The organism is Arthrobacter sp. BG5, assembly GCF_056680155.1.
In genome coordinates, this window is sequence record NZ_CM155268.1 from 1,589,362 (window position 1) to 1,812,676 (window position 223,315).

The 223,315-nt window shown below is 67.5% G+C and carries 213 protein-coding genes and 1 riboswitch (2 of these 214 running past the window's edge); of the genes, 106 read left to right on the forward strand and 107 right to left on the reverse strand.

The annotated features are described in order from the left end of the window. Positions 1-657: the beginning of a magnesium-translocating P-type ATPase gene (gene mgtA, locus AC1MBE_RS07315; RefSeq protein ID WP_479781969.1), read on the reverse strand. Its footprint begins 2,091 nt before the window's first position; only the first 657 of its 2,748 coding nucleotides appear in the window; its start codon is at positions 655-657; its stop codon lies beyond the left edge, outside the window. A 308-nt stretch (positions 658-965) separates the two neighbouring features. On the opposite strand from mgtA, the gene AC1MBE_RS07320 reads away from it, so the two are divergent. Beyond that, on the forward strand, positions 966-1,700 hold the full coding sequence (locus AC1MBE_RS07320; RefSeq protein WP_479781971.1) for a GAF and ANTAR domain-containing protein: 735 nt from the start codon (positions 966-968) through the stop codon (positions 1,698-1,700). 2 nt (positions 1,701-1,702) lie between these two features. Here AC1MBE_RS07320 and AC1MBE_RS07325 read toward each other — a convergent pair whose 3' ends face one another. From AC1MBE_RS07325 to AC1MBE_RS07335, 3 genes are all read right to left on the reverse strand, one after another. Next, the gene (locus tag AC1MBE_RS07325; protein ID WP_479781973.1) at positions 1,703-2,386 is read right to left on the reverse strand and encodes an esterase/lipase family protein; all 684 of its coding nucleotides are present in this window, start codon (positions 2,384-2,386) and stop codon (positions 1,703-1,705) included. After that, positions 2,383-3,183 (reverse strand): alpha/beta fold hydrolase, encoded by an 801-nt coding sequence (locus AC1MBE_RS07330; RefSeq protein ID WP_479781975.1) that lies wholly within the window; start codon positions 3,181-3,183, stop codon positions 2,383-2,385. Before AC1MBE_RS07330 ends, AC1MBE_RS07325 begins: the two co-directional genes overlap by 4 nt. An 82-nt stretch (positions 3,184-3,265) precedes the next feature. Next, a complete protein-coding gene (locus AC1MBE_RS07335; protein ID WP_479781977.1) occupies positions 3,266-3,613 on the reverse strand; it encodes a cupin domain-containing protein in 348 nt (115 codons plus the stop codon). Positions 3,614-3,747: 134 nt separating this feature from the next. Here AC1MBE_RS07335 and AC1MBE_RS07340 point away from each other — a divergent pair, with 134 nt between their 5' ends. After that, positions 3,748-3,984 (forward strand): hypothetical protein, encoded by a 237-nt coding sequence (locus AC1MBE_RS07340; RefSeq protein ID WP_479781979.1) that lies wholly within the window; start codon positions 3,748-3,750, stop codon positions 3,982-3,984. A gap of 19 nt (positions 3,985-4,003) precedes the next feature. On the opposite strand, the gene AC1MBE_RS07345 is transcribed toward AC1MBE_RS07340, so the two are convergent. Then, positions 4,004-4,417 (reverse strand): VOC family protein, encoded by a 414-nt coding sequence (locus AC1MBE_RS07345; protein WP_479781981.1) that lies wholly within the window; start codon positions 4,415-4,417, stop codon positions 4,004-4,006. 158 nt (positions 4,418-4,575) lie between these two features. Further along, positions 4,576-5,142 (reverse strand): type 1 glutamine amidotransferase domain-containing protein, encoded by a 567-nt coding sequence (locus tag AC1MBE_RS07350; protein WP_479781983.1) that lies wholly within the window; start codon positions 5,140-5,142, stop codon positions 4,576-4,578. Positions 5,143-5,373: 231 nt separating this feature from the next. On the opposite strand from AC1MBE_RS07350, the gene AC1MBE_RS07355 reads away from it, so the two are divergent. Further along, positions 5,374-5,625 (forward strand): DUF2630 family protein, encoded by a 252-nt coding sequence (locus AC1MBE_RS07355; RefSeq protein ID WP_479781985.1) that lies wholly within the window; start codon positions 5,374-5,376, stop codon positions 5,623-5,625. Between the two features lie 27 nt (positions 5,626-5,652). Here the strand turns inward: AC1MBE_RS07355 and AC1MBE_RS07360 are convergent, their stop codons facing one another. Then, on the reverse strand, positions 5,653-6,354 hold the full coding sequence (locus AC1MBE_RS07360) for a FadR/GntR family transcriptional regulator (protein ID WP_479781987.1): 702 nt from the start codon (positions 6,352-6,354) through the stop codon (positions 5,653-5,655). Between the two features lie 134 nt (positions 6,355-6,488). On the opposite strand from AC1MBE_RS07360, the gene AC1MBE_RS07365 reads away from it, so the two are divergent. From AC1MBE_RS07365 to AC1MBE_RS07385, 5 genes are all read left to right on the forward strand, one after another. Then, positions 6,489-7,880 carry an SLC13 family permease gene (locus AC1MBE_RS07365; RefSeq protein ID WP_479781988.1) on the forward strand — a complete coding sequence of 464 codons (1,392 nt, stop codon included), beginning with the start codon at positions 6,489-6,491 and terminating at the stop codon, positions 7,878-7,880. Between the two features lie 71 nt (positions 7,881-7,951). After that, positions 7,952-9,193 carry a CaiB/BaiF CoA transferase family protein gene (locus tag AC1MBE_RS07370; RefSeq protein WP_479781990.1) on the forward strand — a complete coding sequence of 414 codons (1,242 nt, stop codon included), beginning with the start codon at positions 7,952-7,954 and terminating at the stop codon, positions 9,191-9,193. 1 nt (position 9,194) lies between these two features. Next, positions 9,195-10,712, forward strand: a complete 1,518-nt coding sequence (locus AC1MBE_RS07375) for a carboxyl transferase domain-containing protein (protein WP_479781996.1) — start codon at positions 9,195-9,197, stop codon at positions 10,710-10,712. A gap of 79 nt (positions 10,713-10,791) precedes the next feature. Beyond that, a complete protein-coding gene (locus AC1MBE_RS07380; protein WP_479781998.1) occupies positions 10,792-11,763 on the forward strand; it encodes a CapA family protein in 972 nt (323 codons plus the stop codon). A 119-nt stretch (positions 11,764-11,882) separates the two neighbouring features. Continuing rightward, positions 11,883-13,352, forward strand: a complete 1,470-nt coding sequence (locus AC1MBE_RS07385) for a S8 family peptidase (protein ID WP_479782000.1) — start codon at positions 11,883-11,885, stop codon at positions 13,350-13,352. Here AC1MBE_RS07385 and AC1MBE_RS07390 read toward each other — a convergent pair. Further along, positions 13,339-14,823 (reverse strand): purine-cytosine permease family protein, encoded by a 1,485-nt coding sequence (locus AC1MBE_RS07390; protein WP_479782002.1) that lies wholly within the window; start codon positions 14,821-14,823, stop codon positions 13,339-13,341. The genes AC1MBE_RS07385 and AC1MBE_RS07390 overlap by 14 nt on opposite strands. A gap of 478 nt (positions 14,824-15,301) precedes the next feature. On the opposite strand from AC1MBE_RS07390, the gene AC1MBE_RS07395 reads away from it, so the two are divergent. The 4 genes from AC1MBE_RS07395 to AC1MBE_RS07410 all read left to right on the forward strand — a co-directional run bounded on the left by AC1MBE_RS07395 (position 15,302) and on the right by AC1MBE_RS07410 (position 19,718). Continuing rightward, positions 15,302-16,696 carry an ammonium transporter gene (locus tag AC1MBE_RS07395; RefSeq protein ID WP_479782004.1) on the forward strand — a complete coding sequence of 465 codons (1,395 nt, stop codon included), beginning with the start codon at positions 15,302-15,304 and terminating at the stop codon, positions 16,694-16,696. A 50-nt stretch (positions 16,697-16,746) separates the two neighbouring features. Continuing rightward, positions 16,747-18,621, forward strand: a complete 1,875-nt coding sequence (locus AC1MBE_RS07400) for a Na+/H+ antiporter (protein ID WP_479782006.1) — start codon at positions 16,747-16,749, stop codon at positions 18,619-18,621. 54 nt (positions 18,622-18,675) lie between these two features. Continuing rightward, positions 18,676-18,993, forward strand: a complete 318-nt coding sequence (locus AC1MBE_RS07405) for a DUF6221 family protein (RefSeq protein WP_479782008.1) — start codon at positions 18,676-18,678, stop codon at positions 18,991-18,993. 65 nt (positions 18,994-19,058) lie between these two features. Next, positions 19,059-19,718: an NADPH-dependent F420 reductase gene (locus AC1MBE_RS07410; protein WP_479782010.1), complete on the forward strand. Its 660-nt coding sequence runs from the start codon at positions 19,059-19,061 to the stop codon at positions 19,716-19,718. 43 nt (positions 19,719-19,761) lie between these two features. On the opposite strand, the gene AC1MBE_RS07415 is transcribed toward AC1MBE_RS07410, so the two are convergent. Together AC1MBE_RS07415 and AC1MBE_RS07420 are read right to left on the reverse strand one after the other, a co-directional pair. Continuing rightward, positions 19,762-20,538, reverse strand: coding sequence for a hypothetical protein (locus tag AC1MBE_RS07415; protein WP_479782012.1), 777 nt, complete (start codon positions 20,536-20,538; stop codon positions 19,762-19,764). A 361-nt stretch (positions 20,539-20,899) separates the two neighbouring features. After that, positions 20,900-21,502 (reverse strand): DnaJ family domain-containing protein, encoded by a 603-nt coding sequence (locus AC1MBE_RS07420; protein ID WP_479782013.1) that lies wholly within the window; start codon positions 21,500-21,502, stop codon positions 20,900-20,902. 270 nt (positions 21,503-21,772) lie between these two features. Here AC1MBE_RS07420 and AC1MBE_RS07425 point away from each other — a divergent pair, with 270 nt between their 5' ends. Beyond that, entirely contained in the window at positions 21,773-21,937 is a 165-nt protein-coding gene (locus AC1MBE_RS07425; protein ID WP_479782015.1) for a hypothetical protein, read from the forward strand. A 234-nt stretch (positions 21,938-22,171) separates the two neighbouring features. Beyond that, a complete protein-coding gene (locus tag AC1MBE_RS07430; RefSeq protein ID WP_479782017.1) occupies positions 22,172-24,232 on the forward strand; it encodes a glycosyltransferase family 2 protein in 2,061 nt (686 codons plus the stop codon). A 39-nt stretch (positions 24,233-24,271) separates the two neighbouring features. Here the strand turns inward: AC1MBE_RS07430 and AC1MBE_RS07435 are convergent, their stop codons facing one another. The 3 genes from AC1MBE_RS07435 to AC1MBE_RS07445 all read right to left on the reverse strand — a co-directional run bounded on the left by AC1MBE_RS07435 (position 24,272) and on the right by AC1MBE_RS07445 (position 27,926). Further along, positions 24,272-25,207: an MBL fold metallo-hydrolase gene (locus tag AC1MBE_RS07435; RefSeq protein ID WP_479782019.1), complete on the reverse strand. Its 936-nt coding sequence runs from the start codon at positions 25,205-25,207 to the stop codon at positions 24,272-24,274. A 2-nt stretch (positions 25,208-25,209) separates the two neighbouring features. Beyond that, positions 25,210-26,886 (reverse strand): long-chain-fatty-acid--CoA ligase, encoded by a 1,677-nt coding sequence (locus AC1MBE_RS07440; RefSeq protein WP_479782021.1) that lies wholly within the window; start codon positions 26,884-26,886, stop codon positions 25,210-25,212. A gap of 254 nt (positions 26,887-27,140) precedes the next feature. After that, the gene (locus AC1MBE_RS07445; RefSeq protein WP_479782023.1) at positions 27,141-27,926 is read right to left on the reverse strand and encodes an SDR family NAD(P)-dependent oxidoreductase; all 786 of its coding nucleotides are present in this window, start codon (positions 27,924-27,926) and stop codon (positions 27,141-27,143) included. Positions 27,927-28,058: 132 nt separating this feature from the next. On the opposite strand from AC1MBE_RS07445, the gene AC1MBE_RS07450 reads away from it, so the two are divergent. After that, complete coding sequence (locus AC1MBE_RS07450) at positions 28,059-28,598, forward strand: TspO/MBR family protein (protein WP_479782025.1); 540 nt, start codon at positions 28,059-28,061, stop codon at positions 28,596-28,598. Positions 28,599-28,696: 98 nt separating this feature from the next. Here the strand turns inward: AC1MBE_RS07450 and AC1MBE_RS07455 are convergent, their stop codons facing one another. Together AC1MBE_RS07455 and AC1MBE_RS07460 are read right to left on the reverse strand one after the other, a co-directional pair. Continuing rightward, positions 28,697-29,194: an SRPBCC family protein gene (locus AC1MBE_RS07455; RefSeq protein WP_479782026.1), complete on the reverse strand. Its 498-nt coding sequence runs from the start codon at positions 29,192-29,194 to the stop codon at positions 28,697-28,699. A gap of 12 nt (positions 29,195-29,206) precedes the next feature. Continuing rightward, positions 29,207-29,596 (reverse strand): ArsR/SmtB family transcription factor, encoded by a 390-nt coding sequence (locus tag AC1MBE_RS07460; protein ID WP_479782028.1) that lies wholly within the window; start codon positions 29,594-29,596, stop codon positions 29,207-29,209. A 163-nt stretch (positions 29,597-29,759) separates the two neighbouring features. On the opposite strand from AC1MBE_RS07460, the gene AC1MBE_RS07465 reads away from it, so the two are divergent. Further along, the gene (locus tag AC1MBE_RS07465; protein ID WP_479782030.1) at positions 29,760-30,851 is read left to right on the forward strand and encodes a type I restriction endonuclease; all 1,092 of its coding nucleotides are present in this window, start codon (positions 29,760-29,762) and stop codon (positions 30,849-30,851) included. Positions 30,852-30,999: 148 nt separating this feature from the next. On the opposite strand, the gene AC1MBE_RS07470 is transcribed toward AC1MBE_RS07465, so the two are convergent. The 4 genes from AC1MBE_RS07470 to AC1MBE_RS07485 form a co-directional block, all read right to left on the reverse strand. After that, positions 31,000-31,887 (reverse strand): fumarylacetoacetate hydrolase family protein, encoded by an 888-nt coding sequence (locus tag AC1MBE_RS07470; RefSeq protein ID WP_479782032.1) that lies wholly within the window; start codon positions 31,885-31,887, stop codon positions 31,000-31,002. An 87-nt stretch (positions 31,888-31,974) separates the two neighbouring features. Further along, positions 31,975-32,652 (reverse strand): HpcH/HpaI aldolase family protein, encoded by a 678-nt coding sequence (locus AC1MBE_RS07475; RefSeq protein WP_479782034.1) that lies wholly within the window; start codon positions 32,650-32,652, stop codon positions 31,975-31,977. 41 nt (positions 32,653-32,693) lie between these two features. Then, positions 32,694-33,938: an alpha-hydroxy acid oxidase gene (locus AC1MBE_RS07480; protein ID WP_479782035.1), complete on the reverse strand. Its 1,245-nt coding sequence runs from the start codon at positions 33,936-33,938 to the stop codon at positions 32,694-32,696. Positions 33,939-33,962: 24 nt separating this feature from the next. Beyond that, complete coding sequence (locus AC1MBE_RS07485) at positions 33,963-35,330, reverse strand: MFS transporter (protein WP_479782037.1); 1,368 nt, start codon at positions 35,328-35,330, stop codon at positions 33,963-33,965. A gap of 173 nt (positions 35,331-35,503) precedes the next feature. Between AC1MBE_RS07485 and AC1MBE_RS07490 the strand changes: the two genes are divergently transcribed. Beyond that, positions 35,504-36,463, forward strand: a complete 960-nt coding sequence (locus AC1MBE_RS07490; protein WP_479782039.1) for a LacI family DNA-binding transcriptional regulator — start codon at positions 35,504-35,506, stop codon at positions 36,461-36,463. A gap of 59 nt (positions 36,464-36,522) precedes the next feature. On the opposite strand, the gene AC1MBE_RS07495 is transcribed toward AC1MBE_RS07490, so the two are convergent. The 3 genes from AC1MBE_RS07495 to AC1MBE_RS07505 form a co-directional block, all read right to left on the reverse strand. Then, positions 36,523-38,475, reverse strand: coding sequence for an ATP-binding protein (locus tag AC1MBE_RS07495; RefSeq protein WP_479782040.1), 1,953 nt, complete (start codon positions 38,473-38,475; stop codon positions 36,523-36,525). An 81-nt stretch (positions 38,476-38,556) separates the two neighbouring features. After that, complete coding sequence (locus AC1MBE_RS07500) at positions 38,557-38,976, reverse strand: DUF7793 family protein (protein WP_479782041.1); 420 nt, start codon at positions 38,974-38,976, stop codon at positions 38,557-38,559. 71 nt (positions 38,977-39,047) lie between these two features. Then, positions 39,048-41,369: a glycosyltransferase family 2 protein gene (locus AC1MBE_RS07505; protein WP_479782043.1), complete on the reverse strand. Its 2,322-nt coding sequence runs from the start codon at positions 41,367-41,369 to the stop codon at positions 39,048-39,050. A gap of 271 nt (positions 41,370-41,640) precedes the next feature. Between AC1MBE_RS07505 and AC1MBE_RS07510 the strand changes: the two genes are divergently transcribed. Next, positions 41,641-43,191: a chitinase gene (locus AC1MBE_RS07510; protein ID WP_479782045.1), complete on the forward strand. Its 1,551-nt coding sequence runs from the start codon at positions 41,641-41,643 to the stop codon at positions 43,189-43,191. A 141-nt stretch (positions 43,192-43,332) separates the two neighbouring features. On the opposite strand, the gene AC1MBE_RS07515 is transcribed toward AC1MBE_RS07510, so the two are convergent. After that, entirely contained in the window at positions 43,333-43,470 is a 138-nt protein-coding gene (locus tag AC1MBE_RS07515) for a hypothetical protein (protein WP_479782047.1), read from the reverse strand. Positions 43,471-43,480: 10 nt separating this feature from the next. Then, positions 43,481-44,242 (reverse strand): FadR/GntR family transcriptional regulator, encoded by a 762-nt coding sequence (locus AC1MBE_RS07520; protein WP_479782049.1) that lies wholly within the window; start codon positions 44,240-44,242, stop codon positions 43,481-43,483. An 89-nt stretch (positions 44,243-44,331) separates the two neighbouring features. Between AC1MBE_RS07520 and AC1MBE_RS07525 the strand changes: the two genes are divergently transcribed. From AC1MBE_RS07525 to AC1MBE_RS07535, 3 genes are read left to right on the forward strand one after another with little or no spacing between them, the layout of a single operon-like run. After that, positions 44,332-45,243: a proline iminopeptidase-family hydrolase gene (locus AC1MBE_RS07525; protein WP_479782051.1), complete on the forward strand. Its 912-nt coding sequence runs from the start codon at positions 44,332-44,334 to the stop codon at positions 45,241-45,243. 45 nt (positions 45,244-45,288) lie between these two features. Further along, positions 45,289-46,722, forward strand: a complete 1,434-nt coding sequence (locus AC1MBE_RS07530) for an APC family permease (protein ID WP_479782053.1) — start codon at positions 45,289-45,291, stop codon at positions 46,720-46,722. Next, a complete protein-coding gene (locus tag AC1MBE_RS07535) occupies positions 46,719-47,657 on the forward strand; it encodes an acetamidase/formamidase family protein (protein ID WP_479782055.1) in 939 nt (312 codons plus the stop codon). Before AC1MBE_RS07530 ends, AC1MBE_RS07535 begins: the two co-directional genes overlap by 4 nt. Before the next feature lie 142 nt (positions 47,658-47,799). Here AC1MBE_RS07535 and AC1MBE_RS07540 read toward each other — a convergent pair whose 3' ends face one another. Further along, entirely contained in the window at positions 47,800-49,143 is a 1,344-nt protein-coding gene (locus tag AC1MBE_RS07540; protein WP_479782057.1) for an MFS transporter, read from the reverse strand. Between the two features lie 267 nt (positions 49,144-49,410). On the opposite strand from AC1MBE_RS07540, the gene AC1MBE_RS07545 reads away from it, so the two are divergent. The 4 genes from AC1MBE_RS07545 (at position 49,411) to AC1MBE_RS07560 (ending at position 52,749) form a co-directional block, all read left to right on the forward strand. Beyond that, on the forward strand, positions 49,411-49,992 hold the full coding sequence (locus tag AC1MBE_RS07545) for a PadR family transcriptional regulator (RefSeq protein ID WP_479782059.1): 582 nt from the start codon (positions 49,411-49,413) through the stop codon (positions 49,990-49,992). Positions 49,993-50,071: 79 nt separating this feature from the next. Next, the gene (locus AC1MBE_RS07550) at positions 50,072-51,169 is read left to right on the forward strand and encodes an aromatic ring-hydroxylating oxygenase subunit alpha (protein WP_479782061.1); all 1,098 of its coding nucleotides are present in this window, start codon (positions 50,072-50,074) and stop codon (positions 51,167-51,169) included. Between the two features lie 59 nt (positions 51,170-51,228). Further along, positions 51,229-52,233: a PDR/VanB family oxidoreductase gene (locus tag AC1MBE_RS07555; RefSeq protein ID WP_479782063.1), complete on the forward strand. Its 1,005-nt coding sequence runs from the start codon at positions 51,229-51,231 to the stop codon at positions 52,231-52,233. A gap of 315 nt (positions 52,234-52,548) precedes the next feature. Continuing rightward, the gene (locus AC1MBE_RS07560) at positions 52,549-52,749 is read left to right on the forward strand and encodes a hypothetical protein (protein ID WP_479782065.1); all 201 of its coding nucleotides are present in this window, start codon (positions 52,549-52,551) and stop codon (positions 52,747-52,749) included. Between the two features lie 113 nt (positions 52,750-52,862). On the opposite strand, the gene AC1MBE_RS07565 is transcribed toward AC1MBE_RS07560, so the two are convergent. The 5 genes from AC1MBE_RS07565 to AC1MBE_RS07585 form a co-directional block, all read right to left on the reverse strand. After that, entirely contained in the window at positions 52,863-53,984 is a 1,122-nt protein-coding gene (locus tag AC1MBE_RS07565; RefSeq protein ID WP_479782067.1) for an NAD(P)/FAD-dependent oxidoreductase, read from the reverse strand. 72 nt (positions 53,985-54,056) lie between these two features. Beyond that, on the reverse strand, positions 54,057-55,097 hold the full coding sequence (locus AC1MBE_RS07570) for a Gfo/Idh/MocA family protein (RefSeq protein WP_479782069.1): 1,041 nt from the start codon (positions 55,095-55,097) through the stop codon (positions 54,057-54,059). Further along, on the reverse strand, positions 55,097-55,876 hold the full coding sequence (locus AC1MBE_RS07575; RefSeq protein WP_479782070.1) for an amino acid ABC transporter ATP-binding protein: 780 nt from the start codon (positions 55,874-55,876) through the stop codon (positions 55,097-55,099). The genes AC1MBE_RS07570 and AC1MBE_RS07575 overlap by 1 nt, the downstream gene beginning before the upstream one ends. Further along, complete coding sequence (locus AC1MBE_RS07580) at positions 55,873-56,661, reverse strand: amino acid ABC transporter permease (RefSeq protein WP_346957929.1); 789 nt, start codon at positions 56,659-56,661, stop codon at positions 55,873-55,875. The genes AC1MBE_RS07575 and AC1MBE_RS07580 overlap by 4 nt, the downstream gene beginning before the upstream one ends. A 107-nt stretch (positions 56,662-56,768) precedes the next feature. Then, positions 56,769-57,626, reverse strand: a complete 858-nt coding sequence (locus AC1MBE_RS07585; protein ID WP_479782523.1) for an ABC transporter substrate-binding protein — start codon at positions 57,624-57,626, stop codon at positions 56,769-56,771. 204 nt (positions 57,627-57,830) lie between these two features. Between AC1MBE_RS07585 and AC1MBE_RS07590 the strand changes: the two genes are divergently transcribed. Both AC1MBE_RS07590 and AC1MBE_RS07595 read left to right on the forward strand, forming a co-directional pair. Next, positions 57,831-58,901, forward strand: coding sequence for a LacI family DNA-binding transcriptional regulator (locus tag AC1MBE_RS07590; RefSeq protein WP_479782072.1), 1,071 nt, complete (start codon positions 57,831-57,833; stop codon positions 58,899-58,901). A 322-nt stretch (positions 58,902-59,223) separates the two neighbouring features. Beyond that, positions 59,224-61,506 (forward strand): hypothetical protein, encoded by a 2,283-nt coding sequence (locus tag AC1MBE_RS07595; RefSeq protein WP_479782074.1) that lies wholly within the window; start codon positions 59,224-59,226, stop codon positions 61,504-61,506. Positions 61,507-61,555: 49 nt separating this feature from the next. On the opposite strand, the gene AC1MBE_RS07600 is transcribed toward AC1MBE_RS07595, so the two are convergent. From AC1MBE_RS07600 to AC1MBE_RS07625, 6 genes are all read right to left on the reverse strand, one after another. Then, entirely contained in the window at positions 61,556-62,659 is a 1,104-nt protein-coding gene (locus AC1MBE_RS07600) for an oxidoreductase (protein ID WP_479782076.1), read from the reverse strand. Positions 62,660-63,029: 370 nt separating this feature from the next. Then, positions 63,030-63,752, reverse strand: coding sequence for an SDR family NAD(P)-dependent oxidoreductase (locus AC1MBE_RS07605; protein WP_479782078.1), 723 nt, complete (start codon positions 63,750-63,752; stop codon positions 63,030-63,032). Positions 63,753-63,771: 19 nt separating this feature from the next. Then, positions 63,772-64,539 carry an SDR family NAD(P)-dependent oxidoreductase gene (locus AC1MBE_RS07610; protein WP_479782080.1) on the reverse strand — a complete coding sequence of 256 codons (768 nt, stop codon included), beginning with the start codon at positions 64,537-64,539 and terminating at the stop codon, positions 63,772-63,774. Then, positions 64,536-65,930 carry an MFS transporter gene (locus tag AC1MBE_RS07615; RefSeq protein WP_479782082.1) on the reverse strand — a complete coding sequence of 465 codons (1,395 nt, stop codon included), beginning with the start codon at positions 65,928-65,930 and terminating at the stop codon, positions 64,536-64,538. The genes AC1MBE_RS07610 and AC1MBE_RS07615 overlap by 4 nt, the downstream gene beginning before the upstream one ends. Then, positions 65,927-66,817: a polysaccharide deacetylase family protein gene (locus AC1MBE_RS07620; protein WP_146336574.1), complete on the reverse strand. Its 891-nt coding sequence runs from the start codon at positions 66,815-66,817 to the stop codon at positions 65,927-65,929. The genes AC1MBE_RS07615 and AC1MBE_RS07620 overlap by 4 nt, the downstream gene beginning before the upstream one ends. A 12-nt stretch (positions 66,818-66,829) precedes the next feature. Then, complete coding sequence (locus AC1MBE_RS07625; protein ID WP_479782084.1) at positions 66,830-67,903, reverse strand: asparaginase; 1,074 nt, start codon at positions 67,901-67,903, stop codon at positions 66,830-66,832. A gap of 289 nt (positions 67,904-68,192) precedes the next feature. On the opposite strand from AC1MBE_RS07625, the gene AC1MBE_RS07630 reads away from it, so the two are divergent. Next, on the forward strand, positions 68,193-69,233 hold the full coding sequence (locus tag AC1MBE_RS07630) for a LacI family DNA-binding transcriptional regulator (RefSeq protein WP_479782086.1): 1,041 nt from the start codon (positions 68,193-68,195) through the stop codon (positions 69,231-69,233). 6 nt (positions 69,234-69,239) lie between these two features. Here the strand turns inward: AC1MBE_RS07630 and AC1MBE_RS07635 are convergent, their stop codons facing one another. After that, positions 69,240-70,685 (reverse strand): PucR family transcriptional regulator, encoded by a 1,446-nt coding sequence (locus tag AC1MBE_RS07635; RefSeq protein WP_479782088.1) that lies wholly within the window; start codon positions 70,683-70,685, stop codon positions 69,240-69,242. Positions 70,686-70,805: 120 nt separating this feature from the next. Between AC1MBE_RS07635 and pxpA the strand changes: the two genes are divergently transcribed. From pxpA to AC1MBE_RS07675, 8 genes are all read left to right on the forward strand, one after another. Beyond that, a complete protein-coding gene (gene pxpA, locus AC1MBE_RS07640) occupies positions 70,806-71,561 on the forward strand; it encodes a 5-oxoprolinase subunit PxpA (protein WP_479782090.1) in 756 nt (251 codons plus the stop codon). Positions 71,562-71,597: 36 nt separating this feature from the next. Further along, complete coding sequence (locus tag AC1MBE_RS07645) at positions 71,598-71,837, forward strand: acetyl-CoA carboxylase (protein WP_346957941.1); 240 nt, start codon at positions 71,598-71,600, stop codon at positions 71,835-71,837. Beyond that, positions 71,837-73,192, forward strand: a complete 1,356-nt coding sequence (locus AC1MBE_RS07650; protein ID WP_479782092.1) for an acetyl-CoA carboxylase biotin carboxylase subunit — start codon at positions 71,837-71,839, stop codon at positions 73,190-73,192. Before AC1MBE_RS07645 ends, AC1MBE_RS07650 begins: the two co-directional genes overlap by 1 nt. After that, positions 73,189-74,094: a 5-oxoprolinase subunit B family protein gene (locus AC1MBE_RS07655; protein ID WP_479782094.1), complete on the forward strand. Its 906-nt coding sequence runs from the start codon at positions 73,189-73,191 to the stop codon at positions 74,092-74,094. Before AC1MBE_RS07650 ends, AC1MBE_RS07655 begins: the two co-directional genes overlap by 4 nt. Beyond that, positions 74,084-75,070, forward strand: coding sequence for a 5-oxoprolinase subunit C family protein (locus tag AC1MBE_RS07660; RefSeq protein ID WP_479782096.1), 987 nt, complete (start codon positions 74,084-74,086; stop codon positions 75,068-75,070). Before AC1MBE_RS07655 ends, AC1MBE_RS07660 begins: the two co-directional genes overlap by 11 nt. A gap of 145 nt (positions 75,071-75,215) precedes the next feature. After that, on the forward strand, positions 75,216-75,875 hold the full coding sequence (locus AC1MBE_RS07665) for a Type 1 glutamine amidotransferase-like domain-containing protein (RefSeq protein WP_479782098.1): 660 nt from the start codon (positions 75,216-75,218) through the stop codon (positions 75,873-75,875). 110 nt (positions 75,876-75,985) lie between these two features. After that, complete coding sequence (locus AC1MBE_RS07670; RefSeq protein WP_479782100.1) at positions 75,986-77,014, forward strand: DUF6454 family protein; 1,029 nt, start codon at positions 75,986-75,988, stop codon at positions 77,012-77,014. A gap of 352 nt (positions 77,015-77,366) precedes the next feature. Further along, a complete protein-coding gene (locus AC1MBE_RS07675; protein WP_479782102.1) occupies positions 77,367-78,563 on the forward strand; it encodes an NAD(P)/FAD-dependent oxidoreductase in 1,197 nt (398 codons plus the stop codon). A gap of 88 nt (positions 78,564-78,651) precedes the next feature. Here the strand turns inward: AC1MBE_RS07675 and AC1MBE_RS07680 are convergent, their stop codons facing one another. Then, positions 78,652-79,491 carry a GOLPH3/VPS74 family protein gene (locus AC1MBE_RS07680; protein ID WP_479782104.1) on the reverse strand — a complete coding sequence of 280 codons (840 nt, stop codon included), beginning with the start codon at positions 79,489-79,491 and terminating at the stop codon, positions 78,652-78,654. Between the two features lie 159 nt (positions 79,492-79,650). Between AC1MBE_RS07680 and AC1MBE_RS07685 the strand changes: the two genes are divergently transcribed. Then, positions 79,651-80,292, forward strand: coding sequence for a M15 family metallopeptidase (locus AC1MBE_RS07685; RefSeq protein WP_479782106.1), 642 nt, complete (start codon positions 79,651-79,653; stop codon positions 80,290-80,292). A gap of 153 nt (positions 80,293-80,445) precedes the next feature. On the opposite strand, the gene AC1MBE_RS07690 is transcribed toward AC1MBE_RS07685, so the two are convergent. After that, positions 80,446-81,147, reverse strand: a complete 702-nt coding sequence (locus AC1MBE_RS07690; protein WP_479782108.1) for a GntR family transcriptional regulator — start codon at positions 81,145-81,147, stop codon at positions 80,446-80,448. Between the two features lie 48 nt (positions 81,148-81,195). On the opposite strand from AC1MBE_RS07690, the gene lhgO reads away from it, so the two are divergent. Continuing rightward, the gene (gene lhgO, locus AC1MBE_RS07695) at positions 81,196-82,428 is read left to right on the forward strand and encodes an L-2-hydroxyglutarate oxidase (protein ID WP_479782110.1); all 1,233 of its coding nucleotides are present in this window, start codon (positions 81,196-81,198) and stop codon (positions 82,426-82,428) included. Positions 82,429-82,549: 121 nt separating this feature from the next. On the opposite strand, the gene AC1MBE_RS07700 is transcribed toward lhgO, so the two are convergent. From AC1MBE_RS07700 to AC1MBE_RS07755, 12 genes are read right to left on the reverse strand one after another with little or no spacing between them, the layout of a single operon-like run. After that, positions 82,550-83,710 (reverse strand): acyl-CoA dehydrogenase family protein, encoded by a 1,161-nt coding sequence (locus AC1MBE_RS07700; protein ID WP_479782112.1) that lies wholly within the window; start codon positions 83,708-83,710, stop codon positions 82,550-82,552. A gap of 4 nt (positions 83,711-83,714) precedes the next feature. After that, positions 83,715-84,929: a CaiB/BaiF CoA transferase family protein gene (locus AC1MBE_RS07705; protein WP_479782114.1), complete on the reverse strand. Its 1,215-nt coding sequence runs from the start codon at positions 84,927-84,929 to the stop codon at positions 83,715-83,717. 36 nt (positions 84,930-84,965) lie between these two features. Next, the gene (locus AC1MBE_RS07710; protein ID WP_479782116.1) at positions 84,966-85,862 is read right to left on the reverse strand and encodes a fumarylacetoacetate hydrolase family protein; all 897 of its coding nucleotides are present in this window, start codon (positions 85,860-85,862) and stop codon (positions 84,966-84,968) included. Between the two features lie 16 nt (positions 85,863-85,878). Beyond that, positions 85,879-86,640, reverse strand: a complete 762-nt coding sequence (locus AC1MBE_RS07715) for an SDR family oxidoreductase (protein ID WP_479782118.1) — start codon at positions 86,638-86,640, stop codon at positions 85,879-85,881. Positions 86,641-86,651: 11 nt separating this feature from the next. Then, positions 86,652-87,557 (reverse strand): dihydrodipicolinate synthase family protein, encoded by a 906-nt coding sequence (locus AC1MBE_RS07720; RefSeq protein WP_479782120.1) that lies wholly within the window; start codon positions 87,555-87,557, stop codon positions 86,652-86,654. After that, positions 87,554-89,716 (reverse strand): TRAP transporter permease, encoded by a 2,163-nt coding sequence (locus AC1MBE_RS07725; protein WP_479782121.1) that lies wholly within the window; start codon positions 89,714-89,716, stop codon positions 87,554-87,556. The genes AC1MBE_RS07720 and AC1MBE_RS07725 overlap by 4 nt, the downstream gene beginning before the upstream one ends. Further along, positions 89,713-90,228 carry a hypothetical protein gene (locus AC1MBE_RS07730; protein WP_479782123.1) on the reverse strand — a complete coding sequence of 172 codons (516 nt, stop codon included), beginning with the start codon at positions 90,226-90,228 and terminating at the stop codon, positions 89,713-89,715. The genes AC1MBE_RS07725 and AC1MBE_RS07730 overlap by 4 nt, the downstream gene beginning before the upstream one ends. A gap of 5 nt (positions 90,229-90,233) precedes the next feature. Further along, entirely contained in the window at positions 90,234-91,238 is a 1,005-nt protein-coding gene (locus AC1MBE_RS07735) for a TAXI family TRAP transporter solute-binding subunit (protein ID WP_479782125.1), read from the reverse strand. Between the two features lie 58 nt (positions 91,239-91,296). Further along, entirely contained in the window at positions 91,297-91,908 is a 612-nt protein-coding gene (locus tag AC1MBE_RS07740; protein WP_479782127.1) for a carboxymuconolactone decarboxylase family protein, read from the reverse strand. Continuing rightward, positions 91,901-92,713 carry an SDR family NAD(P)-dependent oxidoreductase gene (locus tag AC1MBE_RS07745; RefSeq protein ID WP_479782129.1) on the reverse strand — a complete coding sequence of 271 codons (813 nt, stop codon included), beginning with the start codon at positions 92,711-92,713 and terminating at the stop codon, positions 91,901-91,903. Before AC1MBE_RS07745 ends, AC1MBE_RS07740 begins: the two co-directional genes overlap by 8 nt. Before the next feature lie 57 nt (positions 92,714-92,770). Beyond that, a complete protein-coding gene (locus tag AC1MBE_RS07750) occupies positions 92,771-93,451 on the reverse strand; it encodes a GntR family transcriptional regulator (protein ID WP_479782131.1) in 681 nt (226 codons plus the stop codon). 38 nt (positions 93,452-93,489) lie between these two features. Further along, positions 93,490-96,393 (reverse strand): FAD-binding and (Fe-S)-binding domain-containing protein, encoded by a 2,904-nt coding sequence (locus tag AC1MBE_RS07755; RefSeq protein WP_479782133.1) that lies wholly within the window; start codon positions 96,391-96,393, stop codon positions 93,490-93,492. A gap of 352 nt (positions 96,394-96,745) precedes the next feature. Here AC1MBE_RS07755 and AC1MBE_RS07760 point away from each other — a divergent pair, with 352 nt between their 5' ends. Continuing rightward, positions 96,746-97,372 (forward strand): PAS and ANTAR domain-containing protein, encoded by a 627-nt coding sequence (locus AC1MBE_RS07760; RefSeq protein WP_479782135.1) that lies wholly within the window; start codon positions 96,746-96,748, stop codon positions 97,370-97,372. Between the two features lie 121 nt (positions 97,373-97,493). Here AC1MBE_RS07760 and AC1MBE_RS07765 read toward each other — a convergent pair whose 3' ends face one another. The 3 genes from AC1MBE_RS07765 to AC1MBE_RS07775 form a co-directional block, all read right to left on the reverse strand. Then, entirely contained in the window at positions 97,494-98,816 is a 1,323-nt protein-coding gene (locus tag AC1MBE_RS07765) for an MFS transporter (RefSeq protein ID WP_479782137.1), read from the reverse strand. Then, the gene (gene argE / locus AC1MBE_RS07770; protein ID WP_479782139.1) at positions 98,813-100,042 is read right to left on the reverse strand and encodes an acetylornithine deacetylase; all 1,230 of its coding nucleotides are present in this window, start codon (positions 100,040-100,042) and stop codon (positions 98,813-98,815) included. Before argE ends, AC1MBE_RS07765 begins: the two co-directional genes overlap by 4 nt. Positions 100,043-100,214: 172 nt before the next feature. Beyond that, positions 100,215-100,826, reverse strand: a complete 612-nt coding sequence (locus AC1MBE_RS07775; protein ID WP_479782140.1) for a helix-turn-helix domain-containing protein — start codon at positions 100,824-100,826, stop codon at positions 100,215-100,217. A 98-nt stretch (positions 100,827-100,924) separates the two neighbouring features. Here AC1MBE_RS07775 and AC1MBE_RS07780 point away from each other — a divergent pair, with 98 nt between their 5' ends. Both AC1MBE_RS07780 and AC1MBE_RS07785 read left to right on the forward strand, forming a co-directional pair. Next, positions 100,925-101,497: an MOSC domain-containing protein gene (locus AC1MBE_RS07780; protein WP_479782142.1), complete on the forward strand. Its 573-nt coding sequence runs from the start codon at positions 100,925-100,927 to the stop codon at positions 101,495-101,497. 29 nt (positions 101,498-101,526) lie between these two features. Next, positions 101,527-102,276 (forward strand): ABC transporter permease, encoded by a 750-nt coding sequence (locus AC1MBE_RS07785; RefSeq protein ID WP_479782144.1) that lies wholly within the window; start codon positions 101,527-101,529, stop codon positions 102,274-102,276. Between the two features lie 24 nt (positions 102,277-102,300). On the opposite strand, the gene AC1MBE_RS07790 is transcribed toward AC1MBE_RS07785, so the two are convergent. Further along, complete coding sequence (locus AC1MBE_RS07790) at positions 102,301-103,086, reverse strand: alpha/beta fold hydrolase (protein ID WP_479782146.1); 786 nt, start codon at positions 103,084-103,086, stop codon at positions 102,301-102,303. 92 nt (positions 103,087-103,178) lie between these two features. Next, a complete protein-coding gene (locus AC1MBE_RS07795) occupies positions 103,179-104,534 on the reverse strand; it encodes an MFS transporter (protein ID WP_479782148.1) in 1,356 nt (451 codons plus the stop codon). A 198-nt stretch (positions 104,535-104,732) separates the two neighbouring features. Here AC1MBE_RS07795 and AC1MBE_RS07800 point away from each other — a divergent pair, with 198 nt between their 5' ends. The 6 genes from AC1MBE_RS07800 to AC1MBE_RS07825 all read left to right on the forward strand — a co-directional run bounded on the left by AC1MBE_RS07800 (position 104,733) and on the right by AC1MBE_RS07825 (position 111,657). Then, positions 104,733-105,509, forward strand: coding sequence for an electron transfer flavoprotein subunit beta/FixA family protein (locus AC1MBE_RS07800; RefSeq protein ID WP_479782150.1), 777 nt, complete (start codon positions 104,733-104,735; stop codon positions 105,507-105,509). A 10-nt stretch (positions 105,510-105,519) separates the two neighbouring features. Beyond that, positions 105,520-106,503 carry an electron transfer flavoprotein subunit alpha/FixB family protein gene (locus AC1MBE_RS07805; protein WP_479782152.1) on the forward strand — a complete coding sequence of 328 codons (984 nt, stop codon included), beginning with the start codon at positions 105,520-105,522 and terminating at the stop codon, positions 106,501-106,503. A 596-nt stretch (positions 106,504-107,099) separates the two neighbouring features. Next, complete coding sequence (locus AC1MBE_RS07810; protein WP_479782153.1) at positions 107,100-108,221, forward strand: cytochrome b/b6 domain-containing protein; 1,122 nt, start codon at positions 107,100-107,102, stop codon at positions 108,219-108,221. Between the two features lie 85 nt (positions 108,222-108,306). Continuing rightward, positions 108,307-109,119, forward strand: a complete 813-nt coding sequence (locus AC1MBE_RS07815; protein ID WP_479782155.1) for an alpha/beta fold hydrolase — start codon at positions 108,307-108,309, stop codon at positions 109,117-109,119. A 110-nt stretch (positions 109,120-109,229) separates the two neighbouring features. Next, entirely contained in the window at positions 109,230-110,174 is a 945-nt protein-coding gene (locus AC1MBE_RS07820) for a hypothetical protein (RefSeq protein ID WP_479782157.1), read from the forward strand. A 79-nt stretch (positions 110,175-110,253) separates the two neighbouring features. After that, on the forward strand, positions 110,254-111,657 hold the full coding sequence (locus tag AC1MBE_RS07825; protein ID WP_479782159.1) for an MFS transporter: 1,404 nt from the start codon (positions 110,254-110,256) through the stop codon (positions 111,655-111,657). Positions 111,658-111,676: 19 nt separating this feature from the next. Here AC1MBE_RS07825 and AC1MBE_RS07830 read toward each other — a convergent pair whose 3' ends face one another. The 3 genes from AC1MBE_RS07830 to AC1MBE_RS07840 are packed head-to-tail and all read right to left on the reverse strand — an operon-like array spanning position 111,677 to position 113,627. Then, on the reverse strand, positions 111,677-112,024 hold the full coding sequence (locus AC1MBE_RS07830; protein WP_479782161.1) for a hypothetical protein: 348 nt from the start codon (positions 112,022-112,024) through the stop codon (positions 111,677-111,679). A 44-nt stretch (positions 112,025-112,068) separates the two neighbouring features. Then, a complete protein-coding gene (locus tag AC1MBE_RS07835) occupies positions 112,069-113,307 on the reverse strand; it encodes an RNA polymerase sigma factor (protein ID WP_479782163.1) in 1,239 nt (412 codons plus the stop codon). Beyond that, positions 113,304-113,627: a YciI family protein gene (locus AC1MBE_RS07840; RefSeq protein WP_479782164.1), complete on the reverse strand. Its 324-nt coding sequence runs from the start codon at positions 113,625-113,627 to the stop codon at positions 113,304-113,306. The genes AC1MBE_RS07835 and AC1MBE_RS07840 overlap by 4 nt, the downstream gene beginning before the upstream one ends. A 280-nt stretch (positions 113,628-113,907) precedes the next feature. Here AC1MBE_RS07840 and AC1MBE_RS07845 point away from each other — a divergent pair, with 280 nt between their 5' ends. Then, complete coding sequence (locus AC1MBE_RS07845; protein WP_479782166.1) at positions 113,908-114,357, forward strand: rhodanese-like domain-containing protein; 450 nt, start codon at positions 113,908-113,910, stop codon at positions 114,355-114,357. Positions 114,358-114,384: 27 nt separating this feature from the next. Here AC1MBE_RS07845 and AC1MBE_RS07850 read toward each other — a convergent pair whose 3' ends face one another. After that, entirely contained in the window at positions 114,385-115,074 is a 690-nt protein-coding gene (locus tag AC1MBE_RS07850) for a nucleoside/nucleotide kinase family protein (RefSeq protein WP_479782168.1), read from the reverse strand. A 249-nt stretch (positions 115,075-115,323) separates the two neighbouring features. After that, complete coding sequence (locus AC1MBE_RS07855) at positions 115,324-116,169, reverse strand: carbon-nitrogen hydrolase family protein (protein ID WP_479782170.1); 846 nt, start codon at positions 116,167-116,169, stop codon at positions 115,324-115,326. A gap of 173 nt (positions 116,170-116,342) precedes the next feature. Here AC1MBE_RS07855 and AC1MBE_RS07860 point away from each other — a divergent pair, with 173 nt between their 5' ends. The 4 genes from AC1MBE_RS07860 to AC1MBE_RS07875 are packed head-to-tail and all read left to right on the forward strand — an operon-like array spanning position 116,343 to position 119,850. Then, a complete protein-coding gene (locus tag AC1MBE_RS07860; RefSeq protein ID WP_479782172.1) occupies positions 116,343-116,591 on the forward strand; it encodes a hypothetical protein in 249 nt (82 codons plus the stop codon). Further along, the gene (locus tag AC1MBE_RS07865; RefSeq protein ID WP_479782174.1) at positions 116,558-118,051 is read left to right on the forward strand and encodes a purine-cytosine permease family protein; all 1,494 of its coding nucleotides are present in this window, start codon (positions 116,558-116,560) and stop codon (positions 118,049-118,051) included. The genes AC1MBE_RS07860 and AC1MBE_RS07865 overlap by 34 nt, the downstream gene beginning before the upstream one ends. 3 nt (positions 118,052-118,054) lie before the next feature. Continuing rightward, positions 118,055-119,155: an alcohol dehydrogenase catalytic domain-containing protein gene (locus AC1MBE_RS07870; RefSeq protein ID WP_479782176.1), complete on the forward strand. Its 1,101-nt coding sequence runs from the start codon at positions 118,055-118,057 to the stop codon at positions 119,153-119,155. A gap of 50 nt (positions 119,156-119,205) precedes the next feature. Further along, positions 119,206-119,850, forward strand: coding sequence for a TetR/AcrR family transcriptional regulator (locus AC1MBE_RS07875; RefSeq protein ID WP_479782178.1), 645 nt, complete (start codon positions 119,206-119,208; stop codon positions 119,848-119,850). 48 nt (positions 119,851-119,898) lie between these two features. On the opposite strand, the gene AC1MBE_RS07880 is transcribed toward AC1MBE_RS07875, so the two are convergent. Next, the gene (locus AC1MBE_RS07880; RefSeq protein WP_479782180.1) at positions 119,899-121,902 is read right to left on the reverse strand and encodes a vWA domain-containing protein; all 2,004 of its coding nucleotides are present in this window, start codon (positions 121,900-121,902) and stop codon (positions 119,899-119,901) included. A gap of 25 nt (positions 121,903-121,927) precedes the next feature. Beyond that, positions 121,928-123,316, reverse strand: coding sequence for a magnesium chelatase ATPase subunit I (locus tag AC1MBE_RS07885; protein WP_479782182.1), 1,389 nt, complete (start codon positions 123,314-123,316; stop codon positions 121,928-121,930). 92 nt (positions 123,317-123,408) lie between these two features. Between AC1MBE_RS07885 and AC1MBE_RS07890 the strand changes: the two genes are divergently transcribed. The 3 genes from AC1MBE_RS07890 (at position 123,409) to AC1MBE_RS07900 (ending at position 125,400) form a co-directional block, all read left to right on the forward strand. Beyond that, positions 123,409-124,074, forward strand: coding sequence for a histidine phosphatase family protein (locus AC1MBE_RS07890; RefSeq protein ID WP_479782184.1), 666 nt, complete (start codon positions 123,409-123,411; stop codon positions 124,072-124,074). 13 nt (positions 124,075-124,087) lie between these two features. After that, positions 124,088-124,789: an SCO1664 family protein gene (locus AC1MBE_RS07895; RefSeq protein WP_479782186.1), complete on the forward strand. Its 702-nt coding sequence runs from the start codon at positions 124,088-124,090 to the stop codon at positions 124,787-124,789. Positions 124,790-125,211: 422 nt separating this feature from the next. Then, positions 125,212-125,400: a hypothetical protein gene (locus tag AC1MBE_RS07900; protein ID WP_479782187.1), complete on the forward strand. Its 189-nt coding sequence runs from the start codon at positions 125,212-125,214 to the stop codon at positions 125,398-125,400. Positions 125,401-125,465: 65 nt separating this feature from the next. Here the strand turns inward: AC1MBE_RS07900 and AC1MBE_RS07905 are convergent, their stop codons facing one another. Continuing rightward, positions 125,466-125,642 (reverse strand): CsbD family protein, encoded by a 177-nt coding sequence (locus AC1MBE_RS07905; protein WP_479782189.1) that lies wholly within the window; start codon positions 125,640-125,642, stop codon positions 125,466-125,468. Between the two features lie 292 nt (positions 125,643-125,934). Between AC1MBE_RS07905 and AC1MBE_RS07910 the strand changes: the two genes are divergently transcribed. The 8 genes from AC1MBE_RS07910 to AC1MBE_RS07945 all read left to right on the forward strand — a co-directional run bounded on the left by AC1MBE_RS07910 (position 125,935) and on the right by AC1MBE_RS07945 (position 133,827). After that, entirely contained in the window at positions 125,935-126,117 is a 183-nt protein-coding gene (locus tag AC1MBE_RS07910; RefSeq protein ID WP_479782191.1) for a hypothetical protein, read from the forward strand. 386 nt (positions 126,118-126,503) lie between these two features. Further along, positions 126,504-127,505, forward strand: a complete 1,002-nt coding sequence (locus AC1MBE_RS07915) for an SIS domain-containing protein (protein WP_479782192.1) — start codon at positions 126,504-126,506, stop codon at positions 127,503-127,505. Positions 127,506-127,598: 93 nt separating this feature from the next. Further along, positions 127,599-128,477, forward strand: a complete 879-nt coding sequence (locus AC1MBE_RS07920; protein ID WP_479782194.1) for a PfkB family carbohydrate kinase — start codon at positions 127,599-127,601, stop codon at positions 128,475-128,477. Positions 128,478-128,539: 62 nt separating this feature from the next. Next, a complete protein-coding gene (locus AC1MBE_RS07925; RefSeq protein WP_479782196.1) occupies positions 128,540-129,649 on the forward strand; it encodes a LacI family DNA-binding transcriptional regulator in 1,110 nt (369 codons plus the stop codon). Between the two features lie 182 nt (positions 129,650-129,831). Further along, the gene (locus AC1MBE_RS07930) at positions 129,832-131,160 is read left to right on the forward strand and encodes an ABC transporter substrate-binding protein (protein WP_479782198.1); all 1,329 of its coding nucleotides are present in this window, start codon (positions 129,832-129,834) and stop codon (positions 131,158-131,160) included. An 11-nt stretch (positions 131,161-131,171) separates the two neighbouring features. Next, complete coding sequence (locus AC1MBE_RS07935; protein WP_479782200.1) at positions 131,172-132,146, forward strand: carbohydrate ABC transporter permease; 975 nt, start codon at positions 131,172-131,174, stop codon at positions 132,144-132,146. Positions 132,147-132,163: 17 nt separating this feature from the next. After that, positions 132,164-132,976, forward strand: a complete 813-nt coding sequence (locus AC1MBE_RS07940; protein ID WP_479782202.1) for a carbohydrate ABC transporter permease — start codon at positions 132,164-132,166, stop codon at positions 132,974-132,976. Positions 132,977-132,993: 17 nt separating this feature from the next. Continuing rightward, positions 132,994-133,827, forward strand: a complete 834-nt coding sequence (locus AC1MBE_RS07945; RefSeq protein ID WP_479782204.1) for a sugar phosphate isomerase/epimerase family protein — start codon at positions 132,994-132,996, stop codon at positions 133,825-133,827. Between the two features lie 72 nt (positions 133,828-133,899). Here the strand turns inward: AC1MBE_RS07945 and AC1MBE_RS07950 are convergent, their stop codons facing one another. Then, the gene (locus AC1MBE_RS07950) at positions 133,900-135,969 is read right to left on the reverse strand and encodes an ABC transporter ATP-binding protein (RefSeq protein ID WP_479782206.1); all 2,070 of its coding nucleotides are present in this window, start codon (positions 135,967-135,969) and stop codon (positions 133,900-133,902) included. Further along, the gene (locus tag AC1MBE_RS07955; RefSeq protein ID WP_479782207.1) at positions 135,966-137,702 is read right to left on the reverse strand and encodes an ABC transporter ATP-binding protein; all 1,737 of its coding nucleotides are present in this window, start codon (positions 137,700-137,702) and stop codon (positions 135,966-135,968) included. Before AC1MBE_RS07955 ends, AC1MBE_RS07950 begins: the two co-directional genes overlap by 4 nt. Before the next feature lie 456 nt (positions 137,703-138,158). Between AC1MBE_RS07955 and AC1MBE_RS07960 the strand changes: the two genes are divergently transcribed. Then, a complete protein-coding gene (locus AC1MBE_RS07960) occupies positions 138,159-138,671 on the forward strand; it encodes a hypothetical protein (RefSeq protein ID WP_479782209.1) in 513 nt (170 codons plus the stop codon). Positions 138,672-138,814: 143 nt separating this feature from the next. Here the strand turns inward: AC1MBE_RS07960 and AC1MBE_RS07965 are convergent, their stop codons facing one another. Then, positions 138,815-139,849, reverse strand: a complete 1,035-nt coding sequence (locus AC1MBE_RS07965; RefSeq protein WP_479782211.1) for a DUF808 domain-containing protein — start codon at positions 139,847-139,849, stop codon at positions 138,815-138,817. 143 nt (positions 139,850-139,992) lie between these two features. Between AC1MBE_RS07965 and AC1MBE_RS07970 the strand changes: the two genes are divergently transcribed. Both AC1MBE_RS07970 and AC1MBE_RS07975 read left to right on the forward strand, forming a co-directional pair. After that, entirely contained in the window at positions 139,993-140,430 is a 438-nt protein-coding gene (locus AC1MBE_RS07970; protein WP_479782213.1) for a VOC family protein, read from the forward strand. 91 nt (positions 140,431-140,521) lie between these two features. Continuing rightward, entirely contained in the window at positions 140,522-140,773 is a 252-nt protein-coding gene (locus tag AC1MBE_RS07975) for a DUF1272 domain-containing protein (protein WP_479782214.1), read from the forward strand. An 88-nt stretch (positions 140,774-140,861) separates the two neighbouring features. On the opposite strand, the gene AC1MBE_RS07980 is transcribed toward AC1MBE_RS07975, so the two are convergent. Beyond that, positions 140,862-141,149 (reverse strand): putative quinol monooxygenase, encoded by a 288-nt coding sequence (locus AC1MBE_RS07980; RefSeq protein WP_479782216.1) that lies wholly within the window; start codon positions 141,147-141,149, stop codon positions 140,862-140,864. A gap of 97 nt (positions 141,150-141,246) precedes the next feature. Between AC1MBE_RS07980 and AC1MBE_RS07985 the strand changes: the two genes are divergently transcribed. Beyond that, positions 141,247-142,059 (forward strand): MBL fold metallo-hydrolase, encoded by an 813-nt coding sequence (locus AC1MBE_RS07985; protein ID WP_479782218.1) that lies wholly within the window; start codon positions 141,247-141,249, stop codon positions 142,057-142,059. A gap of 27 nt (positions 142,060-142,086) precedes the next feature. On the opposite strand, the gene AC1MBE_RS07990 is transcribed toward AC1MBE_RS07985, so the two are convergent. The 3 genes from AC1MBE_RS07990 to AC1MBE_RS08000 form a co-directional block, all read right to left on the reverse strand. Next, the gene (locus AC1MBE_RS07990) at positions 142,087-143,007 is read right to left on the reverse strand and encodes a 2-hydroxyacid dehydrogenase (RefSeq protein ID WP_479782220.1); all 921 of its coding nucleotides are present in this window, start codon (positions 143,005-143,007) and stop codon (positions 142,087-142,089) included. A gap of 114 nt (positions 143,008-143,121) precedes the next feature. Continuing rightward, complete coding sequence (locus tag AC1MBE_RS07995) at positions 143,122-143,961, reverse strand: GIY-YIG nuclease family protein (RefSeq protein ID WP_479782222.1); 840 nt, start codon at positions 143,959-143,961, stop codon at positions 143,122-143,124. Positions 143,962-144,128: 167 nt separating this feature from the next. Further along, entirely contained in the window at positions 144,129-144,290 is a 162-nt protein-coding gene (locus tag AC1MBE_RS08000; RefSeq protein WP_175322402.1) for a hypothetical protein, read from the reverse strand. A gap of 177 nt (positions 144,291-144,467) precedes the next feature. Between AC1MBE_RS08000 and AC1MBE_RS08005 the strand changes: the two genes are divergently transcribed. Then, positions 144,468-145,304, forward strand: a complete 837-nt coding sequence (locus AC1MBE_RS08005) for an alpha/beta fold hydrolase (protein ID WP_479782224.1) — start codon at positions 144,468-144,470, stop codon at positions 145,302-145,304. Between the two features lie 314 nt (positions 145,305-145,618). Next, complete coding sequence (locus AC1MBE_RS08010) at positions 145,619-146,095, forward strand: hypothetical protein (protein WP_479782226.1); 477 nt, start codon at positions 145,619-145,621, stop codon at positions 146,093-146,095. A gap of 111 nt (positions 146,096-146,206) precedes the next feature. Here AC1MBE_RS08010 and AC1MBE_RS08015 read toward each other — a convergent pair whose 3' ends face one another. Next, complete coding sequence (locus AC1MBE_RS08015) at positions 146,207-146,515, reverse strand: hypothetical protein (RefSeq protein WP_479782228.1); 309 nt, start codon at positions 146,513-146,515, stop codon at positions 146,207-146,209. A gap of 93 nt (positions 146,516-146,608) precedes the next feature. Continuing rightward, a complete protein-coding gene (locus AC1MBE_RS08020) occupies positions 146,609-147,259 on the reverse strand; it encodes a uracil-DNA glycosylase (protein WP_479782230.1) in 651 nt (216 codons plus the stop codon). A gap of 145 nt (positions 147,260-147,404) precedes the next feature. On the opposite strand from AC1MBE_RS08020, the gene AC1MBE_RS08025 reads away from it, so the two are divergent. Next, positions 147,405-147,929 (forward strand): DUF488 domain-containing protein, encoded by a 525-nt coding sequence (locus AC1MBE_RS08025; RefSeq protein ID WP_479782232.1) that lies wholly within the window; start codon positions 147,405-147,407, stop codon positions 147,927-147,929. Positions 147,930-147,939: 10 nt separating this feature from the next. Here AC1MBE_RS08025 and AC1MBE_RS08030 read toward each other — a convergent pair whose 3' ends face one another. Continuing rightward, positions 147,940-148,923, reverse strand: a complete 984-nt coding sequence (locus AC1MBE_RS08030) for an aldo/keto reductase (RefSeq protein WP_479782234.1) — start codon at positions 148,921-148,923, stop codon at positions 147,940-147,942. 38 nt (positions 148,924-148,961) lie between these two features. On the opposite strand from AC1MBE_RS08030, the gene AC1MBE_RS08035 reads away from it, so the two are divergent. The 4 genes from AC1MBE_RS08035 (at position 148,962) to bcp (ending at position 151,818) form a co-directional block, all read left to right on the forward strand. Further along, a complete protein-coding gene (locus AC1MBE_RS08035; RefSeq protein WP_479782236.1) occupies positions 148,962-149,123 on the forward strand; it encodes a hypothetical protein in 162 nt (53 codons plus the stop codon). 30 nt (positions 149,124-149,153) lie between these two features. Beyond that, the gene (locus tag AC1MBE_RS08040) at positions 149,154-149,990 is read left to right on the forward strand and encodes a hydroxypyruvate isomerase family protein (RefSeq protein ID WP_479782238.1); all 837 of its coding nucleotides are present in this window, start codon (positions 149,154-149,156) and stop codon (positions 149,988-149,990) included. Further along, the gene (locus AC1MBE_RS08045; protein WP_479782240.1) at positions 149,987-151,195 is read left to right on the forward strand and encodes an MFS transporter; all 1,209 of its coding nucleotides are present in this window, start codon (positions 149,987-149,989) and stop codon (positions 151,193-151,195) included. The genes AC1MBE_RS08040 and AC1MBE_RS08045 overlap by 4 nt, the downstream gene beginning before the upstream one ends. A 146-nt stretch (positions 151,196-151,341) precedes the next feature. After that, positions 151,342-151,818, forward strand: coding sequence for a thioredoxin-dependent thiol peroxidase (gene bcp, locus AC1MBE_RS08050; RefSeq protein ID WP_479782242.1), 477 nt, complete (start codon positions 151,342-151,344; stop codon positions 151,816-151,818). A 14-nt stretch (positions 151,819-151,832) separates the two neighbouring features. Here the strand turns inward: bcp and AC1MBE_RS08055 are convergent, their stop codons facing one another. Continuing rightward, the gene (locus AC1MBE_RS08055) at positions 151,833-152,681 is read right to left on the reverse strand and encodes a class I SAM-dependent methyltransferase (RefSeq protein WP_479782243.1); all 849 of its coding nucleotides are present in this window, start codon (positions 152,679-152,681) and stop codon (positions 151,833-151,835) included. A gap of 195 nt (positions 152,682-152,876) precedes the next feature. Here AC1MBE_RS08055 and AC1MBE_RS08060 point away from each other — a divergent pair, with 195 nt between their 5' ends. From AC1MBE_RS08060 to purM, 3 genes are all read left to right on the forward strand, one after another. Then, positions 152,877-153,203 (forward strand): hypothetical protein, encoded by a 327-nt coding sequence (locus AC1MBE_RS08060; protein ID WP_479782245.1) that lies wholly within the window; start codon positions 152,877-152,879, stop codon positions 153,201-153,203. A gap of 78 nt (positions 153,204-153,281) precedes the next feature. Further along, positions 153,282-155,018, forward strand: coding sequence for an amidophosphoribosyltransferase (gene purF, locus AC1MBE_RS08065; protein WP_479782247.1), 1,737 nt, complete (start codon positions 153,282-153,284; stop codon positions 155,016-155,018). After that, a complete protein-coding gene (gene purM / locus AC1MBE_RS08070) occupies positions 155,015-156,184 on the forward strand; it encodes a phosphoribosylformylglycinamidine cyclo-ligase (protein ID WP_479782249.1) in 1,170 nt (389 codons plus the stop codon). Before purF ends, purM begins: the two co-directional genes overlap by 4 nt. Before the next feature lie 76 nt (positions 156,185-156,260). Here purM and AC1MBE_RS08075 read toward each other — a convergent pair whose 3' ends face one another. Both AC1MBE_RS08075 and AC1MBE_RS08080 read right to left on the reverse strand, forming a co-directional pair. Beyond that, complete coding sequence (locus AC1MBE_RS08075) at positions 156,261-157,040, reverse strand: VOC family protein (RefSeq protein WP_479782250.1); 780 nt, start codon at positions 157,038-157,040, stop codon at positions 156,261-156,263. Positions 157,041-157,365: 325 nt separating this feature from the next. Continuing rightward, on the reverse strand, positions 157,366-157,599 hold the full coding sequence (locus tag AC1MBE_RS08080) for a DUF3073 domain-containing protein (RefSeq protein WP_479782525.1): 234 nt from the start codon (positions 157,597-157,599) through the stop codon (positions 157,366-157,368). 304 nt (positions 157,600-157,903) lie between these two features. Between AC1MBE_RS08080 and AC1MBE_RS08085 the strand changes: the two genes are divergently transcribed. From AC1MBE_RS08085 to AC1MBE_RS08095, 3 genes are all read left to right on the forward strand, one after another. Further along, positions 157,904-158,884 (forward strand): septum formation family protein, encoded by a 981-nt coding sequence (locus AC1MBE_RS08085; protein ID WP_479782253.1) that lies wholly within the window; start codon positions 157,904-157,906, stop codon positions 158,882-158,884. A gap of 45 nt (positions 158,885-158,929) precedes the next feature. After that, on the forward strand, positions 158,930-159,574 hold the full coding sequence (locus AC1MBE_RS08090) for a DNA alkylation repair protein (RefSeq protein WP_479782527.1): 645 nt from the start codon (positions 158,930-158,932) through the stop codon (positions 159,572-159,574). Between the two features lie 66 nt (positions 159,575-159,640). After that, on the forward strand, positions 159,641-160,000 hold the full coding sequence (locus tag AC1MBE_RS08095) for a VOC family protein (RefSeq protein WP_479782254.1): 360 nt from the start codon (positions 159,641-159,643) through the stop codon (positions 159,998-160,000). A gap of 117 nt (positions 160,001-160,117) precedes the next feature. Here the strand turns inward: AC1MBE_RS08095 and clpB are convergent, their stop codons facing one another. Continuing rightward, the gene (gene clpB / locus AC1MBE_RS08100) at positions 160,118-162,775 is read right to left on the reverse strand and encodes an ATP-dependent chaperone ClpB (RefSeq protein ID WP_479782256.1); all 2,658 of its coding nucleotides are present in this window, start codon (positions 162,773-162,775) and stop codon (positions 160,118-160,120) included. An 860-nt stretch (positions 162,776-163,635) separates the two neighbouring features. Here clpB and AC1MBE_RS08105 point away from each other — a divergent pair. After that, positions 163,636-164,154 (forward strand): carboxymuconolactone decarboxylase family protein, encoded by a 519-nt coding sequence (locus AC1MBE_RS08105; protein WP_479782258.1) that lies wholly within the window; start codon positions 163,636-163,638, stop codon positions 164,152-164,154. Positions 164,155-164,259: 105 nt separating this feature from the next. Here the strand turns inward: AC1MBE_RS08105 and AC1MBE_RS08110 are convergent, their stop codons facing one another. From AC1MBE_RS08110 to AC1MBE_RS08130, 5 genes are all read right to left on the reverse strand, one after another. Continuing rightward, complete coding sequence (locus AC1MBE_RS08110) at positions 164,260-165,342, reverse strand: SDR family oxidoreductase (RefSeq protein WP_479782260.1); 1,083 nt, start codon at positions 165,340-165,342, stop codon at positions 164,260-164,262. 196 nt (positions 165,343-165,538) lie between these two features. Continuing rightward, positions 165,539-166,588, reverse strand: a complete 1,050-nt coding sequence (locus AC1MBE_RS08115; RefSeq protein WP_479782262.1) for a sulfate/molybdate ABC transporter ATP-binding protein — start codon at positions 166,586-166,588, stop codon at positions 165,539-165,541. Continuing rightward, complete coding sequence (locus tag AC1MBE_RS08120) at positions 166,585-167,418, reverse strand: ABC transporter permease (RefSeq protein ID WP_479782264.1); 834 nt, start codon at positions 167,416-167,418, stop codon at positions 166,585-166,587. Before AC1MBE_RS08120 ends, AC1MBE_RS08115 begins: the two co-directional genes overlap by 4 nt. After that, on the reverse strand, positions 167,415-168,194 hold the full coding sequence (modA, locus tag AC1MBE_RS08125; protein ID WP_479782266.1) for a molybdate ABC transporter substrate-binding protein: 780 nt from the start codon (positions 168,192-168,194) through the stop codon (positions 167,415-167,417). Before modA ends, AC1MBE_RS08120 begins: the two co-directional genes overlap by 4 nt. Continuing rightward, positions 168,191-168,601, reverse strand: a complete 411-nt coding sequence (locus tag AC1MBE_RS08130) for a TOBE domain-containing protein (RefSeq protein WP_479782268.1) — start codon at positions 168,599-168,601, stop codon at positions 168,191-168,193. The genes modA and AC1MBE_RS08130 overlap by 4 nt, the downstream gene beginning before the upstream one ends. A 163-nt stretch (positions 168,602-168,764) precedes the next feature. Between AC1MBE_RS08130 and AC1MBE_RS08135 the strand changes: the two genes are divergently transcribed. Both AC1MBE_RS08135 and AC1MBE_RS08140 read left to right on the forward strand, forming a co-directional pair. Beyond that, on the forward strand, positions 168,765-170,099 hold the full coding sequence (locus AC1MBE_RS08135; protein WP_479782270.1) for an FAD-binding oxidoreductase: 1,335 nt from the start codon (positions 168,765-168,767) through the stop codon (positions 170,097-170,099). A 9-nt stretch (positions 170,100-170,108) separates the two neighbouring features. Then, on the forward strand, positions 170,109-170,978 hold the full coding sequence (locus tag AC1MBE_RS08140) for a DUF4031 domain-containing protein (RefSeq protein ID WP_479782272.1): 870 nt from the start codon (positions 170,109-170,111) through the stop codon (positions 170,976-170,978). 25 nt (positions 170,979-171,003) lie between these two features. Here the strand turns inward: AC1MBE_RS08140 and AC1MBE_RS08145 are convergent, their stop codons facing one another. The 4 genes from AC1MBE_RS08145 to AC1MBE_RS08160 form a co-directional block, all read right to left on the reverse strand. Next, entirely contained in the window at positions 171,004-171,492 is a 489-nt protein-coding gene (locus tag AC1MBE_RS08145; RefSeq protein WP_479782274.1) for an SRPBCC family protein, read from the reverse strand. Positions 171,493-171,535: 43 nt separating this feature from the next. Then, positions 171,536-171,937 (reverse strand): YccF domain-containing protein, encoded by a 402-nt coding sequence (locus AC1MBE_RS08150; protein WP_479782276.1) that lies wholly within the window; start codon positions 171,935-171,937, stop codon positions 171,536-171,538. Between the two features lie 118 nt (positions 171,938-172,055). Beyond that, complete coding sequence (locus AC1MBE_RS08155) at positions 172,056-172,616, reverse strand: YceI family protein (protein WP_479782278.1); 561 nt, start codon at positions 172,614-172,616, stop codon at positions 172,056-172,058. Between the two features lie 143 nt (positions 172,617-172,759). Continuing rightward, complete coding sequence (locus tag AC1MBE_RS08160) at positions 172,760-173,359, reverse strand: phosphoribosylanthranilate isomerase (protein WP_479782280.1); 600 nt, start codon at positions 173,357-173,359, stop codon at positions 172,760-172,762. Between the two features lie 129 nt (positions 173,360-173,488). Between AC1MBE_RS08160 and AC1MBE_RS08165 the strand changes: the two genes are divergently transcribed. The 5 genes from AC1MBE_RS08165 (at position 173,489) to AC1MBE_RS08185 (ending at position 176,972) form a co-directional block, all read left to right on the forward strand. After that, on the forward strand, positions 173,489-174,154 hold the full coding sequence (locus tag AC1MBE_RS08165) for a HutD/Ves family protein (protein ID WP_479782282.1): 666 nt from the start codon (positions 173,489-173,491) through the stop codon (positions 174,152-174,154). Positions 174,155-174,347: 193 nt separating this feature from the next. Beyond that, positions 174,348-174,415: riboswitch (guanidine-III (ykkC-III) riboswitch) on the forward strand. 9 nt (positions 174,416-174,424) lie between these two features. After that, a complete protein-coding gene (locus AC1MBE_RS08170; RefSeq protein WP_479782284.1) occupies positions 174,425-174,748 on the forward strand; it encodes a DMT family transporter in 324 nt (107 codons plus the stop codon). A gap of 2 nt (positions 174,749-174,750) precedes the next feature. Further along, positions 174,751-175,155: a DMT family transporter gene (locus AC1MBE_RS08175; RefSeq protein ID WP_479782529.1), complete on the forward strand. Its 405-nt coding sequence runs from the start codon at positions 174,751-174,753 to the stop codon at positions 175,153-175,155. Between the two features lie 135 nt (positions 175,156-175,290). Continuing rightward, positions 175,291-176,301: an aldo/keto reductase gene (locus AC1MBE_RS08180; protein ID WP_479782286.1), complete on the forward strand. Its 1,011-nt coding sequence runs from the start codon at positions 175,291-175,293 to the stop codon at positions 176,299-176,301. A 20-nt stretch (positions 176,302-176,321) separates the two neighbouring features. Continuing rightward, positions 176,322-176,972 (forward strand): MBL fold metallo-hydrolase, encoded by a 651-nt coding sequence (locus tag AC1MBE_RS08185; protein WP_479782288.1) that lies wholly within the window; start codon positions 176,322-176,324, stop codon positions 176,970-176,972. Between the two features lie 96 nt (positions 176,973-177,068). On the opposite strand, the gene AC1MBE_RS08190 is transcribed toward AC1MBE_RS08185, so the two are convergent. From AC1MBE_RS08190 to AC1MBE_RS08200, 3 genes are all read right to left on the reverse strand, one after another. Then, positions 177,069-178,976, reverse strand: coding sequence for a DEAD/DEAH box helicase (locus tag AC1MBE_RS08190; protein WP_479782290.1), 1,908 nt, complete (start codon positions 178,974-178,976; stop codon positions 177,069-177,071). A 328-nt stretch (positions 178,977-179,304) separates the two neighbouring features. Beyond that, complete coding sequence (locus tag AC1MBE_RS08195) at positions 179,305-180,645, reverse strand: MFS transporter (protein WP_479782531.1); 1,341 nt, start codon at positions 180,643-180,645, stop codon at positions 179,305-179,307. A 225-nt stretch (positions 180,646-180,870) separates the two neighbouring features. Beyond that, positions 180,871-181,902 (reverse strand): Lrp/AsnC family transcriptional regulator, encoded by a 1,032-nt coding sequence (locus tag AC1MBE_RS08200; RefSeq protein WP_479782533.1) that lies wholly within the window; start codon positions 181,900-181,902, stop codon positions 180,871-180,873. A gap of 132 nt (positions 181,903-182,034) precedes the next feature. On the opposite strand from AC1MBE_RS08200, the gene AC1MBE_RS08205 reads away from it, so the two are divergent. Together AC1MBE_RS08205 and AC1MBE_RS08210 are read left to right on the forward strand one after the other, a co-directional pair. Next, entirely contained in the window at positions 182,035-183,303 is a 1,269-nt protein-coding gene (locus tag AC1MBE_RS08205) for a M20 metallopeptidase family protein (protein WP_479782292.1), read from the forward strand. A gap of 24 nt (positions 183,304-183,327) precedes the next feature. Beyond that, a complete protein-coding gene (locus AC1MBE_RS08210; protein ID WP_479782294.1) occupies positions 183,328-184,617 on the forward strand; it encodes an MFS transporter in 1,290 nt (429 codons plus the stop codon). Between the two features lie 107 nt (positions 184,618-184,724). Here the strand turns inward: AC1MBE_RS08210 and AC1MBE_RS08215 are convergent, their stop codons facing one another. Beyond that, positions 184,725-185,963, reverse strand: coding sequence for an MFS transporter (locus tag AC1MBE_RS08215; protein WP_479782535.1), 1,239 nt, complete (start codon positions 185,961-185,963; stop codon positions 184,725-184,727). Between the two features lie 230 nt (positions 185,964-186,193). Here AC1MBE_RS08215 and trmB point away from each other — a divergent pair, with 230 nt between their 5' ends. Further along, positions 186,194-187,117, forward strand: a complete 924-nt coding sequence (trmB, locus tag AC1MBE_RS08220) for a tRNA (guanosine(46)-N7)-methyltransferase TrmB (RefSeq protein ID WP_479782296.1) — start codon at positions 186,194-186,196, stop codon at positions 187,115-187,117. A 119-nt stretch (positions 187,118-187,236) separates the two neighbouring features. After that, a complete protein-coding gene (locus AC1MBE_RS08225; RefSeq protein WP_479782537.1) occupies positions 187,237-188,115 on the forward strand; it encodes a DUF1206 domain-containing protein in 879 nt (292 codons plus the stop codon). 9 nt (positions 188,116-188,124) lie between these two features. Here the strand turns inward: AC1MBE_RS08225 and AC1MBE_RS08230 are convergent, their stop codons facing one another. Beyond that, a complete protein-coding gene (locus tag AC1MBE_RS08230; protein ID WP_479782298.1) occupies positions 188,125-189,018 on the reverse strand; it encodes a DMP19 family protein in 894 nt (297 codons plus the stop codon). A gap of 162 nt (positions 189,019-189,180) precedes the next feature. Here AC1MBE_RS08230 and AC1MBE_RS08235 point away from each other — a divergent pair, with 162 nt between their 5' ends. Then, positions 189,181-192,639, forward strand: coding sequence for a DEAD/DEAH box helicase (locus AC1MBE_RS08235; protein WP_479782300.1), 3,459 nt, complete (start codon positions 189,181-189,183; stop codon positions 192,637-192,639). A 128-nt stretch (positions 192,640-192,767) separates the two neighbouring features. After that, entirely contained in the window at positions 192,768-194,384 is a 1,617-nt protein-coding gene (locus AC1MBE_RS08240; protein WP_479782302.1) for an FG-GAP repeat domain-containing protein, read from the forward strand. A gap of 15 nt (positions 194,385-194,399) precedes the next feature. Here AC1MBE_RS08240 and AC1MBE_RS08245 read toward each other — a convergent pair whose 3' ends face one another. The 6 genes from AC1MBE_RS08245 to AC1MBE_RS08270 form a co-directional block, all read right to left on the reverse strand. Next, positions 194,400-194,783 carry a hypothetical protein gene (locus AC1MBE_RS08245; RefSeq protein WP_479782304.1) on the reverse strand — a complete coding sequence of 128 codons (384 nt, stop codon included), beginning with the start codon at positions 194,781-194,783 and terminating at the stop codon, positions 194,400-194,402. Between the two features lie 272 nt (positions 194,784-195,055). Further along, the gene (locus AC1MBE_RS08250) at positions 195,056-195,478 is read right to left on the reverse strand and encodes a heat shock protein transcriptional repressor HspR (RefSeq protein WP_479782306.1); all 423 of its coding nucleotides are present in this window, start codon (positions 195,476-195,478) and stop codon (positions 195,056-195,058) included. 15 nt (positions 195,479-195,493) lie between these two features. Further along, positions 195,494-196,474 carry a DnaJ C-terminal domain-containing protein gene (locus AC1MBE_RS08255; protein WP_346959399.1) on the reverse strand — a complete coding sequence of 327 codons (981 nt, stop codon included), beginning with the start codon at positions 196,472-196,474 and terminating at the stop codon, positions 195,494-195,496. Between the two features lie 178 nt (positions 196,475-196,652). Further along, positions 196,653-197,321: a nucleotide exchange factor GrpE gene (locus AC1MBE_RS08260; RefSeq protein WP_479782309.1), complete on the reverse strand. Its 669-nt coding sequence runs from the start codon at positions 197,319-197,321 to the stop codon at positions 196,653-196,655. A gap of 2 nt (positions 197,322-197,323) precedes the next feature. After that, on the reverse strand, positions 197,324-199,183 hold the full coding sequence (gene dnaK / locus AC1MBE_RS08265) for a molecular chaperone DnaK (protein WP_479782311.1): 1,860 nt from the start codon (positions 199,181-199,183) through the stop codon (positions 197,324-197,326). A gap of 324 nt (positions 199,184-199,507) precedes the next feature. Beyond that, the gene (locus AC1MBE_RS08270; RefSeq protein WP_479782313.1) at positions 199,508-199,960 is read right to left on the reverse strand and encodes a hypothetical protein; all 453 of its coding nucleotides are present in this window, start codon (positions 199,958-199,960) and stop codon (positions 199,508-199,510) included. Between the two features lie 271 nt (positions 199,961-200,231). On the opposite strand from AC1MBE_RS08270, the gene AC1MBE_RS08275 reads away from it, so the two are divergent. Next, positions 200,232-201,194 (forward strand): NAD-dependent epimerase/dehydratase family protein, encoded by a 963-nt coding sequence (locus tag AC1MBE_RS08275; protein ID WP_479782315.1) that lies wholly within the window; start codon positions 200,232-200,234, stop codon positions 201,192-201,194. Positions 201,195-201,257: 63 nt separating this feature from the next. Here AC1MBE_RS08275 and AC1MBE_RS08280 read toward each other — a convergent pair whose 3' ends face one another. Next, on the reverse strand, positions 201,258-203,480 hold the full coding sequence (locus tag AC1MBE_RS08280; RefSeq protein WP_479782317.1) for an MMPL family transporter: 2,223 nt from the start codon (positions 203,478-203,480) through the stop codon (positions 201,258-201,260). 175 nt (positions 203,481-203,655) lie between these two features. Between AC1MBE_RS08280 and AC1MBE_RS08285 the strand changes: the two genes are divergently transcribed. The 4 genes from AC1MBE_RS08285 to AC1MBE_RS08300 all read left to right on the forward strand — a co-directional run bounded on the left by AC1MBE_RS08285 (position 203,656) and on the right by AC1MBE_RS08300 (position 206,489). Then, positions 203,656-204,159 (forward strand): MarR family winged helix-turn-helix transcriptional regulator, encoded by a 504-nt coding sequence (locus tag AC1MBE_RS08285; protein ID WP_479782319.1) that lies wholly within the window; start codon positions 203,656-203,658, stop codon positions 204,157-204,159. 63 nt (positions 204,160-204,222) lie between these two features. Continuing rightward, a complete protein-coding gene (locus AC1MBE_RS08290) occupies positions 204,223-205,038 on the forward strand; it encodes a methyltransferase domain-containing protein (protein ID WP_479782321.1) in 816 nt (271 codons plus the stop codon). 194 nt (positions 205,039-205,232) lie between these two features. Beyond that, positions 205,233-205,784, forward strand: a complete 552-nt coding sequence (locus AC1MBE_RS08295) for a dihydrofolate reductase family protein (protein WP_479782323.1) — start codon at positions 205,233-205,235, stop codon at positions 205,782-205,784. An 81-nt stretch (positions 205,785-205,865) separates the two neighbouring features. Then, on the forward strand, positions 205,866-206,489 hold the full coding sequence (locus tag AC1MBE_RS08300) for a LysE family transporter (protein WP_479782325.1): 624 nt from the start codon (positions 205,866-205,868) through the stop codon (positions 206,487-206,489). 57 nt (positions 206,490-206,546) lie between these two features. On the opposite strand, the gene AC1MBE_RS08305 is transcribed toward AC1MBE_RS08300, so the two are convergent. Further along, positions 206,547-207,473 (reverse strand): PaaX family transcriptional regulator, encoded by a 927-nt coding sequence (locus tag AC1MBE_RS08305; RefSeq protein ID WP_479782327.1) that lies wholly within the window; start codon positions 207,471-207,473, stop codon positions 206,547-206,549. Between the two features lie 201 nt (positions 207,474-207,674). Here AC1MBE_RS08305 and AC1MBE_RS08310 point away from each other — a divergent pair, with 201 nt between their 5' ends. The 3 genes from AC1MBE_RS08310 (at position 207,675) to AC1MBE_RS08320 (ending at position 211,368) form a co-directional block, all read left to right on the forward strand. After that, positions 207,675-209,054 carry an MFS transporter gene (locus AC1MBE_RS08310; RefSeq protein WP_479782329.1) on the forward strand — a complete coding sequence of 460 codons (1,380 nt, stop codon included), beginning with the start codon at positions 207,675-207,677 and terminating at the stop codon, positions 209,052-209,054. Positions 209,055-209,152: 98 nt separating this feature from the next. Next, the gene (locus AC1MBE_RS08315) at positions 209,153-210,898 is read left to right on the forward strand and encodes a CocE/NonD family hydrolase (RefSeq protein ID WP_479782331.1); all 1,746 of its coding nucleotides are present in this window, start codon (positions 209,153-209,155) and stop codon (positions 210,896-210,898) included. Next, positions 210,895-211,368: a DUF3237 domain-containing protein gene (locus AC1MBE_RS08320; protein WP_479782333.1), complete on the forward strand. Its 474-nt coding sequence runs from the start codon at positions 210,895-210,897 to the stop codon at positions 211,366-211,368. The genes AC1MBE_RS08315 and AC1MBE_RS08320 overlap by 4 nt, the downstream gene beginning before the upstream one ends. Before the next feature lie 118 nt (positions 211,369-211,486). Here AC1MBE_RS08320 and AC1MBE_RS08325 read toward each other — a convergent pair whose 3' ends face one another. The 6 genes from AC1MBE_RS08325 to AC1MBE_RS08350 all read right to left on the reverse strand — a co-directional run bounded on the left by AC1MBE_RS08325 (position 211,487) and on the right by AC1MBE_RS08350 (position 218,095). Further along, positions 211,487-213,082 (reverse strand): acyl-CoA synthetase, encoded by a 1,596-nt coding sequence (locus tag AC1MBE_RS08325; RefSeq protein WP_479782335.1) that lies wholly within the window; start codon positions 213,080-213,082, stop codon positions 211,487-211,489. A gap of 42 nt (positions 213,083-213,124) precedes the next feature. Beyond that, entirely contained in the window at positions 213,125-214,471 is a 1,347-nt protein-coding gene (locus AC1MBE_RS08330; RefSeq protein ID WP_479782337.1) for an MFS transporter, read from the reverse strand. Between the two features lie 33 nt (positions 214,472-214,504). Further along, entirely contained in the window at positions 214,505-214,960 is a 456-nt protein-coding gene (locus AC1MBE_RS08335; protein ID WP_346959388.1) for a MaoC family dehydratase, read from the reverse strand. 79 nt (positions 214,961-215,039) lie between these two features. Continuing rightward, positions 215,040-216,263: an acyl-CoA dehydrogenase family protein gene (locus tag AC1MBE_RS08340; protein WP_479782339.1), complete on the reverse strand. Its 1,224-nt coding sequence runs from the start codon at positions 216,261-216,263 to the stop codon at positions 215,040-215,042. A 1-nt stretch (position 216,264) separates the two neighbouring features. After that, the gene (locus AC1MBE_RS08345) at positions 216,265-217,158 is read right to left on the reverse strand and encodes an amidohydrolase family protein (protein WP_479782341.1); all 894 of its coding nucleotides are present in this window, start codon (positions 217,156-217,158) and stop codon (positions 216,265-216,267) included. A 1-nt stretch (position 217,159) separates the two neighbouring features. Beyond that, positions 217,160-218,095 carry an SDR family NAD(P)-dependent oxidoreductase gene (locus AC1MBE_RS08350; protein WP_479782343.1) on the reverse strand — a complete coding sequence of 312 codons (936 nt, stop codon included), beginning with the start codon at positions 218,093-218,095 and terminating at the stop codon, positions 217,160-217,162. Positions 218,096-218,218: 123 nt separating this feature from the next. Here AC1MBE_RS08350 and AC1MBE_RS08355 point away from each other — a divergent pair, with 123 nt between their 5' ends. The 3 genes from AC1MBE_RS08355 (at position 218,219) to pabB (ending at position 221,525) form a co-directional block, all read left to right on the forward strand. Continuing rightward, positions 218,219-218,698 (forward strand): MarR family winged helix-turn-helix transcriptional regulator, encoded by a 480-nt coding sequence (locus tag AC1MBE_RS08355; protein WP_479782345.1) that lies wholly within the window; start codon positions 218,219-218,221, stop codon positions 218,696-218,698. A gap of 119 nt (positions 218,699-218,817) precedes the next feature. Next, on the forward strand, positions 218,818-219,405 hold the full coding sequence (locus AC1MBE_RS08360; protein WP_479782347.1) for a low molecular weight protein-tyrosine-phosphatase: 588 nt from the start codon (positions 218,818-218,820) through the stop codon (positions 219,403-219,405). Next, entirely contained in the window at positions 219,402-221,525 is a 2,124-nt protein-coding gene (pabB, locus tag AC1MBE_RS08365; protein ID WP_479782349.1) for an aminodeoxychorismate synthase component I, read from the forward strand. Before AC1MBE_RS08360 ends, pabB begins: the two co-directional genes overlap by 4 nt. 66 nt (positions 221,526-221,591) lie before the next feature. Here pabB and cls read toward each other — a convergent pair whose 3' ends face one another. Then, on the reverse strand, positions 221,592-223,067 hold the full coding sequence (gene cls, locus AC1MBE_RS08370) for a cardiolipin synthase (protein WP_479782351.1): 1,476 nt from the start codon (positions 223,065-223,067) through the stop codon (positions 221,592-221,594). Between the two features lie 93 nt (positions 223,068-223,160). Between cls and AC1MBE_RS08375 the strand changes: the two genes are divergently transcribed. Then, a protein-coding gene (locus tag AC1MBE_RS08375; protein WP_479782353.1) for an aminodeoxychorismate lyase crosses the window boundary here: on the forward strand, positions 223,161-223,315 show its beginning. The gene runs 808 nt beyond the window's last position; only the first 155 of its 963 coding nucleotides appear in the window; it begins with the start codon at positions 223,161-223,163; the stop codon falls past the right edge of the window.

Consider the following 223,315-nt stretch of genomic DNA (forward strand, 5'->3'; position numbering starts at 1 on the left):
CCCGGTGCAGCTGCCCGACTGGATCACGGTGCCCATGAACAGGCAGGACGTTAGGTCCCCCAGCGCCGCGCCGCCGGCCACGGGGGCGGGATCCTTGCCGACCGGCAGCGACTCCCCGGTCAGGATGCTTTCGTCGCAAAGCAGGTCCTTGACCGCCAGCAGGCGCAGGTCGGCCGGGACGATCGCGCCGAGCCCCAGTTGCACGACGTCGCCGGGCACCAGTGCGGTCACGTCCACCTCGCGGGCGGTGCCGTCGCGGAGCACGACGGCGGTGTGCGTGACGCGCGAATGCAGCGCCTCGGCCGCGCGTTCGGCCCGGAATTCGTTGCTGAATCCCAGGCCCACGCTGACCAGCAGGATCACACCGATCACGATCGAGTTGGTGGCGTCCCCGAGGGAGAGCGAGAGCCCCGCGGTGACGAGCAGCAGGATCAGGATGGGGCTGCGGAACTGCCGGCCCAGCACGGACCAGCCGCTCGCCGCGTGCGTCCGGACCGCGTTCGGCCCCAGCACGGCGAGCCGTTCGGCGGCCGCCGCGTCGGCCAGGCCGCCCGGGCCCGAACCCAGCAGGTCGAGCACCTCGGCGCCGTCGGCACGGGCGGCGTCGGCAATGGCCAGCGGCGGGGAGGCGGACTCCCGCGTTTCAAGCTGTGGCATACAGAATCCGTCCGATTACCTCGCGATACGGCTAACACTACGGCGGGAGCCGTGGCGAGTCATTGGCGGCTCGACCGGCCGCGGGTGTCGGCGCCGGCCGGGCCGGGAAACGTGGCTGGCGGGTTGCCGAATACCACGGCAAAAGCCGGCCAAAGTCCTGTATATAATTTTTTTCGGTACGGTTTAGCAGAAGGCCGTTGGATAGTTCTTCGATCCGGCTTTGCTGCCGCCACCACCGCCATATTCCGAGCTGTGGGGCGCCGCCCCGCCGGGTCGATTCGACCTGAGCGAAACGGCATCAAGGAATAGTGGTAAGCGAGTCAACGGCAACATCGATCAACCAGCACCTGCAGCAGCTCGTGTTGAACAGCGCCGATGTGGAGGAATTCCTCGGCGAATTGGCCCGGGTTTCGGCGCGCATCCTTTCCGAACCCGGCGACGAAATCCTGTGCGGGATTACCTTGCTCCGGCAGCGGAAGGCCGCCACTGTGGCCAGCAACAGCCCGGCCGCGCAGGCCATGGACGAAATCCAGTACGGCTTTAGCGACGGCCCCTGCGTGACAGCCTCCCGGGAACAGGAGACGGTGCACATTGCCGACCTGGACGAGGACACGCGCTGGCCGCAGTGCGCTGCCCGGGTCCGCGAGTACGGAATGCGCTCCATCCTCGCCGTGCCGTTCCTGCTCGACGGCGACACCAAGGCGGCGCTAAATCTGTATTCGCACAGGCCACACCGCTTCGACCAACGGGCCCAGGAGCTGGCCAGTATCTTCGTAAGCCAGACGACCATGGCGCTCGGGCTGGCCGTGCGTTTCGCGAACTTCAGCGACACGGCAGACAACCTCAAGGCGACGCTGGAGAGCCGCACCGCGATCGACGTCGCGGTGGGCATCATCATGGCGCAGAACCGCTGCAGCCAGGCGGAAGCCTTCGATCTGCTCAGGGCCGCCTCCAGCACCCGCAACGTCAAGCTGCACGCCGTTGCCTCCGCGATCGTGGACGGCCTGGGCCAGGGCCCAGCGAGGACACACTTCGAGGACTAGGCTCACAACGCGGCCGGCGCGGCCGCTGCTTCCAGCACGGTGCGGATGGTCTCCTCGTCGGCCAGGATCCGGAAGTGGCCGCCGGTGTCCAGCTGAACGTTCCGGGCTCCGGGAAGCATGCTTCCCTCCGGGATGTGCGGATCGAACAGTCCGTAGACGGAAGTGATCCGTTCATTGACGCTCTGCTCGCGGGACAACTGGAGGGTCACCGCGTTGCGCGGAGACAGCGCCCGCAGGCTCGGCAGCAGCATGTAGCTGGCGTAGCGGGAACCCAAAAAAGGGGAGCATACCGCTACCATCCGGGTGATGCGCCCCGTCTGGTCCAGCAACATCATGGTGTACTTGCCGATCAGTCCGCCCTTGCTGTGCGCCACAATCATCGTGTCCCTCAGGTCGCTCTCGTGGAGGTAGTCGGCGATCAGCGCCGCAGCCTTCGGCACGGCCAGCCGGTTGCGCTGCAGCAGGGTCACCACATGCACGGGATGGCCCGCGGCGTGCAGCTCCCGGATCAGCGGCAGCATAAAACGCCAGTCCTCGTAGATGCCGGGGATGACGACGACGGGCCGTCCGGTGCCGCTGAGGAACTCGTCGGCGCTGACCCGGGACACCGCACTGCGCAGCTGCCGGCCGGCGGCGTAGGCATAGTCCCGGACCCACCAACCGGCGATCTGCGCCAGAGTGCTCACGCGGTGAACCCTTGGGTCGCTTCGCTTTCGTCGGCTGCAATGCCGGCGAAGGCGAGGATGGAGCCGGCCACCTCGGCGGCGCGGTTGTGCTGGACCACGTGGCCGGTACCGTCGATTTCCAGGAACTGTGACCTGGCTGCCCGGGCGGCGAGGCGCCGGCACCAGTCCGCCGGCGCAACGGGGTCGTTCGCGCCGCGCAGCACGAGGACGGGCGCGTCCACACCGCCGATCCTGTCCTCGAGGCGGTACTCCATCATGATCCGCAGGTTCTTCAGGTACCAGCCCGGTCCGCAGCGGAAGTAGTCGGTCAGGACCAGGGCGTTGGAGGACGGGCTCTCGAAGAACAGGCAGTCGCGGCCCAGGGCCAGGGCCTGTTGTGCCACGGTGCGCCGTTGGTCATTGACCACCGGGCCCATCAGCACCAGGTGCGGAATCCGGGAGGGCTGTTGGCGCTGCGCTTCGACGGCGAACTGCACCCCCATCGAGTGCCCCACTGCGACGAACTCCAGGACGCCCAGCTGTTCCAGTGCGCCGAGGATGTAGGTGGCCTGTTCCGCTGCGGTGAGCGTGTGCTCCGGCGTGGGGGTGGTGCCGAATCCCGGCAGATCGATCGAGTAAGTGTCGACTGACTTGGACAACTGCCCGTGCAGCCGTTGCAGGTAGCGGTGCGAGACTCCGATCCCGTGGATCAGCACGACGGCGGGCGCAGCCGGCCCCGCTCCGGCCGGCCGCCGGGAGGCAAAGACGTGGCCCAGGTGGCCTGCGGCCTCGACCTCAATGCGCGCGGGCCTGCTCATGGTGGATCTCGTTTCTGTCAACGCCTCTGGTAAGTATCTAGTAAGCATACTGACAGACGCTGGGTGCTGGCCGGAGCCGCGGCTAGCTTGGCGCGGGACCGAGCGGCGGGTCAGCGCTTTCCCGCTCCGGGGCAGTCTCCTTGAGCTCAACGAAGATGGTGTGCGTCTCGGTGTCGCCGGTGTTCTCCCCCGAGTGGGACTGCGCGGGCAGCCAGCGCGCCAGCCCGGAGGGGAGTTCGACGTCGACCTCCTGGCCGTGAGCCGACAGCCGGCGGCGGAAACTGCTCAGTGTCACCATCACACTGTCCGGGTGCGAGTGCGGCACCGTCTTCTCTCCCGGGCGGTCCCTGTACTCCAGCACGCGTACGCGTTCGTTTTCGAAGAGCACCCGGTACAGCTCGGGATTTGTCGCCACGGGATCCTGGTCCATGGCGTGACTCTAGACCGGGCCGGTGCGGGGCGCCAGAGCCCACGGACCGCGGCCTGTACTCGGGTGCGGCGCCCGCTGTAGCTTGGAGGGGACATCGCGGGTCGAAGCCCCGCAGGCCAACATCGGAGGAACACATGAGCAGCAAGCCAATCGATCCCGAAGACATCGTCAGCGACGGGGTGGAAGAGGGCGCGAAGCCCGTCCCGCGCGAAGCTGGCGGCCCGGCAGAAGGGGCGGCGCCCACGCCCGGCACATCGGAAGGTCACGCCCCCGGCGAGGGCGACGCGCACAAGGTGCCCGGTCCGGCCGAGGAAGACGACGAAAAGACAGCCGACGACCGCGGCCTCACCACCGACACCACGCCGGACTGAGCCAGCGCCGCCGGCGGCCCTAGCTGGCCGCCGGGGCGATGTTGACCAGCCAGTCCACCCCTAACTTGTCCTTGCACATGCCGAAGGTGTCGCCCCACGGCGCCCGCTCCAACGGCATGGTGACCGTGCCGCCGTCGGACAGCTTGTCCCAATAGCCGCGGAGTTCAGCCTCGTCGGCTCCGCTGAGGGATACCGAGAAGTTGTTGCCGGGCGTGTAGTCCATGCTGTTGGGAGTATCGGCCCCCATCAGCACCAGCCCCTTTTCACCGGTCAGCATGGCGTGCATGATCTTGTCCTGCTCGGCGGGGTCCTCACTGGCCTGGAATTCGGCGAAGGTACTCATGTTCAGCTCCCCGCCGAACACGGAGTGGTAGAACGTCATGGCCTCCCTCGCATTGTCGCGAAAGCCAAGGTAAGGGTTGAGCGTAGTCATATCCGGGACTCCTTGGTAGCGGGTGGCGGCGGGACTGGCGAACGGCAACGCCCGTACCGGCGCAGCTTACAGGCATATCCTGCCCGAAACCGGGCCCACTTCATAGGGCCCGCCCGCCGCCGGGACAGCGGCCCCCGGCGGCCGGCGGCGGCGGCCGGCTAGACGGTCTGGCCGGCGTGCTCGCCCTCGGCGATTTCCTCCAGCAGCTTGTCGTTGAAGGCCGGCAGATCGTCCGGGTTCCGGCTGGTTACCAGGCCCTGGTCGACCACCACTTCCTCGTCGGACCAGTTGGCGCCCGCGTTCTTGAGGTCGGTCTCCAGCGTGTAATAGGAGGTCAGGTTCCGCCCGTTCACCACACCGGCATCGATCAGCAGCCACGGGCCGTGGCAGATTGAGGCCACCGGCTTGTGCTGCTCGAAGAAACCACGGGCGAAGGCCTGGGCATCCTTGTCCGCACGCAGGTGGTCCGCGTTCACGACGCCGCCGGGAATCACCAGTGCGTGGAAGTCGGAGGCGTTGGCCTGGTCGACGGTCAGGTCGACGTCGAACGTCTCCCCCTTGTCCGTCCCGTCGTAGCCCTGCAGCTTTCCGCTCTTGGGTGCCACGAGGGTGGGTTCGCCGCCAGCGTCCTTGACCGCGTTCCACGGGCTGGTCAGCTCAATCTGCTCGACGCCGTCCGTCAGCAGAAACGCGACCTTCTTGCCTGCAATGTTGTGTTCCGACATGTGTCCTCCTCTGGCCAGCGCGAGGGTCCGGCGGCCGTGCGGCCGCTCATGTCCCACGCGGAGAGATTGGTGCCTTACACACTCAACTCTAGGAAGCCGGAAAATAATAAGCAAGCTGATTATGTGGCGGCCTGTCGGGGTCCGCGCACCGGCCGCCCTCTGGTCACGACGCCCGCCCGTGATTACGCTGGCGGGTACGCACAGCTCCAGGACCGCAGGAAGTAGGACACCATGGACGAACGGGATATCCTCCAGCGCATCACCTCCCTGGTGGACGAGGAACGTGAACTCCGGGAGCGGGCCGAATCCGCGAGCCCCGACCATGACCATGTCCCCGACCGGCTGCGGCTCCGGCAGCTCGAAGAGGATCTGGACCAGTGCTGGGACCTGCTGCGGCAGCGCCGGGCCAAGCGGCAGTACGGTGAGAATCCCGAGGAGGCGGAGGCTCGGCCCGTCACTCAGGTGGAGGGCTACGAAAGCTGAGCCCCCTCCCCCCGGCGGGCGCGACCCCTACCTGAGCAGGTCGACGTCGGACACCATGTCGATGTGGGCCATCATGGCCGCGGCAGCGCCGTCGGCATCCTGTGCCCGGATCGCGTCGGCTATCTTCCGGTGCGAGGCGATGGACTGCTCGGGGCGCCCCGGCTGCCCCAAGGATTCGAGCCGCGTTTCCAGGATCATTTCCGCGATGAAGGCCATCAGCTGGCCCAGCACCGCGGAGTGCGCGGCGGCCGTGACGGCCTGATGGAAGAGTTCATCGCCCCGCGCACCCTTTGAGCCGGCGGCCACCTCCTCGGCCATCGCGTCGATCGCCGCGTCAATCGCCTGCATGTCCCGGTCCGTGCGCCGCGCGGCCGCCAGTTCTGCGAGCTTGACCTCCAGGGTGCTGCGGGCCTCGACAATTTCGGGAAGCCTGCTGCGGTGTTCGCGCAGGCCCTTGATCACTGCGGGCACATTCGGGCGGTAGACCAGGACCGCTCCGGTGCCATGCTGGACGTCAATCACGCCAAGCACCTCCAGCGCCACGAGCGCCTGGGCCAGCGTCGCCCGGGAGACCCCAAGGCGTTCCGCCAGGTCCCGCTCGGCCGGCAGGAGGTCGCCGGGGCCCAGCTGGGCCGACTCAATGAAGTCCAGGAGCTGCGCTACGAGCTGCTCATAGAGGCGCGGCCTGGACACACGGGAAATCTCCGGGACCTCAGACTTCTTTGCCATCTTCAACATCCTCCCGTCACAGCGACATGCCCATCCTATCCCCGAGGCGTATTGACAAACTCACCTACTGTCTAAGAGGCTAGGCCAGTAGTCCTGTAATCCACATCACACACTATTCCCCCGGAGGAACAAAGATGTCCGCTCCCGTGCTTTCCATCATCATCCTGGCGGTGATGTTCCTGCTGGCCACGGTGCTGCCCCTCAACATGGGTGCGCTGGCCTTCGTCGGCGCCTTCCTGCTTGGCTCGGTTTTTCTCGGCATGTCCACCAGCGACATCTTGTCCAATTTCCCCGGCGGGCTGTTCCTGACGATCGTCGGGGTGACTTACCTCTTCGCCATCGCGCAGAACAACGGCACCATTGACCTTCTGGTCCGGGGCGCCGTGCGGATGGTGGGCAGCAAGGTGGCCCTCATTCCATGGGTCATGTTCGCCATCACCGCGCTAATCACCGCCGTGGGCGCACTCTCCCCGGCCGCCGTCGCCATCATCGCGCCAATCGCCCTGAGCTTCGCCGCAAAGCACAAGATCAACCCGCTGATGATGGGCATGATGGTGATCCACGGCGCCCAGGCAGGCGGATTCTCCCCGATCGCCGTCTACGGCGTCACGGTCAACGGCATCATCGCCAAGACGGATCTCGCGGCGAGCCCGATGGCCATCTTCCTGGCCAGCTTCTTCTTCAACCTCGTCATCGCGCTTGTGCTGTTCATTGTCCTTGGCGGCAACAAGCTGCTCTCCTCCAAGACCGGCCAGCTCATCGAGCAGGCGGCCGAGACCCGCATGAAGGTCAGCGTCGGCGCCCGCGCGGCCGGCGTCACCCTGCAGGGCTCCGGTTCGGACATCTCCCCCGCCAGTGTCTCCGCCAAGGGCAGCAGCGCGGATTCGTCCGCCGACAGTACTGCCGCCACCTCCGCCGGCGCCCGGGCGACCGTACCGCAGCTCGTCACCGTCGCCGGCCTGATCGCCCTGGCCGTTATCTCGCTCGGCTTCGGGGTCGACATCGGATTCGTCTCCATCACCATCGCCATCATCCTGGCCCTGGTCTCCCCCGAGGCCCAGAAGGGTGCGGTCAACAAGATAAGCTGGTCCACCGTCCTGCTCATCTGCGGCATGCTGACCTTCGTGGGCGTCCTCGAAGAGGCCGGCACCATCAAATTCGTCTCCAACGGCGTCGCCCAGCTCGGCATGCCGCTGCTGGCGGCACTGCTGATCTGCTACGTCGGCGGCATCGTCTCCGCCTTCGCTTCCTCCACCGCCATCCTGGCCGCCCTCATCCCGCTGGCGGTTCCGTTCCTGGCCAGCGGTGAAATCGGCGCCATCGGTGTCATCGCCGCACTCGCCGTTTCCTCCACCATCGTGGACGTCTCGCCGTTCTCCACCAACGGCGCCCTGGTGCTGGCCAACGCGCCGGAGGACGTGGACAAGGACAAGTTCTACAAGCAGATCCTCGCCTACAGCGGCATCGTCGTCGTCGCCGGGCCCGCCATCGCCTGGCTGGTGATGGTCGTCCCGGGCTGGATGTAGCCGTCCCCCCCGACCGGCCGCCGGCGGCACCGACACTGCACAGCTGGAACTGCAAAGACAAAGGATCGATTATGAGCATGGAATCCGACCACCCCGCCGAGGGACCGCTGTCCGGCTACCTCGTGGTGGACCTCAGCCGCGCCCTCGCCGGGCCGCACGCCGGCATGATGCTGGCCGACCTGGGGGCCCGCGTGATCAAGGTGGAGAACCCCGGGACCGGGGACGACACCCGCGGCTGGGGACCGCCCTTCGTGGGCCCCGAGGACGACCTGCAGGCCACCTACTTCCTGTCCTGCAACCGCAACAAGGAGTCCATCGCGCTGGACCTGAAGAGCGACGACGGGCGGCAGGTCCTGCGCGAACTGATCGGCAGGGCCGACGTCGTGGTGGAAAACTTCCGCCCCGGCGTGCTGGACCGGCTCGGATTCTCGACGGCGGACATGCATGCGGTGAACCCGCAGCTCGTGATCCTCTCCATCACCGGGTTCGGACACGACGGTCCGGAGGCATCGCGCAGCGGCTACGACCAGATCCTGCAGGGAGAAGCCGGGCTGATGTCCCTCACCGGCTCCGGCCCGGACGACCCGCAGCGGGTGGGGGTGCCGATCGCTGACCTGCTCTCCGGGATGTACGGCGCGTTCGGCACCCTCGCCGCACTGCTGCAGCGCGAGCGGACCGGCAAGGGCCAGATCGTCCGGACCTCGCTGCTCTCGGCCCTGATCGGGGTGCACGCGTTCCAGGGCACCCGGCAGACCGTGGCCGGCGAGGTGCCGCGCGCCCAGGGCAACCACCACCCCTCCATCGCCCCCTACGGGCTGTTCCACTGCCGGCAGGGCAGGGTCCAGATCAGCGTCGGCAGCGAGAAGCTGTGGAACACCTTCGCCACCACGTTCGGCATCGACACCGCGCGGCCCGAATTCGCCACCAACGCGGACCGGGTACGGAACCGCGAAAAAGTCATCGAGGCGGTGGAGGACGCCTTCGCCGGGTACGAGGCCGAACCGCTGCTGACCAAGCTCAACGAGGCGGGCATCCCGGCCGGCAAGGTCCGGACCCTGGACGAGGTCTACCAGTGGGAGCAGGTCCACTCGCAGGGCCTGGTGGTCGACGTCGAGCACAAGGTGCTGGGAAAGATCAGCCTGCCCGGGCCCCCGCTGCGGTTCTTCGACCAGGGCGACGCGCAGGAGACCACCCTGACCTCGCACAGCGCGCCACCGCTGCTGGACCAGGACGGGGACCAGATCCGCCGCTGGCTGGACAGCGCCACCGGCGTCCCGTCGGCCGCCGGCGCAACGGGCCAGGGCGGCCGCTGACATGCTGGCGGAGCAGAAGGTCCGGCACCTGGACGCTACCGAACTCGTAGCCACGGTGCTGGACGTGGGCTCCTACCGGAGCTGGGACCGGCCGGTGACGGACCCGGACCCCAGCCCGGCCTACCAGGCAGAGCTGGCGGCGGCCCGCGGGAAATCCGGCGTCGACGAGTCCGTCCTCACCGGCGAGGGGCTGATCCGCGGGCGCCGGGTGGCGGTGATCGTCAGCGAATTCCGGTTCCTGGCGGGTTCCATCGGGGCCGCCGCCGCCGAACGGATCGTCAGCGCCGTTGAACGGGCCACCGCGGAGGGCCTGCCCCTGCTGGCGGGGCCGGCGTCGGGCGGCACCCGGATGCAGGAGGGGACGCTGGCGTTCCTGTCGATGGTCAAGATCACCGCCGCGGTCCGGGCACACCGGCAGGCCGGACTTCCTTACCTCGTGTATCTGCGCCATCCCACCACGGGCGGGGTGATGGCGTCGTGGGGGTCCCTGGGCCACATCACCGTCGCCGAACCGGCCGCGCTCCTCGGGTTCCTGGGCCCGCGGGTCTACGAGGCGCTGCACGGCAAACCGTTCCCGGAGAACGTCCAGGTCGCGGAGAACCTCTTCGACAAAGGACTCGTGGACGCGGTGGTCCCGCCGGGGCAGCTGCCCGATATCGTCAACCGGGCACTGGATATCCTCAGCGCCGGCGCGCCGGCTCCGGTGGCTCCCCCGTCGACCCTGGCCGTGCCGCCGTCGGACGCCAGTGCGTGGGCCTCGATCGAGATCTCGCGGAATCCCCGGCGGCCGGACCTCCGCCAACTCCTGGTCCACGGGGCCCGGGACGTGCTGCCCCTCAACGGCACCGGCCAGGGCGAGAAGGATCCCGGGCTGCTGCTGGCGCTGGCCCGTTTCGGCGGGAAAGCCTGCGTCGTGCTCGGCCACACCCGGCCGCGGCCGTCGCAGCAGACCGCCATGGGGCCGGCCTCCCTCCGCGAGGCGCGGCGCGGCATGCGGCTGGCCGAAGAGCTGGGCCTGCCGCTGCTGACGGTGATCGATACCGGCGGCGCCGCGCTGTCCAAGGAGGCCGAAGAAGGCGGCCTGGCCGGCGAAATCGCCCGGTCCCTGCATGACTTGATCGGGTTGCAGTCGCCGTCCGTCTCGGTGCTGCTGGGCCAGGGCGCCGGCGGCGGGGCACTGGCACTGCTGCCGGCCGACCGGACCGTAGCCGCCCAGCACGCCTGGCTGTCGCCGCTGCCGCCCGAGGGCGCCAGCGCCATCGTGCACCGGACCACCGACTTCGCTCCGGCCATGTCGGACGCCCAGGGCGTCAACGTCGCGGCCCTGCACGCCAACGGGCTGATCGACCACATCGTTGACGAACGCGACGACGCGGCCCTGGAGGCCCGGGCATTTTGCCAGCGGATGGGGCAGGCCATCGAATACGAGCTGTCGCTGGTTTCGGCCGCCGGGATCGGCGAACGGTTGCCCCGCCGGCTGGAGAAGTTCCGGAACCTGGGCGGCCGGCTCCGGGGTTAGGGCAGCACGGCAGAGGACGACGGCGGAACGTACCGCCGTCGTCCTTCCGTTGCCCGGCCGGGCGGTCCATGCTGGTGCCATGCAGATCGCATTCCTGGGCGATGTCATGCTCGGCCGGCTGGTGAACGAGCACCTGAAGACCGCCGGGCCGGCGTATCCGTGGGGCGACACCCTGCCGGTCCTGCAGCGGGCGGACCTGCGGATCGCCAACCTGGAGTGCGTCATTGCCGACGGCGGAGCGCCCGAACCCGGGAAGGTCTTCACGTTCCGGACCGACCTGGCGAACGTGCGCAGTCTGGTCGAGGCGCAGATCGGCCTGGTGTCACTGGCGAACAACCACGTGCTCGATTACGGGCCGGACGCACTGCGGGAGATGCTCGGCGCGCTGGACCGGCACGGGATCCTGCATGCGGGCGCGGGTATGGACCGGATTGCGGCCCGCCGGCCCGCAATCCGGCGGGTGGGCGGCACCGCCGTCGGGTTTGTGGCGTTCACGGACAACCAGCCGGACTGGGAGGCCGCGCCCGGCGCCCCCGGCGTGCACTACGTCCCCGCTGCGGAGCAAGGCGAGCGCGTCGAGGAACTGCTGGACCTGCTGCGGCGGGCCAAGTCCGGCGTCCAGCTGCTCATCGTGTCGGCGCACTGGGGCGGCAACTGGGGCTCCGACGCCCCGCCGGAACACCGGGCCATGGCGCGGCGCCTGATCGATGCGGGCGCCGACGTCATATTCGGGCATTCGCCGCACATCTTCCGCGGCGTGGAGGTATACCGGAACCGTCCGGTGATTTACGGTGCCGGGGATTTCATCGACGACTACGCCGTGGACCCCCGGGAGCGCAACGACTATTCCTTTGTCTTCCTGCTGGAGACCGACGGCGGGGCGCCGCGGCGGCTGCGCCTGTTTCCCACCGTCATCGACGATTTCCAGGCCCGGATGGCGGGCCGGGGCGCCCGGGACATCGCGGCCCGGATGTCCCGGCTCTGCACGGACCTGGGCACCGGCAGCCACTGGGACACCGGCGAAATGTGCCTGGAAATCCCGCTGGAATAGCCGCCGCCGTGGCCCGGCGCCGGCGCCGGGGTCCGATTGCCCCTGATCTTTCCGCGCTGCAGGGCCTACCATATGGACGGGGGGCACTCGAAAAGCACCATGCTTACTGGGAGGCCACGATGTTTACCACTGTCCGCAAACTCTTTCCGCACGTGCAGAAAACATTCGTGGATGCCGGCCGGCCCCGGCCCGGCACCGCCGCTCCCCCGCCGCACCGCACGCGGAGACGGAGCTTGGTGGGCGGGCTGGCCGCGCTCGCCCTGGTTACCGGCGGGGGCATCGCCGCCGCCGCGCCCTCGGCCGCCACAGAACCTTCGGCCACTGCCGAACCGGTTCAAAGCTACATCGTCGTACTCAAGGACGGCGCCGGGGATGCCGGCGCGCTGGCCGCCGCGCAGCAGGGCAAGTTCGGCTTCAAGGCCGCCAACGTCTACCGGAGCGCCGTGCTCGGCTACTCCGGCGCCATGACGGCGACCCAGGCCAGGAAGCTCGCCGCCGATCCGAGCGTGGATTTCGTGACGCTCGGCCGGCACTTCGACGAGCCCGATGAGCCCGAGACGCCCAATACCGAGGTGGCCCCGTTGTGGTGGCAGCGGATCGGCGGCGATCCGGAAGAAGCCAGGGATGCCGTCCGCGCCGGCGCCGGTAATGACCACGGCTCTGGCGTCAACGTCGCGGTCATCGACAGCGGCATTGACGGCAGCCACCCGGACCTCAACGTCGTCGGAGGGATCGACTGCACCTCCGGGAAACCGGTTGAAGTGACACCTGTTGATGTGATGGGCCACGGGACGTCGGTTGCCGGCGTCATCGGAGCCCGCAACAACGGCTCCGGCATCATCGGTACGGCACCCGGCACCCCGCTCTGGTCCGTCCGCGTTGTGTCCAACACCGGTTCCATCACCGAAGAGAGCTTGATCTGCGCCATCGACTGGGTCACCTCAACCCATAAGGACGACAACGAGGACAATGACATCGACGTCGCCAACATCAGCATCGGCGGCTCGGGTTCCGACACGGCCAACTGCGGCAAGGGCACGGACCCGATGCACTACGCGATCTGCCGCTCGGTCAGGGCCGGCGTCACGTACGCGGTCGCGGCCGGAAACTCCGCCGCGGACCTCGCCGGCACCGTGCCGGCGGCGTACCACGAGGTGCTGACGGCGACCGCCATGGCGGACTTTGACGGGAAACCGGAGGGCCTGGCGCCCAGCCTTTGCGGCAAGGACGACTGGCGGCGCCTCGGCCAGCTGGACGACCGGCCGGCGTTCTTCTCGAACTTCGCGGTCAATGCCAAGGACAAGCGGCACACGATCGCGGCACCAGGCGTGTGCATCCTGTCCACCGTGCCCGGCGGATACGGCATCAACAACGGCACCAGCTTCGCCAGTCCCGCAGTGGCAGGTGCGGTGGCCCTGTGCATCAACAACGGCGCCTGCCAGGGTTCGGGCGCGGAAGTCCGCGAGCAGTTCCTGGACCTTGCCGCGGCGTACAACAACCGGCACGAGGACTTCGGCTTCGTCGGAGATCCGCTCCGGCCGGCGGGTCTCAAGTACTACGGCTACCTCACCCAGATCAACCGGCTCTGACCCGGCCGGCGTCGGGTGCCCGCTCCGGCTCCGCGGTGAGCGGGCCGCCGTCGTGCGGGTAGATCATTGCTGCCGGGGCGTTGGAGTTGCGCTTGGCGAGGGGGTAGAACACCAGGGCGGTGACCACCAGGCCCACCAGCCAGGAGATGTCCGATCCGCCCAGCACCTCGGTCATCGGGCCGGTGTACAGCGTCTGTGCCAGGAACGGGATTTGGGCGACGATGCCGACGGCGTAGGACAGCAGCGCCGTCTTGTTCCACCGTCCGTAGCGGCCGTTCGGGTCGTACAGGGCCGGGATGTCCACCTTCTCCTTGGAGATCAGGTAGTAGTCCACCAGGTTGATGGAGCTCCAGGGGATGAAGACCATCAGCAGCAGCAGCACGAAGTTCTTGAAGTTGGCAAGGAAGTCCGGGGAGGCCAGCATGGCGATCAGCACGGTGAGGCCGATGAAGCCGATCACGTAGACGAACCGGGTGCGCGACGCGGCGGCGGACCTGCGGGTGAAGGCGGAGACGGACGTCAGCATGGTCATGTAGCCGCCATAGGCGTTCAGTGTGTTGACCGTCAGCTTCCCGGTCACGATCACCAGGTAGATGACGACGGCGACCAGTCCGCCGCCGCTGAGGTTGCCCAGGAAGGCTACCTGTCCGTCGAGGAACCGCTGGCCCTTGGGCAATGCCAGCGACGCGAACAGGGCACCGAGCGTCATGGACCACTGCGACCCCAGCACGGTTCCGAGGAACGCGGCCAGGAAAGTCTTGCGTGCCGGGGTCTTTGAGGGCAGGTAGCGCGAGTAGTCCGCGACGTAGGGGCCGTAGGTCAACTGCCAGCCGGCACCCAGCGAAACGGCGAGCAGGAAGGTTGGGAACTCGAACGTGCCCGAGGCCAGCAGCGCACCCACGTCCTGGCTCGCGAACAGCCGGATCCCCAGGTAGGTGAAGCCCAGGACGCCGACGACGGTGGAGATGCGGCCCAGCAGGTGGATGTACTTGTAGCCGAGGGTCGCCACGAGGACCGTGAGGGCGCCGAAGATCACCATGCCCACGGCCGGGGTGCCGGTGCGGGTGATCTGGTCGATGGCCTGGCCGGCGAGAACGGTCCCGGTCGCCGCGAAGCCGAGGTACATGATGATGACCAGCACCAGCGGAATCACCGCCCCGAACACGCCGAACTGGGCGCGGCTGGAGATCATCTGGGGCAAGCCGAGCTTGGGCCCCTGTGCCGCGTGCAATGCCATCACCGCGCCGCCAAGGAGGTTGCCGACCAGGAGCCCCAGGATTGCCCAGAGCGCGTCGGCGCCGAAGAGCACGGCCAGGGCGCCGTCGACGATTGCGGTGATCTGCATGTTCGCCCCGAACCACAGCGTGAACTGCTGCCCGGGAGAGCCGTGCCGTTCATTTTCCGGAACGAAGTCGATGGAGCGGCGCTCGACGCGCTCCCCGGCGGTATCCGTTCGTGTCGAAACTTGCATGCTCGTCCTCACTAAAGATCAGGTTGGGATTGTCCGTCCATCTGAGCACGCCCCGTGACCTGCATCACGGGGGCAGGTGACAGTTCTGTCCGGGATTCCGGACAGTCGCGGATTGGGCCCCCACGTTCCCGCCCAGTTCATCGGCGGCCGGCCCCGGGGGCGGGCCGCGCGCATCCCGACGGCGGCCCGCACCGGCCTCCACTCCGGGCCCGATTCGACGGTTCCCTGCCGGTCCGGCGCTTGGAAACATCGAACCCGCAGGGAACCATCGAAACGGCGGGCCGGATCGTGCCGGATAGCCGTCGTTTACATGCCGGAAACACAGCTGACACGCGAGCTTCACGAAACCGCAATTCCTGTAACGTCCCCGCAACGTAGTTCCCGACTGCCTGAAACACGGCGACGCGAGGATTAAACCCGGTTGGGGACCGGCGGCGAGGTGTCCCGGTACGGCGAATTGTTGAGAAGGGACACGCAGGTGGAACTCACCGCGGCAAACGTCTGGATCATGGTCTCAGCGGCCCTCGTGCTGCTTATGACCCCGGCCCTCGGCCTCTTTTACGGCGGCATGACCAGGGCCAAGGCCTCACTGAACATGATCATGATGAGCTTTGTCTCGGCCGGCATCGTCGGGGTGGTCTGGGTGCTCTGGGGCTACTCAATGACCACCGGCTCGGGTGTCCTTGGCATTTTCGGCAATCCCTTTGCCGACGTCGGCCTGGCCCGGCTGATGGGCTCCCCCGATCTGATCAAGGCCGGCTTCAGCGCCACCTTCGCGATCATCACCGTCGCCCTGATCAGCGGCGCCATCGCGGACCGCGCCAAGTTTGCCGCCTGGTCGCTCTTCGTCCCGGTCTGGATCACCCTGGTTTACTGCCCGCTGGCCTTCATGGTCTGGGGCGGCGGCCTGATGAGCGCCGGCGGTGCCGTGAGCTCCGTCTTCGGCCAGGTGATCGACTTCGCCGGCGGCACCGTGGTCGAAATCAGCTCCGGCACCGCCGCCCTGGTCCTGGTCCTGATCCTGGGCAACCGCCACGGCTTTGGCAAGGACCCGGCACACCGCCCGCACAACATCCCCTTCGTCATGCTCGGCGCCGGCATCCTCTGGTTCGGCTGGTTCGGCTTCAATGCGGGCGCCGCGACGACGGTGGAGCAGGCCGGCCTGATCTGGATCAACACCCTCGCAGCCCCCGCGGCCGCCATGCTGAGCTGGCTCGTGGTCGAAAAGGTCCGCCACGGCCACCCCACCTCGCTCGGCGCCGCGTCCGGCGTGGTGGCCGGCCTGGTTGCGATCACGCCGTCCTGCGCCAACGTCAGCCCGCTAGGCGCCGTCGGCCTCGGCCTGGTGGCCGGCGCCGCCTGCTGCGTCTTCGTGGACCTGAAATACAAGTTCGGCTTCGATGACTCGCTCGACGTCGTCGGTGTCCACCTGGGCGGCGGGCTGATCGGCACGCTGGCGCTCGGTTTTATTGCCCTGCCGGCCGGCGGACAGGGCGGCGGCCTCTTCTACGGCGGCGGCCTGCACCAGCTGATCGCCCAGACGGTTGCCGTGCTGATCACGGTCACGCTGTCCGGCCTGGCGACGGCGGTGATCGGACTCGCGATCCACAAGACCATGGGCTTCCGCGTCAGCCACGAGGCCGAGGTGGCCGGCGTGGACCGCTCGGAGCACGCCGAGACCGCCTACGAATTCGACGGTCTGGCGCACAGCCGCTTCAACCCGTTTGGCCACCACGTCCAGGCCCACCATCAGGCCCACGACGCCGACGCCCGCCCTGCCGCCGCCGCGCACGCAGGCGCTGCCGCCGCTGCGCAGACCGAAGCCGCGCCGCACGGACAGCCGGAGCGCGCGAAGGCAGACAGCTTCGCGTAACCCCGGGACCGGCACGAAGTCCGGCCGCAACCGCCTGACAGAATGGCCTCATGGAACTCGCCCTCGGACTGCTGGTTCTCGTGGCCGTCGTCTGCGCCGGCAGCGCACTGGGCCGGAAGCTCAACGTTTCCGTTCCCCTGCTGCTGGTGCTGGCCGGCGTCGCGGGGTCCTTCCTCCCCTTTGTCCCGGATATTGAGCTCAATCCGGAGCTGGTCCTCGTCGGGCTGCTGCCCCCGCTGCTCTACGCTGCGGCACTGCGGACCTCGCTGTTCGACTTCGGCTCCAACCGCCGCGCCATCGGGCTGCTCTCGGTGGGCTACGTCATCTTCGGCACCATCGCCGTCGGCTTTGTGGTCTGGTGGCTGTTCCCGGAAATCCCGCTGGCCGCCGCGATAGCCCTCGGCGCCGTCGTCGCCCCGCCCGACGCCGTCGCCGCCACCGCGATCGCGCGGAAGGTGGGCATGCCCCGCCGGATCGTCACCATCCTCGAGGGCGAATCCCTGGTCAACGACGCCACCGCGCTGGTCTGCCTCCGTGCCGCCATCGCGGCGATCGCCGGGTCCGTGTCCGCGGCCGGGATTGCCGGCGGCTTCCTGCTCGCGGCCGGCGGCGGACTGGTGGTGGGCCTGGCCGCCGCCTACGTGCTGACCGAACTCCGGAAGCGGATCCGCAACGTCGCGATCAACACCTCGACGTCGCTGATGGCCCCCTTCGTCGCGTACCTCCCGGCCGAGGCGATCCACGCCTCCGGCGTCCTCGCCGTCGTCGTCACCGGGCTCGTCATGGGCATGAAGGCCCCGTCGATGCCCAACGGCGCGGCCCGGCTGAGCCAGCGCAGCAACTGGAACACGGTGCAGTTCCTGCTGGAGAACTCCGTGTTCCTGCTGATCGGGCTGCAGGTCCGGACCATCATCGAGGGCGTGCAGGACGACTCGCTGGGCGCCGGCCGGATCTGGGCCGGCTGCGCGGTGATCCTGCTGGCGGTGCTGCTGCTCCGGCCGGTGTGGGTGTTCCCGGCAACCTACCTGCCCCGGCTGGTTCCGGCAGTACGGCGGAAGGACCCGGCGCCGCCGTGGCAGTTCGCCGCGATCGTGTCCTGGGCCGGGATGCGCGGGGTGGTCACGCTAGCCGCGGTGCTGGTGCTGCCCGCGGACCTGGAGCACCGCTCCGTGCTGATCCTGGCGGCCCTGGTGGTGGTGGGCGGGACCCTGACGCTGCAGGGCTTCACCCTGCCTGCGCTGGTCCGGTTCCTCGGCGTGCAGGGCCCGGACCAGCGCGAGGACGCCCTGAACCAGGCCTCCCTGATGCAGCTGGCCACCGCGGCCGGGGTGGAGCGGCTGCAGGAACTGCGCACGGACAACGACCCGCCGGAAGTCGTGGCCATGCTGAAGCGGCGGACCCAGGAGCGCGGGCTGGCGGCCTGGGAGCGGCTGGGCCGGCCGACGTCGGAGGCCGCGACCCCCAGCCAGCGCTACGCCCAGTTGCGGCTGGCCATGCTGGACGCGGAACGGGCCAAGGTGCTGGAACTGCGGCGCGGCGGGGAGTACGCCCATGAGGTCCTCAGCGAGGTCTTGGAGCGGCTGGACGTTGAGGAGTCCATGCTGGACGTCTCGCTCGACGAGCTGGACACCGCCGGCGAGGGCGGCGGCGAAGGGATCGCGAGGCCCGGCGGGGTGTGCGGGCACCTCGAGTCCGCGCCGGATCCGGAGGTTCCGTCGGAACCCTTCTGCGCGGACTGCCGCCGGGAAGGCACGACGCCGGTGCACCTCAGGATGTGCCTGGCGTGCGGCAACGTGGGCTGCTGCGATTCCTCCCCCGGGACGCACGCCTCCCGGCACTTCGAGGCGACCGGCCATCCCGTGATGCGGAGCGTTGAGCCCGGCGAGGACTGGCGCTGGTGCTACGAGGACGACCTGCTGGGGTGATGCCAAGCCCGCTGCGGTGATGCCAAGCCAGTCCACCGCGCGTACGCTCGGTTTGTGGACATTGTTGAGTTTCTGTCCGAGCGCATTTCCGAGGACGAAGCGGCAGCCCGGACACTGCTCAGCGACCGGACAGTCTCCAAATCCGGCGAATGGTACGAACAACGGCTGCTGCTCGAATGCGAGGCAAAGCGGCGACTGATCGGCGTCGTCGAAGCGGCGCGGCAGTCGGCGCTGGCCGCGATGGTCAGCGACTCGCTCCAGGAGGCGCACTGGGCGCCGCGGTCGCTGGACTGGATGGAACGCTCCCTGCAGGCCCTGGCGCTGCCCTATTACGACCACCCGGACTTCGAGCAGGGCTGGCTGCGGCCCTGAGCTGCGGTCCGGACGCCCCCGTCGAACGTTGAAATAACCGGGGCAGCAATGCCGTTAGCCCGGACATGACAACTATCGGAATCATCGGTGCAGGACACATTGGCAGCCAGGTCGCCCGGAAGGCAGTGCAGCTCGGCTACGACGTCGTGATCAGCAACTCCCGCGGGCCCGAAACGCTCGCGAACCTCGTCGCTGAACTCGGGCCCAAGGCCCGCGCGGCGGCCGCGGCAGACGCAGCCGCGGCGGCCGACTTCGCCGTCGTCACCGTCCCGCTGAAGAATATCAAGGAGATCCCCGTCGAGCCGCTGTCGGGCAAGATTGTGATCGACACCAACAACTACTACTGGGAGCGCGACGGCCGGTTCCCGGCGCTGGATAACGGTGAGGCCACCACCTCGGGACTACTACAGGAGCACCTGCCCGATTCGAAGGTGGCCAAGGGCTTCAACCACATCATGTACACAGACATCACCACCGACGGAACGCCCGCCGGCACGGAAAACCGCCGCGCTCTTGCCACGGCGAGCGACTTCCCGGAAGCGGCCGAGCTTGTCACCCGCCTCTACGACGAATTCGGCTTCGACACCGTCAACGTCGGCCCGCTCTCGGAAAGCTGGCGGGTGGAACGGGACCGCCCGGCCTACGTCGCCCGCCAAAACGCGGCCGAGCTGCGGGGGAATCTCGCGAAAGCACCCCGCACCGTCCGCGCCCACCAGGGGCAGTAACGACCGCGGCGGGGCCGGCCACCGTCGTGCCCGGCCGCCGCCGTTACCGCGCGCCGTGCGTTCGCGCGCCGTCCTTCGAATCTTTTCCCGCCCAGGCGCTGGCCAGCAACCACCCGGACCACACGAGGATGAGGACGATCCCCGTAATCGTGGGGACCGCGTTCGCGGCAGAGAAACCCTCCGCGCCGATGATCCAGCCTTGCGCCACGTAGGCCAGCCCGGAGAGTGCCATGAGGTAGCCGGCCGGCCGTGAGACACGGCCCGTGCCTGCAACCACGGCGCCGGTGAGGACCAGGGCCGTGCCCAGTATGAAGCTCTGGTAGCTGCGCATGCCCCATTCCAGCCAGCGGACGCCCTCGGCGGTCGCAAAGTGGGCGGCCTTCGCCGGTTCAGCGGCGGCAGCCCAGGCGTCCACGGCATGCTTGAGGGCAACCCCGTCCACAGCCTGGAGCGCGGCGTACAGGACCAGCGCGGCGCCCGCTGCGACCGCGGCGAACCGGGCCGTCCAGGCCAGGGCGCCGTCCGGCGGTTTCAGGACCACCAGCAGGACCAGCAGCCCCGCGATCAGCAGCGCCATGCCGGCGAACTGGCCCAGGTGGACCGCAGTCCAGATGTCGCTGCGGGCGTACTCCGCAAAGGTCGCCGGGTGGTCGTTCGCGCTGGCGGAATCGGCATGGAACAGCCCGGCAACCAGCGACACGACGACGCCGGCAAACGCCAAGGAGGCGCCCAGACGCAACGGTGGACTGTGGGGTCGCCCCGGTTCGGCCGACTCCGCCGGCCGCGGGTTATTAGTTCCTTCGGTTCTGAAGATCTTCATGGGGATCGCCCGCCTTATGCCGACGCGCTGGCGCGTGCGCCTAAGCGCAGGCTACGCCGGTTGCGCCTGCGGGGCCACAATGAATTGCGGACCTCATCGACGGGGTGATCACCGTGTCCGCCTCCGAGCGGCGCTCCCAGCTCCGCAACCGCGAGATCGCCCTCGCCAAGCTTTCCGCCCTGGTGGCGGAAGGCCTGCTCCCGAGGCCGCCCGCCGCCGGGCGCCCAAACCCACACGGGCCTCGAACCGTCGGCGCCTCGCAGCGAAGGAAGAGCGGTCGGTGACGAAGCGGCAGCGAAGGCGACCGCCCCCCGCCCACGAATGACGAGGGCCGGCCAGGGATGATTGGCCGCGCCCGTGCCTAGCCGCGGCTCCAGAGCCGCCGCCACCAGGACCGCTGGGGTTCTGGTTCGGGCGCAGCAGCGGCCGCCGCGGCAGCCACCGCTGCCCGGCGTTCGCGCCACCGCGCGACCTCGGCGTCGACGTCGCGGGTCTTGGTGATGACCGGCGGCCCGCCCTGGAGCTGCCGCCGGGCGTCGACCACCCGGGCGTTGAAGTCGGTCAGGAGGTCGCGGACCTGCTTCTCCGTGAACTGGGCGTCGAGGCGGGTCTCGAGTCCGGCGTCCTCGGTGCGGAGCAGGATCGCCGTCGGGCCCAAGCCGGTGATGTTTTCCCGCTGGAGCAGGCCCTTCACCCACCAGTCCGGGTCGTACACCTCGCCGAGCCCGGGGATGGGCTTGCCGGCGTACTTGAGGTTGTCGAACTTCCCCTGCGCCATGGCGTCGCGGATCAAGTACTCGGCCTTCGCGGCGTCGTCGACTTTTGCGCGTTTCTGCCGGAGGTCCTCCTCGGCGGCGCTGAGCTCGTCGTTCTCCTGGACCGTGCTGCCGCTGGCCCGGACGGAGCGCAACTCGGCGGCCCGTTCCACCCGGCGCCTGAACGCCGAGCGTCCCCCGTCGCCCATGAGCCACCCTCCTTCCCGCTGCCCGGAGTCGCGGATCTGCCTTAAAGTATGCGCACATCTGGGCGGCGGCAAAAGGCGCGGCCGTGGCGAGACGGGAACCTAACACCGGCGTAACGCGGTTTTAACCCGCCTGTGCAAGGCTGGAGCCTTCGGATAAACACAGCATCCTTCCTGCCCAGCAGATCCCGAGGAGTCGCAGCCGTGAACAGCCATGAGCCCCACCCGTCCGGAAGCCCCCTGCCCGCCACCGGCGGGGCACCGCCCCAAGACTTGAGCAGCACCCACGTCACGCATGTCCGGGAGGACGTGGCCATGGCCGGTTGCTGCGCCAACGTCCACCTGCCGACCGGCCGCACCTGCACCCTGCCCGTCCGCCACCAGGGCGCCTGCGATTTTGTCAGGCCCGAGGAAGCCGAAACCATCGCGGTTCACTAGGGCAAAGTAGGGGCAACCTAGGGCCGGGGTCCGCGCCGAGATAACAGTTCGCGGCAGTGTTTTGCCCAAACATTGCCGCGAACTGTCATCTCGCGCGGGAGCTTCCAGCGGCCGCCGCGGCCGGGCCCACAGCACGGACGCAGTATTCTGCAAGGATTCCGGTGCCCCCGGCTGGGTGACCAATCCCGTGGCTATGATCGGATCTAAGCGACCGATCCAGCTGAGGGAGATCAGGTGCCCCGTGAGGCCCTAGGGTTGCGCGACGAGAGCGCGCCGTTTGAAGCACCGCCCGCCAGCGGGACCACCGCCCCGCCAAACACCGCACCGCCAAACGCCGCGCCGGTTCGCCCCGCGCGGCGTGACGCCACGTCGCTGACCCGCGCGGGCATTGCCGGCTGGGCTGCCCGGCTGGGACCACCCGGCCCGGAAGCGCCCGGGTCCCGGCGGCTGGCCCGCGTGGGCGGCGTCGCGGCCATCGCCGCCCTGGTCCTGTACCTGGCCTGGCGCGTTCTGTTCACGTTGCCCTCCGGCGAGTGGAACCTGACCATCGCCTGGATTCTGCTGACGTTCGAGGCGCTGCCGCTGGCCGGGCTCGTCCTCAAGGCATGGTCTGTCTGGAACATTGACAGCCACCCCCCGGCGCCCGTGGCCGAGGCCCCCAACGGCATGCGTGTGGCCGTCCTGATCCCCACCTACAACGAGCCGATCGAGGTCCTCACCCCCACGGTGGCCGCGGCCTGTGAGCTGGCTCCGGCACATGAAACGTGGGTTCTCGACGACGGCGACCGGCCCTGGGTGGAGGAATTGTGCGCGGCCTACGGCGCCCGGTACGTCCGCCGCGACGTCCACGACCACGCCAAGGCCGGCAACATGAACCACGCCCTGGGCCTGATGGCCGCGGAAAAAAAGGCCGCGGGCGGCGCAGGCATCGACATCATTGCCGTGCTGGACTGCGACCACGTTCCGCTTCCCACTTTCCTTACCGCCACCCTGGGCTGGTTCGAGGACCCGGAGATCGCCCTGATCCAGGGCCCGCAGTCCTTCTACAACGGCGGCGCGTTCGACGACGACGGAATCACCGGCGAGCAGGGCACCTTCTTCAACGTGCTCATGGCGTCCCGCAACATCCCCGGCGCCGGACCGTTCTGGTGCGGGTCGACGTCGTTGTTGCGGGTGAGCGCGTTGGAAGAGGTGGGCGGTGTCGCCACCGAAACCATCACCGAGGACATGCACACCACGCTTAAACTCATCCGGCGCGGCTGGCGGACGGTGTACCACCACCAGACCCTCGCCGTCGGGCTGGCGCCGGCGACGCCGGACCAGTACCTGTTGCAGCGCCGGCGCTGGGGCATGGGGGCGATGCAGATCCTGGTCCACGAGAAACTGTGGGCCGCGAAGGGCTGGATGTCGTGGCGGAATTACCACGAGTATCTCAACGGCACGCTGTGGTGGCTGGAGGGCATCGCCACCCTGGTGGCCTTCCTGATTCCGGTGCTGATCATGGTCTCCGGGGCCCAGACCTCCACCGCCGGCCCGGTCCTGTTCCTGGGCGTCTTCCTGGTCATGTTCACCGTGCGGCTGTGGGGCTCCAAGCAGCTGATGCGCAACGAAATCCATTGGCCGACCGCCTTTGCACTGCGGATCTTCCGCGTCCCGGTGGGGCTGGCCTGCCTCTGGTGGCTGTTGTCCCGGAACGTCCTGGAGTTCCAGGTCACGCCCAAGGGCGCCGCCGACCTGCGCCTCCGCGGCAGGACGCCGCGCATCCTGATTGTGATGGTGGTCCTTATCACCGCGGTCCTGCTTTACGCCGCGGCGGGGCTGGCCGGGCTGGTGCCCTGGCGCACCAGCCCGGGATCCACGGTGGCCTCGGGTGCCTGGCTAGTGCTGGCCGGCGTGGTGCTGGTCCTGGGCACGCGCCGGATCCGGGCGGTCGAATTCGCGACCTCGCGCCGCAACGCCTACCGGGTGGAGGTGACGGCGCCGGTGGAGGCCGGGGGCGTCTGCGGCGAGTTGCTGGACATTTCCGTCGGTGGCGCCGCCGTCCGGTTCCCGCACGGCACGCTTCCGGCCTCCGGCACGGTCGCGCTCCGGCTGCCGGAGGCCGCACCGGTCCCGCTGCGGATCATCCGGACCACCGAGCAGGCGGACGGCTCCGAGATCGCGTCGCTGCGGGCGACCGACGGCGACTGGGCCGCCTACCGGGCGCTGTCGCTGTGGATCTTCCACACTCCTGCCGGGGCGCTGCCTGAGTTCCCGCCCGGGGTTCCCGCGGCCGCGTCGTTGCGGGGCCGCTGACCGCAGGCGCCCGGGGGCTCCGGCCCTCGCGCCGGCGCTTCAGGCGTCGTCGAGGCAGAGCACGAAGCCGGGGAAGACGTGGCGGCCCGGACGCCCGTCCACGACGTCGATGGCCCGGCGCAGTTCCCGCAGCTGCTCCACTGTCAGCTGCAGCGGCGGCTCGTCCGGCTGGTAGGTGGTGTAGATCGGGTAGTCGACGCCGGGCTCCCGTGACATTTCGATGTGGCAGCCCAGGACATGGCTGACGGGATGCGCGGCGCAGAATGCGAGGAGCCGGTCCACGGTGTCGACAAACGCCGGCCAGTCGTGGATGTAGAGACGCCCCGGGTATACCGTGTCCCCGGTGAGCAGGACGCCGGTATAGGCGTCATAGAACGTGACGGCTGCGGTGTGGTGGCCCGGGCTGGGCCAGCACAGCAGGACCCGTCCGCCCAGGTCCACCCGCGCAAGCCGGCCGGCGGCGCCTGCATCAGCGCTGCCGCTCCCGACGGCGTCGGCGCCTGCGTGAGCGCCGCCGTCGTCCTCAAATCCGAAGAACTCCCACGCGGACTGCTGCCCCGCGTCCACCACGAGGGTGTCCGGCCGGCCGGCGAACTGGGCGTCCCCGGCCACGTGGTCGCCGTGCGGATGGGTGTGCAGGACCAGCAGCCCGTAGCCCTCGCGCGGGTGCGCCGCCAACCACTCGTCCACCAGGCCGTCGACCACGCGGCGCAGCGGGAAGAACTCCGCGGAGGCCGTGGCGCCGGTGTCGATCAGCACGGCCCGGGTATTGCCGAAAAGCAGGAACATGAATGGCGCCTCGTAATTGACGGCCATGTTCTGGCGCAGCACTAGGGTGTGCTCGTCGTAGGCGTGGACCTGGATCTCCGGGTCCGTGTTGTGCTTGGCCGACTCCGAGCCGTGGATCCAGGACACGTTGAGGTCGCCGGGCCGGGGGACGCCGGAGGTGAAGTCGATCGCGGTAGGGTCGCCCATCGCTACAGCCCCGGCAGGACCTGCTTGCGCAGGATCTTGCCGAGCATGGAGCGCGGCAGGTCCGGGACCGGGACGATCCGGCGCGGGACCTTGTAGCCGGCGAGGTGCTCGCGGCAGTAGGCGCGCAGGGCGTCCTCGTCCAGCGCGGTGCCGGGTTCGAGCTCGACGGCGGCCACCACCAGTTCGCCGCCGCGCTCCAGCGGTTTGCCGACGACGGCGGCGTCCCGGACGTCCGGGTGCAGTCGCAGCACGGCCTCCACCTCGGTGGGCGATACGTTGAAACCGCCGGTGATGATGAGTTCCTTGGCCCGGTCCACCACCGTGGTGAACCCGTCCGGGTCCACGGTCACCACGTCGCCGGTGCGCAGCCAGCCGTCGGCGGTGAGGGTTTTCGCGGTTTCCTCCGGGTTGTTCCAGTAGCCCTGGAAGACCTGCGGGCCCTTGATCAGCAGTTCGCCCGGCTGGCCCTGCGGGACCTCCACGGCCGGGTCGTCGAGGTCAACGACCTTCATCAGGGTCGACGGGAACGGCACGCCGATGGTGCCGGTGCGGCGGGTGGGATGGAACGGGTTGCCGAGCGCCACCGGGGAAGACTCGGTCATGCCGTAGCCCTCCACCAGCAGGCCGCCGGAGACCGATTCCCAAAGCTCCACCACGTGGTCCGGCAGATTCATGGCGCCGGAGATGCAGTACTTGCAGGACCGCAGCGAGATGCCCTTCTCCTTCGCGGCCATCGCGGTGCGCTCGTAGATCGGCGGGACCGCGCAGTACACGGTGGCGGGCGACTTCTTCATCGCGGCCAGCACCAGGTCCGGGTCGAACTTGGGGAACAGGACCAGCAGGCCCTGCTTGCGGATCCCGTAGGTCAGGTACAGGGTCATGCCGAAGGCGTGGAACATCGGCAGGATCGCGTAAAAGACTTCCTTGCGGTACTCGGCGCCGGCCATCCAGGCCTCGCCCTGCAGCGCGTTGGAGTACAGGCTGAAATGCGTGAGCATCGCCCCCTTGGGCCGGCCGGTGGTCCCGGAGGTGTACTGGATCGCGGCGAGGTCCTGCACCGAGGGGCGCGGGTGGGCGGGGTCGATCCGGCCGTGGCCCAGAAGCTGCTTCCAGGGCATGGTGCCCGGAGCGGGGGCCGTCAGGGAGGCCCGCGTTTCGCGCAGCTTCCCGACCGGCAGGGACAGGGCGAGCCGCTTGACGGCGGGGAACGCTTCCAGCAGGTTCACGGAGACCACGTGGTCGATTTCGATGTCCGCGGGGAACTCGCGGATGGCGGCCGCGGCCTTGTCCCAGGCGATCACCACGCGGGCCTGGTGGTCCTCGAACTGGTGGCGGAGTTCGCGGGAGGTGTACAGCGGGTTGTGTTCGACGACGACGGCGCCCAGGCGCAGCACCGCGTAAAAGGCGACGACGTGCTGCGGGCAGTTCGGCAGGATCAGGGCCACCCGGTCCCCGGCGCGGACACCGAGCCGGCGCAGGCCCTCGGCGGCCCGGTCCACCTGCTCGCCGAGCTCCGTGTAGCTGGTCCGGCGGCCGAAGAACTCCAGGGCGGGGGCGCTGCCGGCCTCGGCCACGGACCGCTCCAGCATCGCGACGAGCGACTCCGTGGGCAGTTCGATCTCGGCCGGGACCCCCGGCTGGTAGTTCTTCACCCAGGGCTGCTGGTCAGTGTGCTCCATGCCCACATCATTTCGCGAACTTCGGGCGGGAGCGAATCACGACGCTCCCTCAGCTGAGGCGCCGGACCGACAAACGCTCCCTCAGCTGACCTGAGGGAGCGTCCCACAGAAATCCGCGAGACCTGAGGGAGCGTCCCCCACAAATCCGCGAGACCTGAGGGAGCGTCCCCCACAAATCCGCGAGACCTGAGGGAGCGTCCCCCAGAAATCCGCGAGACCTGAGGGAGCGTCCCCCAGAGTTCGGCGGGCGAAACCTACAGCGCGGACCAGCCGCCGTCGGACGCGAGGACGGCGCCGTTGACGTTGGTGCCGTCATCGCTAAGCAGGAAGGTGATCGAGGCTGCCAGCTGCGCCGCGGTGGCGGGGGTGGGGGTGGGGATGTTGGCGCCCATCAGCGGGCCGAGGCGCTCGGCGGCCAGCTGGGAGCCCCAGTCGGCCACGATGTTGGTGAGGGTGGCGCCGGGGGCCACCGCGTTGAAGCGCAGGCCCTTCGGCCCGTACATCACCGTGGAGTTTTTGGTCAGCCCGACGAGGGCGTGCTTGGACGCGGTGTACGCGGCGCCGGCGGCGGATCCGCGGAGCCCGGCCTCGGAGGCGACGTTGACCACGGACCCGGTGCCGGCCTGGAGCATCAGCGGGACCACGGCCCGGGTCAGGCGCATCAATGCGGTGACGTTGATCCGGAAGACCCGCTCCCAGACGGCGTCGTCCACCTCGTGGATCGGAGCGAAGTTGTCCATGATGCCGGCGACGTTGGCGAGGGCGTCCACGCGGCCGCCCGCGGCGGCGACGACGGCGGCCACGGTTTCCTCGGTGGAGATGTCGCCCGCCACCGGCACAATCTCCAGGCCGGCGTTCTCGGCCAACAGGTCATCCAATCGCTGCTTGCTGATGTCCGCCGCGATGACCCTGCCGCCCTCCTTCGCGACGCGCAGCGCAGTGGCCAGGCCGATGCCGGAGCCGGCCCCGGTGACGATGACGGTCTGACCGGCGAAACGCCCCGGAGTGATGGTTTCCTGCCATGAAGCTTCGTTGCCCATGTTGTCCTTCCAGACGTGGTCGGCTCTGACAGCGTTAGCCTAACCGGGGCAGCGTCCCCCGGATAGGCCGGCGGGGGGCAGTTCCGACGTCGCAGTTTGACGGAAGGGTCCGCGGTTGTCCACAGTGATTCAGTGCCCTTGAACGTTGAACAAAGCGCCCCGGGCACCCTTGCCCCCGGCACCGGCCCGCGGCGGCGTCAGATTGCGGCCCTGATCGGCTTTCTGGCCGCTTCCTGGGCCGTATCACTGCTGGGCTCCCTGCCGATCAGGATGAACAGCGCCTGGTACGCGGCCGCGGACACGGCGCCGTGGACCCCGCCGGGGTGGATGTTCGGTTCGGCCTGGCTGGTGCTGTATGCGGCCATGGCGGTGGCGGCGTGGCTGGTGTGGCGGCAGCGGCTCTTCCCTCGCCGGGATGCGCTCAAGGTTTACGCCGCCCTGCTGTTGCTGAACCTGGCGTGGCCGCTGATGTTCTTCGGCCTGTACCCGATGATAGGCACCGCGGCCCTGTGGCTGGCGCTGCTGCTGATTGCTGCCCATGCCGTGTTTGCGACCGTGGCCGTGCTGCACTTCGGACCGATCAGCACGACGGCGGGGGTGCTGATGCTGCCGTACGTCTCGTGGCTGGTGTTCTCGGCCAGCCTGAACCTGTACGCGGCCGTCAACAACTAAGCAGGCGGCCAACCGGCCTGCAACAAGCGGAAGGACGACGGCGGGGCCCGCCCCGGCGTCGTCCTTCTGTTTAACGCTGTGTCTCGTTCGCCCTTCGGTCAGGCGTTGGCGTGCTCGGCGAGGATCGCGTCGACCTGGCCCAGGGCCCCCTTCATGCCTTCCTCCATGCCCATGGCGACGATCTTCTCCATCTGCTCCTCGGTCTCGAAGGTGGAAAGCACGGTCATCCGGGTCCGGTCGCCGATCGGTTCCAGCGTCACGGTCCCGTGGATCGCGCCCATCTCCGCCACCGGGTCGCCGTTGTCGTCCGAGAAGCCGTCGTCGAACTCGAGGCTGTGCGGGGCGTCGATGGTGACGAATCGCCACCAGCCGCGGGCTTTCTCCCCATCGGGTCCGGTCATGTAGTAGCTGGCCGCCCCGCCCGGGACGAAGTCATGCTTCTCGAAGGTAGCCGGCCAGGTGGGCGGGCCCCACCAGCGCTCCAGCTGGCGCGGGTCTTCCCAGATCTGCCAGACACGCTCGACGCCGGCATCGAACTCCGCGACGACGCTGAGGCTGAGCGCTTCAAGATTCTTGACTGAACTAATGACTGTCATGATCAACCCTTCCTATCCTTCTGTTTCGCTGGTTTCTGCCCTGCCGGCCGCTCGCTGGCCCGACTGCGGATCCGTTTCGGCCAACAGGTCGGCGATCCGTTCGGTCCGTTGCCGCCAGATCACCTCGTACTCATCGAGCAGGCCGCGGGCCTTCTGCAGCCCGTCGTGGTTGGCCCGCACAATCTGCTCCCTTCCGCGCTTCTCCTTGGTCACCAGGGAAGCGCGTTCCAGCACCGCCACGTGCTTCTGCACGGCGGCGAAACTCATGGCGTAGAGCGCGGCGAGCCCGGTGACCGAGTACTCCCCCACGGTCACCCGCCGCACAATGTCCCGGCGGGTGGAGTCGGCAAAGGCCTGGAACAGGCGGTCCACCGCTTCATCGCTCGACTGATCTACAACCATTTGGTTGTAGGATAGGCCCGCCGCGAGGGAGTGTCAATGGGTTGGCTGCGGCGCAGCCCAGATAAGGCTTGAAACACATGGCCTCAGCTCCAATAGGGAGATGCCGTCGTCTGTCGGTGGGCTGCGCTAGATTGTCAGCACAATCATTTTTTCAGGGGGACGTATGGAATTCGCAGAAAAACTCTCGGCATTGGCAGCAAAGGTGCGCCAGCAGCGAGGGGTAATTCAAACCGAAGAGGCAACGAAAAATGCGTTCGTGATGCCTTTCATCTCCACGATTCTCGGTTACGACGTCTTCAATCCGATGGAGGTCGTTCCTGAGTTCATCGCGGATGTCGGCCTCAAAAAAGGCGAGAAGATTGACTACGCAATCGTCAAAGACGGCGAAGTCCAGATCCTGATTGAATGCAAAAAATCGACGGAGCCCGTGAAGATTGAGCACGCTTCGCAGCTGTTCCGCTACTTCGCAGTCACCAACGCGCGGATTGCAATCCTGACCAATGGCGAGGTCTATCAGTTCTTCACAGATCTGGACGCACCGAACCGCATGGACGCTAAGCCGTTCCTCGTCCTCGACCTGAACGACATCGATGAGACGCTCATCCCCGAACTGCAGAAGCTCTCCAAGGACGTCTTCGACCTCGACTCGATCATCAATGCTGCCGGCGAACTGAAATACATCGGCGAGCTCAAGAGGACGCTGGCTGCACAGTTCAAGCAGCCAGAAGATGAATGGGTCAAGTTCCTGACCGGCCGCGTATACACCGGCGCTTACACGCAAAAAGTCCGGGAACAGTTCACCGCCCTTGTTGCGAAGGCCTCGAAACAGTTCCTCAACGATCAGGTGAACGAACGCCTGAAAAAGGCTCTCGGCGCACCCGGCTTCCCGCAGAACGACGAGGCCACCGCTGCGGCGACGGTTACCAGCGCCCCCGTCGCAGAGGCCGATCTGGAAGCAGCGGATGGCATCGAAACAACTCTGGAGGAAATTGAGGGCTACCAGATCGTTCGCGCCATCGTCTGCAGCGAGGTGAAGCCGGCCCGCATTTCCCAGCGCGACGCCAAGTCGTACTTCGCAGTGCTTCTCGACGACAACAACCGCAAGCCGATCGCGCGGCTCCACTTCAACAGGGCTCAGAAGTACATCGGCCTCTTCGGGAGTGACAAAGAGGAAACCCGCGTGCCGATCAGCTCCCTGGAAGAGATCTATGAGCACACAGAAGCCCTGCGTGCGAGTGTCCGGAGCTACCTGTGAACGAGACCTTCTCGGCCGATGCGAAAAACTAGCTAGAAACGTCAGCTTTGAAAAGTGGGAGGGGCCGAGCGGCCTTGAGATGAGCCTGGGGCGGGCACATTCCCGCCCCAGGCTGCACTTGAATGCTGGGCCACGCAGGCCAGTTCAGTTAGGCCGCCGGACCGGCTACTTTTCCGTTTCTCGCCACGAAATGTTGGCGGATCTCGCCCAAACCCTCGATCGAGCTGACAAGCTCATCACCCGGGACAAGATACTGCTGGGGGGAACGGCCAAAACCAACCCCGTCGGGTGTACCCGTGAAGATGAGGTCCCCCGGATAAAGCTCAACAATTGACGAAAGATGATGGATCAGGTGGGGAAGGCCAAACACCAAGTTCTTGGTGGTCCCCTGCTGAAGTGTCTGGTTGCCGCGGGAGCATGACATGGACAAGCTGCCCGGGTCAGCGACCTCATCGCTCGAGGTGATCCAGGGGCCGGTGGGAGCGAAGCCCTTATAGGACTTGGCGATGGAGAACTGGGGTGCGCCGCCACCCGCGAACTGCAGCTCCCGGTCCGAGAGGTCCTGGCCCACCATGTAGCCGGCCACATGCTCTAGCGCAGAGCCTTCGGGAATGTCTCGGCCGCCCGTGCCTATCACAGCTACCAATTCGACTTCCCAGTCCACAGATTCGCTGGGCAACTCAACGGTGTCCACGGCGCCGGTGAGAGACGACACGTACTTCGTGAAGACAGCGGGGGTAGTGGGCAGGGCTAAGTTGACCTCCTCTGCATGGTCTTTGTAGTTCATACCGATGGCAAAAATCTGGTGCGGGGAAGCGATCGGGGCCTGAAGCTCGTTGGCGCTCAGGCTTCGCGCGTCTTCCCCCTGGAAATCCACCGAAGCGGCCCAATCTTTGAGCTGAGCCCAATCGCCCAGCAGCTCCGACGTTAGGGAACTGAAGCGCCCTCCGCTCGACTCTTCTATGTCGAGGCCAAGAATCTGGTCATGTGCTTTCAGGATCAGGAAGGCCCGGTTGTCGACGTTTCCTATGAGCATATTTCTGTCTCCGGTCTGGTGAGTTTGGTTGGGGGTTCGAGTGGTTGCGTTGAGCCGCGGCTCTTGGCAGGGTGGCTCAACTCGTTTTCACTGCCTGACCATTAGCGCCGCTCCCTGAGCGAGCATCAGGACATCGGAGCTGAGGAGAAAAAGGTCTACCTTAAGAGACGAGAATTCCGAGAGCTGTCCCGGCGAGGTCACAAACAAGCACGTTGCCAGCCCGTGGCTTCGCGCCGTTCTGAGGATTTCCCCGACGGCCTCGGAATGCGTTTCGGACCAGACTTCCTCGTTCATCGACGCCGCAAGGTCAAAGGGCCCGACCATGACCATGTCGAGGCCCGCCACGGCGCAAATCGAGTCCACGGAGGCAAGTCCTGCTGCCGTTTCGATTTGAACAATGACATAGCTTCCACGATCACGATCCGTCCAATAGCGGGAGTCTTGACCGTAGGCACCTGCCCTCCCCAGCCCCACCCCGCGTTCGCCATGGGGAGGAAAGCACGCGAGTGCCGCGGCCGCCCGGGCGTCCTCCGCCGAGGAGACCCGAGGCACTACGACGCCGACGGCGCCGGCGTCCAGCACCTGGCTGATCTGGGGTCCTATGCCAGCGACCCTCACAAGGGGGAAGGCGCCCGCGACTTCAGCCGCCCTGATTCCCTCGGCGATCTCCTTCATGTCGAAGCTTGAGTGTTCGGAGTCAAGGCACAGAACCTCGAACCCCGCCCGGCCCAGAATCTCCACCGACGACGGATGTGGAATGTTCACAAACGATCCCAATAAGGAGCCTTCACGCAACCTTTGTCGCATCAGGCGTTCGCAATCGGAACGGACCGCGTAAGGGCACGGACATGGTCGCGGTTGAGCTCGCCAATCGATGTGACCCCAAGCAGTTTCATGGTGCGCTCGATCTCTGCCGAGAGGATCTCGATGCAGCGGTTGACGCCGGCTTCACCTCCGGCCATCAAGCCGTAGAGATATGCCCGGCCTATCAGAGTGAAATCCGCGCCCAAAGCTATGGCAGCGACAATGTCTGCCCCACTGGTTATGCCAGTGTCGAGCATGATGGTTCCGCGGTCGCCGACCCGGTCAACAATCTGCGGTAGAAGGTGGAACGGCACCGGCGCCCGGTCCAGTTGCCGGCCGCCGTGGTTGGATACCACAATGCCGTCGGCGCCGTGTTCAAAGGCTCGCTCGGCGTCGCCGACCGTCTGGATGCCCTTGACAACCAGCTGGCCTTTCCAAATCTCACGCATCCACCGGAGATCCTCGAAGGTGACGCTGGAGTCATAAAGCGTGGACACCAGGTCGCTCAGTGATCCGCCGCCAGTACGGTCGAAAGCGAACGAGTATGGCTCAGTTGTGAGGAAGTTGATCCACCATTCCGGTCGATACGAGGCGTCCAGCAGCGTCTTGAGAGTCAATTGCGGGGGAATGCTCATGCCGTTTCGCAAATCGCGGACCCGATTTCCCGTGGTGGGCACGTCAACAGTAATGATGAGGGTGTCGTAGCCGGCCCTTGCCGCACTGTTGATCAAATCTACTGAGAGTTCGCGATCCTTCCAGAGATAGAGCTGGAACCATCGCCTGCCTTCGGGTGCTGCTGCCGCCACGTCTTCGATCGAAGTCGTTCCCACCGTAGACAGGGAGTACGGGATTCCTGCCTTGGCCGCCGCCGACGCCACCGCCCGCTCGCCCGCAGAGTGCATCATCCGGGTGAAGCCGGTGGGCGCCATCCCGAAAGGAAGAGCAGAAACCTTGCCCAGGACCGTCGTCGTCATATCGACGTTGGTCACGTCCCGGAGAATGCCGGGTTGGAACTCCACATCAAGGAAGGCTTGCCTCGACCGTTCGATGCTGACCTCGTGGTCGGCAGCTCCGTCCGTGTAGTCAAACGGACCGGCTGGAGTCCGTCGCTTGGCGATGCGACGGAGGTCAGCGATGGTGTGAGCGTTAGACAGTCGCCGGGTAGTTGGGTTTGCCTCCGGCATTTTGAATTTGAGCAGCGGTGCGAAGTCTTTGATCTTCGGGACTTGTCGCTTCAGGTGGGCCATCTTTACTCTTTCTGGTTGTATCGCTTAGACGCGGGCTTCGACTGCTGCCGGGGCCTCTTCGTCCTCATGGACCGGGGCATCGCCAACGGACTTGCCGACGGCAATGACTGCGACAATCGTGACAAGGCTGCAAATGATGCTGAACAGTGAAACGAGCCAGATTTGACCGCCGTTAGCGGCGATGAGTGCGGTAGCAATAAATGGCGTGGGGCCGGCGATCAGGGCGGCATTGATTTCCTTGCCAACGGCGATCCCGGTGTAGCGGTACCTAGCCGGGAACATATTGGCGTTGAGGGCGCCGCCGACGCCGTTCGTGGCGCCCGTGACACCGCCGTAGCCGATGACCAGCGCCAGAATGCTGATGGCGAGGTTACCCGAGGAGAGCATCAGGAAGAACGGGACGGCCCAGAATACGCAGAAGATCATTGAACCCAGGTAGACCTTGCGGTAGCCAATCCGGTCTCCGAGCATTCCCATCAAGGGCGTCATGACGACGGTACTCAGCGCGGCAATGATGACTGCCATGAGGGCAGAAGCCCGGTCCATTCCGACGGTGCCCGTGAGATAGCTCAGTGCGAAGGCGTTCGCCAGGTAATTGTTGCAGTTATGGCCGGTCCACAGCAGAATAGCGCCGATTGTATTCCGGGGGTACAGCCGGAATACCTCCAGGAATGGAACGCGCTTTTTGCCCTCGCCTCCCTGGGTTTCCATTGCTTTGCGGTATTCGGGGGTTTCATCAAGGCTCTTGCGGATGTAGAGGGCCAAGAAGAACAGAACGGCCGATAGCAGGAATGGAATTCGCCAGCCCCATGCCAGGAGATCGTCCTTAGGCAGGCCGATGACGATTGTGAAGGCGATGGTAGCCAGCAGAACGCCGCCACCGGCAGTGCCGTTAACGAGGCCGGTGACCAAGCCTCGTCGCTTCGGCGACACAAATTCGGACACCACCGTCAAAGCGCCCGAAAGCTCTGCACCAGCACCGAATCCCTGAAGTGCTCGGAACAACACGAGCAATATCGGCGCCCAGATGCCGATGGCAGATGCAGGCGGAAGGAGGCCCACGGCCACCGTGGCGAATCCCATGAGCATGATGGTGAGGATCATGGCGGGCTTGCGGCCGATCGTGTCGCCCAGATGGGCAATGAAGATGCCGCCGAGCGGTCGCACAACAAAACCGACGGCGAAGGTAGCGAAAGCTGCAAGGGTGGCAGTCGTCGCGTTACCGCCGGGGAAAAACAGCGGTCCGATTACTAGACCGGCGGCCGCACCGTACAGGGCATAGTCGTACCATTCGATGAGCGTGCCGGCAGAGGAAGCGATTATGGCCTTTTTGGCGCCGGGGGACAAGCGCTTGACCGCGGGCGCGGCGTGGGCAGTTGGGGAGGACATCATTGACCTTTCCAAAACGAGGATGAGGGGAGCACGGCGATCCGTAGAACCGGTGACACGTGTCACTTAGTGGCACGTGTCACTACCGTACAATCGTCCCAACAGGTCCGCAAGGATTTGAGCAAACTTTCTCCGCGGGGCCCCGCATGACACAGAGCTGAGCAAGAAGGAGGCGCATGACAGCCCGGGTAAGCAAGCCGGCCACTAGCGCAGACGTGGCGAGGCTATCCAATGTCTCGCGAACAACTGTGAGCTACATTTTGAACGACGCCCCAGGCAGGCACATCAGCTCAGCGACACGGGACCGCGTTCTGGCTGCCGCTGAAGAGCTTGGCTACACGCCAAACGCGGCAGCAAAGGCACTCCGGGCCGGTAGGAACCAGCTGGTTCTCGCGCTAGTGCCCGACTGGGACATGGGCCCAACATTTTCGGCTGGAATGGAGGCGCTGAATCGTTTACTAGCCGACCGCGGGTACATCTTGGTCATACACAGCCATTCAGATACCGTCCGGCCATTAACGTCGCTCTGGTCAGAGGTGCGACCAGCCATCGTAATGGTCTTCGGCACCCTAAAGGACCAGCACTCGAGGGCGCTTCGGGCGGCCGGAATCAGCTATACCGACGCGCGGATGTTCGAGTACCTGAGCGGGATCAGCAAGCTTCAGTCCGAGCACCTCTGGCGTCTGGGGCACCGAAGGCTTGGGTACTTGCAGCCTGCCCACTTCGTCCCCCGCGAGATAATCGAATACCGCCGGGCGGGTATAGAACAGTTCTGCGCAGAGCACGGCCTTGAGCCGCCTCTGGAAGCAAAACTGGAATACGGCATCGAAGCGGTCCACGAGTTAGATGAGGCATGGTTCCGAGTTGATGACCCCATCACAGGTGTAATAGCCCATACAGACGAGCTCGCTGCGTTCGTCCTCAACGCTTCATCGATCAAGTTCTCCCCCGAGGGATTCGGCCTCATCGGCACGGGAGACCGGCCCATCGCGAAGCTGGGAATCACCACGATCGGCTTCGATTTCGACAAGGTTGCACTTTTTTGGGCGGACAGTGCGCTAGCCGCCTTAGAGGGCCGGAGCTCTACTTCCGAGCCGGAATTTCCGGGCTGGGTGGTTCAGCGAGAAACCGCCTGAACGCCGGCGATGGAGACGGGCCTCCGCCCTTCGAGGCGGAGTGTCAATGGGCCTCCGCCTCAGCCCAGGAACGTCCGGTGGATGTCGCTGCCGTAGCGGCGGATGATGTCCCGCTTGGCGCTCTTGAATGCCTCGAGGTCTCCGGCGTGGCCGTGCTGTTCGGCGCGGCGCCTGGCGAGCTCGTCCGCGATCACATCGAGGAAGAGTTCGGCCAGCAGCAGCCGGGCCGAATCGCGGAACCGTCCTCGGCCGTCGACGTACAGCTGCACGGTCGGCGCGGCGGTGTTGATGATGACCTTGCGGTCCTCGGCGCTGTACACGGCGCGGTCGGCGCTGTTGTGCAGGCTGCGGAATTCGTAGCCGGTGAAGAGGTCGACGCCGTGGTCCCGGCTCGGGCGGCGGGCGTCCCGGTGCGGCGCCGAGGGCTGCGCGGCCGCAACGGCGGCTACCGCGGGGTGCGGCGGCTGGTCGGCGCTGTGCTGCGAAGCGTGCTCGGCGATGACAATTTCACACAGCGCCCAGTAGTCGCCGGCCCGGACGGTGAGCTCCCCCCGCTCACCGGGCTGCTCCCCGGTCACGGCCCATTCCAGCCGCCGCGTATCCCCCAGCGCGCCGACGGCGACCGGGACAGGTTCCGGGTCGATCCGCAGCGAGCCGGGCAGCTCCAGCTCGAAGGTGAGCGTCCCGCCGTCGGGCAACTGCGCCGGGTCCAGCAGCAGGGAAACATGGAACGGGTGCCCCGGCGGGCGGTAGTAGAAGGGGGTGGTGAAGCGCAGCGCCGCGGGCCGCTCCCCCGCCGGCAGGCCGCCGCCGTCGCCGCCGCTCGGCACCGGCGCCGTTTCCAGCCCGAGGTCGACGACGGCCGCCTCGCTCATGTGCTGCAGCAGCTGCTCGATCATCTCGGCGGTGCGGCCGGAGGTGGTGGCCCGTTCCAGGTGTGTGAGCTTCTCCTTCTCTGCCTGCACGGCCCCGGCGATCATCCGGCTGACGGCCTGGGAGAACGCTGCCACAAAGGGGTCCCGGAGGTTCAGGCCCTCGCGCTCGTCACTGATGATCGCCCGGCCGCGGCCCAGCATCCCGGTCAGCGCGTCACAGGCCACGGAGCCGAAAAGGTACTCGGTGCCCACCTGGTTTTCGAACGCGAACAGTTGGCAATCCAGGGCCGCCTTCCCGGAGAGCACCACCAGTCCGTTGGTGCGTTCGTCGCCTTTGAGTGTCAGCTCGGTGTCGGTGGCGCGTTTGAGCGTGACGGAGAACGGATACGCCTGGCCTTCGAAACTGACGCTTCCCGGCTGGTCCGGGCCCAGCAACAGGTCCGCCGGGGGTTCCTGGAACCGGACCGGGTCGCGGCCGTTCCCGCCGGAGCCCGGCTGCCCGTGCTCCAGCTCCACGTTCCGTCGGTCCAGCACCGCACGCAGGTAGAAGTTGTCGGAGAGGGACTGCAGCAGGGTGCTGTACTGGGTGATCCGGACGCGGGGATTGTCGACGGCGATGCTCACCCGGGTGCCACTGGCGGCCGGTGCTTCGTCGATGCCCAGCCGGGCGTAGTCGGCCGGGAACGCGCGGCGGTCCTCCCCGCCGTCGTCGTAAAGGTAGCGGCCGTTCTGCCCGCGGAAGACGTCGATCCGGGTGAAGCGCCCGGCCTGGATGGTCTCGATCCAGCCGTGGCCCAGGCCGAAGATCGCCTGTTTGAGGCCGCGGCCGAAGTAGCCGCGGCCGTCGCCCTGGCCGCGCGCGAGCGGGCTGTGCGCGCCGCCGTAGCTGAGGATCCGGCCGGCCTGCTCGAAGGACATACCCTCGGCCTGGTCGCTGACCATCAACACGGCCCCGGTGAGGTGCCGCTCGTACCGCACCTGGATCCTGCCGCTCACGGGGGCGCCGGTTTTCTCGAGCCGGGCATAGCTGTCGTCGCTGTTGGTGATCAGCTCCACCAGCGCCTTCTCCACCGAGGCGAAGCGCCGCGAGTCGATGCCGATTACGCGCTGGTCGACTTGGATTTCGGCAACCGTCATGCTGATTCCCTCGCTCACAACTGAAGCTGTTGCTGTGATGCCGCTCTTACCCGGACAGTAGCAGTCCCGGCAAGGGTCAGCCTAGGGAGTTATGGCTGCGGACTGTTCCGGAAGCACGTCCGCTTCCGGGCTGTCGAGGAAGCTGTTAAGCCAGGCCACGGCGTCTACCCGCGAGGTGAAGAATTCGTGCGGGTACCGGGTGTCCCGGCTGGTCGCGGCGGCCACCACACGGTCCACCGCGCTCGATCCCAGGACCGCAATCGCAACCACGTCGACCGACTTGGCGAACTCGTACCGAGCGGCGGCGCTGATCTCCACGTCGGTCATGACGGACAGCATCGGCAGCCGCCTGCCCTGGCTGATCCGTTCCGTGGCGCTCATGGCATCGCGGGCGTCGTCGACGTCCACGAACGAACCGGGGGTCCAGACGGACTCAAGGATGCCGTCGCTGATGCGCAGGGAGTTCTTCCCGTCGGCAGCGAGCATTGGTTCTGGCATCATCTGGCCAAGTCTAGGCGCGGCCGTGCCGTGAACGGCGGCAACACGGCACGGCCCTGGCAGAAAACCGGTAGTCAGCGGACACCGGCCCGCTTGCGCCGGTCCTTTTTGCCGCGCAGGTCACGGTTGAGGCGGCGGTCGCCGTGGTACAGGATCGACGCCCAGTCGACCTCCTCAAGGGACTTCGGAATGATCTGCGGCGGTGCCGGCGCGGCCTGCTTCGGCTTGACGTAGAGCCAGTTCAGCACACCGAGGAAGATGTCCACGATCGAGTTCCTGATCCCCATGTAGGCGCGGATCGCGTACGCGGCCATGACCGCGTTGAAGGCCGCGAAGGCGGCGTTGGTCCAGTTTTGCTGCATAAAATCGCGGTAGACCGTAAACAGCGAGAACGCCACGATCGCGTACGGCGCGATCACGAAAAGCGCCGGGGCGGCCGTCCGGTCCTTGACCTTCGGGGTGCGCGCGAACGGGATCTTGTCCCCGGTCAGCGCCTGCTGCAGCGATTTCAACACGCCGGCCAGGTTCACCGGCATCAGCACCAGGTTGAACCCGTAGATCCGGAAGATGTCGCTGAAACGGTGGCCGCACTCGCGCAGGTCGCTGCCCATGGCCAGGAAGTACGGCAGCGCCGCGGCGAACACCAGGGGGCTCAGGAGCCGGCTGTCGTAGGGGTAGGCCAGCAGGAAAAGCAGCCCGAAGCTGGCCCAGGTGAGGGACGCCATGTAGTTGACGCGCAGCATGATTTCACGCGCCCGAACCTCCTTGTCCAGGCCACGGCGGTGCCGGATGGTGTCCCACAGCTTCGGCAGGATCAGCAGCCCGCCGTTGGCCCAGCGGCGGCGCTGCACCACTAGGGAGCCGAAGTCCGGGGGTGTGGCGCTGTAGCTCAGACGCTCGGGATAGTTGACCAGGTCCCAGCCTTCGCGGCCCAGGTCCACGCTGGATTCGGTGTCTTCAATGACGGTCCGGTCCTGGATGTAGGTCCGCACCTCGAAGCCGCCCTCGGAGGAAATTTCCACGATGTCTTCAAGCGCGATCTTGCGGATCACGGCGTTGGCGCCCACCCAGAAGGTGGCACCGTACCGGGTCATCCCCTGGTGCTGGATGTGCTGCAGATCGGTGGTGGCTCCCGCGACCCGTTCGATGCGCGTCGGGGCGCCGCGGAACGAGGAGTACGGCGTCTGCGTGACGGCGACCCGTTCGTTGCCGGGAGATTCCAGGAAGTGGACCAGGCGCAAGCAGTAGTCCCGCAGCAGCAGCGAATCGGCGTCGAGGGTCAGGACGTAGGTGCTGTCCTCGATCACGAGGTCGTCGGCGGCGGATTTAAGCGCCGGCCGCAGCACTGTCCCGTCGGCCGTTTGTTCTTTCTGCCACCGGTGCCCCATGAGGCTCAGGTAGGAGTTCAGGTTCATGGCCTTGTTCGCCTCGTGCGACAGGCTCGCATACTTCTTGCGCTCGAAGGTCGAAACGCGGGCGTTGAAGATCCAGGTCAGCCGCGCGTAGAGCTCCCGCATGCGTGCCGGCTCGGGTTCGGCACCCTGCGCCTTGGCGGCATACAGGGCAGTCAGGACCAGCCGCAGCTCGCGGGCCAGGCCCATCAGCACCAGATCCACGAAGAATTCATCGACGTGGTCTTCAACCCGCTCCGCTTCGGCCATCCCCTCAAGCCAGCCGGCGGCGTACTCGTACTCCTCGATCAGCGCGGGCAGCTCCCCGCCGGCCTTCCCTTCGCCGGTCCGCCGGTTGAAGGCGTCGCTCGCGGCGTTCAAGCGATCGGACGGCTCTTTGAGCGTCCGGGTGATGCCGGCTGCGAGGTCGCGGGTGGCTTGCAGCCGCTCCTGGTCGTCCGGATCCGTGGGGAACGGCGGATCGTCAAGCAGGAGGACAACGGACAGATCGGGGAATTCCTGCAGCGCAGCTGACCAGAGCGTGGCCCGGACCACCTGCGGCTCTTCGGCATAGGAAGGTACGAGGACCGTGACCGCTTCCTCGTAATCGGCGAAGTGGCGGTCCAGCTCCCCGCGGGGAACGCGGCGGTGCTCGCGGAAGCGGTTCAGGGCGCCCTGCCGGGCCAGCAGGTACATCAGCGCCGAAAAAGTCAGGAATGTTACGACGACGACGTAAGAAACCGCCTCCGCACGGAACCGGAAGCCCGCCGTCGGATCGTTGATCAGCGCCCTAAGCACCGTGGTCACCACGTACGCTGCCCAGGCCAGCACCGTCACCACGATGCCGACGCGGCCCAGGATGATTTTCCGGCGCGAGGGCTCCGGATGCACGATCGCCAGCGGTTCCGAGCGGCGCTCCGCGCCCCATTGGCGTTTGCGGCCTTTCGTTGCCTGCTCGTCGGCCGTAGTGTCGTCAGGCCGCGGAACGGTCAAGAGGTCAGACATGCATCCCCATCCACATCATGTGCACCCCCAGCGGACACACGTCAGGCCGCCCTTCCCGTCAATTTGGGGTGCGACCTGCCCTTATACTAAGCGCACGACCCCAAATAACTTGTCCCCCGGCTTTATCACCTGGCCAGCGGCAGAATATTTGGCCGCGAATCCGCGTGGAGGGGTTGGGGCACCACACTTTGACAAGCATTGGGGTATATCTGTGTCGAACCGCTTTCCCGGGCGCCGTCTCTCTAAACTGCGGCTCGGAATTCTTGTATTGGTGCTGGTGGCCCTCACGGGCGGATCGTATCTGGGGCTCCGCTCATTCCAGGACGCCAACGCAGCGTCCTCGATCCCCTCGGTGTTCTCCGGCTACGTCGATGTGACGGCCACGCCCAGGTTTGCGTTCGAATCGCCGGCCAGCCCCGAGGCCAGGGGCGCCGTCCTGTCCTTCATTGTTTCGGACAAACAGGATCCCTGCGCGCCGTCGTGGGGAGCCTTTTACAGCCTTGCCCAGGCCGAAACGGATTTGGACCTGGACCGTCGCATCGCCCGGCTGCGCCAGGTGGGCGGTACCGTCGCCGTGTCGTTCGGCGGCCTGAGCAATAACGAACTGGCCGTCGGGTGCACCGACGCCGACAAGCTCACCGGCGCCTACCGCGAAGTCGTCGAACGCTACGACCTGCGCTCGATCGACCTTGACGTGGAGGGGGCAGCACTCTCCGATACGGCGTCCATCGACCGGCGCGCCAAAGCCGTGGCCGCCCTCCAGCAGGACCGCAAGGACAGCGGGAAGAACCTCGACGTGTGGCTGACCCTCCCGGCGGACCCGGCCGGCCTGACGCAGGCGGGGCGGGACCTCGTCTCCCGCACGCTGGGCGCCGGCGTCCAACTGGCCGGCGTGAACATCATGACCATGGACTTCGGCGGCAGCAAGGCCGCCGGCCAAAGCATGTACCAGGCGTCCGCTTCCGCGGCCGACGCAGCGCACGCGCAGTTGCAGTCGCTGTTCCGCAAAAACGGCGAGGACCTCGGCACGGACACGGCGTGGCGCAAGCTCGGCATCACGCCCATGATCGGACAGAACGACATCGCCGGGGAGATCTTTACCCTCGACGACGCCGCCGCCCTCAACGCTTATGCCAAATCCAAGGGCGTGGGCCGGGTTTCCATGTGGTCGCTCAACCGCGACCGGACCTGCGGGAGCAACTACCCGGACGTCACCAAGGTTTCCGACAGCTGCAGCGGCGTCAAGCAGGGCGACGCCTCCTTCGCCACCGTCCTGGGCGCCGACGTCGTTCCCACGGGGTCGGCCGCAGCTCCGGCGCCGTCCGCCTCCGCCACCCCGACGGCCACAGCCACCGACGACCCCTCGACCAGCCCCTACCCGGTCTGGAACGAGGCCGCGCGTTACGTCGTCGGTGACCGTACGGTGTGGCACGCCAACGTCTACGAAGCCAAATGGTGGACGCAGGGCGACAGCCCGGACAATCCCGTGGTGCAGGGCGCCGCCGCCCCGTGGAAGCTGATCGGCCCGGTACTGCCGGGAGACCGGCCCAGCCCGCGGACGACCATCCCGGCCGGCACCTACCCGGACTGGTCCGCCAAAACGGTCTACCAGCGCGGCTCGCGGATCCTGTTCGACGGCTACGCCTTCGAGGCCAAGTGGTGGACGCAGTCCGACAGCCCCCAGGCCATGCTCGAGGGCGCCCCGGATTCCCCGTGGATGAAACTCACCGCCACCCAGCTCCAGTCAGCTCCCGCGACGGCGTCCGCGACGCCGACGGCCAAGCCGACGCCGACGGCCAAGCCGACGCGGACGGGCAAGTAGGCGGTTCCTCCGGGACCCCCGCCTGTTGCGTGGAGGGCCGTCACAGCACCGGCGCCGCTACCGTGCAGGGCGTGCAGGGCGTGCAGCGGCACTGGACCACTGGCGTGACCTCAGTATCAGCACAGCCATCAAGGGCAGGGCTCAGCTCAGCGCGATGACAATGGCCAGCGCGGTCAACAAGAGGGACAGCGGAACCGCAACCGCACTTCCCACGCGGAGCCTGGCCGGAAGCACCGCATGCTGGCCGCCCCAGGCGTCCACGGCCGGTCCCCCGATCATTACGGCCTGACTAGTTGGAGCCGGCCCGGGTCAACGCGGCTTCCAGCAGCTCGATATCGATCCGTGCATGCGTAAGGCCGATCGTTCCCGCCTCCGCCTGGCGCTGCGCGCAGATAGCATCAACGAGCCGCTCATGATCAGCCAGCGCGCGGAGCTCCATCTCGCGCATTCCCTCAGCGAAACCCCAGAGATGGGCGGGAGCGGCGAGCCCGATCTGGGCCTCGAGTTCCAGGAGAATCCGCGTCAGGGTCAGGTTGTGGGCGGCTTCGGCAATAGCCATGTGGAGCCGTGCGTCGGCCTTCTGGGAGGCGCTGCCCGATTCGGCCACGCGGTAGGCTTCCAGCCGTTCCCGAAGGACAGCAGTATCAGCGTCGGTTCGGTTCTCCGCTGCTGCTCGGGCGATTGCCCCATGAAGATGGACCATAGCCTCGCAGGTGTCGCGCAATGATTCCCAGCGGGACGAGAGTGTTCTCTGCACCGAGGCGTTGGACACCGCCGTCCATTGTTCCCGGACGAACGACCCGCCGGCACGGCCGCGTTGGGTAGACAGCAATCCCTGATCAACCAACCGGCCGATGGCGGCGCGAACCGTCATTCTTCCAACGTGCAAGGATTTGGCCAGATCCCGCTCCGAGGGCAAGCGCGCGCCTGGCAAGTACTCGCCCACAGCGATCGCCGTGATTAGGCGGTCGGTGATTTCATCGGCCCTGCTAACAGCGGCCAGAGGCATGTCCAGCGCCCCCTCGGGACTGTCGTCTTTGCTCTTGCCCATGGCACCAACTTATACATATTCCTAAAAGGTCTTGGAATTAGACCATTAGTGCGCGAAGATGATCCTCACGTCCGACCAAAGGATCCAGAGTGACAACCCTCACAACCCACCGAATTCCGTTCCGCCAATGGGAGACCTGGGCCGCGTGCTTCACCCCAGACATCCCGGTGCCGGGCGCGCTCCCCCTCGTTGTGCTTCACGGCGGCCCGGGCATGGCCCACAATTACCTGAAAAACCTTGAGGAATTGACGGCCACCGGGCGCACCGTCATCCTGTACGACCAGCTGGGCTGTGGAAACAGCTCGCATCTGCCCGACGCTCCGGCGGATTTCTGGGCCCCGCAGTTGTTTGTCGACGAGTTCCTCAACCTCCTCGCGCACTTCCGTCTCGACGATTTCCATCTTCTCGGGCAGTCCTGGGGAGGCATGTTGGGTGCGGAAATCGCCGTGCGCCAGCCACTGGGACTGGCAAGCCTTTCCATCTGCAACTCGCCCGCCTCGATGGGACTCTGGGCAGAGGCCGCCACGGAGCTCAGGGAGCAGTTGCCCCGTGAGGTCCAGGAAGCGCTGACGTTCCACGAGGATGCGGGCACGGTGACGACCCCCGAGTACGCTGCTGCGGCTTCGGCGTTCTACGAGCGGCATGTTTGCCGCATCACGCCCTTCCCAGCAGATTTCGAGGAGAGCGTGGCCCAAATGGAAGCCGAACCGACGGTGTACCACACGATGAACGGGCCCAACGAGTTCCACGTCATCGGAACGCTTCGCGACTGGAGCATCATCGACCGGCTCCACCGGGTGACCGCCCCGACGTTGGTGGTAGCTGGCGAATTTGACGAGGCAACCCCCGCTACCTGGGCGCCGTTCATCGCCAACATTCCTGATGCGGCCAGTCACGTCTTCCCCGGAGCGAGCCACTGCTCGCACCTCGAGCAGCCCGAGGCATTTCGGAGCGTCATTGCCGCGCACTTGGCCCGCCACGACCATCCAGTTCTCTCTTAGCACCAACTACAACCCCCTCCCTCCCTCCCTCCCAGAAAGATTTCGATGGCAAACTCCTCCAGCCCCCCTGAACTCAGCGCCCAACAGCAACTCGAGGCCTTCGGCTACAAGCAGGAACTAAAACGGTCGGTATCCACCACGGACCTCCTTGTCTACGGGCTCGTTTTTATGGTGCCGATCGCACCGTGGGCAATCTTCGGCGTCGTCTACAACGCGGCGGGAGGCATGGTCCCGCTCGTTTACGTGATCGGCCTGGTCGCCATGATCTTTACCGCCCTCGCCTATCAGCAGATGGCAAAGTCCATCCCCCTCGCCGGCTCCGTTTTTTCCTACGTGGGACGCGGAATCCATCCCACGGCCGGGTTCTTCGCCGGCTGGGCAATACTGCTGGACTACCTTCTCGTCCCTACACTGCTGTACGTGTTCGCTGCCGAGTCGATGGTGGGGATCTTCCCCGATTCACCGCGGTGGCTCTGGGCGCTGATCTTTGTCGCGGTCAACACCGTCGTCAACCTGCTCGGAATCAGCTCGATCAAACGGATGAACCGCATCTTCCTTGCGATTGAACTGATTTTTGTCGTGATCTTCGTCGTCATCGCCGTCAATGCATTGGCCGGGCACACCGTCCCCGGCGCCGAGCTGACAATGAACCCGATCTGGGACGCGAACAAAGTCACGGGGCCGCTGATTGCCTCCGCCCTGTCCATCGCCGTGTTGAGTTTCCTCGGATTTGACGGCATCTCCACCATGGCAGAGGAGGCCACGGGCGGCCGCAACGCCGCTGGCCGGGCCATGATCCTGGCTCTGTTCCTCGTGGCTTTCCTGTTCATCCTGCAGACGTGGTTGGCAAGCGCACTGGCCGCGGGCCGGGACTCGTTCAACGACGACGAGGTGGGCAATGCATTCTTCACGGTCGTTGAGGCCGCCTCCAACAGTGGCTGGATGACAGCATTCTTTGTGGTGAACGTGCTCGCGATCGGTGTCGCAAACGCCATGGCAGCGCAGGCCGCTACCTCGCGGTTGCTGTACTCAATGAGCCGGGACCGTCAGCTGCCGAAGTTCCTGTCCCGGATCGACACCCGCCAGGTGCCCCGGAACGCCATCATCCTGGTGTCCGCCATCTCGGCGATTCTCGTCCTGTTCTTCGTGGGGCAAATCGACGTAATTTCCGCTCTCGTGAACTTCGGCGCACTGTTCGGGTTCCTGCTTCTGCACCTTTCGGTAATCGTCCACTATGTCGTTCGCAAGAAATCGAAGAACTACCTGCTGCATCTCGTGGTGCCGATCCTGGGCTTCCTGATCATTGGCTACGTATTGCTGAACGCGGCGCCCGAGGCGAAAATTGGCGGCGCCATCTGGCTGGTCGTGGGCGCTGCAGTCTTCGCATATTACAAATTCACCGGCCGAACCCCGGACCTGGCAGAGAACAACGACACCAATCCCGAGCCTGCAATGAGCGGAACGGAGTCCCAGCTGTGAGCGTCATCGCCGATCATTTCCTCGACAAATCCCACGGAAAATTCTCCTTCTCCGCGAAGGAGGAGCCCGCGCTTCGGATCGCGCCCCGAACCGGGGAGCGGATCGCCTTCGAGACGAGCGACGCCGTCTACGCGGAGCTGCACGAACATCACGACCTGGACCGGCTCACCGTAGGCATCAATCCGGTCACCGGACCGGTGTTCGTGGACGGAGCCGAGCCGGGAGACGCCCTGATCGTCACCATTCACGAGATCTTGCTCAAAGACTTCGGCTGGTCCGTTAGCCTGCCGGGAACGGGAGCGCTGCGGCACGTGATGGGCGAAACGATGTTCACCCGCCGGGTCCCGATAGATGCAGCCGGCGTGCACGTGACCGATCGCCACGTCTTCGACGCCCAGCCCATGATCGGCTGCATCGGCACTGCCCCGGCCGAGGGGGAGAACTCGACGGTCATGCCCAGCTTCGCCGGGGGCGGCAACATGGACCTCACCGGGTGCCGGCCGGGTTCGAAGGTCTACCTTCCAGTCATGGTGGAGGGCGCCTACCTTTCGATCGGGGACATCCATGCCCTCATGGCGGAGGGGGAGTCATCCTTCGTGGCCATCGAGGCCGAGGGCACAGCCGTCATCAGCATCGAACTTGTCAAAGCGATGAATCTTCGCGCCCCCAGGATTGAAACCCGCGAAGACTGGCTCTTCGTCGGCCTGGGCGACCCGGTGCAGGAAAGCATCACCCGCGGCTACGAGGACATGTTCCATTTCCTCGTCACGGACCATGGCTGGCAGCCGGACGACGCCTATGCAGTGCTGAGTGCCGTCGGCGACTCCCGGCTCGGAGGCCCAACCGGATCTTCGACGCCGGATCCTCTCCACCCGTTCACCCCGGTGGGGGCAGTCACGGTTCACCGGCTGCCCAAGAGCGTGCTGCAGCCGTAGTCCTGAACTGCAACACTCAAGTTGCTGAGCCTGTCGCGATCCCCGCGACAGGCTCAGCAGAACGCAAGAGGACGACGGCGGGAGCTTCCCGCCATCGTCCTCTTATGTTTTGGTGCTGGTGCGGGCCGGTCCGGCCGCCGCGTCAGACGGACAGCGGCACTTCCTCGGCCGCGCCGTCGTGCGCGGCAGGCTCCGGCTGTGCCGGGCGCATCGCCGCGACGGCGCCGCCGGCCACGAGGACCACAACCCCCACGCCCATGTAGAGCATGGACGCCGTCCAGTGGGCGTCCAGCAGGGCGCCGGTGATGAGCGGGGCAACGATCGCACCGACGCGGCCGATTCCGATCGCCCAGCCGACGCCGGTGCTCCGGACGGACGCGCCGTACAGGGCCGGGGTGATGGTGTACATGCCGGCAATGCAGCCGTTGATCAGCATGCCCACGATGCCACCCGCGACGAACGCCAGGGCAAGGATGCCGGCGGTGGAAATGAACATCACCATGGTGGCGGCGGAGAGGACGGCGAACACGATCATCACCTTTCGGCTGTTCCAGCGGATGGTGAGCAGGCCGTAGAGCAGGGACCCGAAGGTGCCGCCGAGGGTGAGCATGAGGCCGCCGATGACGCCCTGGCTCTCGGTCATACCGGCGGTGACGAGCAGCCGCGGCGTCCAGCTGTTCACGAAGTAGAACCCGAACATGGTGGCGAAGAAGGCCAGCCAGACGAGCCAGGTGGAGCGGCGGTTGCCGGCGGTGAAGAGCTCGGAGAGTTTGTTCCTGCGCTGCGCAACCGCAGCGGGGGCGGGGATCTCCGTCACCTCGGGCTGGCCGATCTTGCGGGCGATCTTGTTGAGGCGCTCAAGGACGTTGCGGGGGCGGCGGTTGGTCAGGAAGTCCACCGACTCCGGCAACAGGACCGCCAGCAGGATCAGGACGATGCCGGTGCAGATGCCGCCGAAGACGAAGACCGAGCGCCAGCCGAAGTTTGCCTGCAGGGACACCGCGGCGGCGCCACCCAGGGTCGCGCCGATCCCGTAGCCGGCCGTGTAGATGCTGATGGCCAGTCCGCGCCACCGCTTGGAGGAATATTCGCTGGCAATCACGTTGGTGCAGGCGAGGATGCCGCCGATGCCCAGGCCCGTGACAACACGCCAGATGCCCAGCTCCATCGCCGAATGCGCCAGGGAGGCGAGCAGCATGCCGGCGGTCGCCAGGCCCACCGAGACCAGGACCATCGGCCGGCGGCCGATCACGTCGGCGAAGGGCGCCAGGCCCAGGGATCCGATGGCCATGCCGACCAGGCCGGAACTGAGCAGGACCCCCAGCTCGGCGCCGCTGAGGCCGAACTCGCGGGTGACGCTGTTGGCCGTGAAGGCCATGGCCAGGACGTCGAAGCCGTCGAGGGCGTTGAGGATGATGCACAGTCCGACGATCAGCCATTGGTACAGGGACATGCGGGACGCGTCGATGCGTTCTTGCAGTTGCATGGGACTACTTTCTGGAGGCCGCGGACAGTCCGGGCGGGTACAAAGTTGCGTGCCGGGAGGCGGGGTGCGCCGCTCGGGGGCCAATGCCCGTTGCCGGACCTCGTCGTCGAAGGGCCGGCGTCCGGACAACTATCTATACTGATAGTTAGATGTGGCGTGAGACACAGCGTAACTATGAACATAGTTAGTTGACAAGAGTGTGAAGAAAGCTGGACCCCGCCGGCCGCGCCGCGGCCGGCGGTCCCTACCCGAGAGGATCGGTGGCAGGTGAGCCTGCGCTACGCCCTGCTGGCACTGCTGACGTCCCAGCCCCTGACGGGCTACGACGTCTTCAAGCACTTCGAACAATCCGTCGGCTACGTGTGGCACGCCCCGGACTCGCAGATTTACCCCGAGCTGCGCCGGATGGAAAAGGACGGCCTGCTGCGCGGCGTCGAGGAACCCTGGGGCAAGAAGGGCAAGAAGAAGCGCTACCACATCACCCCGGAGGGGGTGGAGGCGTTCCGCGCGTGGATCAACACCACGCTGGACTACACCCGCGAGCGCGACCCGATCCACCTCAAGGCGGCCTACCTGGAGTGGGCCGAACCGGACGCGGCCCGGGCGCAGCTGCGCGCCCACGTTGCGTACCACTCGTCCCGCGCGCAGCAGTGGCAGGAGATGATTGCCGCCCTGCAGGACCGGACAAACCCGATCCTGGCCGCCCGCCTCGAAACCGCCCCGGATGCCGACCGGGCCAAGATCGCCGGCTACAAGATCTTCACCTATGAGGGCATGGTCGAGCGCGCCGAGGCCGAGGTCCACTGGGCCGAGCGCGGCCTGGAGCTGATCGACAAACTCAACCCCTAGGCCTTGCCACTATCTATCAACATAGTTATGCTGTGACGCAGACCACTACCTATGTAGATAGATATAGCGAAGGAATGACATGACCGCGATGATGCAGTCCGTTAGTTCGACCACGAACAAGGTGCTGGGGTATCCGCTCAACGCCTGGTATGTGGCCGCCTGGGACCATGAGGTGACCCGGAAGCCGATGTCCCGGCGGATCGCGGACCGGCCGCTGGCCCTGTACCGCACCGAGGACGGCAAGGCGGTGGCACTCGCGGACGCCTGCTGGCACCGGCTGGCTCCGCTCTCCATGGGCAAGACGCTCCCGGGGGACCGGATCCAGTGCCCGTACCACGGCATCGTCTACAACTCCGCCGGCCGCTGCGTCTCCATGCCGGCGCAGGAAACCATCAACCCGAGCGCCACCGTGCCGTCCTTCCCGGTGATCGAACGGTACCGGTACGTGTGGGTATGGCTGGGCGATCCGACCCAGGCCGACCCCACCCTGGTCCCGGACATGCACCACATGAGCTCGGAGGAATGGGCCGGCGACGGCGAGACCATCTTCGCACCGTGCAACTACCAGCTGGTGCTGGACAACCTGATGGACCTCACCCACGAGGAGTTCGTCCATTCTTCCTCGATCGGGCAGGACGAGCTGAGCGAGTCCGATTTCAAGGTCACCCAGGAGGGCAACACCGTCACCGTGTCCCGCTGGATGCTGGACATCGACGCGCCGCCGTTCTGGCTCAAGAACATGCGTGACAAGTTCCCGGGCTTTGAGGGCAAGGTGGACCGCTGGCAGATCATTACCTTCCAGTCGCCGTCGACCATCAACATCGACGTCGGCGTCGCCAAGGCAGGCACGGGGGCACCGGAAGGTGACCGCAGCCAGGGCGTGAACGGCTTCGTCATGAACACCATCTCCCCCGAAACCGCCAAGACCTGCCATTACTTCTGGGCCTTCATGCGCAACTACCGGCTGGACAGCCAGCTGATCACCACCCAGCTCCGCAACGGCGTGAACGGCGTCTTCGGCGAGGACGAGGCCATGCTCAAGGCCCAGCAGGAGGCGATCGACGCCAACCCGGACTACGAGTTCTACAACCTCAACATCGACGCCGGCGGCATGTGGGTCCGGAGGCTGATCGAGCGCCAGCTCGCCGCTGAGGGCCGGCTCATCCCCACCGCCTGACCGCCCCCGGGCGGCCAGCCCGGAGCCACCAAGCCCCAGCGAGAAGTTAGAAGAAAGTCATGGCAGCAAGCAACACAGAGGTCTGGCAGACCGGCACCGTCGTCGAGGCGGAGGCAGTCACCGCGGAAACCCGCCGGCTGGTCCTGTCCCAGTCGCTCCCGAAGAAGGCCGAGCCCGGCTCGCACATCGACGTTATGGTCACCATCGACGGCGAACGCCATAAGCGCTCCTACTCCGTCGTGGACTGCAGCGAGGACGGCCGGCACGTGGCGATCAGCGTCTACCGGGCACCGCAGTCCCGGGGCGGCTCGGTCTTTATGCAGGGCCTGGGAGTCGGAGACCGGCTGGAGATCACCCAGCCGCTGCAGAACTTCCCGCTCCGGGTGGGCGCCCCGCGCTACGTGCTCCTGGCCGGCGGCATCGGCATCACCGCGATGGTCAACATGGCCCGGGTGCTGCGCAACATCAAGGCGGACTACATCCTCGTCTACGCCGGCCGCAGCCGGTCCGCCATGGCGTACCTGCCCCAGCTGGAGGCGCTGCACAGCGATTCGCTCCGGGTGCACGTTGACGACGAAGGCACGGCGTTGAAGGTCGACGCGCTGCTGGACGGGGTGGACCCGGAGACCGAGCTCTACATGTGCGGACCGATCCGGCTGATGGACGCGGTGAAGCGCGGCTGGGACGCACGCGGGCTGAGCGTGCCGAACCTGCGGTACGAGACGTTCGGCAACAGCGGCTGGTTCGACCCCGAGGAATTCGTCGTGCGCGTGCCCCGGCTGGGCGTGGAGACGACCGTCGGGCCCGGCGAGTCCATGCTGGAAGCGCTCGAGGGCGCAGGCGTGGACATGATGTTCGATTGCCGCAAGGGCGAATGCGGCCTCTGCGAAGTCCGGCTCCTGGGCCTGCAGGGCACCGTCGACCACCGGGACGTGTTCTACAGCGAGCGCCAGCAGCACGCCGCGGCGAAGATGTGCTGCTGCGTCTCCCGGGCTGTCAGCTCCGCCACCGGAGCACGGGCGGACGCAACCGGGGAACGCGCCGTCGTCACCATCGACGTGTGATTGCCGGGGCGGCCGCCCTCCTGTGATGAGTCTCACCTGCAATAATCGCCGCCTGGCTTGAGCGGGCCGCCCGGCGCTGTGCATCATAAATAGGCAGGCAGGGGCGTCAACTCCCCCGCCGGCGCAGCCCCGTTCCCCGCTTTGACGCCGCGCGTCCGAAGCGGGGCAGGGGCACCATCCTGGTGGACGCAATGAGGCCAAACCGGTGAGCTCGCAGAGCTGCCCACGGTCTCAGGTGTTCCTGGGCTGGCCTACGGCGGCTCCGCATCGGTGCGGCAGCCGGACACCCGGATTCAGAAATGGAAGCACTGAACAATGACGTTTGAAACTGCCAACGCTGTCACCCACAAGCTCTGGGACCGCTCCACGATGCACCACGAGCTGGACGCCCTGGTCCACGACCTCTCGGTCCGGCACAACACCGCGAAGTCCGACATCGCGGTCCACGCCAGCGGCCCCAACACCTTCACCCTCAGCCTGAGCGGCGCGGCCAACCTGGATTCGGCCTCCGCCTAGCAGCACCCTTACAACGCAGGACTGACGACGACGGCGGGAGCTTTCCCGCCGTCGTCGTCGCGTCTCCGGAAGGCTGCCGCCAGCTCAGTCCGGGCGGCTCAGCCGGCCACCGGTCAGGAGAACCGGCCCGGCCGGAAGCTGGCCAGCATGGGGTGCTTCTTCCCGGTCACGATCTCGCCCGCGAGGAGTTCGCCGGCAATAAGGCCCAGCGTTGCCCCCGAGTGGGTGAAGGCCACGAAGCAGCCGGGCACCTGGCCGAGTTCACCCAGGACCGGTTCGCCGTCACCCGGGATGGGCTTGTACCCGATCTTCCACGAGGCCGGCTTCAGCTCGGGATGGCCTGCGATCAGCTTGGACGCTTCATCAGCAAGTTCCTGGACCACGTCGTCAGGGATGCTGAAGGAACCGTCGGTGTGTTCGGTGATGTGTTCTTCATACCAGTCGTGGTCCAGGGCCAGGGCGTTTCCGGGGTTCGGTCGTACGGCTGCCCGCGGGGTGTTCAGCACGGCTTTCAGTCCATGGTCAACGGGCTTGGTCAGCACCAGCATGGAGACCGGGGAACCGTTGGGGATGTCAACGCCCAGGGGTGCGACGACGGCGGGCGTCGCGGCGCCGCACGCCACCAGGATGGCGTCCGCAGGGTAGGTGTCTCCGGCGGCCGTCTCCACGCCGCTTGCCCGCCCGGCAGCGACCGTGACGGAGACCTTGCCGGCATTGAGTACCAGTTCCCCGCCCAGCTCGTGGAACTCCTCCATCAGGAACTCCACCAGGTCGGGCAGGCTGACCCATCCCTCGCCGGGGTTGAAGATGGCGCTCTCGGGCACGGCGGCCGGGTCGACGCCGGGAACGGCGGAAGAGAGCTGCTCGGGCGCCAGGAGTTTGGAGTTGTAGCCGATGGACGTCTCGTAGTCATGGCGGGCGTCGGTGGCGGCCTGCTGTCCCGCGGCGTGCCACATGAGGCCGCCGCCGAACTGCAGCCAGTCCCGGTCCGGATCCGCAGCGAAGAGGGTCCGGTAGCGGTCCACGCCGGCAACCCGGAGCTGGTGGTACGGGGTGGAGCGTTCTCCGGCGGAGTTCAGCCAGGACAGCGAGCGGCCGGTGGCCTCGCTGGCCAGGCCATGTTCGCTCAGGAGGATCACCGAGGCGCCTTCGCGGAGCAGGTGGACGGCGGTGGAGACGCCGAGGATGCCGCCGCCAATGACAGCGACGCGTTTAGTTGAGGGCGTGGAGGACATGGGTCTTCCTTTCTATGCATAGCGGGTGCTTGAAATTTCGCGCGGGCCCTGTCCGGGCGGTGCGAGGTATGGCTAGGCGAAAGCGCGGAGGTTTTCGATAACCCTCAGGACCTCGAGTGACTCCCTGGGGTCGACCGGCAGCCGGCCGTCCCCTCGGAGCGCCGCGGCCAGCCGGGTATAGAACTCGGGGTAGGCGCCCGGCCGGGCAGGCACCGCCTCGGCGGTTCCGTCGACGCCGAGGACCCCCCAAGAGTCCTCGGGATCGACGCCGTAGGCCGGATCCGACGGCAACATGCCGCCTGCCAGCGCGGGTTCCTGGCTGTCCAGACCCCACTTGGTGTACCCGGCCACGGAGCCCAGGACGTGGAAGCGCGGGCCAACCCTGGCCGCCATGCCGTTCATCCAGAGCCGTGACCGGACTCCGGATTCGTGCAGCAGGGACACGAAGGCCTCGGTGTCGGCACCGTCCGGGTGTCCGTGGTTGGCGGTCTCCCCGTAGCTCTCCGCTATGGGACCGAACAACTGGACAGCCTGGTCGATCAGGTGGGCGCCCAGGTCGTTGAGGATGCCGCCGCCGTCGGACGCCGCAGCAGTGTCCCGCCAGTTCCCGAAACCGTCCGGCCGCCACCACTCAAAGCGCGACTCAAAGCTGCGGACCTCGCCCAGCGCTCCTTCCCGAATCAGCTCCCGGAGGGTCAGGAAGTCGGCGTCCCAGCGCCGGTTCTGAAAGACCGTGAGCTGCACGCCTGCGTCGGCCGCCCGGGAGATGAGAGCGTCGCCCTGGGCCCGGCTGGTGACGAATGGTTTGTCCACCACGAGGTGAAGTCCGCGGTCCATTGCCGTTGCGGCGAGGTCGTAGTGGGTTTGCGGGGGCGTCCCGAGGACAACCAGGTCCAGGCTTCCGGCGAGCGTGAACAGTGCCTCCGGCGTCGGGACGATCCGGGCGTGCGGATAGAGCCGGGCGGCCTCCGCGGCGCGGGCCGGATCCGCCGTGACAATGGCGTCCAGCGAATAGCCGGGATGCGCCGCGATCAGCGGGGCGTGAAAGACCTTGCCGGAGACACCGAAGCCGACGACGGCGGTGCGGATGGGCTGCGCTGCCTCGCTGCCCATCAGAGCACCTCCGAGAGGAACCGCTGGAGCCGTTCGCTTTGGGGGTTGTCGAAGAGCTGGGCGGGGGTGCCGGATTCGACGACTTCGCCCTCGTCCATAAAGACGACCTGATCGGCGACTTTGCGGGCGAACCCCATCTCGTGCGTGACCACCAGCATGGTCATGCCGCGGCGGCCCAGGCCTGCCATGAGGTTCAGCACGCCCTTGACCAGTTCCGGGTCCAGCGCGCTGGTGGCCTCGTCGAAGAGCATGACCTCCGGTTCCATGGCCAGGGCGCGGGCAATTGCGACGCGCTGCTGCTGTCCGCCGGAGAGGTCCCGGGGCCGGTGGTCGGCGCGCTCGGCGAGGCCCACCTCGGCGAGGCGGCGGCGGGCACGTTCCCGCGCTTCGGCTTTCGGCATTCCCTTGACGCTCCACAGCGCCAGGGCGACGTTCTCGAGGGCGGTGTGGTCCGGAAAGAGGTTGAAGTGCTGGAAGACCATGCCGATGCGGGCCCGCAGCAGATCCGGCTTGACCTGCAGGGCACTCTCGCCGGACAGGAGCACGTCCCCGCTTTTGGGTTCGTGCAGCCGGTTGACCCCGCGGAGCAGGGTGGACTTGCCGGAGCCGGAGGGCCCGATGATGCAGGTGGTGGTGCCCGGCGCGACGTTGAGGCTGACGTTCCGGAGCACCTCGATGTCCCCGTAGGCCATGGTCAGGTTTCTCAGTTCCAGGCTGGACCCGTGGAAGGTCTCGATGTCCGGCGCGGTGTTGCTGGCGGTGTTGCTTGCGAGGCTCATGTGTTGCTCCCGGTGGTCAGCGGTGAGGCCGCGGCGAGTTCGTTGACTTCCTTGAGGCCGCTGCTGGGTGCGGCGGGGCGGCGTCGGCCGGTGCGGAAGCGGTTGTCGAAGTAATTGACCAGGTGGGTCAGGGGCACCGTGACCACCAGGTAGAAAATCCCGGCCAGGACCAGCGGGGAGAGGTTGCCGGAGAGGACGGCGGCATCCTGGCCCACGCGGAACAGTTCCCGTTCGGAGACCAGCATGCCCAGGAAGTAGACCAGCGAGGAGTCCTTCACAATGGCGATGAACTGGTTGACCAGCGCGGGCAGGACCCGGCGGACACCCTGCGGGACAACCACCAGGGCCATCGATTTCGCGTAGCTCATGCCGAGGGCCCGGCAGGCTTCGCCCTGGCCCCTGTCCACGCTCTGGATACCGGCGCGGAAGATCTCGCCGATGTAGGCACTGGCAATCAGGCTCAGGGCGATGATTCCCAGGGGGTAGGGCGACGGGCCGAAGATCGACTGGCTGAGGCGGGCGAATCCCTGGCCGATCAGCAGGATGGTCAGGATGGCCGGAAGCCCGCGGAACAGGTCCGTGTAGATCCGGGCCGGGACGCGGAGCCAGGCGGACGGGGATATCCCCATCACGGCGACGACCATGCCGAGGGCGACGCCGAGGATGGTGGCGGCAATGGAGATGATGAGGGTATTGAGGAGTCCGACTCCCAGAAGCTGGGGCAGGACTTCGGCCATTGCGCCGAAGTCAAAGAAGGTGCGGGTGATGGTGCTTAACCAGTCCATGGTGTCTCTCAGACGTAGGTAGCTTGTGGATCCCGGGCGGGCCGCACCGTGCGGCCCGCCCGGTCAGGTAGCAGCGCGGTGGCTGCCGAAGGTGTCCGCCTGGCGGCTTACTTGCTGGACGTGGGGCTAGGCGAGGGGCTTGCCGCCTGCTCGGCCTTCGGCAGGTACTGCTTGGGCATCGGCGATCCCGGGAACCACTTCTGGTACAGCTTCTTCCAGGTGCCGTCCTCCATGGCGGCGGCCAGTCCCTTGTTCAGGGCGTCCTTGAAGGCCGTCTTGCCCTTCGCCACGGCGAACCCGGCGGGGGCGTCGAAGGACGGGATGTCCGCGGCGCTGACCAGTCCGTACTTCTCCTCGTAGGCCTTGGCGGCCTCGTAGTCGAGGAAGTGCGCGTCCACGGATCCGCTGTTCACGGCGGAGATAGCGGTGTTGTTGTCCGGGAAGCGCACCAGGCTGGCCGAGGTGAAGTTCTTCACGGCGTAGGCCTCCTGAAGCGTTCCCTGCACGACGCCGAGGCGTTTTCCGGCGAGGGCGTCGGCGTTGGCGATGCCCGAGTTCTTTGTCGTGATGACGGTCAGGTAGCCGGCCAGGTAGCCGTCGGAGAAGTCGACGGTCTGCTTGCGCTTGTCCGTGATGCCGATCGCCGCGACGCCGGCGTCGAACTGGCCGTTGGAGACGGCGGCGAGCAGCCCGGAGAAGTCCTGACCGGTAAAGACGACCTTGTCGATCCCGGCGCGGTGGGCGACATCCTTGAAGAGTTCGACGTCGAAGCCGGTGAAGTTCCCCTGGGCGTCGGCGAAGGTGTAGGGCTTGGAGTCACCGAGGCTGGCGACGCGAATGGTGCCGGGCTCGATCAGGCCGTAGGGGTTGTCCGCCGGCGACGACGAGGCGGAGGAGGCTCCGCCGCAGCCGGACAGTGCGAGAACCGCGGCAACAGCAGCGGCAATGAGCGCCCCGGGGCGCAGCTTGTTTCCTGTGTTCACAGCGTGTTTCCAATCGTGGGTGAGGAGCGGGGTGTGGGTGGGCGGTGTGCCCCGTAGCGGGTGAGGCCGATGCGGGTCTTGCTGAGTCCGGTCTCAGTCCCTAGGATTGAGACCGGACTCACATCGATTGCTAGAAATGTAATCGAAGCCACATGGGGCGTCAAGGGTCCGCTACGAAAGGCCGTCATGAAGAGTGATGTTTCCCGGCGCCGCGACGTCACCGTCGCCGACGTCGCACGCGCCGCCCAGGTCTCCAAAGCCCAGGCCGCCCGCGCCCTGGGCAACTACGGTGCCGTGAGCGACGATGTGCGCGAGCGGGTGCTGGCCGCCGCAGAGGAGCTGGACTACCGGCCCAATGAGCTCGCCCGCAGCATGAACACGGGAAAATCGCACACCATCGGGGTGGTGGTGGGCGATATTGAAAACCCCCACTTCGGCCTGGCCACCCGGGGCATCACGGACACCGCCAAGCGCAGCGGCTACAACGTCATCCTGATCAACACGGACGAGGACACGGCCGCGGAAATCGATGCCGTCCGGGTGCTGCTGGACAAGCGCGTGGACGGTTTGATCGTGGCACCGGCGTCTTCGGTCGAGACACAGCATCTACGGCGCGTTCACGAATCCGGCCGCCCGCTGGTCCTGCTGGACCGCAAGGCGCCCGGGCTCGACGTCGACACGGTCGCCGTCGACATGGAGGACATCTCCCATGAATCCACGAGCTACCTGATCAGTGCCGGCCACCGCCGAATCGCCTTCATCTCCACGCTCCGGACGGACGAGCCGTACCGCGAGGGCATGCCGTTGGACTCGTCCCAGATCTCGGACCGGCGCGCCGGCCTGCAACGCGCGTTCGCTGACGCCGGCCTGCAGCCGCCGGATGATCTGATCCGCCTCAACGCCGGCGATGACGAGTCGATCCGGAAGATCACCCGCGAGCTGCTGCAGCGCCCGGACCCGGCGACGGCGATCATCGCCTCCGACGGGTTGATTGGCCTGAGTGTCGTCGAGGCTATCCAGGAACTCGGCCTGTCGATTCCGGAGGATGTCTCCTTCCTCATGTACGACGACTTCGCCTGGACGCGGCTCACCACGCCTCCGCTCACGGTCATCGCGCAGCCCGTGTATGAGATGGGCGTAGCCGCCGCCACGGCCCTGATCCGGCAGATGGAGGACCGGAAGGCGCCTGCGGCCGCGCCGGTCTTTACGGCCGAGCTGATCCGCCGGGGCTCCGTCGCGGCACCGGCGCGGGATTAGACCTCGAGGACGGAGGGAGCTTCCGCTTCATATTCAGGCAGAAGCCGTCAATAGGTTCTGCCGGTGAAACCGAGCCGCTACGCTACTGCAATCGGGGTACTTCAACATCAGAACTCCAAACGCGACGCCGTCAGCACCAGGCCACGGGTGGACTCGACGGGCAAGGGCCCGCCTCCAACGCTGACGGCGCACCACGAGGCCTTGAACTGCCGAAAAGCCACGCTCTACCCAGGCTGGCGGGGCAGAAACGTCGCCCTCTTCCCGGCTTACTCCATGCCAAAGGCCTAGCCCCGCCCGAGCTCTATCAGGTAGGAGCACGAAAATGGACAAGTCTCCGCCCGGCGACCTCCCCGGCCGCGCACTCGAATTTACTCAGGAGGGCGCGGAACCACCCCGCCGGCAACGGATCCTCATGCCGCCACGACGCACCATAATTGCGGCCGTCGCTTCCCTTGCCGCGATCGGTCTGGGGCTGGGGCTTGCGCTGGAGGTGTCGCGCCGCGGGAAACAGCCCCTTCCGGCAGCCGACGGCACAGTGAGCATCGCTTTGGACCGGCCGGCAACGGAGTTCCAGGGCAACCGGAACATCGGCGCTGGCGTCGACGGCCTGGAGCAGGGAGGAATCGACCGGGTGTGGAGACCTTCGAGCATTGAAGCGATGAGGTCCGCAGGGTTCGGGCCGATCAGCTACCGGCTGCGGACCGAACTGGGTGCGGAGGCGTGGCACTGGAATCCCCAAGGCTCATGGAGCGAACCAAACCAGAAGCAGGGGTATTGGACTTCATCGTCCCAGCCGAAGGCTGACTACCCCGTCTCCTACGGGTACCGCCTGCCGCGGCGGGGAAACACCACCGATCAGGCAAAGGACGATGGTTTCTCCCGACTGGATGATGGGGACGCCAAGACCTACTGGAAGAGCAACCCGTACCTTGACCCCCACTACACCGGCGAGCCCGACGACCGTCATCCACAGTGGGTCATGGTGGCCTTCCCGTCGCCGGTGCCGGTGGACAGCCTGCGACTGGACTGGGGAACACCGCATGCAACTCGCATTACAGTGCAGTACTGGACCGGCCATGACGCGCTGGTCCCCGTTGACGGCGGGCAATGGAAGGGTGGCCGATGGCGTAATTTTCCTCTGGCCACGCACGTGGGTGCCGGAGGTACGCAGACAGTCGTGGTCGCACCGAAGGCCGTGAACGTTCAAAACGTGCGAATCCTGCTCACCAAGGGTTCAGCCACGGCCCCCGTCGGTGCAACAGACATTCGCGACCGCCTCGGAGTCGCGCTTCGCGAGCTTTACGTAGGGCAGCAGAAGTTCGGAAAGCTCACCGATCACATCCACCACGCACCCTCGCAGAAGCAAACAGCGATCTGGACGTCCTCCACCGACCCTTGGCACCGCGCGCAGGATCTCGACAAGAATTATGAGCACGTCAGCTTCGAGCGTTTGTTCGCCAGCGGCATCACCAACGGCGAGCCCGTGATGGTCCCGGTGCCGGCGCTCTATGGAGTGCCTGAGGACGCCGCAGCGATGATCCGCTATCTGAAGAAGCGAGGCTATCCGTTCAGTCGGATTGAGATCGGTGAGGAGCCGAACGGGCAGCTTACCCAGCCGGAACATTACGGGGCGCTCTACCTGCAAATGGCGCGCGCGGTAAAGGCCGTTGATTCCTCGCTGGAGTTCGGCGGCCCGGGCTATCAGACCACGCTCCCGGACTGGGAGCACTGGCCCGACACGAAGGGGAAGCGGTCCTGGACCGGCCGTTTCGTGTCGTATCTCAAGGACCATGGCGCGATGCAGGATCTCGATTTCTTCTCTTTCGAGTGGTACCCGTTCGACGACGTCTGCGCGGAAACCAGCGGACCACTGGCCCAAAGTCCGGGCCTCCTGCGGGACCTGCTGGCGCGCCAGGAGGAGGCCGGGCTCCCACCGGGCATCCCCAAGATCATCACCGAATACGGCTACTCAGCGTTCGCCGGCCAGGTCGAGTTGGAACTGCCGGGAGCGATTTTCAACGCCGAAACCGCCGCGATGTTTCTGAAGATGGGAGGAGAAACAAGCTACTACTACGGCCTCGAACCGAACACGGTCATCCAGGAGGGACCCGGTGAGAAATGCAATTCGTGGGGGAACCTTATGCTGCTTCAGGTCTACGACAACGTGAAACTGAGGCCGCTTGCCAGCTACCATGCCGTCAGGCTCATGAACCGCCAGTGGCTTGAAGGCGGCAACGGTCGGCACTCCCTCTACAGCGCCACCAGCGACATGCGCAACGGGGCGGGCGAAGAGTTGGTCACCGCCTACCCGGTGCGGCGTCCGGACGGCCGTCTCAGCGTGCTGTTGTTCAACAAGGACCCGAAACGCGCCCTCACCGTGCGTCTGATCCAGGACTCCGGCGGCAGGCACGATCCGATCCCCGGAGAGATACAGCTCACCCAGTACTCCTCGAAGCAGTACAAATGGAACTCCACCAAGGGCAGCGGCGACGGCGGGAAGCCTGACCCCAACGAGCCGCCGGAACAAAGCACCATCGGTGCGGACAAGGGCGCCACCGTTACGCTGCCGCCCCAAAGCATCTCATTGGCCGTGACCGAGCGCTAGGACGTCGTTGAACCCGACGCTTCGCAGGATTCATACTTGCGACGTTTCTTTACGCCGGCCCCTCCAACTCCCAGTCTTTGACGTCCGCGAGGGGAGCAAACACGCTGGGGTCCAGGTCGTCGAATTCCAGCTTGTTCCGGACCAGGTGCGGCCAGTTCCGGTTGGCCAGGGCGGCCTTGCCAAGCGCGACGACGTCGGCGGAACCGTCACGCAACATGGACACAGCCGTTTCCGGATCGTCGAGTTTGCCGTTGGCGATCACTGCCACTCCTGAATACGCCTTGGCCAGCGCGGCCAAAGTCTCCTCCGAATCCTCGAATGCGGGCTCGCTCGCCTGGTATTCCGTGGTGTGGATAAAGTCGACGCCGGTGGCCCCCAGAGTCGAGAAGATAACGTTCGCTTCGTCCGCGGTTCCGCCCCACCGGTGGTCATGGTCGCTGACTTTCGACTGGGAGATCCGGATGCCCACGGTCATGTCGGGGCCGACGGCGTCCCGGACCTCGCGGCAGATCTCCGCAGCGAAGCGGACCCGGTTCTCCGGTGATCCGCCGTAACTGTCCGTCCGCTGGTTCAGGTAGTCCGTCAGGAACTGATCCAGCAGATACCCGTTGGCGCCGTGGATTTCAACGCCGTCGAAACCGGCCCGCTTGGCGTTCAGCGCCGCCGAGACGAAGCCTTTCCGGACATCGGCCATTTGCGCCGGGGTGATCTCCGAAGGAACGGGATACGGGCCCTCACCGCGGTAGAACGGCAGCTGCTCCCCCTTGGGGGCCACTGCCGATGGTCCGATCGAGGACGTGACAAACCGGTTTCCCTGGCTTTGCGCTCCCGCATGCATGAGCTGGGCGAACATCCGCGCGCCGGCCGAGTGGACACCGTCGACAACGGCGGCCCAGGACCGGGCCTGCTCCTCGGTCGCGATGCCGGGCTGGAAGTGATAGCCCTGGCTGTGCGCCGTGTCCGGGTAAATCCCTTCGGTAATCAAGAGTCCAAACCCGCCGCGGGCAAACGTCCGGTAATAGGACGCCATTCGTTCCGTGGCGTGCCCGTCTTCGGTGGCACTGATCCTTGTCATGGGAGCCAGCGCTACCCGGTTGTCGAGGTGGGTGGAACCGATCTGAAGGGGTGACCACAGCGGGGTGAAGTCAGTCATAAAGATCTCCTAGCCTAGGTGCTGCGAGCAGGGCGGCCGCACGCGCGGGCAACCCTGCGTTGGACGGGTCGGCCGCGTAGTCTTCCTGGCGCCTGTGCAGGCGTCCAAGAACCGAGGCGTCAGTAAAACAACTGAGGACCGCGGCCCGTAGTTCTTCAAGGGTCTGGCATTGTCTCGAGGCCCCGGAAGGACCGGTCATCATCCAGCCATCTTTGAGCGCGGTCACTTTGGGGGCTCCCGGCAGGCCCTGGCACACACTGTTGATTGTGGCGGCGGCAATCAGGTGTTGCCGCAGGGTTCTGACCGGGCCCAGGATGGGATCGGGCGCAACGGTTCGTCCGCAGGCACCGCACATGTGTCCTCCCCTTTCTTAGGGCATCACATCGCCGGAGTTGGGGCCGAGGGTTTGCCCCACAAAGAGGTTGCCTCCGGGGTCGCTGGCCAGCAGGAGAGCTGTGGGTGCCACCTCCGCCGGTTTGCCGAAGCGCCGCAGCGGGAGCTCCGCGCGTTTGGCCGCCTTCCAGTCCTCCGAGATCCCGTCAACCAGCGGAGTTTCGATCGGACCCGGGGCGATGCTGTTGACCAGCACATTGTCGCCGGCGGTTTCAAGGGCCAGGGCTTTGGTCAGCCCCACCACGCCGGCCTTGGCGGCAGTGTAGTGGCTCAGCCCGGTGCCGCCCTTGATCGCCAGCTGGGAGGCGATGTTGATGATGCGGCCCCACTTCTGCTGCCGCATCTCCCCCACCACCTCCCGGCAGCAGAGGAAAACGCCGGTCAGGTCGACGGAAATCGTCTCGCTCCACATGGCCAGGGTCATGTCCTCCAGCCGCGATTCGGTCAGCAGGCCCGCGCTGTTGACGAGGATGTCGATCCTGCCCAGCTGCTCCCGTGCGGCGGCGAAGGCCGCTTTCACGCTCGCTTCATCGGAGACGTCGACGGCGATGGTTCCCGCCGCGCCGGACCGGTCCAGGACAGCCACTCTGTCGCCGTTCGCGGTGAAGGCCTCGGCGATGGCCTTGCCAATGCCGCTGGCGCCGCCCGTGACCACCACAGCCCGGCCCGATTGGCGAGGGGAGGTGTCAGTGTTGTTCATTCGTTCCTTCCAGGGCTTCTCAGGCACGCATCTTGATGGTGAGGCCGCCATCGACTATCAGCGACTGGCCGGTGACGTAGGCGGCGTCGTCGGAGGTCAGGAAGCCGATCACGCTGGCAACCTCCTCGGGCCTGCCCACCCGGCCCCACGGGATCTCCCGCCCGGCGCGCTGCAGGCCGTCGGGTCCCAGCGAGTTCACCGGGTCCAGGGACTGCGGCGTCTCGATGAGCCCGGGGATGACGGCGTTGGCGCGGATGCCACGTGGTCCCAGCTCGGCGGCCACGCTGCGGATCAGCCCGAGCACACCGGCCTTGGCGGCCGCGTAGTGGGCATGCTCCTCCCACCCGTAGACACCGCCGGCGATTGAGGACACGGCAACCATCGCACCGCCCTCGGTCATCCGCGCGGACCCCGCCCGCAGGGTCCGCAACACCCCGGTGAGGTCGACGTCGAGCATGTCGTCCCAGCGCTCGTCGGTCAGCTCCCCCAGGGGCGAGTTGCGCAGGACCCCGGCGTTCGCCACGGCGTAGTCCAGCCGGCCGTACTCCTGGACGGCGCGTTCGGCGAACGCGTCAACCGACGGGGTGCTGCGGACATCCACTTCGTGGATCACCGCCTGGCCCCCCGCGTCCTTCACCAGGCGCAGGGTTTCCTCCGGGTCGTGGGGATCTCCCGGGAAGGTGCCGATCACCGACCGCACACCATGCCTGGCGTAGTGGACGGCGAGCGCGCGGCCGATTCCGCTGGCGGCCCCGGTGATCACGGCCACCTTCATATCCCCGGTCATGCGTCGACCTCGTGCGGGTGGTCCTCGAGCAGGGCCTCGGCCGGGGGTTTCGCGGCGATCATCAGGAGGCCGGAGAACAGCGTTCCGGCCGCACCGACCCACAGGGCTGCCGCGCCGGTACCCGCGCCGGCTGCCGCCGCGGTGAACAGTGCGCCGCCGAGGATGGTGCCCGGCTGGCTCATGGCACCGATGAACGCGGTGCCGGTGGCACGGCAGCTGACGGGGTAGCACTCAGCCATGAAGTACTGGATTGCGGCATAGGGCCCAACCAGGAAGAACAGGCCGGCGCCGTAGGTCACGATGATCATGACGGGACTCGTGGCGATGGGGCTGAGCATGACGGTGAAGGAAAGGCCGGAGAGAATCCAGCCGCCGATGATGGTCCGTTTGCGGCCGATCTTGTCCCCGAGCCATCCGTGGAAGACGTAGCCGAAGTACGCCAGCATGTTGATGACGATGAGCATCCAGAACGCATCCGAAAGCTCCACGCCCTTGGCGTTCTTGAGCACCGAGCTGCCGAGGATGCTGAAGATCATGATCCCGAAGAAGTTGAAGATCCAGGCCAGCGAGAAGACGATCGTGTTCCGGCGCAGGTGCGGTTCCCAGATGCGCTTCAGCGGGGCCGCGGACGAGTGTTCGACGCCGTACGCGTGGGCCAGGGCGTGGGCGTCCCCGGACTGGCCGCTCTTCTCAAGTTCGGTCAGCTTGTGGTGCAGTTCGAACTGGGGGGTCTCCTTGAGCTTCTTGGCAATGACCCAGACGATGATCGCTGCCGGGATGGTCGCCATCAGGTACAGGGCGCGCCAGCCGAGGGAAGGCAGGAACGCGAGGGCGAGGGCACTGGCGAGCAGGAAGCCCAGCGGCCAGCCGCCCTGGATGAAGGAGTAGTGGAAACCGGGCCGCTTGCGCTTATCGGCGACCTCGGTGACCTGGTAGACCTCGTTCATGTAGGTCGCGTTGACTGCCTGCTCCGAGAATCCGAGCCCGCCGAAGGAACGGACCAGCACGAGCAGGCCGTTGCTCAGAAACGGAATTCCGGTCGGAATCAGCGCCGTCAGGCCGGAGACAATTGCGGTGCCGCCAATGGTGGTCATCATGCCCTTGCGCCGGCCGAGCCGGTCAATAACAGGGCCGATGCCGAAGCAGACGATCGCGGTGCCGACGGCGATCCAGGTGTTGATGGCGTAGGCCTCGGTTGCTGTCCAGCCGAACTCTTCCTGCATGGCCGGCAGGAGGGTGCCGAAAAGGCCGTAGTCGAAAACGGCAATGGTCCAGGCCAGCAGGGCCAGCACCGTCGCGGTGGTCGTATTGCGCTTGGAGAAGACCGGGAAACGGCGTTTCTCGTCGGGTGCCGGGTTCGTCAGGTCGACGGCGGGCTGCTGGATGGTCATGACTGGTTTTCCTTTCGGGGGCTGCGAGCGAGGAAGGAGTCGGCGATCTGGTCGAACTTGAGCCAGCTGACGCCTTCGTGGGAGTTGATGTGTTCGATCAGGCGTTCGAGCATGAGCAGGACCTGGGGCCGGCCCGAGACGTCGGGGTGGATGGTCATGGTGAAGACGGCCTGGTCCATTTCCCGGTAAACCCAGTCGAACTGGTCGCGCCACATCTGCTCGATGTCGCGGGGGCTGACAAAGCCGTGCGAGTTCGGGGACGCCTTGATGAACATCATCGGAGGCAGGTCATCGAGGTACCAGTTGGCCGGAATCTCGACCAGGTCGGTTTCCTTGCCCCGGACCAGCGGCTCCATCCAGGTTTCGGCGTCCTTGGTGTAATCGATCTTCTTCCAGCTGTCGCCGACCCGGACGTAGTAGGGCTCGAAGTCGCGGTGCATCAGGGAGTGGTCGTACTTGATCCCGCGTTCGAGGAGGATCTCGTTGGTGACCTGCGAAAATTCCCACCAGGGGGCGACGTAGCCCGTGGGGCGGCGGCCGGAGACTTTTTCGATGAGTTCGATCGACCGGTCAAGGATGGCCGTCTCCTGCTCCCGGGTCATGGCGATGGGGTTCTCGTGCGAGTACCCGTGCACGCCAATTTCGTGCCCGGCGTCCACGATCATCCGGGTCAGGTCCGGGAACGTCTCGATCGAGTGGCCCGGGACGAACCAGGTTGCCGGCAGCCCGTACTTCTCGAAGAGGCGGATGAGGCGGGGGCCGCCGACTTCACCGCTGAACAGACCGCGGGAGATGTCACACGGAGAGTCTTCGCCTCCGTAGGAGCCGAGCATTCCGGCCACGGCGTCCACGTCGACGCCGAACGCGACTTGGATGTCCTTAGTCATGAGATCAACCTTTCACTGGGCTTTTTGTTGGAGTTGGGTTGTTGGGGTACTGGTTTCGGGATGGTCGGGGTCCGGAGCCCTGCCACGCAGGGCGAAGGTTTCCGCGATGCGGGCCGCGGGGGTGCCGAGGCGGAGCAGCAGGCTGAGCAGGACCAGCGACTGGGACGGCCGGAGCAGCCCGGAGGATATGGCGCCTGCTGCGCGCAGATCGTCGCCGCCGCCGTCGCCATAGATCGGCACGACGGCGCCGGCCTCCACCCGGGTGCTCGTGACCACCACGACGCCGGCTGCGGTGGCCGCGGCCACCTCCCGGCACAGCTCGCGGTTGGCGTTGCCCGTTCCCGTCCCCTGAAGGACGACGCCCGCCGCCCCGGCCTGGAGGGAACTTCGCAGCAGGGTGGCGTCCGCCCCGGGGTAGGCGGCGATCAGGTCCACGCGGGGCGAACCGGCCCCGGCGCCAGGCAGCGGCAACGCCTCAACCGCGGGCCCTACCGCCGTCAGGCTGACTTCACCTGCTTCGCTGACCGATCCGGCCGTTCCGAAATCCGGATTGGCGAAGGCCTCAGCTCTGGTGGTGTGGCACTTCCGCACCCCGGCTGCAGGGAAGATGGTCCCGGCGAAGGCCAGGAGCACCCCCTTCCCCCGGGCTGTGGGAGAGCCGGCGACGGCGATCGCCCGGGCGAGGTTTCCCGGGCCGTCAGGGGTGCTGGAGTCGGCCGCCTGCTGGGCTCCGGTGAAAACTACCGGCCGGTCATCGTCATGGGTGAGTTCCGCCAGGTAGGCCGTCTCCTCCATTGTGTCCGTGCCGTGGGTGACGACCACCCCAAGAACCTGCGGGTCGGCAAGGGCCTCCCGGATCCTGGCGCAGATGGCGATCATGTCGTCGACGGTCAGCAGGTATGAACCCTTCCGGAAGACGTCCACCACGCGGACCGGATGGGCCGCCGGGCCGCCGATGCTGGCGAACACCTGCTCTCCTGTGTCCGATGCCACCGCGCCGCCTCCGGCCCCGGAGCCCCGGGAGGAGATGGTTCCGCCCGTGGCCAACAGCACCACGTGCGCGCTCCCCGAATCTGTGACGGTCATGTTGACTCCGTTGCTCCTTGCATCCGCCGCGGCGAACGCCTACCCAATCGTTTGGGTTCTTGGCTAAAAAGTATCTTCGCGGTGTTTCCCCCAGGTGCTGCCCGGCGTTTCAGCGGTGTAAACACTTTTGGTGCCGAATCCGCCCCGCCGGGCTACCCAATCGATTGGGTAAGGGGTTAAAGTGACTATAGAATGTGACTTGGGACACGTCAAGGGTCCTAGGGCTGAAGATTCGCACCGCGTCGGGCACTCTTGTAGGACGCCTTCTTGAGCTGCGGCAGGGGAATAAATGGAAGAAATCACGGCCGATGGCCGCACCGTCACGCTGAAGGATCTCGCGAACGAGCTCGGCATCCACCCGTCGACGGTGTCCAGGATTCTGCATTCGGGCTCCGACGTCGCCCGCGGCGCCGCGTCCGTGGCGACGGCCGAACGTGTTCGCGAGTTGGCGCGGAAGCGGGGCTACTCTCCCAACCCCCAGGCCGCCGGCCTGCGGACGCGGCGGACCCGCCTGATGGGCGTGATTGTCCCCCGGCTCTCGGACCTTGTGCTGGCCATCATGTACGAGGGGATTGAGGAGGCCGCGGCCGAGCTGGGCTACTCCACCTTCGTCATGAATTCCCGGGATGACCCGGAGGAGCAACGCCGGAAAACGGACACCATGCTGGCACGCCGCGTGGATGGGCTGATCATCGGCGATGCCCACCTGGACGGCAGCCAGCTCAGGGAGCTCACCGCCCGCAACATCCCCTTCGTGCTCATGAACCGCCGGGTGACCGGCTACCCCTCGGCCACCTGCGACGATGTCCTCGGCGGCCAGCTCGTGGCCGACCACCTGTGGAGTAAAGGCCACCGGAACGTTGCCGTCATTGCAGGCGAACCATACGCCAGCACGGCTGTGGACCGGACGGCCGGGTTCGCGGACCGGTGGAAGTCCCTGGGCGGCGCGCTTCCCGAGGAAGCCGTCGTCTGGTCCCGCTTCGACACGGCGGGCGGCCGCGAAGCCACCGAAACGATCCTGGCGCGCAGGAAGCCGCACCCCACTGCCGTCTTCGCGGTCAACGACTTCGCGGCCATCGGCGCCATGGGCGTGCTGCGCTCCCACGGCCTCACCGTGGGCAGTGACGTCGCGGTCGTCGGCTTCAATGACACGTCCGTCGCCGCGGAGCTTCCCATCCCGCTCTCCTCGGTCCGCTCCCCCATGCTGGATATCGGTCGGACGGCGATGGAGCTGCTGAAGCGTGTGCTCGACGGCGAAGACGTCGAACCCGTCCGGCTGACACCCACCTTGTGCGTGCGGGAAAGCAGCGCCTGGGACAACGCAGGCTGACCCTGCTCAATGCGCTGCTGCGACGATACCCAGCGCCAGCATGTAGGTGGCGCGGACTTCGCCGTCGGTCAGGTCCAGCTGCAGGAGCTCCTGGATCTTCCTCAGCCTGTAGCTGAGCGTGTTGCGATGGATGAAGAGCTCGTCGCAGATTTTGGCGGAATTCCCGCTGTGCCTCAGGTAAGCGTCGAACGTCTCCCGCAGCGCAGTGCCGCCGTCGGAGGACAAGGGTGCCAGGAGTCGCTGGCACATAGCGACCAGACCAGGGCTGGGCAGCCCCTGAACAATGCCGGCGAGGTCGGCCAGCGGCGCTTTGTGCACGCCGGGCCGCCCCACGTTGCGCCGTGCAAGCCCAAGCGCCAGCGGCAGTTCGCCGAGATTCGCGGTCTCGGTGACGATCACAGACAGTTCCGGGGCGTCCAGAAAGAAGTCCCCGACGGCGTCAAGCAGGTCGGCCATGCCGTGCCGGCGCTGCAGCAACAAGGTGGTGAGCCCGGTTTCCTCCATGAACCGCACGGTGTTGAAAGAGCCCTGCAACCCCACCCGCGCGCGCCAGGCGATGGCACGCAGCTTGGCGGGAGCGATCTCCTCCGAACTGCCGATGAGTACCGCGGTCCAGTCTCCGTCGGGGTCGAAACCGGACTCGAGGGCATAGCGGCGCAGCGGCCGGGAAGGCTCGCCGTGGCCCGCATAGAGGGCCTCCATGAAGCGCGCCGCCTCCCGGGAATGCAGGGGCGAGCGGGAGCCGAGGGTGTAGCTCAGCTGCAGGCCGATCACGGCGGCGACGGGACCCAGGACGGGCTGCAGCACGATGTCGTTGCCGATCCCCTCGATGGCAAGCCTGAATTGCTCCGCTGCGCCGCTTGGCAGGCGCAAAGTGGTCCGCGCCGTATCGCCGTGGGCCGTGCCTGCGGCAACGAGTTCGAAGGCATTCTGATCGATGACGGCCACCCTTGCGTTGACGGCGCCCGCCACCCGCTCAAGCACCTCCGCCAGGGACCGTCCGTCGGCCGCCAGACGGGTGCATGCGTCTGCCAGCTCCCAGCCCTTGCGCAGTTCCTCATACCGCTCGGTGGCAATGATCCGCTCCACGTGGCGCATGACCAGCACGAAGGGCACCTCCGGCGGGAGCTCCAGCAGCGGCAGGCCGTGCGCCTCGCAGGCCCGTAACAGGCCCTCCGGCAGCTCGCGGTGCGCGGCGCCCAGGCCAAACGCGAGTCCCGAGACGGGCACGGAGACCAGCCGTTCCACGTAGGCGTCCCAGATCCTGAAGTCCCTGACGTTCAGGCCCATGCCGTTGGTCAGCACCAGGGCATTGACACTGAGGAAGGGCGTGGGGTCCATATGTTCCGTCGGAGCGCACCAGGTGATCGGCCGGCTCAGGCGGCCTTCGGCGCCCGAAACACGGAGACGGATATTGAGGTCGGCGTCGCCGATCAAGTTTGAGATACGCACGGCAGCCTCCCATAAGTGGCGGGCGAAACCCTCCAGATAGTGCAGACATCATAAGTCAGCCCGTCGGATTCATCGAACTGCACAATATCGGCGGCACCGGATGCTGAGTAGCGTTGCACCATGCAAACAAATGTGACCCCCGACACCGCTCCGCGCGCTCAAGGGCGTGTGCTGTTGAACTCCGACATGGGTGAAGGCCTGGGTCTCCACGAGTTCGGCAACGACGAAGAACTCATGCGCATCATCGACGTCGCCAACGTCGCCTGCGGGTTCCACGCGGGCGATCCCGACGTGATGAGCCGCACCGTGGCACTCGCGGCCGAGCACGGGGTGGCTGTCGGCTCGCACCCCGGCCTCCCCGACGTCGTAGGTTTCGGCCGCCGCCGGATGGTGCTCAGCCCCGACGAGGTCGAGTCCATCATCCTGTACCAGACCGGGGCCCTGACGGCGTTCCTCGGCAAGCACGGGCTCACGCTGAACCACATCAAACCGCACGGCGCCCTGTACGGAATGCTGGCCGGTGACGAGGAACTGATGCAGGCCGCCGCCGGAGCGGCGCTGCAGTACGGAGTTCCGTTTTACGGACTCGCCGGCACGGCCCACGAAAAAGTGTGCCGGGCCATGGGCGTGGAATTCGTGCCGGAACTCTATGTCGACCTCAATTATGGTCCGGCAGGCGAGCTGCTGATCCAGCGCCGCCCGGTTCCCACCGATCCCGCAGCCGCCGCCGAGCGCGTCAGCCGCGCACTCGCCGGCGAGCCGGTACTGGCCGTGGACGGCACCGAACTGGACATTCCGTTCCAAAGCATCTGCGTGCACTCCGACGCACCCAATTCCACTGCCGTGGCCAGCGCCGTGCGTGCGGTCCTGGGCTAGAGCCGAATCATCCAACCATCTGAAAGCGAGCACCCCATGGCAAACATTGTTTCCCCCCTCCCCGGAGTCTTTTACCGCAAGCCGGGCCCGGGCAAGCCGCCTTTCGCCAACGAGGGCGACACCATCGAAGTCGGCCAGACCGTCGGCATCATCGAAATCATGAAGCAGTTCACCGAAATCCAGTCCGATGTGGCCGGAACCCTCGAATCCTTCCAGGTCAACGAGGGCGACATGGTCAATCCGGGCGACACCATTATCGTCATCCGAGAAGGCTAATGATGAAGAAATTGCTCATCGCCAACCGCGGTGAAATCGCCGTGCGGATCGCCCGCACAGCCCGCGAAATGGGCATCGAGACGCTCCTGGTGGTCAGCGAGCCCGACGCCGATTCCCTGGCCGCGCGCACGGCGGACAACTTTGTCGTGGTGGGGCCCGCCCCTGCACCCGCCAGCTACCTGAACCAGGACGCCGTGATCGCCGCCGCCGTGGACAACGGCTGCGACGCCGTCCACCCTGGCTACGGATTCCTCTCCGAGAACGCCGAGTTTGCGCGGAAGGTCGCAGCAGCGGGCCTCACCTGGGTGGGTCCCGACGCCGGCGCGATCGAAATGATGGGCAACAAGTCCCTGGCCCGCGAATCCGCCCGCAAGGCAGGGGTCCCGATCCTCCGCGGGTCCGACGGGCCGCTCGACCCCGACGCCGACGCCGTGGAAGAGGCCCGCGGCATCGGTTACCCGCTGGTGGTCAAGGCCTCCGCCGGCGGCGGAGGCCGCGGCATCCGATTTGTGCACAATGAAGGCGAACTGCTGGAGACCATCGAGATGGCCCGCGGCGAAGCGGCGTCGGTCTTCGGGGATCCGACCGTCTATCTGGAGCGCTTCGTAAAGCACGCCCGGCACGTGGAGGTACAGGTCCTTGGCGACGGTACCAATTTCATCCACCTCGGAGACCGCGACTGCTCCATGCAGCGGCGCTCCCAGAAAGTCATTGAGGAAGCCCCGGCCCCGGACCTTCCCGACGCCGTCCGCCGGACCATCCGCGAATCCTCGGTGGAACTCGCCCGGGAGTGCGGCTACAGCGGCGCCGGAACGGTCGAGTTCCTCTACGACCCGGTCGGCCACGAGGCCGCGTTCATCGAAATGAACACCCGGATCCAGGTGGAGCATCCCATCACCGAGGAAATCACCGGCGTCGACCTGGTCCGTGAACAGCTGCTCATCGCCTCCACCGGCGCCATGTCGGTCCGGCAGGAGGACATCAAATTCAGCGGCCACGCCATCGAGTGCCGCATCAACGCCGAGGACCCGCACAACAACTTCTTCCCCAGCCCGGGCCTGATCACGGCCCTGGAATGGCCTGCAGGCGACGGGATCCGCATCGACGCCGGCGTGGAGGCAGGGTCCACGGTCAGCCCGTACTACGATTCCATGCTCGCGAAGCTCATTGTCCACAAGGACACCCGCGAAGCCGCCATCGAAGGGGCGCTGGAGGCCCTGTACGGGACCCGGATCGAAGGGGTCAAGACAACCATTCCCGTGCTCAAGAAGCTGCTGGACCGGCTCGAATTCGCCGCCGTCAAGCACCACTCAAAGTTCATAGAAACCGTCGACAATCTGATGGAGGCACCATGAGTAGCCCCGCACCCGCCGAGCTGGAGGCCCGCTACACCTGGGGCGGAGACGAGTTCCTGTTCGTCGAGGTCTCCGAGTCCATGAGCCTGGCCGCCAATTTCAGGGTCATGTCGATCGCCGAGAAGCTTGCAGAGCTGGAGCTGCCGGGCATCGTGGATATCTGCCCTGCCAACGCCTCGCTGCTGGTGAGGTTCGATCCCGACGTCCTGCCGCCGTCGAGCCTTGAAGAGACCGTCCGGACCATTGAAGGGGACCTGGCGCACCACCAGCAGCAGGCCCTCGAAACCCGGATCATCGAGGTGCCCGTCTGGTACGACGATCCGTTCACGGCCGAAGTGGCAGAGCGCTTCCGCGAAGGATTCCACCAGGAGCCGGGCGGCAGCGACATTGACTACGCCGCCAAAGTCAACAACCTCAAGGACGCCGCGGAGTTCATCAAGCGGCATCACGAGCAGCCCTGGCTGGTGTCAATGGTCGGCTTCGTCGCCGGATTGCCGTTCCTCTTCCAGCTGGTTGAGCGCGAGAAGCAGCTGGAAGTCCCCAAGTACCTGAGCCCCCGTACGGATACCCCCGCCCTGACCGTGGGCCACGGCGGCTGCTTCGGCTGCATCTACTCGGTGCGGGGCGCAGGCGGCTACCAGATGTTTGGCGTCGCTGCCGCGCCAATCTTCGATCCGGCGCAGGCCCTGGCCGATTTCAAGGACTTTATGGTGTTCTTCCGGCCGGGCGACATTGTGAAGTTCAAGCCCGTGACCGAGGCCGAGTACAACAGCATCCAGGCCGAGATCGCCGCGGGGACGTTCCGCTACCGGCAGGCGCCCGTGACCTTCGATCTGGCCAAAGCGCTGGCGAATCCCGAAGGCTACAACAAGGAACTCATGGAGGCCCTCAATGGCATTTGATATCAAGAGCCCCGGGCTGGCCACCACGGTCCAGGACCAGGGACGCACCGGCCACTACAACGTCGGCATTCCGCAGAGCGGTTCACTGGACCAGTACTCCGCCGAATTGGGCAATGCGCTGGTGGGCAACACCGCCAAGGAAGCGGTCCTGGAATGCACCTACCTGGGCCCGGCGCTCACCACCGACCAGGATGTTGTTCTTGCCGTCACCGGGGCACCGGTTGAGGTCAAGGTCAACGGCGAATCCCGGGCCCAGTGGACCCGGTTGCAGCTGAAGGCCGGCGACGAACTCAGCTTCGGCGTCATCCAGGGCGGCACCCGGTATTACATCGCGGTCCAGGGCGGCATCGACGTGCCCGAGGTGCTCGGTAGCCGGTCCACCTACAGCCTGGGCGCAATCGGCGGATTCCACGGCCGCAAGCTGGAGGCCGGCGACCGCGTTCCCGTCGGCAGCCCGCTCAACAACGGAGCGGTGCCCGACGCCGATACTATTCCGGAGGAGTTCCGGCCCGTCTTCGGCAAGGAGCAGACCGTTCGGATTGTGCTGGGGCTCTACGACCACCGCCTCACCGACGAGGGACTTGACAACCTCCTGAACGGCGAGTGGAAGGTGACTCCGGTGGCCGACCGGATGGGGCTGCGGTACTCCGGTCCCGGCGTCAAGTGGAAGGAACGGGAGCAGCCTTTCGGGGCCGGTTCCGACCCGTCCAACATCGTGGATGCAGGCTACGCCGTCGGGTCCATCCAGATTCCGGGCGGCACCCAGCCGATCATCCTGCACCGTGACGCCGTCTCCGGCGGCGGCTACGCCATGGTGGGAACAGTCATCAGCGCCGACATGGACCTGGTGGCCCGCGCCGCGCCCGGCACGTCCACCAGGTTCGTCGCCGTCAGCATGGACGAAGCTTTGGCCGCGCGCAAGGACCTCGCTGAACGCAAGAAGAGCGCGCGTGCAGCCCTGGGCCTCGGCGGTTGATGCCAGGCACAGCAGCAGGAACCGGAGGCTTGACGCGCCCGCGGCTGGCCTCCGCCTCGCCCCGCTGGCAAACTGGGCCGATGACCGCATCTCATGGGAAGTCCGGTAGGCCAGGCATCCACAACCGCGACCACAGGGGGCACTCGTGAAGCTCTTACTTACCTCCGGCGGCGTGACAAACCCGAGCATCCACTCGGCGCTCGTGCAGCTTCTCGGCAAGCCGATCGACCAGAGCCACGCCCTGGTGGTCCCGACAGCGCAGTGGGGTCACCCGATGTGCGGACCGGCATCCGTGCGGGGCCTCCTGGCCGCCGAGCCTGGCTCCCGCCATTTGTCCGGTCTGGGCTGGGCGTCGCTCGGCGTCCTCGAGCTCACGGCGCTGCCCACCATCGGGGCGGAGCGCTGGGTCCCCTGGCTCCGGGAGGCCGACGCGCTCCTGGTCGACGGCGGCGACGCTACGTACCTCTGCCATTGGATGCGGGAGTCCGGGCTGGCCGAGCTGCTGCCGTCACTGCCTGACACGGTCTGGGTGGGGGTGAGCGCCGGAAGCATGGTGATGACGCCCCGGATCGGGCAGTCCTTCGTGGCGTGGCCGGCCGCGCAGGACGATCGCACCCTGGGGGCGGTGGACTTTTCGATCTTCCCGCATCTGGACGCTTTCCCGACCAACACCCTGGCGCAGGCCGAGCGGTGGGCCGCCGACATCGGAGTCCCCTCCTATGCGATCGACGAACAGACAGCTATCAAAGTCGTCGACGGCTCCGTCGAGGTGGTCTCGGAAGGTCAATGGAGAAAATTCGGGTAGGCAGGAACCGGTGATGCTTCTTGCCGTTCACCGGCACTCCACGAACGGTTCATAACCGGCCAGTACGTTTGCGGGGTCCTGTTGAGATCCAATTTTTGAGAGGCTCCCCCATGAGCGCTACTCGCACCCGAGGCCTCCTCACGGCCGCCGCCGCCATCGTCCTGGCAGCGTCCGCAATCGGCGGCACGGCCGCCGCCCAGGCCGTAGGCCCCAGCACCCGGCACGGCGGGAGCGACGCCGGCTCCGGCGCCCACCGCGAAACGAACACCGCCCTGGCCGAGGCGTTCGGCGGCGTCGACCGGTCCACGAACTGGCAGCAGACCGGCAAACTGAAGCTGGATGTCCCCACGTACCACACCGAAGGAATCGCCTTCAGCCGGGACCACATCTTCCTCTCGGCCGTCCAGATCACCGAACCGACCACAAAGTTCCCCTCCCCGCAGGGCGGTTTCGACCGCACGCCGGGCAAGGGAGTCGGGCACCTGTTCGTTATGGACAAGGCCGGGAAACTGCAGAAGGACATCATCCTGGGCGAGGGCGACATGTACCACCCCGGCGGCATCGACTTCGACGGCACCAACGTCTGGGTCCCGGTTGCCCAGTACCGGCCCGACAGCAGCGCGATCATCTACCGGGTGGACGCGACCACCCTCGACGTACACAAGCAGTTCGAGGTGAAAGACCACTTTGGCGGCATCGTGATGGACAAGCAGACCGGCCATCTGGTCGGCAACACCTGGGGATCGCGGCGCTTTGCCGAATGGGACCTGCGCGGCAAGCAGCTCTCCACCTGGCAGAACCCGAACTACTTCATCGACTACCAGGACTGCCAGTACGTGCCCAACTCGAAAATGCTGTGCGGCGGGGTCACCAACCTCCCGCAGACTCCTACCGCCGGCGGAACCGGCGCCACCTATGAACTCGGCGGCATGGCAATGATCGATCTCAAGTCCCGCAGCGTGATCCGCGACGTCCCCTTCCAGCAGTGGTCCACCGCCGGGCACGTGGCCACCCGCAACCCCTTCAAAATGACCGCCGACGGCGGCCGCCTCACCCTGAAGGTGGCCCCGGACAACGGCGAGGAGGGCAACGGCACCGAAATCCTCACCTACGAGGCCACCGTTACCGCAGCCAAGTAGTAGGCAGAAATAGCGCAGCTGAGCCACGAAACGCCCCCGGCATGTGCCGGGGGCGTTTCTGCCCCCGGGACAGGCACGGTCTTGATGCCGGAGCCGCCTGCCTGACACGGGGCCGTGCTCGGGGTCGAGCGGCGACCGGCGGGAGGACCACCAAGGGGTATACGAAATACCCCCGGGGGTATATAGTGAGAGACGTCACAGTGATTGAAGAGCACGGAGACCCCGGAGTCCGGACGCGCAGGCGAAGATGCTGCCGGTACCGCCCCGCCGGCCTCCGCGGCCCGATCAATCCCCCGATATACCCGGCGTCGGCGGCGACGCGACGCCAGGCTCCCAGAGAGGCGTCTTATCCATGAGCATGCACCACGAGATCCTGATCATCGGAGGCGGCAACGCGGGGCTGAGCGTTGCAGCCCGGCTCCGCCGCGCGGGGCGGACCGACATCGGGGTGATCGAGCCGAGCGACCGGCACTACTACCAGCCCTTGTGGACGCTGGTCGGCGGAGGATCGGCCAGCCAGGCGGAAACGGTCCGGCCGCAGGCCTCCGTCATGCCCCAGGGGGTGGCCTGGATCAAGGACGCCGCGGCGGACATTGACCCGGACCGGCGCAGCGTCGAGCTCGCCTCCGGCGGGACCGTCACGTACGACTACCTCGTGGTCAGCCCCGGCATCCAGCTCGACTGGGACAAGATCCCCGGCATGGCCGAAGCCGTGGACTCACCGACGGCGTCCAGCAACTACCGCTTCGACCTGGCGCCGAAGACCTGGGACTTGATCCGCAACCTGAAGTCCGGGACGGCCATCTTCACCCAGCCCTCGGGGCCCATCAAGTGTGCCGGCGCTCCGCAGAAGATCGCATACCTGGCCGCCGACTACTGGCAGAAGCAGGGCGTCCTGGACAAGATCCGAGTGGTGATGGTCCTGCCCACGCCCGGCATGTTCGGGGTCAAGGTGTTCGCCGACGAGCTTGAGCGGGTGGTGGCCAAGTACGGCATCGAAGTCCGCTTCAACAGCGAGCTGACCTCGGTGGACCCCGCTGCCGGCATGGCAGAGATTACCGACAACGCGGCGGGGACCAAGGAGTCACTGCACTACGACCTGCTCCACGTGGTGCCGCCGCAGTCGGCGCCGGACTGGCTCAAGCGCACCTCTCTGGCCGATCCGGCCAACCCCGCAGGCTACGTGGACGTGGACAAGCACACCATGCAGCACAAGCGGTACCCGGAAATTTTCGCCCTGGGCGACGCCGGGTCCACGCCGAACTCGAAGACCGGCGCGGCGATCCGCAAGCAGGCCCCGGTGCTGGTGAAGAACCTGCTGGCCGCCCTCGAGGGCGCAGTGCCGGCAGCCCAGTACGGAGGCTACGCCTCCTGCCCGCTGACGACGGCGCGGGGGAAGATGCTGCTGGCGGAGTTCGATTACAGCCTCCAGCCCGCACCCAGCATCCCGTTCATCGACACCACAAAGGAACGCACCGATATGTGGCTGCTGAAGCGCTACGGGTTGCCGTTTATGTACTGGAACCTGATCCTGAAGGGCCGCGCCTAAGGGCGGGCTGAGTTCAGCAGGCAGCACGACGACGGCGGGAGTCCCCCCGCCGTCGTGGTTCTGTCCCGTACCGTCCCGGACCGGTGCATCAAAGGGTGGCGGCTTCTTCCTGCGCCAGCCTGATCATCCGAAGTTCGTCCTCCACAGCCCGGGCAGGCCAGTAGTCCTTTGCCAGCTCGTCGGCGTAGCTTCGATCTGCTGCCGGGAAGAGCTTGCCGAACAGGCCGGCCGCCTGCAGCAGGGCGATCAGTGCCGTGGTTCGGGGATCCGGCGCTGCGGCGACGCGTTTCCCGGCCTCGGGGGCCATCGCCGCAGGTGTGCCGGCGTCGGGGGCGCCAGCTTCCGGGGTTCCGGGGGCCGCCGCGTCGGGGGCGGGCGCAGTGGGGGCCGCCGCGGGTTCGGGCGTCCCGGCGTCGGGCGCTGCCGTGGAGCCGGCCCCGCCGGCATCGGCCGGCGCACCGACATCGGCAGGGGCGCCGCTGAGCGAGGCCTCGATCTTTTTCAGCAGCGCAGCTTCCGGGCCGTGGTCTTTCTCCGGGTACCGCGTGGACTTGAACAGGCCAAGGTGTTTCTCTCCGACGGGTTCCACGATGCCCAAAGACGCCATCCCTTCGTAGACACGCTGCACTTCTGCTCGGCCCTCCAGCATGGCCACCCAGCGCTTGGGAGTGTGCGGCCGTGATTTGCCGCGGATCAGCCCCAGCTCGTGCTGGAAGTCGGTGGGCGGGGCGGCCGCGGTGGCCCGGACATTCTTTCCCTGCAGCCCGATGGCACCGGTCAGCTCCAGCTCGGCCAAAATGGCCCCGGCCAACGTGGTTCTGAGGGCAAACACCGGCACTTCGGGTTTGCCGTTTTGGTCGTTCGTTGCCAGCAGAAGGAAGGCCTGGGGAAGGTTCAGCTCCGGCGCTTTCGCGGTTTCAGCGTTCATACGATCATGGTGGGCCTGTTGGGCAGCCACCACATGAGGATTTCGTCCCGGATCTTCCAAACCAAAACACCCTCGACGCCGGCCGGACAGACCGGTAGGGTTCCCCGCATCTGTTCCGGACACTTCTGGGAGGCAACGGTGCTCAAAAGAATCAGCAGGATGACAGCTGCGGTGGCGGGGCTGATGCTCGCGCTCGGCACGATCGCGCCGCCCGTGACGGCATTGACGGCGGCGGGCTACGACATCGATTCCGCCTCCAGCCTGCAGGTGGTGGTCAACAAGCACCGGCCGCTGGATCCGGCTACGTACGTGCCGGCACGGCTGGTCAGGGTCCAGGGGGAACGGCTGCGGTCAGAGGCCGCGGACGCCTACAAGCTGTTGGCTAAAGCAGCCAAGGGAGCCGGCGTGAACATCATTCCGGTCAGCGGCTACCGTTCCTACAGCCAGCAGGCCAGCCTTTATGACAGCTACGTGCGCCAGTACGGACAGGCGACGGCGGACACTTTAGCCGCCCGGCCCGGCTTCAGCGAGCACCAGACCGGCCTGGCGATGGACATCGGCAACGCCAGCGGAGTCTGTGCCCTGCAGGCCTGCTTCGCCACCACGCCGGCGGGCAAATGGGCGGCGCAGAACGCCAAGACGTACGGCTTCATCATCCGTTACCCGGCGGGTGCCGAGGACGTTACCGGCTACACCTACGAGCCCTGGCACCTGCGCTATGTGGGCAAGGAGCTCGCGGGGAAAGTCAGCAGCACCTTGGAGGGTTACTTCGGCCTGGAACCGGCCCCGGACTACCTCTAAGCCGAGGAACGCCCCCGCGCGGCGCCGGCCCACACTCCGTGCAATCTGAGCTCCCTCCGTTGCATGTTGCATGCAACAGAGGTAACTTGTGCTGATGAAGGTCTGCAAAGTGGCTGATTCCAGGTCCCCTCCTACTGGCGTTGACTCGGCAAGTCAGGTCCAGCTGAGAAGAGCCTCCACGTCGACCGCGGAAATGCCGCGCTCCTGCGCTTCGCGCAGGACAAGCATCCGGGCAGTATTGACTATATGGCGGCGCATGGCCTGTCCGGCTTCCTCGGCCTCCCCTGCCACGAAGGCCTCATAGACGTCCCGGTGGTCCTCAAAGGCTTCACGGGAGGAACGCGACCTGGGGACTGTTTCCACCCCGGTGAGCAGGACGACGTTACGGAGGTCCTCCAGTATTTTCACCATCCTGTGATTGCCTGAGGTACTTAACAACGCCAGGTGGAAGTCGCGGTCGGTTCGCAAGGTGGCGGCAGCATCTCCGGTTTCGGAGCTCTGCTGAAAAGCGTCGAACGCCTCTGTGACCCTGCGGATATCGGCGTCGGTGCGGACCGCAGTAGCTCGCCGGGCCGCTGGTACCTCTAGCATCAGTCGGACCTGGAACACCTCGACGAGGTCTTCCAGAGTAGTGGAGCGAACCCTCATCCCTTTATTGCGCTCGACCACAACGAGGCCGGTCGTGGCCAGCTGCTGCAGTGCCTCCCGTATTGGTGTTCTAGACACTCCAAGCCATTCGCCCAACTGGGTGGCGGAGTACAGCTCGCCCGGCTTCAACTCACCGTCCAATATCGCAGTTCTGAGCCTCGTGATGGCCTGATCTGTCAGATTGTCTGCACGTTCGAGGTTGTCCACGAGCACATTCTCGCATGGACAACTTCCCTCCCAGTTATGAGGAATTACATGGTCACGAAGCCATTGCGCTGTGCCGTCATCGGCGGTGGCATCATCGGTGTCGCCGTCGCGCGTGAGCTCATCAACCAGCTCGACGGCGCGTCGGTTACGGTCTACGAGAAGGAGGAGAAACTGGCCTACCACCAGACGGGCCATAACTCCGGAGTGGTGCATGCCGGTCTCTATTACGAGCCAGGCGGACTCAAGGCCACCCTGTGCCGCCGTGGGGTCGACCTGCTGAAGGAATACTGCGCCGCCAAGAACCTCCCCTACGATCAGTGCGGAAAGCTGGTCATCGCTCAGACTGCCGAAGAAACCCGGCGGCTTGAAGACATCTTCGTCCGGGCACAAGCTAACGGTGTGCCCGGTGCCAGGATGCTGAGCGCCGAGCAGATCAAGGACGTGGAGCCGAACGCCGTCGGGGTCTCGGCACTGCACTCGCCTGAAACGGCCATCGTTGACTACGCCGCTGTCACCAACGCCCTCGCCGACGACGTCCGCCAGGCAGGCGGGCAGATCAGGCTGGGACAGGAAGTCAACTCCCTTGAGCAGCAGGGGCAGGGCGTTGTGGTCCACACCAGGGACGGGAGTGAACATTACGACCTCGCGGTAGCCTGTACAGGGCTCCAGTCCGACCGGCTGGCCGCGTCGACGGGGGAACCCTCCACCCCGCGCATCGTGCCGTTCTTCGGTCAGTACTTTCTTCTCGGCCCCGAGGCACGCAACCAGGTCAAGGGACTGATCTATCCGGTTCCGGATCCGCGGCATCCTTTTCTTGGTGTGCACCTCACCAAGCGCATCGACGGCGAAATGATGCTGGGCCCGAACGCGTTCATCTCGTTCGGCCGGGAATCGTACTCGTGGAAGGACGTCAATGTGCGCGACGTCCTGGACTACGCGCTGTTCCCCGGTTTCTGGAACTTCGCCCGGAAAAACCTGCCGTCGGCGGCGCGTGAGTTCCACACGGTCATCAGCAAGCGCAAGTTCATCGCCGAGGCAGTGCGGTTCGTCCCCTCGCTCGAGGGTGCGTCCATCGTTCCCGGCACGCGGGGTGTCCGCGCCCAAGCGATGAACGGTGACGGGTCGCTCGTGGATGACTTTGTGATTGCCCGCCGCCAGGATCTGGTCCTTGTCCGCAACGCGCCCTCCCCGGGAGCCACTTCCTCCCTGGCCATCGCCGAATACATCGTCAACCAGGCGCTCGAAGGGCGCTCCGTCCCCGGCCGGGCCGGCGCCCGATAACCGCCGGCGCCCGGTAACCGACGGCGCCCCAACGACAGGAAGTCCGTGCCTTCGCAAAAGGAGGCACGGACTTCCTGGTCAAACAGGATCACACGCGGGTGGTCCCGGGGTCACGACCTTCTCAGCGGAAGGCCGCGATACCGGTGATGTGGTTGCCCAGAATCAGCGTGTGCACCTCGTCCGTACCCTCGTAGGTGCGCACGCTCTCGAGGTTGTTGGCGTGGCGCAACGGGGAATAGTCCAGGGTGATGCCGTTCCCGCCGAGCATGGCCCGGGCATCGCGGCAGATCTGGATCGCCTCGCGGCAGTTGTTCAGCTTGCCCACGGAGATCTGGTGGGGCTGGAGCACTCCGGCGTCCTTCAGCCGGCCCAACTGCAGGGCCAGGAGCGTGCCCTTGTTGATCTCCAGTGCCATGTTGACGAGTTTCTCCTGGGTCAGCTGGTAGCCAGCGAGTGGCTTGCCGAACTGCATGCGCTGCTGCGAGTAGTCCCGGGCCGTGAGGTAGCTGTCACGCGCCGCCCCCATGGCGCCCCAGATGATGCCGTAGCGGGCCTCGTTGAGGCACTCGAACGGGCCGCGCAGGCCCTTGGCGTTAGGCAGCATGGCGCTGGCTGGCAGCCGAATGTCCGTCAGTTCGATGTCGCACTGGATGGACGCGCGCATGGAGAGTTTCTGCTGGATGGGGGTGGCCTTGAAGCCGGGGGTGTCGGTCGGGACGACGAAACCGCGGACGCCGTCGTCGGTCATGGCCCAAATGATGGCCACCTGCGCCACCGAGGCCAGCCCGATCCAGCGCTTGGAGCCGTTGAGGATCCAGTCGTCGCCGTCGCGCTTGGCGAAGGTCAGCATGTTTCCGGGGTCGGACCCGGCGGACGGCTCGGTGAGTCCGAAGCAGCCGATGGCGGTTCCGGCGGCCATCCGCGGAAGCCACTCCTGCTTCTGCTCTTCGGATCCGTGCTTGGCGATGGCGCTCATGGCCAGCGAACCCTGGACGCTGACGAACGTCCGCAGACCCGAGTCGCCGGCCTCCAGTTCCAGGGCGGCCAGGCCGTACTCCACCGAGGACCGGCCCGGGCACCCGTAGCCCTTGATGTGCATGCCGAGCAGGCCGAGTTCCGCCATCTGCGGGACTATCTCCAGCGGGAACTCCGCGCGCTCGTACCAGTCGGCGATATTCGGTTTGATGGCCGTGTCCACGAATCCGCGGACTTTCTCCCGCACGGCGACTTCCTCCGCCGTGAGCAGTGTGTCAATGCCGATGAGGTCTGAAGTGTCAGTCATGGTTCTACTTTCCGGTGGGGTGGGTTTGGAGGGCTGCCTGGCGGTTCCGCTCCGGGAAGCTCGCACCGCTGTGTTCGCCGAGCAGCGGCGGCAGCCGCCGGTAGGTGGCGGGTGTTTCCGAAAGTTGGATCGGGTTGGCCACCTGGCGGGAGGTGCGGGGGCTGGACCCGTCCGCAATCTCCACCACGGGTTCCAACCCCAGGTCGGCGGCCAACTGGATCGCTTCCACGATCGAGTTGACCTTGCCGGCGGGTACGCCCGCCGCGCTGAGCAGGCCGGACCATTCCACCACCGGTTTTTTCCGAAGCTGTTCCTCAAGCAGCGCCTTCAGCGCGACCCGGTGGGCCACCCTGTTCGAGTTCCCGCGGAATCTGCTGTCGTCGGCCAGTTCGGGAACGCCGAGCACCCGCGCCAGGGCGGCAAACTGCTTGTCCGTTCCGACCGCCAGGGCGAGCGGCCCGTCCGCGGTCTGCAGCGTCTCGTACGGCGCAATGCTGGGGTGGGCGTTGCCCATCCGTTGCGGGGATTCGCCGGTGGCCAGGGTGCTGGAGGCCTGGTTGACGAGGCCGGCAAGCAGCGAGGAGAGCAGGTTAACGTCGACCCGCTGTCCCCTGCCGGTCTGGTCGCGGCTCCGCAGCGCGGCCAGGATGCCCACCACCGCGTTTTGGCCGGTCACCACATCCACCAGCGCCACCCCTACCTTGCTCGGTTCCGACTCCGGTGATCCGGTCACGCTCATCAGTCCCCCCACGGCCTGGACCAGGAGGTCGTACCCGGGCAGGTGCGCGCCGCCCTTGCTGCCGAAGCCGGTGATGGAGCAGTAGACCAGGTCCGGGCGCTCCGCCCGGAGGGTGTCATAGTCCAGGCCGAAGCGCTGCATGACACCCGGCCGGAAGTTCTCAACAATGACGTCTGCCGCGAGCGCTATGTCCAGCGCCTGCGCGAGCCCTTCCTCGGTGCGCAGGTCGCACACCACCGAGCGTTTGTTCCGGTTGACGCTGGAGAAGTACGTGCCCGCGCCGTGTTCGTCCACGGGGGGCACCCAGGCCCGGGTGTCGTCACCGCCCGGGCTCTCCACCTTGATCACATCGGCGCCAAAGTCAGCGAGCATCATGGTGGCAAAGGGTCCGGCGAGGACCCGGGAGAAGTCCGCCACCTTGATCCCGTCCAGGGGTGCGGCGGCGGGAGGGGCGTGGGGGAAAGATTCGGTGCTGCTCAACGAGCGTCAGCCTCCTTATGTTGTGGTTCTGCAGGCTCAGTTGGAGGCGGTCACGGGATTGCTGAGGGGTCCGAGCCCCGTCACGCGGCATTCGGCGACGTCCCCGGGTTCGATATGCACGGCTCCCGGGGTTCCGGTGGAGATGATGTCACCGGGGAAGAGTGGCATGACCTTGCTGTGGAAACTGATCAGGTAGGCCGGGTCGTAGCGCATGTGCGACACCGTGTTGCTGCGGCGCACCTCCCCGTTGACCACGGTGGATACCGTGACCTCGGCCAGGGAACCGGCGGCCTCCTCCACCTCGGCGAGGGGCACGATCCGGGGTCCGAAGGAGAAGAACCCCGGAAAGTTCTTGGAGCGGGTGAGGAACCGCGGATTGCGCTGCAGGATGTCTTCCGCGGTCTGGTCCAGGACCGGTACGACGCCGGCGAGATAGGACAGCGCCTCCTCGGGCTCGACATTGCGGCAGTATCGACCAATCACGACGGCGATCTCCGCCTCAGTGGTGGTGCGCTGGCTCTGCTCCGGGATCGGAATGTTCTCGTCCGGGCCGATGACCGTATGGTCCCCCTTGATGAACGAGGCAGGCTCGTCGGGCACGGCTTCGGTCAGGTCGGAGGCGTGCTCCACGTAGTTCAGGCCGATCCCCCACAGCATGCGGGGGTGGCGGTACGGGGCGCCGTAGCTGAGGTGCTCCGGGTCGCGGAAGACGGCGTCGTCGGCGTTGGCTGCGGCCGTTTCGAGCTCCCCGAGCAGGTCCCCGGTCAGGACATCGAGGATGTCGCCGGTAAAGCCCGGGAGCAGTTCGCGGACCAACGCGGCTCCGCGTCGCGGGTGGACGACGGCCGCCTCTTCGCGGGCCTGCCCGGGGTCGGCCCCATCAGGGGTGGATCCATCGCGGATGGTGCAGAGGTGCAGGATGCGGGAAGTCATGGAATTGTTCTTTCAGTTAGTAGGAACGGACGAGTCCGCCGTCGCAGCGGATCTGCTCCCCGGTCACGTAGGAGGCCGGTCCGCTCGCGAGGAAGGCGACGACAGCGGCAAATTCTTCGGGCGTGCCGTACCGGCCGGCGGGGATCGTTGCCTCCGAGGCCGCCCTCGCCTCCTCCGGCGAGCGGCCGGTGCGTTTGGCCGCCGCTGCGTCCAGTGAGCCAACGCGGTCGGTGTCGATGCGGCCAGGGAGCACCATGTTGACCGTCACGCCGTCCTTGGCCACCTCCGCCGCCAGGGTCTTCAGGTACCCGGCGAGCCCGGCCCGCCCGATGTTGGACAACGCCAGGTTGGGCAGCGGCTGCTGCACCCCGCTGGAACCCACTGCCACCACGCGCCCCCACCCGCGCTCCCGCATGCCCGGAAGCACCAGGGCGGTGAGCCGAATGTGCTGCAGCATCAGCTGGTGCACGGCGTCAAGGGCCTGTTCAGCGGAGACGTCCGCCGCACCGCCGGGAGGCGGTCCCCCGCTGTTGAGGATGAGCACATCGATGGGGCCAAAGGCCTCCACCGCGGCCTCCACCAGGGCTGACGGGGCGCCGTCGTCCCTAAGGTCAATGCCGATGCCGACGGCGGAATCCAGCCGGGCAGCTTCCGCCCGGACCAGGTCCCCGCGCCGCGCCGCCAACACGACGTTGGCGCCTTCCACGGCCAATGCCCGGGCGACGGCGAGGCCGATGCCCGAACTTGCGCCCGGAACCAGGACGTTTTTTCCTTTCAAACCGGTCTCCATCAGGAAGTCACCACCCGGACGGCGTCAAGGTGGGCATCGATCAGGTCAGCCAGTTCCTGCGGCAGTTTCGGCGCGGGGGGCCTCACGATGGATTCGGCGATGATGCCGCGGCGCCGCAGCACTTCCTTGCGCAGGGCCAGTCCGACGCCGGGCTGGGCCTCGAAGTTCACCAGCGGCAGCCACGGGGTGAAGGCCTCGCGGGCGGCGCGGAAGCCGCCGTCGTTCCATGCGGTCAACGCGGCCTGGAGACCCTCGGGGTGCGAGAATCCGGTCATGGCACCGGCCGCGCCGGCGGCCAGCTCATCCAACAATCCCACTCCCCCAAGTCCGCCGTAGACGGGCACGGAAGTGGCGCGCGTCAGTCGGGCGATGGCGGAGGCTGTGGGCGGGGCCTCCGACTTGACGGCCACGATGAACGGGCACCGGGCCAGGACCTCGAGGATCTGCGCCGCAGTGATGTTCACGCCGGACGCCACGGGGTAGTCCTGCAGCACGATGCCCGCGCCGGTGGCCCGGTGCACGGCGGTCAGATGGACGGCGAGCACTTCCGGATCGGAGCTGTTGGCCTGCACCATAAGGGCTGCAAGGCTGCTTCCCGCCGCGTCAACCGCGACACGGGCTTGCTCCAGCGCCACGGCCGTTGACCGGGCCGAAAGGCCTACTACCAGAGGCGCGCCCTTGGCCTCCTCGGCCACGGTGTGCACAGTCAGGGACTGCTCCCCGGCGTCCAGGGATGCCCCCTCGCCGAAGACGCCGAGCACCACCATTCCGGTGGCCGGTATCGCGGTGTAAAGCTGCACTTCGCGTCGCAGCGAATCGGTGTCCACCGCAAGGTGCGGTCCGCTGAACGGCGTGGCCAGGACTCCCCAGAGTCCGGGGGCGAGGTGCGGGATCAGTGTCGTCATAGTGGTGCGTTGTCCTTTCGGTCACGAGCCTTGGAAGCCTTGTTCTTCCCGGTTGGGGATCCGGCCGCGGCTGCACCCGCCGCGTCCGGGCGATGCCGGCGTAGCCCGAGGATATGTACCAGGACGCCTACGGCGATGATCGCTGCCCCGATGCCGATGTAGAGGGGATCCATGACCAGCATGGGCAGTGACCCGACGCCGAGAAGAATCCGTTCGGGCCAGCGGGCCGGGCCGATGAGCCAGGCCCCGGTAGCCACGGCCAGGGCGGCAACAGCCAGGAGCGAGACGGTGAATGCCAGTGCAATCGACCCTGGGTCGCCCTGCAGGAGCAGCCCGACGCCGCCCTCGGATAGCACAAAGATGAACGGCACTAGGAACGCCGAGAGCGTGTACCGCCAGGTCAGCCACATCGTCTTGATGGGTTTGCCGCCGGTGATGGCCGACGCCGCGAACGGCGACAGTGCCGTCGGCGGCGACACCTCGCTGAGCACCGAGTAGTAGAAGATGAACATCGCGGCGGCGAATGCCGGAACGCCGACGTCCTGCAACGCGGGTCCGATGATCACCCACGAAATGATGAAGCTTGCCGTTACCGGCACGGCAAGTCCCAGGAGGGTGACGGAAATGGCGGAGAAGATTGCTGTCAGGAGCAGGTTGCCGCCGGCAAAATCCACAATGATGTTCGCAAGCTTCAGACCCAGGCCGGTGAGGGTCATAATTCCGACGATCAAGCCAGCGGCTGCCATGACGGGGATCACGGACAGGGCCCCCATGGCTCCGACGGCGAGCGCGTCCCAGATGCGCTTGGGCGTCAGCCAGGACTGGCGGTCCAGGAAACTGAGCACAAACGCAAGACCGGTGGCGTACACCACGGCCCGGAACGGTGTCATGCCCAAGGACATGAACACCACGATCGCGATGAGGGAACTGAAGTGGTACCCAAACCGCAGCAGCAGTTTGCCGACCGGTTTGACGTCGAAATCCACCGCCCTGGTCTTGAACCGCCGGGCGTCCATTTCGATGGCGAGGATGATGCCGAAGTAGTAGAGGACGGTGGGAATGGTGGCCCAGATGAGCACCTGCAGGTATGAGACGTTCAACAGTGCGGCGATGATGAAGGCGGCGGCACCGAGCGTGGGCGGGGACATGATGGCGCCGATGCCGGCAGCCGCCAGGATGGCGCCGCCGTGTTCCTTCGGGTAGCCAGCCTTGCGCAGCAGGGGCCAGGAGATGCCGCCGAGGGTCACTGTGGTGGCGACGCCGGAACCCGAGACGGTGCCCAGCAGGAAGCCCGCCAGGGTCACGGTCCGGCCGGGGCCCGACTTTGACTGTCCGAAGGCGGCGAACGAGAGGTCGATAAAGAATTTGGTTGCACCCGAGGCGCCAAGGACGGCGCCATAGATGGTGAACAAGATGATGTACGAGGCCGCGACCTCCGTGGGAACTCCGAAAAGTCCTTGCGTGCCCATGACGTTGTGTCCAACCAGCCGAATCCAGTTAAAGGACGACGTGTTGAACGGGGCAGGGATGAAGGAACCGAACGCCGCGTAGGCGAAGAACGCCAGCACAACCAGCGGGACGAGAATGCCGACCGTCCGGCGGGATGCTTCCAAGGTGACCAGAATGGCGATGACGCCCATGGCCAGGTCCAGGTAGGTCGGCGTGATCGCGCGGCGGAAGAAGCCGTCCCAATCCGAGATGATGTAGGCGAACGGAACCGCGGCAATTGCGGCGAGCAGCCAGTCGAGGATGGGCGGGTTGTCTTTGCGGCCGGAATCCTTGGCCGCAGCGGAGCGGCCCCATCCGCGATACACCAGGAACGTCATGGGCAGCGCGATCATCAGGAACGCGGGCAGGTAGAACTGGGTGGGCATTGGATTGAAGACCCAGTACAAGGAAAACAGGGACAGGGCCACACCGATGATCTTCACCGCGGTTCCAGGCATCCCGCTCAGGTGACGGGCGGGTTTCTCTGCCTCAAACTCCGCGATCAACGCCTCTTCGTCAATCACCCCATCTTCCGCGAGGTTCAGGGGGTTGGCGGCGTCGGCGGTGTCCGAGGCCGGCCGCACGGTGCTCCCCGGCCGCATGGTGCTCCCCGGGGGTTCAGGCGAGGTGCGGGCGTCAACGGCTCCGTTGCCGCTGGGGGTCTCAGTCATGGGGTCTCCTTGATGGATAGCACAACGAACGGGTCGCTGTCTTCAACTAACTTCCATAGTTCAAGCGGCGGGGCACCGGGGATATAGACGGTGCGGCGACCGAGATCTGTTGCAGCCAGCGACAGTCGGCTGAACTTCGCGGGGTGCCCGGGATCAGGGTCGGTCACCCATTCCCTGCGGTCCGGGTCCGCGGCCACGGACGGCGGTCCGGGGACGGCGTAGTACTCTTCAAGCACTGCCAGCTGGTCGGCGGCCAGCTGCGCCAAGCGGTAGCTTCCGTCGTGCTGGACGGTGTATCGCTCCTCCGCAATGGTGCCGTAGATGGAGTTGCGGTAACTCACCGAGAAGGTGTCTCCGGCAAGGGGCACGCTGGCCAGCACGCCGCCGTCGTTACTGATCACCAGGGCGCGTGCACGCTGGGGCTCGGGCGGCCCGTCGGCCGCAGCAATGCCGCCCACTCCCAGCAGGCCGAGGCTAACGAGGCCGACGACGACGGCGGCTGGCTTACGCATCGGTGCTAGCTTCCGGACTTGTCGAAGTAAGCCTTCGAACCTGGGCAGGTCTCCACGAAGGCGACCTTCCCCGCGGTGGCCTTATCCATCTCGCGCGCTGCGGGATGGACTTTGATCAAGGCCTCCTTGTTGTCAAAGAGGGCGGTGGTGATGTCCTGCTGAAGCTGCTTGTCCATCTTTGTGCTGGCGGCCAGGATATTCGGCGAAGCGATCGCCGGAACGGCCTCGGTCTGCCCTTCATAGGTGTTGGCCGGGATGTCCTTCTTCTCGTAGTACGCGCCGTACTTCTTCGCGAGCGGCTCCGCGTACTCCCCGATCGGAAGCAGCTTCATGTCGCCGTCGCCGGCAAGGTCGATCAACGCCCCGGTGGGCAGTCCCCCGGACCAGAATCCTGCATCGATCGTTCCGTCGCGCAGCGCGGCGATGGTCTCCGCCGCGCCAAGCTGGCGGCGCTGGATGCCCGACTTCGGGTCAATTCCGGCGGCCTCGAGGATGCGCAGGGCCCCTACCTCGGTGGCGGAGCTGGGCGCGCCCACCGAGATGACTTTGCCCGCCATGTCCTTTACGCTCTTGATCCCTTTGTCGTTGACGGTGACGGCCTGCATGAAGTTGTTGTAGATGTTGCCAAGGGAGCAGATCTCCTGTGGCTTTCCCTTGAATTCACCCTCGCCCTTGACGGCATCGGAAACCACGTCGCCCACAGCGAAGGCGAGTTGTGCCGAGCCGTTCCCGAGCAGCAGCATATTGTCCACGGATGCGTTCGTCTCCTGCACGGTGGCGTCATAGCCCTTGACGTGGCCCCGGATCACAGTGGCAAAACCACCACCCAGCGGATAGTAGACCCCGCCGGTGCCGCCCGTGGCGATGGACAACGTGCCGCCCTGGCCACCAGCATTGCCGCCGTCACCGCCGCTGGGAGCTGGGCTGCCACACGCGGAAAGGAAAACTGCCGGTACAAGAACTGCTGCTGCGCATAGGCGCTGCATACGCCTCCGGGCAGTGATGGTCATAGCGGTCATGGTTGTTTCTCCCTATTTTTGATCATGATGATGACTGGGTTGGTGGGTGTTAATTGGTCTGGTGTACGGGGTCTCCGGTGGCGGCCGGCGGGGCGGGAACATCTCCGGCGGCCAGGATGCCTGCAAGCAGGCGGTAGTAGCCCACCAGCACGGAGAGCTCCGTGATGCCGCCGTGTCCGAAGTGTTCGAGGGCGGCCGCGTGGATGTCCTCGCCGACGGCGGTGCCGCGCAGCAGCGCCCGCGTCAGGCCCAGCGCCGCTCTTTCGTCCGCGCTCAGCGTCTCCGGGACTTCGCCGTCGTGCAGCTGCTTCAGCTCGGTGCCGGTGATGCCGGCGCCCGTGGCAACCCGGCTGTGCGCGTACCATTCGTAGGCGGAGTCCAGTTCCGCGGCGACGGCGCAGATGACCAGTTCCCGCGTACGGTCCGGCAGTGACCCGCCAAAACGCAGGACGGCGCCCAGGGCCTGTACCGCGTGCCCGATCGCGGGCGAGTGCAGCAGCGCGTTGAAGGGGCCGGTGAGGCGTCCTGCGTCGTCGGCAAGGGCAAACGGCCCGTTTCCCCTCGGCGGGCCGGCGATGGCGTCATACAGATCGCGCTGCTCGTCCGAGAGTTCACGCGGGGCGAGGAGCGGAAAGCGGCCGCCCCGGGTGGGTTCAGACAAGGGTCCTGCCCCCGTCCACGTACAGGACATGGCCGGTGACGAACTCCGCCTGGCGGGAAGCCAGGTAGAGAACGGGACCGGTAAGGTCTTTGACCGTACCGAGCCGGCCGGCGGGGACCATCGAGGTGTAGTGCTCGCGCACCCCGGGGCGGTCCAGATGCGTCCTGGTGAGTTCCGTGTCCACGTAGCCGGGGGCGATGGCGTTGACCGTGACCCCGCGGGAGGCCCATTCGCGGGCCATGACCCGGACCAGCTGGTTGATGCCGCCCTTGCTGGCGGCGTAGGGACCGTGGTCGGGGTGTGCCAGGAGGCTGGAGACCGACGAGCAGTAGATCTGGCGCCCGAAGCCGGCCTCGACCATGACGCGGCCGGCCGCGCGGCCGAGCCGGAAGGCGCTGGTGAGGTTGAGCTCGATGATGCGGCTCCAGTCCTCGTCCGCGGTTTCGAGAATTGGCACCCGGTGGTTGATGCCGACGGAGTGCACCAGGACGTCCAGTCCGCCGAGACGCTCCTGGGCTGCCGCAACGGCGTTCTCGCAACCCTCCGTGGAAGTGAGGTCAACGCGTTCCGTGGCCGCGCCCGGATCAAGAGCGGCCAGCCGGGACTCATCGCGGTCAACCGCGAGCACACTCGCCCCGGCGGCCACGAACTCCGCAACACAGGCGCTGCCTATCCCGCCGGCGCCCGCCACCAGCACGCGGGCACCGTTCAACCCGAGCCAGTCGTTGATGGACGCCACGGCGTTTTGCTGGACGGCTGGCACGCCTGCGCTGTCCGCATCATTGCGGGGTACTGGTAAGACCATTTGGATAATGTATCCAATATAGTGGCACGGTGTAACCCGTGTCACAGAATCGTTATGTTAGGGCCGGCTCGGTGCGTCCAGGAAAGTTCGGAGCGCGTCGACTGCGTGTTCGCGGTGCTCGTCCAGCAGCGCGACTAGCAGTTCCGCGTCACCGTCAGCGTAGGCCTGGATGATGCGGGCGTGCTCGCGTTCCACCCTGGCCCGGTTATGTTCCGCCCCGTAGTAGACGAACCGGTAAGCCTCAGTCGCGTCCCACAGGACTTGGACGATCCGTTCCAGACGCGGCATGCGGGCCGCTGCCAACAATTCGAAGTGAAACCGCCGGTTCGCCTCCGTCATCTTGACCAGATCGCCGGCCGCGCTGGCCGTTTCCACCTCACTGGCGGAGGCCCTCATCGCGGCGAGTACGCCGTCGCTCCGATTTTTAACGGCAACCCGGGCGGCCTCTGATTCCAACAGCTGCCTGAGCCGGTAGACCTCCAGGAGGTCCGTGAGCGATAGGCTGGCGACCTTGTGGCCGCGGTGGGGTTCGTAGACCACCTGGCCCTCGCTTTCGAGGACCTTGAAGGCTTCGCGGACGGGAACCCGGCTGACGCCGAACCGATCGGCGAGCGCGTTTTGACGCAGCGGCTGTCCGGGCAGGAAATCCCCCGCGATGATGGCGCGCCGCAGCTCGGCAAGGACGAAAGCCTGAGCGGTGGGAGGGCGCCTAAATTCTTTGGCGGCGTCCTCGCTCATGCCGCCACCGCAAACACATGTGCTTTCACACCTGAATTCTAGCGGGGCGGGCCTCCGTCGCCGTCGTTGCTCGCGCCGGCCGCATTCCCGCTCGGGACAGAAGCGCGCCGCCGTTCGGCGCGCAGGGCGTCCGCGATGACTTGGACCAGGTGCCGGCTGTCCAACCCGGCCAGGTCCCGGACCTGCGTGCGGCAGGAGAAGCCGTCGGCCACGATGCTGTGATCCGGCAGGGCCTCTGCCTTGGCGAGAATCCCCCGCCGGGCGATGTTCTCGGACACCTCGTAGTGCCCCTTTTCCATGCCGAAGTTCCCGGCCAGTCCGCAGCAGCCGGCCGAGGTTTCGATGTCACATCCCATCGCTGCCAGCAGGGCCTCATCGGCCCCGTAGCCCATCACGGAATAGTGGTGGCAGTGCGGCTGAACGAGGAGTTTTTCCGCGGCAGGCGGCGGCGTCCAGTCGATCGCGGCCAGGAGTTCAGCGACAGTTTTCACGGCGGCCGACAGCTCCGCGGCGCGGGGATCGTCGGCTAGGAGTTCCACCAGGTCCGAGCGCAGCGTCGCCGTGCAGCTGGGCTCCAGGCCAACCACGGTCCGGCCGTCCCGGACGTGCGGCAGGAGGAGGTCCACCGTGGCGCGCAGCTTCGCTTTTGCGGCCGTCAGCTGGCCTGTGGAGATGAGCGTCAGTCCGCAGCACGCCCCGGGGGCGGCGAGTTCGACGTCGCAGCCGGCGGCCACGAGGACGTCGACGGCGTCGCGTGCGACCTCGGGCGCCAGCGCGTCGGAGAACGAATCGACCCAGAGCAGGACCTTGTGCCCGCCCCTCGGCCCATGGTTCCGGTTCCGGCCTTCCTTCGTTTTTCGAAACGGAGTGCGGGGCAACGGCGGTAGGGACCGGCGGCTGTCGGCGCCCATCAGCGCCATCATGGTCCGGCGCAGCAGCGGGAGGCGGCCCACGAGGTTGACCAGGGGTGCTGCCGGCGCGGAGAGCCGCAGCCACTGGGGAAGGCGGCCCAGCGTGTAGTGGCTCAGCGGACGGATCCGTCCCTTGTAGGTCTGGTGCAGGGTCTCGGACTTGAACATTGCCATGTCAATGCCGGTGGGGCAGTCGTTGGCGCAGGCTTTGCAGCTCAGGCACAGGTCGAGCGCGTCATGCACTTCCGGGGAGGACCAGCCGAGGGTCACGACGCCGCCGTTCAGCATCTCCTGGAGCACCCGGGCCCGGCCGCGGGTGGAGTCTTTCTCCTCGCGGGTAGCGGTGTAGGACGGACACATGAAACCGCCTTGGGGGCCGAGGTCCGCGCGGCATTTCCCGACCCCGACGCAACGGTGCACAGCTTTGGTGATGTCCCCGCCGTCGTGGGAGAAAGCGAATCCGTCACTGGCGCGCAGGGACAGCGCCTGGGGCCGGCGCAAGTCGGCGTCGAGCGGTGACGGCCGGACCACAACCCCGGGGTTGAACAAGTCTTCCGGGTCCAAAAGGGCCTTGAAGTCACTCATGGCCCGCAGCGCTGCGGGGCTGTACATGGTGGAGAGCAGTTCGGACCGCGCCCTGCCGTCGCCGTGCTCGCCGGAGAGCGATCCGCCGTGTTCGACTGCCAGGGCCGCGGCGCGCTCGAGGAAGCGGCGCATCAGCACGCCGTCGCTGTCCAGCGGGAAGTCGAGGCGGACGTGGACGCACCCGTCGCCGAAGTGGCCGTAAGCCAGCCCGGAAAGCCCTTCCTCATCCATCAGCCGTTCCAGGCCGCGCAGGTAACTGCCCAGCCTCTCCGGTGGTACGGCGGAATCTTCCCATCCGGGCCAGGCCTGCTGCCCGGAAGCGGTGCGTCCGGCCAGTCCCGCGCCGTCCGCCCGGATCTGCCAGAGGCGGGTGGCTTCGGGGCCGGCCGGCAGCACCACCGCAGCATCCGCCCTGGAGGCGGCGACCAGAAGTTCGGCGGATGCCAGGGCTTCTTCGGCCGTGGCGCCGCCGATCTCGGCCATCAGCCAGCCGTCGCCGGCGGGAAGTGCCGGGACGCTGGCCGGGCCGTGCGCCCGGCGCACGACGTCGACGAGCTTCGCGTCCAGCCCTTCCAGTGCCAGCGGGCTGAAGGGGAGCAGCGCCGGGACATCGTCGGCTGCGGTGGCCATGTCCGGGTAGCCCAGCACGGCCAGGGCAGGGGCCACCGCCTTCGGAACGAGCCTGAGCTCTGCCTCGAGGAGGATCCCGCAGCTTCCCTCGGTGCCGGTAAGGGCGGCCGCGAGGTTCTGGCCCTTCTCGGGCAGCAGGTGCTCCAGGGAGTACCCGGAGATCTGCCGGCCGAACCGCCCGAATTCGGTCCTCAGGACGGCCATGTTTTCCGACACGAAGGCGGCCAGCCCGGGTACGGCCTCGAGGGCGTCCGGGCCGGAGCCGGCGGTGACAATGTCACCCGAACCCGTCAGCCAGGTCATGGACAGTACGTTGTCCGCGGTGCGCCCGTAGGAGAGTCCGTGCGGTCCGCAGGCGTTATTCCCGATCATGCCGCCGAGAGTGCAGCGCATGGCCGTCGACGGGTCCGGGCCGAACCGCAGCCCGAACGGGGCGGCCGCGTTCTGGAGGTCGCTGAGCACCACCCCGGGTTCCACCACGGCGGTGGCCGCTTCGGGGTCGATGGCAAGGACGCGGTTCAGGTACCGGGAGACGTCCAGCACCATGCCCGGGCCGATCGCGTTACCGGCGCAGGAGGTGCCGCCGCCGCGCACGGTCACAGGCATGCGGTGTTTCCGCGCGATGGCCACCGCTTCCTCGATATCCCGGCGGCTCCTGGGCAGCACTACCAGCTCGGGAACCACCCGGTAGTTGGAGGCGTCGGTGGCGTATTGCGCCCGCGCCAGCGAGGAGTCATCCACGGTCCCTTCGAGCACCGCGCGGAGCTCAGCAACAACGGTGTGCGTCGGCAGCGGGATCGGTATTTCCAGGGTCACGGCGGAAGGCTCCTCGTTGGGCCGGTACGGACTTGTGCTACCGACGGGACAGGCACCTGGAGGGTACCGTTCATTCGTGCGGCTTCCGTCAGCACTGTAGCCGGGTTGGTGCGCAGCATGCCGGACACCGCGGGGAAAACCTGCTCCGTGGCGGTCGTCTCCGTGGCGGTCGTCGCCGAGGCGGTCCGAACTACTCGCCGAGGAACCGCAGCACCAACGGGACGGTGGTTGCCCGCCTCACCGGCCACTCCCTGCTATATTCTGGTCTTTTCAAGCCCAGGCGGGGGTTGCCGGGGCAATAGCACTTCGAACGGCCCCGTCAATGACATCCAACAGCAAATATCCCGGATCCGTGGCGCGAGGAATTCCCCATGATGAATTTCTCGACTGCCCCACCGGGCTGGTCGAATACTACTTCGCGGACGGTGCATTCCGTTGGTCGGATGGTCTGTACCGCATTTACGGGTATGAGCGGGGCGAAGTGGTCCCGTCCATGGAGATGGCCCTGCCCCATATCGAGCCTGAGGACCGGCCCAAGGTCCAGGCCTACTGGGAGCGGGTGGCTGCCGTCGGCGGCCCGTTGTCCATCTACGTGTCCATCCGCGACCGCAAGGACCAGCAGCATAAGTTGCTCTTCTCCGCGGACTACATCCTCGACGGGTCCACGCCCGTCGGCGTCTGGGGCGTGATCGTGGACCTCACCCAGTCCATCCACACCGACCGCCACCAGCTCGCCACCGAGGCGGTCGCCGCGTCAGCGCTCAACCGGGCGGCCATCGAGCAGGCCAAGGGCATCCTCATGGGACGCACCGGAATCGACGCCGACCGGGCTTACGAGCTGATGAACAAGATGAGCCAGGACACAAACCGCAAGGTCCACGCCATTGCCCACGAGATCATTGAACGCACCACTGCTGCCCACCCGGGATCCGAAGGACCAACGCGGACCTCTGGCGTAGCGCCGGGACCGGATTCTTGAGGAATACTTCGGCCTGTATCCGGCCCCGGATTAGCCAGGAACGCCCCCGGCAGCTGCCGGGGGCGTTCCATATATTCTCCGCCCGGGACTCGGCCGGGAGCCGTTCGCGCGGGCGCCTCGGTCAGGCCTGGCGGTACACCTTCCGGGAAATGGTCAGGCTCACCGCGGCGATCACCGCAACGGCGACGAGGTAGTAACCGGGCACCAGCAGGGAGCCGGTGCTGCCGATCAGCCAGGTGAGGATGAAGGGAGCGAACCCGCCAAAGACGGTGACGCCGATGTTGTAGCCCAGGGAGAGCCCCGTGGACCGGATTCGGGCCGGGAACATCGAGGACATGATGGCCGGCAGCGGCGCGAAGTAGGCGGTGGCCAGCACGGACAGGACAAGTTCGACCACGATCATGGTGGGCAGCTCCGGCGCGGCAATAAGCCCCAGGAATGCCGGGATGCCGACGACGATGGTTCCGCCGGCGGCCCAGGTCATGACCCGGGCGGGCCCGACTTTGTCCGCGAGCATGCCGATGAACGGGGAACCAAGGCTCATGACCACCCCAAAGATCAGGGTGGAGAGGAAGGCCACGGCTTTGGGCATCCCGAGGTTCACGATCGCGTAGGTGGGCATAAACAGGGCGATGTAGACGCCCACGGATCCGAGCGAGACGACGCCCACGATGGCCCACAGCCGGCCGCCGTTGCCGATGAACGTCTCCCGCAGGGGCGCGGCGGACCGTTCCGTGGCCAGGAATTCCGGCGTCTCCTCCATCTTCGAGCGGATGTACCAGCCCACGGGTCCGATCGCCAGCGCGAAGATGAACGGCAGCCGCCAGCCCCAGGAGTCCAGCGACTGGGTGCTGAGGTAGGTGTTCAGGACGAAGCCGAAGATACCAGCCAGCAGAATGCCGCCGCCCTGGGTTGCCACCTGCCAGCTGCCGTAGAACGCCTTCCGGCTGGGCGCGTACTCAATCAGGTAGGCCGTTGCCGTGCCGAATTCCCCGCCGGTGGCGAAACCTTGCAGCAGCCTGGCGATCAGCACCAGGATGCTGGCCGCGACGCCGATCGCGGCGGCCGTCGGTGCGACAACAATCAGCAGGGTGCCGACAAACATGACGAGGATGGAAACCAGCATGCCTGCTTTGCGGCCAGCCCGGTCCGCGTAGCGGCCGATGATGATGCCGCCGAGCGGCCGCATGATGAAGGAAACGCCGAACGAGGCGAAGGTCAAGAGCAGCGACGCGGCTTCGCTGGTGGTCGGGAAGAACAGCTTGGAAATGGTGACGGCGAACGTGCCGTAGACGATCAGGTCGAACCACTCGAGGCCGTTGCCGATGGAGGCTGCAACGACGGCTTTGCGGGCGTTGCTTTGCTGCAAGGCAAGGTCAGAAGGCGAACGGGGGTCCAGGACCTCTTGACTCGATCCCGCACCGGTGGCGGTCTGGTGGCTCATGGCTTGGCGGTCCGTTCAGTAGTAGAGAGGTGGGTGACAAGGGCCTGCAGGAAGTCCTCGCAGGCCGCGATCTGGGTCAGCTCGATGTATTCGTTGGCGGTGTGGCCCTGGTCCATGTTGCCGGGGCCGCACACCACGGTGTCGATTCCGGCTTGCTGGAAAAGGCCGGCCTCGGTGGCGTAGACCACGGATTCTTCGACCGCGTGGCCGGTGAGGTCCTGGGCCAATTCCAGCGCGATGCGCGGGCCGTCGGGGCTGAGTCCGGGCACCGTGCCCAGCGGGGCCATGCGGATGTCCGCAGCGGGGTTTTCCTGCTGGATTTCGGCCCGGAGCCCGGCCAGGTTGTCCTCGATGCGGGTTATCACTGCCGCCGGGTCGACGCCCGGAATGGTCCGGAACTCGAACTCGAAGTCGCATTTTTCGGCCACCGTATTGACGGCGGCGCCGCCGCTGACGACGCCGACATTGGCGGTGGTGTACGGGACCACGAAGCTCTCGTCGAACGGGCCGGACAGCCGGTGTTCGTCGGCGAGGGAGCGGATGAAGGCGATGGACCTGGCCGCGTATTCGATGGCGTTGACGCCGGTGGAGGTCATGGACGAGTGGGCGGCAATCCCGCTGACAGTGACGCGGTAGAGCTGGCTGCTCTTGTGCGCCGAGACCGGGCGCATGCTGGTCGGCTCCCCGACGAAACCGACCCGGGGATGAATCCCGCGGGCCGCGAGCTCGGTCAGGAGGACGACGGCGCCGTGGCACCCCACCTCTTCGTCGTAGGTCCAGGCGAAGTGCAGCGGCTCCGCCAGCGGACGGGAGAGGAACTCCGGCAGGAAGCCCAGGACCGCGCCGCTGAACGCCTTCATGTCGGTAGTGCCACGGCCATAAAGCCGCCCCTCACGGACCTCAGGGGCGAACGGGTCACTGTCCCACGCCTGGCCGTCCACGGGGACCACGTCGGTATGGCCGGCGAGCATGATGCCGCCGGTGACGGTGCCGTCGTGGGCCGGAATGGTGGCGAAAAGGTTGGCCTTGTTGCCGTCCGGGCTGGGGACGATCAGCGGTGTGATGCCGTGGGCGGTGAGCTCGTCCGCCATGCCGTGGATCAGCTCGAGGTTGGAATTGCGGCTGGTCGTGTCGAAGGAGACAAGCTTCTCGGTCCAGGCGAGCGCGGCTGCACTCGGCGCTGCGGTGGATGGGACGGCGGTTGTTGTAGCGGTGGTTGACGTCATGGGCAGGTTCCCTTGGAGTGGTGGACGGGCCTGGCCTGATCGGCCGGCTGCGGCTGGCGTCGGCCGCCAGCTGGCTCCGCGCGCTCACCTCAGTATTTGGGCGGCCCGCCATCCCTGTCAACACTTAAGACGCGATTTGTTCATTAAATTGAACAGGACGCAACAGGCTTCCCTAGAACGACGGCGGCGTCATAGCGCCAATCAGCACCGCGTCCTCCGACGTCGAGTTGCGGTACCAGTGCGGCAGCGAGGAGTCGTAGGTCAGCGAATCGCCCTCCTCCAGGTCGTACCCCACGCCGTTGACGCAGACATGGAGCTTGCCCTGCACCATGGTCACGCACTCCTCGCCGGCATGCTTGAAGGGCGCATCCTCGTTGTCCCACCCGGCGGCGATCTGCGCGCGCAGCATGCCGAGCTGGCCGCTCATGTGGGGGGTCAGGAGTTCATAGATCAGATTGTCCTCGGCGACTTCAAGGCGCCGCCGGTCAGCGCGCCGGACCAGGGCCCCGCCTTGGTCCCGGGTATCAAAGAAGCGGCCCACCGGCACTTTCAGGGCCTGGGACAACTTGATCAGCGTGGTCAGCGACGGGTTGCCCTGGCCGCGCTCGATCTGGCTGAGCAGGCCCGGGCTGAGGCCGGCTGCGGCCGCCAGGCTGCCGATGCTGTACCCGGCTTCCCGCCGCAGCTGCAGGACCAGGGCCCCGACGGCGGTCATCGCGCGCTCCGCCTGATCCTCCACGCCGGGGAGCTCCATTGCTGCTGGGCCGAGGCCGTGATGTTCCATTCCACGATCGTCCGTCATAGTGAAGATATCGTCAAGATAATGAATAGGAGGCGGGTGGCCGGTACCGGGCTAAACCTCCGAGACGATAGTTTGGTGCCATGACCGCCAGCTACCGGTACGCCATCGAGATCCTGCACCTGCTCGTGTCGCCGGCGCACGCGTACTTCGGCCGGGCCCGCGAGGGCGCAGCCGACGTCCCCACCACGGACGCCGACCAGGCGACGCTTGTGGCCGGCAAGGGAATCCTCGGCGACCGGTTCTTCGGCAAGGCCGCCCACATGGATGCCGCCGTCACCGTTTTTGCCGTCGAGGCCCTCGAAGCCATCGCCGCCGAGCTCGGCACGGCACCACTTGACCCGCTGCTGACGCGCCGCAACGTCGTCGTCCGGGGAGCGCATCTGGCGCCGCTGCTTGGCCACGACTTCGCGCTGGAATCCCGCGGAGGCCGGGTGCGGCTCAAGGCAGGGCGGCCGGCCCACCCGTGCGCCTGGATGGATGAGATGCTCGCCCCGGGCGCCCACAAGGCCATGCGCGGGCGCGGCGGTGTGCGGTGCCAGGTCCTGTTCGACGGCGTCCTGCACCGCGGCCCGGCAGTGCTGATCAGCCCGGTGCCGCTGGCTCCTGACCGCGCGGGCGACGCCACCGTCCTGCGCCCATCGCGGCTGCCGTAACCCGCCTAAGCGACTACTAAGCTAACGCTATGAACCAGCCCGGCGGCGTAGTCGCGACCTTGTTCGGCGTCGCCGTCCTGGTGGCCCTCACAGTCGCGGTGCTATCGCTGTACCGCGTGCCGGCCCGCTTTGCGCCGGCTTGGGCTATTCTCCGCGGGGCCGCGCAACTGGCTGCCATCAGCCTGGTGCTGAGCGGCATCATCACCAACGCGTTCCTCGTCGGGGTTGCACTGCTCGTCATGTTCACCGTCGCAGCGGCCACGGCAACCAGACGCCTCGGCTGGGACTGGACCATGTTCGGGCACGTCTGCACCGCAATGGGCGCGGGGGTGATTGCCACCTTGGCGGTCGTCTTCGCCACCGGCGCCATCGAGTTCACACCCCGCTATGCCCTGGCCATCGGCGGCATCGTGATTGGCAACGCCATGTCCATCACCACCCTCGCCGGGCGGCATTTCAGCCAGACGGTGATCTCCCGGTGGGAGGAAGTGGAAGGGTGGATGGCTCTTGGCGCGAAGCCCCGGCAATCCACGGCCGAGCTGGCGCGGGGGGCCGTGTACTCGGCCCTGATCCCCTCAACCGACCAGAGCAAGACCACGGGCCTGGTCACCCTGCCCGGTGCCTTCGTCGGGGCGATCTTTGGCGGTATCTCTCCCCTGGCCGCCGGCCTGTTCCAGATCGTGGTGCTGGCGTCCATCATGGCGGCAGGTTCCATCACAGCCGTCGTCACCATCCTGTTCCTGGCACCGCTGCGTATGCGCCCCCTGCCGCTGCCCTGAATCCGCGTCCCGGCGGAGGGCGTCTTAGACGTCGAGGAACCGCAGCAGCAGTGGGACGGTGGCGTGCATGGCGCGCATGTCCCCGCCGCTGGCGTCCTTCTCGCCGAGGTAGTCACCGTGCCCGCCGGGGACGATCAGCAGGCGGGCGCCCGGGATGGCACCGGCCATCCGCGCGGCATACCCGGGCGTGACGATGTCCCGGTCGCCGCACACCACCAGCGTGGCGGCCGTGATCGTGCCCAGTTCGTCGTCGGACCAGCCGGGAAAGTCCCGGATGCGCCCGCTGTCCAGTTCGAACAATCGCTCCAGGTGGCCGGGCTCGGGATTGAGCCGGCGGTCCTCGTCCTGGTAGGTCCGGGGCATGTCGTCCAGGGTGGCTTGCGCCATGGAGTCCCAGAACTCATCCGGGACGGCGTCGCGGCTGACGAAGGTCGACGCGGCGATGAGCCGCCGGACAGAGCCGGGCCGCGCGATCGCCAGCGCGACGGCGGTGTGCCCGCCGGCGCTGAACCCCAGCACATCCACCGTCTCCACGGTGAGCTGGTCCAGCACGGCGAGGATGTCGCCGGCCGAGTTTTCTGCGGTGAGCGGGCGGCTGGTGGGCTGGGTGCGGCCGTGGCCCTCCTCCTCCACCGCAATCACCTGGCGCTGCCCGGCCAGCAACGGGATCAGTTCACCGAAGTTGGTGCCGATAGTGGAACCGCCGCCCGGGATGAGCAGCAGCGGTGGCTGGCCGGGCACCGCTGGGCCATGAACCTCGTAGTACATGCGGAGGCCGCCGTTGTCCGCGTAGCCGTGGGTGAAGGTCACACGGCATCCTAACGCCGGGCGCCGTAGGCGAAAAGGGGGCCTGAGAACGGGACGCTTGTCATCCCAGCCGGCGCCGTGGGCCCGGCCTCTATTCAGTGCGTGAGTGCTTCCTCGTCGGAGAGTTGTTGGTCCTCGGTCCGTGCGCTTCGGAACCTGGAGCCAAGGAGCACCAGTGAGGCCAGCAGAAGAACCGTGACGGAAACCCAGAGCGCGGTATCGGCACCTGCCAGGGTGGCGATCAGCCCGCCTAGCGGGGCGCCGATGACGATCATTCCGCGGTTTACTGAACGCATCGTGGCACTCATCCGGGCGAGCAGGCTGTCCGGGGTGACAGCTTGGCAAAATCCCATTTCCAGTGGCCCTTCGACGCCCATTGCCCCGCCAAAGAGCAGTTGCCCTGTGCCCATGAGAGCGAAAGCTGCCCACATGTCCCCGGTCCACTGCAGCGGGGAGCCATATGACTCCCCCGCGCGGGTGCCGCCGGCGACGATGGGCGCGAGGGCCACCACCGCGATTGCCACCGGCTGGGCCATCCGTGCCATCACCATGGTTCTGCCCGTGCCCCAGCGATGGCCCACCCGGGTGGAAACTGTGGTGCCGATGACCGCCCCAATCCCGGCGCACCCCATGACCAGGCCCAGACCGACGGCGCCCAATCCAAGGTCGTTCAGAATCACCGCCGGCAGCACGGTTGCGAGGATGGATGAGCCGATGAACCAGATGTGGGTGCTGCACGCCAGGGGCGTCAGGTATGGATGCCCGTAGACCCAGCGAAGACCCTCCGCGACCTTCCGGTGGAGCCGCTGTGTGCTTCGAACCGGGGGCTGCGACGGCCGCTCCAGGGTCAGCAGGACCGCGGCGGAGAGGAAATAGGAGACAGCGTCCAGCAACAAGGCGAAGGGCGCTGTCACCAGGGCGACCAGACCGCCGGCTACCGCCCCACCGGTGGTTTGTGCCACGGTATCGCTTTGCTGCAGCCGGGCATTGGCCTTGGTCAGTAGGGGCCTGGGGACCAGCTGCGGGAGGAAGCTCTGATACGCGGCGTCACTTGTCAGCGCCAGTATTCCAAAGGCAAATATCAGGACTATCAGGGCCGGGACGGAAAGCAATCCGGCTGCCGCCGCCAGGGCCACGCCCGCCAGGATGAGGCCGCGGCCGAGGTCTCCGCCAATAAGCACTGTGCGGCGCGGAAGCCGGTCGATCCACACCCCCGCCACCAGGCCGAAAAGCAGATACGGCGCCCAGCGCGCAGCATTCACCAGGCCCTGGTCAAGGGCTGTCCCGTCCATCGTCACCAGAATCAGGACAGACAGTGCCACGGACGTTATATAGGTGCCGAAATCGGACACCGTTGAGGCCAGCCAGAACCGCACGAAGGGCGGATGGCGACGGAGCTTTGATTCCGCAGCAGACGAGCTCCCGGCAGATGCTCCCACCTGTCCCCCCATCGTCGCGTTGGCTTACAGCATAGCGACGGCGGCGGGCCCGCTTCGGCGCACTCTCAAGCGGACGACGGCGGGAGGCCTCGCCGTCGTCCGCTGACGACACGGGCCCGGTCAGGCAAAAAGGTACCCCCTTTCGTAGACTCTAGGGAGATCCGACACGTCCCGCCTGCAGGGACGTGTCCGCCACAGGAAGAGTCATCGATGAAGATTGTCGTCCTAGTCAAGGAGGTCCCCGACACCTACGGGGACCGAAAGCTGAACCTTGAAACCGGCCTCGCCGACCGCGAAGCCAGCGAAACAGTCATTGATGAGATTGGCGAGCGGGCGCTGGAACTGGCGCTGACCTACGCCGACGCGCACGAGGGCACCGACGTCGCCGTCCTGTCCCTGGCTCCCGAGGGTGCGACGGCGACGATCCGCAAGGCGCTGGCGATGGGCGCGGGCAGCGCCACGCACGTCTGTGACGAGTCGCTCCGGGGTGCCGATCTGGTGCTGACCGCCGAGACCCTCGCCGCGGCGGTCCGCCGGATGAGGTTTGACCTGGTGATCACCGGCAACGTTTCCACCGACGGCTCCGGCGGCATGGTCCCCGCGATGCTTGCAGAATTGCTTGAGGTGCCGCTTGCCACCGGCCTAAGCTCCGTTCGGATCAACGACGGCACCGTCTCCGGCACCAGGGGCGTTGAATCCGGCGTGCAGCAGGTATCGGCGGACCTGCCCGCGGTCATCTCGATTACCGAGGCACTCCCCGGGCCGCGTTTCCCGAACTTCAAGGGAATCATGGCCGCGAAGAAGAAGCCCCTTGAGGTGTTGAGCCTCGCAGACCTGGGGGTCACGGCCGAGGACCCGGACGCGGCGCGGTCGATCATGCTGGCGGTGGCGGAGAAGCCCCCGCGTGCGGCGGGCGTGAAGCTCGTTGACCAGGGTGATGCCGGCGAGAAGCTCGCCGCGTTCCTGATCGAAAACCGACTGGCGTAGGAGAAACGACATGACTGACTTCCCTCGTGACGCAGTCCTCGTCGTCGTGGAAACCCGGGCGTCCGGTGAACTCGAAAAAGCTGCGGCCGGACTCTTCGGCGCTGCCGCCGGCGCCGGCACCCCGGTTGCCCTGGTGTTGGCCGAACCCGGCGCGGGGAGCGCCGCCGCCGCGGAGGCCGCGGACCTGGGTGCCGCGCGTGTGCTGGTCGCTGAGACGCCGGACCCGTCTGCCCTCGGGGTGCCGGGCGTTGACGCGCTTGCCGCCGCGGTGGAGCTGGTGCAGCCGGACGCGATCCTGGTTTCGCATTCGCTGAACGGGCGCGACCTGGCCGGCCGTTACGCCGCCCGTGCGCGGGCGGCGGTGTGCGTTGACGCCGTCGGTGTGTCCCGTGATGACGAGGGCGTGGTGGCACACCACTCCGTCTACGGCGGCGCTTACAACGTGACGTCCACGGCCACGTTCGGCGCGCCGGTCATCACGGTCCGCCAAGGCTCCATCGAAGCGCGGGCCACGGCCCAGCCGCCGGCGTCGGAGACCCTGGCCGTGACGTCCTCCGGGAAGCCTGCCGCGCGGATCGACTCGTTCGAGGAGGCGGTCGCCGCCACCACACGGCCGGAGCTGCGGGGCGCCGCGAAAGTTGTCGCGGGCGGCCGCGGCCTCGGCTCGGCGGAACAGTTCGCCTTGGTCGAACAGCTCGCCGACACGCTCGGCGCCGCCGTTGGTGCGTCGCGGGCCGCAGTGGACGCCGGCTACGTCCCGCAGACGCAGCAGGTGGGCCAGACCGGAGTGTCGGTATCCTCCCAGCTGTACATCGCCCTGGGCATATCCGGCGCGATCCAGCACCGGGCCGGCATGCAGACCGCGAAGACGATCGTCGCCATCAACAAGGATGCGGACGCGCCGATCTTCGAGATCGCCGATTTTGGTGTGGTGGGCGACGTCTTCAAGGTGGTGCCCCAGCTGATCAGCGCCCTTGAGGCCCGGAAGAAGTAGCGATGGCAACTCATTCCGGGTCCATTCGACGGGGTCTGCCGCGCGTGCCGGGCGGCGAGCCCTGGCCGGCCGCGGGCGAGGCGCCCGCGCGCCTGGTTGCCTCCGCGGCTGCTGTGCAGGAAACCGCACCAGAGTCGACGGCGGTGTCCGCTCCGGTGCGCGCAGTAGACGGTCCGGCGGTAGACGTTCCTGCAGGAACCGCCGTTTCGGCAAACGTTCCTGCGGCTCGTGCGGGCGTCGGTGCGCGGCAGCTTCGCCGTGGATTGCCGCGCGTGCCGGGCGGCGAACCCTGGCCGCCGGCCGGCGACGTTCCGGCATCGGTGGTGCCCGCGTCCGAGGCTCCCGCTCCAGTAGCCGAGCACGCGTCCGCGCTCGCTGCTGCTGCTCCTGCTCCTGCTGCTGCTCCTGCTCCTGTTGTTGAGAAAGCAGTCCCGGCCGCGGCGCCGGCTGCGCCTTCTCCCTCCGCTGCACCGGCGGTCCCGACGGCGGGATCCATTCAGCTCCGCCGCGGGCTCCCCCGCGTTCCCGGTGGGGAGCCGTGGCCTCCGGCCGGACTGGCTCCGTCAGCCGCTGCCGTCCCAGTTCCCGCTCCTGAGGTGCAGACTGTTCCCGAGCCTGTTGCCACGGCTTCCGCTCCGGCCACCGCAGCAGCCGCCGTCGTCGTCGCTGAGACCGTTGCCGAAGCAGAGCCGCCGGCGGCGCCGAATGAACCGGTCATCGCCGAATCCCCCGCGGTCGCAGCCGCCCCGGCCGCGGCGGCACCGCCCGTCGTCGCTGAAAAGGCCGCAAAGCCCGTGCGGCCCAAAGCCGCAGCAAGGCTCTACGGCTCACGCACCCTCGGCCAGTGGATCAAGCGCGTTGTACTCCTCGCCGTCGGCGCCGTGGCCGCCGCCGCGATCCTTATCCTCGCCGCGCGCGGCGTGACCACCCTGCCCGGCGTGCCGGAGTTCCTCCGGAGATACCCCGGCGAATACCCCCTGCCCGAAGCCGCCGAGTCCGGCTTCCCGTGGTGGGCGCAGTGGACGCACTTCCTGAACCTGTTCCTGATGGTCCTCATCATCCGCTCGGGCTACCAGGTACGAACCCAGCAGAAGCCGCCGGCGTTCTGGACGCCGAAGGGCGGTGGCAAAAAGATCAGCATCAACCTGTGGCTGCACCAGTCGCTGGACATCCTGTGGCTGGCCAACGGCCTCATCTTCGCGGTGCTGCTGTTCGCCTCCGGGCGCTGGCTGCGGATTGTCCCCAGCAGCTGGGAGGTGTTCCCGAACGCGCTCTCCGCACTGCTGCAGTACATGACCCTGGACTGGCCGGTGGAGAACGGCTGGGTGAACTACAACAGCCTGCAGCAGCTGATGTACTTCCTGGTGGTGTTCATCGCGGCCCCGCTCGCGGTGATCACGGGGGTGCGCATGAGCGAGTTCTGGCCGAAGAACGCGACGACGCTGAACAAGGCCTACCCGGTGGAGGTTGCGCGCGCACTCCACTTCCCGACGATGCTGTTCTTTGTGCTGTTCATTCTCGTCCACGTGTTCCTGGTCTTCGCGACCGGTGCGCTGCGGAACCTGAACCATATGTTCGGCGGCACCGACGAGGTGAACTGGGTGGGGTTCTGGCTGTTCGCGGCCGCCATCGCCGTCACCGTTGCCGGGTGGTATGCCGCCCGTCCGCTGGTGCTCGCGCCGCTTGCGAAGCTGTTCGGCCAGGTGAGCAGCCGCTAGCCTGCGCCGCCGGACCCTCGACGGCGCCGCTGCTGCCGCTTCACGGGCCAGGCCGCGCTGAGGGCGTCCGTTCTACACTGGCTGAATGGAGGCTACGGTCCGCGGGGTGCCTGTGCATTACGTCGAGTCCGGCAGCGGCACGCCGGTTCTCGCCTTGCACGGCGCCGGTGTGGACCACCGCGAGATCGCCCACGCCCTTGAACCGGTCTTCACTGCTGCTCCCGGGTTTCGGCGCCTGTACCCGGACCTGCCGGGGATGGGCCACACCCCGGCGCCCGCCACCATCGCCAGCAACGATGATGTCTTGGACCTCCTGCTCGGCTTCATCGACCACGCCATCGGCACCGGGCCTCTTCTTGTCCTGGGCCACTCCTATGGCGGGTACCTGGCCCGTGCCATTGCCCAGCAGAGACCGGAGCAGGTCATCGGGCTCGCGCTGATCTGCCCGGTGGGCGCCCGCACCGCCAGCGTGCCGGAACACACCGTTGTTGTGTCGTCGGCCGGCCCGGCCATAGGTCTCAGCCCGGAGCTCGAGGCCTCCTACCGCGGCTACTTCGTGGTCCAGACGGCAGAGACGCTGCGCCGGTTCCGGGACGCCGTAGCCCCGGCGGCGCCGCTCGTTGACGAGGCCGCCCTGATGCGGATCTTTTCGCGCTGGGAGCTGCAGGATCGTCCGGAGACCGCGAAGACCTATGCCCATCCTGTCCTGATTCTGGCCGGACGGCAGGATTCCACCGCGGGTTACGCGGCCCCGGCGGACGTTGCCGCGCAGTACACCCGCGGCACGTTTGCTGTCCTCGATCGCGCCGGCCATGCCCTGCTGCATGAGCAGCCCGCCCTGGCTCACGCCCTGCTGGTTGAATGGCTCGCGCGGGTGCGTGAGCACTCCGGGGCATGAAAGGGCCCGCTTCGCGACTACCCGCAGCCAGTTAATCCATTCGGTATAGTATCCGGATGGGCTGGCCTCTTTGCGCTGGTTCCCCCTGACCCTTTTATCAAGGAGCCTCCGTGGGCCAGCAGACGACCGAACTGACGGTCACCGGTAACCGGCCGGGCCACGCTCCGGCCCGCGACGCGATGCGGGGCGGGCTGATCGGCATCCTGGCAGGACTTCTCGGATTGGGACCCTGGTTGATGACCGGGGCGCAGCTGCCTCTGCAAAACCTGTGGGCCGCCGACGTCGCCCCGGACCGGATGCCGGTGTCACTTCTGCCGCTCAGCCAGTACGAACTCACCACCATCGTCGCCCTCCTCACCGTGGGCGGCGCGACAGCCGGACTCGCGGTGCGTCTCTGGTCCGCCGCCCGGCGTCGGCTGGCGACGTGGTGCGCGGCAGCCGGGGTTCTCGGTGTCCAGGTCACGGCGGCCGTCCAGTCCTTCACCGTGCTCGACGGAGGACTGGCGGGCGGATCGATGGCCCGCCTCTACTTCGCCGGGCTGCTGGCGGGCGTGGTCTTATCCCTCGCTGCGGCCCTTGTCGCGCTCCTGCTGGTTTCTTCGGGGTCGCGGGCCTTGGTGGCACTGGGCGTCGGACTCGTGGCGGTGCCGTTTGCGTCGTGGCTGGTGGAGTGGGTTGCCGGCGTCGTTGGGCCCCTCCACATACCGGCAGCGGTGCCGACGGCCGCTCGCTGGATCCCCGCCATCCTGGTGGGCTGCGTCCTGGCGTGGTGCGGCCTTCGTCCCGCGCGGCGTGCCGCGGTGTGGCTGGTGGACCTGGTCCTGTTGTGGGTGGTTCCCGCCCTGTTTATCTCCGTCAACTACGTCCTCGGGACGCGGGTGGCGGCCGGCGACCTGCAGGAGATGCTGTTGATGAGCCGGCAGATCCTGGCGGCCACCCTTGGACCCGCCGGCGGAGCAGGACCGACCGTCCTGCTGGCCCTCGCCGTCGCCTTGGCAGGGCTGGGTGCCCGCTCGGTTGCAGTCCGCCGTCGTACGGCCGTGCCCATGGACTGACGCCGCCGTAGCAGCGCAGCCGGCTTCCGCCGAGCCGCGGCCGTATTCCTACCGGCGGGTCGTCACTACACTGGGACGCATGACCGAGTACGAACCGGTCCCGCCGCACACCGCTGTGGCCCCCGACGCCGTCGACACCCCCTTGCGAAGTTCCCAGCAGCGGTCCCGCACCTTCAACGGGATCCTGCTGAACACCGGCCTGGCCAATATCACCACCAGTTACCTGTGGTTCGCGCTGACGTTCTGGGTGTATTTGGGGACGCGCAACGTGATCGCCACCGGGGTGGTCGGCGGCGCGTACATGCTGCTGATCGCCCTGTCCAGCATCAGCTTCGGTACCTACGTCGACCGCTACCGCAAGCTCGCCGTCATGCGTTTTGCGGCAGCCTTCACCCTGGCGATGTTTGTGCTCTCGGGGGTGATGTTCCTGCTGACGCCCGCCGACTCGCTGCTGGACCTGGCCCAGCCGTGGTTCTGGGCGTTCATGCTGATCGTCCTGCTCGGTGCCGTGGTGGAGAACATGCGCAACATCGCGCTCGCCGCCACGGTGACCATCCTGATCGACCCGGACCGGCGGGCCAACGCCAATGGGCTGGTCGGCATGGTGCAGGGGCTGATGTTCATCGTCACCTCGGTGTTTTCCGGGGTGTCGGTCGGGCTGCTGGGCATGGGCTGGACAATTGTCGTGGCCGTGGCGCTCACCGCGCTGGCCTTCGCGCACGTGCTTACCCTGCGCATGCCCGAGGAGGTCCGCGCAGCCGCCACGGACGCGCAGGGCGGGTTTGATCTGCGGGGCTCCCTGGCCGCCGTCGCGGCCGTTGCCGGACTATTCGCGCTGATTCTCTTCTCCACGTTCAACAATTTCATCGGCGGCGTCTACATGGCATTGATGGACCCCTACGGCCTGGAAATGTTCCCGGTAGAACTGTGGGGGACCTATCTCGCGCTTGGGGCCACCGGCTTCATCGTGGGCGGGGCGCTGATCAACAAATTCGGACTGGGATCCAACCCGTTGCGCACCATGCTCGTCGCGGTGATCCTGATGGGCCTCCTCGGTGCGGGGTTCACGCTCCGGGAGTGGGCCTGGCTGTACATCGCCGGCATCTGGCTGTACCTGGTCCTGGTGCCTGTGGTCGAGGCCGCCGAGCAGACGGTCATTCAGCGGGTGGTGCCGCTGCACCGGCAGGGGCGGGTGTTCGGATTCGCCATGGCGTTCGAGTCCGCGGCGGCGCCGGTCACGGCGTTCCTCATCGCGCCGATCGCCCAGGTCTGGATCATCCCCTACGCGCGGTCCGCTGAGGGGGCCGCCCAGCTGGCCCCGCTGCTGGGCGAGGGGACCTCCCGCGGCATTGCTCTCGTGTTCCTGATCTCGGGAGTCATCCTGATCGCGGCCGCGCTGCTGGCCTTCCTCGCCCCGGTCTACCGCCGGGTCTCGGCGTCGTATGCGGGGACAGATGCTCAGACGGACGCCGGCACGGTGTGACGGCGCGGGCGAGCGGCCGCTATCGGACGGGACCCGTTCCGTCCGGCAGGCTGGCGTCGACCGGGAAAGTCATGAACGCCGGCATTTCGTACGGGTGCGCTGACAGGGCCGCACCGACGACGGCGTTGCGCCGGGACCGCGGGTAAATGGCCTCAATCCGGGTTTCCGGGACTTCCTCGGGGGAACCGACGGCGCCGATGGCCGGGTTCGCGCCCGGCAGCGGCGTAAAGCGCCCGGTGCCTTCGGCGCTGAACGAGCAGTGCGAGTAGTTGCCCAGCCTGCCTGCCCCGGCATCGCCAATGGCCTGCCGCACAGCGCCCGCAGCCTCGGTGGGGACGTAGATGACCAGACAATCCATAGGCTCCATGGCTGAAATTCTGGCACGGAGCCGCTCTGATGGCAGACCACGGCTCAGGAGGGCAACTGGTCGCGGCGTCGTCGTAGGGTGGCGGCCTCGGCCGAGTTGCCCGCCAGGTTGATGGCTTTGTCGTAAGCCAGTCGCGACTCCGGATTGCGGCCCGCCCTGTGCAGCAGCTCGGCGCGGGCGGCGTGGTAGGCGTGATAGCCGGCCAGGTCGGTTTCGAGCCGGTCGACGGCGGCCAGCGCCACGTCCGGCCCGTCCAGCTCGGCAACCGCGATGGCCCGGTTGAGCGCGACGATCGGCGACGCGTCGATGGTCACCAGCTGGTTGTAGAGCGCGACGATTTGGGACCAGTCGGTGTCGCGGAAGTCGCGGGCAGAGGTATGCACGGCGTTGATCGCCGCAAGGACCTGGTACGGCCCCGGCGGCGCCCCGGACGCCAGCCGCTCCCGCACCAGGCGGTGGCCTTCGGCGATCAGCGCCGCGTCCCAGGTTCCCCGGTCCTGTTCGTCCAGGGTGACGAGCTCACCACTGGCGGAGATCCGGGCGGGGCGGCGGGCCTCGGTGAGGAGCATCAGGGCCAGCAGCCCGGCCACCTCACCGTCGTCCGGCATGAGGGCCCGGAGCAGGCGGGTGAGCCGGATCGCCTCGGCGGTGAGGTCGGAGCGGACGGGGTCGGTTTCGGGTCCTGTCGCCAGGTAGCCCTCGTTGAAGACCAGGTAGAGCACGGCGAGCACGCCTGAGATGCGTGCCGGGAGATCCTCCGCGGACGGCACCCGATACGGGATCCGGGCGGCCTTGATCTTGGCCTTCGCACGGGTGATCCGCTGCCCCATGGTGGTTTCCTGCACGAGGAAGGCCCGGGCGATCTCCGGCACGGTCAGCCCGCCGACCATGCGCAGGGTCAGCGCCACGCGGGTCTGCAGCGCGAGCGCCGGGTGGCAGCAGGTGAAGATCAGCCGGAGCCGGTCGTCGTCGATGGCGCCGAGCGGCTCAGGCGGGCGGTCGTCGTCGAACACCAACTGGGCCTCCTGGTGTTTGCCCTCGCGTTTGTTCTCGCGGCGGAGCCGGTCGATGGCTTTGCGCTTGGCCGTGGTGGTCAGCCAGGCACCGGGGTTGGCGGGGATGCCGTCGGACGGCCACCGCTCAACGGCAACCGCGAACGCCTCTGCCGCTGCCTCCTCGGCGAGGTCGAGGTCACCGAAACGACGGGTCAGGGCGGCTACCACCCGGGCCCAGTTCTCCCGGTAGGCCTGGGTGACGGCGCCGCCGACGTCGGATCCGTTCACAGGAACGGCCGCACCTCGATCTTCCGGTTGCAGGCCTCCGACCCGTCGGCGGCGAGCTTCAGCGCGACGTCGAGGTCCGGGGCCTCAATGATCCAGAAGCCGGCGAGGTGCTCCTTCGACTCCACGAAGGGCCCGTCGGTCACCACCGGAGACTCGCCCCGGTTGTCGATGACGGTGGCCGTATCGGGGAATCCCAGACCGCCGGCGAAAACCCAGTGGCCCTCGGCCTGGAGACGATCATTAAACACGTCGATGGCCGCCATCTCGTCTGGCGGAGCGAGTTCCAGCTGGTCGTGAATCACGGACAGCAAATACTGCATCTCGAGTCATCTCCTGCGGTTTGGGGCGCCCCTCCTGGGCGGCCGCTCACCTTTACTACGAACAACTCTGCCCTGATTCGACAGAAAATGTGCGGATTTTCACAGACGCCAGGAGGGGCAGTTGCCGGCCCGTTCAGGAAGGTTCATCCAGTCGATGGCCGGCTGGCGCTGGGTTTCGGGCAGATAGCGCCGGATATGAAGATACCCATCCTTGCACCGGCCCATCATTGCGCTGCATGGTGGAACGACCGACCGATCAGCAGGCAATGGGAGGAAAGCGGTGGAGCAGTGTCCTATCTCCGACGACGGCGTCCGGATCTGCCAACGCAGTCTAGGTTCGGGCGATCCTCTCGGAATTCTTACCATCGACCAACTACTACTGGAGAGCCGCATCGGGCTCGAGCGTGTTGCCGCTTCGGATCTCGAGCGGGAGATGGCGGAGGGCGCCCTTGTTGTTGACACACGGCCGGTGGGTCAGCGAGACCGCGACGGCGATCTTCCGGGAGCGGTCGTCATCGACCGAAACGTTCTTGAGTGGCGGCTCGCTCCTTCCAGCCCCCACCGGCTCCCGATCGCCGGCGACCCCGCTCGGCGGATCGTGGTGGTCTGCAATCAGGGCTATAGCTCCAGCCTCGCTGCACACACCCTGCAACGGCTGGGGCTGACCCGCGCGACCGACCTTATCGGCGGTTTCCAAGCCTGGGCAGCACTGCGCAAGCAGTCCGACTAACTTGCCGGCGTTCCGGGTTCCGACTGCTTACTCGCGGCCGGGCACCGAGACGGTCGCCGGCGTGTGCTCGATGATGAGCGTGCTCCGCTGACTTCCTGCTGCTATCAGGCGGGCGTTGCGTTCGTCATTGCCGGTTGCACGCCATTCGGCGATGCCGGCGTCCTTGTCGAACTTCAGGTGCCGGGCGGTGAGGCGGCGCAGGCGTTCGTGCTGTTCGAGTTCCACGAACCAGGTTTCCTCCAGGAGGGATGCAACCTCGCTCCAGGGGTCCCGTTCAAGAAGCAGATAGTTGCCCTCGGTGATGATCAGTCGTGTCTGCGGGGGGACGGCGATGGCCCCGGCGATCGCGTCGTTGACTTCCCGGCGGAATGCCGGTGCAAAGATCTCCCGCGACGTCTCCGAGCGCAGCTGGCGGAGCAAGGCGACGTAGCCGACACTGTCAAAGGTGTCCGGCGCGCCCTTGCGCTGCTCAAGCCCGCGGGACTCCAGCAGCGACTGCGCCAGATGGAATCCGTCCATCGGGACCAGGGCGACCTGCCCGGGGTGGTTGGTGAGCAGGTGCTTCAGCAACCATTCGGAGATTGTGGATTTTCCGGCACCTGGCGCCCCGGCGATTCCGAGAAGACACCGTCCTCGCCGCAGGAGCAACGCTTCAGCCCGGGCGAGCAGCTGCTCCTGGCCTGATTCGTCCCAGCGCAGGCGCAACGGAGTCTTCATCGCTTCATCCTTTCCGACTCTTGCCGGGACCGCGGCGGAAATCAAAATAAAAGCATGGTGGATGACCGATGGCCAGGCACTTGGAACGCCATACCTTCGCTGATCGCCCGGGAACCGCGCATCACATTGCCAACGATGGTACTTGGAAGCGGGATGTCGAGGCTGTCCGGCAACGGCGCCGGATGGTTGCGAAGTTTCCCAAAGGAAGCCTGCTGGAGCGGTACAGATCCAAGATCTCCGCGTCCAGGATCAGAGCGGTGGAAGATCCTCGAGGTAGACGTTCAAACCCCGGGCGCACTCAAGAGCTTCCGCATCGACTTCCATGACGGCCACGGAGTCACCCCCGGAAAGGAGCGCGGCGTTGCGGCCGAAAGGAGTCGCAAGACAGCTGTGACCGGTAAATCCCGGGCCGCAATGGTTGGCGTAAGCAATGAAGACGCCGTTTTCCAGCGCCCGGGCCGGAACCTGGAGTGTAGATGTCGCCGTCGCGGAATATCCCCAGGCCCCGGTTCTGCCGGCCATGCGGTACTCCAGCTCCGGCACAGCTGTGGGAACCAGCAGCACTTGCGCGCCGGCGACCGCTTGGGACCGGGCGAACTCAGGAAATTCCACGTCGTAACAAATCCCCAACCCCCACCGCCAGCCTTGCCACTCAAACGGCGACGCGTAGTCCCGTCCCGGCGTGATGAACGCCTTCTCCTCCGCGCCAAAAAGGTGCCGCTTGTGCACGCGGACCAGTTCCTCGCCCTCCGGGTCGAAGAACGACGCCGCTATGTGCCGTACCGGCCGCTCAACCTGGCTTTGGCGGGAGGATGAATCCTGCGCCTCACCGTCAGGGCTGTCGATCGTAGACGCCACCAACGCCACCTTCAACTCACGGGCCAGAGCTGCGAGCCGCTCGCGGATTTCCGCGCCATCCCACCGCCAGGCGGTGGCTGGCGAGTATCCGGTCGCAAACAGCTCCGGCGTCACCACCAGCGCGGCCCCCTGCTCCGCCGCTTCCGCGACCAGCCGCCGAAGTATCGCAAGGTTCTCCTCGATATCGCCTGGCACGGCGGCCGCCTGCACCACGCCGACACGAACTGGGTTACTCAAGGGATCCTCCTCGGCGGCACCTGCCGCATATCAAACCGAATCTTTGCACTTGGTTGACACCCAGTGTGACCGGCAGCATACTTTGAAACCAAATCGCATTTGGTTAATTCGCCCGTCCGGGCGACCCGGCCTGCTCCACCCCCTCCAATGAACTTACGCACGAAAGGCACGACATGAGCACATCAGGTTCCACCAGGACCGGGGTCGTCCCGCCGGAGCGGACGCCGCATTTCACGGCAAACTTAGCTGAAATGGGCCTGTCCCCGGCAGTGGCAGAGGAGATCGAGCGCCGCATCGTGGCAGTAGAGACCCACGAGTGGCAGGACGATTCACGCAAACCGCTGTCGGCGTCGGAACTGACCGGCTACGTCCTCGTCTCGGTCGCAGCATGCATCGTCGGACTCCTGCTGGTGATCCTGTGACGGCCCGCACCAGCGCCGCGCCGACGCCAAAGGCTACGTCTGAGCTGGAAAACGAAGCAGCCTTCGGGACCTTTCCGCTCCTTAAGCACGAACGCGTTTGGTCCGGCTGGGATTACACCTGGGTGAACACCGCCCTGGCGATCGCCACCTGGGCCTTCATTGTCGGCGGCTCCACCGCACTCCTGGTCGGCTTCCAGGACGGCATTGCAGCCATGATCATCGGCAACGCCATCGGACTGTGCTTCATGGTGCTGGCTTCCACCGTCGCCTCTCAGCGCTACGGATCCGAGCAGTACACCATGCTGCGTGGCGCTTTCGGCGTCGCGGGCGTGGCAGTGCTGGTCTTCACCGTCATCGTGATCACGGAAATGGGCTGGTCATCGCTGCTGGCCGTCATGGCCGGCAGGGCAGGCAGCCAGGTCATCGCTACCGCCACCGGCGCGGCGCTGAGCCAGTACGGCCCCGCTGTCACCGTCGGCGGGCTCCTTTCCATCCTTATTGCCTGGTTCATCCTTTCGCGCGGACCGGTCACGCTCGGCAAGTTCAACAAGGTGATTGCGCCAGGCCTGGCGGTCATCACGGTGGTGATGATGGTTTTCCTCGTCTCCAACACTTCCGTGGAAGAGCTGCTCAGCGCCGCGCCGCTTGCTCCGTTCGATGACAACACGCTTAACTTCATGGTCGCCGTCGAGTTCAACGTCGGCGTCGGCGTTTCCTGGTATCCCATCATGGGTTCCCTGGCCCGGATGACCTCCAGCCGGAAAGCTGCGGTCTGGCCGGCTTACGGCGGACTGTTCATTGCCACCCTTATCGCCCAGACCGTGGGGCTCGCGTCCGCGCTGACTCTGGGCGATTCCGACCCCACGGTCTGGATGGTGCCCTTCGGGGGTCCGGCCCTGGGTGTGGCCGTGCTGATCTTCATCGCCTTCGCCAACATCACGTCGATGTCCTCGATTGTCTACTCCACGATCCTGGCTATCCGGCAATCCTCGGGACGGCTTCTGTCGCGGGTCTCGTGGAAGGCACTCACGGCCGCGTTCTTCATTCCTCCGGCGATCATGACTTTCTTCCCGCAGTTCATGTACGAGCAATTCATGGTCTTCGTGTCCGTTTCCGGCGCCTTCCTGACCTCCATTTGCGGAACGGCGCTGGCCGATTACTTCTTCGTGCGGCACCAGCGGATGGATCTGCGCCAGCTCCACTTGGGGCAGCGGGGCACGCTGTACTCCTACAAGGGCGGCGTGAACTGGGCCGGGCTCGGCGCCGTCGCAGTCGGCGCACTGTTTTACCTGTGGCTGTACAACCCGATCACCCTTGAAGCCCAGCCCGTCTTCAACGTTGTTACCGCATCATTGCCGGCGGCCGTCCTGGCCGCGGCAACCTATCTGGTGCTGATGCGGGTGTTCTACCGAAACCGTCCTATGGTCCCCGCCGAAACCGCCCCCGCCAAGGAGTCCTGAGCCATGCCCGTAGTAGGCCGCGCCGCCGTCCATACCGGCCCCGGATCACCGGACCTAGAAATCATGAAGGTCACGGTGCGCGACCCCGGTCCTGGCCAGGTGCTCGTCCGGATGGGGGCTTCCGGGGTTTGCGGTTCAGACCGGCACGTGCTCGACGGCGACTGGTCGCTTCCCAGCCCTACGGTCCTCGGACATGAGGGCGCCGGCACGGTCGAAGCGGTTGGTGACGGGGTTGAGTCTCTGGCCGTCGGCGACCGGGTCATCATGACCTGGTTCTACCCGTGCCAGGCGTGCAGCAACTGCCACCAGGGCAAGCCTTGGGTGTGCACAGGGTCGAGAGCCGGGGAATGCCTGCTCCCGGACGGCAGCACGGCCATGGAAATCGACGGGGCTCCGGCATTCCCGTACCTGGCCGTGGGCTCCATGAGTGAATACGCCATGGTCCCAGAACAGGCAGCCATCAAGATACCGGACCAGGTGCCGTTTGAGGTTGCCGCCTTGATCGGCTGCTCCGTGGCCACGGGCGTGGGCGCGGTCATTAACGACGCGCAGGTAATACCGGGCCGCTCCGCCGTCGTCATTGGCGCAGGAGGAGTAGGGCTGTGCATCATCATGGGGCTGGCACTGGCCGGCGCCAACCCGATCATCGCCGCCGACATCAGCCCCGAGTCACTGGAGTTGGCGAAGCGGCTCGGCGCCACGCACACGGTCATTTCCGGGGACGACCTTCCCGAGCAGATACACGAGCTCACGGGCACCGGGGCCGACTACGTTTTTGAGGCCATCGGCCGGCCCCAGTCCATAGCCCAGATGCCCGCCTGCCTGACCAGCGGCGGCACGGCAGTGATTGTCGGACTGCCCCCGGAGGGCTCCCCGGTTCAGATCGATGCCCTGGAAATGGCCGAGGGGGGCAAGCGCCTGTTGGGCTCAAACTACGGCTCCACGGTCCCGGCCCGCGACTTTCCCCTGCTCGCCGGCCTTTACCTCAGCGGGAGGCTTCCCATTGACGAGCTGGTGACACAACGCTTCGAACTGGGCGGCGTCAACGAGGCATTCCGCCTCATGCGTTCCGGAGCCCGCGGGCGGAGTGTGATCACCTTTTGAGACCGGTGGCTGCGACGGGGAACAGTTCCGGCCGGGTGCAATAATCAGCTATGGCCCGCCCCAAAAAGAACATCCTTTCTCCGCAGATCATCGCGGAAACGGCGCTGAAATTGGTGGACAAGGGGCACGACTTCACTATTCCGGGAATCGCGGCCGAGCTGGGCGTTAATCCGTCGTCGCTGTACCACCACGTAACAGGCGGCAGGGCCGAGATCATCAAACTGATGCGCCGCGCGCTGTACGAGCAGATCGACTTGTCTGAGCTCACGGACCCCCGCCTGCCGTGGCAAGACAGGCTGGAACAGTGGGTCAGGTCCTATCGCGATGCTTCCGCCCAGGTCCCCGCGGCCCTCCCCTTACTGGTGGGGGCCGCGGTGGACGACTCACTGACGTTGCAACTTTATGAGGTGCTCTTCACCATCCTTGACCAGGCCGGCGTCGCGCAGGGCCGACAGTTGGCCGTGGCCGCCATGCTCGACGCGATTGTCATCGGCTCCGCCATCGATGCAGCCTCGCCAGACCCGCTGTGGCGCGCCGCCGAGGAGTTGCCGCGTCTGACCGCACTGGCCGACCCGGAAGCAATGACGCGCCGCACACGGGACGGGCTGAATCTGGCGATCGGGGCCGCAGTGGCCCAGATCGGGTCCATGGCGCCTGACCCGGGCCAGGCGGAGGCGGACTTACAGCGTCCGTAGAAAGGCTGCCTACAGGGCCTTAAGCCGACACCGTGATGACGTAGATCGCTACGTCACCCAGTCGTCGTCGCCGTACGCCCGGCCGCGGAAGTGCGCGCGGAGGTACTCGCCGACGACGGCGGCGCCCAGGTCACCGGTGTCGGGCGCCACCACGCGGCCGTCGATCCGGCGGGCCATCCGGGCCACGAACCGCTCCAGGCCCGGGTCATTGCCGAGCCGGAAGAACGTGGCCTGCGTGCCGGCCCGGCCCAGCCGGTCCAGCTCCGCGACGGTCACGCGGATGGTCTCCGGGTCCGGCGGCCAGTTGAACCACGACTCGCCGTCGGCCTCCAGGTGAGCGGTGGGTTCGCCGTCGGTCACCACCAGCAGGACCGGCTGCATCGACGGGTGCTGGCGGAAGAACCGGCCGGCCAGCAGCAGCCCGTGGTGCAGGTTGGTGCCCTGTTCCCGCAGCGCCGGCAGGGCCGTGAGCTCGCCGATGTCCATGGTCTGCGCGTAGCGGCCGAAGCTGATCAGCTGCAGCCGGTCGCCGCGGAACTTGGTGGACACGAGGTGGTGCAGGGCGAGCGCGGTGCGTTTCATCGGCACCCAGCGCCCTTCCGCGGCCATCGAGAAGGACACGTCCACCAGCAACGCGACGGCGGCCTGCGTGCGGGCCTCGGTTTCGGTCACCTCGATGTCGTCCACGGCCAGGCGCAGTCCGCGGCGGGGGTCGCCGCCGTCGGCGATGGTGCGGCGGATCGCGTTCGTGATGGTGCGGGTGACATCCCACGGTTCGGCGTCACCAAACTCCCAGGGCCTGCTTGAGCCGGTCTGCTCCCCCGCCGCCCCGGCAACGCGGGTGTCCCGGCGGCCCTGCCGGCCGGAGAGCTGCTTGGCGGTGTCCCGCAGCAGCGACCGGCCGAGCCGCCGCATGGCCTGCGGCGAGAGCTTCAGGTCGCCGTCGGCGCCGCGCTGCAGGAAGCCGCCGTCGTGCATGGCCCGCTCGATCTCCGCCAAAGTGCGGGCCGATACCGCCGCGTCCTGCCCCAGCTGGCGGGCGAGGGCATCCAGGTCCAGGTCGTCCAGGCGCGAGCCGTTGTAGGACTGGGAGAGCTGTTCGGCGAGCTCGTCCAGTTCGGCGAGGTCCTGCAGCACGCCGGTGCCGTCGCCGAGTCCTAGCCCCTCCTCGCCCTCGAAGCGTTCGGAGCCGGACCAGTCCTCGCCGGGGCGCAGCGCCTGCAGGTTGGCATCGAGTTGGCCCAGCTGTGCCATAAGCTCCGGCGAGCCGAACGCCTGGGCGGAGAGCGCCATCAGCTCCTCACGCTGCTCGGCGGACATGGACCGAAGCATCCGCTGGGCGGCGGCCGCGCGCTGGGCGAGGGCGTCCACCAGCTCCTCGACGGACTGCGGGTTCTCCGGGAAGTACTGGCCGTGTTTGGCCATGAACTCCTGGAAGTCCGCGTCGGTGTCCTCGCCGCGCCGATGCTTGTCGAGCAGTTCGTTGAGGTCCTGCAGCATTTCGGCGACGGCCGCGCGGTCCTCCTCCGTGGCGCCCTCCAGCGCCTCCTTCATCCCGGCGAACCGCTGGTCCAAGATTTCTCGGCCCAGCAGGTCCTTGATCTGCTCGTAGGCCTCGCGGGCGGTGCTGGACTGCCAGTCGTAGGAGGCGAGCTCGTTGACCGCCGCCGCCGTGGACTTGGGCAGGTTCTGCAGCTGCATCTCCCGGAAGGCGCGGTCCGTGTCGTCCATTCGCACGTCGCGGGCCAGCTGTTTGCGTTCCTCCAGCACCGCGGTCTCCAGCAGCTTCTGCACCTCGTTGAGGGTGCCGTCCAGCTTGTGCTGGCCCAGCAGGTCCTTGCGCCGCTGCTGGACGCGGCCGGCAAGGTCGTCGAGCCCTTCCCGGTTCCGGCCGCCCCGGCGCAGGTACTCCTGCAGGGCCTGCCGGGGCGAGTAGCCGGCCATCACGTCCTCGGCGACGGCGTCCAGCGCCTCCGCCAGGTCCACCGGCGGCGCGAGCGGATCGGGCCCGCCCGCGTAGCGGCTGTAGCGGGACCGGTGGTGAGCGGTCATGGGCCCTCCTTAGCCTTAGCAACGCCTACCCGTAAACCGTTGCCTCGTCGTCGGAGTCCTTGGAGATCCGCCGGGCGAGGTACAGGCCTTCCAACGCCAGTTCGACGGCGGCGGCGCGCTGCCCGTCGTTTTCCGCGCCCAGGCGCGCACCGATGTCGTCGTAGAGGCTGGATCCGTTGAGCGACGGGAGGTTGTCGAGGAACTCCCGCGCGGTGACCAGTTCCCCGGTGGTGACCGTGGTGTGGCCGTCGAGCGCGGCGACGAGGTCGCCCATGTCGAGGCCGTGGAAGTGCGCCCGCACGGCTTCGGCGGTGGCCATGCGCAGCAGGTGGTCCAGGATGTCCTGTTCCCGGCCTTCCTCGCCGGATTCGAACTCGATCTTCCCGGCGAGGACTTCCACGGCGGCGTCGAGGTCGATGATCCGGGCGACGGCCTGGTCCTCGCCGCGCACGCTGGCGCGGCGCAGGGCGGCCGCGGCGACGGTTTCTGCGCCGGCGATGGCGAACCGTGCGGACACCCCGGAGGTCTGGTTGATCGCCGGGGACTGCCGCAGCGCCCGGGTGTAGCGGGCCAGGATCTCGAGGATGACGGGCGGGACGCCGGCCACCAGGTGGCCCTCCTGCCGGATGACGGCCACCTCGTCGTCGAGCTCGATCGGGTAGTGGGTGCGGATCTCCGCGCCGAAGCGGTCCCGCAGCGGCGTGATGATCCGGCCCCGGTTGGTGTAGTCCTCCGGGTTGGCGGAGGCGACCACCAGGACCTCCAGCGGCAGCCGCAGCACGTAGCCCCGGATCTGGATGTCGCGCTCCTCCATCACGTTGAGCATGGAGACCTGGATCCGTTCGGCGAGGTCGGGGAGTTCGTTGATGGCGATGATGCCGCGGTTGGAGCGCGGCACCAGGCCGTAGTGGATGGTTTCCGGGTCGCCCAGGCGGCGGCCCTCGGCCACCCGCATCGGGTCGACGTCGCCGATCAGGTCCGCGACGGAGGTGTCCGGCGTCGCGAGCTTCTCGACGTACCGTTCGGAGCGGTGCCGCCACGCCACCCGCAGCCGGTCCCCCTCGGTGAGGGCCAGGGCGCGGGAGTGCTCGGTGATGGGGTCGTACGGGTGTTCGTTCAGTTCCGAGTCCTCGATCACCGGCGACCACTCGTCCAGCAGCCCGGCCAGGGTGCGCAGCAGCCGGGTCTTGCCCTGGCCGCGTTCGCCGAGGAGGACGACGTCGTGCCCGGCCAGGAGGGCGCGCTCGAGCTGGGGCAGGACGGTGCGGCTGAAGCCGTACATCCCGGGCCAGGGGTCGCGGCCGGCGGCGAGCGCGGCCAGCAGGTTGTCGCGGATCTCGCGGCGCAGGTCCTTGTGGACGTGGCCGGAGGCGCGCAGTTCACCAACAGTGAAGATTTCGGGGCGATCACTCACTCCTCCACCGTAGACCTGTACCCGGCGGGTTATCGAGGGATTTCTTGAGATTCCTGCGCTTTGGGCTGTTGCCCGGCTTACGCTGAATCTTGATGACCGCAGCAACTTCTGGACCTTCATCGGAGCCCCCACAGCAGGGAACGCTCCTGCTCCTGGTGCGCCACGGAGAGACCCCGACGACGGGCACCGTCCTGCCGGGCCGGGCACCGGGGCTGCACCTCTCCGACCGCGGCCGCGAGCAGGCCGAACGGGTCGCTGACCGGCTCTCCGGCCTGACGGTGGATGCCCTTTACTCCTCCCCGCTGGAGCGCGCCTGCGAGACTGCGGAGCCGACGGCGGCCCGCACAGGTTTGGCCGTGAAGCACGACGACGGGCTGCTGGAGTGCGATTTCGGCGGTTGGACCGGCTCCGCGATCGCGGACCTTGCCGCCCTGCCGGAGTGGCAGACCGTGCAGCACACCCCGTCCCGGTTCCGCTTCCCGGACGGCGAGAGCTTCCCGGAAATGCAGGCGCGGATCGTCGGAGCGATGGAGTCGCTGTGCGCGGCGCATGTTGGGGGTGTCGTGGTGTGCTTCTCGCATGCCGACCCGATCAAAGCCGCAGTGGTCCACGCACTGGGCACGCCGCTGGATTTGTTCCAGCGGATCGTGATCAGCCCGGGCTCAGTCTCGGCCATCTCATTCGTGGAAGGCCAGGATCCCGCGGTGCACATGGTGAATTCGACCTCGGAACCGCTCAGCGGGCTGAGGGCGTCATGAGTCGGGGGAGACGGTGTCCGGCCGGGAACTGACCCTGCTGACCGAGGGCAGCATCGAACTGCTGGGACTCATCCCGCGCAGCAGCAACGAGACGTTCCTCGTCCAGGTCACCTGCGGCGAGGACGAGGGGTACGCGGTCTACAAGCCGGAGGCCGGCGAACGCCCGCTGTCCGACTTTGAGCCCGGCCTCTACAAGCGGGAGCGCGCCGCCTATCTGCTCAGCGAGTCCCTGGGCTGGGGCTTCGTCCCGCCGACCGTGATCCGCGAGGACGCTCCCCTAGGCGTCGGGTCGCTGCAGTGGTTCATCGACTGCGACTTCCAGGAACATTACTTCACGCTGTTCGAGGACGCCCCCGAGACCCACCCCGAGCTCGCGCGGATCGCCCTGTTCGACTTCGTCGCCAACAACACCGACCGCAAGAGCGGCCACGTGCTGCGCGGCGATGACGGACGGATCTGGGGCATCGACCACGGGCTGTGCTTCTCGGCAAGCTTCAAACTGCGCACCGTGATCTGGGACTTCGCCGGCGACCCCATCCCCGATGCACTGCTCCAAGACATCGCCCCACTCGCCGAAGCCGTGCCTCCCGAAGTGGCCGAACTGCTCGACGAGGACGAGGTCACCGCTCTGCAGCGCCGCGCCCAGCGGATGCTGGTCGCCGGCTCGCTGCCGGTGGACCGCACCGGCATGCGCTACCCGTGGCCGCTTGTGTAACCCCGTCCACGTGTCCGTCTACTCGTTTGCAACGGGAGAAAACCTTTCCGCAGTGCAATCCAACCGCCGGTTCAAAACGGACGGTGAATATACGCTGAGTTACAGCTACAGCACAGGGCGCTTCGATGAGCTAACGGCGGCCAAAGATCCGGCGTGTGGGACTGTCGATCCTTGCTAGCGCGGAGCTAGCCGAATTAGATCGGCGGGGCGCCATAACGTCAAAAACGGGTGCGCTGTGATCTCTTTTTAGCGGCTGCCGTCCTCGAAGGAACAAAGTGGACTAAACCCTAACTGAGTCACCAAATCAATCAGGGTGCAGTCGAGCGTCGCCAGATGGAAACATAGTCAACGCCGAACGACGCAAGTCGGGCCGCGACTGTGCTTCCAGGATCCTTGGCCTCCGCATCGGCGACACCAAATTCATGGGCTCCACTGCGACGACGCGGGGACACACCGGATTCACCGGCACATCCCTGCTGGTCGACCGCGAAACGGGCGTAAGCCTCGTTCTACTGGCCAACCGTATCCACCCCTCACGCGCCTTCGTGGGCGTCCAGCACCTCCGTGCGGCGATCGCCGACCTCGTCGTGGCTGCCGCCCGTGCGAGGTGACGACGACGACGCGTCCCTTTCCGGAGCCGCAGATGGGCGTACTTGAACTCCGGCGCTGCCGGTTATCAGTGCTTTTTGAAAGCGTCCTTCACCTTTTCGGCCGCCTGCTTTAGGTCGGCTTTGACCTGTTCGCCCCTGCCCTCGGACCTCAGACGCTCGTCACCCGTCGCTTTGCCCGTAGCTTCCTTCATTTTGCCGCCCCTCTTGGCCGCGGCATTGCGAATCTTGTCACCCAGTCCCATGATCTTCCTCCTTGGGGTACTGCCCGGCAGTCCCCGTTTTGTTTTGATGTTCGTGCTCGCCGGTTCGGAAGGGCGCGCCCGCAGTAGGCGACTGGCCCGCCGCCCGGCGGTCCGACTCCCGCGCACCAACAACGGACTGAGCACCGCCGGATCCGGCTTCGGCCGGTGACGGTCCAGGCGGTACACCGCCGCTCGTTGTTGCGGCCCCGGTTACGATTCGCTGCCCCTCAGTCATCGCGGGATCGTTGTAAACCCGCTCGACGGGCGCCTCGCCAGATTTGGCCCGCTCCGGATGCGAGTGGTCCCCTTCGGCCCGGGTGCCCGCCTCCGCGACGTTGACCGCTTCTCGCACATCGGCACCGCTACGGGAGTTGTCGGCCTGGGCTTCGGCTCCGGACGAGACGCGCTGGTCCTGAGACGCGGCGTCCTGGGTGACACCTTCAGCTGGCCGGTCTTGAGGGTCCCGTCCAGCTGATTTCGATTCCAGGGGCACCTCTGCCGGCAATTCGGAGTCGCTGCGGTCTGTCATGATCCCTGCCCTTTCGAGACGAATTCATGCGTCTGCTCCGGCGCAACTTAAGTCTAGACAGAGCCGCGGCCTTCCAACAGGCCCGCCTGCTCAGTCCCCATCGCAGCGACGTCCACGCCGTCAAGCGTGATCCGCCCGCAAGAGGCCCGTCCGGTCCTCTGCCGCAGATGGTCGACGCACCACATTCGGCAAAGTGGAGGGACCTGGGCCTGCCCCCAAGGTTGGGGAGCAGCCCTTGACGCCTACTCGCGGGCGTGACACGATGTGGGCGTTATTGATACCGGTATCAGTACGTATCACTGCCAGTTGATTGTCGATGAAAGGACTACCCCGTGCTGGGCTTCAATGAAGAGAAATTCCTGCTCCAGACCCGCAGTGCGCTTGCATTGCAGCAGCAGATTGAACAGCTTGTGGACTCGCTGCAGCAACGCGACTTCAAGAACCTATTCCTGATCGGCGCCGGCGGGACTTACGCGGCGATGCTCCCCTATGAGCACTTCCTCCGGTCAAATTCCACCCTGCCCGTTCGCGCCGCTATCGGCAAAGAACTCATGCTGACCGCTGACCCCACTTTCGGCCCCGGTTCCGTAGCGGTCTTTGCCTCCGTTTCCGGCACCACCGAGGACGTCATCGAGGCGATCGAATTCGCGAAGGCCAAGGGCGCCTACACGGTCGGTTTCACGGGTTTCGGCGAGAGCCCCTTTGCAAAGTCACTGGACGCCGTCCTCGTCACCGAACCGAAGACATGGCCGTTCGACATCCCCCTGTTGCTGCTGAGCACGCGCCTGCTCGCAGCCCGCGGAGAGTTCGAAGGATATGAAGAGTTCGCGGCGGAGCTCCAATCCATCCCCGAAACCCTAGTGGACGTGGCGCGACAGGCAGAACCGACAGCGGAAGCTTTCGCCGAAAGAAACAAAGACGTCGATTATCACTTCCTCGTCGGCGCCGGGAACCTCTGGGGCTTCACCTACCTCTACTCCATGTGCATCCTCGAGGAGATGCAGTGGCTCCGGACGACGCGCGTGCACGGCGCCGAATTCTTCCACGGGTCTTTGGAACTCATTGAAGAAAACACCAGCCTCATGCTGTTCCTCGGCGAAGACGAGAGCCGGCCCCTCATGGAGCGCGTCGTGAAGTTCGCGGAGAACTACAACAAGAACACCACGCTGCTGGACACCAAGGACTACGAACTGCCCGGCATCAGCCCCCGCTTCCGTGGGCTGCTGGCCCCGCTCATTCTGGACACCGTGGTGGACCGGATCAGCAAGCACCTCGAGCGGGTCCGCAACCACTCACTGGATCTGCGCCGGTACTACCGCGTCGTTGAATACTGACAGTCAGCGGCCTTTGTACCCCAACCGGGGATACGACTTCCAGCGCTGCGGGCCCGGTCGGGCCTGGGCCCGCAGCGTCGAGACGGGAAAAACATGAAAGTAATTGGCTTCGGAGACAACATTGTGGACCGGTTCCTCGACCGCAAGGTGATCTATCCGGGCGGGAATTGCGTCAACTTCGCCGTTCTCGCGCGGCGCCTGGGCCTGGACGCTGCCTACGTCGGCGTTTTCGGCAATGACGTTCTGGGAGATTTCGTCCGCTCGGCCTTGGTCGAAGAAGGGGTCGATATCAGCCGCTGTGTCACCCGGGAGGGCCCGAACGGGGTGACTGAGATCGAGGTGGTCGACGGCGACCGGGTGTTTCTGGGTTGGAACAACGGAGGCGTCACCATAAGCCAGCCCTTCGAGCTCGAACCGGAGCACCTGACCTACCTCGCCACGGCGGATCTGGTGCATTCCAGCGTCTACTCGGCGTCGGAGTCGCAGCTTCCCCTGGTGCGCGATACCGGAGCTCTGGTCAGCTTCGACTACTCCTCGGAGCCGGACCGGCGAACGGACGAGTACTTCAACCGGACAGCCCCTTACATCGATCTTGCGTTGCTTTCGCTGGGCGGACATACCCGGCAGTCTGCCGAACATGAACTGCGGCGGGTTGTGGAAGCAGGGGCGGCCTTGGCGGTAGGCACCAGAGGCGCAGACGGAGCCGTATTGTTCGACGGGAACGCGTTCCTCATGCAGGACGCCGTGCCCATAGACCCGGGGCGGTTCGCCGACACCATGGGGTGCGGTGATGCCTTCCTGACCGGGATGGTCGTGAGCCTCCTGACAACCGGCTGGACCAAGCGCTCCCGGCCGTCCGCCCGCAGCCTGGCCGAAGCCCTGGGCGTCGCAGCACGGGCCGCGGCGGAGCAGTGCTCCGTGGAGGGCGCCTTTGGTTACGGACGGCCAGCCGCCACACCAACTAGGATCTGATGCAGGAACACTTAAACAGCCGGGTCGCCGACGCGAATCCCTGCACATAGAAGGGGCTTTGGATGCCGTCGGACCACCAGCACCATGACGCGGCTCCGACCATCACCGACGTTGCGGCTGCAGCAGGGGTGGGCAGGGCCACAGTCGCCCGCACCCTGGGCAATTACGGCTCGGTCAGTGACGCGACCCGAGCCAAGGTGATGCTCGCGGCAGAGCGGCTGGGTTACAAGCCCAATGCCCTGGCGCGGAGCATGACCACGGGTATCACGAAAACCCTGGGCATTGTGGTGGCGGACGTCGCCAACCCGTTCTTCACCGGAGTCCTCAAAGGCATATCCGAAGCCGCGAAGCTGGCCGGCTACGACGCCATCATCCTTAGCACCGACGAGAAACTGCAACTTGAGCAAGACGCCGTCGGCGTCCTGCTCGCCAAGCAGGTCGACGGCCTCGTCGTGGCGTCGGCCGCCGGTCGCCATGACGACACGTCGCATTTGACCGGCGCCATGGAGCGCGGAATTCCGGTAGTCCTGATTGACCGCCTCGTGGACAGTCTTGATACGGACTCAGTGGTCATCGACAACCGTGAGGCAGCCCGCTCCGCCGTGGATTCCCTCATCCAGAACGGGCACCGGAGAATCGCCTTCGCGTGGGGCCCGGTGACGCTGAGCCCGGCAACCGACCTCGAGCAAATGCATCGCATCCTGGACGACGCGCTGTGGAGCGACGGCGAACGCCTCCGCGGTTACCTCGACGCTTTGAACGATGCGGGGATTCCGTTCGACACGGCACTGGTGACCCACGTCCTGAAGAACGAAGGACAAGCAACGCGGGCAGTCAGCGGCATGCTTGCCCTGGCGGATCCGCCCACCGCAATCTTTACCACCGAGACCGAGGCCACTGTGGGCGCGCTTCATGCATTGCGGGCACGCAATCTTCGGTTGCTCAAGGACGTATCCCTGATCGGCTTTGATGACAGCCCCTGGGCTGCCGTGATGGAGCCACCGCTGACGATGATTCGTCAACCCGTACGCGAGCTGGGAGCGGTAGCGATCCAGCAGCTCATCGCCCGCATCAACGGGGACGCGTCCGCTCCGTCCCGGCATGTGCTGCCGTCGACTTTGATCTCGCGGTCATCTGACGGACCCGTGCCTTCGGCGGCTGCCGGCCGGTAACGCCGCCCGGTAATTCCCCCGCTGAGACTCTTCCCCATCGCTCCAAATCGTGATTCACTGTGGTACCGGTATCAACCGTCCCAATCCAGTCCCGGAGACTGGCACCGATTCCAATGGAGGGCGAAGGTGCCGCTCCCATCGTGAAGCCTCGGCTGAACGGCCACCGAGCGAAAGTAGAAAAAATGATCTTCCCCAAGAGCAAGCAATTGATGACGGCACTCGTCGCCGGGGCAGCGCTGGCCCTGGCCGGCTGCGGGGACGGCGGAAGCCAGACTGCTGCCCCTCTGGACCTCACCAAGGAGCCTGCGTACTCCGGAAAGCTGAGCATCCTGACGAAGTTCGGCGGCGATCCCCTCGAGCCGTACTTCAAGAATCTGGCGGCGGAGTACCAGAAGATGCATCCGGACGTTTCGTTCGAGTTGATTCAGGAAACGGACCAGAGCATCAAGGACAAGACCAAAACGCTGACGGCGTCTCAAGCCCTTCCCGACATTTTCTTCACCTGGGCCGGGAACTGGGCAAACAACTTTATCGACGGCGGACTCGCGGCAGACCTCACACCCGCCATCGCGCCCGGCACCGAGTGGGGAGCACAGTTCGGCGAATCGGCTCTCAAAGCCTTTGAGAAGGACGGCAAGTACTTTGCTGTCCCGCTGTACAACAACGGGAAGTTCATGGGCTACAACCAGAAAGTCTTCAAGGAACTGGGACTCACTCCGCCCAAGACATTCGAGGAGCTTGTCTCCTCCTGCTCGGTCCTCAAGGCAGGCGGCTATGAACCCATTGCGTTTGGAAACAAGGATGGCTGGCCGGCGCTGCACTACCTGCAGCAGCTGTTCGCCTACGAGGTACCGACCGACGTGCTGAAAGCAGATTTCCACCCGGCCACCGCAAAGCTGGAAGACGCGGGGTACCTGAGGGCCATGAAGCAGTACAGCACCCTGGTCAACGAATGCACGGGCAGTGGCAAGGACTCCAACGGGGTCCTGTACACCACGGCGCAGCAGGCGCTGGCAGAGGGCAAAGCCGGAATGTACTACCAGGAAGTCCTCGAATTCGATACCACTGCCTCCAAAGACTCCTCGCTGAAGAAGGACGGCCTCGGTATCTTCCGGCTGCCCGCCGCAGCCGGCGCCAAGGGAGACACCAAAGCCATCGAAGCATCGCCCGAGGGCTACATCATCAACGCCAAGTCCAAAAACGCGGCCCTCGCTGCTGACTTCATGAAGTTTGCGACGAGCGCTCAAAACGCAGCCAAGCTGTCGGCTCCGCCCTACGGCCAGCCCAGCTCCGTCAAGGGCGCCGTTTCCAAGCAAAACTCGACGGCGCCGGTGGTGGAAGGCATCAAGCAGGTCAACGAAGCCTCGGACGCCATCGTCTGGCTGGACTCGGTCACGGTCCCGGCCGTCGCGGACGCCTGGCTCGCCGGAGGAGAAGCCTTGACCGCCGGAGGCCAAAGTCCAGAACAGGTCCTCGCTTCGGTCCGGTCCGCTTCCGACGCAGCCAAGTAACGGGTGCAGCCATGACAATTTCCAATACCGCGTGGAAGCCGGCGGCACCACCGCCAGCTTCGGCGGTGGTGCCGGGCCGCCCGGCCGGGAAGCCCACAAGAAGAGCCCGCTCGCAGCGGTGGCGGAACCTGGTCTGGGTCGCGCCCGCCGTTCTGATCCTGAGCATCTTCGCTTACGTGCCGCTCGTGCAGAACCTTGGCTTCAGTACGCTCAAGTGGGACATCTACAGCGGACGCCAAACCTTTGTGGGTCCAGACAACTACATCAAGATGTTCAACGACCCGATCTTCTGGAAATCGTTACTCAACAACACGCTATATGCCGGCATCTCGATCGTATTCCAGGTGTTCGGTGCATTGATTCTGGCCGCCATGATCGAAGGGCTGCGCAGCCCGCGGTGGCGCGGAATCCTCCGGGCCGTGTACTTTGTCCCTTCGGCGATCTCCCTGACTGTGGCCGGGCTGTTGTTCTATTTCATCTACGAGCCGCGAATGGGGATCCTCAATGCAGCGCTGGATCTCCTCGGACTGCAGGGCTTCACCCAGGCGTGGCTCGGGCAGGAAAACACCGCAATCTTTGGCATTATCGCCATGAGCCAGTGGCAGGGCTTCGGCTACTGCACATTGCTCTTTGCCGTCGCGCTACAACGTATACCCACCGAACTGTACGAAGCTGCTTCTATCGATGGCGTCGGTCCTTTCCGTCGCTTCTTCGCCATTTCTCTGCCGCTGGTACGGGAAATGACCAGCCTCATGTTGATTGTCACGGTCTCCGGGGCGTTCCAGGTCTTCAACGAAGTCATGGTGATGACAAGTGGCGGTCCAAACAACTCCAGCCAGGTTCTGGGCACTTGGCTATACAGAAGTGGATTTGTCCGCAACGACTTCGGTTATGCGGCAGCGATTGCCACCGCTGTTTTCGTCATCACGATGGTGCTTGCGGCCCTTCAGTTGTGGATCTCTAAGCGTAGGAGAGTCGAATGGTAACGCGGACGTCTGTACTCATGTCCCTTGGACGGGTCTTTGTCCGGGCATTCCTGTTGGCCCTCGCGGTCGTAGTCATCTACCCGCTTCTGTGGATGCTTCTCAACGGCGTGAAGTCGAACGCGGAACTTTTTGCCAATCCGTTCGCCCTTCCGATCTCATGGCGATGGGAAAACTACGCGACAGCCTGGAACCGGGGCGTCGGCGACTACCTCACCACGAGCGTCCTGGTTACAGTGACTTCCACGATCGCGACGGTTTTCATCAGTGCTTGGGCAGCCTACGGATTGACGAAGGTCAGAATCCCGTTCAGCCGCACGTTGCTGATCGTAATCCTGGCCGGACTAATGCTGGCACCGACCGTCGCCCTCATCCCACTGGTGAAAATGTTTCAGGCGATGGGGCTGTACAACAGCTTTTGGGCACTGCTGATCTTGTACACGGCGTTCCGTGTCCCGTTCACCACCTTCCTGATTCGCGCCTACATGATGGATCTGCCGGCAGAAGTCGACGAAGCAGCCGCCGTGGATGGAGCCTCGAAGGCGAGGGCTTTTTGGCAGATCATCCTGCCCATGTGCCGTCCCATCATCGTCTCGACCGTATTGCTGAACATCCTCTTCACTTGGAACGAGTACCTCTTCGCCATGATCTTCACCAGCGGCGGGGCCCTACAGACCCTGCCGGTGGGGCTCACCAATCTCATGTCAAAGCACGGCACGGATTATCCCGTGGTCTTCGCCGGGATGGTGATCGCTGCGCTGCCCGTCATCGTGCTCTTCTTTGCCGGCCAGCGGTACTTTATCCGCGGCCTGGCCGACGGCGTCGGGAAGTAGCCGTGCACACCGTCGGTATGGACCAGGTCTGCGGCTCAAACTTCGCTTATCAGCACCACACCCTGAAGCGCTGCCTCAATGACATGGTTGATCTGGGCAGGACCAGGATAGAGCTGTGGTGCGTCGCGCCGCACCTGCACATCCCAGAGACAGATTCGGCGCAATTGCAGCAGGTGCGGAGTCTACTACAGGAGCGGGAACTCGGTCTTGCTTCCCTCACCCCCGAGCAGGTGAGCTACCCGGTGAACATCGCTTCCGGAGCGGAATGGCTACGGGAGCGGAGCTTGCGGCTCTTCCTGCGCGCAGCAGAAGTATGCAGCGAATTGGAATCGCCGCTCCTGTTCCTCACAGCCGGTCGAGGCTACGAGGACGAACCGATGGGCCCCGCATGGGAAAGGTCCGTCGCAGGGTTGCAGGCCATCGCGGCCCGAGCCGCGGAACTCGGGGTGTCGTGTGTGCTCGAGCCGCTACAGCGTGTGGAGTCTAATTTGGTCACGGACGTCCAGTCCTTGGCGCGAATGCTTCGCGATGTGGGCTCCTCGGCACTCGGCGTCGTGATTGATACCGTCGCCATGGCAGTCGCAGGGGACACCATCAACGACTACGGCGATGCGTTTGGTGACAGGATCCGGCACGTGCACCTTGTGGACGGAGCTCCCGCTGGTCATTTGGCCTGGGGCGACGGGACGATGGACCTGCGAGGCATCCTGCGCGACCTAAGTGGGCTGGAGTATCAGGGCGCAATGACCTTTGAGCTCTTCGGAGACGGCTCCTACGCTTTGGAGCCCCGTCCCGCTGTCGAGAGGTGCCTTGATGCTTTCGCCGTCGCCGCCGGGCCGCGCATCCACTGACAAACACCGCCTCAAGCGCTTGCCAGCAAGTTGCACGCAGATGGGAAGCGACCCGCGCACCGGCGCCTTCCCTTAGACCTCCGCCACGGGCGCCGCGAACTGCGCCTCGTACAACCGGGCGTACGCCCCGCCGGCCTCCAGCAGCGAAGCGTGCGTGCCCTGTTCCACGATCTGGCCGGCCTCCATCACCAGGATGAGGTCGGCGTCGCGGATGGTGGAGAGCCGGTGGGCGATGACGAACGACGTCCGGTCGGACCGCAGCGCGCTCATGGCCTTCTGCACTAGCACCTCGGTGCGGGTATCCACGGAAGAAGTCGCCTCGTCCAGGATCAGCACGGACGGTCGGGCCAGAAATGCCCGGGCGATGGTCAGCAGCTGCTTCTCCCCCGCCGAGACATTGGCGCCCTCATCGTCGAGCACCGTGTCGTAGCCCTGCGGCAGGGACTTCACGAACCGGTCCACGTACGTCGCCTTCGCCGCCTCCAGGATCTCCGCCTCGGTGGCAGACGGCCGGCCGTAGGCGATGTTGTCCCGGATGGTCCCGCCGAAAAGCCAGGTGTCCTGCAGCACCATGCCCATCCGCGAGCGCAGCTCGTGCCGGGACATCGCGGCGACGTCCACCCCGTCGAGCGTGATTCGCCCGGCGTCGAGCTCATAGAAGCGCATCATCAGGTTCACCAGCGTGGTCTTGCCCGCCCCGGTGGGCCCCACGATCGCCACCGTCTGCCCCGGCTCGGCCACCAAAGAAAGTGAAGAGATCAGAGGCTTGTCCGGCGAGTACGCGAAGGACACGTCCTCGAACACCAGCCGCCCGCGCGTCGTCTCCGGCTTCAGCGGCACGTCCGGGTCGGAAAGCTGCTCCTCGGTGTCCAGCAGCTCGAACACCCGCTCCGCGGACGCCACCCCGGACTGCAGCAGGTTCGCCATCGAGCCCAGTTGCGCCAGCGGCTGCGTGAACTGCCGCGAGTACTGGATGAACGCCTGCACATCGCCCAGCTGCATCGCCCCGGACGCCACCTGCAGCCCGCCCACCACGGCGATCCCCACATAGACCAGGTTCCCGATGAAGGTCATGGCCGGCATGATCAGCCCGGAAATGAACTGCGCCCCGAAGCTCGCCTGGTACAGCTCCACGTTTTTCTGCCGGAACGTCTCCTCCACCTCGCGCTGCCGGCCGAACACCTTCACCAGCGCGTGCCCGGTGTAGGTCTCCTCGATCTGGCCGTTCAGCTCGCCGGTGTTCTTCCACTGCGCCACAAACAGCTTCTGCGAGCGCTTGGCGATCACCGCGGTCGTCACCAGCGTCAACGGAATGGTCACCAGGGCGATGATGGCCAGCGTCGGCGACAGGATCACCATCATCACCAGCACCCCGGCCACGGTCAGCACCGAGGTCACCGCCTGGCTGATGGACTGCTGCAGGCTCTGGGAAATGTTGTCGACGTCGTTGGTCACCCGGCTGAGCAGCTCGCCGCGCTGCACGGTGTCGAAGTAGCGCAGCGGCAGGCGGTTGATCTTCGCTTCAATCCGCTCGCGCAGCCGGTACACGGTGCGCTGCACCACGCCGTTGAGGATATATGCCTGCACCCACATAAACGCCGACGCCAGCACGTACAGCACCAGCGCCCACAGCAGCACGGCGGACAGCGCGGCGAAGTCGATCCCTGTGCCCGGCGTCAGCGCCATGGCACTGAGCATGTCCGCCTTTTGGTTCTCCCCCGCGGCCCGCAGCTGCGCGATCAGCTGCGCCTTGCTCACCCCCGCGGGCAGCTGCTTGGACACGACGCCGGCGAAGATCAGGTTGGTGCCTTCGCCCAGCAGCCGGGGTCCGATCACGGAGAACGTCACGCTTACGACGGCGAGGAGAAGTACCAGCGTCAGCCAGAGCCGCTCGGGGCGGAGTTCGCCCAGCAGCCTCTTCGCTGAGGGCCAGAAGTTCATCGCCTTCTCCGCCGGGACGTTCATCCCGGCGAAGGGGCCGCCATGGCCGGGGCCACCGCGCGGCCGCGGAATCCGCAGCGGAGCTTCCCGGCCGGCACCCGGGGCGCCTGCAGCGCCGCCCGCCGGACCGGAGGCGCCGGCCCCGCCGGCACCACCCGCGCCGCCGCCCGCCGTCGGCCGCTGGGATTCGACCTTGCTCATACCGCCTCCTCCGCCGCCAGCTGGGAGTTCACAATCTCGTTGTACGTCTCCGAGGTCTCCAGCAGCTCCTCGTGCGTGCCGTGCGCGACGATCCGTCCGTCGTCGAGCACCAGGATCTGGTCCGCGTCCGCGATGCTGGAAACCCGCTGGGCGATGATCACCATCGTCGCGCCGGCGGTGTGCTGCTTCAGCGCCTGCCGCAGCCGGGCGTCCGTCGCGGTATCCAGCGAGGAGAACGAATCGTCAAAGATGTAGAGCTCGGGCCGTTTCACCAGCGCCCGGGCGATCGCGATCCGCTGCCGCTGCCCGCCGGAGACGTTGGTGCCGCCCTGCGAGATCGGCGCGTCCAGCCCGCCCTCCATCGCCCGGACAAAGTCCTCGGCCTGCGCGATGGCCAGCGCCCGCCAGAGTTCGTCCTCGGTGGCGTCGGGTTTGCCGTAGAGCAGGTTGCTGCGGACCGTGCCGGAGAACAGGTAGGGCTTCTGCGGGACCAGTCCGATGTGCCCCCAGAGCTGGTCCGGGTGCAGCTCGCGGACGTCCACGCCGTCGATTCGCACCGAGCCGGAGGTGGCGTCGAAGAGCCGCGGCATCAGGTTCACCAAGGTGGTCTTGCCCGACCCCGTGGAGCCGATGATCGCCGTCGTCTGCCCGGCGCGGGCGGTGAAGTCCACGTCGGAGAGCACCGGCGCCTCGGCACCCGGGTAGGCGAATCCGACGTCGCGCATTTCCAGCTCGCCGCGGGCGGCCCCGGCGAGGCTGACCGGCTGCGCGGGCGGCCGGACGCTGGATTCAGTGCCCAGCACCTGCCCGATCCGGTCCGCGGAGACGGCGGCGCGCGGGATCATGATCGCCATGAACGTGGCCATCATGACGGACATCAGGATCTGCATGAGGTAGCTCAGGAACGCGATCATGGTGCCCACCTGCATGGAGCCGTCCTCGATCCGGTACGCGCCGAACCAGATCACGGCCACGGAGGAGACGTTCAGGACCAGCATCACGGTGGGGAACGCGAGCGCCATCAGCCGTCCGGCGCGAAGCGCGGTGTCCGTGACGTCCTCGTTGGCGCGGCCGAAGCGGGCGGTCTCGATGTCCTCGCGGACGAAGGCGCGGACCACGCGGATGCCGGTGAGCTGTTCGCGCAGCACGCGGTTGACCGTGTCGATCCGGGTCTGCATGAGCCGGAACAGCGGCACCATCCGGGTCACGATCAGGCCCACGGCGATGAGCAGCACCGGGACGCTGACCGCGATCAGCCAGGACAGCTGCACGTCCTGCCGGATGGCCATGATGACGCCGCCGATGCTGAGCATGGGCGCGGTGACCATGAGCGTGGCGGACATCAGCACCAGCTGCTGGACCTGCTGGACGTCGTTGGTGGAGCGGGTGATCAGGCTGGGTGCGCCGAAGCGGGTGACCTCCTGCTCGGAGAACTCCGCCACCCGGCTGAAGATCGCCCCGCGCACGTCCCGGCCCAGCGCCATCGCGGCCTTCGCCCCGAAGTAGACGGCGGCGATGGTGCAGGCGATCTGCAGCAGGGTGACCATGAGCATCACGCCGCCGGTGCGCAGGATGTAGTCCGTGTCCCCGCGCGCCACGCCCTGGTCGATGATGTCCGCGTTCAGGGTGGGCAGGTACAGCGAGGCGATGGACGCCGCCAGCTGGAAGACGACGACGGCGAGCAGCAGCCCGCGCTGCGGCCGCAGGTATTGAACGAGCAGTTTCCAGAGCATCCGGTCTCCAGTTCTTGCACGGTCCCCGGTTGGTGGTCCGGAGGTCAGTTTACGTCCGGAGGCTTGGAGTGGAACGGGTTCCTCTCAGGGCGAATTGGGCGGAAGTCGCCGAACAAGTCGAAGAAGTCGACGGACAGCGGCAAGGTGTCGGCGCGCCGAACCGGGTCATCTCCTATTCCGGGACCTCCCCCACCTGGGTGAAGAGTGTGTGTGGCGCTCTACGCCCCAAAGGTATTCTCAAGGTCTCTGAGATAAGCATGTGACTGAGTTAACGGCTCCTCCATTCGCCGGACCATTGTGGATCTCAAGCTGTCGAGAAGGCCGGGCGAAGCCGGGGAGCCCCTCACCGCCGTGAAGAAGCACACGGGGTATCGCATCCAAGAAGCGCATCCATCTGCGCACCTCTGCCTTTCATATCTGGGGCCCCAGACGGCCCTCCGAACACCGGAGATACTCATGAAAAGATTTGCCCCCTGTGCCCTGCTTACCGCCGCGCTGCTCGCCGGATCGTCGGCAGCTGTCGCCGCACCTCCGCCACCCCGGCCGGACTTTCCCTCTGACGTGGTGGTCCCGGCCGGAGAGGGCTGCAATTTTGCGCTGGGGGTTGCCGGGACCGGCGCCAAGGCGCGCATCAAGACATTCGCCAACGGCAGCCAGATCATCTCGGGCAAGGGTTACCTCCTGACTTACACGAACGTGGCCACCGGGAAATCCGTGACCTTCGAAACCAACGGAACGTCTGAGCACACGTCGGCCCCCAACGCTGACAACGTCGTGACCATCACGGCGAGGGGAAGCAACGGCTTGATCCTGTTCTCAAACGATGTGTCCAACGTTCCTGGCGTAACAAAGCCGTCAGCAATCCAGTACACGGAGCGCATCGTCTACACCTTTGACCTGGACACCGGCTTCACTACGCTGATCAGCGCTTCCGGAACACAGCGGGACCTCTGCGCCGAGCTGTCGTAACAGGAACGACCATTTCCGGGACGGCACCCAACGCCTGCCCAACAACTTCCGCCTGGCAGGGACGGGCTTAGGCCCGTCCCTTCTTGCGTCCCGGCGTGGCGCGCCCAGAGCGGCGGCGGGCCGTTCTTGCCGGTGGGTTCGAGCTAGGAGGAGGGATCGGCGTCGTGTTTCGCCGGCTGATGGCCGTCGGCGGCGCGGACGTCGCCCTCCTGGTGCCCGCCTTTGTGCCCGCCTTCCTTCTTCCCGAACGGGAGCACCTTGAGCAGCGGCTGCAGGACGGCCATGACAACCAGGCCCCAGGCGAGCCCCAGGACGGCCGAGCACAGGGTGTTCACGAGCCAGGCCAGGAAGCCGCCCACCACCGGGATCCCGGCAAACGGGTGCTCGAGGGCATGGACCAGGTCATAGGGCGCGTGCCAGCCGAGGTCGTGGGCCCCCTGCAGCATGATGTGACCGCCCACCCAGAGCATGGCGACCGTCCCGATGACGGTGATCGTGGTTAGCACGGCGGGCATCCCCCGGACGAGCAGTTCGCCGAAGCGCTGGGAGCCCGCGGACTCCTTGGCGGTCAGGTGCAGGCCGATGTCGTCCATCTTGACGATGAGTGCGACGGCGCCGTACACGGCCGCCGTGATGGCGATCGCCACTGCGACCAGGATGGAGGCCCGAACCCACAGGGATTCGGCGGCCACCTCGTTCATGGCGATGACCATGATCTCGCAGGAGAGGATGAAGTCCGTGGTGATGGCGCCCTTGGTGACTTTGGCCTCCGCCTCCGGCCCCCGGTCCACCGCCGGAGTGTCTTCTTCAGCGTCGTGCTGTCCGCGCAGCTTGTGCCAGACCTTCTCGGCACCCTCGTAGCAGAGGTAGGTGCCGCCCGCCATGAGGATGAACGGAATGACGCCCGGGATGAAGGCGCTGATGAGCAGCAGCGCTGGCAGGATGATCAACAGCTTGTTCCGCAGCGAACCCCAGAAGATCTTCTTGATCATCGGCAGTTCGCGGGACGGGTCCGCCCCGGACACGTACTGCGGGGTGACGGCGGCGTCGTCAATGACGACGCCGGCGGCCTTGGCGCCCGCTTTGGCCGCTCCGGCGGCGACGTCGTCCACCGAGGCGGCCGCGATGCGGGCTAGGGCTGCGATGTCGTCCAGCAGGGCGACGAGACCGCCGCTCACAGCGCGCTTCCGTACTGTTTGAGAGCGGACGGCTGGACGGGGTTGCCTTGGTCAGGGCGCGTGATCGGCATGCTCGAATTATATGTGGCGGGCAGCCCGTCGACTCTGGATCTGGACAGGGCCGGGTCGGTAGCGTGAAGGGCATGGACATCAGACTTGAGAACGTCGGCATCGCCGTGCGCGACCTCGAGGAGGCGATCGCGTTCTTCACGGACCTCGGCCTCGCTGTCGTTGGCCGGGACACCGTCAGCGGCGATTGGACCGACACCGCCGTCGGGCTTGACGGGAACCACGCCAACATTGCCATGCTCGAAACGCCGGACGGTCACGGCCGCCTCGAGTTGTTTGAATACATCCACCCCGAGGCGATCGAGATGGCACCCACCCGTCCCAACGACATTGGCATGCACCGGGTCGCGTTCTCAGTCCCTGACATCGACGAGGCCCTGGACGTAGCCGCGCGGCACGGCTGTTATCCGTTGCGCGGCGTGGCGACCTATAAGGACGTCTACAAGCTCACGTACCTCCGCGGTCCCAGCGGCATCCTCGTGATGCTCGCCGAGGAACTGAAGAACAACTGAGGGCCGGGCCCGAATTGCCCCTGTTGCAGGGCTTACCGGGCTGAACGAAGCATCCCCGTGCCGTCAGGGCACCCTGGGATAGGGTGGCCGCATGCTTGAGATCCGCCCGAATTGCGAATGTTGCGACCGCGATATCGCACCCTCTGATGAGGCTTACATCTGCACGTTTGAATGCACTTGGTGCCCAAATTGCGTGGACCGCTTCAAGAGTCGGGCTTGCCCTAACTGCGGTGGCGATCTTCAGCGACGTCCTGTCCGACCGGCTACGGCGTTGGCGTCTAATCCGCCGAGCGCGGTGAGGGTGGTATCCCCGAGTTGCCAAGGGCAGCTCACCGGCATTTAGCGGCACGGATGGAGCACCGTGAAGGTTTCACGTCGGGCGGCCGCTCCTCGTGCCAATCCAACTCGGCGTCACTGAGCCCCGCCATGAATCAGACGGGCTCCATACCTTCAATCTCGTAGTGCCGAGCGATGCATGCTGTTGCCCTGCCCCATTCGCTCTCGGCGACTCGCCTCTGGTGTGCACGGAACGATGCGGCGTCCTGGAAATGCTCATCGACTTGCCAGATCAGCGGGTTCTGCGTGGGTTTCACTTCGAAGGAAAGGCATCCCTGCTCGGCGCGCGTCAGCTTGATGTGCAGGGGCAGGTGCTGTGCCACCACCGCGACCTGCTCGTGGTCACTGCAAACAAGTTGCCCAGTGAGGAAGACGTTGCTCATAAGCCATCCTTACATCGCTGCCTATTGTGCTTGCGATCAACGACCGCCCGGAATACCGTCTCGAACACCGGTGCAAACCACAAGCGGAAGGCATGCCGTGTTGAAGCAAGTCGCTGAGAGCGTTTGGGTTCACCAGAGCGAGTTCCTGCAGAGCAACTCCGTCATCGTTCAGGGCCGGGCCGGTGTGCTGCTCATCGACCCCGGTATCACGGGCTCCGAAATGGCGGCAGTCGCGAAAGACCTTCGCGACTTGGGCCAGCCCGTCGTGGCAGGCTTTTCGACGCATCCGCATTGGGACCACGTGCTCTGGCACCCGGGCTTCGGCGACGCGCCCCGTTACGCCACAGCCCGCTGCGCGGCACCGATCCAGGACCTGCTGGCGCAGCCGGACTGGAAGGCCCGCGTGGCCGGAGTGCTGCCGCCGGACTTCGCCGGAGAGATCCCGATGGAACTCCTGGGCCTCATCACCGGCCTGCCTGCCGGAGCCGCGCAGATTCCCTGGGACGGCCCCAACGTCCGGATCATCGAGCACCAGGCCCATGCCGCGGGCCACGCGGCGCTCCTGATCGAGGAGAACGGCGTCCTCGTTGCCGGTGACATGCTTTCCGACATCCTGATGCCGTTCCTCGATCTGAAGGCCGCGGATCCGATCGGTGACTACCTCGCCGCGCTGCTGCTCTTGGAGGGCGTGGCTGGCGACGTCGTCGCCGTCGTCCCCGGCCACGGCGCAGTCGGCGGGGCCGAGCAGCTGCGGGCGCGAATCAACCAGGACCGCGCGTATGTGGAGGCCGTGCGCGACGGCGCCGAGCCGGACGACCCGCGGCTGGGCCCGTCGGCCCCCTTGGAATGGCTGGCGGACGTGCATCAAGGGCAGGTACAGCAGCTCGCCCACAGAGGGACGCCGAAGTAGCGGCCCTAGCGTCCCCGGGGCATCCGTTTACCCGCCGATCACGACGTTCGCCGGCGGTTCGTCCGCCAGCATCAGCTCGATCTGCCGCTGCAGGAGCTTGCCCATCCGCGGGCGCATGGCCGAGGTGGCACCGCCGATGTGCGGGCTAATGATGACGCCGGGCGTGCCCCAGAGCGGGTGGTCCTGCGGCAGCGGTTCGGGATCGGTCACGTCCAGGGCGGCGCGGATCCGGCCGGAGGCGGTGTGCTTCACCAGCGCCTCCGTGTCCGCGACCGGTCCGCGGGCGACGTTGACCAGCAACGCGCCGTCGGGCATGGCGGCGAGGAAGGCGTCGTCGATCAGGTGGCGGGTGGAGTCGCTGAGCGGGACCACAACGACGACGATGTCGTGCTCCGGCAGCAGGCTGTGCAGCTCGTCGATGCCGTGGATCTGGCCGCGCGTGTCGGAGCGGGCCTTGCTGGCCACCCTGGTGACCGTGGTTTCGAAGGCCAGCAGCCGGTCCTCGATCGCCTTGCCGACGCCGCCGTAGCCGACGATCATCACGCGCCGGTCCGCGAGGCTGGCGGTGGGACGGCCCTCCCAGCGGCCCTCCTGCTGGTTCTTCAGCATCCGGGGGAATTCGCGCTGGCTGGCCAGGATCAGGGCCAGCGTCAGTTCGGCGGTGGACGCCTCGTGGACGCCCGCGGCATTCGCCATGACCCGGCCGGAGGGCAGGAAGTCTTCCACGCCGTCGTAGCCAATCGACTGGCTTTGCACCAGTCCGGTCTCCACCCCTTCCAGCCCGCGCAGCGCGGACCAGCCGCCCATGTAGGGCGGGACGACGATGTCGATGTTCGCCTGCGGCGCTTCGCCGGACAGGTCCCACTCGAGGATGGTGACATCCGGGTGGGGCGGGAGGTATTCACGCAGGGTTGCGTCCGGCAGGCTGACAGTAATTTTCTTCGGCATAGTTGCCAGCCTAGTAGGCCGGCGCGGCCGACGGCGGACCCGCTACGGCAGCGCCCAGACTCTTCGCGACAAAATCCGGAGCGTCGCACAGCAGCATCAGAGTCTACTCACGCCTTAGTTCCGGTTTAGCCCAAACCGTCGGGTGAGCAGAGCCTTCTTGAAGTGGACTTCGGCAGCATCCACCTGCGCTGCGGGTGCGCTAGGCGAAAAAACCTGCAGAATGCTGAATTGGAAGTGGTGTCGGTGCGCAAGATCGAGGCCATCCAATTCACGGAGAGCAACGTTGCCCCCATGGCCGTTCTTCGCGTAGGCGCTCCAGCGCCCAAGAAAGCGCTCCGCGCCGTCGGCTTTACCCACGTAAAGTTTGCCGGTTTTGGTGTCGGCTATGAGGTAGATACCTTGCACGGAACTCAGCGCCGTCCGCCATTGCCTATAGCGATCATCCTCAGTAATGGCCAGGAGTTCGCCGAAGCTAACAATGATTGAATCGAATCCCGGAAACGGCTCAGTCTTTGGATCCGAAATTTCGACCACGGGCATCGTTAGCGCGTGTTTCCCTGACTTGGCCCAGTTCACGGTGTCGGCTGTCCACTCAATGACCAGACGCTGCGCGTGCGCCGAGAATACGGGCGAGGGGCGCAGATCAAAGAATCGACCTCTGTCAGTTCGCTCTCCCAAGACCTCACCATGGTTCTCATAGGCGGTGAGGAATCGGGCCCGACGGCCCGTGGTTGCGAGGAAGTTCAGCCAGAGCCGCGGAGGGGTCTTTCCGAGCTTGTTGTTCAGCCCCTGTTCGCGCGTATAAGTCAGCAGCTTCGGACTCTCGGCTTCGTTCTGGCTTGCCAGTCCATCCGACGTGAGGGTATGCCGGATAACAACTACGTCATCCGGTACGAGCCCCGCCGCCTGAAAGAGATGCCCAAGCCGGAGTTCACCAAGGACGTCGCTATTCATGCTTTCCCCCGTTCAAGCACGAACGTCGTGCACATTCGTGAATTTCACGCCTTAGCTTACGATCCGAGAGGCCCGCGCCTTGGAATGCGGCGCCACGACGGACGCCAAGGGGCGGCGGGAGTCATCCCGCCGCCCCTCGGACGGATGTACTTGGGGCCCCGCAGTGCCTAGCGGCCGAAGAGCTTGGCGAAGAAGCCGGTCTTGGGCTCGTCGGCGTGGCCCTTGCAGCGGTCGGCGCTCTTGACGCCGCGCATAACCTGGTCAACGTGCTGGCCGCAGCCGGCCCAAGTGGTCTTACCGCACTTCTTGCATGCAACCTGACGGCACATCTGGTGTCTCCCTTTTGTAGGTCTGCGACCTCGGTGGTCTAGAACAAATTATACCCCCAGGGGTATTTTGTGCAACTCCATGGAACACCCTGCCCGCCGGACGCGTTACTTCCCTACAGTGGGGCCCGTCGACGGGACGCACGCACTGACTTCACACCGTACCGAGAGGATCGCTTCATGGCATACATCAAGGTTGGAACCGAGAACAGCACCGACGTCGAGCTCTACTACGAAGACCACGGGACGGGGCAGCCGGTGGTCCTGATCCACGGCTACCCGCTGGACGGTTCGTCCTGGGAGAAGCAGACCGCGGCACTCCTCGACGCCGGCTACCGCGTGATCACCTACGACCGGCGCGGCTTCGGCCAGTCCAGCAAGCCCACCGACGGCTACGACTACGACACCTACGCCGGCGACCTGAACACCCTGATGAGCGGCCTGGACCTCAACGACGCCGTGCTGGTGGGCTTCTCGATGGGCACCGGCGAGGTGGGCCGCTACCTGGGCAGCTACGGCTCGGCCCGGGTAGCGAAGGCGGTGTTCCTCGGCTCGCTGGAGCCGTACGTGCTGCAGACCGAGGACAACCCCGACGGCGTTCCGCAGTCCGTGTTCGACGGCCTGATGGATGCGGTCACGGCCGACCGCTACGCCTTCTTCACCGACTTCTTCAAGAACTTCTACAACAGCGAGACCTTTCTGGGCACGCCGCGGCTCAGCGAGGAAGTCATGCGGGCCGGCTGGAACATCGCCACTGCGGGAGGCCCGACGGCGTCCGCGGCCGCGCAGCCCACATGGCTCACAGACTTCCGCGGGGACATCCCCAAGATCGACGTCCCGGCCCTGATTGTCCACGGCACCGCGGACCAGATCCTGCCGATCGATGTCACCGGCCGCCGCTTCGCCAAGGCCCTGCCGGAGGCGGAGTACGTGGAGATCGAGGGCGCCCCGCACGGCATGCTCTGGACCCACGCCGCCGAGGTCAACGAGGCGCTACTGGACTTCCTGGCGAAGTAGGCCGTCGCCGCCACCGTCGCACTTTCCGCGCCGGCTCCGGACGGACGCACCTCGAGTCCGGGGTGCGTCCGTCCGTTTCCGCAGCGGTTTCCGAAAATGCCGCGGGGGTCTGGCGCGGACGCGTCCACGGGCGGACGATTGACTTACCGGGAACTCCAAGAGCAGTGCCCGGCTGTAGCCCGGATTTAACACGGGCGTGCTAATCAAAACCGGACGGGAGTGCCACCGTGCGCGGTGCCTCCGGCGTCGCCGTCCCCGGCACCCGCCGTCCGCCCCAGTAAAACCGCATCCTCTGCGTAGGAGCACCAAAGAAAATGTCCATCACTACCCCATCACCAACCAAAACCCGCCCCCGGACGGCCAAGTTCACTCTGGTCTCGGCCGTCGCCCTGGGCCTTATCGGCGGCCCGGTCGCCCTGGCCGCACCGGCCGATGCCTCGACCTCCCTGCGTGGCTGCACCGTGGACCCGCTGAAGCCCACCGACCGCAGCCACTGGGTCGATTTCCGCATCAAGGTGGACTGCAGGGACAACAAGACCGTCCAAATCAGGCAGCTGCGTTATGAAGACGAGCGCGGCCGCCGGCACGACGATTTCCTGGGCGGCTCCACGTTCCGGGAGTCCTTCAACCGGCATGACAACAAGGCCACCCTCCACAGCTACGACCGTGTCCAGGACGGCCGCGGCGACGAGAAGGTGTACCAACTCGTGTCGTTCCGCGTACGCGTCGGCAACCACTGGTCCGACTGGACCCGTTGGGAGAAGAGCGAGGTGGCAACCCTCCGGCACTGACGTGCCGGGCGCTGCCTCTTCACCGGAAAGCCAAGGGAAATCCCTTGGCTTTCCCGCGTCCCGGCGACGCCCGGCACCGTCGTCCGGGGCAAGGCGGACCTTAAGGGACGGCTACGTCTCGTCGTCCCAGCCGCCGTCGGCGTCGACGGCATCCTCCGGCTTGTCGCCCGACGTCGGGTCGCCGGACCCGACGTACGCGGCCGGGACCGTGCCCGCGGCCTGGGTCAGCTGTTCCTCGCGGATGTTGCTCGCCTGCTCCGGTTCGGTGTGGACCACGCGGTCCTCGGCGGCTTCGCCTGCTTCCCCACTCTTCATGGCGGCATCGCGGTCCGCCTGCTGCTGGCGTTCCTTGGCGGCCTCGGGGTCGCCCGGTCCGCGCAGTCCGGCGGGATCGGCGCTGGGATCGTTCGGGTCACTCATAGCACTGCCTTCCGTCTGGGGTCAGGTCCTTCCACCCTAGCGCGGGTGCAGGCGGCGCGCCCGAGATCAGGACCAGACCCGTTGCACCCGCACCTACCCCGCGGCCCCGGCCGCGATCAGTTCCTCCAGCCCGCGCTTGAACCCGTACCGTCCGCCGTGGGCCGGGTGCCTGATCTTCGGCACGTCCAGGCCGCTGCGCTGCAGGCTGCGGTGCGCCACGTTGCCCACGGCCACCACCGTTTCGATGGCAAACTCCTCCGTCAGCGCCTGCCAAAACGGCGCCCCCAGGGCAGCTTCGGACGCCGTGGGAGTGCGGTTGGACAGCGGCTTCCCGGGCACGTGGGTGTGCCAGGGGCAGGCGCTCCAGAGCAGCGGGAGGAAGTCCAACTCCGCCAGCACCTCCCACATGACCGTCGCCGTCGGCTCTGCGGCAATGCCCGCAGCGTCCGGCGGCAGCACGTAACCCTTGCCCGGCCCGAACAGGCCAAAGGCGTTGGCGTGCCCCTCCAGGATGGTGCGGCTGGTGAAGGGCACGCCGGTGATCCGCATGCCCCTGAAGCCCGGGGCTTCCCCTACCAGCAGCACCTTGGGCGAACGGTCCCGCATTTCCTGGAGGTAGAGCGCCAGGTTCCGCCGGCGCTGCGCGTTCGCGGGCTCGGGGTGGTCGAAGAAGTTGGCGCACCCCGGCCCGGTCTGCACGGACGCGAGCCGTCCGACAAAGTCATCGATCGAGGGTGCAGTCATCTCTCAGTCATCTCTCCGGACCCGTTCCGTTGCCAGCTTCCAGGTCCATCAGACTATCCGCGCCGCATCCCCGCACGCACGGCCCGCCGTTCCCGCGCGCTCCCCCGCGCTGCCCGGGCCGCCCGCACGGCCCTAGCATGGGGACATGACGGACACGACCATCTTTACGGTGGGGCACTCCACTCATCCCATCGACGAATTCATCGGCATCCTGAAGGCCCACGGCATCAAGAAGCTAATCGACGTGCGGACCGTCCCCAAATCGCGGCACAACCCGCAGTTCAACGCGGATGAACTCGCGGCGAGCGTGCGGGCCAGCGGCATCACCTACCGCCGGATGGAAGCGCTCGGCGGTTTGCGGCACACCACCAAGGACAGCCCCAATGGCGCGTGGCGCAACGCATCGTTCCGGGGCTACGCGGACTACATGCAGACCGACGAGTTCTCGCTCGCAGTCGGCCAGCTGCTGGAACGCGGGCGGACCAACGATGCGGCCATCATGTGCGCGGAGGCCGTTCCCTGGCGGTGCCACCGGTCGCTGATCGGTGACGCGCTGCTGGTCCGGGACGTCGAGGTCCTGGACATCATGAGCGAAAAGTCCGCCAAACCCCACACCCTGACCTCGTTCGCGCGCGTGGACGGCCAGCGGATCTGGTACCCGGCGGAGTAGCGCCCGCCGGCTACCAGCGCGGGTGGATCGATGCGCGGAAGTAGCGGTCGTAGATTTCGTGGACACCGACATCGAACGTTGCGTCGATGCCGCTGACCGACGCCGCCTCGGCGTTCGCGCGCGCCTGCTCGACGTTCCGTGCCCCCGGAATCACGGTGCTGACACCCTCCTGCGCCGCGATCCAGGCGATGGCCGCCTGGGCGGTGCTGACGCCGTCGGGCACCAGTTCCTGGAACTCGGCCACCGCTTTGAGGCCCTCTTCGAAGTCGACGCCGGAGAAGGTCTCCCCGACGTCGAACGCCGAGCCGGTGCGGTTGTAGTTCCGGTGGTCATCCGCCGCAAAGGAGGTGTCCGCCGTGTACTTGCCGGAGAGCAGCCCCGAGGCGAGCGGCACGCGGGCGATGATGCCGACGCCGGCGGCCGCCGCCGCGGGCAGCACCTCGTCCAACGGCTTGAGCCGGAAGGCGTTGAGGATGATCTGCACTGTGGCCGTGCCGTCGTGGCGCATGGCCTCGAGGGCCTCGTCGGTCCGCTCCACGCTGACGCCGTAGTTCCGGATGGCGCCCTCGGCCACCAGGGTGTCCAGCGCGTCGTACACCTCGGCGTTGCTGTAGACGGCGGTGGGCGGGCAGTGCAGCTGGACCAGGTCGAGCTGCTCGACGCCGAGATTCCGCCGGGAACGGTCCGTCCATTCGCGGAAGTTGGCGAGGTTGTAGTTCTCCGGCCGCTGCTCCATCCGCCGGCCCATCTTGGTGGCCACCGTGATGTCCAGGCCGGAGTTGTCCGCCAGGAAAGCGCCGATGGCCTGCTCGCTGCGGCCGTCGCCGTACACGTCCGCGGTGTCGAAGAACGTGACGCCGGCTTCCGCGGAGGCGGCCAGGATGGCCTGCGCCTGCGCCGGGTCCACGTTGCCCCAGTCCGCGCCGAGCTGCCACGTGCCCAGCCCGACAATGGAGACGTTCCGTCCGGTCTTGCCCAAGATTCTTTGTTCCATGATCCGACTATAGGGTGTTGCCTTGCTAGCCTGAGGCTGTGAAGTACGAGAGGCTGTGGATCGGAATGCTGGTTGGCGCCGCCCTCGGCTTTGCCGTCGGCGTGGCCACGGCCGACAAGCCATTTACCGGGCTGCTGATCGGGGTGGCCGTCGGGGCGCTGGTCGGCCTGGCTGCCCGCAAGGACCCCACGAAGCGGTAAGGCCTCCGCCTGCATCTGAAGGAACCCCTCATGACCTTTTCCGTGAATTGCTCCATCATGCTGGCCGAACTGCCGCTGTTGGAGCGGCCGGCCGCGGTGAAGGCTGCCGGTTTTGACGCCGTCGAGTTCTGGTGGCCGTTTGCACGCTCCGTCCCCGGCGACGCCGAACTCAGCCGCTTCGAGCGCGCGATCACGGACGCGGGGGTCCAGCTGGTCGGCCTGAACTTCAGTGCCGGCGACATGCCCGCCGGCGACCGCGGGCTGGTGTCCTGGATCGGGCGGTCCTCCGAGTTCCGGGACAACATCGACGTCGTGGCCGGGATCGGCGGACGGCTCGGCTGCACCTCCTTCAACGCCCTCTACGGCAACCGGCAGGCCGGGCACTCCCCCGAGGCCCAGGACGACCTGGCCGTCCAGAACCTGACAGCAGCGGCCGCCGCCGTGGCCCGCATCGGCGGCACCGTGCTGCTCGAACCGGTCAGCGGCGCCCCGGACTACCCGCTCCGCACCGCCGACGACGCCCTGCGCGTCATCGCCCGGGTCAAGGAGGAGACCGGCGCGGCAAACATCAGGCTGCTCGCCGATTTCTACCACCTCTCGGTGAACGGCGACGACGTCGGCGCCGTGATCGAAGAGCACGCCAAGGACTTCGGCCACATCCAGATCGCGGATTCCCCCGGCCGCGGGGCTCCCGGAACCGGCCGGCTCCCGCTGGGCGACTGGATCGCCCGCAGCCGCGAGTTCGGCTACGAGGGCCGCATCGGGCTGGAGTACCAGGCGCCGGCTGAAACGGCCTTCGAGTGGGCCCTTGCCGTTTCCGGCCGCGCGTCCGAGCAGCCCGCGTCCGGCCGGGCGGACAGGCCGTGACGCCGACCGTCACCCGGAACGCGGCCGACCGCACCACCAGGATCGGCATCGCCTTCATCGGCGTGCTGCTCATTGCGGTCAACCTACGGGTGTCCTTTGTCAGCGTCGGACCCGTGCTGGGGAACATCAGCAGCGACCTCGGGCTTTCCAGCGCCGCAGCCGGGTTCCTCACCGGCCTTCCGCTCATCGCCTTCGCCGTCTTCTCACCGCTGGCACCCGGTTTCGCGGCCAGGGTCGGCCTGGACCGGGCGCTCTGGACGTCCCTGCTGATCCTGGCCGCGGGCATAGTGCTGCGCTCCCTGCCCCTGGCCGGTGTCATCTGGGCCGGCACCGCGCTGATCGGGCTCGCCATCGCCTTCCTCAACGTCTTGGTTCCCTCGCTGGTGAAGCGCGACTTTCCATTGCGGGTCAGCCAGGTCACCGGGGGCTACACCGCCGCCCAGGCCGCATTCGCAGCGGTGGGCGCCGCCGTCGTCGTTCCCGTTGCGCAAACATCGCCCGCGGGCTGGCGGCTCGCCCTTGGAATCTGGGCGGGGCTGGCGCTGGTCGCCATGGCGGTGCTCCTGCCGTGGCTGCGCCGTCACCGGTCCGGTACTGCCCACGCTGCCGCGCCGAAGATTGCCTACCGCTCACCCTGGACCTCCGCTCTGGGCTGGCAGGTGACGATCTTCATGGGGCTGCAGTCGATCGCTTTTTATGTCCTGATGGCGTGGCTGCCCACCATCGAGCAAAGCCGCGGCGTCCCGGCCACGACCGCGGGGATCCACCTGTCCGTCTTCCTGCTGGTCAGCGTGTTCGCCAGCCTTGCCGCCGGCGGGATCCTGCACCGCGGACGCGACCAGCGGCTGGTGGCCTTCACCAGCGGCGCGCTCACGGTGGCGACGTTCCTGGGGCTGACCCTGGCGCCGGAGCTCGTGCTGCTGTGGATCGTCCTGGGGGCCATGGGCTGCGGGAGCCTGATCGTCGTCGCCCTGTCCCTGTTCAGCCTGCGGACCGTGAACCACCCGCAGGCGGCGGCCTTGTCCGGCATGGCACAGTCGGTCGGCTACGGGCTCAGCGCGGTGGGGCCGGTCCTGTTCGGCGCCCTTCACGACCTCACCGACGGCTGGACGCTGCCGCTCCTCGTGACCGCGGGCATCATGGCGGTCCTCTCGCTGGTGGGGCTGCTGGCCGGACGGGACCGGGTCATCAGCGGCCCGGCCTGAGGCTCCGCGTCCCGGCTTAGCCGGTGCGGGCCCCAGCAGCCTGGGCGCCAGCCGGGCGCGACCTTAGGCATGCAGGCGGAATAGTGATTCCGCCACCGGTGTTGTGCACCACAGATTCCATTCCAGCCCTCCCCGAAGGACTTCCTATGAGCCAGAACCCCGTCAAGCTCCAGCCCGGAACCCCCGCACCCGATTTCACCTTGCCCGACGCCGAGGGCAAACCGGTCGCGCTGGCGGACTACCGAGGTAAGAACGTCATTGTGTACTTCTACCCGCAGGCTGCCACCCCGGGCTGCACCACCGAAGCCTGCGATTTCCGCGACAACCTGGCCTCTCTGCAGGGTTCGGGCTACGAGGTGCTGGGCGTCTCCCCCGACGGCCCCGAGGCGCTTGCGCACTTCACCGGCGACAACGCCCTGACCTTCCCGCTGCTCGCCGACCAGGACCATGCCGTCGCGCTGGCGTACGGCGCCTGGGGCGAGAAGCTGGTCCGCGGCGAGGTCAGGGAGGGCATCGTCCGCTCCACCGTGGTCCTCGACGCCGAGGGCAAGGTCAAGCTCGCGCAGTACCAGGTCAAAGCCGAGGGCCACGTGGCCGCCCTGAAGGATGAGCTGGGCATCTAGGTGTAATTCCACACCTAGGCCCGGGTGCCCGCCACGATGGTCGCCGTCGACCGGAGCCTGAGCGCGCCCTGGTGCTCGTAGCGGCCCAGCAACTGGAACACGTCGGAGCGGATCAGCGATCGTGCCTCCTTGTCCGCCTTCGCCAGGCCCGTGGCCACCGTGGTCGCGATATCAGTCATGAACTCCCAGTAGCTTTCCGGGGAGTCATGCACCAGGTCCGTGCTGACCTTGCGCTCCGACACCTCCACCATGCCGGTATCCCGGAACAGTCGGGTCATAAAGCCCGGTGTAGAGCAACGGAACAGCCCCGGCATAACATCGGGCGGCCGCGGCAGCTCCGTGTGCTGTGCGAGGGTGCCCAGGACCAGGGCGGCCCAGGGATTTTCCGCGGTCCGGCCCCAGACGGCCGCGCTGATCCTCGCCCCCGGCTTGGCCGTGCGCACCATTTCCCGCACGGCGGACCGAATATCGGGAAAGTAGTTGAAGCCAAAACGGCACAGGACGGCGTCGAACGTAGCGTCGTCAAAGGGCAGCTCCGCGGCGTCGCAGACGCTGAAGCCCACATTCGCCAGCCCCCGGACGGATGCCTTCTCCTCGGCCACGTGCAGCATGCCGGCAGAGACGTCGGTCAGCACCACCTCGCCGTCCGGCACCAGCGCCGCCGCCGTCAGCCCGGGCTCCCCGGTCCCTGACGCGACGTCGAGCACAATGGAGTCCGGATGCAACCAGGCATCCTGGATGACGGCCTCGCCAAAGGGGGCCTGCCAGCCTAGCAGTTCGGCGTCCCACTTCTTCCAGCCCGCCGCGAACTGGTCCCAGATGAGGCGCTGCCGGTCAGGGATACTGTCCGCTGCTACTGACATGGTGCGTCCTTTACCGGTCCGGACCGCACCCTCCCCCACCCCTTAGTGTGCGCCGCCGTCGGCGTTCCCGCTAGAGTCCCGGATTTCCGCCACGGATACGGACAGGTGCCCCGCGGATCGGCGTAGCAGCGGTCCGGAACCGCCGCGGAAATGCCGGCGAAACCGCGGGGCCGCGCGGGCAGTAGGCTTAATGGCATGGCTCCTGAAGACACCCCCGTTGCGCCCGAACGCCGCGCCGTCACCGTCCGCCGCGCTCCGAAGTACGTGCCGTTCCTGATCCTGGGCGGCCTGCTGGGCGTCGTGGTGGCGGCCATCATCGCCTACGGCCTGCCGGGCGACGAGGGCTATGACGCCAACTCCGTCTTCGGCTTCTTCCTGACCTTCTGCATCGCCGGCGGCGCGATCGTGGGCGCCGCCGTCGCACTGGTGCTGGACCGGCTGAGCGTCCGCCGCGCCGAGCGCGCCGTCGTCGAGTCCGTCCCGGACTCGGTGCCGGACACCGACGGCGAGGACCGCGCCTGAGCGGTCAGCTCACCAGCCCGCCAGGTCATAAACCGGCCCCCGGAAAAGTCCTAGCGCACAACGTGAGATAATCGACCAGTGGCACGCGGCGATGGAAAACTTTCTCATGATCTTCTCTCTGGCGAAAAAGGCCCGCAGGACGCATGTGGCGTCTTCGGGGTCTGGGCTCCCGGCGAAGAGGTAGCAAAACTCACCTACTACGGGCTGTACGCGCTGCAGCACCGCGGTCAGGAGTCGGCTGGTATTGCCACCAGCGACGGCAAGCGGATCAACGTCTACAAGGACATGGGCCTCGTGTCCCAGGTCTTCGACGAGACCACGCTCAACACCCTGACCGGGCACTTGGCCGTGGGCCACTGCCGCTACTCCACCACCGGGGCGAGCCACTGGGCCAACGCCCAGCCCACCCTCGGCGCGACGGCCACCGGCACAGTCGCCCTGGCGCACAACGGCAACCTGACCAACACCGCCGAGCTCAAGGCCATGATCTTGGACCGCAACGGCGGCCAGCTCACCGGCGAAATGAAGCAGGGCAACACCTCTGACACCGCACTGGTCACCGCGCTGCTGGAGGGCGAAGAGGGCAAGTCCCTCGAACAGACATCCCTGGAGCTGCTGCCCAAGATCAAGGGCGGCTTCTGCTTCGTCTTTATGGATGAGGGCACGCTCTACGCCGCCCGCGACACCTACGGCATCCGCCCGCTGGTCCTGGGCCGGCTGGAACGCGGCTGGGTGGTCGCCTCCGAGCAGTCCGCCCTCGCCACCGTCGGCGCCAGCTTTATCCGCGAGATCGAACCGGGCGAATTCATCGCCATCGACGAGCAGGGCGTCCGTTCCCAGCGCTTCGCCGAGCCGACGCCGGCCGGCTGCGTCTTCGAGTACGTGTACCTCGCCCGCCCGGACGCCGCGATTGCCGGCCGCTCCGTGTACGAGTCCCGCGTGGAGATGGGCCGCCAGCTGGCCCGCGAGAACACCCAGGAAGCGGACATCGTCATCCCCGTGCCGGAATCCGGCACCCCGGCCGCCGTCGGCTACGCCGAGGAATCCGGCATCCCGTTCGCGCACGGCTTCGTCAAGAACGCCTATGTGGGCCGCACCTTCATCCAGCCCTCGCAGACCCTGCGCCAGCTCGGCATCCGGCTCAAGCTCAACGCGCTGGAGTCCGTGATCCGCGGCAAGCGCGTGGTGGTGGTCGACGACTCGATCGTCCGCGGCAACACCCAGCGCGCCATCGTGCGGATGCTCCGGGAGGCCGGCGCCGCCGCCGTGCACGTGAAGATCTCCTCCCCGCCGGTGAAATGGCCCTGCTTCTACGGGATCGACTTCGCCTCCCGCGCGGAGCTGATCGCCAACGGCGCCACGATCGAGGAAATCTCGCAGGCCATTGGCGCGGACTCGCTGGCGTACATCTCCGAGGACGGCATGATCGGCGCCACCCGGCAGCCGCGCGAACGCCTCTGCACCGCCTGCTTCACCGGGCAGTACCCGATCGAGCTGCCCGGCGCCGACAAACTCGGCAAGAACCTGCTGGAACGCACCGACCTCGGCGGCCTGCCCGCAACTTCGGCCGCTGCAGCCGGGACTTCCACGCCGGCTGCTTCCGCCGCAGGGAGCCTCGCGGCCGGGACCCCGGCGGCCGACGCCGCCGCCAACGCCGCGTCCGACGCCGCCATCCCCGCCGATCAGGATCCGGCCGAGAAGGCCGGCGCTACCGGCTGCGATCCCGGACCGGATGCCGAATTCGAAGAACTGCTCACCGACGCCGACCGCGTACCCGCCGACAAGCTTGATGCCGACAAGAAAGAGCCAGTATGACTTCCGCCTCCCCGGCCGCTGACACGAACGACGCCCCCAACACCGGCATCACCTACGCCTCCGCCGGCGTCGACGTCGAAGCGGGCGACCGCGCCGTCGAACTCATGAAAGACGCCGTCAAGGCGACCCACAACTCCTCGGTGATCGGCGGCGTCGGCGGCTTTGCCGGCCTGTACGACGTGTCGAAGCTGCTCACCTACAAGCGGCCGCTGCTGGCCACCTCCACCGACGGCGTGGGCACCAAGGTTGCCATCGCCCAGGCCATGGACATCCACGACACCATCGGCTTCGACCTGGTGGGCATGGTGGTGGACGACATCGTGGTGGTGGGCGCCGAGCCGCTCTACATGACCGACTACATCGCCTGCGGCAAGGTCGTCCCGGAGCGCATCGCGGACATTGTCCGCGGCATCGCGGCCGCCTGCTCGATTGCCGGCACCGCCTTGGTGGGCGGCGAAACCGCCGAGCACCCGGGTCTGCTGGGTGAGCACGAGTACGACGTCGCCGGCGCCGCCACCGGCGTGGTCGAGGCCGACTCGCTGCTGGGTCCGGACCGCGTCCGGGCCGGCGATGTAGTGATCGGCATGGCTTCCTCCGGCCTGCACTCCAACGGCTACTCGCTGGTCCGGCGCGTCGTCAACCACGCCGGCTGGGCGCTGGACCGCCACGTCTCCGAATTCGAGCGCACCCTGGGCGAGGAGCTCCTGGAGCCGACCCGCGTGTACGCCGCGGACTGCCTCGACCTGGCCCGCACCTTCCCGGTGGACGGCTCCGTCGCCGGCCGCGCCGTCCACGGCTTCAGCCACGTTACCGGCGGAGGGCTCGCCGCCAACCTGGCCCGCGTCCTGCCGCAGGGCCTGCTGGCCACCGTGGACCGCGCCACCTGGGAACTGCCGGCCATCTTCAAGCTGGTCTCCGAGCTGGGCAACGTCCCGCTGGCCGACCTCGAGCGCACCCTCAACGTGGGCGTGGGCATGGTGGCGATCGTCTCGCCGGAGGCCGCCGACGCCGCAGTGAACCACCTGAATGCCCGCGGCCTGCCCTCATGGATCATGGGCACCGTCGGGGAAAACTCCGACTCAGTGGTGAAGACCGGCCCGGACTACGTCCAGGGCGCCAAGGGCGTCGACGGCGGCGCCGTCCGGATGGTCAACGCCTACGCCTGAGCCTGAGACCTCGTCGAGTGCTCCATAAGTGCCGTTTAGAACCCGCAAAACGGCACTTATGGAGCACTCGATCCCTTTAAACCTCCAGAATGCTGAACACGCCGCCCTGCGGGTCCCGGAGCGTGACAACGGTACCGGCCTCGTCGTCGGCCTCCGGTTCCACGAGGACGACGCCGCCGGCCGCGCGCGCGGCGGCGACGGCCTCGGCCACGCTTGAGACGCCGAAATACACCTGCCAGCCCGGTTCGAGGTTGCGCTCGGCCGCGGGGACCGTGGCGATCCCGGCCACCTCGGCGCCGTCCACCATCAGGGTCGTGTAGGTTCCGCCGTCGTCCTGCGGGTACTCCGTCACTTCGTGGCGGAACAGCTGCTGAAAGAACCCGACGGCGGCCTGCGGCTGGGGCGTGAGCAGCTCCACCCAGGCCAAAGCGCCAGGCTCCTCGCTCCGTGCCGCGCCGAAATGGGTGCCCGCCTGCCACACGCCCGTGGTGCCTCCGCCGGGCGGGGCGAAAAAGACCATCACGCCGGTGTCCGCCACGGCCTCCGGGCCGAACTCCAGCGTCCCGCCGGCGTGCGGCACTCCGGCGGCGAGCCCAGCGGCGTCGTCGGCGGCGAAATAGACGTTCCACCGGCCCGGCGCACCGGCCTGCAGCTGGTGCGGGTTCAGCGGCGCAATGACCGTCACCAGCTCCTCGCCCAGGAACGCCTTGGCGTAGCTACGGCCATCCGGGGTGGGCAAGTCCTCGTACCGCCAGCCGAAGATCTCCGCGTAGAAGTCCTTGGCGGCTGCCACATCCGACGTCTGGAGGTCGGCCCAGCAGGCCTCGCCCTCGACATACCCTGAACGAATGGCCATGGAAGTCCCTTCGAAGAGAAACGCCGGACACCCCGGCAACCCCAAGTTATCCCCCGGCGCGGGACCCAGCAACCGGTCCACGCCCGCCGTTTAGACGGTTCCCTGCCCACACGGCGTTCACAAACATCGAGCGGGCGCGGAACCGTCGAAACGGCGGGGAGGGGGGCTGGGACGGGGTCCGGCGGGGCTGGGCTACGGCGGGGAGGGGGCGGGGCGGGCGGACGCAAAAAACCCGCCGGGCACACCCCAGACAGGGCATGGCCGACGGGCCAAAATCATGTGATGGGCAGTCCGCTCGAGAGGGACTTACCGGATGAAGTGTCGACTAACCGATCCGACGGGAATTTACCTCGTCGTCGTCCTCTTCCACATCGTCCGCGTACTTATCCACGTAGGCCGAATAGTCCGGCTCAACCGGCTCACTCGAAAAACGACTCGGTGCACGACCCTCAGAGCTCTTGAGCTCACGCTGAAGCGCAGTGTAGTCAGTGTTCGGGGAATAGTACTTAATATCCCGAGCCTGCTTGGTAGCTTTTGCCTTTTGACGGCCGCGCCCCATGGCGTGACCCCCTTTTGTACTCGGACCGGAGGTGGTCACCATTGGCGTTAGTGAGGCCCCGGAATGTTTGGTCAATTTGTCGTACACCTAGATTACATGCTTTCGGCTATGACTGCTTGCCGCCCGGGCGCCTGTGGGCGGAGTCGTACCTCACGCCGCGCCCGGCCCGCGCACCCGGCCTGGGCGCCACCGCATGCGGCTCAGCGCGCAACTTCGATAGAGTCTCTTGATGGGCTCCCGGAAGCGGGTCCCCGAGCCGGACGTCCAGCCCCGGCAAATATGCACGGAAGAGGTGAATTCCCGAGTGACCGAAAAGCCTGTGAGCGACGAGAACGCCAGGCGCGGCGATGCCGGAATGCCTGAGGTTTCCCCCGCGAACGACGCCGGCGAGCGGCCGGTCCCGGCCCCTCCGGCGCGCGTCCCCTCTTCCGTACGTATTCCGCCGCGGCCGACGGCGCCGCCGACCTCTGCGGTGCCGCTGGTCCCGCGCGGCGACGCAGCGGAGCGCCCTGCAGGGCAGGCCACCGCGACGGGGCCAGAAACCGCGGAGTCGCCGTCGGCCGGTGCCGGCGGAAGCACCGCGACCAAAAGCCGCAACCGCAAGACCACGTCCGGCGCCTCCCAACTGGGCAAGCTGCTGTCCGCCCAGGCGGCGCAGCTCAAGACCGCGCAACTCGGTCCCCGCGCCCGGCGGCTGGGTGGCAGGCTGTTGGCCGCTGCCCGGCGGTTCGGCCGTGCCGTGTGGGCCGGTGCTTACCGGCTGGGACTGGCGAAGGTCGGCGCCGCGCTGGCCGCCGTCGTCGTGCTGGGGTTGGTGATCTGGTGGCTGACCGCGCTGGGAACCGCAAAGCAACAGCCGCAGGCCGGCACCTCCCCGGCCCCGGCGGCCGCAGCTTCGTCCGCGGCGCCGGCAAGCCGCGGCCCGCTGCCGCTGGAAGGCGTCAACCCGATGGACTTCCAGCTGGGCGACTGCTTCAAGGACTTCGACGCGAACGCCCAGGCTTCCACCGTCGTCGCCTGCGATACCGGGCACTCAGCGCAGCTGGTGGCCGTGGACAACTACGCTGCGTCGGACTCCTACCCGGGCCGCGACCCGCTGAAGCAGAAGGCGCTGGACACCTGCAAGGCGGCCCAGCTCACCGACAAATCCGGCAACTACCAGTTCAGCTACAAGCTGGCCTACCCCAGCTCCTCCAGTTGGGGCGCCGGCGACCGGCGGGTGGACTGCTACTTTGTGGCCGACGGCGGCAACGTCATCAAGGAATCCCTGATCCCCCGGCTCTGACGGACAGGAGGAACGGCTTTGACCGACACGACACTCGCCCAGGTGATGGCGGAGCTGGCCGGGCTTGAGGACCCGAAGGCACGCCGCATCAACGAGAAACACGGCGACGACCACGGCGTGAACCTGGGCAAGCTGCGCGCCCTCGCGAAGCGGTTGAAGACGCAGCAGGACCTCGCGCGCCAGCTCTGGGCGACCGGGGACACTGCGGCGAGACTGCTGGCGACACTGGTCTGCCGGCCAAAGGCGTTCGAGCGCGATGACCTGGACCTCGTGATGCGCCAGGCGCGCATCCCCAAGGTACACGACTGGCTGCTGAACTATGTGGTCAAGGCGAACCCGCACGCCGAGGACCTGCGCCTGCTCTGGTCCGCCGATCCGGACCCCGTCGTGGCGAGTGCGGGCTGGGCGCTGACCACCGAGCGAGTGGCGAAGAAACCTGAAGGGCTGGACCTCCCGGGACTGCTCGATGTCATCGAGGCGGAGATGAAAGTCGCGCCGGACCGCCTGCAGTGGGCGATGAACCACTGCCTCGCCCAGATCGGGATCGAGCACGCAGAGCACCGCGCCCGGGCCATCGGCATCGGTGAACGCCTCGAGGTGCTGAAGGACTACCCGACTCCGCCGAACTGCACGTCCCCGTTCGCGCCCGTCTGGATTACCGAGATGGCGCGCCGGAAACAGGATCAGTAGCGGGCCGGCAACGGCTGGCGGCGCGCGGCCGGTGCGATCCGCCGGAAATGGTCCTAGAGTGTGGCCATGGCTATCGCACGCTTCCCGGTGGTTGTACTCGACTGCCCTGATCCCAAGTCCCTGGCCGAGTTCTACGGCGCCCTGCTGGATTGGAAGGTGGAGCAGGACGACGACGACTGGTGCTCCATCCGCGCCGACTACGGCGATTCGCTGAGCTTCCAGAGGGTCGAGTCCTATACCCCGCCGCAGTGGCCCGGCCAGGAGGTCCCGCAGCAGATGCACCTCGACTTCGTCGTCGATGACCTCGACGCCGCCGAGGCCGCGGCCCTGGAGTTGGGCGCTAGGAAGCACGAGCATCAGCCGGGGACCACCTTCCGGGTCTTCCTGGACCCGGCTGGCCACCCGTTCTGCCTCTGCCTGGACTGACGAGCGGCCCGCCTCCAGGCAGCCCGCCTCGGCAGCACAGCACAAGGGGCTGCCAGCCCGTGTCGTGCGGCTGGCAGCCCCTGGCAGCCCCCGTAGCCCCCGGGGCGTTGGCGGCGGTTACTCCTTGCGGCGGACCGAGAGCCCGCTGCCGGAGGAGGCCCCGCCGTCGGGCCGCACCGAAGCCTCGGTCCCGCCCATGGTGAGTTCCATCAGGTCCGGGGCGGTGTCCACGAGCACTGTGTCGCCGTCGGCGATGTCGCCGGCGAGGATGGCCTTGGCAAGCCGGTCGCCGATCTCCCGCTGCACCAGGCGGCGCAGCGGCCGGGCGCCGTAGGCGGGGTCGAAGCCGGTGACGGCCAGCCACGCCCGGGCCCCTTCGGACACTTCCAGGGTCAGGCGGCGGCCCTTGAGCCGTTCGCCCAGCTCCTTGACCTGCAGCTCCACGATCTCGGCGAGTTCCTCCACGGTCAGCGGGTCGAACAGCACCACCTCGTCGAGCCGGTTCAGGAATTCGGGCTTGAAGGAGGCGTGCACCGTGGCCATGACCGCGTCCCGCTTGGCGGCGGCGTCCAGGTTGGGGTCCACGAGGAACTGGCTGCCCAGGTTGGAGGTCAGGACCAGGATCACGTTGCGGAAGTCCACGGTGCGGCCCTGGCCGTCGGTGAGGCGGCCGTCGTCGAGCACCTGGAGGAGGATGTCAAAGACCTCCGGGTGCGCCTTTTCCACCTCGTCGACCAGCAGCACCGAATACGGACGACGCCGGACGGCCTCGGTCAGCTGGCCGCCCTCCTCGTAGCCCACGTAGCCCGGAGGCGCCCCGACCAGCCGCGCCACGGAGTGCTTCTCCGAGTACTCGGACATGTCGATCCGCACCATCGCGCGTTCGTCGTCGAAGAGGAAGTCCGCGAGCGACTTGGCGAGCTCCGTTTTGCCGACGCCGGTGGGGCCCAGGAAGAGGAAGGACCCGGTGGGCCGGTTGGGGTCGCTGATGCCGGCGCGGGCACGGCGCACGGCGTCGGACACCGCGGTGACGGCCTTGGTCTGGCCGATCAGCCGCTCGCCCAGGACGTGCTCCATTTCCAGCAGCTTCTGGCTCTCGCCCTGCAGCATGCGCCCGGCCGGGATGCCGGTCCAGGCGGAAATTACCTCGGCGATGTCGTCCGCGGTGACCTCGTCGGCCACCATCTGCCCGGACTTGTCCGGCACGGCCGCCTCGGCCTCCGCCGCGGCCTTGAGCTCACGCTCCAGCGCCGGGATCTCGCCGTAGAGGATCCGGGACGCCGTCTCAAGGTCGCCCTCGCGCTCGGCCTTTTCCTCCATTGACCGCAGCTCGTCCAGCTTGGCGCGCAGGTCGCCGGCCCGGTTAAGGCCCGCCTTCTCGGCCTCCCAGCGGGCGTTCAGGGCCGCGAGCGCCTCCTTCTTGTCCGCCATGTCCGCGCGCAGGGCAGCGAGGCGTTCCTCCGAGGCCGGATCGGTCTCGCCGGCCAGGGCCAGCTCCTCCATGGTCAGCCGGTCCACCTGGCGGCGCAACTGGTCAATCTCCTCGGGGGCGGAATCGATCTCCATCCGCAGCCGGGAAGCGGCCTCGTCCACGAGGTCGATCGCCTTGTCCGGCAGCTGCCGGCCGGAGATGTACCGGTTGGACAGGGTCGCGGCGGCCACCAGGGCGGAGTCGGAGATGGAGACCTTGTGGTGTGCCTCGTAGCGTTCCTTGAGCCCGCGCAGGATGCCGATGGTGTCATCCACGCTCGGTTCGCCGACAAAGACCTGCTGGAAGCGGCGCTCCAGGGCCGGGTCCTTTTCGATGTTCTCGCGGTACTCGTCCAGCGTGGTGGCGCCGATCAGCCGGAGTTCACCGCGGGCGAGCATGGGCTTGAGCATGTTGCCGGCGTCCATCGAGCTGTCCCCGGACGCGCCGGCGCCCACCACGGTGTGCAGCTCGTCGATGAAGGTGACGATCTGGCCCTCGGAGTTCTTGATCTCCTCCAGCACTGCCTTGAGCCGCTCCTCGAATTCGCCGCGGTACTTGGCGCCCGCCACCATCGAGGCCAGGTCCAGGGCGATCAGGGTCTTGCCGCGCAGGCTCTCCGGCACGTCGCCGGCCACGATCCGCTGGGCCAGGCCTTCGACGACGGCGGTCTTGCCGACGCCGGGCTCGCCGATGATCACCGGGTTGTTCTTGGTGCGGCGGCTGAGGACCTGGATGATGCGGCGGATCTCGGCGTCGCGCCCGATCACCGGGTCCAGCTTGCCGGAGCGCGCGATCGCGGTCAGGTCGGTGCCGAACTTCTCCAGCGCCTGGAAGGTGTTCTCGGGGTCGGCGTTGTCCACCTTGCGGTCACCGCGGACCCCGGGGAGGGCTGCGAGCAGCGCCTCGTGCGAGGCACCGGCGTCGCGGAGCAGCCGGCCGACGTCGTCGTTGCCGGAGGCGAGGCCCAGCAGCAGGTGCTCGGTGGAGACGAAGGTGTCCCCGAGCCGTTCCGCCTCGTTCTGGGCGTTCTTGATGGCCTGCATGGCGGTGCGGGAGAGCTGGGCCTGCTGTACTGAGCTGCCCGAGGTGGACGGCAGGGACTTGATGGCGGAGCTGGCCTGGACGCTGACAGCATCCGGATCGGTGCCGGTGGCGCGGAGAAGCGCGACGGCGACCCCCTCGCGCTGGTCCATGAGCGCCTTGAGCAGGTGCGCCGGCTCCAGCTGCGGGTTTCCGGCCGTCGAGGCGTTCATGGCTGCTGCCGAAAGAGCCTCCTGGCTCTTGGTGGTGAATTTGGCGTCCAAAGAGAGCTCCTTCCGGGATAAAGACTGTCGTCAAAGTTGAGTCTAGCTCGCTCAACTTTGGATTTGGCCCCTTTGGCTCCATGTTTGCCCACGGCGAAACTGCTGTCTAGGGCCGGAGTCCCCCGCGGGCAGGTTCCCGGCTTGACGTACCGCAGGACATGCCCTCCCTTGGCGCGGACCACTGGACATGCTCCCCCTTCTGGAGCCCGCAACGCGGGACATGCCCTCCCCTGGCGCCGACCAGTGGCCATAATCCGACTATGTCCACCGACCGGGCGTGGACTGAGCATGCTCCTTCCCCCGCCGAACGAAGAATGGGCATGCCCGTGGCCCGCGGACTCCGCGGGTGAAGCCGCGTCTTCCCGACGGCGAGCGGAGGCAGCACACGCCGCCAGTGGCCACATCAGGCTGGCCGCACTTAAGGAATGCATGACGACTGGCAACGAAGATTGGACATGCGCCCCGCTGACCTTGGCCGATGGGCATATCACCCCTATGCCCACCCTCGGACACCGGAACTGGGCATGTCCCCGGGGCGCGGGTCTACGACGAAGAGGGGACATGCGCCGCGCTGACCTTGGCCGATGGGCACGTCGCCGGCATGCCCAACCTTGGCCACTGGAACTGGGCATGTCCCCGGGGAGCGGGCCAACGAGGAATGGACATGCGCTTCCCTGGCGCCCGGCGATGGTCATGCCCCAAACAGGAAGACCCGGACAAAGAAGCGATCCGGCGGTCGACTCCCCCAAGGAACCGACCACCGGATCGAATACTGCTACGTGTAAATCCTGTCACACATTTGACAGCTTTGTCATATTAGGGAGGCGCGGAGCCTTCCGGACCTCTGTACGCTGGGACCCATGGATGAGACTTCAAGCCCGGAGCACGGCACCCGCAGCGTTTTCCTGGATAAGGCGCACCCCGCCGCATGGCGCGCGCTCAACGGCCTGGGCCTAAAAGCCAAGGAAGCCGCTGACGAGGCCGGGCTGGACCAGACGCTGGTCGAGCTGCTGAACGTCCGCATCTCGCAGATCAACGGCTGCGCGTTCTGCCTCGACCTGCACGTTCGCGACGCGGTCAAAAACGGGGAGTCGGCCCAGCGTCTGGCGGTACTCCCGGCCTGGCGCGACACCACCCTTTTCAGCGAAAAGGAACGTGCCGCGCTGACCCTGGCCGAGGCGATCACCAACATCTCCGACGCCGAGGCCCGCGAGCGCGAGGGCGGCCGGGCGCGCAGGCACCTTTCCGACGTCGAGTTCTCCGCCATCAGCTGGCTGGCGATCACGATGAATGCCTTCAACCGCGTATCCATCGTCAGCCAGCACCCGGTGCGGAACAAGGACCAGGGCAGCAAGGACAAGGAAACCAAGACCGAGTAACCAGGCCCGCATCCGGGGCCGCCCACGAAGCAGGGGCCGGCCCCGCCCAACCAGCGGCAGCAACCAGCCTCAGCAGCCAACCGGCAGGAACTTCCCCGCTGGCAGTTACGGGATCAGCCGGTCCGCCCGGAGGCTGTCGAACAGGTCCGTGAAGGAGTCCAGGGTCCGGCGGTAGCCGGTGAAGCCCGCGAGGCGGCTCTTGCTCATGTCGGCCAGCACCTCGATGTTGCGGCCCAGGTCGCCGTCGGTGTGCCACCACGAGGAGACGCGGCCGAGGTCCGCCTCGGCGAGCCCGTGCCGGGCGGCCAGGTCCGACCACACCGTTTCCATGCCCCGCATCTGCTCTTCCAGCGGCCGGGGTTCCTTCTCGAACCCGACGGCCTCGACGCCGAAATAGGCGGCCAGGCGCGGCCACATCCAGCGCCAGCGGAAGACGTCGCCGTTGACAATGTTGTAGGCCTGGTCGCCGGCCGTTTCCGCCGTGGCTGCCCAGACCATGTGGTCGGCCAGCAGCCCGCTGTCGGTCATGTCGGTGAGGCTGTTCCACTGCGTCTCGGAACCGGGGAAGATGAACGGCAACCCCAGCTCTTTGCAGATCGACGCCTGCACCGCGAGGGTGAGCCCCATGTTCATGGCGTTGCCCACGGCGTGGCCGATCACCGTGTGGGCGCGGTGGACTGACCAGCTGAATCCCTGGCGCTCCGCCGCGGCCCACAGTTCATCCTCCTGGGCGTAGTAAAAGTTCGGAACCGGCAGCCGGGGTTCCTCTTCGTGGAAAGGCGTGTCCGGCATTTCGCCCGCGGCGTAGGCCTCGAACGGGCCAAGATAATGTTTCAGCCCGGTCATCAGGGCGACGTGTTTCACCGGGCTGTCCTGCAGCGCGTTGAGCAGGTTCCGCAGCAGCGCGGCGTTGACCTCGATGTTTTCCCGTTCCGTGTCCTGGCGCGACCACGCGGTAAAGAACACGTGCGTCGGGCGTTCGCCGGCCAGCGCTGCGGCAAGGCTCTCCGGTGACCCGAGATCCGCGCTGATCGGGCGTGCCCCGGGGCGTGCAGCGCCGCCGCGGGACAGGGCCAGCACGTCCCAGCCTGTCGCTGCGAGGGAGGCGACGAGGGCGGAGCCGGCGATGCCGCTGGCTCCGACCACCAGTGCGGTCTGTCCGGGGGCTGGGGCTGAGTTTTCGTGCACGAGTTTCCTCCTGGTTGCGGGCGGGGCCTCTCTCCACCCTAGGCCCGCCGCGCGCCCGGCCGTTACCGCAGCGGCACCCGCGGCCGGACTGCAGAAGCCTCGGCGCCCGCCGGCGGGAGCCGCCACTGCAGCACGCCGGCCGGACTGCAGAAGCCTGGGCGCCCGCCGGCGGGAGCCGCCACGAAGCCGCGGCGCCTTACGCCGGGTAGACCGCCACGGAGGCCGCCTTGACCACGAAGTACACGCCCACCCCCGGCGCCAGGCCGAGGTCCGCCGACGCGGCGGGAGTGACGTCCGCGGCCAGGTCCCCGGCCCGGACCCGGATCTGGTCGCCGTGCGGTTCCAGGTCGGTGACCGTCACCGGGAAGGAATTGCGCGGGCTGCCGTGCGCTTCGGAAAGGAAGACGGAGACGGCCGACGGCGGGAACGCCGCCACGCCGCTCTGGCCGGGCACCGGCGGATCCTCGTGCCGGCCAGCGAATTCCTGGCCCGCGGCCGTCCGGAGCCCGGCCGGGGTGATGGTGCCCGCGACGAGGTTCAGCCCGGCCAGGCCGGCGGCGAAGCGGCTCCGGGGCCGTTGGAGCACCTCCCGGGTGGGGCCGTCCTCGGTGATCCGGCCCTCCTCCAGCACGATCACGCGGTCGGCGAGCATGTAGGCGTCCAGGACATCGTGCGTGACGATGATGGCGCTTCGGCCGGCCAGGACCCGTTTCAGCAGGCGCCGCAGCAGCGGGGCCGCGTGGACGTCGAGGGCGGCCATCGGTTCGTCGAGCAACAGCAGCTGCGGGTCGGCGGCGAGCGCCCGGGCCACGGCCACCCGCTGGGCCTGGCCGCCGGAGAGTTCGCCGGGGCGCCGGCCGGCCAGGTCCGCCGCGTCGACCTCGGCGAGCCAGTGCCGGGCCGTTTCCCGCGCCTGGGCCCAGCCGGCCCCGGCGCTGCGCGGGCCGAACGCCACGTTGTCGAGGGCGGTCAGGTGCGGGAACAGCAGCGGTTCCTGGGCCAGCAGGGCGGTGCCGCGGCGGTGCGGCGCGGTCCAGGCGTTCCGGCCCGGCCCGAGCTCAAAGAGGTTGCGCCCGTCCACCGTGGCCCGGCCGGTGTCGGGGCGGAGCAGGCCGGCGACGACGGAGAGCAGCGTGGACTTTCCGGCCCCGTTCGGGCCGAGCACCGCGACCGTCTCCCCTTGGCCCAGGCTGAGCGAGACGTCAAAACCGCGGGCGGCAACGGCGGCGTCGAGCGTGAACGTCATGAGCGTCCCTGCTCGCCGCGCATAGGGCCTGCCGCGCGGCGGCCGGCGCCTGACGGCCCCCGGTAGCTGAGCCCGACGACGACGACCGCCACCGCGACGAGCAGCAGCGACAGCGCGACGGCGGCGTCGGCGTCGGTCTCACGCTGCAGGTAGATTTCCAGCGGCAGGGTGCGGGTGACGCCCTGCAGACTGCCGGCGAAGGTGAGGGTGGCGCCGAATTCGCCGAGGCTGCGGGCGAAGGAGAGGACGGCACCGGAGGCCAGACCGGGCAGCACCAGCGGCACGGTGACGCGGCGCAGCACCGTGGTGGGCCGCGCACCGAGGGTCGCCGCCACGGCCTCGTACCGGCTGCCGGCGGAGCGCAGTGCCCCCTCGAGGCTCACCACGAGGAAGGGCAGCGCGACGAAGGTCTGGGCGAGCACCACCGCCGTCGTCGAGAACGCGATCTGGATGCCGGCCACCTCGAGGCTGCGGCCCAGCAGGCCCTGCCGGCCGAAGGTGTAGAGCAGCGCAATGCCGCCCACCACCGGCGGCAGCACCAGCGGCAGCAGCACGAAGGAGCGCAGCAGCCGCAGGCCGCGGAATTCGCCCCGGGCCAGCACCAGGGCCAGCGGCACGCCGAACAGCACGCAGAGCACGGTGCTCGCCGCCGCCGTGCGCAGGCTGAGCGCCAGCGCGGTGAGCGACGCCTCGGAGGTGATGAGCGGGACGAAGTGCGGCCAGTCGACCCTGGCGACCATGGCGGCGACCGGCAGCAGGACGAACAGCGCCCCGGCCGCGGCGACGGCCAGCACCCAGCGCGGAATGCCGCTATAGCCGTGCCGCGTCACGGGCTGCCGAAGCCAGCGTCGGCGAGGACCTTGCGGCCCCCGGTTCCGGCGACCAGCGAGATGAAGGCCGCCGCCAGCTCCGCGTTTTTGCTGGTCTTGACCGCGGCGATCGGATAGTGGTTCACGGCAGCGGCCGACTCGGGGAAGGCGATTCCCTTGACCTTGCCCCCGGCGGCCCGGACGTCCGTAACGTAGACGAGCCCGGCGTCGGCCTCGCCCGAGGTGACCTTGCCGAGCACGTCCGTCACGGAGGATTCCTCGCTGACCGGCGTCAGGGTGACGCCGGTCCTGCCCTCGATCGACTTGGCGGCCGCGCCGCACGGGACCTGGGCCGCGCAGACCACCGTTTTGACCCCGGGCCTGGCCAGGTCGGCGAACGAGCCGATGTCCGCGGGGTTGGCCGGCGGCACGGCGATGGCCAGGACGTTGCTGGCGAAGTTCCGGGGATCGCCCTCCACCAGCCCGGCGTCGGCAATTTTGGCCATGTTCTTCAGGTCCGCGGAGGCGAACACGTCCGCGGGCGCGCCCTGGCTGAGCTGGGTGGCGAGGTTGGCGGACCCGGCAAAGCTCAGCGCGACCTTCGTCCCGGGGTGGCCGGCCTCAAAGTCGCGGGCGAGCGCCGTGAAGGGCGCCTTGAGCGAGGCGGCCGCGAACACCGTCAGCTTCTGGTCCGATCCGGCCGACCCGGCGGTCCCCCCTGGGGCGGCGCAGCCCGCCGCGCCGGCCGCGAGGGCTCCCGCCAGCACCAGCGCGGCGGCTGTTCGGAGCCGGCTCATACCAGGGCCTTCCCATGCGGGCTTTCGATGATCACCGTGGTGGCTTTGACGACGGCGGTGGCCACGGAGCCCAGCTCCAGGCCGAGTTCGCGGACGGCCTCGCTGCTCATCAGCGACACCACCCGGAACGGGCCGCACTGCAGCTCCACCTGGGCCATGACGGTGTCGGCGGTGATGGCGGTGACCAGTCCGACGAAGCGGTTCCGGGCCGAACTCCCGGCGCGGGCAGGGTCCTCGGGCAGTTTCGCCTGCTCCCGGGCCATCCTGGCCAGCTCGAGCCCGTCCACAGTGAGCCGACCCGACTCATCCTTGAGCGGCGTGAGGCTTCCGTTCTCGGTCCAGCGGCGGACGGTGTCGTCGCTGACGCCAAGGAAGCGGGCGGCTTCGGAGACGCGGAAACTAGGCATATGGACACTATAAGCCGCATTTGCGGAGACCAGGGCCTTATTGGTCCTCATTTCCGGCGGCTACCGCCCGGCGCGGTGATGCCGACCGCCGTAGCCCCGCGGGGCACATCAGCCGTACGATTTTGGGGTGGGGCGGAGCCGCGGTCGGCTAGGGAGCACTGCCATGAAATGGGTCAGGCCGGACAGCACGGACTATGACGAAACTCGAAAACTCTTCAACGCGATGATCGACCGCCGACCGGCCGTGATCGCACAATGCGCGGACGCGGCCGACGTCGCGGACGCCCTCGCCTACGCCGGGGCCAACAAACTCGCCGTCGCGGTCCGGGCCGGCGGGCACTCCGTGGCCGGCATGTCCACCAACGACGACGGGCTGGTGGTGGACGTCCGCCCGATGAAGTCCATCACGGTGGACCCGGACAACAAGACCGTGACGGTGGGGGCAGGCGTCACCTGGGGCGAATTCGACCGCGCCACCCAGGAACACGGCCTGGCCAGCACCGGCGGCCGGGCCTCCACCACCGGCGTGGCCGGATTCACCCTCGGCGGCGGCTCCGGGTGGCTGGAGCGCTCCTACGGCTTCGCCTGCGACAACCTGCTCTCGGTGGACCTCGTGACGGCGGCCGGTGAACGCGTCACCGCCAGCGCCCGGGAAAACCCCGAACTGTTCTGGGCGCTGCACGGCGGCGGCGGCAACTTCGGCGTCGCAACAGGCTTTACTTTCCGGCTGCATGACCTGGGCCCCACGGTCCAGGCCGGACTCATGCTCTGGCCCGGGGCCGCGTCCGCGGATCTCGCGCGCGCCTACCGGGACCTCTCGCTGGCCGCGCCGGACGCCGTCGGCAGCGCCCTGGTATACCTGACGGCGCCGCCGGAACCCTTTGTGCCGGAGGAAATGAAGGGCAAACAAGCCGTAGGCCTCGCCTATCTCTACGCGGGCGAGCCGGCTGCCGGCGCGGAGCATGCGGCGCCGTTCCGTGAGCTCGGGCCGGCTGTGGACCTGGTGGGCGACATGAATTACGCCGACTTCCAGTGCATGATCGACGACCCGCCCAACCTCTACAACTACTGGAGTGCCGATTACCACGACGAGCTGCCGGACGACGCGCTGGACGTGATCGTGGACTCGGCGCGGCACCTTCCCGGCCCGCATTCACAGCAACTGGTGGCACGCTGGGGCGGCGCCGTGGCCGGACCCGCCGCGGCCAAGACCCCGCTGCGGAACCGCGGGGCCAAGTGGGTCACGCATCCCTTCGGCATCGAGGAGACACGGGAGGGCGGCCAGGAGGCCAAGGCGTGGGTGAAAAGGTTCCGCCAGGACATCGCCCCCTATGCCAACGGCGGCGTCTGGCTGAACTTCGTCGGAGACGAGGGTACGGACCGCGTCCGGGCCGCCTTCGGCGAGGACAACTATGACCGGCTGGCCCGGGTGAAGCGGGACTTCGATCCGGGGAACGTCTTCCGGGGCAACCAGAACATTCTGCCGGCCGCCTCGTAGACTTCCTGCATGGCCGTCTACCTTGATCCGCCGCTCTGGCCCGCCCAAGGAACACACTTTTCGCATCTCATCTCGGACAGCTCGCTGGAGGAACTGCACGCCTTCGCACGGGCGGCGGGTATCCCGGAGCGGGCGTTCGACGGCGACCATTACGACGTGGCCGAGGCCCGCTTGGAGGCACTCGTGGCCGCCGGCGCCATCCCCGTCGAGGGCCGGGTCCTGGTCCGAAAGCTGATCGAAAGCGGCCTGCGGATTCCTGCCCGGCGGCGCAACGGATCGTTGAAACTGCCGCTGCTGACCCGCTGGAACGAGGTCCTCCCCGGCCACGATGCGCTCTTCCTCGACCTGCTGGACCGCTGGGGCGAGGAGCACCGGAAGTACCACGGCCGCACCCACCTGCTCGCCGTGCTGGAGGCCTTGGACCGGCTGACTGCCCCGGCGCCTCCGCCGCGGGCCGTGCTGCTCGCGGCCTGGTTCCACGACGCCGTCTACCGCGGCATCGCCGGTGAGGACGAGGAGGAGTCGGCCCGGCTGGCCGAGGAGCGCCTACAGCATGCGGAGCTGCCTGCTGGCGAGGTCGACGAGGTCGCCCGGCTGGTCCGGATGACGGCGGACCACCGGCCGGATCCTGGCGACGAGCCCGCGGCCCTGCTCAGCGACGCCGACCTTTCCGTCCTGGGCGGCGAGCCGGCGGCGTACGCCCGTTACCTCGCGGCCGTCCGGCAAGACTTCGCGCACATTGGCGACGCCGATTTCGCCGCCGGGCGCGCCGCCGTCGTGCGCCAGCTGCTGGAGCTGGACCCGCTCTTCCATACGCCGCGGGGCCGCGAACTGTGGCAGGACGCGGCACGGCGGAACCTGCAGGCCGAACTCGCCTGATGCGGTCGGTCGGCGCGGAGTCGCCCTAGGTTCCGCGGCGGAGGTGCTCGGTGAGGCGGTCGAAGGACTCCCGCCAGCCCGTGCCGTTGCTGTCCCGGTTCTCCGCCGTGTCGAAGGGGCCCTGCGTGAACGTCATCCGGGTGCCGCCGTCGATCTCCTCCAGCTGGAACGCCACCTCGGTCTCGAAGCCGCGCGTGCCGTCCGTCTTGTCCCAGGCGTGGGTGAAGGTTAACAGGTTGGGCGGTTCGATGTCCGTGTGGACCCCACTCCACCAGTACTGCTGCCCGGTGGCGTCCTGGATCATGCAGGCGCGGTACAGTCCGCCGATTTCCAGGTCGGCGTCGATACTCTCCCGCGGGGTGTGGAAGCCGCGCGGCCCCCACCACGCGGGCGCCTGCTCGGGGTCGGTCAGGGCGGACCAGACCGCCGTGATCGGGACCTGGAACTCGCGGGTGATGACCAGCATCAGTTCATCGTCGCTGGGCACTGCCTCCGGGACTCGTGACTCTGGCATTGCTTCTCCCTCGACTTCGTGGGGTGCTGCGCCCGGGCTGGACCTAGCGGTAGCTGCCGGCAAAAGGCCGGTCGGTGGGCACGATCTGCTTGCCCAGCGGCATCAGGGACACCGGGATGAGCTTGAGGTTGGCGATGGCCAGCGGGATGCCGATGATGGTGATGGCCATCGCAAACGCGGTCACGACGTGGCCGATCGCGATCCAGATGCCGGCCACCAGGAGCCAGATGACGTTGCCCAGCAAGGTGAAGACGCCGTTTCCGCCGGGCTTGTCCACCACCATCCGGCCGAACGGCCACAGGGTGTAGGACGCGATCCGGAACGAGGCGAGCCCCCACGGAATGGTGATGACCAGCAGGCAGCAGACGATGCCGGCGAGGAAGTATCCGATCGCCAGCCAGAGGCCGCCGAAAAGCAGCCAGATGATGTTCAGCAGTGTCTTCATGGCTCCATTGTCTCGCGCGCGCCGCCAATTCGGATCAGGGGTTTGCCCTGATCAACCCCTGATTCCGGGCCCGGCCGGGCGCACGTCCCGGCCCGGCCCGTCAGGGCGGCCCTGGAGGTCAGGCGGGCTCGGTAGCGGCTTGCTTGACCATGGCCGCTTCGACGTTGATCTTGACCTTGTCGCTGACCAGTAGTCCCCCGGCTTCCAAGGCGGCGTTCCAGGTCAGGCCGAATTCCTTGCGGCTGATGTCGGCTTCGGCGCTGAACCCGGCCCGGGTCGCGCCAAAGGGGTCCACGGCGACGCCGGTGTACTCGACTTCCAGCTCCACCGGCTTGGTGACGCCGCGGATGGTGAGGTCGCCGGTCAGTACGTAGTCCTCGCCGTCGCCCCGGAGGGACGTGGCACGGAAGGTCATCTCGGGAAAGTTCTCGACGTCGAAAAAGTCCGGCCCGCGCACGTGGCCGTCGCGGTTGGCGTCGCCGGAGTCGAAGCTGGCGGTCCTGATCGTGGCGTGCAGGCTGGCATCTGCCAGGGAATCCCGGACACGCGCCTCCGCCGAGGCCTCGTTGAAGCGGCCCCTGACTTTGCTGATCCCGGCATGTCGGACGCTGAAGCCGACTTCACTGTGGGACATGTCCAGCGTCCAGACGCCGGGGGTCAATCCTTCGGGCAGGGTCATGGCCGTTTCTCCTTCGGATAGGTTTCGGGCGTTCCCGGCGGGATTCGGGACCCCCATGAAGCATGCTAACGAGGAAGCCATCGCGGCGGTAGGTGCGTCCGCCGGATCGGGGCTGGCTCCGGCGCGCCGCCGCCGGGTGCCGGTCAGAGCCCTTTGGCTGCCCGCACGAAGGCCCGGATTTTCGCCAGGTCCTTGACGCCGCGGGATTGCTCGACGCCGGAGGAGACGTCCACTCCCCAGGCGCCAGCTGCGGCGGCGGCTTCGGCCACGTTTTCCGGGTCCAGCCCGCCGGCCAGCAGCCAGTTCCGGCCCTCGAGCCCCAGCGCACGGACCGAGGCGTAGTCCCAGGCTTCCCCGGAGCCGGGCACCGCGGCGTCGATGAGCAGCAGCTCCTCACCCCAGTCCGCAAACGCCTCCCGCGCCGCGGACATGGTGACGGCCCTGATGACCTTCAGGCCGGCGTCGTGCACCGTGCGCACATCATCCGCGGTGCGGTCGCCGTGCAGCTGGACCCACTCCAACCCGGCGTCGCGTGCCACGGCGACGGCGTCCGCGGCCGCCTCGTGCCGGAAGACGCCGACGGCGGGAAGCCCGGCCGGCACCGCGGAGAGCAGCTCACGAACCCTGTCCGGGGCCACCTCGCGCGGGCTGCGGGTCAGCACGAAACCGAGGGCATCAGCCCCGGCGTCGACCGCGGCCTGCACCGATTCAGTGGTGCTGAGGCCACACACCTTGACGAACATTCCGGCTCCTTCCGCAGTTTTTCGCTGCTTCGACGTTAGCAAGCCCGTCGCGGCCGCGCCGAGGTTACGTCCATTGGGCCCGGTGCCGGGGCTGCCCCGGGGTCCTGCGGCGGCGGCTAGGCTGGGTTGATGGAGATCATCCGCTATGCCGAGCTCAAGCCCGTCCCCTGGCGCAACGGCGGCGGGTCGACCCGCGAACTGGCCAGGTTCCCGGCAGCGGCCGCCGGGCGGGGCGCCGCGGCCGAGGACGGAAACTGGGACTGGCGCGTCAGCATCGCCGAGGTGGCGCGGGCGGGCGCGTTCTCCCGTTTTGCCGGGATGGAGCGGGTGCTGACCGTGGTCGACGGAGAGTTGCTGCTCCTCACCGTGGACGGCGCCGAGCATCCGCTGGAAAAGTACCGCCCGTTCCGGTTCTCCGGCGACGCGGACGCTGCGGGCGCCCTGCCCACCGGCGACATCCGGGACCTGAACGTCATCGCGCGCACGGGTGTTTTCAAGGGCTACACGTCCATCATCGAACTCTCCAAGAAGCGCGCCCACCCGGTCTTTGCCGGCCAGTTCGGCATCCTGCTGCAGGGCCAGGCCACTGTCAGCGGGGGCGACGCCGCGGGTGCGGGCGGCGGTGGCGACGCCGGCACCGCGGTGCCCCAGCCGCTCGGCCGGTACGACGCCGTCGTCGGTTCCGATAGCGACACCCCGGAAATCCTGGGTCGCGGCTTCCTCGCCGTCGTGTCCATCGATCCGGTCGATCCGGCCGATTCAGCGGATCCCGGCGGGGAGAGCGCCGCAGGCTAGTCCACCGGCCACGGCCCCTCGAACACTCTCCAACCCTCCAACCCTCCAAGAATCCCATCGGCTGCTCCACAAGTGCCGTTATGCGCCCTCAAAACGGCCGTTGTGGAGCAATAGACGGACCTGGCGGGAGGGGAAGGCGCGACGGGGGTTCGCCCGGGCTGGCCGCCGACGTCGGCCCGTTGCTAGGCTGGAATCAAGGCCGCCTGCTTCGCGGCCTCCGGACGACGGTTCAGTACCCGGCACGCGACAAGACTGGCCACAGGAGCTGTTATGTCGTGGATCATCCTCATATTTTCCGGAGCGCTGGAGGCTGTCTGGGCTGCGGCGTTGCACCGCGCGTCCCAGGCCCGCGGACGCCGTCGCCTCCTGCCGGCCGCAGTCTTCCTCGTCGCCGTGCTGGCCAGTACCGGCGGCCTGGCCGTCGCGATGCAAAGCATTCCCACCGGCACCGCCTACGCCGTCTGGGTGGGTGTCGGCGTCGTCCTGACCGCGGTGTACGCCATGATTACCAAAGCTGAGCCCGCCACGGCTGGACGGATCCTGCTGCTCGGCGGAATTGTCGCGTGTGTGGCCGGCCTGAAGCTGGTGGCGTGAGCATGGCTGCGAACGGCGGGCAGGGAACAGGGGCCAGGACGCCGCGAACGACGCTGGCCTGGCTCATCCTGCTGGCCTCCGCGGTCCTGGAGGCTGTCTGGGCCACGGCCCTGGGGCTGTCCGACGGCTTCACCCGCCCAGGACCCACCGCCGTGTTCGCCGTGGCCGCGGCCCTGAGCCTGGCCGGACTGGGCGTGGCCGTGAAGCGTATCCCGCTGGGCACCGCCTACGCCGTCTGGGTGGGAATCGGCGCGGCCCTGACGGTCGGCTGGGCGATGGCGACCGGCGTCGAGCCCGCGAGTCCGCTGAAACTGCTGTTTATTGCCGGGATCGTGGCCTGCGCTGCCGGACTGAAGCTCCTGCCGGCCGGGGCATCCGCGGCATCCCGGACGCTCCCGCCCAGTTGATGCGTGCCCCGCGGGGTAATCCGGGGCGACACGCCGCGGCTCAGGCCTGCCCGCAGGCAACAACTGGGCGGGAGCGTTGGAATACACCGGAGCGGACACGGGTTGCGGCTAGAAAACAGCGATAGGAGATCAAAGATGACTTCAGCAACAGTCCAGCTCGGCGACGGCCTCAGTGTCAGCCCGCTGGGGTTCGGCGGCATGGCCCTGACCCCGGTCTACGGCGACGTGGATCCGGCCGAGGCCCTGGCCACCCTGCACCATGCCGTGGACGCGGGCGTAAGCTTCATCGACACGGCGGACATCTACGGCGGCGGCAGCAACGAGGAGCTGATCGCCAGGCTGCTCAAGGACCGCCGCGGCGAGGTGCAGCTGGCCACCAAGTTCGGCCTGGTGGGAACCCCGTCCACCGGCTACTCGGACATCCGCGGCGACGCCGCCTACGTGAAGCAGGCCGTGGACCGCAGCCTGCAGCGCCTCGGCACCGACACCATCGACCTGTACTACATGCACCGCCGCGACCTCCGCGTTCCGATAGTGGAAACCGTGGAGGCCATGGCGGAGCTGGTGCAGGCCGGGAAAGTCCGGCACCTTGGCCTGTCTGAAGTGACGGCCGAGGAACTGCGGGAGGCCAGCAGCGTCCACCCGATCGCCGCAGTCCAGAGCGAATGGTCGATCTGGAGCCGCGACGTGGAACGCAACGTTGTTCCTGCCGCCGCCGAACTGGGCGTGGGTTTTGTGCCCTACTCGCCGCTGGGCCGGGGATTCCTCACCGGCACGGTCGACGCCTCGAAGCTGGGCAGCAACGACTTCCGCCGCAACATCCCGCGCTTCGCCGAGACCGCGCTGGACGCCAACCAGGCCGTGGTCGCCGCGGTCCAGGCTGTCGCCGCGGAGCTCAGCAGCCCCGGCCACGCCGCGACGCCGGCCCAGGTGGCGCTGGCGTGGCTGCTCGCCCAGGGCCGCAAGCTGGGGCTCCCGGTGGTCCCCATCCCCGGAACCCGCAAGGCGGCCCGGATCGATGAAAACCTCGGCGCCCTCTCGCTCGACCTGACCCCGGCGCAACTGGAGAGGCTCGACGCCGCCGCGGACGCCGTCGTCGGCTCCCGGTCGGCGGACCCGAACTGGGTCTCGCAGGGCCGCGAATAGCCCGTCCTAGACTGAAGCCCATGGACTCACTTATTCATTCACTTCGTGACATCACCATCCGCCGGATTTCGGTCAGCGAGATGGACAATAACGTGTATCTGCTCACCGCTAAGGCATCCGGCGCGCAGCTCCTGATCGATGCGGCCGATGATCTGGCCGCCATCCAGGGGCTGCTGGCCGACGCCGCCGCTGATACGGCCGCGACGCCGAAGCTGACGCTGATTGCCACCACCCACCAGCATTGGGACCACGTCCGTGCGCTGCCGGGTCTGGTGGAAGCCACCGGCGCCAGGACGGCGGCCGGGACGGATGACGCCCCGGAACTGCCGGTGAAAGTCGATGTGCTGCTGGATCACGGCGACGTCGGCAACTTCGACGGGTTCGACGTGACGGCGGTGCACCTGCGCGGGCATACCCCGGGGTCGGTGGCCTTGGTGTACCAGGACCCGGAGGGCCCGGCGCACATCTTCTCCGGCGACTCGCTGTTTCCGGGAGGTGTGGGCAACACGCAGCAGGATCCGGCGCGGTTCGCCCAGCTGCTCAGCGACGTGAGCGAACGGCTGTTCGACGTGTACCCGGATGACACCGTGGTGCACCCGGGCCACGGGAAGCCGACCACCCTAGGCGCGGAACGCCCGCACCTGGAAGAGTGGCGCACCCGCGGCTGGTAGCTGGCGCTGCGATTTCAGACTGGCGCTACGTTTTCGGACGGCTGCTACGGGGATCCCCGTAGCGGCCGTCCGTTTGCGTAGCGGAAAGCCGGAACCTTAGCGGCTGCGGCGTTCGTTCGACGCCGGGGCCGACGCGCGGCGGGGGCCGCCGCTGCGTGCCGGACGGCCTTCGCCGGAGCGGCCGTTGCCGCCGCCTGCGTAGGATCCGCCGGAAGTGCCGCCGGTGTTGGAGGACCAGACGGCTGCGGAACCGCCGGACTTGGCACCTGCCGCTGCGCGCTGGCCGGTGGCCGGGCGTCCGCCGCGCTGGCCGCCGGTAGAGGCGCCGGAGCGGGGTGCGCTACCGGAGCGGGGTGCGCTACCGGAGCGGGGTGCGCCCGTGCGGGGTGCGGAGCCGCCGCGGGCGTCGCTGCGGCCATCAGCTGCGCGGCCGTCGGAGCCACGGCCGGCCGAGGCGCGGCCGCCGGCGGCGGGGACATCGTTGTGGTGCGCGTAGGCAGTGGTGCGGCCACGGCCCCGGGCGTTGCGGCGCTCGGCGCGCTCGGCGTCGGCCCGGTCCTGGTTCTTTTCGGCGACGCGCTCGGCGGCGTTGCGGGCAGCGGCCTGGCCTTCATAAGCCACGGCACGGCGTTCGGCGCGCGGCAGATCCGTGCGGGGGGCCTCTGCGGAAACGCGTCCGCGTCCGCCACGGCCGCCCCGGCCACCCGCGGTGGGTGCAGCCTGAGTGGTGCGGCGGGCGCGCTTGCGCTCGGCGTTGGCACCCGTGGAGGTGCCGCCGCCCTGCTGCTTGGCCTTGGTGGCCAGCAGTGCGGCGCGGGTGCGCGGATCGATCTTCTCGGCCATCTCGCCCACCAGCTCGGCAACCAGCGGCGAGTTGGCGGTGACGCGCTCGAAGTTGACCTCGACGCCGGCAGCCTTCATGAGCTTCTTGACGTCGGACTGCTGCTCCGGCAGGGTCAGCGTGACCACGGTGCCGTCGGAACCGGCGCGGGCGGTGCGGCCCGAGCGGTGCAGGTACGCCTTGTGCTCGGTGGGCGGATCCACGTGGATGACCAGCTCGACGTCGTCGACGTGGACGCCGCGGGCGGCGACGTCGGTGGCGACCAGGACGCGGACCTCGCCGGAGGAGAACTCGGCCAGGTTGCGGTCACGGGCGTTCTGCGAGAGGTTGCCGTGCAGGTCGACGGCGGGGATGCCGGCGTCGGTCAGGGTCTTGGCGAGCTTGCGGGCGTGGTGCTTGGTGCGCATAAAGAGCACCCGGCGGCCGGCGCCCGAGGCGAGCTCGACGATCAGCTGCTTCTTGACCGTCTGGTCGTTGACGACGAGGACGTGGTGCTCCATGGTGGTCACCGCAGCCTGCGACTCGTCCACGGCGTGGGTCAGCGGGTTGGACAGGTAGCGCTGCACGATCTTGTCCACGCCGTTGTCCAGGGTGGCGGAGAAGAGCAGGCGCTGGCCCTGGCTGGGGGTCATGTCCATAAGCTTCTTGACCACCGGGAGGAAGCCGAGGTCGGCCATGTGGTCTGCCTCGTCCAGGACGGTGATCTCGACGGCTTCGAGGGTCACGATGCGCTGGCGGATCAGGTCCTCCAGGCGGCCCGGGCAGGCGATGACGATGTCGACGCCGGAGCGCAGCGCCTTTTCCTGGCGGGCCTGGGAGATGCCGCCGAAAATGACGGTGGTGGTCAGGCCCATGGCCTTGGCCATCGGCTCGATGGTCGCGTTGATCTGGGTGGCCAGCTCGCGGGTGGGCGCCAGTACCAGGCCCATGGGACGGCCGGGCTTGCGGAAGTGCGCGGCTTCCCGCTCAGCGAGCCGTGCCACCAGCGGGATGGCGAAGGCGATGGTCTTGCCGGAGCCGGTGCGGCCGCGGCCCAGGACGTCGCGTCCGGCCAGGGTGTCCGGGAGGGTCTTGACCTGGATGGGGAACGGTTCAACGATTCCCTGGGCGGTGAGGGTGTCGGCGAGGGCCTTGGGCGTGCCGAGGGCAGCAAAAGTAGTCATGTGTTTCAAAGGTCTTTCAGGCGGTATCCATGCGGATATCGGCCCCCGGCGCCGGTTGGCCCAAGGGTTCGCCGAAGAAAAGTCAGGTGATCAACCGGGCTGCTTGCAAACTTTCGCAGGCCGCCGGGACCAAATAGAACGCGTTCATCGACGCAGGATGTGCCTCTCACATGAATAAAGCCCACTTCCTGCGGCCGGATTCCGGGGAGGAATCCTGCAGGGGATCCGGCCGCTGAGCCGGATCCAAAGTGGGCATCACTGCACATCAAGTTCCTCCAGTCTAGCATCTGCGTCCGCCCTCTCGTTTCCGGGGCGGCCTGGGCGGCTCCTAGGCTCGCCCGGATCCGGACACCCTGGGAGCAACCGCCACGCCTGCGACGCCGATCGCGGCGGTGAGCGCGAAGACCCCCGCAAACGGGGCGGCGCCGGCGCCCGCCGCCGTCGTGAACGCCGCGAAGACGATCCCCGTGCAAGCGAGCGCCAGGGCGCCGCCGAGCGAGTCGGAGATGGACATGGCGGAGCTGTTGAAGCCCTCGGTGTCCTTGGTGGACAGCGCCAGCGTCATGACGCTCAGCCGCGGGTACATCAGCCCCATCCCGCCGCCGGCGAAGATCCAGCCGGTGATCGCGACGGCGGCCGGCCAGGCCAGGAGCGTGGTCGCCAGCGCCAGCAGGACGGCGCCCAGGACCAGCGCCGAGCCGATCCGGATCGCACGGCGGTGGTCCAGCCTGGCCCCGAGCCGGCCCTGGACCGCGGAGGCCGCCGCCCAGGCCAAGGCCCCGCCGGTGAGGGTCAGGCCCGCGAAGGTGGGCGAAAAGACGTAGCGTTCCACCAGCAGGTAGGGAAGGTACACCTCGGCGCCGAAAAACGCCGCCGACGCCAGTCCCCGGGAGAGGATGACGGCGGGCAGACCGCGGCGGGCCGTCAGGGTCCCGCGGGGCACCAGGGGACGGACCGCAACCAGCGCCACGGCGACGGCGGCCGCCGCCAGTACCCAGCCGGCCGCCGGCAGCTCCACGGACAGGTTCAACCCGAGGACCGCGAGCGCCGCGAGCGCGGCCCAGGCCAGCCGCCCGTAGTCCCACGGCCTGCCGGGCGCGGCGTTCGCTTCCGCGGACCGTTCGACGACGACCCCGCCCGCGCCGCCGGCGCCGTCCCCGGCGTCGGCACGCCCGCCGTCGGCTTTGCCGGCGTCGGCGCCGGAGAGTCCGCGCAGGGCCGGCACGATCATCAGCAGCGCCGGCACCACCAGGCCGACCACGCCGAGGAAAACCCATTGCCAGCCGGCCAACTGGGCGACCAGCCCGGCCGCGACGGGGCCCACTAGCGACGGAACCACCCAGGCCGCGGCGAAGGCGGCGAAGATCTTGGGATGCAACACGGGCGGATAAACGCGGGCCACCACCACGTAGAGGGCCACCGTCACCGCGCCGCCGCCAAGCCCCTGGACCAGCCGTCCGGCAAGGAGCACGGCCATGGTCCCGGCCGACCCGGCAATCAGCAGGCCCAGGACGAACAGGGCCACGGATGCATAGAGCGGACCCACCGGACCGCGCCGGTCCGACCAGTTCCCGGCTGCCACCATCCCGATCACGCCGGTGGCCAGCGGACCCGCGAACGCCAGGGCATAGAGGCTGGCGCCGTCCAGTTCCCGGCTGACCAGCGGCATGATGGTTGTCACGGCCAGCGACTCGAAGGCGGCCAGGAAGACCAGGGCCAGGGCGCCGAGGGTCACCAGCAGGTAGTGGCGGTGGAAGATGCCGCCAGTGTCCGTGGCGGGGTTAGCACCCGGTTCGAGCGAGTCGTTTTGAGGCACGTGCCACAGCCTATAAGAAGGGCACCCGGCGGGCGATGGCGGCCCGGACCGGACCGTTCCCGCTCCTCACCGGAAGGCTCATTCGGCCGGACCGATGCCTTCGGCCGGAACCACCACGGCACCGCTCGCCCTGGAGTCCGGGTTCAGCATCCAGCCCACCCGCTTCACCGTGCTGAGCATGACGACGCTCTCCACCAGCACGATCCCCGGCACCTTTTGCTGCAGCGCCAGCTCGATGTTCATGACGTCGGCCAGGGACTGCAGCCACATCACGATCACGAAGTTGGTGGGCCCGGTGGTGGAGGCGCTGAGCCGTACGTTGCGCATTGTCTTCAATTCGGCGGCCGCTTCCTCGTGCCGGCCGGCCGGGACGTTGACGAACCACTGGCAGGTCACCGGGAATGCCGAAAACCGCTGGGCGACCTCGCAACGGAAGGACAGGATTCCGCTCGTGAGCACCCGGTTGAGCTGCCGCTGGACCGTGGCCGGATGCCTGCCGAGCCCGCGGGCAATCTCCGCCGCCGTCGCCCGTCCGTCCTTGGCCAGGAACGGCAGCAGCGCCAGGTGGCTGGCGGGCAGATCCTCCCTGGCGGCGGTCGGGGCAACGCCGGTGGCCTCGGGGCCGGCCTTGGCCTTCACGGCGGCCTGCTGGGCCCGGTTGAGCACGTTGAGCCGCCAGGATCCGCCGCTTGCATGCAGCCTGGTGCACAGCGCGGTCTGGTACTTGAGCAGGCCGTCGATCTCCTTCAGCCGCTGGATCACCTTCGTGCTGAAGTCGTCCAGGGAGGACGTGATGACGGTCAGCATGAGGTCCCGGTTACTGGCCGCCTCCTCCACGGTGATGATTTCCGGCATTCCGGCAAGCCGGGCGGTAACCTCCTCGCGCCGGTGCATCTCGCAGTCCACGGCGACAAACGCCAGGCACATCTGGTGGGGGTCTCCGATCAGGTGGGCCGTGATCCAGGAAACGCCGGAGGCACGCAGCCGCTCCCAGCGGGCCGCCAGGGTGGTGGCGTGAACGCCCAGCACCTCCGCGGCATCGGCCCAGCTCAGGCGTGGGGCGATCTGCAGGACGTTGATCAGTGCAAGGTCCTCTTCACTGAGTTCCATCATTTCCTCCTTCGCCGATGCATACAAACTGTCTTTTTGGTCAGTCGATGCATTCTTCCAGCCCCTTGACGCCTTGTGAACCACGTCACTTCAGAATAGACGAGGAAGCAAACCAACCACTGAGGAGAACACGTGCCGATCACCGCAGACGCCCGGGACCTGCAGCCGGATCTTGCCCGGCTCCGCCACGAACTGCACCGGGAGCCCGAGATCGGCCTGACGCTGCCCCGCACCCAGGAGAAGGTGCTCAAGGCGCTCGACGGGCTCGGCTACGAGGTCACCCTGGGCCAGGACACGACGTCGGTCACCGCGGTGCTGCGCGGCCAGGCCCCCGGAACCGGCACGGAGACCCGCCCCGCCGTCCTCCTGCGCGCGGACATGGACGGCCTGCCGGTGCAGGAGAAAACCGGTGTGGACTACACGTCCAGGATCGACGGCGCCATGCATGCCTGCGGCCACGACCTGCACACCGCGATGCTGACCGGCGCCGCAACCCTGCTGGCCGAGCGGCGGCACCGGCTGGCCGGCGACGTCGTGCTGATGTTCCAGCCCGGCGAGGAAGGCTTCGACGGCGCCAGCCACATGATCCGCGAAGGCGTCCTGGACGCCGCCGGCCGGCGGGTGGACGCCGCGTACGGCATGCACGTGTTCTCCGCCCTGGAACCGCACGGCACCTTCTGCACCAAACCCGGCGTCATGCTCAGCTCCTCCGACGGCCTGACGGTCACCGTGCTGGGCGCCGGCGGCCACGGCTCGGCCCCGCATTCGGCCAAGGACCCCGTCACGGCCGCGGCCGAAATGGTCACCGCCCTCCAGGTCATGGTGACCCGCCAGTTCAACATGTTCGACCCCGTTGTCCTGTCCGTGGGCGTGCTCCAGGCCGGCACCAAGCGCAACATCATCCCGGAAACCGCACGCATCGAGGCCACCATCCGGACCTTCTCCGAGGAATCCCGGCTAAAGATGATGGACGCCGTGCCGCGCCTGCTCAAGGGCATCGCGGCGGCGCACGGCCTCGACGTCGACGTCGACTACCAGCAGGAATACCCCCTCACCATCACCGACGTGGACGAAACGCACACCGCGGAGAACGTCATCGAGGAACTGTTCGGCGATTCCCGGCTCGCCCGCTGGGCCACCCCGCTGAGCGGTTCCGAGGACTTCTCGCGGGTCCTCGCCGAGGTCCCCGGCACCTTCATCGGGCTCAGCGCCGTCCCTCGCGGCGCCGACCACGCCGCCTCGGCGTTCAACCACTCCCCGTACGCCACGTTCGACGACGGCGTGCTGGCCGACGGCGCCGCGCTCTACGCGGAACTCGCCGTCTCCCGGCTCGCCGCCCTTGCGGCAGCGGAGGTCCCCGGCGCGGGCAACTCGGTTGCCGCCGCCTCCACCCTTTCCTAGCCCCACCCCTTGAGGGAGAACACCATGACTGCAACCGCGTCCCTGCCGACGGCAACCCGGACCTCCACCCGCAAGACAATCATCGGCACCGGCATCGGCAACGCCGTCGAATGGTACGACTGGGCCATCTACGCCACGTTCACGCCGTTCATCGCCAGCCAGCTCTTCAGCAAGGCCGATCCCGCCTCGGCGGTGCTGTCCACGCTGGCGATTTTCGCCGTCGGCTTCGTGGCCCGCCCGTTCGGCGGCGTCCTGTTCGGCTGGATCGGCGACCGGATCGGCCGTAAGGCCTCCATGACACTCGCCGTCGGGCTCGCCTCGGTGGGCAGCCTGATGATCGGCATCGCGCCGACCTTCGCGGCGGTCGGCGCCTGGGCCTCGTTGATGCTCCTGGTCGCCCGGCTGGTCCAGGGGCTGGCGCACGGCGGCGAGCTGCCGTCCTCGCAGACGTACCTGTCCGAAATGGCGCCGCGGGAACACCGCGGCTTCTGGGCGACCCTGATTTACACCTCCGGCACCGTGGGGATCCTGTTCGGCACCCTGCTGGGCGCCGTGCTCAACATGGCATTGAGCACCGAAGTGATGAACGCCTGGGGTTGGCGCATCCCGTTCCTGGTGGGCGCGGCCATGGGGTTGTACGCGCTGATCATGCGGTCCCGGCTGCATGAAACGGACGTCTTCGCCGGCGAAGCCTTGGCGGAGAAGCGCGCTCCGATCTGGCCGCAGATCGTCCGCCACCGCAAGCAGGCGCTGCAGGTCATCGGCCTGACCGTCGGCCTGACGGTGATTTACTACATCTGGGGTGTCGTGGCCCCCAGCTACGCCACCACCGCGCTGAAGATCGACCGCGGCGAAGCCCTCTGGGCCGGCGTGATCGGCAACATCGTGTTCATCGCCGCGCTGCCGTTCTGGGGCAAGCTGTCGGACCGGATCGGCCGCAAGAAGGTGCTGTGGTCCGGTGCGATCGGCGCGGGCATCATGCACTTCCCGATGACGGCCCTGCTCAAGGACTCGGCCTGGCAGCTGGCGGTCAGCATGTCCGTGATGCTGGTTTTCATTGCCGCGAGCGCGGCGATCGTCCCGGCCGTCTACGCCGAGCTGTTCCCCACCAGCATCCGCACCGTCGGCGTCGGCGTGCCGTATTCGATCTGTGTGGCCCTGTTCGGCGGCACCGCGCCGTACCTGCAGCAGTGGCTCGGGACGAGCCTGCAGCTGCCGCAGCTGTTCAACGTCTATGCCGTGCTGCTGCTGGCCGTCTCCGCCGCGTTCGTCTTCACCATCCCGGAAACGAAGGGCAAGGACCTCACCCTCTAACCCGGGGCGCCACCCCTGCGTTGCTCTCTCACTTATGGCTGCTTTGAAGGGATCGGAACAGCCACAACTGAGAGAGCAACCGGCGGGTGGGGTGGGCTGCCGGTGGGTCAGCCGCCGACGAAACGGTCCTTCCCGGCGCGGTAGCCGAACACGGCCGCCAGCGTGCCGACCACGAGGAACAGCATCCCCGCCGCGGCGAAGGACCCGGTGGCCTGGTGCAGCTGCCCCACCAGCAGCGTTCCGACCGAGCCGACACCGTAGCCCACCCCCTGCATCATGCCGGACAGGTGGGCGGCGGTGTGGCCGTCGCGGGTACGGAGCATGATCATGGTCAGGGCCACCGCCGTCAGGCTGCCCTGGCCCAGGCCCAGCAACCCGGTCCACACCCAGACCAAATCCAGCGGGCCGAAGATGCTCAGTGCGAAGCCGCCCCCGGTCATCAGCGCCACCACCGTGTTGATGGCGCGCTGGTCCCGGAGCCGGGCGGCCAGGGCGGGCGCGAAGAGGGATCCCAGCATCTGCAGCACGATCGAGACGGAGACGATCAGCCCGGCCGTGCCGCCGTCCACCCCGCGTTCCCGCAGGATCGGGGCCAGCCAGGCGAACACGCTGAAGGACATCATCGCCTGCAGCACCATGAACCCGGTCACCTGCCAGGCGACCGCCGAGCGCCAGACGTTGACGCCGCCGTGCGCAGTCTGGTGCCTCCCGTGGCGCTGGGCCGCCGCGAGCGGCAGGAACAACAGCAGCACGACGCCGGCGGGCAGCGCCCAGAACCACAGCGCCGCCGTCCACTGGCCGGTCGCGCTGAACAGCGGGTAGGTGAATCCGGCGCCGAGGGCCGCGGACGCGCAGATCGCCGTAGTGTAGAGCCCGCCCATCAGGCCGAGGCGGTGCGGGAAGTCGCGCTTGACCAGGCCCGGAAGCAGGACGTTGCAGAGCGAGATCGCGGCGCCGCACGCGGCGGTGCCGGCCAGGAGCGCGGGCAGGTGGCCGATTCCGGGCGCATCCAGGGGGCGCAGCAGAAGACCCCCGGTGAGCACGGCCATGGCTCCCAGCAGCACCCGTTCGGCCCCGAAACGGCGGGCCAGCAGCGGCGCCAGCGGGGCGAACACGCCCAGCAGGGTCACCGGCGCCGTGGTCAGCGCCACGACGGCCCAGCCCGGCAGGCCGGCGTCGGCGGTCACCTCCGGGAGCACCGCGGCGAAACTGGAGAACACGGTGCGCAGGTTCAGCCCGATCAGCACCAGGCACACGCCTAAGTAGGCCAGGGCACGGCGGCTGCCCAGGGCGGTGGGCTCCGCGGCGGGAACGTCGTCGATCTCGGCGTCCACCAGGGTGTCCACCCCGTGGTGCGCCGCGTGGGCCGCCGTGTGGTCCGGGGCGCTGCGGGCGGCCCTGCCGGCGGATTCGGGCGCGTTCTTTGGTGTGCTCACGGACCCATTCTGGCAGGCGGTGCGCGCCGCTTCGAACGGAACGGGGCGCACCGGCGTCGACGCCGGGACCCTCCTGGGCGCAGCCGGCCGCGGGTTCCCCGGTCCGGTCGGCCCGCCGGAACTCCACTATTCTGGAAGGGATGAGCGAATCCCCAGAATCCCCCCAGACGCCGCAGCCTCCCCGCCCGGTCACGCCCGGCAGCCAGGCATCGTTCGGCACTTACGGCGGCCGGCCGGTCAGCTTCGTGCGCCGCGGCACCCGTCTGCAGGGACGCCGCCAGGCGGCATGGGAGGAGCACGCGGACCGGTGGGCGGTCGACGTCCCGCGGCACATCGCCAACACCTCCGTGGACCCCGACTACGTGTTCGACGCCGAGGCCGAGTTTGGCCGGACGGCTCCGCTGATCGTCGAGATCGGCTCGGGGCTCGGCGACGCCGTCTGCCACGCGGCCGAGGAGAATCCGGACAAGGACTTCCTGGCCGTGGAGGTCTACACCCCGGGCCTGGCCAACACCCTGATCAAGATCAACAGCCGCGGGCTGAGCAACGTGCGGGTGGTGGAGGCCAACGCGCCCGAGGTGCTTGCCAGCATGCTCCCGGCGGGCTCGGTCACCGAACTCTGGGTCTTCTTTCCCGACCCGTGGCACAAGTCGCGGCACCACAAGCGGCGCCTCATCCAGCCGGCCTTCGCCGGCCTCGCGGCCCGGGCGCTTAAACCCGGCGGCATCTGGCGGATCGCCACCGACTGGTCCAACTACGCCGTGCACGTCCGCGAGGTCCTGGCCGGCTCCCCCGACTTCGAAAACCTGCACGAGGGCGAGCGCAGCGGCGACGACAGCCCGCTCACCCAGGTCTGGGAGTCCGGTGTGGAGTCCGTCGTGGGCGGGGCCCCTGTCAAGGAGGGCCGGGCTCCGGTCAGCACCGAACACACCGGCCCCAACGAGGGCGTCGACGAGACCGGCGGCTGGGCACCGAGGTTCGAGGGCCGGATCCTGACGAGCTTCGAGAACAAGGCCCACGAGGCCGGCCGGCTGATCTTCGATCTCTGCTACCGGCGCCGCTGACCCCCGCACCCGCCCGCGGGCCGGGACCGGGCCGGGACCGGAGCGTCCGCAGCACGCAGCCACCCGGGCACGGCCAAGATGCTGTTGCGCAGCGGTTTCCCGTGGCACGATTACCGAAGATGCAGGGCTGGCGGCGGCACGACGGCGCCGGCACAGCCAGAAGACACGAAGGACCGACCATCAAAAAAGAACTCAAGGACGCCGCGGAAGTCGCCGAGGACGTCACCAATTCCAAGCCGCTCGAATACGCGGCACGGGCAGGGTTCGCCGTGTCCGGCATCCTGCACTTCCTGATCGGCCTCGTCGCGATCCGGCTCGCCATGGGCGGGCAGGGGCAGGCTGACGTCAGCGGCGCTGTGGCGGAGCTCGCCAAGCAGCCGGCCGGACCGGCGCTGCTGTGGAGTGCTTTTGCCGCCTGCGTGGCCTTGGCCATCTGGCAGACCAGCGACGCCGTCTTCGACTTCAACCACCTGCCCACCAAGGATAAGGTCGGCAAAAAGCTCAAGGCCGCCCTGCAGGCAGTGGTCTACGCCGGATTCGGCCTCACCATCGCGTCCGTGGCCCTCGGTGCCCACGCAGACCACCGCCGCTCCACCAGCGACCTCACCGTGCAGCTCATGAAGGCTCCGGGCGGCGTGCTGCTGCTGATCGTCATTGGCGCCGCCATCGCCATTACCGGCGTCGTCTACGCCATCCGGGGCTTCCGGAAATCGTTCCTGAAGTACCTGCGCCTGCCCGCCAACGAGCACACCCGCACGGCGGTGACCGTCGCCGGCGTCGCCGGCTATGCCGCCAAGGGCGTGGCGCTGCTGCTGACCGGGCTGCTGATCGTCATCGCCACCGTAAAAGCAAACCCGGCGGAATCGACCGGGCTCGACGGCGGCCTGAAGGCCCTGCGGGAGCAGCCGCTCGGGATGTACATGCTCGCCGCCGTGGGCGCCGGCCTGATCTGCTACGGCATCTTCCTGGCCGTCCGGGCCCGGCTCGCCCGGATGTAGGCCCTGCCGCTACCCGTCTGACGGTTCGTCGTCGACGTCGTCTTCGAACTCGACGGCGGCCACGATCTCGCGGGTCTCCGGGTGGATCATGTAGGCCTCGTCATCGTCCTCCAGCATCAGGAACTCGCCCTGGTCTGTGGTGAAATGCCAGGCCAGGACCCGGTCGCCGTGGTGCTCATAGTTCGGGTCGCCCTTGGTGATCGTCAGCAGGGTTTGCCCGGCCACCTCACACAGCTCCCGGATGATCAGCTCAAACTCGGGAGCGCTCCCGAGCTCCTCTTCGGCCGCTGCGGCCTGGCGCTCCGCGAGGTTGGGGACCCGGGACACCCGTTCGTGGATGTGGCGGTCGAGTTCGTCCGGGTCCAGGACCAGCAGGTCCGGCTGGCTGCGCAGCCAGGCGGCGTTGAGCGCGACGATGTCCTCAGCTTCCAGCAGCGGCTCGAATTCGTCGTCGAGCTGTTCCAACTGCCGCACCGCGTCGGGTACCGCCGCCCCAACGCCGTCGGCGTCCAGCCCGGCGTCGCCGTCCAGGTAGGCGTCCGCGTCCTCCTCGGAGAGCGCGTCGAAGGCGGCCACGCTGCGGTTGAACAGGTCCAGGTGGGCCGTGGCACCCATCGCGGCGAGCCCTTCGCGGACGTAGCCGTCCACCTCCCCGCGCTCCGGCCGGGTGAACACGTACTGGGCGAAGCCGCCGCCCAGCGCCTGCGTCAGGTAAAAGTCCACGTAGTAGCTGCGCAGGGCAGCAGGCGCGATTTCCTCCGCGTCGAGCAGTTCCGCGTACATGGCGTTGACGACGTCCACATTCGCGTCCACCACATCCACGTTGCCGCCGTGCAGGCACTCCCTGGTCAGGACCGGGGCGTGGCCGGTGGCGGTGAGGCTGTGGGTCAGGCTGCTGCTCATGGGGGTCCTCACGGTGCTGGCGGGTAATGCTCCGGTCCCCTCCACGGTAGGTCCGCCCCGTGCCGCACGGCCCAAGCGGGAGTGAACGCCAGGCGAAGTTTCCGGGCCACGCCAGGCTGGCTAAGATGGATCAGATGACCAACTGCTGAAAGTAGTGCGCACATGCCATCCCATCCGGACGAGAGTGCGGCACTGGCAATACAGACCCCCGCAATCAACGACCGCTCCCTCGCGGCCGGGCTCGCCTATGCCATGGGGAGCCGGGTTTCCGGGATTTCCTTCGACGCCGCCACCGGGCTGATGCTGGGGAAGGTCCGCGGCGGCGCGGATGTTCCCTATTCGACAACGGCGAAGCTGGTCCGCAAGGGTGGCGGCTGGAGCTGCAGCGTCGGTGTCTGCAGCTGCCCGGTCCGCAAGGACTGCAAGCATGTGGCCGCCCTGCTGTTTGCCGCCGAGGACAACCCGGCGACCCGCGTCCAGCTGCTGGCACCTGCGGAGTCCTCCCGGCTGTCCCGCCAGCTCCCGGCGCTGGATCTGCCGGACTGGGAGCAGGCCCTCAGCCCGCTGATCGCCCGGCCGGGAATCACCCAGTCCACCAACGGCGTCCCGCTCGCGCTGCAGTTCGAGATCGAGGAACCGGCGCCGCATTTTTCCTACACCGGCCGCCGCGATCCGCTGCGCAGCGTCCGGCAGCTCAAGGCCCGGCCCGTCATCATGGGCGCCAAGGGGAAGTGGATCCGCGGCGACGTCTCCTGGAACACGCTGAGCTACCTGAACTACCGGCGCGAATGCAACGAGGCCCATGTGGAGTGGATGCTGGAATTCCTCGCCTCGCACACGGCCCTGGCGAACCGCCAGCACGCCGGCACCGCGCCCTGGCTGGGGTTGAACACCTATGCCGGCAAGAATCTCTGGAGCCTGCTGGCCGAGGCCCGGAAGATCGGTCTCGCCCTGGTCCATGGCCGGGGCGACGAACCCGTGCGGCTGGCCGATGAGCCGGCCGCCGTCGGGCTCAACCTGACCCGGCTCGGCACCGGGGAGGCCGACGGCGGCGGGCTGGCGCTCGCTCCGACCATCACCGTTGAGGGCTCGGTGGTCGATCCGGCGTCGGTCGGGACCATCGGGCGGCCCGCGCACGGGATCTTCCTGACCTCCGGCGCCGACGCGCTGCCCGGCGTGGCCCCGGGCGACTCCGCGATCACCTTGGCACCCCTGGAGGCCGGGCTCAGCGAGGAGCTCCTGACCTTCGTCACCGGCGGCACCACCCTGCACATTCCGGCCCGGGACGAGGGGCGCTTCCTGACCGGGTTCTATCCCAAGCTCAAGCAGACCGCCCGGGTCACCGCCTCCGACGAATCCGTCGAGCTGCCCGCCCTGGCGGTGCCGACCCTGTCCCTGCTGGCCAACTACGGCGCGGACCACCGGGTCCGGCTGCATTGGGAGTGGCATTACAAGTCCGGCACCCTGGTCACGGCGCAGCCGCTGTGGCGGCACCCCGGCGACCACGGCTACCGTGACGACACCGCCGAGGCCCGCATCCTGGAGACCGTGGGCCAGCCGTGGGATGTGGTGCCGAAGCTCGGCGAATCCGCCACCGGCGGCTGGGGCACCCCGCGGCTGGCGGCGTCCGCGGAGCTCAGCGGCCTGGACACGCTGGCCTTCACCGAGGAGGTCCTGCCTGCGCTCCGCGAGCTTCCGGAAGTCTCCGTGGACACGGCCGGTGAGATTGCCGACTACCGCGAGGCCGAGGAGGCGCCGGTGGTGTCGATCTCCACCAAGGCCACCGAGCAGCGGGACTGGTTCGACCTGGGCATCCAGATCTCCCTCGAGGGCCAGCCGGTGTCCTTCGCCGCCGTGTTCTCCGCCCTGGCAGCGGGCCAAACCAAAATGCTGCTGCCCAGCGGCGCCTACTTCTCCCTGGACCTGCCCGAGCTGCACCAGCTGCGCGCCCTGATCGAAGAGGCACGGGAGCTGCAGGACAACAAGGACGCCCCGCTGCAGATCAGCCGCTTCCAGGCCGGGCTCTGGGATGAGCTGGCCCAGCTGGGCATCGTCGATGAACAGGCCGCCGCGTGGCGCGAGGCCGTCGGCGGGCTGTTGGAGGGCGGCATCAACGGGCTGCCGCTGCCGGACACGCTGAACGCCGAGCTGCGCCCGTACCAGCTCGAGGGCTTCAACTGGCTCAGCTTCCTCTACCGCCACGGGCTGGGCGGGGTGCTGGCCGATGACATGGGCCTGGGCAAGACCGTGCAGGCCCTGGCGCTGATCTGCGCTGCCAAGGTCGCGGCGGCGGAGTCCGGCGCGGGCACGGTCCAGGCGGCCGACGGCGGCAGCGCCCCGGGTGCCGAGCCGGGCGCCGAGCCCGGCGGTGCGCCGGGGGGTGCGCCGTTCCTGGTGGTCGCCCCCACCAGCGTGGTCGGCAACTGGCAGGCCGAAACCGCGCGCTTCGCGCCGGGCCTGACGGTGCGGGCCATCAGCGAGACGTTCGCGAAGAGCGGCTCGGTGCCGGCCGAGGCCATGGCGGGGGCCGACGTCGTCATTACCTCCTACGCGCTGTTCCGGATCGACTACGAGGCGTACGCTTCCCGGCAGTGGGCCGGACTGGTGCTGGACGAGGCGCAGTTCGTGAAGAACCACCAGTCCAAGGCCTACCAGTGCGCCCGGAAGCTCCCCGCCTCCTTCAAGCTGGCGATCACCGGCACCCCGCTGGAAAACAATCTGATGGAGTTCTGGGCGCTGACCTCGATTGTGGCCCCGGGGCTCTTCTCCAGCCCCAAGCGCTTCGCCGAGTACTACCAGAAGCCGGTGGAGAAAAACGGCGACAAGGCGCAGCTGGACAAGCTCCGGCGTCGGGTCCGGCCGCTGATGATGCGCCGCACCAAGGAACAGGTCATCCACGACCTGCCGCCCAAGCAGGAGCAGGTCCTCGAAGTCGTGCTGAACCCGAGGCACCAGAAGGTCTACCAGACACACCTGCAGCGCGAGCGGCAAAAGATCCTGGGCCTGATCGAGGACGTGAACAAGAACCGCTTCACGATCTTCCAGTCGCTGACCCTGCTGCGCCAGCTCAGCCTGGACCCCTCGCTGATCGACCCCTCGCTCTCGGGGGTGCGCGCCAGCAAGCTCGACGTCCTGTTCGAGCAGCTGGAGGACCTTGTGGCGGAGGGCCACCGGGCGCTGATCTTCAGCCAGTTCACCGGTTTCCTCGGCAAGGTCCGCGAACGGCTCATCGAGGAGAACATCGAGTTCTGCTACCTCGACGGCAGCACCCGCAACCGCACCGACGTCGTCAACGAGTTCAAGAACGGCGCCGCCCCGGTGTTCCTGATCAGCCTCAAGGCGGGCGGCTTCGGCCTGAACCTGACCGAGGCGGACTATGTGTTCCTGCTGGATCCGTGGTGGAACCCGGCCTCCGAGGCGCAGGCCGTGGACCGCACGCACCGGATCGGCCAGGCGCGCAACGTGATGGTCTACCGGCTGGTGGCCAAGGACACGATCGAGGAGAAGGTCATGGCGCTCAAGGCCAGGAAGTCCCAGCTGTTCGCGGACGTGATGGAGGGCGACGCGCTCTCCGGCGGCGCGCTGACGGCCGAGGACCTGGCCGGGCTCTTCACCGACTGACTCCCCGGCCTCGCGCCCGGCCGCCGCGGTGACCTTCCGCCGCGGTGACCTTCAGCCCTACCGGGAGGCGCCCGGCGGGTGTCCAATGGTGGATAAGGGGAAGAAGCCGGGCGAAGGAGCGGGTGGCCATGGCCGCGCGGATACGGTTCAGGGGCGCGGCGCCGCGCCCGCGGCGGCGGCTGGCATCGGTGCTGGCATCCCTGGCGCTGGTGCTGGGCCTGATGCCTGCCGCCACCGTGCCGGCCGAGGCTGCCACCCTCTACGGGCACGACTTCTCCTGGCCCCAATGCCCGACGGCGGTCGGCGGCCTGGGTCTGCCGCTTCCGCCGGCCACCACCGCCTTCGTGGTGCTGGGACTGACCCGGGGGCTGCCCTTCACCGAAAACCCCTGCCTGGCCAGCCACGTCGCCTGGGTCAAGGCGAACAACAAGCGCGCCCACGCCTACACCATGGCCGCGTTTCCTACGGCCGCCCAGCTGACGGCGTACCGTGCGCAGGGCCCGTGGTCCGCCAGCAGCCGGGCCGGGCAGCTGTCCAACGTCGGTTACGCCGAAGCCCGCTACGCCGTCGCCAGCCTGCAACGGACCGGTTTCCGGCCGCCCATGGTCTGGATCGACGTGGAGCCGCGCCCAGCCCAGCCGTGGCCCACCGCCACCGCCGGCCAGCAGCGCGAGAACCGGTACGTGGTCGAAGGACTGATGCGCGGGCTCCGGGACGCCGGCTACTCCTACGGCGTGTACTCCTACGCCTCCGGCTGGCAGGCCATCACCGGTTCGTGGCGGCTGCCGGGGGTTCCGGTCTGGGCGACGGCCGGGCGCCTGGACTACCCGACGGAGGCCCTGGACCGGTGCCGGCAGGCCAGCTTCTCCGGCGGCCGGGTCTACCTGTCCCAGTGGTACGACGACGTCCGCGACTACGATCTGACCTGCGACCCCTACGCCTTCACACCTCTGCCGGTCCCGGCCTCCGCACTCTCCGGCGCGACGGCGGACTTCAACGGCAACTGGAACAACGACGTGCTGGCGCGGGTTGCGGCCACCGGCGAGCTGCGGCTCTATCCCGGGACGGGCCGCGGCGGGCTGTTCCCCGGACTTCGGCTTGGGGCCGGCTGGACCGGATACAACGCGCTGGAAACTCCGGGGGATGTCAACGGCGACGGTCCGCTGGACGTGACCGCCCGGGAGGCCGCGACCGGCAGACTGTGGCTGTACCGCGGCAACGGCCCCGGCGGCTGGCTCCCGCGCGTCCTGCTCGGAAACGGGTGGCAGGTCATGAACGCGATCGTAGGCCCCGGGGATTTCAACGGCGACCAGCGCGTGGACCTGCTCGCCCGGGAGGCCGCAACGGGCGTTCTCTGGCTCTATCCGGGCAACGGCAGAGGCGGCTGGCTGCCCCGGCTCCCCCTCGGAAGCGGCTGGAACGCCCTCAACGCGCTGGTAGCCCCGGGCGACTTCGACGGCGACGGCGCGGCCGACCTCCTGGCCCGGGAGACCGCCACCGGACGGCTGTGGCTGTACCGCGGCACCGGCACCGGCGGCTGGCTGCCCCGGATCCTGGTCGGCAACGGCTGGAACGGCATGACCGCCCTGATGAGCCCCGGGGACCTCAACGGCGACCGCACCCCGGACGTACTCGCGCGGGACAGCTCCGGGACGCTCTGGTTTTATCCGCGCAGCCCCGGCGGGACATGGCTCCCGCGGGTACCGCTCAGCGGCGGCTGGAACACGATCAACGCGATCTTCTGACCCGGACCACATGGCTCAGGCGGTTGCCGGCGCCCTCACCGGCATCGAAAGGGTCCTCCGCAACCAGCGTCCCAGCGCCTTGCCCTTCCCGGTCCACCAACTGTCCTCGTCAGTGTCGTGGTGCCACCGGAAGATGACCGCCACGAGGACAAAGACACCAGCGGCCACCTGTTCCCAGGCGCCGGATGCGGCGTGGACCAGCACGATGAGGGCCATGCTGAGGATGGAGGGAAGCGCCAGCGTCCGGAACACGGTGTTGGCCAGGTAACGCCGCCTGGAGCGCGCCACGGAAACCGCCCGGACCATGTCGAAACAGACGCAGACCACCACCACGGACTGCCCAAGGGCGATCAGGAGCAGGCCCGGCAAAGAGTTTCCGAAGAGGGCGACTGCGTGCAACCCGGTGTTCATGGCCGGCCCGCGATCGCTGCGGACGCCGGCGCTGCTGCGCCGGGAAGTGGTGAACTGAACATGTGCTGCCCCCCCGACAATTGCACTGGAACTTTTGACCGGGCGGCCGCCTGGCCGCCAAGACAATTCAACCGGCCGCGCGGGCGGGAAGTCACGGCCTGCCGGTACCCGACTATGCGCCGTCGACCACGTGACTTTGCGCGCGAGTACTCAGTCGGGGCGGCCCGACTACTTGGAGCGGCAGCAGGGACGCAGACGCGCTAGGGGGTCTCCCGGGGCCGCCACACCACCAGGGCCTGCGAGCGGGCGCGGGGCCGCTGGCCGCGGGCGAGGGTGACGACGTCGCCGGCGGCCCCCGCGGCGAAGATGCGGGAGTCCAGGGGCTGCCGGCGCCGGCCCAACTCGTCGGTCAGCTCGGCGACCCGGCGCTGCAGCGCGGCAACCTGGTTCTCCAGCTGCAGGATGCGTTTGATCCCCTCCAGCGAGACACCCTCCTGCGAGAGCCGCTGCACCTCACGGAGCATGTTCACGTCGCGCTGCGAGTACCGCCGGGACTTCCCGGGGGCGCGGCTGGGCGAGACGATGCCGAGCCGGTCGTATTGGCGCAGCGTCTGCGGGTGCATGTCCGCCAGCTCCGCGGCGACGGAGATGACGAAGATCGGCTGGTCGAACTCGATGTCCATGCCCGGGCCCTGTCCTTAGAGCCGGGCCTTGGCTGCCAGGCCGGCACGGACGTCCTCGCCGGAGGTGGCCGCGGCGAAGGCCTTGACGGCTTCCTCGGCGTCCTTGTTCAGCTTCTTCGGCACGGCGACGTCGATGGTGACCAGCAGGTCCCCGGTGGCCTTGGTGTGCTTGACGCCGCGCCCCTTGACGCGCAGCGTCCGGCCGGACGGCGTGCCGGCCGGAACGCGGACCCGGACCTTGTCGCCGTCGATGGTCGGGACCTCGATGTCGGCGCCCAGGGCGGCCTCGGCGAAGGTGACCGGGACGTGGATGCGCAGGTTGTCGCCGTCGCGGGTGTAGAAGTCGTGCGGCTTGACCGTGACCGTGACCATGAGGTCGCCGTTGCCGGCCGGACCGTACTGGCCCTTGCCGCGGACGCGGACCTTCTGGCCGTCCTTGATGCCGGCCGGGATCCGCACGTCAATGACCTCGCCGTCCGGTTCCCGCAGGCCGATGGTGGTGCCGCGGATGGAGCCGGCGAAGGAGATGCTGGTCGACGCGGTGCGGTCGGCGCCCTTCTGCGGCCCGCGCTGGAAGGACTGGCCGCCGCCGAAACCGCCGCCGCCGAACAGGTCGGCGAACTCGGGCGGAATGCCGCCGGCCGTGCTGTACCCGCCGGAATGGCGTCCGCCGCCGCCGGTGAACAGGCCGCCGAAGAGATCCTCGAACCCGGCGCCGCCGGCGGCACCGCCGGCCCCGCCCGGGGCGAAGCGGGCGCCGCCGCCCATGGCCCGGATGGCGTCGTACTGCTGGCGCTCGTCGGCATCGGAGAGCACCGAGTAGGCCTCGGAGATGTCTTTGAACTTCTTTTCCGACGCCGTGTCCCCGGCGTTGGTGTCCGGGTGGTGCTGCCGCGCGAGCTTCCGGTAAGCCTTCTTGATGTCGGCGTCGGAAGCGTCCTTGGCGACACCAAGGATCTTGTAGAAGTCCTTGTCGACCCAGTCCTGGCTAGCCAATGGCGTTTCCTTTCAAAAAACAAAGCGTTAAGGCGAGATTACCGGGGAGCGCCGAAGCGGATGAGGGGGCCCGGGAGTGGCTTCGGGCCTGCCGGAGCGTGGCGGCTGGGGTCCGCAGGACCATAGCCGCCACGCGTAGGGGCGGGGCCCCCTCATCCGCGAAGGCGCGGTGGCGCTACTACGCCGGAACGGACACAATCACCTGGGCCGCCCGCAGGACCCGCTCGCCGGACTTGTAGCCCGAGCGCAGGACCTGGCTGACGGTGTCGGTTTCGACGTCCGGGCCGGGCTGCTGGATGAGGGCCTCGTGGATCGTGGGGTCGAACTCCACGCCGGTCTCATCGATGCGCACCAGGCCGTACGTCTTCAGCGCGTTCTCCAGCTTCGCGGCGATCGCGGCGAACGGTCCGTCCGCCAGGTCGCCGTGCTGCCGGGCGGCGTCGACGTCGTCCAGCACCGGGAGCAGGGCGTTCAGGACGCCGATGACGGCCATCTCCCCTGCCACGGCGCGGTCACGTTCGACGCGCTTGCGGTAGTTGACGTACTCGGCCTGCAGGCGGCGGAGGTCGTTCTTCAGTTCCTCCGCCTCCCCTGCACCCGCGCCCTGCGCCACGGACTCCGCGGCCGGAACGTCCACGCTGTTGAGGATGTCCTCGGCCTGGGACAGCGCGTCCCCGGAATCCGAATCCCCGGCGGCGGCGCGCTCCTGGTCGGGATGACGTGCCTGGCCGGTCTTCGGATCAACCTTGCGGTTGTCGTGGATCACCGGCTTCTGGTTCTCGTCGCGGTTCTCGTCGCGGCGGTCCCCGGAGGCTCCGTGCTCTTCTTCGTTACCGTGGTGCGGCATGATTACTTCTTCTCGTCTTCGTCAACGATCTCGGCGTCAACGATGTCCTCGTCGGAAGCTGCCTGCTCGCCGGCCGGGGCACCCTGGGCGCCGGCAGCGCCGTCGGGGGAACCGGGCTGGGCGTAGATGGCCTCGCCGAGCTTGGTCTGGGAAGCCTGGAGCTTCTCAAACGCGGTCTTGACGGCGGCGTCATCGGTGCCTTCGAGCGCCGACTTGAGGGCGTCGACGTCGGCCTGGACCTCGGTCTTGACCTCTTCCGGCAGCTTGTCGGTGTTGTCGGCGATCAGCTTGTCCACGGAGTAGGCGAGCTGCTCGGCAGTGTTGCGGGTGTCGGTCGCCTCGCGGCGGGCCTTGTCCTCTGCCGCGTGCTCCTCGGCATCGCGGACCATGCGGTCGATGTCTTCCTTGGAGAGGCTGGAGCCGCCCGTGATGGTCATCGACTGTTCCTTGCCGGTGCCCTTGTCCTTCGCGGAGACGTGCACAATGCCGTTCGCGTCGATGTCAAAGGTGACCTCGACCTGCGGAACGCCGCGCGGGGCCGGGGCGATGCCGGTCAGTTCGAAGGTGCCCAGCGGCTTGTTGTCCCGGGTGAACTCGCGCTCGCCCTGGAAGACCTGGATCGCCACGGACGGCTGGTTGTCGTCAGCCGTGGTGAAGGTCTCGCTGCGCTTGGTGGGGATGGCCGTGTTGCGCTCGATCAGGTGCGTCATGACACCGCCCTTGGTCTCGATGCCCAGGGACAGCGGGGTGACGTCGATCAGCAGCACGTCCTTGCGCTCGCCCTTCAGCACACCGGCCTGCAGTGCGGCGCCGACGGCGACGACCTCATCCGGGTTGACGCCCTTGTTCGGCTCCTTGCCGCCGGCGAGTTCCTTGACCAGGTCGGAGACGGCGGGCATACGGGTGGAACCGCCGACCAGCACGATGTGGTCGATGTCGGAGAGCTTGATGCCGGCTTCCTTGATGACATCGTGGAACGGCTTCTTGGTGCGCTCCAGCAGGTCCTTGGTGAGGTCCTGGAACTTGGCACGGGTCAGCTGCTCGTCCAGGTGGACCGGGCCGTCGGGGGTGACGGAGAGGTACTGGAGGGAGACGTTGGTGCTCGTGGAGGAGGAGAGTTCCTTCTTGGCCTGCTCGGCAGCTTCACGCAGGCGCTGCAGGGCGATCTTGTCCTTGGAGAGGTCGATGCCCTTGACCTTGAGCTGGTTCAGCAGGTAATCGACGACGCGCTGGTCCCAGTCGTCGCCGCCGAGGCGGTTGTCACCGGCGGTGGCGCGCACCTGGATGGTGGAGAAGTCGTCTTCGTCCTTGCCGACCTCGAGGAGGGAGACGTCGAAGGTTCCGCCGCCGAGGTCGAAGACGAGGATGAGTTCGTCTTCCTTGCCCTTGTCCAGGCCGTAGGCCAGGGCGGCCGCGGTGGGCTCGTTGACGATGCGCAGGACCTTGAGGCCTGCGATTTCGCCGGCTTCCTTGGTGGCCTGGCGCTCGGCGTCGTTGAAGTACGCGGGAACGGTGATCACGGCGTCCGTGACCTTTTCACCCAGGTAGGACTCGGCGTCGTTCTTGAGCTTCATCAGGATGCGCGCGGAGATCTCCTGCGCGGTGTACTTCTTGTCGTCGATGGCGACGCTCCAGTCGGTGCCCATGTGGCGCTTGACCGAGGCGATGGTGCGGTCGATGTTGTTGACGGCCTGGCGCTTGGCGATCTCGCCGACCAGGACTTCGCCGGACTTGGAGAATGCAACAACCGACGGCGTGGTGCGGCCACCCTCGGCGTTGGCAATGACGGTGGGCTCGCCACCTTCGAGAACGGAGACGACGGAGTTAGTGGTTCCGAGGTCAATACCTACTGCTCGTGACATGTGTTGCTTCCTTCTTTCCTTGGAAACGTGCTGGCCCCGGCCATCGGGCGGGTGCCCGGTGACCGGGCCATACCCGGGATCGAGCCCGTCGAGATCGAGGCGCGCCCACTTATTGAGCGCTCTGCACTCAACTTTACGCAGCCCGGGTGAGATGTCAATCCGAAGTTGAGTCGACCTGACTCAACTCTGCTTCATGGGCGGCCCCGGCGGCTCCGCGGGCCCCGCCAATCCGCGCAATTGCTAGGTTTTAGGGCAGCGCAAAAGGCCCGGGGCGACGATTTCGCTGTGCGAGAACGGTCCCGGATGTGGGATGCGGCGCCGGGCCTAGAGGCCCTCGCGGCCCGCGTCGTCGCGGACGGTGCCGTCCCGCCCCACCGATTCGTCGTCCGCAATGTCCTCGGCGCGGCGGCCCGTGCGCTGGGCGCCCGCGGATCCGGCTGCGCCGTAGTCACCCTCGGGGTATTCGCCCTCTTCGCCGGCGACGGCGTCCGGTCCGGTTGCGCCGGCCTGGCCGTAGTCACCTTCGGGGTAGTCCCCCTCCTCGGCGCCGACGGTCGAGCCGCCGGTTACACCCGCCTTGCCGTAGTCCCCCTCGGCGTATTCGCCCTCCGGGGCCGCCGCCGGGTTTTCCCCCGCGGCACCCGCCTGCCCGTAGTCGCCCTCGACGTACTGGCCGGCGTCGCCCTCGCCGGCTGGCTCCTCGGCGCCGGCCGGAACCGGGGCGGTATCGCGCTGCTTCGCTGCTGCCGTTCGATCAAACTCACTGTTTTCAGACATGTGTGGATCCCTCCTGCAAGCGTGGGCGCCCGCGCGGGCGCAGTCGCAGTCTATCGAGCACGGCGGGGAGGCAACAGGGGTCCGCCCGGCCGCGCGGGCGCCCGAAAGACCGGGGTCAGGGACGCAGCCCGGCCAGGACAGCCGGACGGTGTGCGAAAGCTCCTCCCGGGCAGCGAACGTGCCCGTGCCATACTGGCCGAACACCTCGAAACTGATGGCACCGAACAGCGAAGGAGCAGTGCTCTCCTCTTCCGTTCGAAATGAGCACACCATGACCCAGCCCGAAGCCCCCGAGATCCAGAACCCCGTCCCGTTTGTCGTCACCGGCGCCGGGCCGGTCGGCTGGACCGTTGCCGAACAGCTCGCCGCAGCCGGTCACCGGGTGCGGGTGCTCACCCGCTCCGGCGGCGGGCCGTCCCATCCGCTCGTCGAGAGGCAAGCCGTGGACGTCTCCAGCCCGGCGAAGCTCGCGGACCTTTTCCAGGGCGCCGCAGCCGTCTTCCACTGCATCCACGGCTCCCGGTACAACGCCAAGGCCTGGGCCGCAGAACTGCCCGGGGCCGAGCAGACGGTGCTGGCAGCGGCGGGCGACGCCCGCGCCGTCGTCGTTTTCCCGGAAAGCCTGTATTCCTACAGCGAACCCGACCGGCCGATGCGCGAGGACAGCCCGCGGGAGGCCCGGGGCGGCAAGCGTGGCATCCGCACCGCGCTGCTTGAGGCGCGGGCCGCGTCCGCCACGGACACCGTGAGCGTAGCGGCCAGCGACTTCTTCGGCCCCCGGGTGCTCGGGGCGCACGCCGGCGAGCGCAGGCTGAAGCCGGTGCTGGCGGGCAAGTCACTGCTGGTAGTCGGCAGCGCGGACCAGCCGCACTCGTTCACCTATGTGCCGGATCTGGCAGCCGCCATGGTCATGGCAGCCCGGGATCCTGCGCTGTGGAACCGGGTGTGGCACGCGCCGACCGGACCGGCGCTGACCCAGCGCGCGCTGGCTGCAGCGTTCGCCGCCGCTGCCGGTGCCCGGACGCCGCGGGTGGCCGCTGTCCCGGGCTGGGCGCTGCGGGCGATGGGCATGCTCACCCCCGGGACGCGGGAACTGGCCGAAACGCTGTACCAGTTCGAGCGCCCCTTCGTGATGGATTCCCGCGCCAGCGAGGCCGCGCTGGGCTTGCAGCCGACGCCGCTCACGCAAGCAGCCGCCGCCACGGTGGCCTGGTGGGGGGACCAGGGACGGTGACGACGGCTGCGCTTGGGGCTCCCGGCGGGCGGGCTTCCGACGGGGTTTCCGGCGGGGCTCGGGCTAGCGGATGCCGGCCTCCGCGGATTCCGGCTCCGGTGCGGCCGGCAGGTCGCGCACACGGGCGTCCGCCGTCGGACGGCTGAGCTTGCTTGGCCACCAGATCCGCGGGCCAATGTCGTAGGCCAAGGCCGGGACCAGCAGGGACCGGACCAGGACGGTGTCCAGCAGCACGCCGAACGCGACGATGAAGGCCAGTTGCACCAGGAACATGATCGGAATGACGCCCAGCGCCGCAAAGGTGGCGGCCAGGACCACACCGGCCGAGGTGATCACGCCGCCGGTGACGCCGAGGCCGCGCAGGATGCCGGGCCGGGTGCCGTGCTTGAGGGATTCCTCGCGGACCCGGCTCATCAAGAAGATGTTGTAGTCCACGCCCAGCGCGACAAGGAAAACGAAGCCGAAGAGCGGGACGGTGGCATCGGCTCCCGGGAATCCGAGGATGTGGTTGAACACGACGGCGGAGACGCCCATCGCGGCACCGTAGGAGAGCACCACCGAGGCGACCAGCAGGACCGGCGCCAGGACGGAACGCAGCAGCAGCATCAGGATCACCAGGATGACCGCGAGGACCACCGGGATGATGGTGACCAGGTCGCGCTGGGCCGTGGTGTTCGTGTCCAGGGCCGTGGCGGTCACGCCGCCCACCAGTGCGCCGCCGTCGATCTTCTTCAGCTCCTGCCGCAGGTTGACCACCACGTTTTCCGCCTCGTTGGAGTCCGCGGCGTAGTTCAGCGTGGCGTTGATCAGGACCTTGCCGTCCCGCACCGCCGGTTCCGTGGGGGCCGCGGGAGCGCCCGGAGCAGCCGGCGCGCCGGTGATCGGCACGTTGCCCTCGGCCAGCAGGTAGGCATCCCCGACGCCGTCGCTGGCCTTGGTCTTGTCGAGCACCTCCTGCGCCTTGGCCTCGTCGGCGACGATCACGGCGGGACTGCCGGAGCCGGCGTCGAAGTGCCGGGCCAGGGCGTCCTGGCCGTCCACCGCGTTGGACGCGGCGAGGATGACGTCGGTCTGCGGTACGCCGTTGGCCTTGAGCTGGAGCACACCGGCCGATGCCACCAGGAGCAGCAGCACAGAGGCGATCCAGACGGTCCGCGGACGGCGGGACACCAGGGACCCAGTGGCCCGCCAGATACCCTTCTGGCCCTCCAGCCCGGTGACGAGCTCCGGCTCGCGTTCGGCCGCCGGGAGCAGCTTGGGGCGGAACGGCCAGAAGGCGACGCGGCCCAGCAGAGCCATCATCGCCGGCAGCAGGGTCAGCGCCGCGAAGAGCGAGCACAGGATGCCTGCGGCCGCCACAGGACCGAGGGCCTTGTTTGAGTTGAGGTCGGAAAACAGCAGGCAGAGGAGCGCGATGATGACGGTGGCCCCGGAGGCCAGGATCGGTTCCCAGGCGGCCTTCCACGCTGTGAGCGCCGCTGCCGTGCGGTTGGTGGTGTGGGTCAGCGCCTCGCGGAAACGGGCCACATAAAGCAGCGCGTAGTCCGTGGCGGCGCCGATCACCAAGATGGAGAGGATGCCCTGGCTCTGCCCGTTGAGCTGGATCCAGCCCAGCTTCGCCATGCCGAAGACCAGCAGGATGGCGGCGCAGAGGGCGAAGACCGAGGTGAACAGCACGGCAATCGGCAGCAGCAGCGAGCGGTAGACGACCAGCAGGATCAGGAAGACCGCCGCCAGCGCCACCAGCAGCAGGATGCCGTCGATGCCGGCGAAGGCACTGACCAGGTCCGCCGTCAGCCCGGCGGGACCGGTGACAAAGGTCTGCATGCCCTCCGGGGCGGAGGACTTCACCTCGTCCCGGAGCTCCTTGATGACGTCCTTCACCTCATCGGAGGAGGCAATCGGCACAACGAACTGCACCGCCTTCGCGTCCTCGGACGGAATCGGTCCGATCACGGTGCTGCCGACCTGCAGGGCCTCGAGCTTGCCCTTCAGCGCAGCGGCCTCGCCGAGCTGGGCCCGGGTGAACGCGGCGTCGCTTTCGATCACTATGACGGCCGGGATCTCCTTGGAGTCGCGGAATTTGGCCTGCCAGTCCTGCGCCTCGGTTGCTTCGGCGCCCGCGGGGAGGAAGGACGCCTGGTCGTTGGAGGAGACCTCGCTCAGCCGCCCGAAGGTGGGGCCGCCGATGCCCGCGATGGCGAGCCACGCGACCACCAGGACTACGGGAACAAGCCAGCGCAGCCAGAACGGGACACGGGTGGAGTTTTGCCGGTTGCGTTTCATGTCGTCCTTCTCGGGTGGCGTGGCGGAGTAGACTTTAGTAAATCATAGATTATCTCCATGATGGATATAAGTGACAGCCTAGAAAGATTTCGACTTTGCAGGCTGACGGGCTGGAGTAAACTCCGGAAGGCGCTAACCGCGCCAGCCTCCCGGGGCGCCGAGCAGGAAGGGTGCAATGTCAACAGAGATGCCGGCAATGCCCGACCCCGCCGGTCCCCCGCCGCTGGTGAGTCTGCTTCAGGAGTTCAGCCTCGAAGCCAACCGCTACGCGGACTCGGCGGGCGCCCGGAACGACATGCACCGCACCGACCTCAACGCGTTGTCCGTGATCATGCAGCACACCTCGAGGAACCAGGTGGTGACACCGGGCGTGCTGCGCAGGGAACTGCATCTCAGCTCGCCCGCCACCACCGCCCTGATCGACCGGCTGGACAAGTCCGGGCACGTGGTCCGGGAACGGCAGGGCACGGACCGCCGGCAGGTCCAGCTCCGGATGACGCCCAAGGCGTACCGCGATGGCGGCGCCATGTTCCTGCCGCTTGCCCGGCACATGGGGGCCGCCATGGAGAACTTCAGCCCGGTCGAGCTGGAAATCGCCACCCGGTTCCTGCACGCGATGATCGATGCCACTGTCCGCGCGGGCGAGGAAGCCGCCGCTGCCCCGACTGACCCGCAGTAGTTGCCGCCAACAAGGTCCAGTCAGTTCGGCCCGTCCCGGCCGCGGGAGGCGTAGCGTTTCTTTATGAGTGTTGAGCAACCCGACGATGTCTACACCCACGGCCACCACGAGTCGGTGGTCCGCGCGCACGCCTCCCGGACCGCGGAGAACTCCGCGGCGTTCGTCCTCCCGCATTTGACCCCCGGGGTTTCGGTGCTCGACGTCGGGTGCGGGCCCGGCAGCATCACGTGCGATTTCGCCGCGCTCGTCGCCCCCGGCGAGGTCACCGGCGTGGACCGCTCCGCCGAAGTCATCGCCCACGCGAGCGCCCTGGCCGCGGAGCGCGGGGTGGCCAACGTCCGCTTCCTCGCTGGCAACCTCTACGACCTGGACTTCCCGAACGAAACGTTCGACGTCGTCCACGGCCACCAGGTGCTGCAGCACCTCACCGATCCGGTCGGCGCCCTCCGGGAAATGCGCCGGGTGGCCAAGGCGGGCGGGATCGTGGCCGTCCGCGACGCCGACTTCCACGGCATGAGCTGGTACCCGGAAATCCCCGAGCTGGACGAGTGGATGGAGCTCTACCAGCGGATCGCGCGCCGCAACGGCGCCGAGCCCGACGCCGGGCGGCGGCTCGTGTCCTGGGCGCAGGCCGCCGGGTTCACCGACGTCGCGCCGTCCAGCAGCAACTGGCTTTACGCCACCGGGCAGCAGCGGCGCTGGCAGGCCCGGGTCTGGGGCGAACGGGTGCTGCATTCTGCCTTTGCGGACCAGGCGCTCGAGTACGGTTTCGCCACCGCCGCGGACCTGGCCCGGATTTCCGCGGGCTGGCACCGCTGGGGCTCCACGGACGACGGCTGGTTCCTGATCCCCAATGGCGAAGTGATCGCCCGGGCCTGAGCGGCAGCCGGTTGTCCACATGTCGGACTACACCAAGTACTCGAGCCACAACGACCTCCCCAGGACCATGGTGCACTGGGTTCATTCGAAGTACGGGAGGTGCGGCTGAGTTCCTGCACGGCTGGGCGCCGGCCATTCCCTGCGTTACAAACTCCCGCTAGGGTGCACTCAAAGACCCACAGCGAGGAGAAGCCATGCGCAAGGTGACGGCCGGCCTGTTCAGCTCCGTGGACGGCGTGGTTGAAGACCCGTTCCGGTGGCAGTTCGACAGCTTCGACGAGGAGCTGGGCGCCGGGATGGGCGAGATGATGGGCCGGATCGACACCGGGCTCCTGGGCCGCGTCGGATACCAGCAATGGGCGGAGTACTGGCCGAACGCCGAAGCGGACGCCGACTTCGCCAGGTTCATCAACCCCCTGCCCAAATTTGTGGCGTCCCGGACCCTGACCGGTGACCTCGGCTGGCAGAACTCCCGGCTGATCGAGGGACCCCTGGAGGATTTCGTCGCGGACCTGAAGCAGGGTGACGGCGGCGACATTGGCATCTTCAGCAGCATTGCGCTGGTACGACAGTTGCTGTTCGCCGGGTTGCTGGACAGCCTGATGCTGATCGTCCATCCGGTGATCGCAGGCAACGGCCGGCGGCTCTTCAGCGACGGCGACCCGCTGACGCGGCTGGAGCTGCAGTCGTCCCAGCAGACCAGCAAAGGCAACATGATCCTCAGCTACGGCCTCCGCTTGGACTGACCGGACCCGCCCGCCGGTTGATCGGAGGGCCGGCTGCGTCATCGGACCGGCCGGCACCGTGAGGAAACGTAAACTTGGTAGGTGCAACTTTCCCTTTGGCTGGCCCTGGCCGGCGCCGGCGTCCTGATCAGCTTCACGCCGGGCGCGGGCGCCATCAACACCATGAGCAATTCCCTGAACTCCGGCTTTCGGCGTTCCATCTGGGGCATCCTCGGCCAGCAGGCCGCCCTGGTGGTGCACATCCTGATCGTGGCCCTCGGCGTCGGGGTGCTGGTGGCGAGCTCGCCGCTGGCCTTCAACATCATCCGGTACGCCGGAGCCGCCTACCTGGTCTACCTGGGCATCCAGCAGTTCCGGCACAAACCCGACCTGGACCAGGAGAAGGCCGACGCGCTGCGCAACGAGCCGGCGCTCTCCATGTTCCGGCGCGGTTTGTGGGTCAACCTGCTCAACCCCAAGGCGATCGTGTTCTTCCTCGCCTTTATGCCGCAGTTCATCCGGCCGGACCAGCCGCTCCTGCCGCAGTACCTCGTACTGTCCGCCACCGTGATCGTGATCGACGTCCTGGTCATGTGGTTCTTCTTTGCGGCGGCCGCCACAACCTTCCAGCGCTTCACCCACGACGCCCGCGGGCAGCGGATCCTCAACCGGACGTTCGGCGTGCTGTTCATGGCAGTGGGCGTGCTGTTGGCGCTGATTCACTAGTCCGGGCGGACACCGGGGCCGCAAGTGTCCGTTCGCGCCGCCGGCACCCGGCGGGGGTCAGCGACCGGACGTCACCGACAGGGCCCGCGCCGAGCCCGCCAGCTCGGGCGCTTCCCGCGCCACGACCTGCTCGACGTACGCAATGGCAGCGTCCGCGAGTCCGCCGTAAAGGCGCACCAGGAGGTCCCTGGCCTCAGACCGGGGCCACGCCTCCGGCAGGAGTTCGGCGGGAAGGTCGGGATCGCTCCACGGAAAGGCCCGCCACGCGTCCATCAATTCCGTCCTGACCCTGAAGGCCTCCGCCGGGCTGACCGTCCCGGCGTCGAGGCGTTCCGCCCAGGGAAGGAATTTCTCGGTAAACGGCCGGTAGTGTTCCCTGAACTCCTGCGGAGACCAGGCCTCGACGAGCCGTTTGCCGCGGATGCTGGATTCGGCCGTGCGGAAGATGACGTAGTCATCCACGCCGTAGCCCTTGCAGGTTTCTTCGAGCTCCTCGGAATGGTCGCGGGGAGAGACCCACAGCGCACCGAACAGCGGTGCGAAGCCGCGCCAGCGCAGTCGCGAGCGGAACATTTCACGGACATCCCGGGACGTCTCAGGGATCGAAAACGCGATGACGGTCCAGTTGCCGTCCCAGTGGCGGGACTCTTCGCCGAAGGCCGAGACCTGCTCGAGGCCGTGCCGCAACCGGTTCCGCGCGCCCTGCGTGACGCGGTACCGCGAGGTCCGCCCCGCGTTCGACTGTTCGAGCACGCCGCGGGACGCCAGGCGGCTCAGCGCGGTCGCCGACGCCGACGCCGTGATCCCGAGACCCGCAGCCAGGGCGGCGATGAACCGGGACGGGAGCCACTGCTCGCCGTCAAACCAGTAGTCGACCAGCAGGGTGACCAGCTGGTGCTGGGTGGACGGCCCCTTCAAAGGCCGCGGAAAGTCGATGGCAAGGTCCGGGTCCATGCCGGGTACGGATGCCGGCCGCTCGCTCATCACGCCTCCATCATGCCAGCTGACCGCCTCAAATGAATCTTGCACTTTCATTGACGGACGTGGAAGTAAGTGCATAACATGAGCGGGAGAGTGATGGAGGCCACAGCACACCCCACCGCCTTGCTCTGCATGCGAGCCACAGATTCTTCCCAGTTTCCGCCCACTTCCGTCCTACTTACCTGTCCATCTAGGAGATCCGCAATGACCGCTGGTCCCATCGTTCCGCCGACGCCGTTGACGCCGTCCGAGGAACAGGCCCGCCCCGATTCCGGCGGGGGAACCCAACATGCCCGCCGCGCCGCCACCGCCAGCTTTATCGGCAGCACCCTCGAGTACTACGACTTCTTTATCTACGGTTCGGCGTCCGCACTGATCTTTAACAAGATCTTTTTCCCCGGCATCGATCCCGCTCTTGGCACCATCCTGTCCATGGCCACCATCGGCATCGGCTATGTCGTCCGGCCGCTCGCTGCCAGTATCATCGGCCACTACGGCGACCGCCTGGGACGCCGCCAGATGCTGGTCCTGACGCTGGTCGTCATGGGTGTGGCCACCTTCCTCATCGGCTGCCTCCCGCCGGCAGCTGCCATCGGTGCCGCCGCCCCGGTACTGCTGGTGCTGCTGCGCGCACTCCAGGGAGCCTCCGCCGCCGGCGAGTCCGTGGGTGCCGTCACCATGACCATGGAACACGCGCCAAACAACAAGCGTGCCTTCTACAGCAGCTGGGTCAACACGGGCGCCGTGGCAGGCATCATGCTCGCCTCCTTGGCCTTCCTGGCAGTGTCTCTGCTCCCGCAGGAAGACCTGCTCAGCTGGGGTTGGCGGCTGCCATTCCTGGCCAGCATCCTGGTCGTCGCCGTCGGCCTCTACATCCGCCTTCGCCTGCCAGAATCTGAAGTCTTCGAAGCCGCTAAGGAGGAAGGCAGCAGCCAGGAACTCCCGCTCAAGGTGGTCCTGCGCGATCACTGGCGCACCATCGTCAAAGTCATCTTCTTCGGACTCTGGAGCGTGGTGTCCTCGGTCTTCGCGGCCTTCGGACTGGCCTACGCCACCGGGAAATTCGGCATTCCGTCCGCTGCGATGCTCGGGGTCACCATAGTCACCGCCGCCCTGGGCATTGTCGCCCAGCCCTACGCCGGCATCCTGGCAGACCGGATCGGGCGCAAGCCGGTCTTCATCACCGGCAACATCATTTGCGCCGTGGCCGCCTTCGTCTACTTCTGGTCCATCAGCACCGGGCTGCTCCCGCTGATCTTCGCCAGCGGCATCCTCTTTATGACCGTGGGCTACGGAATGGTCAACCCGCTGGGTCCGGCCATGACAGCTGAAATGTTCCCTACCCGGATCCGCTACACCGGGGCCGCCACGGCCTCGCAGCTGGGCCTGATCGTAACCGGCTTCGCCCCGGCGATTGCGGCCGCCATTGTCCAGCCCGGGCCCTCCGGCTGGATCCCGGTGGCCACCTTCACCGCAGCCTGCTGCCTGACCTCCGCGGCCGTCACCGCGATCTGGGTCAAGGAGACGTACCAGGTACCCACCGAGGCCCTCGGCACCAAGGCGTCGGCCACCGCCGCAGCCTAGAACCTGGAACCCGCCGGAAGGGGCCGGGACGCCTGCGGTGCGCCCGGCCCCTTCCGGCATCCCACCCCCAAAACCGCGCTCCACGTTAGGACCCGCCTGTGATTTCCCGCCCCGTGCTGATTGACCACAATGTCGAGACACCGCTGCCCGATGGAACCATCCTGCGGTCCACGGTGTATCGTCCGGCGGACGGTACACCGTGTCCGGTGCTGCTGACCAGGACGCCGTACGGCAGGGATCTCGCCGTCAATTCCGCCTACCTGAACCCGGCGACCGTCGCGGCGGCAGGCTACGTCGTGATCCTGCAGGACTGCCGCGGGCGCTTCGGCTCCGGCGGGTCCTTTGATCCCTCGGTTAATGAAGCGTCCGACGGCGCCCGCACGGTCGAGTGGGCGGCGCGGCTGCCGTACTCCAACGGAGTAGTGGGCATGTGGGGGCGGTCGTATTTCGCCGAAACCCAGTGGCGGGCGGCCTCGTCCAAGCCGGCCGGGCTGGCGGCCTTGTCCCTGGGCGTCTCCGCGGGGGCCAACGCGAACAACGGCTCCCTCTACCGTGGTGGCGCCTTCGAACTTGGCAGCCGACTCACGTGGGGCCATGCGTCCATCGCCGCCAATGAACTTCTCCGGGAATTCGCAGCCGATCCCGAACTCCAGGCAAAGGAAATGGAGTCGTGGCTGGACCTGGACCGCTCATTTTCCGACGCCACGGCCTTCAGCACGCTGCCGCTCCAGGACCTGTCGCCGAGACTCGGCACCTTTATGAGGCGCCACGTCCTGCCCTCGGCGGGGGAAACCCCCGGGAGCAGCTTCCCGACCGTGTGGGACGCCGCATCCGCCGCGCCGGTGGATGTCCCCACCCTGCATATCGGCGGCTGGTTCGACATCTTTGCCCCGAGCACGCTCGCGCAGTACCGGATGCAGCTCGAGCACAGCCGCGCGAACCCCGCGGCGGTGCCGCGACTCATCATCGGCCCATGGACGCACACCAACTTTTCCGGTGTCTACCCGGATGTTAGCTTCGGCCTGAACGCGTCAGCGGGCGTGATGGACGGCCTCGGCGACCTGTCAGGGCTGCAGACGGCCTGGTTCGATTCCGTCCTCAAGGAGGATCATGACGCTCTGCGGCGGGTGCCGCCCGTTCTGCTTTACGTCATGGGAGAAAATCAGTGGCGTGGTTTCGAGGGACTTCCGGCCCGGGCCGGGCAGCGCTCGTGGTTCCTCGGCGCCGGCGGGTCCCTCGGTGACGCGCCGGGCAGCGCCGGGCAGGAGAGCTACGACTACGATCCTTTGGACCCTGTGCCCACCGCGGGCGGGGCCACCATGATCCACGGCGCCGTCCCGGCCGGTCCGGCGTACCAGGATGCCGTCGAGGCCCGCGACGACGTCCTGACCTTCACCACGTCGCCGTTCGACAAACCGGTGACCATCTGTGGCCAGCTCAGCGCCACATTCTTTGCCGCGTCCTCCGCCGTCGACACCGACTTCGTGGTGCGCCTGTGCCGGGTGACGCCGGACGGCACGTCACTGGGCCTCGCGGACGGGATTATCCGGGCGTCCTGGCGGGATAGCTACGCGGGCACCGGCCTCTGGGAGCCTGGGCACGAGCCCTCCCCGATCGAACCCGGCCGGCCGTATGAATACACCGTGAGTCTCTGGCAGACGGCCTACACCTTTGCGCCGGGCGAGCGCCTCCGTGTCCAGATCACGTCCAGCTGCCATCCCCGCTGGGACCGGAACCTCAACACGGGCAGGCTCGCCTTCGACTCCGCCGGGACGATCGTTGCCAGGCAGTCCATCCTGTTCGGCGAGGGCCACCCGAGCCGGCTGACCGCGGACCTCCTGTGACCGGCGCGGTTCCGGACCCGCCCGGGCTCTCCTTCCTGGCGGAGGTGGCCATCACTGTCGGGGACCCCGTGGACGTCGGCCCCGCCCCGGAGGGACACCGCCGTATGGTCCCGATCAATGGCGGAACCGTCCGCGGCCCGGCCCTCAACGGACGGGTCATTCCGGGAGGCGCCGACTACCAGTTCCTCCGCGGTTCCACCCTGACGGAGCTGGATGCCCGGTACGTTCTGGAAACCGACGACGGCCACCGGATCTTCGTCCACAACACCGCTCTCCGGCACGGCACGGCCCGGGACATCGACCTGCTCAACTCCGGAGCCGACGTCGACCCTTCCCGGATCTACTTCCGCTGCTGGCCCCGCCTCACCACCGCCGCCCCAGACCTGGACTGGTTGAATACCCGGCTCACGCTCGGCACAGGCATCCGGCTTCCCGGCCAGGTGATCATCAGGATCTTCACGGTCGACTAGCGGCAGTCACCTTCCGGGCGCGGGGAAAGCCGGAGGCCGCGTCGCCGCAGCCTCCGGCTCCCTTGTACCGGCACCTCGAACCGGGCCCACGTACACGTTCGCGCCGATACCCGGGCCGCTACTGTCCGTTCGCGGGCGTGAGCTTCCGCAGATCGGCTTTCCGGATCTTGCCGCTGGCGGTCCGCGGCATCTCCTCCACGAACACCACCGACTTGGGGATCTTGTACCGGGCCAGCCTGCCTTCCAGGTGGCCGCGCAGCTGCTCCTCGGTGAGCCGGGCGCCGTCGCGCAGCAACACCACGGCCCGCGGCACCTCGCCCCACTTCTCGTCCGGCACGCCGATCACCGCGACGCTGCCGACGGCGTCGAGCTCGGCGATCGCCTGTTCCACTTCGGCCGGGTAGATGTTTTCCCCGCCCGAAATGATCATGTCCTTGAGCCGGTCGGAGATGAAGACGAAGCCGTCCGGGTCCTTGTAGCCCATGTCACCGGATTTGAACCAGCCGTCCGGGGTGTAGGAATCGGCCGAGGCTTCCGGCCGGTTCCAGTATTCGCGGATCACGTTGGGGCCCTTGATCTGGATCTCCCCCACCGTGCCGGGGGCGGCCGGGCCAGCCTCCGGGTCCATGGGATCGGCCACCCGGACATCCGTGAAGAAATGCGGCAGCCCGGAGGATCCGGCCTTTTCGCGGGACCGCGCGGCGGGCAGGGTGGTGGCCCCGGGGGCCGTTTCGGTCATGCCGTAGCCGTTGGAGAACCGCAGGCCCCTGCGTTCGTAGGCCTCCAGGACCCGCATCGGCACCGCGGAGCCGCCGCAGGTCAGTTTGTTCAGCGAACTGAGGTCCGTCGTGTCCCAGTCCGGGTGCTCGCACAGCATTTGGTAGGTGGTGGGGACCCCGCTGATGGTGGTCGCGCGGTGCTGCTGGATCAGTTCCAGCGTCCGGCGCGGATCGAACTTGGACTCCAAGACCACGGTGCCGCCCTTCAGTAGCGTGGGCAGGACGCCCATGTCCAGCGAGGCCACGTGGAACATTGGGGAGATCATCAGCGCCACATCGGTGGAGGAGAAATCGAAGTCCACCAGCACGTTGATGCAGTTCCAAGTGATGTTGCCGTGCGTCAGCAGGGCCCCCTTGGGGTTGCCGGTGGTTCCCGAGGTGTAGAGGATCATGGCGGCGTCGTCGAGGCCCACGGGCTCGTCCGGCGGCGTCGGGGAGCCGGACGCCACCACGTCCTCAAAAGCCTCGACGGCGCGTCCCTCGGTGCCAGCGGCGCCGGCGCTGCCGCCGTCGTGCACTGCCGCGCCGGGCGCCTGCGAGTCGTCGACGACGATCCGCTCCCGCACCGCGGTCTCGGGGGAGCCGCGCTCCGCCAGTCCGGCAAGCGTGGCCGCGTGGACCAGCAGCACGGCGCCGCTGTCCCGGAGCTGGAACTGGATCTCGGGCGGAGCCAGCCGGGTGTTCAGCGGCACGAAGACCGCGCCGATGAGCCCGGCGGCAAAGAGGGTTTCCAGGAAGGACGGATCGTTCTCGCCGAGGTAGGCCACCCTGTCGCCCCTGCCCACCCCGCGGTCCCGGAAGGCGTTCGCGAGGCGGACGGAACGCTGCGCGAGCTGTTCGTAGCTGAGCTCCCGCGTGCCGGCGATGACGGCGGTCTTCGGACCCGACTTCGGACTGCGCCGTTGCAGCCACGAACCGATGCCAAGATTCTCCACGGCAAATCCTTTCTAGTTAGACGGTAATGCCTGCAGGCCCGGTTAGGGCCGGACGGCTTCCAGATCGTTGTTCTTCGGTTCCCGGGTGAGCAGGATGAACACGATCGACACGACAGACATGACGGCGAGGTACCACACCACGGACGAGGTGTCCTGCCCGGAATCCTTGAAGATCTGCGCCACGATCCCGGGCGTGAAGCCCGCCCCGAGCAGGGTGGCGAGCTGGTAGCCCAGCGAGGCCCCGGTGTAGCGCGAGGTGGTACCGAACTGCTCGGAAACGAAGGCCGCGAGCGGGCCGAACAGCGTGGAGTGGATCATCAGGCCCACCGCGAACGCCACGAAGATGAGGCCGATGTTGTTCGAGGACAGCAGCTGGAACATCGGCACGAGGTACACGATGAACAGGACCAGGCCGCCGATCATCACGGGCCTCCGGCCCAGCTTGTCGGAGAGCCGGCCGCCCATGACCACAAAGATGATGGAGACGAACGACGCCGCCGCGAACGCGTACAGCACACCCTGCCGGTCGGCGCCCTTGGACGCCGCGTAGGTCACGGAGAACGTTGCCAGCACCACCTGCAGCGCGAATCCGGCCGCGCCGGCCAGCATCGTGAAGATGAGGGTTTTGGGCCGGCGCAGGACCTGGAGCAGCGGGATCTCGCGGCGCCCCGCGGTACCCAGTTTGGCCTGCTCGGCTGCCTCCTGCTCCAGCGCGGCCCTAAAGATCGGGCTTTCCGAAACCTTGAGCCGGACAAACATGCCCACGCCCAGCAGGACGAAGGAGAGCAGGAACGGCACGCGCCAGCCCCAGGCCAGGAACTGCGCGTTCGGCAGGGCGGAGAAGGCGCCCATCACGAGGGTGCCGAGCACGGCGCCGGTGGGGGCGCCGGCGTTGACGAACGACGCCGCGAAGCCGCGCTTGCCGGACTCCGAATGCTCCAGCGCCATCAGGGCGGCCCCGCCCCATTCGCCGCCGACGGCGATGCCCTGGAAGACGCGGAGGATCACCAGCATGACGGCACCCCAAGGACCGGCCACCGAGGCGTCGGGTACCAGCCCGATCAGCGTGGAGGCGATGCCCATCACCAGCATCGAGACAATCAGCATGCCCTTGCGGCCGAGCTTGTCGCCGAAGTGGCCGAAGATCACGCCGCCCAGGGGCCGCGCGACGTAGCCCGCGGCAAAGGTCCCGTAGGCGGCGACAACGCCCACCCAGTCGTCCATGCCGGAGAAGAAGACCTTGGGGAAGACCACCGCGGCGGCCGTGGCGTAGAGCAGGAAGTCGTAGTACTCGATGGTGCTGCCGAGGTAGCTCGAGGCGATGACCGTCCGGGCCTCCCGGCGGCGCGAGCCCGCGTCCATGGACTGCAGCTGCGTAATTTGGGACATCGTTGTTCCTAGGGGCAGTGGGGGTGGCGGTGCTTACTTGTAGAAGCGTGCGAGGAACTCGGCGACGACGGCGGGCCGTTCCTGGCCTTCAATCTCGATGGTGTTGGAGACCTTGATCTGGGCGCCGCCCTTGACCTCGGTCACCTCGGCGATCGTGGCGCGCATCCGGATCCGCGAACCCACCTTGACCGGGGAGGTGAAGCGGACCTTGTCCAGGCCGTAGTTGACCTTGGTGGTGACGCCCTCGACGTCGAACAACTCGCCCCAGAACGGGATGATGAGCGAGAGAGTGAGGAAGCCGTGTGCGATCGGGGCGCCGAAGGGGCCGTCCTTGGCGCGTTCCGGGTCCACGTGGATCCACTGGTCATCGCCGGTAGCGTCGGCGAATTTGTTGATTTGTTCCTGCGTGATTTCGCGGTAGTCGGTGGCGCCGAGGTCGGTGCCGGCGAGGGTGAGCAGCTTGTCGAAGTCGACGACGAGGTTGGGCATCTTTGGCTCCTGGTGTAGGTGGTAGACAGACGGCGGGACCCGGCTGGGCGGACCGCCTGAAGGATCAGTAAGTGAAGGCTTAGCGGGTGAAGGCGCTGTGGCCGGTGAGGGCGCGGCCGATGATCAGGGCGTTGATTTCGTGCGTGCCCTCGTAGGAATAGACGGCCTCGGCGTCGGCATGGAACCGGGCGACGTCGGTCCCGAGCGTGATGCCGTTGCCGCCCACCACTTCCCGGGCGAGCGCCACGGTCTCACGCATCAGCAGGGAGGTCTGCATCTTGGCCAGGGCCGAATCCTGGTCCCGGTAGATGCCTTTTGCCTGCTGCTCGGTCAGCCTGACCACGAGGGACAGGGCCGAGGTGACGTTGCCGAGCATCCGGGCGAGCTTCTCCTGGACGAGCTGGAAGGATCCCAGCGACCGGCCGAACTGCTCACGCTGCGTGACGTAGCGGCAGGCGGCTTCAAACGCGCCGGCGGCCATTCCGGTCGCGATCCAGGCCACGTCGGAGCGCATGGCCCGCAGCATCGCGGCCACGTCGCGGAAGGAGTTGACGTTGTGCAGCCGCATCGATTCCGGGACCCGGACGTCCTCGAGGGTGATGTGTGCGTTCTGCATCATCCGCAGCGCCGTCTTGCCGTGGATCTTCTCCAGGGTCACGCCATCAGCTGTGCGGTCCACGAGGAACGCTTTGACCTGCCCGTCGGCCGCGTCACGGGCGAACACGGCCAGGACGTCGGCGGTGACGGCCCCGCCGATCCAGCGCTTGGCACCGTTGATGACCCAGCTGTCGCCCTCGCGGCGGGCGCTGGTGGAGAGCCCGCCGGCGATGTCCGACCCGGAGTCCGGTTCGGTCAGCGAAAAAACGCCCTTGAGCGAGAAATCGAGGACCTGAGGCATCCATTCGGCCTGTTGCTCGGCGGAGGCGCCGACTTGGATGGCGGTCCGGAACAGGCCGGCCTGGGCCGTGTAGAAGGTGGCCAGCGACGCGTCGGTGCGGGCAAGTTCGAAGATCCGGAAGCCGTGGTAGATGCCGCGGGCGGCGGTTCGCTCTGCACCCGGGGGGCCGGTCAGGTCCGCCGGCTCCATCAGGTCCAGGTCGATCAGCGGCCGGGCCAGCTGGTCCGGGAAGTCGCCGCGCTCCCAGTACTCGGCGAGCAGCGGCCGGGCCTGCTCGTCCAGGAAGGTGCGCAGCCGGCCCAGGACCCGGCGCTCGGCGTCGGTGAGCAGGGATTCGGCGTCGTAAAAGTCGCAGACCCCGTACAGCCGCTCCTGCGCGGCGGCGACGTCCGTGTCAACGCTCATCTCAGCCCTCCAGCCCGAGCAGACGGACGGCGTTGTCCTTGAGGATCTTGGGGCGGACCGCGTCCTTGAGCGGCAGGTCAGCGAAGGCACCCAGCCATTTCTGCGGGGTGATCAGCGGGAAATCGGTGCCGAACAGCACCTTGTCCTGCAGCACCGAGTTGGCCATCCGGACCAGCGACTCGGGAAAGTACTTCGGCGACCAGCCGGAGAGGTCAATGAACACGTTGGCCTTGTGGGTGGCGATCGAGTTGGCCTCGTCCTGCCACGGCACCGAGGGGTGCGCCATGATGATCTGCAGCTCCGGGAAGTCCGCGGCGACGGCGTCGAGCAGGAGCGGGTTGGAGTAGGCGAGCTTGATGCCGTACCCGCCGGGCAGTCCCGCGCCCATGCCGTTCTGTCCGGTGTGGAAGATCGCCGGCAGGCCCAGTTCCTGGAGGGTTTCCCAGAGCGGATAGAACTGCTCGTTCGAGGGGTCGAAGCCCTGCAGGCTGGGGTGGAACTTGAAGCCGCGGGCGCCCAGGTCCACGGCCTGGTGCTTGGCGCCCTGGATGGCCTCGATGCCGGTGCGCGGGTCGACGCTGCCGAACGGAATCAGCACATCGTTGTTGCGGGCCGCCCCGGCGATGAGTTCGGGGATGCTGTTGGGTTCGTGCTTGAGCTGGGTGCGGGCGTCCACCGTGAAAACGACCGCGGCCATGTTCAGTTCGCGGTAGATCTCCGCGATCCGGTCCAGTGACGGTGTCCGCTCCTCGGCTTTGAAGTACTTGGCGGACGCCTCGGTGAGCGTCTCCGGCAGGGAGCCGTGGCCGTGGCCGTCCACCTCGAGGTGGACGTGCATGTCGATCGCATCGAGCTTTGCGGCGTCGATGCCGAGTTCGTAGCGTGCGGCGGTCATGTCAGCGGGCCTCTGCCGGTTCCGGCCGCAGGTCCTCGGGCAGCGGCAGGAACTCCTCCCCCACGCTCTGCAGCTTGTCGCCGAAGAGCGCGCCGAAGTTCTCGACCAGGTCCTGGTAGCCCCAGCCGCCCTCGCGGTACTCGGTGGTCGCCGCCTCGGGATGGGTCCAGAGCTGCAGGCGGTCGCCGCCTGCGCCGATGGCCTGGCCGGTAACGCCGGCGGCGGCGTCGGAGGCCAGGAACGCGACCAGCCCGGCGACGTCGTCGGCGGTGCCGAAACCGAGCTCGTGGCGGAAGAAGGACGGCATGGCCTCGCCGCGCTCGTCCGCCTCGACGGCCTTCTGGAAGTACGGGACGGTCTTGGTCATCGCCGTGGCAGCCACCGGGATGACGGCGTTGGCGGTGACGCCCGCCTTCTTCATCTCCATCGCCCAGGTGCGGACCATGCCAACGATTCCGGCCTTGGCCGCGGCGTAGTTGGTCTGGCCGAAGTTGCCGCGCTGGCCGGTGGGCGAGCCGATGGTGATGATGCGGCCGGGGATCCCGTTCTCCTTGAAGTAGCCGAACGCCTCCCGGGCGCAGGTGAAGGTGCCGCGCAGGTGGACGTTGATGACCGCGTCAAAATCGTCGTCCGTCATCTTCAGCAGGGACTTGTCCCGCAGGATCCCGGCGTTCGTGACCAGGATGTCCAGCCGGCCGAATTCCGTCACGGCCGCCTGCACCAACTGCTTGGCGACCTCGGAACTGCCCACCGGGGCGACAACGGCCGCAGCCCGCCCGCCGTCTGCCTCGATAATCCGGACCGCCTCTTCGGCGACGGCCGCGTCCACATCGTTGATCACGACGGCGGCGCCCTGCCGGGCCAGCTCCCGGGCGTAGGCCAGGCCCAGGCCGCGGCCGCTTCCCGTGACGATTGCTACTTTTCCTGTGAGGCTCATCGCTGCTCCTTTGCTAGCTGCCGTGTGCATCCTGCCCTGCGGCATGGGATGCTGGTCTGCATCCATGAAAGTATGGATAATTGAGAATGTCAATGATTTATTTTGTGGACTATTGGAGCGGACATGGCGACCGAAGTAGACGAGGCACCGGGCACCAGGCCGGCAGACAAGCTCACGGCGGCGTCGATCAGCCTGGATGCTGGATTCCTGCTGGCCAAGCTGCATGCCGCCGGTTCCATTCTCAACAACCGCGCGCTGGCCGAGTTCGGACTCAAGGAGCGCTCCTATTCGGTACTGGCCCTGGCCAACAGCGAGCTTGAACCCACGCAGCGCGAAATGGCGGAGTTCCTCAGCCTCGATCCCAGCCAGATCGTGGCCCTCATCGACGAGCTGGAAAGGCGCGGCCTGGTGGTCCGGGCGCCCGGCAAGCAGGACCGCCGGGCCAAGATTGTGTCCGCCACCGCGGAGGGAGCGGCCGTGTTTCGCCGTGCCGAGGCCGCCGCGCGGGCGGCGGAGGCCGAGGCCCTCGCCGACCTCAGCGATACGGAGGTCGGCGAACTGAAGACCCTGCTGCGGAAGGCACTCTGGAGCCGGGCCGCCTGAAGCTCGGCACAGCGCCGGCCCGCCCACGCTTGACAGCTGACGATAGTTATATGACACGAGATGTCACATCCGGGCCGCGGCGGCTAGCCAAGAGGCCCGCGGATCGGCCATGCTTAGGCATGACCTCAACGTCGAGCCAGTACCGGATCATCACGGTCTGCACCGGAAACATTTGCCGGTCACCGATGGCTGAGTTGATGCTGGCCGAGGCCTTGGCCGCAGCGCAACTGACCGGCGTCGACGTCGATTCGGCAGGGATCACCGCGTACGAGGTGGGCCGCCCGATTGATCCCCGCGCCGCGCGCAAGCTCTCGGCCCACAACATTTCCTCCGAACTCCACGTCGCGCGTGAGTGGCGCAGCGAATGGTTCCTGTCCCGCGAACTGATCCTGGCCCTGGACGTGGACCACTACGGCTGGCTCCGCCAGACAGCCCCGGACCAGGCCTCACTCGCGAAGATCCGGATGCTGCGCAGCTTTGATCCCGCCGTGGCCGGCAGGGATCCGCTGGACCAGGGGATCGAGGACCCCTGGTACGGCGGGCACACCGACTTTGACACCACCTGGGAGCTGATCCACGCCGCCATCCCCGGCATCCTGGCGCACGTCCGCGCCGCCCGGCGGCCGGCCGGCACAGGGCTGCAGGACCGGCTGCAGGACCGGACGCACCGGGACGGCACGGGGCAGCGGGTACGCTCTAGTTCATGAGCCGCGTACCCGTCATCATCGCCATCGACGGACGCTCCGGCGCAGGGAAGACCACCCTGGCCATCGAGCTCGGGGCCCGGCTCCGGGAGCACCACAAGGTCTCGCTCTTCCATCTCGAGGACATCTACCCCGGCTGGAACGGCCTGGCCGCGGGCATCGACCGCTACGCCGCCACCGTCCTCGCCCCGTTGCGCCGCGGCGAACCGGCCCGCTGGGTCAGCTGGGACTGGGATCGGCATTACGACGGCGCCACTCGGGTCACTGAGCCGGCCGAAATCGTCCTCGTCGAGGGCGTGGGCGCCGCCGCCGCAGCCGCAGCGCCGTTCCTCGACGCCGTGGTCTGGACCGACTCCCCCGAGCACGACCGCCGCATCCGGGCCCTCGCCCGCGACGGCGCAAGCTACGAACCCTACTGGGAGCAATGGGCCGACCAGGAAGACGAGTGGCTGGCCACCGACGACGTGCCTTCACGCGCCGACGTTCGGGTGCTCAACCTCGCCGACGGCGCCGCCCCGGCCGAGGTACTGCAAACCCTCCAATACCTTCCGGGCCTGGCACCGGCGCTGCTCCCCGAGCTTGCAGCCCGCCGCGGGCTGCAGCTGAGGACCGAGCGGATCGACGCCGCCCCGGACGCCGCCCGGCTCTTCGAAACGCTCTACGGCAGCTCGCCGAACGCGGTGTGGCTGGACTCCTCCCTCGCCGAGGGGACCGGGGAAAGCCGGCGCGGCCAGGGTGCGGGCGGCCTGGATCCGGGCGGCGAGGCCGCCGAACACAGCCGCTTCAGCATCTTGGCGGACGACGGCGGCCGTTACGGCCAGTCGGTCCGGCACCGGTCCGGCCGGACCTGGGTGCGCGTGGGCAATGCCACCGTGCAGACCGAGGGAGGATTTTTCCGCTGGCTCGACGGGGTCTGGGGCCGCCGGGCCCTGCGCGCTCCGGAGGAGTACCCGTGCGAGTTCACGCTCGGCTGGCTGGGCTACCTCGGCTACGAGCTCAAGCGCGAGACCGGCGGCAGCAACGTCGCCGCCGACACCCCTGATGCCGGACTGATCTTCGCCGGACGCGCCGTGGTCCTGGACCACCGGGAGCGGACAGTGTGGCTGCTCGCGCTGGAATCCGCGGACGCCGGGAACTGGCTCGCCGCGGCCCGCGCCGCCGTCACGGCCGCGGAAGGCGGCGGACCGGGCGACAGCGGAGAGGGCAGAGTCGGAGACGGCGGCAGCGACGGCGTCGCGCGCTGCCTCGGCACCGCACCCACCCTCGATTTCCGCGCCCGGGACACCGAAGCGGAGTACAAGGCCAAGATCGCCACGGCGCAGCACGAAATCACCGAGGGCAACAGCTACGAGGTCTGCCTCACCACGGCCTTGACGGCCACCGTGCCCGCCGGGGAGCTCGATCCGTGGCAGGTCTACCTGGCGCTGCGCCGGCGCAACCCGGCGCCGTTTGCGAGCTTCCTGCGCCTCGGGGAGCTCACCGTGGCCAGCACCTCGCCGGAGCGCTTCCTGCGGATCGACGCCGACGGCGCCATGCGGGCCGAACCGATCAAGGGCACCCGGCGCCGGGACCAGGACGCCGCCCGGGACGAACTGCTGCGCCGGGAGCTTGAATCCTCGCCCAAGGACCGGGCCGAAAACATCATGATCGTGGACCTGCTGCGCAACGACCTGAGCCACTTCGCGGTACCCGGCTCCGTGTCCGTCAGCCGGCTCTGCGCGATCGAAAGCTACGCCACCGTGCATCAGATGGTCAGCACCATTGACGCGCAGCTCCGTCCCGGCATGCCCCGGGCCGAGGCTGTGGCGGCCTGCTTCCCGGCCGGCTCCATGACCGGTGCGCCGAAGGTCAGCACCATGGCCATCCTGGACCGGCTCGAGGCGGCCCCGCGGGGCGTCTATTCCGGGGCGATCGGCTACTTTTCGCTCAGCGGCGCCACCGACCTCGCGGTGGCCATCCGGACCCTGGTGGCGGGCCCGGGCCCCGGCCACAGCACCGCGGTGAGCCTCGGCGTCGGCGGGGCCATCACCGCGGACTCCTCGCCCCGGGAAGAATATGAGGAGATTCGGACCAAGGCCTTCGGCGTGCTCTCGGCGCTCGGCGCCGGCTTCCCGCCGGGCTAGCCGCGGGAACCGGATTAGGCGCGGGAACCGGATTAGGCGTCGGCACGGCCGGCAGCGGCAGGATGCCTACTGCAGGGTGGAGGTGAGCCGGGCGACGTTGTCCACGTACTTCACCCCCACCGGGCGTTTCATCCAGTCCTCGAGCGTCAGTTCGCGCGAGATGCCCCGGTAGGTGTCCTCCACCGCGCTGATCCGCCGCACGATGTCCTCGCCCAGGAGCATCACCGAGACCTCAAGGTTCAGCGAGAAGGAGCGCATGTCCATGTTGCTGGAACCCAGCACGGCAACCTCGTGGTCGATCGTAAAGTGCTTGGCATGCAGCACAAACGGGGCCTTGTAGAGGTAGATCCGCACCCCGGCCTCCAGCAGCGCCTCATAGTACGACTGCTGGGCGTGATGGACCAGGAACTGGTCACCCTTCTCCGAGACGAAAAGTTCGACGTCGACGCCGCGCTGCGCCGCCGTCGTCACCGCGTAGAGGAGGGAATCGTCGGGGACGAAGTAGGGGCTGCAGATCGAGATCTTGTGCTGCGCCGAGTAAATCAGCGTGTTGAAGAGCCGCAGGTTGTTTTCGGTGATGAAGCCGGGGCCGCTGGGCACCACCTGGGCCGTGACGTTGCCGGCGTGGAGTTCAGGCCGGTGCGCCAGCTGATGTTCCAGGGACTCATCCGTCTCGCTGAGCCAGTCGGTCGCGAAGACGACGTTGAGTGTGGTGACGATCGGGCCGCGCAGGCAGGCCATCAGCTCGACCCATTCCCGGCCGACCTTGCGGTGCCGGGGGTTGTTATAGGAGGGCTCGATCAGGTTCTGCGAACCGGTGAAGGCGACCTCGCCGTCGATCACCATGATCTTGCGGTGGTTGCGCAGGTCCGGGCGGCGCCACTGCCCGTGCACGGGCCGCAGCGGCAGCATCGGCCGCCAGCGGATCTTGCTGGCCTTCAGCCGGGCGATGAGCTTGCTGTAGCCCTTGATCCGCAAGGTCCCCAGGTGGTCGAACAGCAGGCGGACTTCGACGCCACGCTCGGCGGCCTCCTCCATCGCCGTCAGCAGTTCGTCCGTGATGTGGTCAGAGCTGAGGATGTAGAACTCGGCGTTGATGAAGGACTCGGATTCGCGGACGGCGGCCGCCATGGCCCTGATCGAGTCCGGGTAGCCGGGCAGGAGCTCCACGTGGTTGCCGTCCACCATTGGCAGCGAACCCAGGGTTTTATTCAGTTCCGCCGCGGAAGACACCCATTCAGGGCCCTCGTAGCGGCTTTCCAGCATCGCCAGTTCGGACGTGCCGGCGCGCACCCGGGTGTTCACGGCATCCTGCTGCGCCCGGCGCTTGCGGGAGAGCCGGAAGTTGCCGAAGAGCAGGAAGAGGACCAGGCCCACGGCCGGGACGAAGAAGATGATTAGGAGCCAGGCCATGGCCGTGGTGGGACGACGGTTGCCCGGGATGATGCCCAGGGCCAGGACGCGGATGGCGAGGTCCACGACGGTCAGGATCAGGATTACCCAGGACGGAAGTGATTCCGCCAGCGAAAATGGCCACAACACAGGCGAACCCCTCATGATCCAGACCCGCGGAACAGTTCCGGAACGGGCAATCGTCAAATCCTATCCCTTTACCCACCGCACTAAGCTGAAGGCATGACTACCCCCGCCTCTGTTCCGGCCCGCCCGACGGTGCTGGTGTTCCTCGATCCCGCGTTTGAAAACGGCCGCATCGCCGACTCGTCCAAGCCGCAGCTGATGGCCACGGACCAGGGCGCGACGCGCGGCGACGGCGTTTTTGAGTCGTTGCT

Bases quoted from the DNA above. Each gene is read 5' to 3' on its own strand.
- AC1MBE_RS07330 (WP_479781975.1), bottom strand. From the start codon at position 3,183: ATGAGCAGGCCCGCGCGCATTGAGGTCGAGGCCGCAGGCCACCTGGGC.
- AC1MBE_RS07335 (WP_479781977.1), bottom strand. From the start codon at position 3,613: ATGGACCAGGATCCCGTGGCGACAAATCCCGAGCTGTACCGGGTGCTC.
- AC1MBE_RS07340 (WP_479781979.1), top strand. From the start codon at position 3,748: ATGAGCAGCAAGCCAATCGATCCCGAAGACATCGTCAGCGACGGGGTG.
- AC1MBE_RS07345 (WP_479781981.1), bottom strand. From the start codon at position 4,417: ATGACTACGCTCAACCCTTACCTTGGCTTTCGCGACAATGCGAGGGAG.
- AC1MBE_RS07350 (WP_479781983.1), bottom strand. From the start codon at position 5,142: ATGTCGGAACACAACATTGCAGGCAAGAAGGTCGCGTTTCTGCTGACG.
- AC1MBE_RS07355 (WP_479781985.1), top strand. From the start codon at position 5,374: ATGGACGAACGGGATATCCTCCAGCGCATCACCTCCCTGGTGGACGAG.
- AC1MBE_RS07360 (WP_479781987.1), bottom strand. From the start codon at position 6,354: ATGGCAAAGAAGTCTGAGGTCCCGGAGATTTCCCGTGTGTCCAGGCCG.
- AC1MBE_RS07365 (WP_479781988.1), top strand. From the start codon at position 6,489: ATGTCCGCTCCCGTGCTTTCCATCATCATCCTGGCGGTGATGTTCCTG.
- AC1MBE_RS07370 (WP_479781990.1), top strand. From the start codon at position 7,952: ATGAGCATGGAATCCGACCACCCCGCCGAGGGACCGCTGTCCGGCTAC.
- AC1MBE_RS07375 (WP_479781996.1), top strand. From the start codon at position 9,195: ATGCTGGCGGAGCAGAAGGTCCGGCACCTGGACGCTACCGAACTCGTA.
- AC1MBE_RS07380 (WP_479781998.1), top strand. From the start codon at position 10,792: ATGCAGATCGCATTCCTGGGCGATGTCATGCTCGGCCGGCTGGTGAAC.
- AC1MBE_RS07385 (WP_479782000.1), top strand. From the start codon at position 11,883: ATGTTTACCACTGTCCGCAAACTCTTTCCGCACGTGCAGAAAACATTC.
- AC1MBE_RS07390 (WP_479782002.1), bottom strand. From the start codon at position 14,823: ATGCAAGTTTCGACACGAACGGATACCGCCGGGGAGCGCGTCGAGCGC.
- AC1MBE_RS07400 (WP_479782006.1), top strand. From the start codon at position 16,747: ATGGAACTCGCCCTCGGACTGCTGGTTCTCGTGGCCGTCGTCTGCGCC.
- AC1MBE_RS07410 (WP_479782010.1), top strand. From the start codon at position 19,059: ATGACAACTATCGGAATCATCGGTGCAGGACACATTGGCAGCCAGGTC.
- AC1MBE_RS07415 (WP_479782012.1), bottom strand. From the start codon at position 20,538: ATGAAGATCTTCAGAACCGAAGGAACTAATAACCCGCGGCCGGCGGAG.
- AC1MBE_RS07420 (WP_479782013.1), bottom strand. From the start codon at position 21,502: ATGGGCGACGGGGGACGCTCGGCGTTCAGGCGCCGGGTGGAACGGGCC.
- AC1MBE_RS07435 (WP_479782019.1), bottom strand. From the start codon at position 25,207: ATGGGCGACCCTACCGCGATCGACTTCACCTCCGGCGTCCCCCGGCCC.
- AC1MBE_RS07440 (WP_479782021.1), bottom strand. From the start codon at position 26,886: ATGGAGCACACTGACCAGCAGCCCTGGGTGAAGAACTACCAGCCGGGG.
- AC1MBE_RS07445 (WP_479782023.1), bottom strand. From the start codon at position 27,926: ATGGGCAACGAAGCTTCATGGCAGGAAACCATCACTCCGGGGCGTTTC.
- AC1MBE_RS07455 (WP_479782026.1), bottom strand. From the start codon at position 29,194: ATGACAGTCATTAGTTCAGTCAAGAATCTTGAAGCGCTCAGCCTCAGC.
- AC1MBE_RS07460 (WP_479782028.1), bottom strand. From the start codon at position 29,596: ATGGTTGTAGATCAGTCGAGCGATGAAGCGGTGGACCGCCTGTTCCAG.
- AC1MBE_RS07465 (WP_479782030.1), top strand. From the start codon at position 29,760: ATGGAATTCGCAGAAAAACTCTCGGCATTGGCAGCAAAGGTGCGCCAG.
- AC1MBE_RS07470 (WP_479782032.1), bottom strand. From the start codon at position 31,887: ATGCTCATAGGAAACGTCGACAACCGGGCCTTCCTGATCCTGAAAGCA.
- AC1MBE_RS07480 (WP_479782035.1), bottom strand. From the start codon at position 33,938: ATGGCCCACCTGAAGCGACAAGTCCCGAAGATCAAAGACTTCGCACCG.
- AC1MBE_RS07485 (WP_479782037.1), bottom strand. From the start codon at position 35,330: ATGATGTCCTCCCCAACTGCCCACGCCGCGCCCGCGGTCAAGCGCTTG.
- AC1MBE_RS07490 (WP_479782039.1), top strand. From the start codon at position 35,504: ATGACAGCCCGGGTAAGCAAGCCGGCCACTAGCGCAGACGTGGCGAGG.
- AC1MBE_RS07495 (WP_479782040.1), bottom strand. From the start codon at position 38,475: ATGACGGTTGCCGAAATCCAAGTCGACCAGCGCGTAATCGGCATCGAC.
- AC1MBE_RS07500 (WP_479782041.1), bottom strand. From the start codon at position 38,976: ATGATGCCAGAACCAATGCTCGCTGCCGACGGGAAGAACTCCCTGCGC.
- AC1MBE_RS07505 (WP_479782043.1), bottom strand. From the start codon at position 41,369: ATGTCTGACCTCTTGACCGTTCCGCGGCCTGACGACACTACGGCCGAC.
- AC1MBE_RS07515 (WP_479782047.1), bottom strand. From the start codon at position 43,470: ATGATCGGGGGACCGGCCGTGGACGCCTGGGGCGGCCAGCATGCGGTG.
- AC1MBE_RS07520 (WP_479782049.1), bottom strand. From the start codon at position 44,242: ATGGGCAAGAGCAAAGACGACAGTCCCGAGGGGGCGCTGGACATGCCT.
- AC1MBE_RS07530 (WP_479782053.1), top strand. From the start codon at position 45,289: ATGGCAAACTCCTCCAGCCCCCCTGAACTCAGCGCCCAACAGCAACTC.
- AC1MBE_RS07540 (WP_479782057.1), bottom strand. From the start codon at position 49,143: ATGCAACTGCAAGAACGCATCGACGCGTCCCGCATGTCCCTGTACCAA.
- AC1MBE_RS07550 (WP_479782061.1), top strand. From the start codon at position 50,072: ATGACCGCGATGATGCAGTCCGTTAGTTCGACCACGAACAAGGTGCTG.
- AC1MBE_RS07555 (WP_479782063.1), top strand. From the start codon at position 51,229: ATGGCAGCAAGCAACACAGAGGTCTGGCAGACCGGCACCGTCGTCGAG.
- AC1MBE_RS07560 (WP_479782065.1), top strand. From the start codon at position 52,549: ATGACGTTTGAAACTGCCAACGCTGTCACCCACAAGCTCTGGGACCGC.
- AC1MBE_RS07565 (WP_479782067.1), bottom strand. From the start codon at position 53,984: ATGTCCTCCACGCCCTCAACTAAACGCGTCGCTGTCATTGGCGGCGGC.
- AC1MBE_RS07570 (WP_479782069.1), bottom strand. From the start codon at position 55,097: ATGGGCAGCGAGGCAGCGCAGCCCATCCGCACCGCCGTCGTCGGCTTC.
- AC1MBE_RS07575 (WP_479782070.1), bottom strand. From the start codon at position 55,876: ATGAGCCTCGCAAGCAACACCGCCAGCAACACCGCGCCGGACATCGAG.
- AC1MBE_RS07580 (WP_346957929.1), bottom strand. From the start codon at position 56,661: ATGGACTGGTTAAGCACCATCACCCGCACCTTCTTTGACTTCGGCGCA.
- AC1MBE_RS07590 (WP_479782072.1), top strand. From the start codon at position 57,831: ATGAAGAGTGATGTTTCCCGGCGCCGCGACGTCACCGTCGCCGACGTC.
- AC1MBE_RS07595 (WP_479782074.1), top strand. From the start codon at position 59,224: ATGGACAAGTCTCCGCCCGGCGACCTCCCCGGCCGCGCACTCGAATTT.
- AC1MBE_RS07600 (WP_479782076.1), bottom strand. From the start codon at position 62,659: ATGACTGACTTCACCCCGCTGTGGTCACCCCTTCAGATCGGTTCCACC.
- AC1MBE_RS07605 (WP_479782078.1), bottom strand. From the start codon at position 63,752: ATGAACAACACTGACACCTCCCCTCGCCAATCGGGCCGGGCTGTGGTG.
- AC1MBE_RS07610 (WP_479782080.1), bottom strand. From the start codon at position 64,539: ATGACCGGGGATATGAAGGTGGCCGTGATCACCGGGGCCGCCAGCGGA.
- AC1MBE_RS07615 (WP_479782082.1), bottom strand. From the start codon at position 65,930: ATGACCATCCAGCAGCCCGCCGTCGACCTGACGAACCCGGCACCCGAC.
- AC1MBE_RS07620 (WP_146336574.1), bottom strand. From the start codon at position 66,817: ATGACTAAGGACATCCAAGTCGCGTTCGGCGTCGACGTGGACGCCGTG.
- AC1MBE_RS07625 (WP_479782084.1), bottom strand. From the start codon at position 67,903: ATGACCGTCACAGATTCGGGGAGCGCGCACGTGGTGCTGTTGGCCACG.
- AC1MBE_RS07630 (WP_479782086.1), top strand. From the start codon at position 68,193: ATGGAAGAAATCACGGCCGATGGCCGCACCGTCACGCTGAAGGATCTC.
- pxpA (WP_479782090.1), top strand. From the start codon at position 70,806: ATGCAAACAAATGTGACCCCCGACACCGCTCCGCGCGCTCAAGGGCGT.
- AC1MBE_RS07645 (WP_346957941.1), top strand. From the start codon at position 71,598: ATGGCAAACATTGTTTCCCCCCTCCCCGGAGTCTTTTACCGCAAGCCG.
- AC1MBE_RS07650 (WP_479782092.1), top strand. From the start codon at position 71,837: ATGATGAAGAAATTGCTCATCGCCAACCGCGGTGAAATCGCCGTGCGG.
- AC1MBE_RS07655 (WP_479782094.1), top strand. From the start codon at position 73,189: ATGAGTAGCCCCGCACCCGCCGAGCTGGAGGCCCGCTACACCTGGGGC.
- AC1MBE_RS07660 (WP_479782096.1), top strand. From the start codon at position 74,084: ATGGCATTTGATATCAAGAGCCCCGGGCTGGCCACCACGGTCCAGGAC.
- AC1MBE_RS07670 (WP_479782100.1), top strand. From the start codon at position 75,986: ATGAGCGCTACTCGCACCCGAGGCCTCCTCACGGCCGCCGCCGCCATC.
- AC1MBE_RS07675 (WP_479782102.1), top strand. From the start codon at position 77,367: ATGAGCATGCACCACGAGATCCTGATCATCGGAGGCGGCAACGCGGGG.
- AC1MBE_RS07680 (WP_479782104.1), bottom strand. From the start codon at position 79,491: ATGAACGCTGAAACCGCGAAAGCGCCGGAGCTGAACCTTCCCCAGGCC.
- AC1MBE_RS07685 (WP_479782106.1), top strand. From the start codon at position 79,651: ATGACAGCTGCGGTGGCGGGGCTGATGCTCGCGCTCGGCACGATCGCG.
- lhgO (WP_479782110.1), top strand. From the start codon at position 81,196: ATGGTCACGAAGCCATTGCGCTGTGCCGTCATCGGCGGTGGCATCATC.
- AC1MBE_RS07700 (WP_479782112.1), bottom strand. From the start codon at position 83,710: ATGACTGACACTTCAGACCTCATCGGCATTGACACACTGCTCACGGCG.
- AC1MBE_RS07710 (WP_479782116.1), bottom strand. From the start codon at position 85,862: ATGACTTCCCGCATCCTGCACCTCTGCACCATCCGCGATGGATCCACC.
- AC1MBE_RS07720 (WP_479782120.1), bottom strand. From the start codon at position 87,557: ATGACGACACTGATCCCGCACCTCGCCCCCGGACTCTGGGGAGTCCTG.
- AC1MBE_RS07725 (WP_479782121.1), bottom strand. From the start codon at position 89,716: ATGACTGAGACCCCCAGCGGCAACGGAGCCGTTGACGCCCGCACCTCG.
- AC1MBE_RS07730 (WP_479782123.1), bottom strand. From the start codon at position 90,228: ATGCGTAAGCCAGCCGCCGTCGTCGTCGGCCTCGTTAGCCTCGGCCTG.
- AC1MBE_RS07735 (WP_479782125.1), bottom strand. From the start codon at position 91,238: ATGACCATCACTGCCCGGAGGCGTATGCAGCGCCTATGCGCAGCAGCA.
- AC1MBE_RS07745 (WP_479782129.1), bottom strand. From the start codon at position 92,713: ATGGTCTTACCAGTACCCCGCAATGATGCGGACAGCGCAGGCGTGCCA.
- AC1MBE_RS07750 (WP_479782131.1), bottom strand. From the start codon at position 93,451: ATGAGCGAGGACGCCGCCAAAGAATTTAGGCGCCCTCCCACCGCTCAG.
- AC1MBE_RS07765 (WP_479782137.1), bottom strand. From the start codon at position 98,816: ATGAGCCACCAGACCGCCACCGGTGCGGGATCGAGTCAAGAGGTCCTG.
- argE (WP_479782139.1), bottom strand. From the start codon at position 100,042: ATGACGTCAACCACCGCTACAACAACCGCCGTCCCATCCACCGCAGCG.
- AC1MBE_RS07775 (WP_479782140.1), bottom strand. From the start codon at position 100,826: ATGGAACATCACGGCCTCGGCCCAGCAGCAATGGAGCTCCCCGGCGTG.
- AC1MBE_RS07780 (WP_479782142.1), top strand. From the start codon at position 100,925: ATGACCGCCAGCTACCGGTACGCCATCGAGATCCTGCACCTGCTCGTG.
- AC1MBE_RS07785 (WP_479782144.1), top strand. From the start codon at position 101,527: ATGAACCAGCCCGGCGGCGTAGTCGCGACCTTGTTCGGCGTCGCCGTC.
- AC1MBE_RS07795 (WP_479782148.1), bottom strand. From the start codon at position 104,534: ATGGGGGGACAGGTGGGAGCATCTGCCGGGAGCTCGTCTGCTGCGGAA.
- AC1MBE_RS07800 (WP_479782150.1), top strand. From the start codon at position 104,733: ATGAAGATTGTCGTCCTAGTCAAGGAGGTCCCCGACACCTACGGGGAC.
- AC1MBE_RS07805 (WP_479782152.1), top strand. From the start codon at position 105,520: ATGACTGACTTCCCTCGTGACGCAGTCCTCGTCGTCGTGGAAACCCGG.
- AC1MBE_RS07815 (WP_479782155.1), top strand. From the start codon at position 108,307: ATGGAGGCTACGGTCCGCGGGGTGCCTGTGCATTACGTCGAGTCCGGC.
- AC1MBE_RS07825 (WP_479782159.1), top strand. From the start codon at position 110,254: ATGACCGAGTACGAACCGGTCCCGCCGCACACCGCTGTGGCCCCCGAC.
- AC1MBE_RS07830 (WP_479782161.1), bottom strand. From the start codon at position 112,024: ATGGAGCCTATGGATTGTCTGGTCATCTACGTCCCCACCGAGGCTGCG.
- AC1MBE_RS07840 (WP_479782164.1), bottom strand. From the start codon at position 113,627: ATGCAGTATTTGCTGTCCGTGATTCACGACCAGCTGGAACTCGCTCCG.
- AC1MBE_RS07850 (WP_479782168.1), bottom strand. From the start codon at position 115,074: ATGAAGACTCCGTTGCGCCTGCGCTGGGACGAATCAGGCCAGGAGCAG.
- AC1MBE_RS07860 (WP_479782172.1), top strand. From the start codon at position 116,343: ATGAGCACATCAGGTTCCACCAGGACCGGGGTCGTCCCGCCGGAGCGG.
- AC1MBE_RS07865 (WP_479782174.1), top strand. From the start codon at position 116,558: ATGCATCGTCGGACTCCTGCTGGTGATCCTGTGACGGCCCGCACCAGC.
- AC1MBE_RS07870 (WP_479782176.1), top strand. From the start codon at position 118,055: ATGCCCGTAGTAGGCCGCGCCGCCGTCCATACCGGCCCCGGATCACCG.
- AC1MBE_RS07875 (WP_479782178.1), top strand. From the start codon at position 119,206: ATGGCCCGCCCCAAAAAGAACATCCTTTCTCCGCAGATCATCGCGGAA.
- AC1MBE_RS07880 (WP_479782180.1), bottom strand. From the start codon at position 121,902: ATGACCGCTCACCACCGGTCCCGCTACAGCCGCTACGCGGGCGGGCCC.
- AC1MBE_RS07890 (WP_479782184.1), top strand. From the start codon at position 123,409: ATGACCGCAGCAACTTCTGGACCTTCATCGGAGCCCCCACAGCAGGGA.
- AC1MBE_RS07900 (WP_479782187.1), top strand. From the start codon at position 125,212: ATGGGCTCCACTGCGACGACGCGGGGACACACCGGATTCACCGGCACA.
- AC1MBE_RS07905 (WP_479782189.1), bottom strand. From the start codon at position 125,642: ATGGGACTGGGTGACAAGATTCGCAATGCCGCGGCCAAGAGGGGCGGC.
- AC1MBE_RS07910 (WP_479782191.1), top strand. From the start codon at position 125,935: ATGCGAGTGGTCCCCTTCGGCCCGGGTGCCCGCCTCCGCGACGTTGAC.
- AC1MBE_RS07920 (WP_479782194.1), top strand. From the start codon at position 127,599: ATGAAAGTAATTGGCTTCGGAGACAACATTGTGGACCGGTTCCTCGAC.
- AC1MBE_RS07925 (WP_479782196.1), top strand. From the start codon at position 128,540: ATGCCGTCGGACCACCAGCACCATGACGCGGCTCCGACCATCACCGAC.
- AC1MBE_RS07930 (WP_479782198.1), top strand. From the start codon at position 129,832: ATGATCTTCCCCAAGAGCAAGCAATTGATGACGGCACTCGTCGCCGGG.
- AC1MBE_RS07935 (WP_479782200.1), top strand. From the start codon at position 131,172: ATGACAATTTCCAATACCGCGTGGAAGCCGGCGGCACCACCGCCAGCT.
- AC1MBE_RS07940 (WP_479782202.1), top strand. From the start codon at position 132,164: ATGTCCCTTGGACGGGTCTTTGTCCGGGCATTCCTGTTGGCCCTCGCG.
- AC1MBE_RS07945 (WP_479782204.1), top strand. From the start codon at position 132,994: ATGGACCAGGTCTGCGGCTCAAACTTCGCTTATCAGCACCACACCCTG.
- AC1MBE_RS07950 (WP_479782206.1), bottom strand. From the start codon at position 135,969: ATGAGCAAGGTCGAATCCCAGCGGCCGACGGCGGGCGGCGGCGCGGGT.
- AC1MBE_RS07955 (WP_479782207.1), bottom strand. From the start codon at position 137,702: ATGCTCTGGAAACTGCTCGTTCAATACCTGCGGCCGCAGCGCGGGCTG.
- AC1MBE_RS07960 (WP_479782209.1), top strand. From the start codon at position 138,159: ATGAAAAGATTTGCCCCCTGTGCCCTGCTTACCGCCGCGCTGCTCGCC.
- AC1MBE_RS07970 (WP_479782213.1), top strand. From the start codon at position 139,993: ATGGACATCAGACTTGAGAACGTCGGCATCGCCGTGCGCGACCTCGAG.
- AC1MBE_RS07975 (WP_479782214.1), top strand. From the start codon at position 140,522: ATGCTTGAGATCCGCCCGAATTGCGAATGTTGCGACCGCGATATCGCA.
- AC1MBE_RS07980 (WP_479782216.1), bottom strand. From the start codon at position 141,149: ATGAGCAACGTCTTCCTCACTGGGCAACTTGTTTGCAGTGACCACGAG.
- AC1MBE_RS07990 (WP_479782220.1), bottom strand. From the start codon at position 143,007: ATGCCGAAGAAAATTACTGTCAGCCTGCCGGACGCAACCCTGCGTGAA.
- AC1MBE_RS07995 (WP_479782222.1), bottom strand. From the start codon at position 143,961: ATGAATAGCGACGTCCTTGGTGAACTCCGGCTTGGGCATCTCTTTCAG.
- AC1MBE_RS08000 (WP_175322402.1), bottom strand. From the start codon at position 144,290: ATGTGCCGTCAGGTTGCATGCAAGAAGTGCGGTAAGACCACTTGGGCC.
- AC1MBE_RS08005 (WP_479782224.1), top strand. From the start codon at position 144,468: ATGGCATACATCAAGGTTGGAACCGAGAACAGCACCGACGTCGAGCTC.
- AC1MBE_RS08010 (WP_479782226.1), top strand. From the start codon at position 145,619: ATGTCCATCACTACCCCATCACCAACCAAAACCCGCCCCCGGACGGCC.
- AC1MBE_RS08015 (WP_479782228.1), bottom strand. From the start codon at position 146,515: ATGAGTGACCCGAACGATCCCAGCGCCGATCCCGCCGGACTGCGCGGA.
- AC1MBE_RS08020 (WP_479782230.1), bottom strand. From the start codon at position 147,259: ATGACTGCACCCTCGATCGATGACTTTGTCGGACGGCTCGCGTCCGTG.
- AC1MBE_RS08025 (WP_479782232.1), top strand. From the start codon at position 147,405: ATGACGGACACGACCATCTTTACGGTGGGGCACTCCACTCATCCCATC.
- AC1MBE_RS08030 (WP_479782234.1), bottom strand. From the start codon at position 148,923: ATGGAACAAAGAATCTTGGGCAAGACCGGACGGAACGTCTCCATTGTC.
- AC1MBE_RS08040 (WP_479782238.1), top strand. From the start codon at position 149,154: ATGACCTTTTCCGTGAATTGCTCCATCATGCTGGCCGAACTGCCGCTG.
- bcp (WP_479782242.1), top strand. From the start codon at position 151,342: ATGAGCCAGAACCCCGTCAAGCTCCAGCCCGGAACCCCCGCACCCGAT.
- AC1MBE_RS08055 (WP_479782243.1), bottom strand. From the start codon at position 152,681: ATGTCAGTAGCAGCGGACAGTATCCCTGACCGGCAGCGCCTCATCTGG.
- AC1MBE_RS08060 (WP_479782245.1), top strand. From the start codon at position 152,877: ATGGCTCCTGAAGACACCCCCGTTGCGCCCGAACGCCGCGCCGTCACC.
- purM (WP_479782249.1), top strand. From the start codon at position 155,015: ATGACTTCCGCCTCCCCGGCCGCTGACACGAACGACGCCCCCAACACC.
- AC1MBE_RS08075 (WP_479782250.1), bottom strand. From the start codon at position 157,040: ATGGCCATTCGTTCAGGGTATGTCGAGGGCGAGGCCTGCTGGGCCGAC.
- AC1MBE_RS08080 (WP_479782525.1), bottom strand. From the start codon at position 157,599: ATGGGGCGCGGCCGTCAAAAGGCAAAAGCTACCAAGCAGGCTCGGGAT.
- AC1MBE_RS08090 (WP_479782527.1), top strand. From the start codon at position 158,930: ATGGCGGAGCTGGCCGGGCTTGAGGACCCGAAGGCACGCCGCATCAAC.
- AC1MBE_RS08095 (WP_479782254.1), top strand. From the start codon at position 159,641: ATGGCTATCGCACGCTTCCCGGTGGTTGTACTCGACTGCCCTGATCCC.
- AC1MBE_RS08105 (WP_479782258.1), top strand. From the start codon at position 163,636: ATGGATGAGACTTCAAGCCCGGAGCACGGCACCCGCAGCGTTTTCCTG.
- AC1MBE_RS08115 (WP_479782262.1), bottom strand. From the start codon at position 166,588: ATGACGTTCACGCTCGACGCCGCCGTTGCCGCCCGCGGTTTTGACGTC.
- modA (WP_479782266.1), bottom strand. From the start codon at position 168,194: ATGAGCCGGCTCCGAACAGCCGCCGCGCTGGTGCTGGCGGGAGCCCTC.
- AC1MBE_RS08130 (WP_479782268.1), bottom strand. From the start codon at position 168,601: ATGCCTAGTTTCCGCGTCTCCGAAGCCGCCCGCTTCCTTGGCGTCAGC.
- AC1MBE_RS08135 (WP_479782270.1), top strand. From the start codon at position 168,765: ATGAAATGGGTCAGGCCGGACAGCACGGACTATGACGAAACTCGAAAA.
- AC1MBE_RS08140 (WP_479782272.1), top strand. From the start codon at position 170,109: ATGGCCGTCTACCTTGATCCGCCGCTCTGGCCCGCCCAAGGAACACAC.
- AC1MBE_RS08145 (WP_479782274.1), bottom strand. From the start codon at position 171,492: ATGCCAGAGTCACGAGTCCCGGAGGCAGTGCCCAGCGACGATGAACTG.
- AC1MBE_RS08150 (WP_479782276.1), bottom strand. From the start codon at position 171,937: ATGAAGACACTGCTGAACATCATCTGGCTGCTTTTCGGCGGCCTCTGG.
- AC1MBE_RS08155 (WP_479782278.1), bottom strand. From the start codon at position 172,616: ATGACCCTGCCCGAAGGATTGACCCCCGGCGTCTGGACGCTGGACATG.
- AC1MBE_RS08160 (WP_479782280.1), bottom strand. From the start codon at position 173,359: ATGTTCGTCAAGGTGTGTGGCCTCAGCACCACTGAATCGGTGCAGGCC.
- AC1MBE_RS08165 (WP_479782282.1), top strand. From the start codon at position 173,489: ATGGAGATCATCCGCTATGCCGAGCTCAAGCCCGTCCCCTGGCGCAAC.
- AC1MBE_RS08170 (WP_479782284.1), top strand. From the start codon at position 174,425: ATGTCGTGGATCATCCTCATATTTTCCGGAGCGCTGGAGGCTGTCTGG.
- AC1MBE_RS08175 (WP_479782529.1), top strand. From the start codon at position 174,751: ATGGCTGCGAACGGCGGGCAGGGAACAGGGGCCAGGACGCCGCGAACG.
- AC1MBE_RS08180 (WP_479782286.1), top strand. From the start codon at position 175,291: ATGACTTCAGCAACAGTCCAGCTCGGCGACGGCCTCAGTGTCAGCCCG.
- AC1MBE_RS08185 (WP_479782288.1), top strand. From the start codon at position 176,322: ATGGACTCACTTATTCATTCACTTCGTGACATCACCATCCGCCGGATT.
- AC1MBE_RS08190 (WP_479782290.1), bottom strand. From the start codon at position 178,976: ATGACTACTTTTGCTGCCCTCGGCACGCCCAAGGCCCTCGCCGACACC.
- AC1MBE_RS08195 (WP_479782531.1), bottom strand. From the start codon at position 180,645: ATGCCGCTGGTCAGCCGGGAACTGGACGGCGCCAGCCTCTATGCCCTG.
- AC1MBE_RS08200 (WP_479782533.1), bottom strand. From the start codon at position 181,902: ATGGAACTCAGTGAAGAGGACCTTGCACTGATCAACGTCCTGCAGATC.
- AC1MBE_RS08210 (WP_479782294.1), top strand. From the start codon at position 183,328: ATGACTGCAACCGCGTCCCTGCCGACGGCAACCCGGACCTCCACCCGC.
- trmB (WP_479782296.1), top strand. From the start codon at position 186,194: ATGAGCGAATCCCCAGAATCCCCCCAGACGCCGCAGCCTCCCCGCCCG.
- AC1MBE_RS08225 (WP_479782537.1), top strand. From the start codon at position 187,237: ATGCAGGGCTGGCGGCGGCACGACGGCGCCGGCACAGCCAGAAGACAC.
- AC1MBE_RS08230 (WP_479782298.1), bottom strand. From the start codon at position 189,018: ATGAGCAGCAGCCTGACCCACAGCCTCACCGCCACCGGCCACGCCCCG.
- AC1MBE_RS08235 (WP_479782300.1), top strand. From the start codon at position 189,181: ATGCCATCCCATCCGGACGAGAGTGCGGCACTGGCAATACAGACCCCC.
- AC1MBE_RS08240 (WP_479782302.1), top strand. From the start codon at position 192,768: ATGGCCGCGCGGATACGGTTCAGGGGCGCGGCGCCGCGCCCGCGGCGG.
- AC1MBE_RS08250 (WP_479782306.1), bottom strand. From the start codon at position 195,478: ATGGACATCGAGTTCGACCAGCCGATCTTCGTCATCTCCGTCGCCGCG.
- AC1MBE_RS08260 (WP_479782309.1), bottom strand. From the start codon at position 197,321: ATGCCGCACCACGGTAACGAAGAAGAGCACGGAGCCTCCGGGGACCGC.
- dnaK (WP_479782311.1), bottom strand. From the start codon at position 199,183: ATGTCACGAGCAGTAGGTATTGACCTCGGAACCACTAACTCCGTCGTC.
- AC1MBE_RS08270 (WP_479782313.1), bottom strand. From the start codon at position 199,960: ATGTCTGAAAACAGTGAGTTTGATCGAACGGCAGCAGCGAAGCAGCGC.
- AC1MBE_RS08275 (WP_479782315.1), top strand. From the start codon at position 200,232: ATGACCCAGCCCGAAGCCCCCGAGATCCAGAACCCCGTCCCGTTTGTC.
- AC1MBE_RS08280 (WP_479782317.1), bottom strand. From the start codon at position 203,480: ATGAAACGCAACCGGCAAAACTCCACCCGTGTCCCGTTCTGGCTGCGC.
- AC1MBE_RS08285 (WP_479782319.1), top strand. From the start codon at position 203,656: ATGTCAACAGAGATGCCGGCAATGCCCGACCCCGCCGGTCCCCCGCCG.
- AC1MBE_RS08290 (WP_479782321.1), top strand. From the start codon at position 204,223: ATGAGTGTTGAGCAACCCGACGATGTCTACACCCACGGCCACCACGAG.
- AC1MBE_RS08295 (WP_479782323.1), top strand. From the start codon at position 205,233: ATGCGCAAGGTGACGGCCGGCCTGTTCAGCTCCGTGGACGGCGTGGTT.
- AC1MBE_RS08305 (WP_479782327.1), bottom strand. From the start codon at position 207,473: ATGAGCGAGCGGCCGGCATCCGTACCCGGCATGGACCCGGACCTTGCC.
- AC1MBE_RS08310 (WP_479782329.1), top strand. From the start codon at position 207,675: ATGACCGCTGGTCCCATCGTTCCGCCGACGCCGTTGACGCCGTCCGAG.
- AC1MBE_RS08330 (WP_479782337.1), bottom strand. From the start codon at position 214,471: ATGTCCCAAATTACGCAGCTGCAGTCCATGGACGCGGGCTCGCGCCGC.
- AC1MBE_RS08335 (WP_346959388.1), bottom strand. From the start codon at position 214,960: ATGCCCAACCTCGTCGTCGACTTCGACAAGCTGCTCACCCTCGCCGGC.
- AC1MBE_RS08340 (WP_479782339.1), bottom strand. From the start codon at position 216,263: ATGAGCGTTGACACGGACGTCGCCGCCGCGCAGGAGCGGCTGTACGGG.
- AC1MBE_RS08345 (WP_479782341.1), bottom strand. From the start codon at position 217,158: ATGACCGCCGCACGCTACGAACTCGGCATCGACGCCGCAAAGCTCGAT.
- AC1MBE_RS08350 (WP_479782343.1), bottom strand. From the start codon at position 218,095: ATGAGCCTCACAGGAAAAGTAGCAATCGTCACGGGAAGCGGCCGCGGC.
- AC1MBE_RS08355 (WP_479782345.1), top strand. From the start codon at position 218,219: ATGGCGACCGAAGTAGACGAGGCACCGGGCACCAGGCCGGCAGACAAG.
- AC1MBE_RS08360 (WP_479782347.1), top strand. From the start codon at position 218,818: ATGACCTCAACGTCGAGCCAGTACCGGATCATCACGGTCTGCACCGGA.
- pabB (WP_479782349.1), top strand. From the start codon at position 219,402: ATGAGCCGCGTACCCGTCATCATCGCCATCGACGGACGCTCCGGCGCA.